206 protein-coding genes, 2 tRNA genes and 1 pseudogene (1 of these 209 only partly in view) are annotated in these 230686 nt (G+C 55.6%); 143 read left to right on the forward strand and 66 right to left on the reverse strand.

Annotation, left to right across the window (positions count from 1 at the left end; translation table 11 throughout):
- The first annotated feature begins 22 nt into the window (after nucleotides 1–22).
- The 3 genes from HVX72_RS06585 to HVX72_RS06595 all read left to right on the forward strand — a co-directional run bounded on the left by HVX72_RS06585 (nucleotide 23) and on the right by HVX72_RS06595 (nucleotide 2330).
- Entirely contained in the window at nucleotides 23–790 is a 768-nt protein-coding gene (locus tag HVX72_RS06585; protein WP_042290786.1) for a basic amino acid ABC transporter substrate-binding protein, read from the forward strand.
- Between the two features lie 66 nt (nucleotides 791–856).
- Nucleotides 857–1621, forward strand: a complete 765-nt coding sequence (locus HVX72_RS06590) for an amino acid ABC transporter permease (RefSeq protein WP_060570089.1) — start codon at nucleotides 857–859, stop codon at nucleotides 1619–1621.
- Nucleotides 1608–2330 carry an amino acid ABC transporter ATP-binding protein gene (locus HVX72_RS06595; RefSeq protein ID WP_181822810.1) on the forward strand — a complete coding sequence of 241 codons (723 nt, stop codon included), beginning with the start codon at nucleotides 1608–1610 and terminating at the stop codon, nucleotides 2328–2330. The genes HVX72_RS06590 and HVX72_RS06595 overlap by 14 nt, the downstream gene beginning before the upstream one ends.
- Before the next feature lie 188 nt (nucleotides 2331–2518).
- Here the strand turns inward: HVX72_RS06595 and HVX72_RS06600 are convergent.
- Together HVX72_RS06600 and HVX72_RS06605 are read right to left on the reverse strand one after the other, a co-directional pair.
- Nucleotides 2519–2590: transfer RNA gene (locus HVX72_RS06600), tRNA-Arg, on the reverse strand.
- 75 nt (nucleotides 2591–2665) lie between these two features.
- Nucleotides 2666–3607 carry a formate/nitrite transporter family protein gene (locus tag HVX72_RS06605; protein WP_042290775.1) on the reverse strand — a complete coding sequence of 314 codons (942 nt, stop codon included), beginning with the start codon at nucleotides 3605–3607 and terminating at the stop codon, nucleotides 2666–2668.
- 289 nt (nucleotides 3608–3896) lie between these two features.
- Here HVX72_RS06605 and mlaA point away from each other — a divergent pair, with 289 nt between their 5' ends.
- Entirely contained in the window at nucleotides 3897–4652 is a 756-nt protein-coding gene (gene mlaA, locus HVX72_RS06610; protein WP_042290774.1) for a phospholipid-binding lipoprotein MlaA, read from the forward strand.
- A 125-nt stretch (nucleotides 4653–4777) separates the two neighbouring features.
- Here mlaA and fadL read toward each other — a convergent pair whose 3' ends face one another.
- The gene (gene fadL, locus HVX72_RS06615; RefSeq protein WP_042290772.1) at nucleotides 4778–6109 is read right to left on the reverse strand and encodes a long-chain fatty acid transporter FadL; all 1332 of its coding nucleotides are present in this window, start codon (nucleotides 6107–6109) and stop codon (nucleotides 4778–4780) included.
- Nucleotides 6110–6480: 371 nt separating this feature from the next.
- Here fadL and HVX72_RS06620 point away from each other — a divergent pair, with 371 nt between their 5' ends.
- From HVX72_RS06620 to sixA, 4 genes are all read left to right on the forward strand, one after another.
- Nucleotides 6481–6765, forward strand: a complete 285-nt coding sequence (locus HVX72_RS06620) for a YfcZ/YiiS family protein (protein WP_042290770.1) — start codon at nucleotides 6481–6483, stop codon at nucleotides 6763–6765.
- A gap of 177 nt (nucleotides 6766–6942) precedes the next feature.
- Entirely contained in the window at nucleotides 6943–8253 is a 1311-nt protein-coding gene (fadI, locus tag HVX72_RS06625; protein ID WP_060570090.1) for an acetyl-CoA C-acyltransferase FadI, read from the forward strand.
- Nucleotides 8253–10412: a fatty acid oxidation complex subunit alpha FadJ gene (fadJ, locus tag HVX72_RS06630; protein ID WP_181822811.1), complete on the forward strand. Its 2160-nt coding sequence runs from the start codon at nucleotides 8253–8255 to the stop codon at nucleotides 10410–10412. Before fadI ends, fadJ begins: the two co-directional genes overlap by 1 nt.
- A gap of 194 nt (nucleotides 10413–10606) precedes the next feature.
- Nucleotides 10607–11092, forward strand: a complete 486-nt coding sequence (sixA, locus tag HVX72_RS06635) for a phosphohistidine phosphatase SixA (protein WP_042290767.1) — start codon at nucleotides 10607–10609, stop codon at nucleotides 11090–11092.
- Between the two features lie 101 nt (nucleotides 11093–11193).
- On the opposite strand, the gene smrB is transcribed toward sixA, so the two are convergent.
- Entirely contained in the window at nucleotides 11194–11745 is a 552-nt protein-coding gene (smrB, locus tag HVX72_RS06640; RefSeq protein WP_042290766.1) for an endonuclease SmrB, read from the reverse strand.
- A gap of 165 nt (nucleotides 11746–11910) precedes the next feature.
- Here smrB and prmB point away from each other — a divergent pair, with 165 nt between their 5' ends.
- The 6 genes from prmB to HVX72_RS06670 are packed head-to-tail and all read left to right on the forward strand — an operon-like array spanning nucleotide 11911 to nucleotide 16451.
- Complete coding sequence (gene prmB, locus HVX72_RS06645) at nucleotides 11911–12843, forward strand: 50S ribosomal protein L3 N(5)-glutamine methyltransferase (RefSeq protein WP_042290764.1); 933 nt, start codon at nucleotides 11911–11913, stop codon at nucleotides 12841–12843.
- Between the two features lie 26 nt (nucleotides 12844–12869).
- On the forward strand, nucleotides 12870–13955 hold the full coding sequence (gene aroC, locus HVX72_RS06650) for a chorismate synthase (protein WP_181822812.1): 1086 nt from the start codon (nucleotides 12870–12872) through the stop codon (nucleotides 13953–13955).
- A 3-nt stretch (nucleotides 13956–13958) separates the two neighbouring features.
- On the forward strand, nucleotides 13959–14783 hold the full coding sequence (mepA, locus tag HVX72_RS06655; RefSeq protein WP_181822813.1) for a penicillin-insensitive murein endopeptidase: 825 nt from the start codon (nucleotides 13959–13961) through the stop codon (nucleotides 14781–14783).
- On the forward strand, nucleotides 14783–15592 hold the full coding sequence (locus HVX72_RS06660) for a sulfite exporter TauE/SafE family protein (protein ID WP_042290758.1): 810 nt from the start codon (nucleotides 14783–14785) through the stop codon (nucleotides 15590–15592). Before mepA ends, HVX72_RS06660 begins: the two co-directional genes overlap by 1 nt.
- A complete protein-coding gene (locus HVX72_RS06665; protein WP_042290756.1) occupies nucleotides 15592–16140 on the forward strand; it encodes an elongation factor P hydroxylase in 549 nt (182 codons plus the stop codon). The genes HVX72_RS06660 and HVX72_RS06665 overlap by 1 nt, the downstream gene beginning before the upstream one ends.
- 32 nt (nucleotides 16141–16172) lie before the next feature.
- Nucleotides 16173–16451, forward strand: a complete 279-nt coding sequence (locus HVX72_RS06670; protein ID WP_042290754.1) for a YfcL family protein — start codon at nucleotides 16173–16175, stop codon at nucleotides 16449–16451.
- Nucleotides 16452–16493: 42 nt separating this feature from the next.
- On the opposite strand, the gene mnmC is transcribed toward HVX72_RS06670, so the two are convergent.
- Entirely contained in the window at nucleotides 16494–18494 is a 2001-nt protein-coding gene (gene mnmC, locus HVX72_RS06675; RefSeq protein WP_060570094.1) for a bifunctional tRNA (5-methylaminomethyl-2-thiouridine)(34)-methyltransferase MnmD/FAD-dependent 5-carboxymethylaminomethyl-2-thiouridine(34) oxidoreductase MnmC, read from the reverse strand.
- A 158-nt stretch (nucleotides 18495–18652) separates the two neighbouring features.
- Here mnmC and fabB point away from each other — a divergent pair, with 158 nt between their 5' ends.
- Both fabB and HVX72_RS06685 read left to right on the forward strand, forming a co-directional pair.
- Entirely contained in the window at nucleotides 18653–19870 is a 1218-nt protein-coding gene (gene fabB / locus HVX72_RS06680; protein ID WP_060570095.1) for a beta-ketoacyl-ACP synthase I, read from the forward strand.
- Nucleotides 19871–19973: 103 nt separating this feature from the next.
- Nucleotides 19974–21152, forward strand: coding sequence for an MFS transporter (locus HVX72_RS06685; protein WP_042290748.1), 1179 nt, complete (start codon nucleotides 19974–19976; stop codon nucleotides 21150–21152).
- On the opposite strand, the gene flk is transcribed toward HVX72_RS06685, so the two are convergent.
- A complete protein-coding gene (flk, locus tag HVX72_RS06690; protein ID WP_181823249.1) occupies nucleotides 21149–22150 on the reverse strand; it encodes a flagella biosynthesis regulator Flk in 1002 nt (333 codons plus the stop codon). The two genes, HVX72_RS06685 and flk, sit on opposite strands and share 4 nt — an antisense overlap.
- A gap of 103 nt (nucleotides 22151–22253) precedes the next feature.
- Here flk and pdxB point away from each other — a divergent pair, with 103 nt between their 5' ends.
- The 15 genes from pdxB to hisP all read left to right on the forward strand — a co-directional run bounded on the left by pdxB (nucleotide 22254) and on the right by hisP (nucleotide 36539).
- Complete coding sequence (gene pdxB / locus HVX72_RS06695) at nucleotides 22254–23390, forward strand: 4-phosphoerythronate dehydrogenase PdxB (RefSeq protein WP_181822814.1); 1137 nt, start codon at nucleotides 22254–22256, stop codon at nucleotides 23388–23390.
- A 61-nt stretch (nucleotides 23391–23451) separates the two neighbouring features.
- A complete protein-coding gene (locus HVX72_RS06700) occupies nucleotides 23452–24465 on the forward strand; it encodes an aspartate-semialdehyde dehydrogenase (protein ID WP_042290745.1) in 1014 nt (337 codons plus the stop codon).
- On the forward strand, nucleotides 24465–25277 hold the full coding sequence (truA, locus tag HVX72_RS06705) for a tRNA pseudouridine(38-40) synthase TruA (RefSeq protein ID WP_181822815.1): 813 nt from the start codon (nucleotides 24465–24467) through the stop codon (nucleotides 25275–25277). The genes HVX72_RS06700 and truA overlap by 1 nt, the downstream gene beginning before the upstream one ends.
- 23 nt (nucleotides 25278–25300) lie before the next feature.
- On the forward strand, nucleotides 25301–25960 hold the full coding sequence (locus HVX72_RS06710) for a DedA family protein (RefSeq protein ID WP_042290742.1): 660 nt from the start codon (nucleotides 25301–25303) through the stop codon (nucleotides 25958–25960).
- Between the two features lie 149 nt (nucleotides 25961–26109).
- Nucleotides 26110–27024, forward strand: a complete 915-nt coding sequence (accD, locus tag HVX72_RS06715; protein WP_181822816.1) for an acetyl-CoA carboxylase, carboxyltransferase subunit beta — start codon at nucleotides 26110–26112, stop codon at nucleotides 27022–27024.
- 192 nt (nucleotides 27025–27216) lie between these two features.
- Entirely contained in the window at nucleotides 27217–28485 is a 1269-nt protein-coding gene (gene folC / locus HVX72_RS06720; protein ID WP_181822817.1) for a bifunctional tetrahydrofolate synthase/dihydrofolate synthase, read from the forward strand.
- Complete coding sequence (gene dedD, locus HVX72_RS06725; RefSeq protein ID WP_181822818.1) at nucleotides 28475–29149, forward strand: cell division protein DedD; 675 nt, start codon at nucleotides 28475–28477, stop codon at nucleotides 29147–29149. Before folC ends, dedD begins: the two co-directional genes overlap by 11 nt.
- Nucleotides 29150–29369: 220 nt before the next feature.
- Nucleotides 29370–29858, forward strand: coding sequence for a colicin V production protein (cvpA, locus tag HVX72_RS06730; protein ID WP_042290946.1), 489 nt, complete (start codon nucleotides 29370–29372; stop codon nucleotides 29856–29858).
- Between the two features lie 37 nt (nucleotides 29859–29895).
- Nucleotides 29896–31413 (forward strand): amidophosphoribosyltransferase, encoded by a 1518-nt coding sequence (gene purF / locus HVX72_RS06735; protein ID WP_042290735.1) that lies wholly within the window; start codon nucleotides 29896–29898, stop codon nucleotides 31411–31413.
- Between the two features lie 94 nt (nucleotides 31414–31507).
- Complete coding sequence (gene ubiX, locus HVX72_RS06740; protein ID WP_181822819.1) at nucleotides 31508–32077, forward strand: flavin prenyltransferase UbiX; 570 nt, start codon at nucleotides 31508–31510, stop codon at nucleotides 32075–32077.
- A gap of 288 nt (nucleotides 32078–32365) precedes the next feature.
- The gene (gene argT, locus HVX72_RS06745; protein ID WP_181822820.1) at nucleotides 32366–33148 is read left to right on the forward strand and encodes a lysine/arginine/ornithine ABC transporter substrate-binding protein ArgT; all 783 of its coding nucleotides are present in this window, start codon (nucleotides 32366–32368) and stop codon (nucleotides 33146–33148) included.
- Nucleotides 33149–33394: 246 nt separating this feature from the next.
- Nucleotides 33395–34177, forward strand: a complete 783-nt coding sequence (gene hisJ, locus HVX72_RS06750) for a histidine ABC transporter substrate-binding protein HisJ (protein WP_181822821.1) — start codon at nucleotides 33395–33397, stop codon at nucleotides 34175–34177.
- Nucleotides 34178–34361: 184 nt separating this feature from the next.
- Complete coding sequence (locus tag HVX72_RS06755; RefSeq protein ID WP_060570100.1) at nucleotides 34362–35048, forward strand: histidine ABC transporter permease HisQ; 687 nt, start codon at nucleotides 34362–34364, stop codon at nucleotides 35046–35048.
- Entirely contained in the window at nucleotides 35045–35752 is a 708-nt protein-coding gene (hisM, locus tag HVX72_RS06760) for a histidine ABC transporter permease HisM (RefSeq protein ID WP_042290728.1), read from the forward strand. Before HVX72_RS06755 ends, hisM begins: the two co-directional genes overlap by 4 nt.
- A gap of 13 nt (nucleotides 35753–35765) precedes the next feature.
- Nucleotides 35766–36539, forward strand: a complete 774-nt coding sequence (gene hisP, locus HVX72_RS06765) for a histidine ABC transporter ATP-binding protein HisP (RefSeq protein ID WP_042290727.1) — start codon at nucleotides 35766–35768, stop codon at nucleotides 36537–36539.
- A 59-nt stretch (nucleotides 36540–36598) separates the two neighbouring features.
- Here the strand turns inward: hisP and HVX72_RS06770 are convergent, their stop codons facing one another.
- From HVX72_RS06770 to yfcG, 4 genes are all read right to left on the reverse strand, one after another.
- Nucleotides 36599–37102 (reverse strand): GNAT family N-acetyltransferase, encoded by a 504-nt coding sequence (locus HVX72_RS06770; protein ID WP_042290725.1) that lies wholly within the window; start codon nucleotides 37100–37102, stop codon nucleotides 36599–36601.
- Nucleotides 37103–37172: 70 nt separating this feature from the next.
- Nucleotides 37173–38066 (reverse strand): TIGR01777 family oxidoreductase, encoded by an 894-nt coding sequence (locus HVX72_RS06775; protein ID WP_181822822.1) that lies wholly within the window; start codon nucleotides 38064–38066, stop codon nucleotides 37173–37175.
- Nucleotides 38067–38086: 20 nt separating this feature from the next.
- The gene (gene folX, locus HVX72_RS06780; RefSeq protein WP_042290722.1) at nucleotides 38087–38449 is read right to left on the reverse strand and encodes a dihydroneopterin triphosphate 2'-epimerase; all 363 of its coding nucleotides are present in this window, start codon (nucleotides 38447–38449) and stop codon (nucleotides 38087–38089) included.
- 53 nt (nucleotides 38450–38502) lie between these two features.
- On the reverse strand, nucleotides 38503–39150 hold the full coding sequence (gene yfcG, locus HVX72_RS06785; protein ID WP_181822823.1) for a GSH-dependent disulfide bond oxidoreductase: 648 nt from the start codon (nucleotides 39148–39150) through the stop codon (nucleotides 38503–38505).
- A gap of 140 nt (nucleotides 39151–39290) precedes the next feature.
- Between yfcG and yfcF the strand changes: the two genes are divergently transcribed.
- Genes yfcF through yfcD form a run of 3 tightly spaced genes read left to right on the forward strand, consistent with a single transcriptional unit; the run spans nucleotide 39291 to nucleotide 41178 of the window.
- Nucleotides 39291–39935: a glutathione transferase gene (yfcF, locus tag HVX72_RS06790; RefSeq protein WP_042290718.1), complete on the forward strand. Its 645-nt coding sequence runs from the start codon at nucleotides 39291–39293 to the stop codon at nucleotides 39933–39935.
- A gap of 56 nt (nucleotides 39936–39991) precedes the next feature.
- Nucleotides 39992–40543, forward strand: coding sequence for a phosphodiesterase (gene yfcE, locus HVX72_RS06795; RefSeq protein WP_042290716.1), 552 nt, complete (start codon nucleotides 39992–39994; stop codon nucleotides 40541–40543).
- Between the two features lie 56 nt (nucleotides 40544–40599).
- Nucleotides 40600–41178 (forward strand): NUDIX hydrolase YfcD, encoded by a 579-nt coding sequence (yfcD, locus tag HVX72_RS06800; protein ID WP_042290714.1) that lies wholly within the window; start codon nucleotides 40600–40602, stop codon nucleotides 41176–41178.
- Nucleotides 41179–41182: 4 nt separating this feature from the next.
- Here yfcD and HVX72_RS06805 read toward each other — a convergent pair whose 3' ends face one another.
- Complete coding sequence (locus HVX72_RS06805; RefSeq protein ID WP_181822824.1) at nucleotides 41183–42202, reverse strand: LacI family DNA-binding transcriptional regulator; 1020 nt, start codon at nucleotides 42200–42202, stop codon at nucleotides 41183–41185.
- A 249-nt stretch (nucleotides 42203–42451) separates the two neighbouring features.
- Between HVX72_RS06805 and HVX72_RS06810 the strand changes: the two genes are divergently transcribed.
- From HVX72_RS06810 to HVX72_RS06830, 5 genes are all read left to right on the forward strand, one after another.
- Nucleotides 42452–42895: a PTS sugar transporter subunit IIA gene (locus tag HVX72_RS06810; protein ID WP_181822825.1), complete on the forward strand. Its 444-nt coding sequence runs from the start codon at nucleotides 42452–42454 to the stop codon at nucleotides 42893–42895.
- A gap of 80 nt (nucleotides 42896–42975) precedes the next feature.
- Nucleotides 42976–43248: a PTS sugar transporter subunit IIB gene (locus HVX72_RS06815; RefSeq protein WP_042290710.1), complete on the forward strand. Its 273-nt coding sequence runs from the start codon at nucleotides 42976–42978 to the stop codon at nucleotides 43246–43248.
- Between the two features lie 68 nt (nucleotides 43249–43316).
- Nucleotides 43317–44708: a PTS ascorbate transporter subunit IIC gene (locus HVX72_RS06820; protein WP_042290708.1), complete on the forward strand. Its 1392-nt coding sequence runs from the start codon at nucleotides 43317–43319 to the stop codon at nucleotides 44706–44708.
- Nucleotides 44705–45535, forward strand: a complete 831-nt coding sequence (locus tag HVX72_RS06825) for a transketolase (RefSeq protein ID WP_181822826.1) — start codon at nucleotides 44705–44707, stop codon at nucleotides 45533–45535. The genes HVX72_RS06820 and HVX72_RS06825 overlap by 4 nt, the downstream gene beginning before the upstream one ends.
- Nucleotides 45528–46481: a transketolase family protein gene (locus tag HVX72_RS06830; RefSeq protein ID WP_181822827.1), complete on the forward strand. Its 954-nt coding sequence runs from the start codon at nucleotides 45528–45530 to the stop codon at nucleotides 46479–46481. The genes HVX72_RS06825 and HVX72_RS06830 overlap by 8 nt, the downstream gene beginning before the upstream one ends.
- 49 nt (nucleotides 46482–46530) lie before the next feature.
- On the opposite strand, the gene yfcC is transcribed toward HVX72_RS06830, so the two are convergent.
- From yfcC to ackA, 3 genes are all read right to left on the reverse strand, one after another.
- The gene (gene yfcC / locus HVX72_RS06835) at nucleotides 46531–48057 is read right to left on the reverse strand and encodes a putative basic amino acid antiporter YfcC (RefSeq protein ID WP_060570106.1); all 1527 of its coding nucleotides are present in this window, start codon (nucleotides 48055–48057) and stop codon (nucleotides 46531–46533) included.
- A gap of 203 nt (nucleotides 48058–48260) precedes the next feature.
- Entirely contained in the window at nucleotides 48261–50402 is a 2142-nt protein-coding gene (gene pta / locus HVX72_RS06840) for a phosphate acetyltransferase (protein ID WP_042290703.1), read from the reverse strand.
- Between the two features lie 78 nt (nucleotides 50403–50480).
- Nucleotides 50481–51683, reverse strand: coding sequence for an acetate kinase (gene ackA / locus HVX72_RS06845; RefSeq protein WP_042290701.1), 1203 nt, complete (start codon nucleotides 51681–51683; stop codon nucleotides 50481–50483).
- A 339-nt stretch (nucleotides 51684–52022) separates the two neighbouring features.
- Here ackA and yfbV point away from each other — a divergent pair, with 339 nt between their 5' ends.
- The 4 genes from yfbV (at nucleotide 52023) to HVX72_RS06865 (ending at nucleotide 55644) form a co-directional block, all read left to right on the forward strand.
- Nucleotides 52023–52478 (forward strand): terminus macrodomain insulation protein YfbV, encoded by a 456-nt coding sequence (gene yfbV / locus HVX72_RS06850; protein WP_042290699.1) that lies wholly within the window; start codon nucleotides 52023–52025, stop codon nucleotides 52476–52478.
- Between the two features lie 92 nt (nucleotides 52479–52570).
- Nucleotides 52571–53065 carry a YfbU family protein gene (locus tag HVX72_RS06855; RefSeq protein WP_042290698.1) on the forward strand — a complete coding sequence of 165 codons (495 nt, stop codon included), beginning with the start codon at nucleotides 52571–52573 and terminating at the stop codon, nucleotides 53063–53065.
- A 10-nt stretch (nucleotides 53066–53075) separates the two neighbouring features.
- The gene (locus tag HVX72_RS06860; RefSeq protein WP_042290696.1) at nucleotides 53076–53735 is read left to right on the forward strand and encodes a sugar phosphatase; all 660 of its coding nucleotides are present in this window, start codon (nucleotides 53076–53078) and stop codon (nucleotides 53733–53735) included.
- 76 nt (nucleotides 53736–53811) lie between these two features.
- Nucleotides 53812–55644, forward strand: coding sequence for an SLC13 family permease (locus HVX72_RS06865; RefSeq protein WP_181822828.1), 1833 nt, complete (start codon nucleotides 53812–53814; stop codon nucleotides 55642–55644).
- A 53-nt stretch (nucleotides 55645–55697) separates the two neighbouring features.
- Here the strand turns inward: HVX72_RS06865 and yfbR are convergent, their stop codons facing one another.
- Entirely contained in the window at nucleotides 55698–56297 is a 600-nt protein-coding gene (gene yfbR / locus HVX72_RS06870; protein WP_042290691.1) for a 5'-deoxynucleotidase, read from the reverse strand.
- Nucleotides 56298–56398: 101 nt separating this feature from the next.
- Complete coding sequence (alaA, locus tag HVX72_RS06875; protein ID WP_042290688.1) at nucleotides 56399–57616, reverse strand: alanine transaminase AlaA; 1218 nt, start codon at nucleotides 57614–57616, stop codon at nucleotides 56399–56401.
- A gap of 926 nt (nucleotides 57617–58542) precedes the next feature.
- Here alaA and lrhA point away from each other — a divergent pair.
- The 14 genes from lrhA to nuoN all read left to right on the forward strand — a co-directional run bounded on the left by lrhA (nucleotide 58543) and on the right by nuoN (nucleotide 75271).
- A complete protein-coding gene (gene lrhA, locus HVX72_RS06880; RefSeq protein WP_042290686.1) occupies nucleotides 58543–59481 on the forward strand; it encodes a transcriptional regulator LrhA in 939 nt (312 codons plus the stop codon).
- 627 nt (nucleotides 59482–60108) lie between these two features.
- Nucleotides 60109–60552 carry an NADH-quinone oxidoreductase subunit NuoA gene (gene nuoA, locus HVX72_RS06885; protein ID WP_042317806.1) on the forward strand — a complete coding sequence of 148 codons (444 nt, stop codon included), beginning with the start codon at nucleotides 60109–60111 and terminating at the stop codon, nucleotides 60550–60552.
- 15 nt (nucleotides 60553–60567) lie between these two features.
- On the forward strand, nucleotides 60568–61230 hold the full coding sequence (nuoB, locus tag HVX72_RS06890) for an NADH-quinone oxidoreductase subunit NuoB (RefSeq protein WP_003028075.1): 663 nt from the start codon (nucleotides 60568–60570) through the stop codon (nucleotides 61228–61230).
- 126 nt (nucleotides 61231–61356) lie between these two features.
- A complete protein-coding gene (gene nuoC, locus HVX72_RS06895) occupies nucleotides 61357–63159 on the forward strand; it encodes an NADH-quinone oxidoreductase subunit C/D (RefSeq protein WP_082636826.1) in 1803 nt (600 codons plus the stop codon).
- A 2-nt stretch (nucleotides 63160–63161) separates the two neighbouring features.
- Nucleotides 63162–63662 (forward strand): NADH-quinone oxidoreductase subunit NuoE, encoded by a 501-nt coding sequence (gene nuoE / locus HVX72_RS06900; RefSeq protein ID WP_012131493.1) that lies wholly within the window; start codon nucleotides 63162–63164, stop codon nucleotides 63660–63662.
- A complete protein-coding gene (nuoF, locus tag HVX72_RS06905; protein WP_181822829.1) occupies nucleotides 63659–64996 on the forward strand; it encodes an NADH-quinone oxidoreductase subunit NuoF in 1338 nt (445 codons plus the stop codon). The genes nuoE and nuoF overlap by 4 nt, the downstream gene beginning before the upstream one ends.
- Before the next feature lie 29 nt (nucleotides 64997–65025).
- A complete protein-coding gene (gene nuoG / locus HVX72_RS06910) occupies nucleotides 65026–67752 on the forward strand; it encodes an NADH-quinone oxidoreductase subunit NuoG (protein ID WP_060570110.1) in 2727 nt (908 codons plus the stop codon).
- Nucleotides 67749–68726, forward strand: a complete 978-nt coding sequence (gene nuoH, locus HVX72_RS06915) for an NADH-quinone oxidoreductase subunit NuoH (RefSeq protein ID WP_042290675.1) — start codon at nucleotides 67749–67751, stop codon at nucleotides 68724–68726. The genes nuoG and nuoH overlap by 4 nt, the downstream gene beginning before the upstream one ends.
- A gap of 14 nt (nucleotides 68727–68740) precedes the next feature.
- Nucleotides 68741–69283, forward strand: coding sequence for an NADH-quinone oxidoreductase subunit NuoI (gene nuoI, locus HVX72_RS06920; RefSeq protein ID WP_042290673.1), 543 nt, complete (start codon nucleotides 68741–68743; stop codon nucleotides 69281–69283).
- An 11-nt stretch (nucleotides 69284–69294) separates the two neighbouring features.
- Nucleotides 69295–69849, forward strand: a complete 555-nt coding sequence (nuoJ, locus tag HVX72_RS06925; RefSeq protein ID WP_042290671.1) for an NADH-quinone oxidoreductase subunit J — start codon at nucleotides 69295–69297, stop codon at nucleotides 69847–69849.
- Nucleotides 69846–70148 carry an NADH-quinone oxidoreductase subunit NuoK gene (gene nuoK, locus HVX72_RS06930; protein WP_000612644.1) on the forward strand — a complete coding sequence of 101 codons (303 nt, stop codon included), beginning with the start codon at nucleotides 69846–69848 and terminating at the stop codon, nucleotides 70146–70148. The genes nuoJ and nuoK overlap by 4 nt, the downstream gene beginning before the upstream one ends.
- Entirely contained in the window at nucleotides 70145–71986 is a 1842-nt protein-coding gene (gene nuoL / locus HVX72_RS06935; RefSeq protein WP_181822830.1) for an NADH-quinone oxidoreductase subunit L, read from the forward strand. The genes nuoK and nuoL overlap by 4 nt, the downstream gene beginning before the upstream one ends.
- Nucleotides 71987–72277: 291 nt before the next feature.
- Nucleotides 72278–73807, forward strand: coding sequence for an NADH-quinone oxidoreductase subunit M (nuoM, locus tag HVX72_RS06940; protein WP_042290666.1), 1530 nt, complete (start codon nucleotides 72278–72280; stop codon nucleotides 73805–73807).
- 6 nt (nucleotides 73808–73813) lie between these two features.
- Nucleotides 73814–75271 (forward strand): NADH-quinone oxidoreductase subunit NuoN, encoded by a 1458-nt coding sequence (gene nuoN, locus HVX72_RS06945; RefSeq protein WP_042290665.1) that lies wholly within the window; start codon nucleotides 73814–73816, stop codon nucleotides 75269–75271.
- Nucleotides 75272–75349: 78 nt separating this feature from the next.
- On the opposite strand, the gene HVX72_RS06950 is transcribed toward nuoN, so the two are convergent.
- The gene (locus HVX72_RS06950) at nucleotides 75350–76360 is read right to left on the reverse strand and encodes a chemotaxis protein (protein ID WP_181822831.1); all 1011 of its coding nucleotides are present in this window, start codon (nucleotides 76358–76360) and stop codon (nucleotides 75350–75352) included.
- Nucleotides 76361–76423: 63 nt separating this feature from the next.
- Nucleotides 76424–77341, reverse strand: a complete 918-nt coding sequence (rbn, locus tag HVX72_RS06955) for a ribonuclease BN (RefSeq protein ID WP_181822832.1) — start codon at nucleotides 77339–77341, stop codon at nucleotides 76424–76426.
- Nucleotides 77342–77406: 65 nt separating this feature from the next.
- Here rbn and HVX72_RS06960 point away from each other — a divergent pair, with 65 nt between their 5' ends.
- From HVX72_RS06960 to HVX72_RS07000, 9 genes are all read left to right on the forward strand, one after another.
- Entirely contained in the window at nucleotides 77407–77868 is a 462-nt protein-coding gene (locus HVX72_RS06960; RefSeq protein WP_060570114.1) for a GNAT family N-acetyltransferase, read from the forward strand.
- Nucleotides 77869–77922: 54 nt separating this feature from the next.
- Nucleotides 77923–78228 (forward strand): stress response protein ElaB, encoded by a 306-nt coding sequence (elaB, locus tag HVX72_RS06965; RefSeq protein ID WP_042290656.1) that lies wholly within the window; start codon nucleotides 77923–77925, stop codon nucleotides 78226–78228.
- Nucleotides 78229–78324: 96 nt separating this feature from the next.
- A complete protein-coding gene (gene menF / locus HVX72_RS06970) occupies nucleotides 78325–79623 on the forward strand; it encodes an isochorismate synthase MenF (protein ID WP_181822833.1) in 1299 nt (432 codons plus the stop codon).
- Nucleotides 79624–79707: 84 nt separating this feature from the next.
- Nucleotides 79708–81378 carry a 2-succinyl-5-enolpyruvyl-6-hydroxy-3-cyclohexene-1-carboxylic-acid synthase gene (gene menD, locus HVX72_RS06975; protein WP_181822834.1) on the forward strand — a complete coding sequence of 557 codons (1671 nt, stop codon included), beginning with the start codon at nucleotides 79708–79710 and terminating at the stop codon, nucleotides 81376–81378.
- Entirely contained in the window at nucleotides 81375–82133 is a 759-nt protein-coding gene (menH, locus tag HVX72_RS06980; RefSeq protein WP_181822835.1) for a 2-succinyl-6-hydroxy-2,4-cyclohexadiene-1-carboxylate synthase, read from the forward strand. Before menD ends, menH begins: the two co-directional genes overlap by 4 nt.
- 14 nt (nucleotides 82134–82147) lie before the next feature.
- Nucleotides 82148–83005: a 1,4-dihydroxy-2-naphthoyl-CoA synthase gene (gene menB, locus HVX72_RS06985; RefSeq protein ID WP_042290647.1), complete on the forward strand. Its 858-nt coding sequence runs from the start codon at nucleotides 82148–82150 to the stop codon at nucleotides 83003–83005.
- Nucleotides 83005–83967, forward strand: coding sequence for an o-succinylbenzoate synthase (gene menC, locus HVX72_RS06990; protein ID WP_060570119.1), 963 nt, complete (start codon nucleotides 83005–83007; stop codon nucleotides 83965–83967). The genes menB and menC overlap by 1 nt, the downstream gene beginning before the upstream one ends.
- Nucleotides 83964–85334, forward strand: a complete 1371-nt coding sequence (gene menE / locus HVX72_RS06995; protein ID WP_181822836.1) for an o-succinylbenzoate--CoA ligase — start codon at nucleotides 83964–83966, stop codon at nucleotides 85332–85334. Before menC ends, menE begins: the two co-directional genes overlap by 4 nt.
- A 260-nt stretch (nucleotides 85335–85594) precedes the next feature.
- On the forward strand, nucleotides 85595–86200 hold the full coding sequence (locus HVX72_RS07000) for a histidine phosphatase family protein (protein WP_181822837.1): 606 nt from the start codon (nucleotides 85595–85597) through the stop codon (nucleotides 86198–86200).
- Nucleotides 86201–86255: 55 nt separating this feature from the next.
- Here the strand turns inward: HVX72_RS07000 and nudI are convergent, their stop codons facing one another.
- Nucleotides 86256–86681, reverse strand: a complete 426-nt coding sequence (nudI, locus tag HVX72_RS07005; RefSeq protein WP_181822838.1) for a nucleoside triphosphatase NudI — start codon at nucleotides 86679–86681, stop codon at nucleotides 86256–86258.
- 312 nt (nucleotides 86682–86993) lie between these two features.
- On the opposite strand from nudI, the gene HVX72_RS07010 reads away from it, so the two are divergent.
- The gene (locus HVX72_RS07010; protein WP_042290635.1) at nucleotides 86994–87536 is read left to right on the forward strand and encodes a YfaZ family protein; all 543 of its coding nucleotides are present in this window, start codon (nucleotides 86994–86996) and stop codon (nucleotides 87534–87536) included.
- Nucleotides 87537–87629: 93 nt separating this feature from the next.
- Nucleotides 87630–88826: a nicotinamide mononucleotide deamidase-related protein YfaY gene (locus HVX72_RS07015; RefSeq protein ID WP_181822839.1), complete on the forward strand. Its 1197-nt coding sequence runs from the start codon at nucleotides 87630–87632 to the stop codon at nucleotides 88824–88826.
- Here HVX72_RS07015 and HVX72_RS07020 read toward each other — a convergent pair.
- Complete coding sequence (locus HVX72_RS07020) at nucleotides 88816–89091, reverse strand: hypothetical protein (RefSeq protein WP_181822840.1); 276 nt, start codon at nucleotides 89089–89091, stop codon at nucleotides 88816–88818. The two genes, HVX72_RS07015 and HVX72_RS07020, sit on opposite strands and share 11 nt — an antisense overlap.
- A gap of 32 nt (nucleotides 89092–89123) precedes the next feature.
- Between HVX72_RS07020 and HVX72_RS07025 the strand changes: the two genes are divergently transcribed.
- Genes HVX72_RS07025 through yfaU form a run of 4 tightly spaced genes read left to right on the forward strand, consistent with a single transcriptional unit; the run spans nucleotide 89124 to nucleotide 93297 of the window.
- On the forward strand, nucleotides 89124–89906 hold the full coding sequence (locus tag HVX72_RS07025) for an IclR family transcriptional regulator (RefSeq protein ID WP_042290625.1): 783 nt from the start codon (nucleotides 89124–89126) through the stop codon (nucleotides 89904–89906).
- 12 nt (nucleotides 89907–89918) lie between these two features.
- The gene (rhmD, locus tag HVX72_RS07030) at nucleotides 89919–91124 is read left to right on the forward strand and encodes an L-rhamnonate dehydratase (protein ID WP_181822841.1); all 1206 of its coding nucleotides are present in this window, start codon (nucleotides 89919–89921) and stop codon (nucleotides 91122–91124) included.
- A 54-nt stretch (nucleotides 91125–91178) separates the two neighbouring features.
- The gene (locus tag HVX72_RS07035) at nucleotides 91179–92468 is read left to right on the forward strand and encodes an MFS transporter (RefSeq protein WP_042290623.1); all 1290 of its coding nucleotides are present in this window, start codon (nucleotides 91179–91181) and stop codon (nucleotides 92466–92468) included.
- A 25-nt stretch (nucleotides 92469–92493) separates the two neighbouring features.
- The gene (yfaU, locus tag HVX72_RS07040; RefSeq protein WP_181822842.1) at nucleotides 92494–93297 is read left to right on the forward strand and encodes a 2-keto-3-deoxy-L-rhamnonate aldolase; all 804 of its coding nucleotides are present in this window, start codon (nucleotides 92494–92496) and stop codon (nucleotides 93295–93297) included.
- Between the two features lie 49 nt (nucleotides 93298–93346).
- Here the strand turns inward: yfaU and HVX72_RS07045 are convergent, their stop codons facing one another.
- From HVX72_RS07045 to glpA, 4 genes are all read right to left on the reverse strand, one after another.
- Nucleotides 93347–94309: an Rpn family recombination-promoting nuclease/putative transposase gene (locus tag HVX72_RS07045; protein ID WP_181822843.1), complete on the reverse strand. Its 963-nt coding sequence runs from the start codon at nucleotides 94307–94309 to the stop codon at nucleotides 93347–93349.
- A 217-nt stretch (nucleotides 94310–94526) separates the two neighbouring features.
- The gene (gene glpC / locus HVX72_RS07050) at nucleotides 94527–95717 is read right to left on the reverse strand and encodes an anaerobic glycerol-3-phosphate dehydrogenase subunit GlpC (protein ID WP_181822844.1); all 1191 of its coding nucleotides are present in this window, start codon (nucleotides 95715–95717) and stop codon (nucleotides 94527–94529) included.
- Nucleotides 95714–96973 (reverse strand): glycerol-3-phosphate dehydrogenase subunit GlpB, encoded by a 1260-nt coding sequence (gene glpB / locus HVX72_RS07055; protein ID WP_181822845.1) that lies wholly within the window; start codon nucleotides 96971–96973, stop codon nucleotides 95714–95716. The genes glpC and glpB overlap by 4 nt, the downstream gene beginning before the upstream one ends.
- Nucleotides 96963–98591 carry an anaerobic glycerol-3-phosphate dehydrogenase subunit A gene (gene glpA, locus HVX72_RS07060; RefSeq protein ID WP_181822846.1) on the reverse strand — a complete coding sequence of 543 codons (1629 nt, stop codon included), beginning with the start codon at nucleotides 98589–98591 and terminating at the stop codon, nucleotides 96963–96965. Before glpA ends, glpB begins: the two co-directional genes overlap by 11 nt.
- A gap of 272 nt (nucleotides 98592–98863) precedes the next feature.
- Between glpA and glpT the strand changes: the two genes are divergently transcribed.
- The 3 genes and pseudogenes from glpT (at nucleotide 98864) to inaA (ending at nucleotide 102153) form a co-directional block, all read left to right on the forward strand.
- Nucleotides 98864–100222: a glycerol-3-phosphate transporter gene (gene glpT / locus HVX72_RS07065; protein ID WP_042290613.1), complete on the forward strand. Its 1359-nt coding sequence runs from the start codon at nucleotides 98864–98866 to the stop codon at nucleotides 100220–100222.
- A gap of 4 nt (nucleotides 100223–100226) precedes the next feature.
- Nucleotides 100227–101303, forward strand: a complete 1077-nt coding sequence (gene glpQ / locus HVX72_RS07070; RefSeq protein WP_181822847.1) for a glycerophosphodiester phosphodiesterase — start codon at nucleotides 100227–100229, stop codon at nucleotides 101301–101303.
- Nucleotides 101304–101503: 200 nt separating this feature from the next.
- A pseudogene (gene inaA / locus HVX72_RS07075) lies at nucleotides 101504–102153 on the forward strand (lipopolysaccharide kinase InaA).
- 6 nt (nucleotides 102154–102159) lie between these two features.
- Here inaA and yfaE read toward each other — a convergent pair.
- The 4 genes from yfaE to ubiG all read right to left on the reverse strand — a co-directional run bounded on the left by yfaE (nucleotide 102160) and on the right by ubiG (nucleotide 107058).
- On the reverse strand, nucleotides 102160–102414 hold the full coding sequence (yfaE, locus tag HVX72_RS07080; protein WP_042290605.1) for a class I ribonucleotide reductase maintenance protein YfaE: 255 nt from the start codon (nucleotides 102412–102414) through the stop codon (nucleotides 102160–102162).
- Nucleotides 102414–103544 carry a class Ia ribonucleoside-diphosphate reductase subunit beta gene (gene nrdB, locus HVX72_RS07085; RefSeq protein WP_042290603.1) on the reverse strand — a complete coding sequence of 377 codons (1131 nt, stop codon included), beginning with the start codon at nucleotides 103542–103544 and terminating at the stop codon, nucleotides 102414–102416. The genes yfaE and nrdB overlap by 1 nt, the downstream gene beginning before the upstream one ends.
- A gap of 110 nt (nucleotides 103545–103654) precedes the next feature.
- Nucleotides 103655–105940: a class 1a ribonucleoside-diphosphate reductase subunit alpha gene (gene nrdA, locus HVX72_RS07090; RefSeq protein ID WP_181822848.1), complete on the reverse strand. Its 2286-nt coding sequence runs from the start codon at nucleotides 105938–105940 to the stop codon at nucleotides 103655–103657.
- A gap of 389 nt (nucleotides 105941–106329) precedes the next feature.
- Complete coding sequence (gene ubiG / locus HVX72_RS07095) at nucleotides 106330–107058, reverse strand: bifunctional 2-polyprenyl-6-hydroxyphenol methylase/3-demethylubiquinol 3-O-methyltransferase UbiG (RefSeq protein WP_042290598.1); 729 nt, start codon at nucleotides 107056–107058, stop codon at nucleotides 106330–106332.
- A gap of 193 nt (nucleotides 107059–107251) precedes the next feature.
- On the opposite strand from ubiG, the gene gyrA reads away from it, so the two are divergent.
- A complete protein-coding gene (gene gyrA / locus HVX72_RS07100) occupies nucleotides 107252–109888 on the forward strand; it encodes a DNA topoisomerase (ATP-hydrolyzing) subunit A (RefSeq protein ID WP_042290596.1) in 2637 nt (878 codons plus the stop codon).
- Between the two features lie 50 nt (nucleotides 109889–109938).
- Here the strand turns inward: gyrA and HVX72_RS07105 are convergent, their stop codons facing one another.
- From HVX72_RS07105 to atoS, 6 genes are all read right to left on the reverse strand, one after another.
- A complete protein-coding gene (locus tag HVX72_RS07105) occupies nucleotides 109939–111123 on the reverse strand; it encodes an acetyl-CoA C-acetyltransferase (RefSeq protein ID WP_181822849.1) in 1185 nt (394 codons plus the stop codon).
- 29 nt (nucleotides 111124–111152) lie between these two features.
- Nucleotides 111153–112475, reverse strand: coding sequence for a TIGR00366 family protein (locus HVX72_RS07110; RefSeq protein ID WP_042290590.1), 1323 nt, complete (start codon nucleotides 112473–112475; stop codon nucleotides 111153–111155).
- A complete protein-coding gene (locus tag HVX72_RS07115) occupies nucleotides 112472–113122 on the reverse strand; it encodes a 3-oxoacid CoA-transferase subunit B (protein ID WP_042290586.1) in 651 nt (216 codons plus the stop codon). The genes HVX72_RS07110 and HVX72_RS07115 overlap by 4 nt, the downstream gene beginning before the upstream one ends.
- On the reverse strand, nucleotides 113122–113784 hold the full coding sequence (atoD, locus tag HVX72_RS07120; RefSeq protein WP_181822850.1) for an acetate CoA-transferase subunit alpha: 663 nt from the start codon (nucleotides 113782–113784) through the stop codon (nucleotides 113122–113124). The genes HVX72_RS07115 and atoD overlap by 1 nt, the downstream gene beginning before the upstream one ends.
- Nucleotides 113785–113981: 197 nt before the next feature.
- On the reverse strand, nucleotides 113982–115367 hold the full coding sequence (gene atoC / locus HVX72_RS07125; RefSeq protein ID WP_181822851.1) for an acetoacetate metabolism transcriptional regulator AtoC: 1386 nt from the start codon (nucleotides 115365–115367) through the stop codon (nucleotides 113982–113984).
- Entirely contained in the window at nucleotides 115364–117190 is a 1827-nt protein-coding gene (gene atoS, locus HVX72_RS07130; RefSeq protein ID WP_181822852.1) for a two-component system sensor histidine kinase AtoS, read from the reverse strand. Before atoS ends, atoC begins: the two co-directional genes overlap by 4 nt.
- Nucleotides 117191–117363: 173 nt before the next feature.
- Here atoS and rcsC point away from each other — a divergent pair, with 173 nt between their 5' ends.
- Nucleotides 117364–120210: a two-component system sensor histidine kinase RcsC gene (gene rcsC / locus HVX72_RS07135; RefSeq protein ID WP_181822853.1), complete on the forward strand. Its 2847-nt coding sequence runs from the start codon at nucleotides 117364–117366 to the stop codon at nucleotides 120208–120210.
- Between the two features lie 50 nt (nucleotides 120211–120260).
- On the opposite strand, the gene rcsB is transcribed toward rcsC, so the two are convergent.
- Together rcsB and rcsD are read right to left on the reverse strand one after the other, a co-directional pair.
- Complete coding sequence (gene rcsB, locus HVX72_RS07140) at nucleotides 120261–120911, reverse strand: response regulator transcription factor RcsB (protein ID WP_042290573.1); 651 nt, start codon at nucleotides 120909–120911, stop codon at nucleotides 120261–120263.
- 16 nt (nucleotides 120912–120927) lie between these two features.
- Nucleotides 120928–123597, reverse strand: coding sequence for a phosphotransferase RcsD (gene rcsD / locus HVX72_RS07145; protein ID WP_060570136.1), 2670 nt, complete (start codon nucleotides 123595–123597; stop codon nucleotides 120928–120930).
- A 742-nt stretch (nucleotides 123598–124339) separates the two neighbouring features.
- On the opposite strand from rcsD, the gene HVX72_RS07150 reads away from it, so the two are divergent.
- The 6 genes from HVX72_RS07150 (at nucleotide 124340) to mgtE (ending at nucleotide 131875) form a co-directional block, all read left to right on the forward strand.
- On the forward strand, nucleotides 124340–125455 hold the full coding sequence (locus HVX72_RS07150) for a porin OmpC (RefSeq protein ID WP_042290569.1): 1116 nt from the start codon (nucleotides 124340–124342) through the stop codon (nucleotides 125453–125455).
- Nucleotides 125456–125570: 115 nt separating this feature from the next.
- On the forward strand, nucleotides 125571–126626 hold the full coding sequence (gene apbE, locus HVX72_RS07155) for an FAD:protein FMN transferase ApbE (protein WP_181822854.1): 1056 nt from the start codon (nucleotides 125571–125573) through the stop codon (nucleotides 126624–126626).
- Nucleotides 126627–126853: 227 nt separating this feature from the next.
- Nucleotides 126854–127918: a bifunctional DNA-binding transcriptional regulator/O6-methylguanine-DNA methyltransferase Ada gene (gene ada, locus HVX72_RS07160; RefSeq protein ID WP_060570138.1), complete on the forward strand. Its 1065-nt coding sequence runs from the start codon at nucleotides 126854–126856 to the stop codon at nucleotides 127916–127918.
- Entirely contained in the window at nucleotides 127918–128568 is a 651-nt protein-coding gene (alkB, locus tag HVX72_RS07165) for a DNA oxidative demethylase AlkB (RefSeq protein WP_181822855.1), read from the forward strand. The genes ada and alkB overlap by 1 nt, the downstream gene beginning before the upstream one ends.
- A 75-nt stretch (nucleotides 128569–128643) precedes the next feature.
- Nucleotides 128644–130287 carry a multidrug ABC transporter permease/ATP-binding protein gene (locus HVX72_RS07170; protein ID WP_181822856.1) on the forward strand — a complete coding sequence of 548 codons (1644 nt, stop codon included), beginning with the start codon at nucleotides 128644–128646 and terminating at the stop codon, nucleotides 130285–130287.
- Between the two features lie 151 nt (nucleotides 130288–130438).
- Nucleotides 130439–131875: a magnesium transporter gene (gene mgtE / locus HVX72_RS07175; RefSeq protein WP_042290555.1), complete on the forward strand. Its 1437-nt coding sequence runs from the start codon at nucleotides 130439–130441 to the stop codon at nucleotides 131873–131875.
- Here the strand turns inward: mgtE and HVX72_RS07180 are convergent.
- Entirely contained in the window at nucleotides 131838–133082 is a 1245-nt protein-coding gene (locus HVX72_RS07180) for a SulP family inorganic anion transporter (protein ID WP_060570140.1), read from the reverse strand. The genes mgtE and HVX72_RS07180 overlap by 38 nt on opposite strands.
- 275 nt (nucleotides 133083–133357) lie before the next feature.
- Between HVX72_RS07180 and mqo the strand changes: the two genes are divergently transcribed.
- The gene (mqo, locus tag HVX72_RS07185; protein WP_181822857.1) at nucleotides 133358–135019 is read left to right on the forward strand and encodes a malate dehydrogenase (quinone); all 1662 of its coding nucleotides are present in this window, start codon (nucleotides 133358–133360) and stop codon (nucleotides 135017–135019) included.
- A 93-nt stretch (nucleotides 135020–135112) separates the two neighbouring features.
- On the opposite strand, the gene eco is transcribed toward mqo, so the two are convergent.
- Nucleotides 135113–135610: a serine protease inhibitor ecotin gene (gene eco / locus HVX72_RS07190; RefSeq protein WP_181822858.1), complete on the reverse strand. Its 498-nt coding sequence runs from the start codon at nucleotides 135608–135610 to the stop codon at nucleotides 135113–135115.
- 412 nt (nucleotides 135611–136022) lie between these two features.
- Here eco and napF point away from each other — a divergent pair, with 412 nt between their 5' ends.
- The 15 genes from napF to HVX72_RS07265 all read left to right on the forward strand — a co-directional run bounded on the left by napF (nucleotide 136023) and on the right by HVX72_RS07265 (nucleotide 148212).
- Complete coding sequence (napF, locus tag HVX72_RS07195; protein ID WP_181822859.1) at nucleotides 136023–136514, forward strand: ferredoxin-type protein NapF; 492 nt, start codon at nucleotides 136023–136025, stop codon at nucleotides 136512–136514.
- On the forward strand, nucleotides 136504–136767 hold the full coding sequence (gene napD, locus HVX72_RS07200) for a chaperone NapD (protein WP_042290545.1): 264 nt from the start codon (nucleotides 136504–136506) through the stop codon (nucleotides 136765–136767). The genes napF and napD overlap by 11 nt, the downstream gene beginning before the upstream one ends.
- On the forward strand, nucleotides 136764–139250 hold the full coding sequence (gene napA / locus HVX72_RS07205; RefSeq protein ID WP_042290541.1) for a nitrate reductase catalytic subunit NapA: 2487 nt from the start codon (nucleotides 136764–136766) through the stop codon (nucleotides 139248–139250). Before napD ends, napA begins: the two co-directional genes overlap by 4 nt.
- A gap of 6 nt (nucleotides 139251–139256) precedes the next feature.
- Nucleotides 139257–139952 (forward strand): ferredoxin-type protein NapG, encoded by a 696-nt coding sequence (napG, locus tag HVX72_RS07210; RefSeq protein WP_181822860.1) that lies wholly within the window; start codon nucleotides 139257–139259, stop codon nucleotides 139950–139952.
- On the forward strand, nucleotides 139939–140802 hold the full coding sequence (gene napH, locus HVX72_RS07215) for a quinol dehydrogenase ferredoxin subunit NapH (protein WP_181822861.1): 864 nt from the start codon (nucleotides 139939–139941) through the stop codon (nucleotides 140800–140802). The genes napG and napH overlap by 14 nt, the downstream gene beginning before the upstream one ends.
- Nucleotides 140799–141248: a nitrate reductase cytochrome c-type subunit gene (gene napB, locus HVX72_RS07220; RefSeq protein ID WP_042290535.1), complete on the forward strand. Its 450-nt coding sequence runs from the start codon at nucleotides 140799–140801 to the stop codon at nucleotides 141246–141248. The genes napH and napB overlap by 4 nt, the downstream gene beginning before the upstream one ends.
- 9 nt (nucleotides 141249–141257) lie before the next feature.
- Entirely contained in the window at nucleotides 141258–141860 is a 603-nt protein-coding gene (gene napC / locus HVX72_RS07225; RefSeq protein ID WP_042290532.1) for a cytochrome c-type protein NapC, read from the forward strand.
- Between the two features lie 23 nt (nucleotides 141861–141883).
- Nucleotides 141884–142504 (forward strand): cytochrome c biogenesis heme-transporting ATPase CcmA, encoded by a 621-nt coding sequence (gene ccmA / locus HVX72_RS07230; protein WP_181822862.1) that lies wholly within the window; start codon nucleotides 141884–141886, stop codon nucleotides 142502–142504.
- Nucleotides 142501–143160, forward strand: coding sequence for a heme exporter protein CcmB (ccmB, locus tag HVX72_RS07235; RefSeq protein WP_181822863.1), 660 nt, complete (start codon nucleotides 142501–142503; stop codon nucleotides 143158–143160). The genes ccmA and ccmB overlap by 4 nt, the downstream gene beginning before the upstream one ends.
- 86 nt (nucleotides 143161–143246) lie before the next feature.
- Nucleotides 143247–143984, forward strand: coding sequence for a heme ABC transporter permease (locus HVX72_RS07240; protein WP_042290523.1), 738 nt, complete (start codon nucleotides 143247–143249; stop codon nucleotides 143982–143984).
- Complete coding sequence (gene ccmD / locus HVX72_RS07245) at nucleotides 143981–144193, forward strand: heme exporter protein CcmD (RefSeq protein WP_042290520.1); 213 nt, start codon at nucleotides 143981–143983, stop codon at nucleotides 144191–144193. Before HVX72_RS07240 ends, ccmD begins: the two co-directional genes overlap by 4 nt.
- Complete coding sequence (gene ccmE / locus HVX72_RS07250) at nucleotides 144190–144669, forward strand: cytochrome c maturation protein CcmE (RefSeq protein WP_042290518.1); 480 nt, start codon at nucleotides 144190–144192, stop codon at nucleotides 144667–144669. The genes ccmD and ccmE overlap by 4 nt, the downstream gene beginning before the upstream one ends.
- Nucleotides 144666–146609 carry a heme lyase CcmF/NrfE family subunit gene (locus HVX72_RS07255; protein ID WP_181822864.1) on the forward strand — a complete coding sequence of 648 codons (1944 nt, stop codon included), beginning with the start codon at nucleotides 144666–144668 and terminating at the stop codon, nucleotides 146607–146609. The genes ccmE and HVX72_RS07255 overlap by 4 nt, the downstream gene beginning before the upstream one ends.
- The gene (gene dsbE, locus HVX72_RS07260) at nucleotides 146606–147163 is read left to right on the forward strand and encodes a thiol:disulfide interchange protein DsbE (protein WP_060570145.1); all 558 of its coding nucleotides are present in this window, start codon (nucleotides 146606–146608) and stop codon (nucleotides 147161–147163) included. Before HVX72_RS07255 ends, dsbE begins: the two co-directional genes overlap by 4 nt.
- Nucleotides 147160–148212, forward strand: coding sequence for a cytochrome c-type biogenesis protein CcmH (locus tag HVX72_RS07265; protein WP_181822865.1), 1053 nt, complete (start codon nucleotides 147160–147162; stop codon nucleotides 148210–148212). Before dsbE ends, HVX72_RS07265 begins: the two co-directional genes overlap by 4 nt.
- Nucleotides 148213–148320: 108 nt before the next feature.
- Here the strand turns inward: HVX72_RS07265 and narP are convergent, their stop codons facing one another.
- The 4 genes from narP to HVX72_RS07285 all read right to left on the reverse strand — a co-directional run bounded on the left by narP (nucleotide 148321) and on the right by HVX72_RS07285 (nucleotide 151985).
- Nucleotides 148321–148968, reverse strand: coding sequence for a nitrate/nitrite response regulator protein NarP (gene narP, locus HVX72_RS07270; RefSeq protein ID WP_042290506.1), 648 nt, complete (start codon nucleotides 148966–148968; stop codon nucleotides 148321–148323).
- A gap of 166 nt (nucleotides 148969–149134) precedes the next feature.
- Nucleotides 149135–150679: a DUF6056 family protein gene (locus HVX72_RS07275; RefSeq protein ID WP_181822866.1), complete on the reverse strand. Its 1545-nt coding sequence runs from the start codon at nucleotides 150677–150679 to the stop codon at nucleotides 149135–149137.
- Nucleotides 150679–151626: a glycosyltransferase family 2 protein gene (locus HVX72_RS07280; protein WP_181822867.1), complete on the reverse strand. Its 948-nt coding sequence runs from the start codon at nucleotides 151624–151626 to the stop codon at nucleotides 150679–150681. Before HVX72_RS07280 ends, HVX72_RS07275 begins: the two co-directional genes overlap by 1 nt.
- Nucleotides 151623–151985, reverse strand: a complete 363-nt coding sequence (locus tag HVX72_RS07285; protein WP_181822868.1) for a GtrA family protein — start codon at nucleotides 151983–151985, stop codon at nucleotides 151623–151625. Before HVX72_RS07285 ends, HVX72_RS07280 begins: the two co-directional genes overlap by 4 nt.
- Nucleotides 151986–152898: 913 nt before the next feature.
- Here HVX72_RS07285 and tssB point away from each other — a divergent pair.
- From tssB to HVX72_RS07405, 24 genes are all read left to right on the forward strand, one after another.
- Nucleotides 152899–153390, forward strand: a complete 492-nt coding sequence (gene tssB / locus HVX72_RS07290) for a type VI secretion system contractile sheath small subunit (protein WP_042290496.1) — start codon at nucleotides 152899–152901, stop codon at nucleotides 153388–153390.
- Between the two features lie 39 nt (nucleotides 153391–153429).
- Nucleotides 153430–154965 carry a type VI secretion system contractile sheath large subunit gene (gene tssC, locus HVX72_RS07295; RefSeq protein ID WP_042290941.1) on the forward strand — a complete coding sequence of 512 codons (1536 nt, stop codon included), beginning with the start codon at nucleotides 153430–153432 and terminating at the stop codon, nucleotides 154963–154965.
- A 13-nt stretch (nucleotides 154966–154978) separates the two neighbouring features.
- On the forward strand, nucleotides 154979–156319 hold the full coding sequence (tssK, locus tag HVX72_RS07300) for a type VI secretion system baseplate subunit TssK (RefSeq protein ID WP_060570151.1): 1341 nt from the start codon (nucleotides 154979–154981) through the stop codon (nucleotides 156317–156319).
- Complete coding sequence (gene tssL / locus HVX72_RS07305) at nucleotides 156316–156969, forward strand: type VI secretion system protein TssL, short form (protein WP_181822869.1); 654 nt, start codon at nucleotides 156316–156318, stop codon at nucleotides 156967–156969. The genes tssK and tssL overlap by 4 nt, the downstream gene beginning before the upstream one ends.
- A gap of 3 nt (nucleotides 156970–156972) precedes the next feature.
- Nucleotides 156973–158694 carry an OmpA family protein gene (locus HVX72_RS07310; protein WP_181822870.1) on the forward strand — a complete coding sequence of 574 codons (1722 nt, stop codon included), beginning with the start codon at nucleotides 156973–156975 and terminating at the stop codon, nucleotides 158692–158694.
- Nucleotides 158695–158696: 2 nt separating this feature from the next.
- A complete protein-coding gene (gene hcp, locus HVX72_RS07315) occupies nucleotides 158697–159188 on the forward strand; it encodes a type VI secretion system effector Hcp (protein ID WP_029883904.1) in 492 nt (163 codons plus the stop codon).
- Nucleotides 159189–159353: 165 nt separating this feature from the next.
- Complete coding sequence (gene tssH / locus HVX72_RS07320; protein WP_181822871.1) at nucleotides 159354–161984, forward strand: type VI secretion system ATPase TssH; 2631 nt, start codon at nucleotides 159354–159356, stop codon at nucleotides 161982–161984.
- A 14-nt stretch (nucleotides 161985–161998) separates the two neighbouring features.
- Complete coding sequence (locus tag HVX72_RS07325) at nucleotides 161999–162454, forward strand: STM2901 family protein (RefSeq protein WP_181822872.1); 456 nt, start codon at nucleotides 161999–162001, stop codon at nucleotides 162452–162454.
- Nucleotides 162455–162507: 53 nt separating this feature from the next.
- The gene (locus tag HVX72_RS07330; RefSeq protein ID WP_346010441.1) at nucleotides 162508–162771 is read left to right on the forward strand and encodes a DUF1493 family protein; all 264 of its coding nucleotides are present in this window, start codon (nucleotides 162508–162510) and stop codon (nucleotides 162769–162771) included.
- Between the two features lie 61 nt (nucleotides 162772–162832).
- Complete coding sequence (vgrG, locus tag HVX72_RS07335; protein WP_181822874.1) at nucleotides 162833–165595, forward strand: type VI secretion system Vgr family protein; 2763 nt, start codon at nucleotides 162833–162835, stop codon at nucleotides 165593–165595.
- A 3-nt stretch (nucleotides 165596–165598) separates the two neighbouring features.
- Nucleotides 165599–166159, forward strand: a complete 561-nt coding sequence (locus HVX72_RS07340; protein WP_181822875.1) for a T6SS effector amidase Tae4 family protein — start codon at nucleotides 165599–165601, stop codon at nucleotides 166157–166159.
- A complete protein-coding gene (locus tag HVX72_RS07345; protein ID WP_233459343.1) occupies nucleotides 166159–166584 on the forward strand; it encodes a hypothetical protein in 426 nt (141 codons plus the stop codon). The genes HVX72_RS07340 and HVX72_RS07345 overlap by 1 nt, the downstream gene beginning before the upstream one ends.
- A 65-nt stretch (nucleotides 166585–166649) precedes the next feature.
- Nucleotides 166650–168524, forward strand: coding sequence for a lipase family protein (locus tag HVX72_RS07350; RefSeq protein ID WP_181822876.1), 1875 nt, complete (start codon nucleotides 166650–166652; stop codon nucleotides 168522–168524).
- Nucleotides 168521–169267, forward strand: a complete 747-nt coding sequence (locus HVX72_RS07355) for a hypothetical protein (RefSeq protein WP_181822877.1) — start codon at nucleotides 168521–168523, stop codon at nucleotides 169265–169267. Before HVX72_RS07350 ends, HVX72_RS07355 begins: the two co-directional genes overlap by 4 nt.
- A 150-nt stretch (nucleotides 169268–169417) precedes the next feature.
- The gene (locus tag HVX72_RS07360) at nucleotides 169418–170173 is read left to right on the forward strand and encodes a hypothetical protein (protein ID WP_181822878.1); all 756 of its coding nucleotides are present in this window, start codon (nucleotides 169418–169420) and stop codon (nucleotides 170171–170173) included.
- Between the two features lie 27 nt (nucleotides 170174–170200).
- Nucleotides 170201–170467, forward strand: coding sequence for a PAAR domain-containing protein (locus tag HVX72_RS07365; protein WP_181822879.1), 267 nt, complete (start codon nucleotides 170201–170203; stop codon nucleotides 170465–170467).
- A gap of 2 nt (nucleotides 170468–170469) precedes the next feature.
- The gene (locus tag HVX72_RS07370) at nucleotides 170470–171627 is read left to right on the forward strand and encodes a type VI secretion protein (RefSeq protein WP_181823251.1); all 1158 of its coding nucleotides are present in this window, start codon (nucleotides 170470–170472) and stop codon (nucleotides 171625–171627) included.
- Nucleotides 171611–175027 carry an ImcF-related family protein gene (locus tag HVX72_RS07375; RefSeq protein WP_181822880.1) on the forward strand — a complete coding sequence of 1139 codons (3417 nt, stop codon included), beginning with the start codon at nucleotides 171611–171613 and terminating at the stop codon, nucleotides 175025–175027. Before HVX72_RS07370 ends, HVX72_RS07375 begins: the two co-directional genes overlap by 17 nt.
- Entirely contained in the window at nucleotides 175027–176604 is a 1578-nt protein-coding gene (tssA, locus tag HVX72_RS07380) for a type VI secretion system protein TssA (protein WP_181822881.1), read from the forward strand. The genes HVX72_RS07375 and tssA overlap by 1 nt, the downstream gene beginning before the upstream one ends.
- 25 nt (nucleotides 176605–176629) lie before the next feature.
- Nucleotides 176630–178393 carry a type VI secretion system baseplate subunit TssF gene (tssF, locus tag HVX72_RS07385; RefSeq protein ID WP_181822882.1) on the forward strand — a complete coding sequence of 588 codons (1764 nt, stop codon included), beginning with the start codon at nucleotides 176630–176632 and terminating at the stop codon, nucleotides 178391–178393.
- Nucleotides 178393–179448 carry a type VI secretion system baseplate subunit TssG gene (gene tssG / locus HVX72_RS07390; protein WP_181823252.1) on the forward strand — a complete coding sequence of 352 codons (1056 nt, stop codon included), beginning with the start codon at nucleotides 178393–178395 and terminating at the stop codon, nucleotides 179446–179448. Before tssF ends, tssG begins: the two co-directional genes overlap by 1 nt.
- Entirely contained in the window at nucleotides 179429–179965 is a 537-nt protein-coding gene (gene tssJ / locus HVX72_RS07395) for a type VI secretion system lipoprotein TssJ (RefSeq protein ID WP_181822883.1), read from the forward strand. Before tssG ends, tssJ begins: the two co-directional genes overlap by 20 nt.
- A 2-nt stretch (nucleotides 179966–179967) precedes the next feature.
- Nucleotides 179968–180411 (forward strand): type VI secretion system baseplate subunit TssE, encoded by a 444-nt coding sequence (tssE, locus tag HVX72_RS07400; protein WP_181822884.1) that lies wholly within the window; start codon nucleotides 179968–179970, stop codon nucleotides 180409–180411.
- 27 nt (nucleotides 180412–180438) lie between these two features.
- Complete coding sequence (locus HVX72_RS07405; protein WP_181822885.1) at nucleotides 180439–181782, forward strand: VasL domain-containing protein; 1344 nt, start codon at nucleotides 180439–180441, stop codon at nucleotides 181780–181782.
- 105 nt (nucleotides 181783–181887) lie between these two features.
- On the opposite strand, the gene HVX72_RS07410 is transcribed toward HVX72_RS07405, so the two are convergent.
- The 3 genes from HVX72_RS07410 to HVX72_RS07420 form a co-directional block, all read right to left on the reverse strand.
- Nucleotides 181888–181964 (reverse strand) — tRNA-Pro (locus tag HVX72_RS07410).
- Nucleotides 181965–182037: 73 nt separating this feature from the next.
- Entirely contained in the window at nucleotides 182038–183798 is a 1761-nt protein-coding gene (yejM, locus tag HVX72_RS07415; protein ID WP_060569339.1) for an LPS biosynthesis-modulating metalloenzyme YejM, read from the reverse strand.
- 30 nt (nucleotides 183799–183828) lie between these two features.
- Complete coding sequence (locus tag HVX72_RS07420) at nucleotides 183829–184056, reverse strand: YejL family protein (protein WP_042284592.1); 228 nt, start codon at nucleotides 184054–184056, stop codon at nucleotides 183829–183831.
- A 181-nt stretch (nucleotides 184057–184237) separates the two neighbouring features.
- Here HVX72_RS07420 and yejK point away from each other — a divergent pair, with 181 nt between their 5' ends.
- Entirely contained in the window at nucleotides 184238–185245 is a 1008-nt protein-coding gene (gene yejK / locus HVX72_RS07425; RefSeq protein WP_042284589.1) for a nucleoid-associated protein YejK, read from the forward strand.
- A 52-nt stretch (nucleotides 185246–185297) separates the two neighbouring features.
- Here yejK and rplY read toward each other — a convergent pair whose 3' ends face one another.
- On the reverse strand, nucleotides 185298–185582 hold the full coding sequence (rplY, locus tag HVX72_RS07430; RefSeq protein WP_042284586.1) for a 50S ribosomal protein L25: 285 nt from the start codon (nucleotides 185580–185582) through the stop codon (nucleotides 185298–185300).
- 124 nt (nucleotides 185583–185706) lie between these two features.
- The gene (locus tag HVX72_RS07435; RefSeq protein ID WP_060569337.1) at nucleotides 185707–187467 is read right to left on the reverse strand and encodes a DEAD/DEAH box helicase; all 1761 of its coding nucleotides are present in this window, start codon (nucleotides 187465–187467) and stop codon (nucleotides 185707–185709) included.
- Between the two features lie 150 nt (nucleotides 187468–187617).
- Between HVX72_RS07435 and rsuA the strand changes: the two genes are divergently transcribed.
- The 3 genes from rsuA to HVX72_RS07450 all read left to right on the forward strand — a co-directional run bounded on the left by rsuA (nucleotide 187618) and on the right by HVX72_RS07450 (nucleotide 190212).
- Nucleotides 187618–188313: a 16S rRNA pseudouridine(516) synthase RsuA gene (gene rsuA, locus HVX72_RS07440; protein WP_042284580.1), complete on the forward strand. Its 696-nt coding sequence runs from the start codon at nucleotides 187618–187620 to the stop codon at nucleotides 188311–188313.
- A gap of 32 nt (nucleotides 188314–188345) precedes the next feature.
- Complete coding sequence (locus HVX72_RS07445) at nucleotides 188346–189536, forward strand: Bcr/CflA family multidrug efflux MFS transporter (protein WP_042284577.1); 1191 nt, start codon at nucleotides 188346–188348, stop codon at nucleotides 189534–189536.
- A gap of 331 nt (nucleotides 189537–189867) precedes the next feature.
- A complete protein-coding gene (locus tag HVX72_RS07450) occupies nucleotides 189868–190212 on the forward strand; it encodes a YejG family protein (protein ID WP_042284574.1) in 345 nt (114 codons plus the stop codon).
- Nucleotides 190213–190215: 3 nt separating this feature from the next.
- On the opposite strand, the gene yejF is transcribed toward HVX72_RS07450, so the two are convergent.
- From yejF to HVX72_RS07495, 9 genes are all read right to left on the reverse strand, one after another.
- Nucleotides 190216–191805, reverse strand: a complete 1590-nt coding sequence (gene yejF, locus HVX72_RS07455) for a microcin C ABC transporter ATP-binding protein YejF (protein ID WP_181822886.1) — start codon at nucleotides 191803–191805, stop codon at nucleotides 190216–190218.
- A gap of 1 nt (nucleotide 191806) precedes the next feature.
- Entirely contained in the window at nucleotides 191807–192832 is a 1026-nt protein-coding gene (locus HVX72_RS07460) for an ABC transporter permease (protein WP_181822887.1), read from the reverse strand.
- Nucleotides 192832–193926 (reverse strand): microcin C ABC transporter permease YejB, encoded by a 1095-nt coding sequence (locus tag HVX72_RS07465; RefSeq protein ID WP_181822888.1) that lies wholly within the window; start codon nucleotides 193924–193926, stop codon nucleotides 192832–192834. The genes HVX72_RS07460 and HVX72_RS07465 overlap by 1 nt, the downstream gene beginning before the upstream one ends.
- Nucleotides 193927–195741 carry an extracellular solute-binding protein gene (locus HVX72_RS07470; RefSeq protein WP_181822889.1) on the reverse strand — a complete coding sequence of 605 codons (1815 nt, stop codon included), beginning with the start codon at nucleotides 195739–195741 and terminating at the stop codon, nucleotides 193927–193929.
- Nucleotides 195742–195832: 91 nt separating this feature from the next.
- A complete protein-coding gene (locus tag HVX72_RS07475) occupies nucleotides 195833–197389 on the reverse strand; it encodes a cyclic di-GMP phosphodiesterase (RefSeq protein ID WP_042284559.1) in 1557 nt (518 codons plus the stop codon).
- 197 nt (nucleotides 197390–197586) lie between these two features.
- Nucleotides 197587–198156, reverse strand: a complete 570-nt coding sequence (mepS, locus tag HVX72_RS07480) for a bifunctional murein DD-endopeptidase/murein LD-carboxypeptidase (RefSeq protein WP_042284555.1) — start codon at nucleotides 198154–198156, stop codon at nucleotides 197587–197589.
- 414 nt (nucleotides 198157–198570) lie between these two features.
- Complete coding sequence (locus HVX72_RS07485) at nucleotides 198571–199284, reverse strand: phosphatase PAP2 family protein (RefSeq protein WP_181822890.1); 714 nt, start codon at nucleotides 199282–199284, stop codon at nucleotides 198571–198573.
- 38 nt (nucleotides 199285–199322) lie between these two features.
- Entirely contained in the window at nucleotides 199323–200309 is a 987-nt protein-coding gene (locus HVX72_RS07490) for a GTP-binding protein (RefSeq protein WP_060569351.1), read from the reverse strand.
- A 116-nt stretch (nucleotides 200310–200425) separates the two neighbouring features.
- Nucleotides 200426–201892: a mannitol dehydrogenase family protein gene (locus tag HVX72_RS07495; protein WP_181822891.1), complete on the reverse strand. Its 1467-nt coding sequence runs from the start codon at nucleotides 201890–201892 to the stop codon at nucleotides 200426–200428.
- A gap of 203 nt (nucleotides 201893–202095) precedes the next feature.
- Between HVX72_RS07495 and uxuA the strand changes: the two genes are divergently transcribed.
- On the forward strand, nucleotides 202096–203286 hold the full coding sequence (gene uxuA, locus HVX72_RS07500; RefSeq protein ID WP_181822892.1) for a mannonate dehydratase: 1191 nt from the start codon (nucleotides 202096–202098) through the stop codon (nucleotides 203284–203286).
- A gap of 111 nt (nucleotides 203287–203397) precedes the next feature.
- On the opposite strand, the gene yeiP is transcribed toward uxuA, so the two are convergent.
- A complete protein-coding gene (yeiP, locus tag HVX72_RS07505; RefSeq protein WP_042284542.1) occupies nucleotides 203398–203970 on the reverse strand; it encodes an elongation factor P-like protein YeiP in 573 nt (190 codons plus the stop codon).
- A 139-nt stretch (nucleotides 203971–204109) separates the two neighbouring features.
- Here yeiP and HVX72_RS07510 point away from each other — a divergent pair, with 139 nt between their 5' ends.
- Nucleotides 204110–204364, forward strand: coding sequence for a YkgJ family cysteine cluster protein (locus HVX72_RS07510; protein WP_042284539.1), 255 nt, complete (start codon nucleotides 204110–204112; stop codon nucleotides 204362–204364).
- Here HVX72_RS07510 and setB read toward each other — a convergent pair.
- The gene (gene setB, locus HVX72_RS07515) at nucleotides 204361–205542 is read right to left on the reverse strand and encodes a sugar efflux transporter SetB (RefSeq protein ID WP_042284537.1); all 1182 of its coding nucleotides are present in this window, start codon (nucleotides 205540–205542) and stop codon (nucleotides 204361–204363) included. The two genes, HVX72_RS07510 and setB, sit on opposite strands and share 4 nt — an antisense overlap.
- Before the next feature lie 367 nt (nucleotides 205543–205909).
- Here setB and fruB point away from each other — a divergent pair, with 367 nt between their 5' ends.
- The 6 genes from fruB to HVX72_RS07545 all read left to right on the forward strand — a co-directional run bounded on the left by fruB (nucleotide 205910) and on the right by HVX72_RS07545 (nucleotide 213166).
- A complete protein-coding gene (fruB, locus tag HVX72_RS07520) occupies nucleotides 205910–207040 on the forward strand; it encodes a fused PTS fructose transporter subunit IIA/HPr protein (RefSeq protein WP_181822893.1) in 1131 nt (376 codons plus the stop codon).
- Entirely contained in the window at nucleotides 207040–207978 is a 939-nt protein-coding gene (gene fruK, locus HVX72_RS07525; RefSeq protein ID WP_042284532.1) for a 1-phosphofructokinase, read from the forward strand. Before fruB ends, fruK begins: the two co-directional genes overlap by 1 nt.
- A gap of 16 nt (nucleotides 207979–207994) precedes the next feature.
- A complete protein-coding gene (fruA, locus tag HVX72_RS07530) occupies nucleotides 207995–209686 on the forward strand; it encodes a PTS fructose transporter subunit IIBC (RefSeq protein ID WP_181822894.1) in 1692 nt (563 codons plus the stop codon).
- Between the two features lie 282 nt (nucleotides 209687–209968).
- The gene (locus HVX72_RS07535) at nucleotides 209969–210910 is read left to right on the forward strand and encodes a pseudouridine kinase (RefSeq protein WP_060569323.1); all 942 of its coding nucleotides are present in this window, start codon (nucleotides 209969–209971) and stop codon (nucleotides 210908–210910) included.
- On the forward strand, nucleotides 210898–211833 hold the full coding sequence (locus tag HVX72_RS07540; protein ID WP_181822895.1) for a pseudouridine-5'-phosphate glycosidase: 936 nt from the start codon (nucleotides 210898–210900) through the stop codon (nucleotides 211831–211833). Before HVX72_RS07535 ends, HVX72_RS07540 begins: the two co-directional genes overlap by 13 nt.
- 82 nt (nucleotides 211834–211915) lie before the next feature.
- Nucleotides 211916–213166 carry a NupC/NupG family nucleoside CNT transporter gene (locus HVX72_RS07545; protein WP_181822896.1) on the forward strand — a complete coding sequence of 417 codons (1251 nt, stop codon included), beginning with the start codon at nucleotides 211916–211918 and terminating at the stop codon, nucleotides 213164–213166.
- 60 nt (nucleotides 213167–213226) lie between these two features.
- Here HVX72_RS07545 and HVX72_RS07550 read toward each other — a convergent pair whose 3' ends face one another.
- From HVX72_RS07550 to HVX72_RS07560, 3 genes are all read right to left on the reverse strand, one after another.
- Entirely contained in the window at nucleotides 213227–214318 is a 1092-nt protein-coding gene (locus HVX72_RS07550; RefSeq protein WP_181822897.1) for a sugar kinase, read from the reverse strand.
- Nucleotides 214315–215178 (reverse strand): deoxyribonuclease IV, encoded by an 864-nt coding sequence (nfo, locus tag HVX72_RS07555; protein ID WP_060569319.1) that lies wholly within the window; start codon nucleotides 215176–215178, stop codon nucleotides 214315–214317. The genes HVX72_RS07550 and nfo overlap by 4 nt, the downstream gene beginning before the upstream one ends.
- 113 nt (nucleotides 215179–215291) lie before the next feature.
- A complete protein-coding gene (locus HVX72_RS07560; protein WP_042284519.1) occupies nucleotides 215292–216341 on the reverse strand; it encodes a YeiH family protein in 1050 nt (349 codons plus the stop codon).
- A gap of 98 nt (nucleotides 216342–216439) precedes the next feature.
- Here HVX72_RS07560 and yieE point away from each other — a divergent pair, with 98 nt between their 5' ends.
- Nucleotides 216440–217303, forward strand: coding sequence for a DNA-binding transcriptional regulator YeiE (yieE, locus tag HVX72_RS07565; protein WP_042284517.1), 864 nt, complete (start codon nucleotides 216440–216442; stop codon nucleotides 217301–217303).
- 219 nt (nucleotides 217304–217522) lie between these two features.
- Nucleotides 217523–218998: a lysine-specific permease gene (gene lysP, locus HVX72_RS07570; protein WP_181822898.1), complete on the forward strand. Its 1476-nt coding sequence runs from the start codon at nucleotides 217523–217525 to the stop codon at nucleotides 218996–218998.
- Between the two features lie 97 nt (nucleotides 218999–219095).
- Here the strand turns inward: lysP and HVX72_RS07575 are convergent, their stop codons facing one another.
- Nucleotides 219096–221081 (reverse strand): ligand-gated channel protein, encoded by a 1986-nt coding sequence (locus HVX72_RS07575; RefSeq protein WP_042284512.1) that lies wholly within the window; start codon nucleotides 221079–221081, stop codon nucleotides 219096–219098.
- 343 nt (nucleotides 221082–221424) lie between these two features.
- Nucleotides 221425–222261: an S-formylglutathione hydrolase gene (fghA, locus tag HVX72_RS07580; RefSeq protein ID WP_042284510.1), complete on the reverse strand. Its 837-nt coding sequence runs from the start codon at nucleotides 222259–222261 to the stop codon at nucleotides 221425–221427.
- A gap of 307 nt (nucleotides 222262–222568) precedes the next feature.
- Between fghA and folE the strand changes: the two genes are divergently transcribed.
- The 6 genes from folE (at nucleotide 222569) to mglC (ending at nucleotide 229477) form a co-directional block, all read left to right on the forward strand.
- Nucleotides 222569–223237, forward strand: a complete 669-nt coding sequence (gene folE / locus HVX72_RS07585; RefSeq protein WP_042284508.1) for a GTP cyclohydrolase I FolE — start codon at nucleotides 222569–222571, stop codon at nucleotides 223235–223237.
- A gap of 14 nt (nucleotides 223238–223251) precedes the next feature.
- A complete protein-coding gene (gene yeiB, locus HVX72_RS07590; protein ID WP_181822899.1) occupies nucleotides 223252–224409 on the forward strand; it encodes a DUF418 domain-containing protein YeiB in 1158 nt (385 codons plus the stop codon).
- Nucleotides 224410–224551: 142 nt separating this feature from the next.
- The gene (gene galS / locus HVX72_RS07595) at nucleotides 224552–225577 is read left to right on the forward strand and encodes an HTH-type transcriptional regulator GalS (protein WP_042284501.1); all 1026 of its coding nucleotides are present in this window, start codon (nucleotides 224552–224554) and stop codon (nucleotides 225575–225577) included.
- Nucleotides 225578–225870: 293 nt separating this feature from the next.
- A complete protein-coding gene (mglB, locus tag HVX72_RS07600; protein ID WP_181822900.1) occupies nucleotides 225871–226869 on the forward strand; it encodes a galactose/glucose ABC transporter substrate-binding protein MglB in 999 nt (332 codons plus the stop codon).
- 61 nt (nucleotides 226870–226930) lie between these two features.
- Complete coding sequence (mglA, locus tag HVX72_RS07605) at nucleotides 226931–228451, forward strand: galactose/methyl galactoside ABC transporter ATP-binding protein MglA (RefSeq protein ID WP_181822901.1); 1521 nt, start codon at nucleotides 226931–226933, stop codon at nucleotides 228449–228451.
- 15 nt (nucleotides 228452–228466) lie between these two features.
- Nucleotides 228467–229477 carry a galactose/methyl galactoside ABC transporter permease MglC gene (gene mglC / locus HVX72_RS07610; protein WP_042284495.1) on the forward strand — a complete coding sequence of 337 codons (1011 nt, stop codon included), beginning with the start codon at nucleotides 228467–228469 and terminating at the stop codon, nucleotides 229475–229477.
- Nucleotides 229478–229521: 44 nt separating this feature from the next.
- Here mglC and HVX72_RS07615 read toward each other — a convergent pair whose 3' ends face one another.
- From HVX72_RS07615 to cdd, 3 genes are all read right to left on the reverse strand, one after another.
- Entirely contained in the window at nucleotides 229522–229761 is a 240-nt protein-coding gene (locus HVX72_RS07615) for a DUF2542 family protein (RefSeq protein ID WP_042284493.1), read from the reverse strand.
- 1 nt (nucleotide 229762) lies between these two features.
- Entirely contained in the window at nucleotides 229763–230482 is a 720-nt protein-coding gene (sanA, locus tag HVX72_RS07620) for an outer membrane permeability protein SanA (RefSeq protein WP_042284490.1), read from the reverse strand.
- Nucleotides 230483–230677: 195 nt separating this feature from the next.
- On the reverse strand, nucleotides 230678–230686 hold the final stretch of the coding sequence (gene cdd, locus HVX72_RS07625) for a cytidine deaminase (RefSeq protein ID WP_181822902.1). It continues 876 nt past the right edge of the window; 9 of the gene's 885 nt are visible here — the last part of the coding sequence; its start codon lies off the right edge, out of view; the stop codon is at nucleotides 230678–230680.

Below are 230686 nucleotides of genomic sequence, written 5' to 3' on the forward strand. Positions count from 1 at the left end.
AAAAACAATGAAGGAGCGTCAGATGTTCAGTAAGTGGATGAAAGCAGGCTGTTTGATGATCGCCCTGACGGGCGCAGCGATGGCGGCGCAAGAGACATACGTCGTGGGTGCTGGCGGAACGTATCGCCCGTTTGAGTTTGAAAACAGCCAGAAACAACTGGAAGGCTTTGATATCGACATCATTAAAGCCATCGCCAAAGCGGAAAATTTTGAGGTCAAACTGGTCAACACGCCGTGGGAAGGCATTTTCGCCACGCTAAATTCCGGGGATCGCGACATTATCATTTCAGGCATCACCATTACCGATAAGCGCAAGCAGATGGTCGATTTTTCCCATCCTTACTTCCCGGCTGAGCAGTCGATCGTAGTTCCTGCTGATTCCACTGTGACCTCTCTGGCATCGCTAAAAGAGGAAAAGGTCGGGGTGGTGAACTCCAGCACCGGCGACATCGTGGTATCCGGTGTACTGGGTAAAAACAGCACGGCGATTAAACGCTTTGACAACACCCCGTTGATGCTACAGGAGCTGTTTGAAGATGGCGTAAGCGCGGCGGTGGGCGATGTTGGCGTGGTGAAGTATTACATCAAGCAGCACCCGGAAAAACAGTTCAAGCTGGTACCCGATGCAAAATTCGAACGTCAGTATTTTGGCATTGCGGTTGCCAAAGGTAATACCGAGCTGCAACAAAAAATCAATGCCGGGCTGAAGAAGATTATCGCTGACGGCACCTACGATAAAATCTACAAAACCTGGTTCGACAGCGAAGTGCCGACGCTTCCCGCTGAGTAACATTTTCATTTTCTTTCTTTTTAGGCTGATACGCAGTGAGTGTCAGCCTTTTTGCAGGGGAATACCATGACGGGATTTCGTTGGGAAATCATCCAGGAGTATGCGCCGCTTTTTATGGAAGGCGCGTGGATGACAATTAAATGCACAATCATTTGCGTCTGTCTCGGCACGCTCTGGGGTCTGACGCTGGGCCTTGGCCGAATGGCGAAGGCCGAACATGGCTTCTGGAAGTATGCATTGCGCTATCTGGTTCAGTTTCCGGTGCGCTTTTACGTCAGCGCGTTTCGCGGCACGCCCCTGTTTGTACAGATCATGGTGGTCCATTTTGCGCTGGTTCCCCTGTTCATTAACCCGCGTGACGGGATACTGGTGACCAGCGGAATCATGAGCGCGGACGTTGCCCGCGAACTGCGGTCGGGCTATGGCGCGTTTTTATCCTGTATCGTCGCCATTACGCTGAACGCAGGCGCTTACGTTTCTGAAATCTTTCGTGCGGGGATCCAGTCGATTGACCCTGGACAAATGGAAGCCTCACGCGCGCTCGGAATGCCATGGTGGAAAACGATGCGCAAAGTGATTCTTCCACAGGCCTTTCGCCGTATTCTTCCGCCACTGGGCAATAACGCTATCGCGATTGTCAAAGACTCCTCTCTGGCGTCGGCCATCGGGCTTGCCGATCTGGCGTATGCGGCGCGTACGGTCTCGGGCGCCTACGCCACTTATTGGGAACCCTATCTGACCATTTCGCTGGTGTATTGGGTGCTCACCTTCCTGCTCGCGCAACTGGTTAATCGTCTGGAAAAGAGGTTCGGTAAAAGTGATCCACATTAAAAATTTACATAAACACTTTGGCGACAACCCTGTGCTGCGCGGCATTGATTGTGACATTCAGCCGCAAGAGGTGGTGTGCATCATTGGGCCTTCAGGGTCAGGCAAAAGTACATTTCTGCGCTGCATGAACGCGCTGGAATCGGTGACGGAAGGCGAAGTGGTGGTGAACGGCTTTGCGGTACACGATCGTAAAACCGATCTCAACAAAATGCGTGAAAGCGTCGGAATGGTGTTCCAGCGTTTTAACCTGTTTCCGCACATGACGGTGCTGGAAAACCTGATCATGGCGCCAGAAATGCTTCAGGGGCTGTCGCGTAAAGAGGCGATCGGCCGGGCTGAAATGCTGCTCGAAAAAGTCGGACTGAGTGATAAACGCGATGCCTGGCCGTCCCGTTTATCCGGTGGACAGCAGCAGCGCGTCGCGATTGCCCGCGCGCTGGCGATGAACCCGTCAATTATGCTTTTTGATGAGCCGACCTCGGCGCTGGACCCGGAACTGGTCGGTGATGTGCTGGAGGTCATGAAAAAACTGGCCGATGAAGGGATGACGATGGTCATCGTGACCCATGAAATCGGCTTCGCCCGGGAGGTCGCGGATCGGGTGATTTTCATCGACCACGGCGTTATTCAGGAAGAAGGCTCGCCGGAGACGCTCTTTACTTCGCCGGCTAATCCCCGCACCGCCGAATTTCTGAGTAAAGTGCTGTAAGGCCGGAAACCTGCGGAACGGCATCAACGCCTTCTGCGTCGTCGCACCACTCAACATGCGGGCTGAGTCAGGGACAGTGATTTTCTGCCCATGCTGCGCCCGCACGCATTTCCGTCATACCATGAATCGGCAAGCCGCGGAGAGAACTATTAGGGCATAAACAGGGAAGGGGGAAGTGAATGAGAAAGTGTCCCCTGCAGGAATCGAACCTGCAACTAGCCCTTAGGAGGGGCTCGTTATATCCATTTAACTAAGGGGACGAAGCGGCACGAGTATAGCGGTTTTTGTTCGCCGGAGTAAGTACGGTGCCGCCTGACTGCTCAAACCATCGCCATTCAGGATTGTTTTTCCTGCTCTTTCTGCTGTTTTTTGAACCGCTCGGCGTGAAGGCGCGCTTCTTCTTTACGCTTGTTGCTCATGTCGTTACGGATCTGCGCGTGGCTCATCAGGGCGAAAATAAAGGTACCGCCGCAGATATTACCCGCCAGTGTCGGCAGGGCAAACGGCCACAAGAAGTCGCTCCAGTGCAGGGTGCCGTTAAAGACGAGGTAAAGGATCTCCACCGATCCCACGACGATATGGGTGGTATCGCCCAGGGCAATCAGCCACGTCATCAGGATGATGACTACAATTTTCGCCGCGCCGGCTGCCGGAAACATCCACACCATGGTCGCGATTAACCAACCGGAAATGATCGCGTTGGCAAACATTTCGGTCGGCGTGTTTTTCATTACGTCCATGCCGATTTTGACAAACGCGTCACGGGTTTCTTCATCAAAAATGGGCATATACTCAAACGCCCAGGCGGCAATGCCGGTACCGAGCACGTTACCCAGCAGCACCACGCCCCACAGACGCATCAGCAGGCCAAAATTGCCCGCCGTGGGATTTTGCATGACGGGCAGAACCGCCGTCACGGTGTTTTCCGTAAACAGCTGCTGGCGAGCCATAATGACAATGATAAAACCAAAGGTATAACCGAGATTCTCAAGTAAAAAACTGCCCGGCACGCCCTCAAGCTGCACGTGGAAGATGCCTTTTGCCAGCAGCGAGGCGCCCATCGACAGTCCGGCCGCGATAGCGGACCACAGCAGCGCCATCGCGTCACGCTCCAGCTCTTTCTCTCCATCCTGGCGGATATGTTCGTGAATGGCCATTGCCCGTGAGGGGAGTCGGTCCTCATCCACTTCTATCTTTTTCCCGCTCTGTTTTTCCTCGCTTTCTACTTCCAGTTCATCGCTATGCTTGTCGATCTTATCGTCTTCGAGATTATCCATAATTCGCCTCCTGGATGCGCGCCTGTCAGATAAAGCGTAGCGGCTTTTCGCTGGATACCTGGGGGAGAAACTCTGAAATCGCAAAAATGGTAACGTTTGTTTTTCTGCTTCCGGCTAGAATAGAAGCGCTACGCGAGTGCATAGCCAGGCTATGATCAATTCAACAGGCGCGGTGATATAGACATCGTTTGACGTGCTGTTACAATCGCTCACACCTTAACAGGCGGATACGTTAGCGTTCCGTCATGGATGGCAATCCGCGATAGCCATAATTAACAGGGAGACATTTATGAAGCTTCGCCTGTCGGCGCTTGCGCTGGGAACCACACTGCTGGTGGGGTGTGCGAGTTCCGGTACAGAACAACAGGGGCGTTCAGATCCGTTAGAAGGGTTTAACCGCACCATGTACAATTTCAACTTTAACGTGTTGGATCCGTATGTCGTTCGACCGGTGGCTGTCGCCTGGCGTGATTATGTCCCACAGCCAGCCCGTAATGGTTTAAGCAACTTCACCGGCAACCTCGAAGAACCTGCGGTCATGGTGAACTATTTTCTGCAGGGCGATCCGTATCAGGGGATGGTGCATTTCACCCGTTTCTTCCTGAACACCCTTCTCGGCATGGGCGGCTTTATTGACGTCGCCGGTATGGCGAACCCGAAACTGCAGCGCGTTGAGCCGCATCGCTTCGGCAGCACCTTAGGACACTACGGCGTAGGCTATGGCCCCTACGTCCAGTTACCGTTCTATGGCAGTTGGACGCTGCGTGAGGATGGCGGCGATATGGCCGATACGCTATATCCAGTCCTTTCATGGCTGACCTGGCCGATGTCGATCGGTAAGTGGACCCTCGAAGGGATTGAAACGCGTGCTCAGTTGCTGGACTCCGACGGCCTGTTGCGTCAGTCTTCCGATCCGTACATTCTGGTGCGTGAGGCTTATTTCCAGCGTCACGACTTCATTGCCAACGGCGGGAAGCTCAAGCCGCAAGAAAACCCGAACGCGCAGGCGATCCAGGACGATTTAAAAGAGATCGACTCAGAATAAATGAATACCGGACCGCGAAGCGTCTGGCAGGCCTGGCGTTCGCGCCGTTATCGGGTACGATGATTTTTTGGATGCATAAAAAAGGGGACGCCAGAAGGCGCCCCCTTTTATTCATCTGACCATGATCAGAATGCGTAGTTCAGGTTCATACCGTACAGCCAGGCTTTCCCTTCAGATTCGAAAGAGTACGGGCCTTCTTCAAACTTCACTTTCTGGCCGTGCATGTAAGACACGCCAACATCCACTGAGGCATCTTTATTGAAGGCATAGGTAGCGCCAGCGCTCAGCCAGAAGCGGTCCTGATCCGGAATAGAAATGGAACGACGGTTGGCCGGAACCGGGCTGTCATCAAAGGCGATACCGGTACGGAACGTCCAGGTATCGTCATAGTAATAGGTTGTACCCAGCGCGATGCGATAAGAGTCTTTAAAGCCCTCTTCTTTATAAAACAGCGTCTGACCGTTGCTGCCTTTCGCCTTCAGCTCTTCGAACTGACTCCAGCTGGTATAAGCCATGCTGTAGTGAACCGCCCACTGTGGCGCGACGCGGTTGTAACCTGAAATTTCCCACATTTCCGGCAGGTTCAGGTTAAGTGAACCGTCGATCGTCCCGCCGTTAGTTCCAGCAGGCAGGCTGGCAAAGACCGGACGCAGTTGCGGCGGAATACGGTCAGTCGATGGCAGGCTACTGCGGTAATCGCCGTCGAAGTCAACTTTGACTTCTGAACGGTAGGTAAAACCGTAACGGTTGTCTTTATCGACTTCATAAAGGATCCCGGCGTTCCAGCCGAAGCCCCATTCGTCGCCCTTCAGGCGCGCAATCTGGGTATCCGCCGGGTATTGCGCCGCCAGTGCCGGAGGAATACGTCCGCCGGAACCTGCCACGATTTGCTGCGGCAGGTCGCCGGCATAACGCTCGAGCTTAGCTTTGGCATAAACGGCGTTAAAACCGAGGCCGAAGCTGAAATGATTGTTCAGACGATAGGCGCCGCTCAGGTTCAGGTTGAGCGTTTCCAGATCGGTTTTTCCGCCCATGGAGCCCGCGGCGTAGTTGTTATTAAACTCCGTCGCCAGGCCGTAGTTAGAGGTGACAGATGCCCCCCAACCAAACTGATCGTTAATCGGGGCTACAAAGTGCAGGTTTGGCACCCACGCCGTCGGCGCAATGTTATCCTGGCTGGCATCGTTACCAATGCGCGAGCGACCGGAGATATCCACGTCCGGATCAACAAAGATTGCGCCGCCCGAGAAGGTTGGGCGGTCGAACATGGTGATCAGCGCCGGGTTACGGCTAACGTTACCCACGTCGTCCGCGATAGCGCCTTCACCTGAATAGGCCCGGCCAAGGCCAGAGGAAGAAAATTCGTTTAGCTGAAAGCCTGCAGACCAGGCCTGGGTAGATATAAGTGCCACTGCAACTGCGAGAGCAGACTTTGTAAACAGGGTTTTCTGGCTCATGACCATAACCTCAATGATTTATTTTTATACAAACTATGTTACATGCTGTAACAGGAGCGCGAAGTGTAGGGTCTGCGGTACGACATAGAAATCAGACCAGTGGCGTGAGTATAGGTCTGACCAGCTGATATGTTGCAAGTATGTTTATAAGTTTTTTCAATTGTGATCTCAGAAACGCGATCCAGCTGGCAATTTTACCGGGGAGCGCACATAGCCGTTTGGGTTGAATTTGTTTTAGATCATTTTTAAGTGTGATTTCGGTCACTTCTCGCATTTCCCACCATTAACGACTGGAGAGGCGAAAGTCGGAGGCGTAAAATATCGCTATCGTTTATCTGGCACCCTGGGTGCGAATACAGAGGAAATCTACAATGAGTAAATGCAGTGCTGATGAAACCCCGGTTTGCTGCTGTATGGACGTTGGTACCATCATGGACAACTCCGATTGCACCGCGTCATACAGCCGTGTGTTCGCTAACCGCGCAGAAGCGGAAGAAACGCTGGCGGCGCTGACCGAAAAAGCGCGGAACGTGGAGTCCGAGCCTTGCCAAATTACTTCGACTTTCACTGAAGAATCTGACGGCGTGCGCCTGGACATCGATTTTGTCTTTGCCTGCGAAGCCGAAACCCTGATCTTCCAGCTCGGTCTGCGTTAATCCCTTCATTATTTATCTGCCCCGACAACCTTTTGTCGGGGCTTTTTCGTTTCATCCCGTCATTATTCACTGTGTCACAGCTCTCACTTTCATCCGCCCCTGCTTGGCTAAATGTAAAAAATTGGTTAAGACTATGATCAGGTCAGACCACTTATTTTATTTTTACAGGGGAGTGTTATGAGTCAGGCTATACCGCTGGTCACCCGCCAGGGCGATCGCATTGCCATTGTGAGCGGGTTACGTACCCCTTTTGCCCGCCAGGCTACCGCCTTTCATGGTATTCCCGCTGTCGATCTTGGCAAAATGGTGGTGGGCGAACTGCTGGCCCGCAGTGAGATCCCCGTAGACGTCATAGAGCAACTGGTCTTTGGTCAGGTTGTCCAGATGCCGGAAGCGCCAAATATCGCCCGTGAAATTGTCCTCGGCACTGGTATGAGTGTGCATACCGACGCTTACAGCGTAAGCCGCGCCTGCGCGACCAGCTTTCAGGCGGTCGCTAACGTAGCGGAAAGCCTGATGGCGGGTACGATCCGCGCGGGGATTGCCGGTGGCGCGGATTCCTCGTCGGTATTGCCCATTGGCGTCAGTAAAAAACTGGCGCGAGTCCTCGTGGATGTGAATAAAGCGAGGACGATGGGGCAACGTCTGAAACTCTTTTCCCGCCTGCGCTTACGCGATCTGATGCCCGTGCCGCCCGCCGTCGCCGAATATTCGACTGGCCTGCGGATGGGAGATACGGCGGAACAGATGGCGAAAACCTACGGAATCACCCGTGAGCAGCAGGATGCGTTGGCCCACCGTTCACATCAGCGCGCGGCGCAGGCGTGGGCGGAAGGAAAGTTAGCCGATGAAGTGATGACCGCCTGGACGCCGCCGTTCAAGGCGCCGCTGTCTGAAGATAACAATATTCGCGGCAACTCGACGCTGGCGGATTACGCCAGACTGCGTCCGGCCTTTGACCGTAAACATGGCACAGTGACCGCCGCCAACAGTACGCCCCTGACAGACGGGGCGGCAGCGGTGATCCTGATGACCGAATCCCGCGCGAAAGAGCTGGGGCTGATTCCGCTCGGCTATTTACGCAGCTACGCCTTTACCGCTATCGATGTCTGGCAGGACATGCTGCTGGGACCGGCCTGGTCAACGCCGCTGGCGCTGGATCGGGCGGGCTTAAGCCTGAGCGATCTGACGCTGATTGATATGCACGAAGCCTTTGCCGCTCAGACGCTGGCGAATCTGCAACTGCTGGGCAGTGAGCGTTTTGCCCGCGAGGTGTTGGGACGCGCCCATGCCACCGGTGAGGTGGATGACAGCAAGTTCAACGTGCTCGGTGGTTCGATTGCTTACGGGCACCCGTTTGCCGCCACCGGCGCCCGGATGATCACCCAGACTCTGCACGAATTGCGCCGTCGGGGAGGCGGCTTCGGTTTAGTCACTGCCTGTGCGGCAGGCGGTCTGGGCGCGGCGATGGTTCTGGAGGCAGAATAATGGAAATGACATCGGCTTTTACGCTTAATCTGCGTCCGGACAATGTGGCGGTTATCTCCATAGATGTACCCGGTGAAAAGATGAACACCCTGAAAGCGGAGTTTGCGAGTCAGGTACGCGCGATCCTGAAACAGCTTCGCGAAAACAGGGAACTGCGCGGCGTCGTTTTTATTTCCGCGAAAGCGGATAATTTTATTGCTGGCGCGGACATCAACATGATTGGCAACTGCGCAAGCGCGCAGGAAGCGGAGGCGCTGGCGCGTCAGGGACAACAACTGATGGCGGAAATCAACGGTCTTCCGGTGCCCGTCATCGCCGCTATTCACGGCGCCTGTCTGGGCGGCGGACTGGAACTGGCGCTGGCCTGTCATGAGCGAATCTGTACCGATGACAGCAAAACGGTATTGGGCCTGCCGGAAGTACAACTGGGGCTGCTGCCGGGTTCCGGCGGCACACAGCGTTTGCCGCGGCTGGTCGGAGTCAGTACGGCGCTGGAGATGATCCTCACCGGCAAACAACTGCGTGCGAAGCAGGCGTTAAAGATGGGGCTGGTGGACGATGTGGTTCCGTTGTCGATTCTGCTCGAGGCTGCGGTTGAACGGGCTAAACAGGATCGGTCAACGTCGCGAACGCTGCCGGTGCGCGAACGCGTTCTGGCGGGGCCGCTGGGGCGCGCGCTGTTGTTCCGTATGGTCAGTAAAAAAACCGAACAGAAAACACACGGTAACTACCCGGCGACAGAACGTATCCTTCAGGTGATCGAAACTGGCCTGGCGCAGGGCAGCAGCAGTGGTTACGACGCGGAAGCCCGCGCTTTTGGCGAGCTGGCGATGACGCCGCAATCGCAGGCGTTACGCAATATCTTCTTTGCCAGTACCGAGGTGAAAAAAGATCCCGGTAGCGATGCCCCGCCGGGGCCGCTTAACAGCGTTGGCGTGCTGGGGGGCGGGCTGATGGGAGGGGGAATTGCCTACGTGACGGCCTGTAAAGGCGGCTTACCGGTTCGCATTAAAGACATTAATGTTCACGGCATCAATCATGCGCTGAAGTACAGTTGGGATCAGCTTGAAACAAAGGTACGTCGTCGCCATATCAAAGCCAGCGAACGGGACAAACAGCTGGCGTTGATTTCAGGCGCCACCGACTATCGCGGATTTTCCCATCGTGACCTGGTCATAGAAGCTGTCTTTGAAGATCTGGCGCTAAAACAGCAGATGGTGGCGGAAGTTGAGCAAAACTGCGCATCCCATACCATTTTTGCCTCTAACACCTCATCTTTACCGATTAGCGACATCGCCGCCCATGCCGCCAGGCCGGGGCAGGTGATTGGTCTGCATTTTTTCAGCCCGGTTGAAAAAATGCCCCTGGTCGAGGTCATTCCCCATGCCGCCACCTCTGAGCAGACCATCGCCACCACCGTTAAGCTGGCGAAGAAACAGGGTAAAACACCTATCGTGGTGCGCGACAAGGCCGGATTCTATGTAAACCGTATTCTCGCACCCTATATCAACGAAGCCATACGCATGCTGACTGAGGGGGAGCGGGTCGACGCTATCGACAGCGCGTTGGTGAAATTTGGTTTTCCGGTGGGGCCTGTCCAACTGCTGGATGAAGTGGGAATCGATACCGGCACGAAAATTATCCCTGTTCTGGAAGCCGCTTATGGCGAGCGTTTTAGCGCCCCTGCAAATGTTGTTTCCTCAATTTTGAACGACGATCGCAAAGGCAGAAAAAATGGTCGCGGTTTCTATCTTTATGGTGCAAAAGGGCGTAAAAGCAAAAAACAGGTCGACCCTGCGATTTATACGCTTATTGGCGTTCAGGGGCAGAGCAGGCTTTCCGCCCGGCAAATTGCTGAACGGTGCGTGATGCTGATGCTCAATGAGGCCGCGCGTTGCTTCGATGAACAGGTGATCCGCAGCGCTCGCGACGGTGATATTGGCGCGGTATTCGGCATTGGATTTCCGCCGTTTCTCGGTGGTCCGTTCCGTTATATGGATTCTCTCGGCGCGGGTGAAGTGGTTGCGGTATTGCAACGCCTGGCTTCGCAGTACGGTCCACGGTTTACGCCGTGCGATGCGTTATTGCAGATGGCGGAGCGGGGTGAAAGTTTCTGGAAAGCAGATGCAACTGGCCTGAATTTTAAAGGTCAAATGTAGGGTGAATCCGCAACGAATGGCCGTGAGTTGGTTAAATTGTAAACACAGATTGACTATACTTACAGCGTTGAGGTAAAAAACAGCGTTTCATTCGGTGAACGGATAAGGCACAATGCCGGCCACCGCATTTCGGCGACCGTTCAGACGGTTTCAGCAATAATGCGGGTGATTCTGGTTAACAAAAGCGGTGCAATATGCAAGTTTTTATCATGCGTCACGGCGACGCGGCCCTCGACGCCGCCAGTGATTCGGTTCGTCCCTTAACCGTCTGTGGTTGTGACGAATCGCGCCTTATGGCGAACTGGCTGAAAGGTCAAAAAGTGGATATCGAACGTGTTCTGGTGAGCCCGTTCCTGCGAGCCGAGCAAACGTTGGACGAAGTAGGGGAGTGCATGAACCTGCCGGGTAACGTTGACGTTCTGCCGGAGTTGACGCCCTGCGGCGATGTCGGCCTCGTCAGCGCGTATCTTCAGGCGCTGGCCAATGAAGGCGTCTCCGGCGTTCTGGTGATCTCCCACCTGCCGTTAGTCGGCTACCTGGTGTCTGAATTGTGCCCGGGAGAAACGCCGCCTATGTTTACCACATCAGCGATCGCCAGCGTCACGCTGGACGAAAGCGGCAAAGGGGTGTTCAACTGGCAGATGAGCCCGTGCAACCTCAAAATGGCAAAAGCGATGTAAACATCCGCTGCCTGATGGCGCTTCGCGTATCCGGCCTACGGCGGTGATGACTGTCTCGTAGGCCAGATATAGCGCTTGCGCCTCCCACCGGCAACCTTACATCATGGCAGTTCGGGCGGTTGCCACTCTTCCACCTCTATCAGCACCAGCAACGCGGCGTCGCCGCCGTACTCTTTTGGGGCCTGATGAAAAGCCATCACGTGTGGGTGCTGCGCCAGCCACAGCGGCGTCTGTTGTTTCAGTACATGCTTACCGTGACCGTGCATGACGCAGGCGCAAAAAACGTGCTCCCGGCGACAGGCGGCAATCAGCGCGCCGAGTTCCTGCTTCGCCTGCAGCTGCGTCAGGCCATGAAGATCGAGAAACAGTTCCGGTGAATAATCTCCGCGCCGCATTTTCTTCAGCTCGAAGTGGCTGACGTCGGAACGTACGTATTTCACCGGGCCTTCGGTATTCAGCAGCGGTTGAAATTCGTCCGAAAAATAGTGGCTGGCGTCCGCCTGTTCCGACAGAAGCCGCTTAACGGGAACGTCGCTGATTTTTTTACGTTGCGGGCGATGGACAATCGTGTCCTGCTTAATCTGCCGGGTGCCGGTCATCAGTTGCCGGAACAGCGCCTGGTCCTCCTCGCTGAGCGATGTTTTCTTTTTCATTCTGCTGTCTCATTTTTCATTTTCCGTTAGTTTACCCGACTCACCGGCGATGCGAATGCGTAAAACGCAATTTTCGCGCCTGTCCCCTGTGTGAATGCTGATTTATCGCTGGCTTCGTGGCAAACTAGCCGCCGAAATTATTGCGTACATGCCCTGGAGGAACAGGTGGATAAAATTTTCGTTGATGAAGCAGTAAGTGATCTGCATACCATTCAGGACATGTTGCGTTGGGCGGTCAGCCGTTTTAGCGCGGCGAATATCTGGTACGGACACGGCACCGACAACCCGTGGGATGAAGCCGTTCAACTGGTGCTGCCGTCACTTTATCTTCCACTGGATATTCCCGAAGACATGCGCACCGCGCGTCTGACGTCCAGCGAACGCCACCGCATTGTTGAGCGGGTGATCCGCCGGGTGAACGAGCGTATTCCGGTGGCCTATCTGACGAATAAAGCCTGGTTCTGCGGCCATGAATTTTACGTCGATGAACGCGTGCTGGTGCCGCGCTCGCCGATTGGCGAGCTGATCAACAACCGTTTTGAAGGGCTGATTCGCCAACAGCCGCAGCATATTCTCGACATGTGTACCGGCAGCGGTTGCATTGCTATCGCCTGCGCCTATGCGTTTCCGGAAGCGGAAGTCGACGCGGTGGATATCTCCGCCGACGCGCTGGCCGTCACTGAGCACAATATTGAAGAGCACGGCCTGCTGCACCATGTCACCCCCATTCGTTCGGACCTGTTCCGCGACCTGCCAAAAGTCCAGTACGATCTGATCGTGACTAACCCGCCGTATGTGGACGCGGAAGATATGTCCGATCTGCCGAATGAGTATCGTCACGAGCCTGAACTGGGGCTGGCGTCAGGGACAGATGGCCTGAAACTGACCCGCCGTATTCTGGGCAACGCGCCGGACTACCTGTCAGATAACGGTATTCTGATTTGTGAAGTCGGGAACAGCATGGTACATCTGATGGAACACTATCCTGATGTGCCGTTTACCTGGCTGGAATTCGACAACGGCGGCGATGGCGTCTTTATGCTGACCAAAGCCGAGTTACTGGCCGCCCGCGAGCATTTCAGCCTCTATAAAGACTAAATCACAACGACGACAACGGAATCGCAATGGCAGGAAATACAATTGGAAAACTCTTTCGGGTAACCACCTTTGGCGAATCGCACGGGCTGGCGCTGGGCTGCATTGTTGACGGGGTGCCGCCGGGCATTCCTCTGACCGAAGCTGACCTGCAGCACGATCTCGACAGGCGGCGTCCTGGCACGTCTCGCTACACGACCCAGCGCCGTGAGCCGGATCAGGTGAAAATTTTGTCTGGCGTGTTTGAAGGCGTCACCACCGGCACCAGCATCGGTCTGCTGATCGAAAATACCGATCAGCGTTCGCAGGATTACAGCGCCATCAAGGACGTGTTTCGTCCGGGACACGCTGACTACACCTACGAGCAGAAATATGGCCTGCGCGATTACCGCGGCGGCGGGCGTTCGTCCGCGCGCGAGACCGCGATGCGCGTGGCGGCGGGCGCGATTGCCAAGAAATACCTTGCGGCAAAATACGGCATCCGCATCCAGGGCTGCCTGACCCAGATGGGCGATATTCCGCTGGCGATCAAAGACTGGGAGCTGGTGGAACAGAACCCTTTTTTCTGCCCGGATCCGGACAAAATCGACGCCCTTGACGAACTGATGCGGGCGCTGAAAAAAGAGGGTGATTCTATCGGCGCTAAGGTAACGGTGGTAGCCAGCGGCGTTCCCGCCGGTCTCGGCGAGCCGGTATTTGATCGTCTTGACGCCGATATCGCCCATGCGCTGATGAGCATTAATGCCGTGAAAGGCGTTGAGATTGGCGACGGTTTTGACGTGGTGGCGCTGCGCGGAAGCCAAAACCGTGACGAAATAACGACGCAGGGCTTCCAGAGCAACCATGCGGGCGGCATTTTGGGTGGGATCAGCAGTGGGCAGCAAATTATTGCCCACATGGCGCTGAAACCAACCTCCAGTATTACCGTTCCGGGTCGTACCATTAATCGCTTTGGCGAAGAAGTCGAGATGATCACCAAAGGCCGTCACGATCCGTGTGTCGGGATCCGCGCGGTGCCGATCGCTGAGGCGATGCTGGCGATCGTGCTCATGGATCACTTGCTGCGCCAGCGGGCGCAAAATGCGGATGTCACAACAGATATTCCACGCTGGTAAGAGATGAAAAAAACCGCGATTACGCTGCTGGCACTGCTTGCCGGCAGCGTCAGCCAGGCGGCGACGCCGTGGCAGAAAATAACCCAGCCCATAGCGGGCAGCGCGCAGTCGATCGGCAGCTTTTCGAACGGCTGTATCGTTGGCGCCGATACGCTTCCGGTCCAGTCGGAACACTATCAGGTCATGCGTACCGACCAACGCCGTTATTTTGGTCACCCCGATCTGGTGCTGTTCATTCAGCGTCTGAGCACCCGGGTGAATAACCTGGGGTTGGGAACGGTGCTGATTGGCGATATGGGCATGCCGGCCGGTGGCCGGTTTAACGGCGGCCACGCCAGCCATCAGAGCGGCCTGGATGTGGACATTTTCCTGCAATTACCAAAGACACGCTGGACTCAGGCGCAGTTGCTGCGACCGCAGGCGCTGGATTTGGTGGCCCGCGACGGAAAGCACGTTGTGCCTTCACTGTGGAAGCCGGAAATCTTTAGCCTGATTAAGCTCGCGGCGGAAGATAATGACGTCACCCGCATTTTCGTGAATCCGGCGATCAAACAACAGCTTTGCCTGGACGCAGGAAACGATCGCGACTGGTTGCGTAAAGTGCGACCCTGGTTCCAGCATCGCGCGCATATGCATGTACGATTACGGTGCCCTGCTGACAGCCTGGAGTGCGAAGATCAACCTTTGCCTCCGCCTGGCGACGGTTGTGGCGCTGAACTGCAAAGCTGGTTTGAACCCCCAAAACCTGGAACAACAAAGCCTGAGAAGAAGACACCGCCACCGTTGCCGCCTTCCTGCCAGGCGCTACTGGATGAGCATGTACTCTAATGGATAATTTCGCCGACCTGTTTATGGTCTCCCCGCTGCTGTTGGTTGTGCTGTTTTTTGTTGCGATGCTGGCTGGTTTTATCGATTCACTGGCGGGGGGCGGCGGACTGCTGACCATCCCCGCGCTGATGGCGGCAGGCATGTCTCCCGCTCAGGCGCTGGCCACCAATAAATTGCAGGCCTGCGGCGGCTCAATTTCCGCCTCTATCTACTTTATTCGCCGTAAGGTGGTGGATCTTGCCGATCAGAAACTGAATATCGCGATGACCTTTATTGGCTCGATGAGCGGCGCGCTGCTGGTGCAGCACGTGCAGGCAGACGTGCTTCGTCAGATCCTCCCGGTGCTGGTGATCTGCATCGGTCTCTATTTTTTGCTGATGCCAAAGCTGGGTGAAGATGATCGCCAGCGTCGCCTGTACGGCTTGCCGTTTGCGCTGGTCGCGGGGGGTTGCGTCGGGTTTTACGACGGCTTCTTTGGCCCTGCCGCCGGGTCGTTTTACGCGCTGGCGTTTGTCACGCTTTGCGGCTACAACCTCGCCAAATCCACCGCCCACGCCAAAGTGCTGAACGCCACGTCGAACATCGGCGGCCTGCTGCTGTTTATGATTGGCGGAAAAGTGATCTGGGCAACCGGGTTCGTTATGTTGATTGGGCAGTTTCTCGGCGCGCGCATGGGCTCACGCCTGGTACTGAGCAAGGGACAAAAGCTGATTCGGCCTATGATCGTCATCGTCTCGGCGGTGATGAGTGCCAAACTACTTTATGATAACCATGGACAGGAGATTCTCCACTGGCTGGGGATGAATTAATGAACAGTACACACCACTATGAACAGTTAATTACCCTGTTCAACGACTGCTTTGCTGACGATTTTAATACCCGTCTGATTAAAGGCGATGACGAACCGATCTATCTTCCTGCTGATGCAGAGGTGCCGTATCACCGGATCGTCTTTGCTCACGGTTTTTACGCCAGCGCCCTGCATGAGATTTCGCACTGGTGTATTGCCGGGAAAGCGCGCCGTGAACAGGTTGATTTTGGTTACTGGTACTGCCCGGACGGACGGGACGCGGCGACCCAAAGCAAGTTCGAAGATGTGGAAGTGAAACCGCAAGCGTTTGACTGGTTGTTTTGCGTGGCGGCGGGGTATCCGTTCAACGTCAGTTGCGACAACCTGGAAGGCGACGTCGAACCGGACCGCGTGGTGTTTCAGCGTCGGGTTCATGCGCAGGTGATGGAGTATCTGGAAAAGGGCATTCCTGAACGGCCGGCTCGCTTTATCAAAGCGTTACAAGATTATTATCACACGCCCGACCTTAAGGCGGAACAGTTCCCGTGGCCGGAAGCGCTAAACTAAAGCCAGCGCCACGTTTACAATGAGGAAAGAAGATGATCGCGGAGTTTGAAGCACGCATTCTGGCATTAATCGACGACATGGTTGAACACGCCAGCGACGATGAGCTGTTTGCCAGTGGGTATTTGCGTGGCCACCTGACGTTAGCCGTGGCGGAGCTGGAAGGGCGTGATGACCATTCCGCGGACGCCGTTTACGCCAACGTCACCAGCAGTCTCGAGAAAGCGATCGGTGCGGGTGAACTGTCACCACGCGATCAGGCGTTAGTCAAAGAGATGTGGGATGCGTTGTTCCAGAAGGCGACCAGCCAATAATCGCGCCTTTGCCGGATGGCGTCGCCATCCGGCATCATTCCATTATTTCACCGTTTTCCCTTTCCGTAATTTCCTGACCCATAAACGATTCGGATTGAGCGCCGCCAGCGTACCCGCATCCAGCGGAAGGGGTTCATTGCTCATTTGCGACGCCAGGATTTCCGCACACAGAGGCGCGGAGCACAAGCCGCGTGATCCCAGCGCGCCGAGCATAAAGAGATCCTCATGTACGGGCGCGTTTGCCGCTGACGAAGGATCCCTGGCCAGACTGGCGTACTGCGTTAGCGTGGCGGCGTAATCCGGTACATTGCCGACCATCGGTAAATGGTCGCGAGTAGCGCAGCGCACGCCGCAGCGCGCCTCTTTCCCGCTGATATCCACCTCTTGCGCCCATTTCGCCGTCGGGAAGCAGTCAATTAACCGCTGCCGGTTCTGCTGCTGATCGTCCTCACGATATTCCGTTGCGTCACTGCCGCGATGATAGCTGGCGCCAATACAATGGTGCTGGTTAGCCGGATTTACCGGAGTAAGATAACCGTCATAGCACAGCACCTGGCGAAGCGCGGAAAGGGCAGGCGTGGCGGGAATATGACTGACCTGACCGCCGACCGGGTAAACGGGTAACGGCTGTGTCTGTGTGAAGTGGTTAATCGCATGGCCGTTCGCCAGCACCACGACGTCGTGTTCAGCCTGCGTGCCGTCGGCAAACCGCAGGGACCAGCCGTGCGCCGTCGCGCTTAGCGCGTCGACCGAATGACGGTAATGGCAACGTAGCCCCTGTTGTTCAGCCAGCGCCAGCACTGCGGCAGTCAATTGCGCCGGACACAGCCAGCCGCCCAGCGGATAGGAAATGCCAGCGCAGTCGATATCAACGCCGGTTAAGGCTTCCATGTGTCCACTTTTTACCGCCTGCGCCAGCGCGTCGGGGAGTTCCAGCGACAACAGTTGCGCGATCTTCTGCTGGCTTTTTTCGTCCCAGCCGGCCTGCGTGACGCCGCACCAGTCATGATCGAAAACAACCGGGAGAGCATCGTACTGACGGCGGGCAAAGGTAAAGGCGGCGGGGAAAAAGAGATTTATCGCCGCATCGTGCTTGCTGAGCAGGGGATAAAGCGCACCCTGACGGTTTCCCGATGCGCCCTGGGCGGGTTTTTCGTCCGCGCAATAGAGCGTGACCCGCCAGCCGCGACGCAGCAGCGCCAGGGACAGCAGGGCGCTGGCGATACCGCCGCCAACAATAGCCGTTTCACGCTTAAGGCTGCCCAGGCGGACAAACCACGGCGCTCTGGCGACAGGCGTAAGCCTTTGAAGCATCGCTCCGCGCAGCATTTCACGCTTGCGGCCAAAACCTTTGTATTTCTGCATGGTGAAACCGGCTTCCTGTAAACCCCGGCGCACAAATCCCGCGGAGGTAAAGGTTGCCAGCGTACCGCCGGGTCGCGCCAGTCGCGCCATAGCGTTAAACAGTCCCGGGGTCCACATGTCCGGGTTTTTGGCGGGCGCGAAGCCGTCGAGAAACCAGGCATCCACTTTCTGATGCAGACTGTCATCCAGTTGGTCGGTAAGTTCGTTAATATCTCCAAACCACAGATCGAGCGTGACGCGTCCTTCATCCAGCAGCAGGCGATGACAGCCCGCCAGCGGCAACGGCCACTGGGCGTGGAGTTGCTTTGCAAGCGCCGCCAGCTCAGGCCAGCGCTGGTGCGCGGCGACCAGATCGTCGTGGTGCAGGGGAAATTTTTCAAAACTGATAAAATGTAATCTTTGTAGCGTAGCCTCAGGGTGCGTGGCGCGAAACGCGGCAAACGCCTGCCAGAGCGTCAGAAAGTTCAGGCCGGTGCCGAAGCCGCTCTCTGCGACCACAAAAAGCGGGTCGGAATGTTCCGGAAAACGCTCAGGGATCCGGTTGCCGCCGAGAAAGACGTAACGTGTCTCTTCAAGGCCATTATCATTAGAAAAGTACACATCGTCGAAATCTCGGGAAACAGGTGTACCCTCAGCGTTGAATTCGAGGTTGGCGGGTTGTATGGCATTTTGTTTCACGTAAGTTACTCGTCTGACGGGCAGTGCCACGATCTTAGCGATGTGTGCCAGGCGGCGCAAATTTCCGGACAAAATGGCTGATCGGACTTGTTCGGCGTACAAGTGTACGCTATTGTGCCAGTCGAAACTTACTATAGTGCGACTTACAGAGGTATTGAATGAAACGTGCAGTGATTACTGGCTTGGGCATCGTTTCCAGCATCGGTAATAACCAGCAGGAAGTCCTGGCATCTCTGCGTGAAGGACGTTCAGGGATCACCTTCTCCGAAGAGTTTAAAGATGCGGGAATGCGTAGCCACGTATGGGGTAACGTCAAGCTGGATACAACCGGTTTGATCGACCGTAAAGTGGTTCGTTTCATGAACGATGCCTCTATTTATGCCTTTCTTTCCATGCAGCAGGCTATCGCTGACGCGGGCCTGAGCGATGAGGTGTATCAGAACAACCCGCGCGTGGGTCTGATTGCCGGTTCCGGCGGCTCCTCCAAAGCGCAGGTATTCGGTGCGGACGCTATGCGTAGCCCGCGCGGCCTGAAAGCAGTGGGGCCGTACGTCGTCACCAAAGCGATGGGCTCTGCGGTTTCCGCTTGCCTCGCGACGCCGTTTAAAATTCACGGCGTAAACTATTCGATCAGCTCCGCCTGTGCGACCTCCGCGCACTGCATTGGGAATGCGGTAGAGCAGATCCAACTGGGCAAACAGGACATCGTGTTTGCCGGCGGCGGCGAAGAGCTGGGCTGGGAAATGGCCTGTGAGTTCGACGCGATGGGCGCGCTGTCCACTAAGTACAACGATCAACCCGCTAAGGCGTCCCGGACTTATGATGCGCACCGTGACGGTTTCGTTATCGCTGGCGGCGGCGGGATGGTTGTGGTTGAAGAACTGGAGCACGCGCTGGCCCGTGGCGCACGCATTTATGCGGAGATCGTCGGCTACGGCGCAACCTCCGATGGCGCAGACATGGTCGCGCCGTCCGGTGAAGGCGCGGTTCGCTGCATGCAGATGGCGATGCACGGCGTGGACACCCCCATCGACTACCTGAACTCCCACGGCACCTCTACGCCGGTTGGTGATGTGAAAGAACTGGGCGCCATTCGTGAAGTGTTTGGCGATAACAGCCCGGCTATTTCTGCGACGAAAGCCATGACCGGCCACTCTCTGGGCGCCGCTGGCGTGCAGGAAGCGATTTATTCTCTGCTGATGCTGGAACACGGTTTTATCGCGCCGAGCATTAACATTGAAGAGATGGACGAGCAGGCTGCCGGACTGAACATCGTGACTGAAACCACCGAGCGCGAACTGACGACCGTCATGTCCAACAGCTTTGGTTTCGGCGGCACCAACGCCACGCTGGTTATGCGCAAGCTGAAAGCGTAAGTGACAGGCCGGATAAGGCGTATCGCCGCTATCCGGCAGAACCTGATGATTTCAAAGGGGAGCTTTCAGGCTCCCTTTTTTGTTCTGCTGCCTGGAGTCATGCATGGCTGTCGTAGCTGAAAAAGAATCCACATCTTCTGCCAATTTCTCACTGTTCCGTATCGCCTTTGCGGTGTTCCTGACCTACATGACGGTTGGATTGCCGCTGCCCGTGATTCCACTTTTTGTCCACCATGAACTGGGTTATGGCAATACGATGGTGGGGATCGCCGTCGGGATCCAGTTTCTCGCCACCGTGTTAACGCGCGGCTATGCCGGACGGCTCGCCGATCAGTATGGCGCCAAGCGCTCGGCGTTGCAGGGCATGTTCGCCTGCGCGCTGGCGGGCGGGGCATGGCTGCTGGCGGCGCTGTTGCCCGTCTCTGCGCCGGTGAAATTTGCGCTGCTGATCGCAGGACGCCTGATCCTCGGCTTTGGAGAAAGCCAGTTGCTTACCGGTACGCTGACCTGGGGGCTGGGTCTGGTGGGGCCAACGCGTTCCGGTAAAGTGATGTCCTGGAATGGGATGGCGATTTACGGCGCGCTGGCGGCAGGGGCGCCGCTGGGTTTACTCATCCACAGTCACTTTGGGTTTGCCGCGCTGGCAGGAACCACCATGGCGCTGCCGCTGCTGGCATGGGCATTTAACGGCACGGTACGTAAAGTGCCCGCGCAGACGGGAGAACGACCTTCTCTGTGGAGCGTGGTCGGGCTTATCTGGAAACCCGGTCTCGGCCTTGCGTTGCAGGGGGTGGGTTTTGCGGTTATCGGCACCTTTATTTCGCTCTATTTCGCCAGCCACGGCTGGGCAATGGCGGGTTTTACCCTCACCGCGTTCGGCGGTGCGTTTGTCCTCATGCGCGTGCTGTTTGGCTGGATGCCGGATCGCTTTGGCGGTGTAAAAGTCGCTATCGCTTCTTTATTGGTCGAGACCGTGGGTCTGGTGCTGCTATGGCTGGCGCCAACGGCGTGGATTGCTCTGCTTGGCGCGGCGTTAACCGGGGCGGGCTGCTCGCTTATTTTCCCCGCGCTGGGCGTTGAGGTGGTCAAGCGTGTCCCGGCACAGGTACGCGGGACGGCGCTGGGGGGATACGCCGCGTTTCAGGATATCTCCTACGCCATCACTGGCCCGCTGGCGGGCGTGTTGGCCACATCCTGTGGCTATCCGTCAGTGTTCCTTGCGGGGGCGATTTCCGCCGTGGTAGGGATTCTGGTGACGATCCTGTCGTTTCGCCGGGGTTAAACCACCAGCCAGAAAATCAGCAGCGCAACCATCAGGGCGAGAAACAGCAGTCCGGGACGGGCGGCGGCCGCTTTGAAGGTTTCGATCACCGGGGTAAACGGGCTGTAGATTGGCTGAATATGAAGCGGATCGCTGAGCGCTTTGTCGCGCTCAACGCGGCGCAGGAAGATCTGATTCAGCAGATCCTGAACCTGGGCGGTGGTCAACACCGTCTGCGGCTGGATCTGCCAGGTGTGCTGGGCATACTCTTTCAGCAATGCCTGTTCTGCCGGCTCCAGTGGTTGCTTCAACGCCGCCTGCAGCGATTGCAGGGTCGGGGCGTGTTGCAGACTGAGCGTTTGCCGCGCCTGAAGCCAGGTCGCCAGATGGGTAAAATGCTTCGCCGGGATCAACTCGCCGCTTTTCACGCCCGACAGTTCCAGCATGGATTGCCAGATAAGCTTACCGGACTCTCCCGTCGCGGCGGCCAGTTTGGTCACCAACTGGTTCAGGGTGTTGTGTTCCGCAGGCAACAGCGGGCGATCGGTTGCCGGGCGCTGTTGTGGTTGCGGAATAGACAATTGCCCCTGCTGGAGCAGCGTCAGTACATTCTTTAGCTGATCCGGCGTGAGCTGGCTGAGCGCCGTTTGTCCATATTGCTGGCGAATAAAATCGCTCACCGCCTGACGGTTATTCCCCTGGCTCAATAATTCCGTTAGCTGCGACAGCACCTGTCGGTTGGCATGATTTTGCTGGGCGACGCTCAGTCTCTGGCTGAGATTGTGCTCTGCGGCGGGGAAATGGCGGGACAACAACGGTGTGTCGCTTTTCACGCCAAGATCGTGTTTCATTCCGGCCCACACTTCCGCACTTTGCTGTTGCGTCAGTGAAATCAGGCGGGTTATCAGTCGCTCCAGTACCGTCCGCTGTTGAGTAGAGAGCGGTTGTTCGCCCGCAGCGGAAGAAGCGGGTTGCCCTTCACCCGGAGGGCGTGCGGGAGTACCGGAAATGGGTTGCATCATCACGTATCCTTAAACCATCAATCTTAGCAAAGTATGCCTGGCGGCCAGATTATGGCACACTTGCCCGGTTAACACTCGTTCTCAAACAGGTACGAAAGACGTGAAAATTCTCGTTGATGAAAATATGCCTTATGCCCGCGAATTGTTTAGCCGACTGGGCGAGGTAAAAGCGGTTCCTGGCCGCCCAATTCCGGTTGCTGAACTGGACGATGCGGACGCCCTCATGGTGCGTTCGGTCACCAAAGTGAATGAAGCGCTGCTGGCGGGGAAACCGGTGAAATTTGTCGGCACGGCAACGGCGGGAACCGATCACGTGGATGACCGCTGGCTTACGCAGGCCGGTATTGGTTTTTCGGCGGCGCCTGGCTGTAACGCGATTGCGGTCGTCGAGTACGTCTTTTCCGCGCTGCTGTTGCTGGCCGAACGCGACGGCTTTGCCCTGCGCGATCGTACCGTAGGTATTGTGGGGGTCGGTAACGTTGGCCGCCGTTTACAGGCGCGGCTGGAAGCGTTCGGCGTGCGTACGCTGCTGTGCGATCCGCCGCGGGCGGATCGGGGCGACGAAGGCGATTTCCGCTCGCTTGACGAGCTGGTGCGGGAGGCGGATATCCTGACCTTCCATACGCCGCTGTTTAAAGACGGTCCGTACAAGACTTTGCATCTGGCGGATGAGGCGCTGATCGCCCGTCTGAAGCCAGGGACGATCCTGATCAACGCCTGTCGTGGCGCGGTTGTGGATAACGCGGCGCTGCTGGCGCGCCTGAACGCGGGACAGCAGTTGAGCGTGGTGCTGGACGTGTGGGAAGGGGAGCCGGACCTGAACGTAGAACTGCTCAGTAAAGTGGATATCGGTACGCCGCATATTGCGGGCTATACGCTGGAAGGCAAAGCGCGCGGAACCACCCAGGTCTTTGAAGCGTTCAGCGCGTTTATCGGGCGCGCCCAACATGTCGCGCTTGACACGCTGCTGCCCGCCCCGGAATTTGGCCGTATCACGCTCCACGGCCCGTTAGATCAGCCAACGCTGAAAAGACTGGCGCATTTGGTGTATGATGTGCGCCGCGACGATGCGCCGCTGCGTCACGTCGCCGGGATACCGGGTGAATTCGATAAACTGCGCAAGACTTACCTTGAGCGCCGCGAATGGTCGTCACTGTATGTGATGTGCGACGACGCCAGCGCCGCCGCGCTATTGCATCAGCTAGGGTTTAACGCCGTTCATCATCCGGCTCGCTAACATTCTTTTTGTCGCTCCCTGCCTGCAGCGGGGAGCTTTGCTATTTCTGGAGTAAACCACCATGTCTGAAGGCTGGAATATTGCCGTTCTCGGCGCGACGGGCGCCGTTGGCGAAGCGTTGCTTGAAACTCTGGCAGAACGCCAGTTCCCGGTCGGTGAGATCTATGCGCTGGCGCGGCCAGAAAGCGCGGGTGAACATCTGCGTTTTGCCGGAAAAACGGTAACGGTGCAGGATGCGGCAGAGTTCGACTGGACGCAGGCGCAGCTGGCGTTTTTTGTCGCGGGCGTAGAGGCTACGGCGGCGTGGGTGGACGACGCCACCAACGCAGGATGCCTGGTGATTGACTCCAGCGGTCTGTTCGCCCTTGAGCCGGACGTGCCGCTGGTGGTGCCGGAAGTGAACCCGTTCGTGCTGGCGGACTACCGTAATCGTAACGTTATCGCCGTCCCGAACAGCCTGACCAGCCAACTGCTGGCGTCGCTGAAGCCGCTGATCGACCAGGGCGGTTTGTCCCGCATCAGTGTGACCAGCCTGCTTTCGGCCTCCGCACAGGGCAAAAAGGCGGTCGATGCTCTCGCCGGGCAGAGCGCGAAGCTGCTGAACGGGATCCCGATCGATGAAGACGATTTCTTTGGTCGCCAGTTGGCCTTCAACATGTTACCGCTGTTGCCGGACAGGGAAGGCAGCGTGCGCGAAGAGCGCTGTATCGTCGATGAAGTGCGCAAAATTATGCAGGATGACGGGCTGATGATCTCCGTAAGCTGCGTGCGGTCGCCGGTGTTTTACGGCCACGCGCAGATGGTCGCGTTTGAAGCTCTGCGTCCGCTGGCGGCAGAAGAGGCCCGTGACGCCTTCGCCCAGGGCGAGGATATCATGCTGTCCGACGAGACGGATTTCCCCACTCAGGTCGGCGATGCGTCTGGCAACGCGCAGCTTTCCGTAGGCTGTGTGCGTAACGACTACGGTATGCCGGAGCAAGTACAGTTCTGGTCGGTGGCCGATAACGTTCGCTTTGGCGGCGCCCTGATGGCGGTAAAAATTGCCGAGAAGCTGGTGCAGGAGTATCTCTACTGATGTCCGACCAGCTACAGCCGCCGGTGCATAAAATTGCGCTGGGCATTGAGTATGACGGCAGCAAATATTATGGCTGGCAGCGTCAGAACGAAGTGCGCAGCGTGCAGGAAAAGCTGGAAAAAGCACTCTCCCAGGTTGCCAATGAGCCGATTACCGTCTTCTGCGCCGGCCGTACCGATGCGGGCGTTCACGGCACCGGGCAGGTCGTCCATTTCGAAACGACCGCACAGCGAAAAGACGCGGCATGGACGTTAGGCGTAAATGCGAATTTACCTGGTGACATTGCCGTGCGTTGGGTGAAAGCTGTACCGGACGATTTTCATGCCCGCTTTAGCGCCACGGCTCGTCGTTATCGTTACATCATCTACAATCATCGGCTGCGTCCGGCGGTTTTAGCCAAAGGCGTCACGCATTACTATGAGCCTCTGGATGCCGAGCGGATGCACCGCGCGGCGCAATGCCTGATTGGCGAGAACGATTTTACCTCGTTTCGCGCCGTTCAGTGCCAGTCGCGCACGCCGTGGCGTAACGTGATGCATATTAGCGTGTCGCGTTATGGCGCATATGTGGTGGTCGATATCAAAGCCAATGCCTTTGTACATCATATGGTCAGGAATATTGTCGGCAGCCTGATGGAAGTGGGCGCCAACAACCAGCCGGAGAGCTGGATAGCAGAGCTGTTAGCGGCAAAGGACAGAACGCTTGCAGCGGCAACGGCGAAAGCGGAAGGGCTGTATCTGGTCGCGGTGGATTATCCGGACCGGTTTGATCTTCCGAAACCGCCTATGGGCCCGCTGTTCCTGGCGGACTAATTCGCGTCGTAAAAGGCATAATTATGGACCTGATTTACTTTCTTATTGATTTCATCCTGCACATCGATGTGCATCTGGCAGAGCTGGTTGCCGAATATGGCATCTGGGTATACGCCATTTTGTTCCTGATTTTGTTTTGTGAAACGGGTCTGGTGGTCACGCCGTTCCTGCCGGGAGATTCCCTGCTGTTCGTTGCCGGGGCGCTGGCGTCGCTGCCCAATAACGATCTCAACGTCCATATGATGGTGGTATTAATGCTGATTGCCGCAATTGTTGGCGACGCGGTTAACTACACCATTGGCCGACTGTTCGGCGATAAGCTTTTCAGCAACCCGGACTCGAAAATTTTCCGCCGCAGTTACCTCGACAAAACCCACCAGTTTTACGAGAAGCATGGCGGCAAAACCATCATTCTCGCCCGCTTTGTGCCGATCGTCAGAACGTTCGCGCCGTTCGTGGCGGGAATGGGGCATATGTCTTATCGTCATTTTGCCGCTTACAACGTGATTGGCGCGCTGTTGTGGGTATTGCTGTTTACCTACGCGGGCTACTTCTTCGGCACTCTCCCGATGATCCAGGATAACCTGAAGCTGTTGATCGTCGGCATTATCGTGGTGTCCATATTGCCCGGCGTTTACGAAATTATTCGTCATAAACGTGCTGCGTCGCGTGTAACAAAATAGAAACTAACACAGCGGTTCGACCACTTTTTTATCCAAAGTTACGGGCTGTTATGTTTTAATGTGCAACATTCATGGTCTGTTGGGGGCAAAAATGGCATCATGCGCCCCTTATAACAAAGCTAACCAGGGTTCAGGCAGAAAGGTCACCAATGAGCTGGATTGAACGAATTAAAAGCAACATTACTCCAACCCGCAAGGCAAGCATTCCTGAAGGGGTGTGGACCAAATGTGATAGCTGCGGTCAGGTTTTATATCGCGCTGAGCTGGAACGTAATCTTGAGGTCTGTCCGAAGTGTGACCATCACATGCGCATGTCGGCGCGCAATCGCCTGCATAGCCTGTTAGATGAAGGTTCTCTTGTGGAGCTGGGTAGCGAACTTGAGCCGAAAGACGTGCTGAAGTTCCGTGACTCCAAGAAGTATAAAGATCGTCTGGCTTCCGCGCAGAAGGAAACCGGCGAAAAAGACGCGCTGGTGGTCATGAAAGGTACGCTTCACGGCATGCCGGTTGTCGCGGCGGCCTTTGAGTTTGCCTTTATGGGCGGTTCCATGGGATCTGTTGTCGGTGCGCGTTTCGTCCGCGCCGTTGAGCAGGCGCTGGAAGATAACTGCCCGCTGATCTGCTTCTCCGCGTCCGGCGGCGCGCGTATGCAGGAAGCGCTGATGTCGTTGATGCAGATGGCGAAAACTTCCGCTGCGCTGGCGAAAATGCAGGAACGTGGTCTGCCGTACATTTCGGTGCTTACTGACCCGACAATGGGTGGCGTATCCGCAAGCTTCGCGATGCTGGGCGATCTTAATGTCGCTGAACCGAAAGCGTTGATTGGCTTCGCCGGTCCGCGCGTGATCGAGCAAACCGTCCGTGAGAAATTGCCGCCGGGATTCCAGCGCAGTGAGTTTCTGATCGAAAAAGGCGCTATCGATATGATTGTCCGCCGTCCGGAAATGCGCCTGAAACTGGCCAGCATTCTGGCGAAGCTAATGAACTTACCCGCGCCGAATCCGGATGCTCCACGTGAAGGCGTGGTGGTACCTCCGGTACCGGATCAGGAACCCGAGGCCTGATAATTTACTTTATGGATTTCGAGTTGCAGGTAGGCGGCAAGAGCGTTCATCCCGATGAGCTTGCACAGGCAAGTGATTCGGGTGAACGAGAGCAGCCAACAAGCCTGCAGCTTGAAAAACGACGAGTACAAAAGGGCAGGGCCAGTTGGCGCTGCCTTTTGCTTTTCTCAATGTAACCAATTTACGGGCATCATGGATAACAAACGCATTCCCCAAGCCGCGTCGCCCCTGGCCTCGTGGCTTTCTTATCTGGAAAATCTCCACGCCAAAACGATTGATATGGGTCTTGAGCGCGTAAGTCAGGTGGCAGCGAAACTGGACGTGTTAAAGCCCGCGCCATTTGTCTTTACCGTCGCCGGAACGAACGGCAAAGGCACAACCTGCCGCACGCTGGAGTCCGTATTGACGGCGGCAGGCTACAGCGTGGGCGTTTACAGTTCGCCGCATCTGGTCCGTTACACTGAGCGCGTGCGCATTGCGGGTAAAGAACTGCCGGAATCGGCCCATACCGCCTCTTTTGCGGAAATTGAAGCTGCGCGCGGTGAGATTTCCCTGACCTATTTTGAGTACGGTACGCTATCCGCACTGTGGTTGTTTAAGCAGGCGAATCTTGATGTCGTTATTCTGGAGGTGGGGTTAGGCGGTCGGCTGGACGCCACCAATATGGTGGATGCTGACGTCGCGGTGATCACCAGTATCGCGCTTGACCACACCGACTGGCTGGGACCGGATCGCGAAAGCATTGGCCGGGAAAAAGCCGGGATCTTCCGCGCTGAAAAACCGGCGATTGTTGGCGAACCGGAAATGCCGTATACCATCGCCGACGTCGCGCAGGAAAAAGGGGCTTTGCTCCAGCGACGCGGCGTAGACTGGCATTATGCGGTGTCTGACGACAGCTGGCGTTTTACCGACGCCAACGGTACGTTAACCGGATTGCCGTTGCCGCAGGTGCCGCAGCCAAACGCGGCGACGGCGCTGGCGGCGCTGCGTGCAAGCGGGCTTACGATCGGCGAGCAGGCGATCCGCGACGGTATTGCCGGGGCGATTCTACCCGGACGTTTTCAGATTGTGAGCGAGTCCCCACGGGTCATTCTTGATGTCGCGCATAATCCCCATGCGGCGGAATACCTGACCGGGCGACTGAAAGGGTTACCGAAACAAGGGCGCGTGCTGGCGGTTATCGGTATGCTACATGATAAGGATATTGCGGGAACGTTAGCCTGGTTGAAAAGCGTGGTCGACGACTGGTATTGTGCTCCGCTGGAAGGGCCGCGCGGCGCGACGGCGGAACAACTGCTGGAACATCTGGGCCAGGGCACTGTCTATGACAGTGTCGCGCAGGCATGGCAGGCGGCGCTGGCGGAGGCGAAACCAGAAGATACCGTACTGGTATGTGGATCATTCCACACGGTGGCACATGTCATGGAAGTGATGGACGCGGGGAGAATCGGTGGCGAGTAAATTTCAGAATCGTTTAGTTGGCACAATTGTGCTGGTCGCACTGGGCGTGATTGTGCTTCCAGGCCTGCTCGACGGGCAAAAAAAGCATTATCAGGATGAGTTTGCCGCTATCCCGCTGGTGCCGAAACCGGGCGATCGCGATGAGCCTGATATGATGCCCGCCGCCACGCAGGCTTTGCCGACCCAGCCGCCGGAAGGCGCTGCGGAAGAAGTGCGCGCAGGCGATGCGGCGGCGCCGTCGCTGGACCCTTCGCGCTATGCGTCGACCAACAATCCGGCGATTGATCCGGCGCCAGCGCCGGTTGAAAAGCCAAAACCAAAACCGGTTGAAAAACCGAAGCCGCAGCCGAAACCACAGCCGGTGGTAGAGCCGACAGCGCCTGCGCCTAAGCCCGCGGCAGAAGAAAAACCGGCACCGACCGGGAAAGCCTATGTTGTTCAGTTAGGGGCGTTGAAAAACGCCGACAAGGTCAATGAGATTGTGGGTAAACTTCGCGGCGCGGGTTACCGGGTATATACTGTGCCGTCGACGCCAGTGCAGGGAAAAATCACCCGCATCCTGGTCGGGCCGGACGCGTCTCGCGACAAGCTGAAAAGCGCGCTTGGTGAACTGAAACAGCTCTCCGGGCTAAGCGGAGTGGTGATGGGATACAGTCCGAACTAAGCCCCCTATCGCCAGGCGCGACGCGGTTTTTCAGGCCGGATAAGGCGTTAACGACGCCATCCGGCAAGGCCAAAAACGGCCAAAAAGTATGATGGCGTTGAATATTTTTTCAGCGCCATTTTTATTTACGCGCGGGAAGGAAATCCCTACGCAAACGTTTTCTTTTTCTGTTAGAATGCGCCCCGAACAGGACGGCAGGGCGTTAAATCGTGGGACACTTATGGTCTGGATTGATTACGCCATTATCGCGGTGATTGGTTTTTCCTGTCTGGTTAGCCTGATCCGTGGCTTTGTACGTGAAGCGTTATCGTTGGTGACATGGGGTTGTGCTTTCTTTGTCGCCAGCCATTACTACACTTATCTGTCTGTCTGGTTTTCGGGCTTTGAAGACGAACTGGTTCGAAACGGGATTGCCATCGCGGTGCTGTTTATCGCGACGCTCATTGTCGGCGCGGTCGTCAACTTTGTTATCGGGCAACTGGTCGAAAAAACCGGGTTGTCCGGTACTGACCGGGTGCTGGGGATCTGTTTTGGGGCTCTGCGTGGTGTACTGATTGTTGCCGCCATTCTGTTCTTTCTCGATACCTTTACCGGTTTGTCGAAAAGTGAGGACTGGAGTCAGTCACGGCTTATCCCGGAGTTCAGTTTCATCATCAGATGGTTTTTTGACTATCTGCAAAGCTCGTCAAGTTTCTTGCCCAGAACCTGACTGGGTTCTGAGATGTGGTTAACGAGGAAAAAGACGTATGTGCGGTATTGTCGGTATCGCCGGTGTTATGCCGGTCAACCAGTCGATTTATGACGCCTTAACGGTGCTCCAGCATCGTGGCCAGGATGCCGCAGGCATCATCACCATTGATGCGAACAACTGCTTTCGCTTGCGTAAAGCGAACGGCCTGGTGAGCGACGTGTTCGAAGCGCGTCACATGCAGCGTATGCAGGGCAACATGGGTATCGGTCATGTGCGCTACCCAACGGCTGGCAGCTCCAGCGCCTCAGAGGCTCAGCCATTCTACGTCAACTCACCGTATGGCATCACGCTTGCCCACAATGGCAATCTGACCAACGCCCACGAGCTGCGTAAAAAGCTGTTCGAAGAAAAGCGTCGCCACATCAACACCACCTCCGATTCAGAGATCCTGCTGAATATCTTTGCCAGCGAGCTGGATAACTTTCGTCACTATCCGCTGGAAGCCGATAACATTTTTGCCGCTATCGCCGCGACTAACCGCCAGATTCGCGGGGCGTATGCCTGCGTGGCGATGATTATCGGCCACGGGATGATCGCCTTTCGCGATCCGAACGGGATCCGTCCGCTGGTGCTGGGCAAACGCGATATTGGCGATGGCCGTACCGAGTACATGGTGGCCTCAGAAAGCGTGGCGCTTGATACGCTGGGCTTCGAATTCCTCCGTGACGTCGCGCCCGGCGAGGCGGTGTACATCACGGAAAAAGGCCAACTGTTTACCCGCCAGTGTGCGGAAAACCCGGTCAGCAACCCGTGTCTGTTTGAGTACGTCTACTTTGCGCGTCCGGACTCCTTCATTGACAAAATTTCCGTCTACAGCGCCCGCGTTAATATGGGGACCAGGCTGGGTGAAAAAATTGCCCGTGAGTGGGAAGACCTGGATATCGACGTGGTGATCCCGATCCCGGAAACGTCCTGCGATATCGCGCTGGAAATTGCCCGTATTCTGGGTAAGCCGTACCGCCAGGGGTTTGTGAAAAACCGCTACGTGGGACGTACCTTTATCATGCCGGGTCAGCAGCTGCGCCGTAAATCGGTGCGCCGCAAGCTGAACGCTAATCGCGCGGAGTTCCGGGATAAAAACGTTCTGCTGGTCGATGACTCTATCGTGCGCGGCACCACCTCTGAGCAGATCATTGAGATGGCGCGTGAAGCCGGGGCGAAAAAGGTCTATCTGGCGTCAGCCGCGCCGGAAATTCGTTTCCCGAACGTGTACGGCATTGACATGCCTACCGCTAACGAACTGATCGCCCACGGTCGTGAAGTGGATGAGATTCGCCAGATTATCGGCGCAGACGGCCTAATCTTCCAGGATCTGAACGATCTTATCGAAGCCGTACGCGCCGAGAACCCGGATATTCAGCAGTTTGAATGCTCGGTATTTAACGGCGTGTACGTCACCAAAGACGTTGACCAGCAGTATCTTGATTTCCTCGATTCCCTGCGCAATGACGATGCCAAAGCGGTGCAGCGGCAGAACGAAGTGGAAAATCTCGAAATGCATAACGAAGGGTAATCTCTTCCTCTCAGGGTGCGGTTTCCGCACCCTGCTTGCAACTCCCCCTGAAATCCTGCAAAGTCAGCCCAGAAGTCAGACAGGGCGATATATCATGAAACGACTCATCGTAGGAATTAGCGGCGCCAGCGGCGCCATTTACGGCGTGCGCGTGTTGCAGGTTTTACGCGACGTGCCGGATGTTGAAACGCACCTGATTATGAGTCAGGCCGCCCGACAGACGTTGTCGCTGGAAACCGACTTATCGCTGCGCGACGTGCAGGCGCTTGCTGATGTCACCCACGACGCGCGTGACATTGCCGCCAGCGTCTCCTCTGGCTCTTTTCAGACCGCGGGAATGGTCATCCTGCCATGCTCGATTAAAACGCTGTCCGGCATTGTGCACAGCTATACCGACGGTCTGCTCACCCGCGCCGCCGACGTGGTGCTGAAAGAGCGCCGTCCGCTGGTGCTCTGTGTGCGGGAAACACCGCTGCATCTGGGGCATCTTCGATTAATGACCCAGGCGGCGGAAATTGGCGCGGTGATTATGCCGCCGGTTCCGGCGTTTTATCATCGTCCGCAGTCGCTGGATGATGTGATAAATCAAACCGTTAACCGCGTTCTTGATCAGTTTGACATTGCGCTACCGCAGGATCTCTTTGCCCGCTGGCAGGGCGCATAGCGCTGCCTGCTTAGCGCGCCTTCTGGCAACCGTTGCCCTGTTATAGGGCAATTTTGTAACCGCGATCATATCCTCGACATTTAATTCGCTAAAAGCCACCGAAACGCTGCGGTTCATCCGCCAGACCTGCTATCTTCAACATCAGGACAATATTGCAACGTTTTATTAACATATTTAACGTCGAATATCCTCATCGACGCGAAAATGGCATAAGACCTGCATGAAAAAGCCTGCAAACACACAACACAACGCAAAACATAATAAAGTCATTCCACTTGAGGGTTATGTATGAAGAAGTCAGTTCTCGCTCTGTCATTACTGATAGGTCTTTCTGTTGGCGCATCCAGCTATGCCGCGTTACCGGAAACGGTTCGTATCGGTACGGACACCACCTACGCGCCATTCTCTTCGAAAGACGCCAAAGGCGATTTTGTCGGCTTTGATATCGATCTGGGCAATGAGATGTGCAAGCGTATGCAGGTCAAATGTACCTGGGTCGCCAGCGATTTCGACGCGCTGATCCCGTCCCTCAAGGCGAAGAAAATCGATGCCATCATCTCTTCGCTTTCCATCACCGATAAGCGTCAGCAGGAAATCGCCTTCTCTGACAAACTCTACGCGGCTGACTCACGACTGATTGCGGCGAAAGGTTCGCCGATCCAACCGACGCTGGATGCGCTGAAAGGCAAACACGTCGGCGTTCTGCAGGGGTCCACCCAGGAAGCGTATGCCAATGACAACTGGCGCAGTAAAGGTGTAGATGTGGTGGCGTACGCCAACCAGGATCTGATTTACTCCGATCTGACGGCGGGCCGCCTTGATGCTGCTCTGCAGGATGAAGTGGCCGCCAGCGAAGGATTCCTGAAACAACCTGCCGGTAAAGACTATGCGTTTGCCGGTCCTTCCGTGAAAGACAAGAAGTACTTTGGCGACGGGACGGGCGTCGGTTTACGTAAGGACGACGCAGAGCTGAAAGCGGCCTTTGACAAGGCGCTGGGCGATCTGCGTAATGACGGTACTTACGACAAGATGGCGAAAAAGTACTTCGACTTTAACGTCTACGGCGACTGATCGCGCCAGTGAGGGGATCTGGCTGCACCGTTTGGATAACCTTTCGCGGTGCAGTCAGGCAGAAATGCACCATAACAGTGCAGTGGTTGGATCGGCTGGCGGAAATATGCATACTTAAGCGCTTTTCATGCAAAATAAACCGGCTATTTGGGTAGAATGCTTTGCCTTGCCGACCCGATTAATGGCACGATAACCGCACTTGGTCCTGTAAAGATCCCCTATAAAGACAGTCTGTTGAGGATAGCTATGAAAAAACTGGTGTTATCTCTTTCCCTGGTGCTGGCCTTCTCCAGCGCTACCGCAGCTTTTGCCGCCATTCCGCAAAAAATTCGCATTGGTACCGATCCTACTTACGCCCCCTTTGAATCGAAAAACACACAGGGTGAACTGGTGGGTTTTGATATCGATCTGGCGAAAGAGCTGTGCAAACGTATCAATACACAATGCACCTTCGTTGAGAACCCGCTGGACGCGCTGATCCCGTCGTTAAAAGCGAAGAAAATCGATGCCATCATGTCTTCGCTTTCCATCACGGAAAAGCGCCAGCAGGAGATCGCTTTCACTGACAAACTGTATGCCGCTGATTCGCGTCTGGTGGTGGCCAAAGATTCCGATATTCAGCCGACCGTCGAGTCGCTGAAAGGCAAGCGCGTCGGCGTACTTCAGGGCACCACTCAGGAGACGTTTGGTAACGAGCATTGGGCGCCGAAGGGCATTGAGATTGTCTCTTACCAGGGGCAGGACAACATCTACTCTGACCTGACTGCGGGACGTATTGATGCGGCATTCCAGGACGAAGTCGCGGCAAGCGAAGGCTTTCTGAAGCAACCCGTTGGCAAAGATTACAAATTCGGCGGCCCGTCTGTGAAAGACGAGAAACTGTTCGGCGTCGGGACCGGTATGGGTCTGCGTAAAGAAGACAACGAACTGCGTGAAGCCCTTAATAAAGCGTTTGCCGATATGCGCGCTGACGGGACTTACGAAAAGCTGGCGAAAAAGTACTTTGATTTTGATGTTTATGGCGGTTAATTCCCGCCGGTGCAGATAAAGCCCGAAACGGCGTGATGATCCTTTTTTCAACCTGATGGCGCAATGTTTATCCGGCCTGCAGACAGTTGTCTTAGGCCAGATAAGGTCAGTGCCGCCATCCGGCATACGAAGGACGTGACGTCAAAAGAGGCGCTTACTCACCACTCACGACAGGACAGGCAGCATGTTGTACGGCTTTTCAGGTGTTATTTTACAGGGCGCGATCGTCACGCTGGAACTGGCGCTCAGTTCCGTCGTGCTGGCGGTGCTGATCGGCCTCGTCGGGGCGGGGGCTAAACTCTCGCAAAACCGGGTGACGGGGCTTATTTTCGAAGGGTATACCACCCTGATTCGCGGTGTGCCGGATCTGGTGCTGATGCTGCTGATCTTCTACGGTCTGCAGATTGCGCTAAATACGGTCACCGACGCGCTGGGGGTCGGCCAAATCGATATTGATCCAATGGTTGCCGGTATTATTACTCTCGGCTTTATTTACGGCGCCTATTTCACGGAAACTTTCCGCGGTGCGTTCATGGCGGTGCCGAGAGGTCATATCGAAGCGGCGACCGCCTTTGGTTTTACGTCATCGCAGACGTTTCGCCGCATAATGTTTCCGGCAATGATGCGCTATGCGCTGCCCGGCATTGGCAACAACTGGCAGGTTATCCTGAAAGCCACGGCGCTGGTCTCGCTGCTCGGTCTGGAAGATGTGGTAAAAGCCACGCAACTGGCCGGTAAGAGCACCTGGGAGCCCTTTTATTTCGCAGTGGTGTGCGGGCTGATTTATCTGGTATTTACGACTGTGTCCAATGGTGTGCTGCTGTTCCTCGAGCGCCGTTACTCCGTGGGTGTAAAGAGGGCTGACCTGTGATCGATATTATTCAGGAGTACTGGAAATCCCTGCTCTGGACCGACGGCTATCGCTTTACCGGCGTGGCGATTACCCTGTGGCTGCTGATCTCATCAGTGGTGATGGGGGGCATCCTGGCGGTGATCCTCGCGATTGGCCGCGTTTCCAGCAATAAGTTTATCCAGTTCCCCATCTGGTTATTTACCTATATCTTTCGCGGGACGCCGCTGTATGTGCAACTCCTGGTGTTCTATTCGGGGATGTATACCCTGGAAATCGTCAAAGGCACCGATTTCCTCAACGCCTTCTTTCGTAGCGGCCTGAACTGTACCGTTCTGGCGTTAACCCTTAACACCTGCGCCTATACTACCGAGATTTTTGCCGGCGCCATTCGCTCGGTGCCGCATGGTGAAATCGAGGCCGCGCGGGCCTATGGCTTTTCTTCGTTTAAAATGTACCGCTGCATTATTTTGCCTTCGGCGCTGCGTATTGCGCTTCCGGCGTACAGCAACGAGGTTATTTTAATGCTGCATTCCACGGCCCTGGCTTTTACCGCGACGGTACCGGATCTGCTTAAAATCGCTCGCGATATCAATTCAGCGACCTATCAGCCCTTTACCGCTTTCGGGCTTGCCGCCGTGCTGTATTTAATCATTTCGTATGTCCTGATCAGTCTGTTCCGCAGGGCGGAAAGGCGCTGGTTGCAGCATGTTTCCTCTAAATAATTCGAGTAACACGATGTCTGAGAATAAATTAAACGTTATCGATTTGCACAAACGCTACGGCGAACATGAAGTGCTGAAAGGGGTATCGCTGCAGGCCAACGCCGGGGATGTGATAAGTATTATCGGCTCATCGGGTTCGGGGAAAAGTACCTTTCTGCGCTGCATTAACTTCCTTGAGAAGCCGAGCGAAGGATCGATTGTGGTCAGCGGCCAAAATATCACGCTGGTACGCGACAAAGACGGTCAACTGAAGGTGGCGGATAAAACCCAGCTCCGCCTGTTGCGCACGCGTCTGACGATGGTGTTTCAGCACTTTAACCTGTGGAGCCACATGACGGTGCTGGAGAACGTCATGGAAGCGCCGGTTCAGGTACTGGGCCTGAGCAAGCAGGAAGCCCGCGAACGGGCGATCAAGTATCTGGCGAAAGTGGGCATTGATGAGCGTGCCCAGGGTAAATATCCGGTGCATCTTTCCGGCGGGCAGCAGCAGCGCGTGTCGATTGCCCGCGCGCTGGCGATGGAACCGGAGGTACTGTTGTTTGATGAGCCGACCTCTGCGCTGGATCCTGAACTGGTGGGTGAAGTGTTGCGCATCATGCAGCAACTGGCGGAAGAGGGCAAAACCATGGTAGTGGTGACCCACGAAATGGGTTTTGCTCGCCATGTGTCAAGCCACGTGATTTTCCTGCATCAGGGGAAGATTGAAGAAGAAGGGGAGCCAGAGCAACTGTTTGGCAATCCGCAAAGCCCGCGATTGCAGCAGTTTCTTAAAGGTTCGTTGAAATAGTCACCGGTTTCGCCGGGTGGCAAATCGCGTTTCTTACAGGTTGGATCAGCGCCGCGCCTTCAGGCGCTTTCCAGCCGGTAACCCCAGTCATCATAGCGAATGCCATTGATCGTAAATGCTTTTTCCAGCACCTGCGTGCGCGCGAATCCGAGCTTTTCCAGCAATCTTACGGACCCCCGGTTTTCTGCCAGCACCCAGGCGTTGATCGCCTGTAGCCCCGCATCGTGAAAGCCATACTCGCACACGGCGCGAACGGCTTCGCTGGCAAAGCCGCGCCCCTGCACATCAGGGAGCAGGCAATAGCCGATATCCGCTTCCTGGGGAAACTGATGGCTGATTTGCAGACCGACGTCCCCTAGCGGGGTTGCGTCATGATGCTGGCGAATAACGAACATATGTTTCGAAACCAGACGACGCGCGAACAGTAAACGGATATCGCGTTCCGGGCAGCGTTCGCCCATATACCGCATAATATCCGGGTTCTCTCGCAGGGCGAGAAAGAAAGGCCAGTCGGTCGCCTGAAAAGGGGAGAGCGTCAGTCGCGGGGTCGTCAGTAAAGCCATAAAATCGCCATTCCGGAAGTCATCCTGATTACCTTACCACCGGAACGGCGAGCATGCACAGGCCGGAGGGTTAGCGAATCACATCTTCCAGCGCTTCTTCGAGGTCATACCAGCGAAAGGCGAAGCCTGCGGCTTCCAGACGTTTCGGCAGCGCGCGCTGGCCACCCAATACCAGCACCGAGGACTCGCCCATCAGCAGGCGAATCGCCGTCGCCGGGACGCGAACGAAAGCAGGGCGCTGTAGCGCATGTCCAAGCGCATGGGCGAACTGCTCGTTACGCACGGGATAGGGCGAAACCATATTGAAGGGGCCGCGCAGATCGTTATCCAGCAGCCAAAGGATGCCGTTCACCATGTCATCAACGTGGATCCACGGTAAATACTGGCGGCCATTGCCAATCGGTCCTCCCAGCCCCAGCCGGAACGGCGGAACCATTTTACCGAGAATACCGCCTTTGGGCGCCAGCACGACGCCGGTACGCAGCAGGCAAACGCGGGTGCGATCGCTTTGGGCGGTGCAGGCGATTTGTTCCCAGCGCGCGCACAGCTTATGCGTGAATTCATTATGCGGCGGCTCTTCCTCGGTCACCACCACTTCACCCAAATCACCGTAATAGCCGGTAGCGGAGCCGGAAATCAGTACCGAGGGCGGCGTCTCGCTGGCATTAATCAGATCCGCCAGTTTCTGCGTGATGCGCCAGCGACTCTGGCAAAGACGCTCCTTTTGTGCGCTCGACCAGCGCTTGTCGGCAATCGGCTCACCCGCAAGATTGATCACCGCGTCGACATCATCAAGCTGCTTTTTATCGTCCAGGGTGGTCCAGAGCGCCACCCGACTGTCGAGCCGATCCCGGGCTTTTTCGGGGCTGCGAGTGAGAACCGTCACCTGATGCCCGAGCGCCAACAGACGCGGGATAAGGTGTCCGCCGATAAGACCTGTTCCTCCGGTAACCAGTATGTTCATGCAGCCTCCCGTAAAGGCGACTAACGCCGCCAGCTTAAGGTCATAGATACCGAATCGGCATAACGTAACGCGTGAAGCTTATCGATTTCCACTTCAGCATAAGTGACCCAGTGGTGTTCGCGTGCGATGTCGAGCACATCCTGCGTTAATTTTTCCAGCAACGAAAAACGGTTGTTTTCGACGTGCTGAAGAATGCTTTTCGTGATGGTACGGTAATTCAACGCATCGTTAATATCTTCGCTGACCCGCGCTTTTTCTGCCGGATAATGAATCGCAACGTTGATCACAATATCCTGGCGGTTAGTGATCTCTTCTTCTTTGATACCGATAAAGGTGCGTAAGCGAAGGTTTTTTATACGAATAATAGCGTCAGGTTGAGACATTGCAGAGTTCTCCATATATGAACCTTCGCATCATACACGAGAACCGCCGCGCGTTATCCTTTCAACGTCTCAGGATTAAGTTGCGCCTGCATCAGCGCACGTTCGGTGGCCGGACGCGAGCGGATACGCTGGAACCAGTTGTTTACCGCCGGGTACATTTCCAGATCGATGCGTTGACGCTGATGGGCATTGACCCACGGCCAGCAGGCAATATCCGCGATGCTGTAATGCTCGCCGCCCAGCCAGGGAGAAGCTTCCAGACGTTTATTGAGCACGTTATACAGCCGCTGCGTTTCCACCTGGTAACGCTCGATAGCATACGGGATGGCCTGCGGCGCGAAATGATTGAAATGATGATTTTGCCCCAGCATTGGCCCAAGCCCGCCAACCTGCCAGAACAGCCACTGCAGCGTAATATGACGCTCGCGCAGCTCGCCGCTCAGTAACATGCCGCTTTTTTCCGCCAGGTAAAGCAAAATTTCGCCAGACTCAAAAAGACTAAGCGGCGCGCCGCCGTCCGCAGGGGCGCGATCAACAATCGCGGGAATTTTATTATTGGGCGATATCGCCAGGAAATCGGGACGAAACTGGTTGCCCTTACTGATATCGACTTTGATCAGTCGGTAGTCCATTTCGGCTTCTTCAAGAAAGAGCGTAATCTTGTGTCCATTGGGCGTAGGGGCGTAATAGAGATCGATCATTTCAGCTCCAGCAAGCGTTTTATCTACGAGACAACCACAAGTATAGAAAGCCTGGCGTGTTGTGTGAGATTTCATCAGGTGACAGCGAACGAAAGACGCTTTATGTTGAAAGAAAAAAAACCATCAACATCGAGGAAGCTATGAGTAAACCTGTGATTACCCTCTGGTCAGACGCCAATTTTTTCTCCCCTTACGTGCTGTCTGCTTACGTCGCGCTCCAGGAAAAGGGGCTTCCTTTTACCCTGAAAACGGTGGATTTGGATCGCGGTGAACATCTCGCGCCTGGCTGGCAGGGTTACGCCCAGACGCGCCGGGTACCGCTGCTGGAGATTGACGGGTTCGAACTTAGCGAGTCGTCAGCTATTGCGGAGTATCTGGAAGATCGCTTTGCGCCGCCGACATGGGAGCGCATCTATCCTCTCGATCTTGAGAAACGTGCCCGGGCGCGGCAGATTCAGGCGTGGCTCCGGAGCGACCTGATGCCTGTCCGCGAGGAGCGCCCGACGGATGTGGTGTTCGGCGGCGTCAAGAAAGGGCCATTAAGCGACGCCGGGAAAGCCAGCGTGGAAAAGCTGTTTGCCACGGCGAGCCATCTGCTGGCTGACGGGACGCCGAACCTGTTCGGCGAATGGTGTCTGGCGGACACCGATCTGGCGCTGATGATCAACCGTCTGGCGCTCAACGGTGACGACGTGCCGACGCCGCTGGCGGAATATGCCGCGTTTCAATGGCAGCGCGCTTCTGTCCAGCGTTATATTGCGCTTTCCGCTAAGCGTACGGGCTGAAAAAGGGTCTACAATCCAGTATCATAGTGCGGTTTTTTTATGATGCGGAGGACGTGATGAAACTGATGTTTGCATCCGATATTCACGGTTCCTTACCGGCCACTGAGCGCGTGCTGGCGCTGTTTGCTCGCAGCGGCGCGCAATGGCTGGTGATACTGGGTGATATACTGAATCATGGGCCGCGTAACGCCTTACCTGAAGGCTACGCGCCTGCTGAGGTCGCCGGGCGGTTGAACGAATATGCGTCGCGGATTATCGCCGTGCGCGGCAACTGCGACAGCGAAGTGGATCAGATGTTGCTCCACTTTCCGCTCACCGCGCCGTGGCAGCAGGCGTTACTGGAAAACCAGCGGCTCTTTTTGACCCACGGTCATCTTTTTGGAGCGGAAAATCTGCCAGCGCTGCAGTCCAACGATGTGCTGGTGTACGGACATACTCATCTGCCGGTGGCAGAAAAGCGGGGCGATATATACCATTTCAATCCTGGCTCCGTGAGCATACCGAAGGGCGGCCATCCGGCGAGCTACGGAATGCTGGACGATAATGTATTGAGCGTAATCGCACTCAATGATCAAAGTATCATTGCGCAGGTGGCGATTAATTCGTAATTTACCCCCACATATGTAAATGCGCCGCAGAGTGCTAAGAAAAAGAAGGTTTCCTGATGGTGGAACAGCGTCGTTTGGCAAGTACGGAATGGGTGGATATTGTGAATGAAGACAACGAAGTCATCGCACAATCCAGCCGGGAACAGATGCGAGCGCAGTGCCTGCGTCATCGTGCAACCTATATCGTGGTACACGATGGGATGGGCAAAATTCTGGTGCAGCGTCGTACCGAGACAAAGGACTTTTTACCTGGCATGTTAGACGCCACGGCCGGTGGCGTCGTTCAGGCAGACGAACAACTGTTAGACTCTGCCCGCCGCGAAGCGGAGGAGGAACTGGGCATTGCGGGCGTTCCGTTCGCTGAACACGGTCAGTTCTACTTTGAAGATGAGCATTGCCGCGTCTGGGGCGCGCTGTTTAGCTGCGTATCGCATGGCCCCTTCGCCTTGCAGGAGGAAGAGGTCAGCGAAGTATGCTGGCTGACGCCGGAGGAAATTACCGCCCGCTGTGACGAATTCACCCCGGACTCGCTAAAAGCGCTGGCGCTGTGGATGACCCGCAACGCCAAAAACGAGTCTGCAAAAGGTGAGCGGCAGCAAGAAGAACAGCAAGAAAAACAGGAAGAGGCGGAATAACGCCTCAGCAACTGTCCCGCAGACATAAACTGGAGGCGATCGGCTGTTGATCGCGCCAGTTTCCATCCTGAATTCTTTCCAGTAAGGCCCGTCCGGCCTCAAGACCGATTTTGCGGTGCGGAACCGCCATCGTGGTCAGCGGAGGCTGACAGACCCGGCTGACGTCGCTGTCGCCAAACCCCACAACCGCCAGGTCGTCAGGGACTTTAATCCGTCGGCGCTGGCATTCATACAGGACGCCGCAGGCCAGTTCATCCGACACGCAGACCAGCGCATCCAGTTCCGGCCATGCCAGGATAAACTCCGGCAGTTGCGAAGCCCCGGTGGAAAAATTGGGCGGCAGGGCGGCGTTAATCACCCGGTTGGGCGACATATGATGGCGCAGCATCGCTTTATACCAGCCCTGCAAATGCTGTTGAAAGATCCACTGTTCCTGATTCGCACACAGCAGGCCAATGTTCTGGTAGCCACGTTGAATCAGCATCTCCGTCAGCTCAAACATGGCGGCCACGTTATCAATCCCGATATTCATATCAATGGGATCGGTACGGATCGCGCCAATCTCCATGACCGGAATCGACGCGTTCTTTAGCCAGTGTCGGACGGTGTCGCTGTGCTCGACGCTGAGCAATATCGCCGCGGCGATATTGGAAGCCAGCAGCGTTTCCAGCAATTTTTCTTCCTGCTCAAGACGGTGACGGGATTCCGCCAGCATGATCTGGTATCCGGCGGGTTGCAGAACATGCTGCAATCCGGCAAACATTTCTGAACATCCTGCTTCGGCAAGATTTGGCACCACCATCGCAATGGTACGTGACGATGCTGACGCCAGCGCGCTGGCGGCGAGATTCGGCATATATCCCAGCTCGTGGACAGCCGCGTCGATTTTCTCCCGCAGTTTATCGGAAACCTGCTCCGGCGTGCGCAAGGCACGCGAGACGGTCATGGTGCCGACACCCGCAAGCTGTGCGACATCGGCGATGGTCACTTTACCGGTACTACGCCGTTTTCGGGTTAGAGACATACAAATTCCTGCGCAATTACAACCAGTTGAGACGCTTTTTTATGATCGTTCTTTGCGTCACGTTTAGCGCAGTATACGCCTTAATTGTCCTTGTTTGCTCTGATTTCACACAGCAATCTGTTTTTGATAGCGCTATCACATATCTGAACGATAGCGTTTGATAGCGCTATCTTTGTGATTGCGATCGCAGATAAGGTGGTTGGGGTTGAATAAAGTTTGCTCATGTTAAGCCAAGAGAGAGGGACGATCGTGCTTGAAACCTGGTTAACGGATAACACGATTCAACTGCGTGAGCAGGTGAGCGACTGGCGGGAAGCGCTTGGGATTTGCGCCGGGCCGCTCCTGAAGGCGGGCGTCATTACGCCTGATTATGTTAGCGCTATCGTCGCACAACATCAGAAGCTGGGGCCGTATTATGTGCTGGCGCCCGGGCTGGCGATGCCGCATGCCCGCCCGGAGGAAGGCGCAAAGGCTATCGGCTTATCGCTACTGAAGCTGACGGACGGCGTGTCGTTTGGCGCAGGAGAAAATGATCCGGTTGATATTATTATTTTATTAGCCGCAGCGGATAAACACAGCCATATCGAAACGATTTCGGCCCTGGCTGAATTATTTTCAAACGATGACGATCTGGCGAAATTACATCAGGCAGCCACCCTGGAGGAGATTAAAAAAATAATTTCACGTTATTAATTTTACGCATGCCCCTGTATTGATGAAACATTACGCCTGCGCGTGATGCGAACAAACTCTACTTAAAAAAGGTAATAACAATGAAAATTATGGCTATTTGTGGCTCCGGCCTGGGCAGCAGTTTTATGGTCGAAATGAATATTAAAAAGGTGCTCAAAAAACTCAATATTGACGCTGAGGTGGAACATTCCGATCTCTCCTCGGCGACGCCGGGCGCCGCCGATCTCTTTGTGATGGCGAAAGATATTGCCGCCAGCGCCAGCGTGCCCGAGGCGCAACTGGTGGTAATCAATAACATTATCGATATCAATGAACTCGAAACACAGCTACGGGCATGGTTCGATAAACAATAATTCTGTCTGCACCCAATCCTTCGCGCTGTCTCACCACAGCGTGACCGCAAATATGCATCGAGGTGGCTATGTTTATCCTTGAAACGCTGAATTTTGTTGTTGATATTCTTAAAGTGCCTTCCGTACTGGTCGGCTTAATTGCGCTTATTGGCCTGGTGGCGCAAAAGAAAGCCTTTTCGGATGTCGTAAAGGGAACCATTAAAACAATTCTGGGGTTTATTGTTCTTGGCGGCGGGGCTACCGTTCTGGTCGGCTCGTTAAATCCGTTAGGCGGTATGTTTGAACACGCTTTTACTATCCAGGGGATTATTCCGAATAATGAAGCGATTGTCTCGATTGCGCTGGAAAAATACGGTGCCGCTACCGCACTGATTATGGCGTTCGGAATGGTGGCGAATATTATTGTCGCGCGCTTTACGCGGCTGAAATACATATTTTTAACCGGGCACCACACCTTTTACATGGCCTGTATGATCGGCGTGATCCTGACCGTCGCCGGTTTTGAGGGAGCGGGGCTGGTCTTTACCGGTTCGCTGATCCTCGGGTTGGTGATGGCCTTCTTCCCGGCATTGGCGCAACGCTACATGAAACGCATCACGGGTAGCGATGACATTGCCTTTGGTCACTTCGGTACCCTGGGGTATGTGCTGTCAGGCTGGATCGGCAGCGTGTGCGGTAAAGGCTCCCGTTCGACCGAAGAAATGAATCTGCCGAAGAATTTAAGCTTCCTGCGCGACAGTTCGATCTCCATTTCGCTGACCATGATGATCATCTATCTGATCATGGCGGTTAGCGCCGGTCGGGAGTATGTGGAAAGCACCTTCAGCGGCGGGCAGAACTATCTGGTCTACGCCATCATCATGGCGATTACCTTTGCCGCCGGGGTGTTCATTATCCTGCAAGGGGTTCGCCTCATCCTTGCGGAAATTGTTCCGGCGTTCACCGGCTTCTCTGAAAAACTGGTGCCCAACGCGCGTCCGGCGCTGGATTGCCCGGTGGTGTATCCCTATGCCCCCAACGCTGTGCTGATCGGCTTTTTGTTTAGCTTCCTCGGTGGGCTGGTGGGGCTGTTTCTGCTCGGGCAAATGAAGCTGGTGCTGATATTGCCAGGCGTCGTGCCGCACTTCTTCACGGGAGCGACGGCGGGGGTGTTCGGTAATGCCACCGGCGGCCGTCGTGGCGCTATGCTCGGCGCGTTCGCCAACGGTCTGTTGATTACCTTCCTCCCGGTGCTGCTCTTGCCGGTACTCGGCGCCATCGGCTTTGCCAACACCACCTTCTCGGATGCCGACTTTGGCGCGATTGGCATTGTGCTCGGTAACCTGGCCCGCTACCTGTCGCCCCTGGCGATAACCGGGCTGGTGGTCGGGCTGTTTGTTGTACTGGTCCTCTGGAATCTGTTCGCAAAGAACAAGACGGCGACAGGTCACTCAGCGGAAAATAACGGAGCCAAACCATGAATGTAAAAGAAGTGACGCAGTTGGCGCGGGATATTCGCGTTGCTACCCTGAAATCACTCACCCATCTGGGCTTCGGCCACTATGGCGGCAGTATGTCGGTGGTGGAAACCCTCGCGGTACTGTACGGCGCGGTAATGAAAATCGATCCGGCCGATCCGGACTGGCCGGAACGCGATAACTTTGTTCTCTCGAAAGGGCACGCGGGACCGGCGCTTTACAGCACGCTGGCGATCAAAGGCTATTTCCCGATCGACGAGTTGAACACGCTGAATCAGAACGGCACCCGGCTGCCCAGTCATCCGGATCGGCTGAAAACCCGTGGCGTGGACGTGACCACGGGATCGTTGGGGCAGGGGATCTCCATCGCCGCCGGAATGGCGCTCTCGCATAAGTTGGCGCAGCGTCCGAACCGGGTCTTCTGTATTGTCGGCGACGGTGAGCTGAACGAAGGACAGTGCTGGGAAGCGTTTCAGTTTATTGCTCATCATTGCCTCAACAACCTGACGGTGTTTGTTGACTGGAATAAGCAGCAACTGGACGGCGAGTTAGATGAAATTATTCGCCCGTTCAGCCTTGATGCAAAATTCCGCGCGTTTGGCTTCGATACCATCACGGTGAAGGGCGATGATATACCGGCGCTACTGGCTGCCGTCCAGCCAGTTCCCGAGGCGCAGGCCCGCCCACGGGTAATCATTCTTGACAGCATTAAAGGGCAAGGGGTGCCATGTCTTGAACAGTTGAGCAATTCTCATCACCTGCGCCTGACAGAGGACATGACGCAAACCCTGAATAACGCCATTCGCCAACTGGAGGTCACGCATGATTAATCTCGCGCCCGCAGGACAAAAAGATCGCGTGGAGATGCGCAAGGTATACGCCGGATTCGTGGCCCGGCAGATAAAAGACGGCAGCCCGATCATCGCGCTGGAAGCAGACCTGATGAGTTCAATGGCGATGGATGGCGTAGCCCGTGATTACCCGCAGCATGTGATTAACTGCGGCATTATGGAAGCTAACGTGATTGGCACCGCCGCGGGATTGGCGTTAACCGGGCGCAAGCCGTTCGTGCATACCTTCACCGCGTTTGCCAGCCGCCGCTGTTTCGATCAACTGTTTATGTCGCTGGACTACCAGCGAAATAACGTCAAGGTGATCGCCTCGGATGCGGGCGTCACCGCCTGTCATAACGGCGGTACGCACATGTCGTTTGAAGATATGGGGATCGTGCGTGGACTGGCGCACGCCATTGTGCTGGAGGTGACGGATGCGGTGATGTTTGAGGATATCCTGCGTCAGCTCATCGACCTTGAGGGATTCTACTGGGTCCGCACCATTCGTAAACAGGCGCCGAGTATCTACGCGTCCGGCTCGACGTTTACCATCGGTAAAGGCAACGTGCTGCGGGAAGGTAATGATATCACCCTGATTGCTAACGGAATCATGGTGGCCGAAGCGCTGGAGGCGGCGCGGCAGCTGGAGAGAAACGGGGTCAGCGCCGCGGTGATCGACATGTTCACCCTGAAACCTATCGATCGGATGCTGGTGAAAAACTACGCCGAGAAAACGGGACGCATCGTGACCTGCGAGAACCACAGTATTCACAACGGACTGGGGTCGGCGGTGGCGGAAGTGCTGGTGGAAACCTGTCCGGTGCCCATGCGTCGGGTCGGCGTAAAAGAACGTTACGGCCAGGTTGGCACGCAGGATTTTTTGCAGGAGGAATACGGGCTGACTGCCGCCGCGATTGTCGAAGCTGCAAAATCACTGCTGTGATGGCGTGAGGTTGATGCCGGATGACGACAGCGCCATCCGGCATGTTTCCTTACTGGTAGCCCATGATCTGCGCACCAACCACCAGCACGCTGGAGAAGGCAAACAGCAGACCAGCCAGGGCCAGCGCGGGCTTAATCCAACTGCGGAAATCGACCCGGCAAACGCCAAGCGTCGCCATTAACGATGCCGAGGTAGGATAAATAATATTGCTGAACCCGTCGCCTAACTGAAACGCCAGCACGGCCACCTGGCGATTAACGCCGACCAGATCGCTGAGCGGAGCCATCAGCGGCATGGTCAGCGCCGCCTGGCCTGAACCTGAGGTGACGAAGAAGTTGAACAGCGTCTGGAACAGCAGCATAAACCAGGCGGCGACCGCGGTGTGCAGCTCGCCAATGCCGCCAGCGATGGCGTTGAGGAGAGTATTCAACACGCTCGGCGTGCTGGCGTCGCCGTTACCCAGCAACAGCATAATGCCTTTGGCGAAGCCGACCAGCAGCGCGGGGGCAATCATGATTTTCGCCCCTTCGGTGAAGGCGTTCGCCATATCGTTTAGCGTCATGCCGTTCAGACGAAACACCACGCCGATCAGGCCGATAACGATGCCCATCGTGAAGAACTGACTGGCGATTTCAGGAATAAACCAGGCGTGGACGATAACGCCCCATATCACCCAGCCGATAGCGGCGGTTAGGATCGCTAATACCAGCCAGTCTCCCGCGCCCAGCTTGCGCTGTGTAATCTGCTGCTGCTGTTCGCGGAAAAAACGGTCAGACTGCCAGCAGGCAGAGCGCTCCGGCGATTTACGGATCCGTGACGCGTAAAGCAGCGTGAAGGCCATCGCCAGCAGTGTCGCCAGCAGCCAGATGATAATGCGCAGCCCCGAGCCGGAAAGTACGGGAACACCGGCAATCCCCTGCGCAATGACCACGCTGAACGGGTTCATCCATGACGTGGCGAAGCCGACCTGGGTTGCGACATAGGTCACCAGTACCGTGGTAATACTGTCATACCCTAAGCAAACCATCAGCGGGGCGATGATAATAGCGAAGGCGACCGCCTCTTCTCCCATACCGAACACTGCGCCACCGAGGGAAAAGAGCATAAACAGCACCGGTATGAACAGGATTTCATTGCCTTTGGTCCGGTTAATTAGCGCGAGGATACCGTTATCGATGGTGCCTGTGCGCATGACGATGCCAAAAGCGCCGCCAATCACCAGCATAAACATGATAATACCAATGGCGGAACCGTATTTATCGCCTGCCGTGAGCCCTTCAAAGGGAAAGTTCATGAGTCCCGCTCCGGCGTCGCCGGTCGAGAAGAACTGCACCCGGTTATACTGCGCTTCACCTGACGCGTCGGTCACGATGCGAAACGACGCAGGATCGACAACCTGGCGGCTTTTCTCAACGCCTTCCACCTGATAGTGAATTTTCTGCGTGTCAAATTGCCCGGCTGGGATCAGCCAAGTCAGGAGGCTGGTAAAAATCGCCACGAAAAAAATGATCACCAGCGTATCGGGCATAGCGAATTTTCTGCGTTGCGTGGGGTGAGAGGATGAAACCGAGGACATAGCATACCTTCCATGTAGCGTTTTAATGGAATAAGTATGCATTTTGATGAATATAAATGCAATTTGTAAGCGCGTTTTTTATGCCGGTTTCAGAATTTGCTACCGCACAGTGGGGGATTTTTAGGCAAAAAAAATCCGGATGCTTGCACATCCGGACGGTATTAACCCCCTTACTCGCTTAAGTGGCGAGAGGGGGAAAACGATTAGCCCTGCTGGGAAGACTGAATCGCGGTCAGTGCGATAGTGTAGACGATATCGTCTACCAGCGCGCCACGAGACAGGTCGTTCACCGGCTTGCGCATACCCTGCAGCATCGGCCCGATGGAGATCAGGTCGGCTGAACGCTGTACCGCTTTGTAGGTGGTGTTACCCGTGTTCAGATCCGGGAAGATAAACACGGTAGCGCGACCGGCAACCGGGGAGTTCGGCGCTTTGGATTTCGCCACGTCAGCCATTACCGCCGCGTCGTACTGCAGCGGACCGTCGATCATCAGGTCAGGACGTTTTTCCTGCGCAATGCGGGTTGCTTCACGGACTTTCTCTACGTCGCTACCTGCACCAGAGGTACCGGTAGAGTAGGAGAGCATCGCCACGCGCGGTTCGATACCGAAAGCAATTGCCGATTCAGCGGACTGAATGGCGATCTCAGCCAGTTGCTCAGCGGTCGGATCCGGGTTGATCGCGCAGTCGCCGTAAACATATACCTGTTCCGGCAGCAGCATAAAGAACACGGAAGAAACCAGGGAGCTACCCGGTGCGGTTTTGATCAGCTGCAGAGGCGGACGGATAGTGTTCGCGGTGGTGTGAACCGCACCGGACACCAGACCGTCAACTTCATCCTGCTCCAGCATCAGCGTACCGAGCACCACGTTGTCTTCCAGCTGTTCGCGGGCAACGGTTTCGGTCATGCCTTTGCTCTTACGCAGTTCGACCAGACGAGCGACATAGCTTTCGCGAACCACTTCCGGGTCAACGATTTCAATGCCGGCACCCAACTCAACGCCCTGAGAAGCGGCAACGCGGTTGATTTCATCCGGGTTACCTAACAGTACGCAGGTTGCGATACCGCGTTCAGCGCAGATCGCCGCCGCTTTCACGGTACGCGGCTCGTCGCCTTCCGGCAGGACCACACGCTTACCGGCTTTACGCGCCAGTTCGGTCAGCTGATAGCGGAACGCCGGCGGAGACAGACGGCGGCTACGCTCGGAGGTCGCGGTCAGAGAGTCAATCCAGTCAGCGTTGATGTAGTTAGCCACGTACTCCTGAACTTTCTCGATGCGCTCGTGATCGTCAACCGGCACTTCCAGGTTGAAGCTCTGCAGGCTCAGGGAGGTCTGCCAGGTGTTGGTGTTCACCATGAATACCGGCAGGCCGGTCGCAAATGCGCGCTCGCACAGTTTAGAAATGCGCGCGTCCATTTCGTAGCCGCCGGTCAGCAGCAGGGCGCCGATTTCCACGCCGTTCATCGCGGCCAGGCAGGCGGCAACCAGCACGTCAGGGCGGTCTGCGGATGTGACCAGCAGAGAACCGGCGCGGAAGTGCTCCAGCATGTGCGGAATGCTGCGCGCGCAGAAGGTCACAGATTTCACGCGACGGGTGTTGATATCGCCTTCGTTAACGATTGTCGCGTTCAGGTGACGCGCCATGTCGATCGCACGGGTGGCGATCAGATCAAAGCTCCACGGCACCGCGCCAAGAACCGGCAGCGGGCTGGATTCTTGCAGTTTAGCCGGATCAACTTTGATCACCTGCGCTTTTGACGAGTCGTCAAAAATCTCGGACAGGTCCGGACGGGTACGGCCCTGTTCATCCACCGGCGCGTTCAGTTTATTAACGATAACGCCCGTGATGTTGGTGTTTTTAGCGCCGCCGAAGCTGCTGCGCGTCAGTTCGATACGCTCGTTCAGCTGTTCCGGGGTGTCGGTACCCTGAGACATGACGAAAACGATTTCCGCGTTCAGCGTTTTTGCGATTTCGTAGTTCAGAGACTGCGCGAACTGGTGTTTACGGGTCGGAACCAGACCTTCAACCAGCACGACTTCCGCGTCTTTGGTGTTCGCGTGGTAGTTCGCGATGATCTCTTCCATCAGCACATCTTTCTGATTGCTGGACAGCAGAGATTCAACGTGGCTCATCTTCAACGGTTCAGCCGCTGGCAGATTGGAGTTCGCGCGAACGATAGTGGTGGTCTGGTCTGGCGCATCGCCGCCAGCACGCGGCTGAGCGATGGGCTTAAAGACGCTCAGACGAACGCCTTTGCGTTCCATAGCACGGATGACGCCGAGGCTGACGCTGGTCAGGCCGACGCTGGTTCCGGTAGGGATCAGCATAATAATTCGGGACACGATTTATCCTCTTTCGTTACCGCCGACATCGGCGGGTGACAAAACAGCACCGCCAGCATGGTGGCTGGCGGTGTGGTATCAGGCAGTCAGACGGCTCGCGTCTTGCGCGATAACCAGTTCTTCGTTGGTTGGGATCACCACTGCAGGACGGGTGCCTTCTTTGTTGATGAAGCCAGATTTACCGAAGCGTGCGGCCAGGTTACGTTCGTGATCGACTTCAAAGCCCAGCACGCCCAGTTTGCCCAGAGACAGTTCGCGAACCATCGCGGCGTTTTCACCAATGCCCCCGGTGAAGACGACAGCGTCCAGACGACCTTCCATCAGCGCGGTGTAGGAGCCGATGTATTTCGCCAGGCGGTGGCAGTAAACGTCCATCGCGCGCTTAGCGTCTTCTTTGGTCGCGTAGTTGTCTTCGACATAACGGCAATCGCTGGTCACTTCGGTCAGACCCAGCAGGCCGGACTCTTTGGTCAGCATCTTGTTGATCTGGTCAACGCTCATGCCCAGGGTGTCGTGCAGGTGGAAGATAATCGCCGGATCGATATCGCCGGAACGGGTACCCATCACCAGACCTTCCAGCGGAGTCAGACCCATAGAGGTATCAACGCACTTGCCGTTACGGATAGCGGAAACGGAACCGCCGTTGCCCAGGTGGCAGGTGATGATGTTCAGTTCTTCAACCGGCTTGTTCAGCATTTTTGCCGCTTCCTGAGTTACGAAGAAGTGGCTGGTGCCGTGTGCGCCATAACGACGAACGCCGTGTTCTTTGTACAGGCTGTACGGCAGGGCATACAGGTAAGATTCTTCCGGCATCGTTTGGTGGAACGCGGTGTCAAACACGGCGACGTTCTTGTCTTTCAGCTGCGGGAAGGATTTCAGTGCTTCGGCGATACCGATCAGGTGGGCCGGGTTATGCAGCGGTGCAAAAGAGGCGGAATCTTTGATACCCTGAATCACGGAGTCATCAATAACGACGGAGCTGGTGTACTTCTCGCCGCCGTGTACGATACGGTGACCGATTGCAGTCAACTGCGCAGACAGTTCTGGTTTTTGTGCCAGAATAGTATTAACGATAAAGTTCAGCGCTTCACTGTGAGCGGCGCCTGCGCCTAAAGCCGCTTCTTGTTTACTGCCGTCCATTTTCCATTTGATACGGGCTTCTGGAAGATGGAAACATTCGGCTAAACCAGAAAGGTATTCTTCACCATTAACTGCATCGATGATTGCAAATTTCAGTGAGGAGCTACCGCAGTTCAGAACCAGTACTAACTTACTCGACATGGAAGTACCTATTATTGATACGTGGCTAAAAAAACGTCAGGGAGCCATAGAGCGTAGCGCAGTGTGACGCTGACATTTATGATTAACATCATGCGCAGTTGTCTTTTTTGGCATGATGGAAGAAATACCTATGAGTCTATGCCATTTTGCGTATTTTTCAGCCAATGGCATACTATATGTCAATTTGACGACTCAATACTTTTGGACTACAGGCCAATGACAGGCCGCTACAGGATACCTGATAGTGGGTAGCAATGACAAAATGTTTTGAACGTTGTCCCTCATAGTTGTTGTTTTGCACAATTTTTTGAATTTTTATATGTGAAGTTGAGGTAAGCCATGTCGACGCCGGATCACCGCTCCGTAAATTTTTTCAGCCTTTTTCGCCGGGGGCAGCACTACTCGAAGACGTGGCCGATGGAAAAGCGCCTTGCGCCCGTCTTTGTGGAGAATCGCGTTATTCGGATGACCCGCTACGCCATCCGCTTTATGCCGCCGATTGCCGTTTTTACCCTGTGCTGGCAAATCGCCCTCGGCGGTCAATTGGGACCGGCCGTCGCCACCGCGCTGTTCGCGCTCAGTTTACCCATGCAGGGGCTGTGGTGGCTGGGTAAACGTTCCGTTACGCCGCTACCGCCTACAATTTTGAACTGGTTTTACGAAGTCAGGGGCAAATTACAGGAAGCCGGACAGGCGCTGGCCCCGGTTGAAGGCAAGCCGGACTACCAGGCGCTGGCTGACACGCTTAAGCGCGCCTTCAAACAACTGGATAAAACTTTCCTTGATGATTTGTAATTGACCCCGGATTACGCATATAAAAGAAGGCATATTGATGCCTTCTTTTTTTTCACTTTTTTCACCGCAGTAGAGTGATACAGGAGTCCCAAATGGAAATGACCAACGCTCAACGTCTTATTTTGTCTAACCAGTACAAAATGATGACCATGCTCGACCCGACCAACGCCGAGCGTTATCGTCGCCTGCAAACCATTATTGAACGCGGCTATGGCCTGCAAATGCGCGAACTGGATCGCGAGTTTGGCGAGCTTAAAGAAGAGACCTGCCGCACGGTGATCGACATCATGGAGATGTACCACGCGCTGCATGTTTCCTGGGCTAACCTGAAAGATGCGCAAAGCATCGACGAACGTCGCGTGACCTTCCTCGGCTTCGACGCCGCCACAGAGGCGCGTTACCTCGGCTATGTTCGTTTTATGGTCAATGTCGAAGGACGCTATACCCATTTTGACGCCGGCACGCACGGCTTCAACGCGCAAACCCCCATGTGGGAGAAGTACCAGCGCATGCTGAGCGCATGGCACGCCTGCCCGCGTCAATACCACCTGAGCGCCAACGAAATTAACCAAATTATCAACGCCTGAGGAGGTACACGTGCAGTGTAAAGGCTTTCTGTTTGATCTGGATGGAACGCTGGTCGATTCACTCCCCGCCGTCGAGCGAGCATGGTGTAACTGGGCCGATCGTTTTGGCCTGGCGCACGATGAGGTGCTCGGTTTTATTCATGGCAAGCAGGCGATTACCTCGCTGCGTCATTTTATGGCAGGTAAGCCTGAAGCGGAAATCGCCGCTGAGTTTACGCGTCTGGAGCAAATTGAAGCCACGGAAACGGCCGGTATCACTGCGCTGCCGGGGGCGATTGCCTTGCTCAACCATCTGAATAAATCCGGGATCCCGTGGGCGATTGTCACCTCTGGCTCTATGCCCGTTGCCCGCGCCCGCCATCAGGTGGCAGGGCTCCCCGCACCGGAGGTTTTTGTGACCGCCGAGCGCGTCAAACGCGGCAAGCCGGAACCGGACGCTTATCTGCTGGGCGCGCAGCTGTTGGGCCTGGCGCCCCATGAATGTGCGGTGGTGGAAGACGCGCCTGCGGGCGTGTTATCGGGCTTAGCGGCTGGCTGCCATGTTATCGCCGTTAATGCTCCGGCAGACACCCCACGTCTGGCGGACGTCGATTTTGCGCTGACCAGCCTCGAGCAGCTTTCGGTGACGAAACAGCCGAAGGGCAATGTGGTTGTACTCAGCAATACCTGATCATGATTTCGCCCCGGCTTGTCGGGGCTTTTTTATGGCAGAATCATGCCATCTTCTCATCTGACAAGGATAGGTTGTGAACGGTGAATTGATTTGGGTTCTTTCATTACTGGCTATTGCCGTAGTGTTATTTGCGACGGGCAGAGTGCGTATGGACGCGGTTGCTTTGCTGGTCATCGTGGCGTTTGTTCTGAGTGGAACGCTGACCCTCAGCGAAGCCTTTTCTGGCTTTAGCGATCCGAACGTGGTGTTGATTGCCGCGCTGTTTATTATCGGCGATGGGCTGGTGCGTACCGGCGTCGCCACTGTTATGGGCACCTGGCTGGTTAAAATGGCTGGCAGCAGCGAAATCAAAATGCTGGTGTTATTGATGCTGACCGTGGCCGGGCTGGGCGCCTTTATGAGTTCCACCGGAGTGGTTGCCATTTTTATCCCGGTGGTGTTAAGCGTCTCCATGCGTATGCAAACCTCGCCGTCGCGCCTGATGATGCCGCTCAGTTTTGCCGGGCTTATCAGCGGCATGATGACGCTGGTGGCGACGCCGCCAAACCTGGTGGTGAACAGCGAACTTCTGCGTGAAGGGTTTAGCGGATTCAGTTTTTTCAGCGTCACCCCCATTGGGCTGGTGGTCCTGGTGCTGGGTATTTTCTATATGCTGCTGATGCGCTTCATGCTGAAAGGCGATCCACAGGCGCAGCAGCGTGATGGCTGGAAACGCCGCACCTTCCGCGATCTGATCAAAGAGTACCGTCTGACCGGGCGAGCGCGCCGGCTGGCGATCCGCCCCGGGTCGCCGATGATTGGTCAGCGCCTTGACGATCTCAAACTGTGCGAACGCTACGGCGCTAACGTGATTGGCGTCGAGCGTTGGCGGCGTTTTCGCCGGGTGATCGTCAACGTCAATGGGGTATCTGAATTTCGTGCGCGTGACGTTTTGTTAATTGATATGTCCGCCGCCGATGTCGATCTGCGGGAGTTCTGTAGTGAACAACTTCTGGAGCCGATGGTGCTGCGCGGCGAATATTTCTCCGATCAGGCGCTGGACGTTGGCATGGCGGAGATCTCGCTGATTCCAGAATCGGAGCTGATCGGCAAGTCGGTACGAGAGATCGGCTTTCGTACTCGCTATGGGCTGAACGTGGTTGGCCTGAAGCGTGACGGCGTGGCAATCGAAGGATCGCTGGTCGACGAACCGCTGCTGATGGGCGACATTATTCTGGTGGTCGGTAACTGGAAACTGATCGGGATGCTGGCAAAGCAGGGACGAGACTTTGTGGCGCTGAACCTGCCGGAAGAGGTGAGCGAAGCATCGCCCGCGCACAGCCAGGCGCCGCACGCTATTTTCTGTCTGGTGCTGATGGTCGCACTGATGCTGACCGATGAAATCCCGAACCCCATCGCGGCGATTATCGCCTGTCTGCTGATGGGCAAATTTCGCTGTATTGACGCCGAAAGCGCCTATAAAGCGATTCACTGGCCAAGCATTATCCTGATTGTCGGCATGATGCCTTTCGCGCTGGCGCTGCAAAAAACCGGCGGCGTCGATCTGGTGGTGAAAGGATTGATGGACGTGGGCGGCGGCTACGGGCCGTATATGATGTTGGGCTGCTTGTTTGTGCTGTGCGCCACCATTGGCCTGTTTATCTCGAATACGGCAACCGCGGTGCTGATGGCGCCTATCGCGCTGGCAGCGGCGAAATCAATGGGCGTATCACCCTATCCGTTTGCGATGGTGGTGGCGATGGCGGCATCCGCGGCGTTTATGACGCCGGTCTCTTCGCCGGTCAACACGCTGGTGTTAGGACCGGGGAACTATAGCTTCAGCGATTTCGTGAAGCTTGGCGTACCGTTTACCGTTATCGTTATGGCGGTGTGCGTGGTGATGATCCCCATGCTGTTCCCGTTTTAACGGCAAGCCCGTCATGCCGGATGGCGGTCAATAACCGCGCCATCCGGCAAACCTTACAACGGTGAATCCTGACTGATCTCATCCAGCGACAAATGGAAACTCGGCACGAAGACCGCCATAAAATAATCCATTTCCGGGCTGCGACGGGACGCAAGCGTTTTTTCCAGCCGCGTTTTCGCCAGCAGAAACTCATTATTTCCCGCCGACAGTTCTTCCAGACATTTCAGGTAGGCGCAAAGGGCGTCGGCCTGCTTAACTATCGATTTTTCTTCATCGCTGTAAGCGTGTTCGTCAATCAGCGGCGCGAAGATATCCCGCAATTCGTCGGGCACCATATCCACCAGTTTCTGCTGGGCAATTTTTTCAATGGCTTTATATTCCTGCGCAATCTGCGAGTTGAAATATTTAACCGGCGTCGGCAGATCGCCAGTGAGTACCTCTGACGCATCATGGTACATCGCCAGCAGCGCAATACGTTCGGCATTCACCTGACCGGCAAATTTGCGATTTTTGATCGCCGCCAGCGCATGCGCCACCATCGCGACCTGTAGACTGTGCTCAGAGACGTTTTCCGTACGCACATTGCGCATCAAAGGCCAGCGGTTAATAAGTTTGAGGCGGGAGAGGTGGGCAAAAAAATGACTCTGCTTCATAGCGACCTTTTCGAGTTAACAACCTGAACGTCATTGTGTGCAGAGAAAGGGGGCGGATGCAAATACTCTTCAACGAGGCATTGCATCCGGCCCGGGGCAGATTACAGCTGGTGATAACCTGACAGGAAGCGGGCAAATTTATTTAGCGACATTTCGATGTCATCGATGCGCGGCAGGGTGACAATACGCACGTGATCCGGCCACGGCCAGTTAAATGCGGTCCCCTGCACCAGCAGCACTTTTTCCTGCAGCAGGAAATCGAGCACCATTTTTTGGTCGTCATGAATATTGAAACGTTTTGCGTCGATTTTCGGGAACATGTACAGCGCGCCGCGCGGCTTCACGCAGGAGACGCCTGGAATGTCGTTGATCAGTTCCCATGCGCGGTTGCGCTGCTCATAAAGACGACCTCCGGGCATGATAAATTCGCTGATGCTCTGATAACCGCCCAGCGCGGTTTGAATGGCGTGCTGGGCCGGAACGTTGGCGCAAAGACGCATCGAGGCCAGCATTTCCAGTCCTTCAATGTACCCTTTAGCGTGCTTTTTCGGCCCGTTGAGCACCATCCAGCCCTGACGGAAACCGGCAACGCGGTAGGTTTTGGACAGGCCGTTAAAGGTGACAGTCAGCAGATCCGGCGCCATGGCGGCAATGGAGTGATGCTCTGCATCGTCATAGAGAATTTTGTCGTAGATCTCATCGGCAAAAATGATCAGGTTGTTCTGGCGGGCGATCTCGACGATCTCCATCAACAACGCTTTCGAATAGACAGCGCCGGTGGGGTTGTTTGGGTTAATGATGACGATGCCTCGGGTGCGCGGGGTGATTTTCGCGCGGATGTCGTCAAGATCCGGGAACCAGTCAGAAGATTCATCACAAAGATAATGCACGGCGTTACCGCCGGAGAGCGCGACCGCCGCCGTCCACAGCGGATAATCCGGCGCGGGCACCAGCATTTCATCCCCGCTATTCAACAGCGCCTGCATCGCCTGAACAATCAATTCAGAGACGCCGTTACCGATGTAGATATCTTCAACAGTAACGTCACGCATCCCGCGCGCCTGATAATGCTGCATGATGGCTTTACGCGCGGAGTAAAGGCCTTTCGAGTCGGAATAGCCCTGTGCGGTAGGCAAATTGCGGATCACGTCGACCAGAATTTCATCGGGCGCGTCAAAACCAAAAGGGGCGGGGTTGCCAATGTTCAGTTTAAGAACCTTATTGCCTTCTTCTTCAAGACGTTTCGCTTCTTTCAGAACCGGACCGCGGATGTCGTAACAGACATTATCTAATTTGCTGGATTTTTCTATGGGGGACATGAATCTTGACCTTTAAGCTGTTATCGCCACTCCCTGCCGTGGAAGTCAGCTTGAAACAATGTACTCCCCCAGCGGTGCGTTTTGAAGGCTTTGCAGAAGAAGATTTTGCAAAATTGTGAAGTGATAATCTACTGTTAATGACTGAAATTAACTGTTTGTGTGGTTTTATATTCTGAATTTTTATTTGTATGTGGTTTTATAAGCTAAATTGTTGGCGTTAATGGGGCTGATTCTGTTGTTTGAAAAATAACGCGACGGCGTGAAGAGGAAAAACGTTGCGTCTCTGTTATTTGCATAATTCGTAAATAGTGAACGATTAATCCTGAAGCGTGTTTATGGCCAGCGGGTGATACCGTTAGCTGTAAAACTAATGTTAAGCAAGGTTTATGATTGCCTCCAATTCATATTAATTATTATTTAATATTTAAAAAGGCTTTACGTAACGCGTTATTATTAATGAGGTAGTTTGCCGAACCTAACAAATCTTTGCATCAGATTATTCGCATTAAGGCTTATAAATAAAGTGGTTTTAGGTTAAGATACAAGGGACGAATGACGTGCGGTCCGCATTATTTGCTAATATTCAGGACGGATAAATGTGGCTAACTTACTGCCATATATGCTTATTTCTCGTTGATGTATGCTCGGCTCTTTTCTTGTTCTTACCATTTTGGCATCAGCTCGGGTAGAAATCCGCGTTCACTTAATAGGTGAGGCCGTTCTTGATGAAATATCCTGAGAAATTGCGTCAGGTATTATTACTGAAGAAAGGGAGTAGCATTTCACCCGTCACATGATATACATATTTACTTTCACCCTGTTACATCGGGATATCCTGCTAAGGAAGCGCATTACAAAAGGAATTGCTTGTTTTTGTATGCACAGCATTAACGAGCTCAAAATGAGCCGCCAGTAAGTGAAAAATTATGATAAACGCAAATCGTCCGATAATTAACCTCGACCTCGATCTGCTGAGAACATTTGTTGCTGTTGCCGATCTGAACACTTTTGCAGCAGCAGCTGCTGCGGTGTGTCGTACGCAGTCGGCGGTGAGCCAGCAAATGCAGCGTCTTGAGCAACTCGTAGGGAAAGAACTTTTCGCTCGTCACGGTCGTAACAAACTGTTGACGGAACACGGCATTCAGCTTCTGGGTTATGCCCGGAAAATCTTACGTTTCAACGATGAGGCGTGCTCATCTTTGATGTTCAGCAATCTTCAGGGGGTATTAACAATCGGCGCCTCTGATGAATCTGCCGACACCATTCTGCCTTTTCTTCTGAATCGCATTAGTTCGGTTTATCCGAAATTAGCGCTGGATGTCAGGGTGAAGCGTAATGCCTATGTCGTCGACATGCTGCAATCGCAGGAAGTCGATCTGATCGTGACCACCAATCGTCCCACTTCTGTGGACTTTCTGACGTTACGCACTTCACCTACCCACTGGTATTGCGCGGCGGAATATGTGTTGCAAAAAGGCGAACCGGTACCGCTGGTGCTACTGGACGATCCCAGCCCTTTTCGCGACGTGGTGCTAAAGACCCTGAACGCCGCGAACATTCCCTGGCGTCTGGCTTATGTGGCCTCTACGCTGCCGGCGGTTCGCGCGGCGGTGAAGGCCGGTCTTGGCGTAACGGCGCGTCCGGTTGAAATGATGAGCCCGGATCTGCGTGTACTTGGCGCCGTGGACGGTTTACCGCCGCTGCCCGACACCGAGTATCTGCTCTGTCGCGATCCGGCCAGTCAGAATGAGCTGGCGCAGGTTATCTTTCAGGCGATGGATTCCTGGCAAAATCCCTGGCAATACAGTTCGATTACCCCGGAAGGGGGAGATGACTCGGTGCTGGTCGAAGGGGACTTCGAGTAACGCTTTGCGTTCATCGGTTAAAAATTGTGTTTGTAAAAAAGAGCCACTGATGATGAAAAAACATCCAGTGGTTCTTTTTTTGTACTAATATCGTTAACGGGCAGGAGAAAAAGGGCAAAATTCCTCAAAAATCAGCGAGTAGAAATCACGCTTAACCATTGCGCAAAAAACACGCTAAAACCGAACCGCTGTTTTTGCATGTTAAAAAAAGCGAGAAATTGTTGCTGTTTTTTATGGTGAATTAACAAAAGCGTGTCACAGATCAAGAAAATACTCCCTTTTAGGGGAAGGCATTTGCCCTAATTCCTGTCAAAATAGGCGCGCTTTTTTCCTTTACCTCACTACGGACACGATTCAACAACCGCGATTTTAGGCAGTGAGTCGATCGACACGGCGCTAAAACGCATTAAATGTTAAGGTTGTTGTGGTCATGTAAATTAATGTGAGGAAACTTTTGTTAAAGTTGACAAAAGGTTATAGAAAGGAGTAAAAAACCCCATCAATTGGCTGTGTAAAACGATTTTCTACAGTGATTGTAAGGTTTTTTTTATTCCTCCCCATGAATCGATGTGGCGTTCATCTGCCGATAAGAGCAGAGAATTTGGCGCTACTTTTGATGAGTAAGCAATGAGTATGTCAACATCCACTGAAGTCATCGCTCATCACTGGGCATTCGCTATCTTTCTTATTGTTGCCATTGGCCTGTGCTGCCTGATGCTCATCGGCGGTTGGTTTTTAGGCGGTCGCGCACGCGCGAGGTCAAAAAACACCCCGTTTGAATCAGGTATCGACTCGGTCGGCACCGCCCGCTTACGCCTGTCCGCCAAGTTTTATCTGGTGGCCATGTTCTTCGTTATCTTCGACGTTGAAGCGCTGTATCTGTTCGCATGGTCAACTTCTATTCGCGAAAGCGGCTGGGTTGGCTTTGTGGAAGCCGCAATTTTTATTTTTGTGTTACTGGCAGGTCTGGTTTATCTGGTGCGTATTGGCGCGCTGGACTGGACGCCCGCGCGTTCACGCCGCGAGCGTATGAACCCGGAAACGAACAGTATCGCTAATCGTCAACGCTAACCGCGAGGCATTAAGATGGATTATACGCTCACCCGCATAGATCCTAACGGTGAGAATGACCGTTACCCCCTGCAAAAACAGGAGATCGTAACCGACCCCCTGGAGCAAGAAGTCAACAAAAACGTGTTCATGGGCAAACTGCATGACATGGTTAACTGGGGGCGTAAAAACTCTATTTGGCCGTACAACTTCGGCCTTTCCTGCTGCTACGTTGAAATGGTGACCTCGTTTACCGCCGTGCATGACGTGGCGCGTTTTGGCGCGGAAGTATTGCGTGCGTCGCCGCGTCAGGCTGACCTGATGGTAGTGGCAGGCACCTGCTTTACCAAAATGGCGCCGGTGATTCAGCGCCTTTATGACCAGATGCTGGAGCCGAAATGGGTGATCTCCATGGGCGCATGCGCTAACTCCGGCGGTATGTACGATATTTATTCGGTTGTGCAGGGGGTCGACAAATTTATCCCTGTGGATGTTTACATCCCGGGTTGCCCGCCTCGTCCGGAAGCGTACATGCAGGCGTTAATGCTGTTACAGGATTCGATCGGCAAAGAGCGCCGTCCGCTCTCCTGGGTGGTGGGCGATCAGGGCGTTTATCGCGCCAACATGCAGTCAGAGCGCGAGCGTAAGCGCGGCGAACGCATTGCAGTAACCAATCTGCGTACACCAGACGAGATTTAATTTGCGCCTGTCGGCAGCAGCGTATGACTTCGCTAATTATTAGATAGACACAAAATCGTTCAGGTCTGAAAGATGAGTGGATAAATCGCGCGAAGCTCTGTCGACAGTCACCACGGACCATTTGCAATGGTGAACAATATGACCGACTTAACCGCGCAAGACGCCGTATGGCAGACCCGGGACCACCTTGATGACCCGGTCATTGGCGAACTGCGCAACCGTTTTGGGCCGGATGCCTTTACCGTTCAGGCGACTCGCACCGGGGTACCCGTTGTTTGGATCAAGCGTGAACAATTACTGGAAGTGGGCGATTTCTTAAAGAAACTGCCGAAACCTTACGTCATGCTGTTTGACTTACACGGCATGGACGAACGTCTGCGCACGCACCGCGAAGGGTTACCCGCCGCGGATTTTTCCGTTTTCTACCACCTGATTTCCATTGAACGCAACCGCGACATCATGCTCAAGGTGGCCTTGTCTGAAAACGACCTGCACGTGCCGACATTTACCAAAGTGTTCCCGAACGCGAACTGGTACGAGCGTGAAACCTGGGACATGTTTGGTATTGAGTTTGACGGTCACCCACACCTGACACGTCTGCTGATGCCGCCGACCTGGCAAGGGCACCCGCTGCGTAAAGATTACCCGGCGCGCGCCACCGAATTCGATCCGTTTGAGCTGACCAAAGCGAAACAGGATCTGGAGATGGAAGCGCTGACCTTCAAACCGGAAGACTGGGGCATGCAGCGTGGTACCGAAAACGAGGACTTCATGTTCCTCAACCTCGGTCCAAACCACCCGTCTTCTCACGGTGCTTTCCGTATCGTTCTGCAACTCGACGGTGAAGAGATCGTCGACTGCGTGCCGGACATCGGCTACCACCACCGTGGCGCTGAAAAAATGGGCGAACGCCAGTCCTGGCACAGCTACATTCCGTATACCGACCGTATCGAATACCTCGGCGGCTGCGTCAACGAAATGCCTTACGTGCTGGCGGTAGAAAAACTGGCGGGCATCACCGTGCCGGATCGCGTCAATGTGATCCGTGTGATGCTCTCAGAGCTGTTCCGCATTAACAGCCATCTGCTGTATATCTCGACGTTTATTCAGGACGTCGGCGCAATGACGCCGGTCTTCTTTGCCTTTACCGATCGTCAGAAAATCTATGACGTGGTTGAAGCGATCACCGGTTACCGCATGCATCCGGCGTGGTTCCGCATCGGCGGCGTTGCGCACGATCTGCCGCGCGGGTGGGAAAAACTGCTGCGTGAATTCCTTGACTGGATGCCGAAGCGCCTGGCCTCGTACGAAAAAGCCGCGCTGCGTAACACCATTCTGAAAGGCCGTTCCCAGGGCGTTGCCGCCTATGGGGCGAAAGAGGCGCTGGACTGGGGCTGTACGGGCGCTGCCCTGCGCGCCACCGGTATCGATTTCGATGTGCGTAAAGCGCGTCCGTACTCTGGCTATGAAAACTTCGACTTTGAAGTGCCGGTGGGCGGCGGGGTCTCCGACTGCTATACCCGCGTAATGCTGAAAGTGGAAGAGTTGCGCCAGAGCCTGCGTATCCTTGAGCAGTGTCTCAATAACATGCCGGAAGGCCCGTTCAAAGCGGATCATCCGCTGACAACGCCGCCGCCGAAAGAGCGCACGCTGCAGCATATCGAAACCCTGATCACCCACTTCCTGCAGGTGTCCTGGGGGCCGGTCATGCCAGCGAATGAATCTTTCCAGATGATCGAAGCGACCAAAGGTATTAACAGTTATTACCTGACCAGCGATGGCAGCACCATGAGCTATCGTACCCGTATCCGTACCCCGAGCTATGCGCACCTGCAGCAGATCCCGGTGGCGGTGCGCGGCAGCCTGGTGTCCGACCTGATCGTCCATCTGGGTAGTATCGATTTTGTTATGTCAGATGTGGACCGCTAATTATGCACGAGAATCAACAACCACAAACCGAGGCTTTTGAGCTGAGTGCGGCAGAGCGTGAGGCGATTGAGCACGAAAAGCACCACTACGAAGACCCGCGTGCGGCGTCCATTGAAGCGCTGAAAATCGTCCAGAAACAGCGTGGCTGGGTGCCGGACGGCGCGATCTACGCGATCGCCGACGTACTGGGGATCCCGGCGAGCGATGTCGAAGGCGTGGCGACGTTTTACAGCCAGATCTTCCGCCAGCCGGTTGGCCGACACGTGATCCGCTATTGCGACAGCGTGGTATGTCACATTACCGGTTACCAGGGGATCCAGGCGGCGCTGGAGAAAAAACTCAACATCAAGCCGGGGCAAACCACGTTCGATGGTCGCTTCACCCTGCTGCCGACCTGTTGCCTGGGGAACTGCGATAAAGGGCCGAACATGATGATTGATGAGGACACTCACAGCCATCTGACCCCGGAAGCGATTCCAGAACTGCTGGAGCGGTATAAATGAAAAACATTATCCGTACTCCCGAAACGCATCCGCTGACCTGGCGTCTGCGTGATGATAAACAGCCGGTTTGGCTGGACGAATACCGTAGCAAAAACGGTTACGAAGGCGCGCGTAAGGCGCTGACCGGTCTGTCTCCGGACGAGATCGTCAACCAGGTGAAAGACGCTGGCCTGAAGGGGCGCGGCGGCGCGGGCTTTTCTACCGGCCTGAAATGGAGCCTGATGCCGAAAGACGAATCCATGAACATCCGTTACCTGCTGTGTAACGCTGACGAAATGGAGCCGGGCACCTATAAAGACCGTCTGCTGATGGAACAACTGCCGCACCTGTTGGTGGAAGGCATGCTGATCTCCGCGTTTGCGCTGAAAGCGTACCGTGGCTACATCTTCCTGCGCGGTGAATATATTGAAGCGGCGGTTCACCTGCGTCGCGCCATTGCCGAGGCAACCGAAGCCGGTCTGCTCGGCAAAAATATCATGGGCACCGGTTTTGACTTCGAACTGTTTGTGCACACCGGGGCAGGGCGCTACATCTGCGGTGAAGAGACCGCGCTGATTAACTCCCTCGAAGGCCGCCGCGCGAACCCGCGTTCCAAGCCGCCATTCCCGGCGACCTCTGGCGTCTGGGGCAAGCCGACCTGCGTGAACAACGTTGAAACGCTGTGTAACGTCCCGGCGATTCTCGCTAACGGCGTTGAGTGGTATCAGAACATTTCGAAGAGCAAAGACGCTGGCACCAAGCTGATGGGCTTTTCCGGTCGCGTGAAAAATCCAGGCCTGTGGGAACTGCCGTTTGGCACTACCGCGCGTGAGATCCTTGAGGATTATGCGGGCGGTATGCGCGATGGCCTGAAATTCAAAGCCTGGCAGCCTGGCGGCGCGGGAACTGACTTCCTGACCGAAGCGCATCTCGACCTGCCGATGGAGTTCGAAAGTATCGGTAAAGCAGGCAGCCGTCTGGGGACGGCGCTGGCGATGGCGGTGGACCATGAAATTGGCATGGTGTCGCTGGTGCGCAACCTGGAAGAGTTCTTTGCCCGTGAGTCCTGCGGCTGGTGTACGCCGTGTCGCGATGGGTTACCGTGGAGCGTAAAAATTCTGCGCGCGCTGGAGCGTAGCGAAGGCCAGCCGGGGGATATCGAGACGCTTGAGCAACTGTGTCGGTTCCTGGGCCCGGGTAAAACCTTCTGTGCACACGCACCGGGCGCGGTGGAACCGCTGCAGAGCGCAATTAAATATTTCCGCGAAGAATTCGAAGCTGGCATCAAGCAGCCGTTCAGCAATACCCACGGAATTGGTGGTATTCAGCCGAACCTGCTGAAAGAGCGTTGGTGAGTTAAATTTTTTAATTTGGAAGCATGCTAATGGCTACGATTCATGTAGACGGCAAAGAATATGAGGTGAACGGAGCGGACAACCTGCTTGAAGCGTGTCTGTCTCTCGGCCTTGATATTCCGTACTTTTGCTGGCACCCGGCGCTGGGAAGCGTCGGTGCTTGCCGCCAGTGTGCGGTGAAGCAATACCAGAACGCGGAAGACACGCGTGGTCGCCTGGTCATGTCCTGTATGACACCGGCCTCCGACGGCACCTTTATTTCTATTGACGACGAAGAAGCGAAACAGTTCCGCGAAAGCGTGGTGGAGTGGTTAATGACCAACCACCCGCACGACTGTCCGGTCTGTGAGGAAGGGGGGAACTGCCACCTTCAGGATATGACCGTGATGACCGGCCACAGCTTCCGTCGTTACCGTTTCACTAAACGTACGCACCGTAACCAGGATCTGGGGCCGTTCATCTCTCACGAAATGAACCGCTGCATCGCCTGCTATCGCTGTGTTCGTTACTACAAAGACTATGCGGACGGTACGGATCTGGGCGTGTATGGCGCGCACGACAACGTCTACTTTGGTCGCCCGGAAGATGGCGTACTGGAAAGCGAGTTCTCCGGTAACCTGGTGGAAATCTGTCCGACCGGCGTCTTTACCGATAAAACGCACTCCGAGCGTTATAACCGTAAATGGGATATGCAGTTTGCCCCGAGCATCTGCCAGCAGTGCTCTATTGGTTGTAACACCAGCCCGGGTGAACGCTACGGCGAACTCCGCCGTATCGAAAACCGTTACAACGGTACCGTGAACCACTATTTCCTCTGCGACCGCGGTCGTTTCGGCTATGGCTACGTCAATCTGAAAGATCGTCCGCGTCAGCCGGTACAGCGTCGTGGAAACGATCTGATTACCCTCAATGCCGAACAGGCCATGCAGGGCGCGGCGGATATTCTACGTCAGTCGAAGAAAGTCATTGGGATCGGGTCTCCGCGCGCCAGCGTGGAAAGCAACTTTGCGCTGCGTGAGTTGGTTGGTGCGGAAAACTTCTACACCGGAATCGCGCAGTCGGAACAAGAACGTCTGCAACTGGCGCTAAAAGTGCTGCGTGAAAGCGGCGTTCATACCCCTGCGCTGCGCGATATCGAATCTTACGACGCCGTGCTGGTGCTCGGTGAAGACATCACCCAGACCGGCGCGCGCGTTGCGCTGGCGGTTCGTCAGGCGGTGAAAGGGAAAGCGCGCGAAATGGCGGCGGCGCAGAAAGTGGCTGACTGGCAGATTGCGGCAATCCTTAACATTGGCCAGCGCGCTAAACATCCGCTGTTCGTCACCAACGTCGACAACACTCGTCTGGACGATATTGCCGCATGGACCTACCGCGCGCCGGTAGAAGACCAGGCGCGTTTGGGCTTTGCCATCGCCCATGCGCTCGACGCCGCCGCGCCTGCGGTGGACGGTCTGAGCAGCGACCTGAAAAGCAAAATCGACGTGATTGTTCAGGCTCTGGCTGGCGCGAAAAAACCCCTGATTATCTCTGGCACCAACGCCGGGAGCAGTGACGTGATCCAGGCGGCGGCTAACGTCGCGAAAGCGCTGAAAGGTCGCGGCGCGGATGTCGGTATCACCATGATTGCCCGTTCCGTAAACAGTATGGGTCTCGGCATTATGGGCGGGGGTTCGCTTGACGACGCGCTGACCGAGCTGGAAACCGGGCGTGCTGACGCTGTCGTGGTGCTGGAAAACGATCTGCATCGTCATGCTTCCGCCACCCGCGTTAACGCTGCGCTGGCAAAAGCGCCGCTGGTGATGGTGGTTGACCATCAACGCACCGCGATCATGGAAAACGCCCATCTGGTCCTTTCCGCCGCCAGCTTTGCTGAAAGCGACGGTACGGTCATTAACAACGAAGGCCGCGCACAGCGTTTCTTCCAGGTTTATGACCCGGCGTACTATGACAGCAACGCCGTGATGCTGGAAAGCTGGCGCTGGCTACACTCGCTGCACAGCACCGTGCAGAACCGCCAGGTCGACTGGACGCAGCTTGACCACGTCATTGACGCCGTCGTGGCCGCGATGCCAGAGCTGGCCGGTATTAAAGACGCCGCGCCGGATGCTTCTTTCCGCATTCGCGGTCAGAAACTGGCCCGTGAACCGCACCGCTATAGCGGTCGTACCGCGATGCGCGCCAATATCAGCGTGCATGAGCCACGTCAGCCGCAGGATAAAGACACCATGTTCGCCTTCTCAATGGAAGGGAACAACCAGCCGTCGGCGCCGCGTTCACAGATTCCGTTTGCCTGGGCGCCAGGCTGGAACTCGCCACAGGCGTGGAACAAGTTCCAGGATGAAGTGGGCGGTAAACTGCGTCACGGCGATCCGGGCGTGCGTTTGATTGAAGCGTCCGAAGGGGGGCTGGATTATTTCACCACCGTTCCGGCGAGCTTCCAGCCGCAGGACGGTCAGTGGCGTATCGCGCCGTACTACCATCTGTTTGGTAGCGACGAGCTGTCCCAGCGTGCGCCGGTGTTCCAGAGCCGGATGCCGCAGCCGTACATCAAGCTCAACCCGGCCGATGCCGCGAAGCTGGGCGTCAATGCCGGTACCCGCGTCTCCTTTAGCTACGATGGCAACACGGTGACGCTGCCGGTTGAAATCGCGGAAGGGTTAACGGCAGGGCAGGTCGGTCTGCCGATGGGTATGCCAGGCATTGCGCCAGTGCTGGCCGGTGCGCATCTTGAGGATCTGCAGGAGGCACAACAATGAGTTGGATTACACCGGATTTGATCGATATCCTGCTGACGATCCTCAAAGCGGTGGTGATCCTGCTGGTCGTGGTGACCTGCGGGGCCTTCATGAGCTTTGGCGAACGTCGCCTGCTGGGTCTGTTCCAGAACCGTTATGGACCAAACCGCGTCGGCTGGGGCGGTTCGCTCCAGCTGGTGGCGGACATGATCAAGATGTTCTTTAAAGAGGACTGGATCCCGAAATTCTCGGATCGCGTCATCTTTACGCTGGCGCCAATGATCGCCTTTACCTCGCTGCTGCTGGCCTTCGCGATTGTGCCGGTTAGCCCGGGTTGGGTGGTTGCGGACCTGAACATCGGCATCCTGTTTTTCCTGATGATGGCGGGTCTGGCGGTGTATGCGGTGTTGTTCGCCGGTTGGTCGAGCAATAACAAATACTCGCTGCTCGGCGCGATGCGCGCCTCTGCGCAAACGCTGAGCTATGAAGTGTTCCTCGGACTGTCCCTGATGGGCGTGGTGGCGCAGGCCGGATCGTTCAACATGACCGACATTGTGAACAACCAGGCTGACATCTGGAACGTTATCCCGCAGTTCTTTGGTTTTGTCACCTTCGCTATCGCGGGCGTGGCAGTGTGTCACCGTCACCCGTTTGACCAGCCGGAAGCCGAGCAGGAACTGGCCGATGGTTACCACATTGAATATTCCGGCATGAAGTTCGGTCTGTTCTTTGTGGGTGAGTACATCGGTATCGTCACCATTTCCGCGCTGATGGTTACCCTGTTCTTCGGCGGCTGGCAAGGCCCGTTCTTACCGCCATTCATCTGGTTCGCGCTGAAAACCGCGTTCTTCATGATGATGTTCATTTTGATTCGTGCGTCGTTGCCGCGTCCGCGTTATGACCAGGTAATGTCCTTCGGCTGGAAAATCTGCCTGCCGCTGACGCTCATCAACTTGCTGGTAACGGCGGCTGTCATTCTCTGGCAGGCGCAATAAGGGGCACTAAGACCATGACCTTAAAAGAGTTGTTAGTAGGTTTCGGCACCCAGGTACGCAGTATCTGGATGATCGGCCTGCATGCGTTCGCAAAACGCGAAACAAAGATGTATCCGGAAGAGCCGGTCTACCTGCCGCCCCGTTTTCGTGGTCGTATCGTCCTGACGCGCGACCCGGACGGCGAAGAGCGCTGCGTTGCCTGTAACCTGTGTGCGGTAGCGTGCCCGGTAGGCTGTATTTCTCTGCAAAAAGCGGAGACCAAAGACGGTCGCTGGTATCCGGAGTTTTTCCGTATCAACTTCTCACGCTGCATCTTCTGCGGTCTGTGCGAGGAAGCCTGTCCGACAACGGCGATCCAGCTTACCCCGGACTTTGAACTGGGTGAGTATAAGCGCCAGGATCTGGTTTTCGAGAAAGAGGATCTGCTGATCTCCGGTCCGGGTAAATATCCGGAATATAACTTCTACCGGATGGCAGGTATGGCAATCGACGGCAAAGATAAGGGCGAAGCGGAAAACGAAGCTAAGCCTATCGACGTCAAGAGCCTGTTACCGTAAGGAGAGGGGCAATGGAGTTCGCTTTTTATATCTGTGGCCTGATAGCCATTCTCGCAACCTTGCGAGTGATCACCCATACCAATCCGGTGCATGCGCTGCTGTACCTGATTATTTCGCTGCTGGCGATTTCCGGGGTGTTCTTCTCGCTGGGCGCTTACTTCGCCGGTGCGCTGGAAATCATCGTCTACGCGGGCGCCATCATGGTGCTGTTCGTGTTCGTGGTGATGATGCTCAACCTGGGCGGGTCTGAAATTGAACAGGAACGCCAATGGCTGAAGCCGCAGGTGTGGATTGGCCCGGCGGTTCTGTCGGCCATCATGCTGGTGGTGATTGTCTACGCCATTCTTGGCGTTAACGACCAGGGCATTGACGGTGAGCCGATTAGCGCGAAAGCCGTCGGTATCACCCTGTTCGGACCTTACGTTCTGGCGGTGGAGCTGGCGTCTATGCTACTGCTGGCCGGTCTGGTTGTCGCTTTCCACGTGGGGCGTGAAGAACGCGCCGGGGAAGTGCTGAGCAACCGTAAGGACGACAGCGCGAAAAGAAAAACGGAGGAGCACGCATGATCCCCTTACAACACGGACTGATCCTCGCGGCAATCTTATTTGTTCTGGGCTTAACCGGTCTGGTTATCCGCCGCAATCTGCTGTTTATGCTGATTGGGCTGGAGATCATGATCAACGCTTCCGCGCTGGCTTTTGTGGTCGCCGGAAGCTACTGGGGCCAGACCGATGGTCAGGTGATGTACATTCTCGCCATCAGCCTTGCGGCGGCTGAAGCGAGCATCGGCCTTGCGCTGCTGTTGCAACTTCATCGCCGTCGCCAGAACCTGAACATCGATTCAGTAAGTGAGATGCGTGGATGAACATGCTTGCCTTAACCATTATTCTGCCATTGATTGGCTTTGTACTGCTGGCGTTCTCTCGCGGACGCTGGTCGGAAAATCTCTCCGCGACCGTGGGCGTTGGCTCCATCGGTCTGGCGGCGCTGGTGACCGCGTTTGTCGGTATGGACTTCTTCGCGAACGGCAAGCAGGCGTACAGCCAGCCGCTGTGGACGTGGATGTCGGTCGGTGATTTCAATATCGGCTTCAACCTGGTGCTGGACGGCCTGTCGCTGACCATGCTTTCCGTGGTTACCGGCGTGGGTTTCCTGATCCACATGTTCGCTTCCTGGTACATGCGCGGCGAAGAGGGTTACTCCCGCTTCTTCGCCTACACCAACCTGTTTATCGCCAGCATGGTTGTTCTGGTGCTGTCCGATAACCTGCTGTTGATGTACCTCGGCTGGGAAGGCGTGGGCCTGTGCTCTTACTTACTGATCGGCTTCTATTACAGCGATCCGAAGAATGGCGCCGCGGCGATGAAAGCGTTCGTCGTGACCCGCGTGGGTGACGTATTCCTCGCCTTCGCGCTGTTCATCCTCTACAACGAGCTGGGTACCCTGAACTTCCGCGAAATGGTTGAACTGGCGCCAGCGCATTTCGACGCGGGCAACAACATGCTGACCTGGGCGACACTGATGTTGCTGGGGGGAGCGGTAGGGAAATCCGCACAGCTGCCGTTGCAGACCTGGCTTGCCGACGCGATGGCTGGCCCGACGCCTGTCTCCGCGCTGATCCACGCCGCGACCATGGTTACCGCCGGCGTCTATCTGATCGCACGTACGCACGGCCTGTTCCTGATGACCCCAGAAATCCTGCATCTGGTTGGGATCGTGGGCGCAATCACGCTGGTGATGGCCGGTTTCGCCGCGCTGGTGCAAACCGACATCAAACGTGTGCTGGCATACTCCACCATGAGTCAGATTGGCTACATGTTCCTGGCGCTCGGCGTGCAGGCGTGGGATGCGGCGATTTTCCACCTGATGACGCACGCCTTCTTTAAAGCGCTGCTGTTCCTGGCGTCTGGCTCCGTTATCCTGGCCTGCCATCATGAACAGAACATCTTCAAGATGGGCGGCCTGCGTAAGTCCATTCCGCTGGTGTATCTCTGCTTCCTGGTGGGCGGCGCGGCGCTGTCGGCGCTGCCGCTGGTGACCGCAGGCTTCTTCAGTAAGGATGAGATTCTGGCTGGCGCGATGGCGAACGGTCATATCAATCTGATGGTGGCAGGTCTGGTCGGTGCATTCATGACCTCTCTGTATACCTTCCGAATGATTTTCATCGTATTCCACGGTAAAGAACAAATTCACGCACATGCAGGGAAGGGGATCACCCACCATCTGCCGCTGATTGTCCTGATGGTGCTGTCCACCTTTGTCGGCGCGCTGATTGTGCCGCCGCTGCAGGGGGTTCTGCCGCAGACTACCGAACTTGAACATGGCCGCGTAATGACGCTGGAAATTACCTCTGGTGTCGTGGCGATCGCGGGCATCCTGATTGCCGCATGGCTGTGGCTGGGCAAACGCACGCTGGTGACGTCCATCGCCAACAGTGCGCCGGGCCGTCTGCTGGGCACCTGGTGGTACAACGCCTGGGGCTTTGACTGGCTGTACGACAACGTGTTCGTGAAGCCGTTCCTTGGTGTGGCCTGGCTGCTGAAGCGCGATCCGCTGAATGCGCTGATGAACGTACCGGCAATCCTTTCCCGCTTTGCAGGTAAAGGCCTGCTGTTCAGCGAGAACGGCTATCTGCGCTGGTATGTGGCATCCATGAGCATCGGTGCGGTTGTGGTGCTGGCGTTGTTGATGGTTTTACGTTGATTTGAGATCGCGGTTTTGCCCGGTGGCGCTGCGCTTACCGGGCCTACAAGACCGTAGGTCGGGTAAGCAAAGCGCCACCCGACACAACAAACCGCACTCAAACGTGAATTTGTTGAAATTCGTTGAAAATCAGGTCCGACAGGACAGGCGTTATCGGCGAAGTCAGAGTGGACACCGCCTGCGCACAGCAACCGAAGGGTACTTGAGTACGTGAGGATTGCGAGCACAGCCGGCGTCGCTATGACGAGCAAGATAGCCTGAACCGGACTTAAACAAGGAACAAATACTGCCATGTTATTACCCTGGCTAATACTTATTCCCTTCATTGGTGGGTTTCTGTGCTGGCAGACCGAACGCTTTGGCGTGAAGGTGCCGCGCTGGATCGCGCTGATCACCATGGGACTGACGCTTGCGCTTGGCCTGCAGCTGTGGTTGCAGGGCGGCTATTCACTGACGCAATCCGCTGGCATTCCGCAGTGGCAGTCTGAATTTGTCCTGCCGTGGATCCCGCGCTTTGGCATCTCTATTCATCTGGCTATCGACGGTCTGTCGCTGCTGATGGTGGTGCTGACCGGCCTGCTCGGCGTTCTGGCGGTACTTTGCTCCTGGCGAGAAATCGAAAAATACCAGGGCTTCTTCCACCTGAACCTGATGTGGATCCTGGGCGGTGTGATCGGCGTGTTCCTCGCCATCGACATGTTCCTGTTCTTCTTCTTCTGGGAAATGATGCTGGTGCCGATGTACTTCCTGATCGCGCTGTGGGGCCATAAGGCGTCCGACGGTAAAACGCGTATCACGGCGGCAACCAAGTTCTTCATTTACACCCAGGCGAGCGGTCTGGTGATGCTGATTGCGATCCTGGCGCTGGTGTTCGTGCATTACAATGCAACCGGCGTCTGGACCTTCAACTATGAAGCGTTGCTGAATACCCCGATGTCCCACGGCGTCGAATACTTGCTGATGCTGGGCTTCTTCATCGCCTTCGCGGTGAAAATGCCGGTGGTTCCGCTGCACGGCTGGCTGCCGGATGCGCACTCTCAGGCGCCGACCGCCGGTTCCGTTGACCTTGCGGGGATTCTGCTGAAAACCGCGGCCTACGGTTTGCTGCGTTTCTCTCTGCCGCTGTTTCCGAACGCCTCTGCGGAGTTCGCGCCGATTGCCATGTGGCTGGGTGTGATCGGCATCTTCTACGGTGCGTGGATGGCGTTTACCCAGTACGACATCAAGCGTCTGATTGCCTACACCTCCGTCTCCCATATGGGCTTCGTGCTGATTGCTATCTACACCGGCAGCCAGCTGGCGTACCAGGGGGCGGTGATCCAGATGATCGCGCACGGTCTGTCCGCGGCGGGGCTGTTTATCCTTTGCGGCCAGCTGTACGAACGTCTGCATACGCGTGATATGCGCATGATGGGCGGCCTGTGGGGCAAAATGAAGTGGCTGCCTGCGCTGTCGATGTTCTTCGCAGTGGCAACGCTGGGTATGCCTGGCACCGGTAACTTCGTCGGTGAATTTATGATCCTGTTCGGCAGCTACCAGGTTGTTCCGGTGATCACCGTCATCTCCACCTTTGGTCTGGTGTTTGCCTCTGTTTATTCGCTGGCGATGCTGCATCGCGCCTACTTCGGTAAGGCGAAAAGCCAGATTGCGAATCAGGAACTGGCAGGGATGTCGCTGCGCGAGCTGTTTATCATCCTGTTGCTGGTCGTGCTTCTGGTACTGCTTGGCTTCTATCCGCAGCCGATTCTGGATACGTCGCATTCCGCGATGAGCAACATCCAGCAGTGGTTTGTTAATTCCGTTTCTACTACAAGGCCGTAAATCGCCATGACAATAACTCCACAACACCTGATTGCGCTGCTACCGCTGCTGATCGTCGGCTTGACGGTGGTGGTTGTGATGCTCTCCATTGCGTGGCGACGCAATCACTTTCTCAATGCCACGCTGTCGGTCATTGGGCTTAACGCTGCGCTGGTTTCGCTCTGGTTTGTTGGCCAGGCGGGCGCCATGGACGTCACGCCGCTGATGCGGGTTGACGGTTTCGCCATGCTCTACACCGGGCTGGTTCTGCTGGCGAGCCTGGCGACCTGTACGTTTGCCTACCCGTGGCTGGAAGGCTATGACGACAACCGGGAAGAGTTCTACCTGCTGGTGCTGATTGCCGCTCTGGGCGGGATCCTGCTGGCGAACGCTAACCATCTGGCCGCGCTGTTCCTCGGTATCGAACTGATCTCCCTGCCGCTGTTTGGTCTGGTAGGCTATGCCTTCCGCCAGAAGCGCTCGCTGGAAGCCAGTATCAAATACACTATCCTGTCCGCCGCCGCGTCTTCCTTCCTGCTGTTTGGTATGGCGCTGGTGTACGCACAGTCCGGCAACCTGTCGTTCGTGGCCCTCGGCAAGAGCCTCGGCGACGGTATGCTGAGCGAACCGCTGTTGCTGGCGGGCTTCGGGATGATGATTGTCGGCCTCGGCTTTAAACTGTCCCTGGTGCCGTTCCACCTGTGGACGCCTGACGTCTACCAGGGCGCGCCTGCGCCGGTATCGACCTTCCTGGCGACGGCGAGCAAAATCGCTATCTTCGGTGTGGTGATGCGTTTGTTCCTCTATGCGCCAGTAGGGGACAGCGAAGCGGTACGCGTGGTGCTGGGCATTATCGCCTTTGCCTCCATCATCTTCGGTAACCTGATGGCGCTGAGCCAGACCAACATTAAGCGTCTGCTCGGTTACTCCTCCATCTCTCACCTCGGCTATCTGCTGGTGGCGCTGATTGCCCTGCAGAGCGGCGAGATGTCGATGGAAGCGGTAGGCGTCTACCTGGCCGGCTATCTCTTTAGCAGCCTTGGCGCGTTTGGTGTGGTCAGTCTGATGTCCAGCCCGTACCGTGGGCCGGATGCTGACTCACTGTTCTCCTATCGCGGTCTGTTCTGGCATCGTCCTGTTCTCGCCGCGGTCATGACGGTAATGATGCTGTCGCTGGCGGGTATTCCGATGACGCTCGGCTTTATCGGCAAGTTCTACGTGCTGGCGGTCGGCGTGCAGGCCAGCCTGTGGTGGCTGGTTGCCGCCGTGGTGGTCGGTTCCGCGATTGGTTTGTACTACTACCTGCGCGTTGCGGTCAGCCTGTACCTGAGCGCGCCGCAGCAGCTTAACCGCGATGCGCCGTCGAACTGGCAGTACAGCGCGGGCGGCATTGTGGTGCTGATCTCCGCGTTGCTGGTGCTGGTGCTCGGCGTCTGGCCGCAGCCGCTGATCAGCATTGTGCAGTTAGCGATGCCGCTGATGTAAGCGAAACGCAGACCTAAAAAAACCCGCTTCGGCGGGTTTTTTTGTGGGCTGGCATAACGCCCAGCCTCTCTGGCGTTATTAGGATCCGCTTAACAGCTGTCTGCTCACCAGCGGGCCGTCAATTCTGTTCACCGCGCGCGTCATCACTTCCTGAATAACTGATGACAGCTCGTTGATTTCAAACTTCGCCACATAGCCGTCAGCTTTCACTTTGCGTACGTGATCTTCGTTGGCGCTGCCAGACAAAGAGGAGTGGATCACCACTGGAATGTGCTTCAGGCGTTCATCGGTTTTAATCTTACGGGTAAGGGTGAATCCGTCCATCTCTGGCATTTCCAGGTCGGTAAGCACCAGGGCGATTTTTTCGCTGATGGCTTTGCCTTCCGCTTCGGCCTCTTTCGCCAGGTGCTGGATTTTCTCCCACGCATCTTTTCCGGTAACGTGCATCTGGTGCGGAATGTCCATTGCGTTCAAGCCCTTTTCCAGCATCGCCCGGGCCACGCGAGAGTCTTCGGCGACAATGGCCACCGCTCCGGGGGTAATGTTGAATTTACTGGTTTTCAGTTCCGTGGCGCGTAGGTCATGGTTTGCGGGCACGATGTCATACAGGATCTGCTCAACGTCCAGCACCAGCGCCAGGTTGTTGGTCTCTTTGTCCTCGTCCAGGCAGGCGATACTGGTGATGTAACGTCCATTTACCGCTTTCTCGGCGGTATGCACCTGCTGCCAGTCCAGACGCATGATGTTTTCCACTGACTCGACGGCGAAGGCCTGGACGCTGCGGGCGTATTCAGTGATCAGCAGGATATTCAACCCTTTTTCCGGTTGACACCCGGCGACGGCGGGGAGGTCGATCACCGGGATCACCTGATCGCGAATATTCACCATCCCCAGCAGCGGCGCCTTCATGCCTGCCGGACGCGTAAACGTCGGCATTGGCACAATTTCTCGCAACTTAAAGACGTTAATGCCAAACAGCTCAGACTTTTGCTCGTGCAGGGAGGTTCCCAAACGAAACAGCAGCAGCTCAAAGCGGTTGGACAGGGTGAGATTCGCCCTGTCATCGATATCTTTCTGGAAATTGTCCATTCTGTCCTCAGTGTGAATACTGCCTTTTTACTGTTATCGGCACCGGGGACAAAAAGTGGAGCGTTAAACCGTGAAAACGGCGAAATCCGCAGCCAGTTCCGTGTGCGGAAAAATGGCCCGACACTCCGCCAGAAGGCGCTGGCAGCCGGTTTCATCGTAACGTGAACTGATATGCGTCATGATGAGCTTGCCGACTCCTGCCTCTTTCGCCAGCATCGCCGCCTGACGGGTGGAGCTGTGACCCCGGCTGTTGGCCTTCTCTTCCATCGAGGCATCCAGGGTGGTTTCGTGAATCATCACGTCAACCCCTTTCGCCAGCGCAAGGGCGCCGACGCAGGGCGCCGTGTCGCCAAAAATGGCCACCGCTTTGCCCGGGGTTGCCGGAGCAAGGTAGTCCGCGCCGTTGATGGTGCGGCCATCATCAAGGGTAATTGTCTTTCCGGCTTTCAAGTCCTGAAACCAGGGACCCGGCGTAACCCCCGCGGCTTTCAGCGCGTTGGCGTCAAGCGCACCCGGTTTGTCGTGTTCTTCAACGCGGTAGCCGTAGCATTCCAGCGGGTGTTCAAGCGGGTAGGCGGTCACCTTGCGCAAGCCGTCGTCAAGGATTTCACCGGCGGTAATCTCGATGATATCCAGTGGATAATCGGTCCACGAACCGCTCAGGCGCAGGCTGGTTTCGGTGAATTCACGAAGCCCTTTGGGTCCATAAAGGGTCAGCGGATGTGGATTGCCTGCCATTGAGCGGCTACACAACAGACCCGGTAAACCAAACAGATGATCGCCATGCAGGTGGCTGATAAAAATGCGTTCAATCTTGCCGGGATGAAACGCCGTCTCCAGCATCTGCTGCTGCGTGCCTTCCCCGCAGTCAAACAGCCACAGCGCGGGCTGAGTAGGATGGTGCAGATGCAACAATATCGCCGTGACGTTGCGCGCGCGGGTAGGGACGCCCGCCGAGGTACCTAAAAAGATAAATTCCATTATTTCATTACACTTTTTCAACTTATTCTGGCTAGTATAAAACGTTTGAGCAAAAGGAGGGCGCGATGATTACCTGGCAAGATCTGCATCATTCACAATTAACGGTTCCCGCGTTGTATGCGCTACTTAAACTGCGCTGCGCGGTGTTTGTCGTCGAACAGCACTGCCCTTATCTGGATATTGACGGCGACGATCTGGTGGGTGAAAACCGCCATATCCTCGGCTGGCATAACGATGAGCTGGTGGCGTACGCGAGGATTCTGAAAAGTGACAACGCGCTGGAGCCGGTGGTCATTGGCCGGGTGATCGTCAGCGAAGCCCTGCGTGGCGAAAAGCTTGGCCAACATCTGATGTCCCGGACGCTCGCCGCCTGCCAGCAGCACTGGCCGCAAAAAGCGCTGTATCTCGGCGCGCAGGCGCATCTGCAAAACTTCTACGCGCGATTCGGTTTTACGCCCGTGACCGATGTCTATGATGAAGACGGCATTGCCCATATCGGTATGGCCCGTGAGGCAATTCAGGCGTAAATCCGCGTCGTTGTCTATAGTTAGGAACAGGTTTTACTAAAATGGAGAACGAGAATGTCTTATCAGTTTGGTGATTCGCGTATTGATGACGACCTGACGTTGCTGAGCGAGACGCTGGAAGAGGTGCTGCGCTCTTCGGGTGACCCTGCCGATCAAAAGTATATCGAACTCAAAGCGCGCGCAGAACAAGCGCTGGAAGATGTAAAAAATCGCGTCAGCCATGCGTCCGACAGCTATTACTATCGCGCAAAACAGGCGGTATATCGCGCTGATGACTATGTGCATGAAAAACCGTGGCAGGGGATCGGCGTGGGCGCAGCGGTAGGTATGGTACTGGGCTTGCTGCTCGCACGGCGTTAACCCTCACCGGAAACGCATCGACTCCCTAAACTGGGGTACTGCATTTTTTCTGTAGTACCCCGTATAATGTGAGGTTTTTAACAGGGAGAGGTCCGCGTGAATTCACTCACTACTGCGCTGGAAAGCCTGACGCGCCTTTTATCGCAGGAATTACCCGCCGCGCCGGGCATGCGGGTTTTCGATGTCCCTTTCCCCCTCAATGACGCTTTCGACGCGTTAAGCTGGCTTGCGAGCCAGCCTGTTTACCCACAATTTTACTGGCAGCAGCGCAACGGCGATGAAGAAGCCGCCGTGCTCGGTTCGGTTTCCCGCTTTTCCTCGCTTGATGCCGCGCAGCGTTTTCTTCGCGACCACCCACAGCAAAGCGACCTGCGAGTCTGGGGACTGAACGCCTTCGACCCGAAAACGGGCGAACTCTTTTTGCCCCGTCTGGAATGGCGGCGCTGTGCGGGCGTGGCGGTGCTGCGGTTGCATGTCTGGAGCGACAGATCGCTGCGTGAGGATGCCGACCGGGCGCTGTCGTTTATCGCTTCACTGGCGAGCGTCAAACCGCTGGCGGCGCTGCGGCTCACCCTGATTGGCGAGCAGCACTGGCCGGAAAAAGCAGGCTGGGTGACGCTGATTCAGCAGGCAACGCGCACGATTGCCGAAGACCAACTGGAAAAAGTGGTGCTGGCGCGCGCCAGCGATCTGCAATTTTCTCGTCCGGTGAATGCGGCCGCGATGATGGCGGCAAGCCGTCGTCTGAATCTGAACTGCTATCATTTCTACATGGCCTTTTGCGCGAACAGCGCTTTTCTTGGCTCATCCCCGGAGCGACTCTGGCGGCGGCGGGATACCGCGCTCCGGACCGAGGCGCTGGCGGGTACAGTCGCTAACGATCCTGATGACTACAAAGCCTGGCAACTGGGCGAGTGGTTAATGAAGGACGATAAAAATCAGCGCGAAAACATGCTGGTGGTCGAAGATATCTGCCAGCGATTACAACAACATACCCACTCGCTGGACGTGCTGCCGCCAAAAGTGCTGAGGCTGCGAAAGGTCCAGCATTTGCGCCGCTGCATCTGGACGGCGCTGAATCAGCCTGACGATACGCTGTGCTTACTGCAACTCCAGCCGACGGCGGCGGTGGCGGGGATCCCCCGGGATCGCGCGCGGATGTTCATTCATCAACATGAACCGTTCGAACGCGAATGGTACGCCGGGTCGGCGGGTTATCTGTCGTTACAGCAAAGCGAGTTTTGCGTGTCGCTGCGCTCAGCGAAAATCACCGACAACGTGGTCAGACTGTATGCCGGAGCGGGCATTGTTCGCGGTTCCGATCCCGAACAGGAATGGCAGGAAATCAACAATAAAGCCGCAGGTCTGCGAACTTTGTTACAGATGGACGGATAATGAGTCACTTAATTCCGATTCATATCAATAATCCATTTTTTCCATTCTTTATACTGAGTCGCAATATTGATACCGGACAAACTCATGTCAGTAAGCGCATTTAACCGACGCTGGGCGGCGGTCATTCTGGAAGCATTAACTCGCCACGGTGTCAGGCATGTCTGCATTGCCCCTGGCTCGCGTTCCACGCCCCTCACGCTGGCGGCGGCGGAAAACGCGGCATTTATTCACCACACGCATTTCGATGAGCGTGGACTTGGTCATCTGGCGCTGGGACTGGCAAAGGCGAGCAAACAACCGGTGGCGGTAATCGTCACGTCCGGTACGGCGGTGGCTAACCTCTATCCGGCGCTGATTGAAGCGGGGCTGACCGGTGAAAAGCTGATTCTGCTGACGGCCGATCGCCCCCCTGAACTGATCGACTGCGGTGCGAATCAGGCCATTCGCCAGGCAGGGATGTTTGCGTCCCATCCGTCGCAAACGATCTCGCTGCCGCGTCCGACGCAGGATATTCCGGCAAGCTGGTTGGTTTCGACCATCGATAACGCGCTGGCGTCACTGCATGCTGGCGCCGTGCACATCAACTGTCCCTTTGCCGAACCGTTGTATGGCGATATGGACGACACGGGACTGGCCTGGCAGCAGCACCTCGGCGACTGGTGGCAGGATGACAAGCCCTGGCTGCGCGAAGCGCGTCGGCTGGAAAGTGAAAAGCAGCGCGACTGGTTTTTCTGGCGCCAGAAGCGAGGAGTGGTCGTTGCCGGGCGCATGAGCGCGGAAGAGGGTAAAAGGGTTGCCGAGTGGGCGCAAACGCTGGGCTGGCCGCTGATTGGCGATGTGCTGTCGCAAACCGGACAACCGCTGCCCTGTGCCGATCTGTGGCTCGGGAACGCGAAGGCGGTCACCGAACTGCAACAGGCGCAGATTGTCGTACAGTTGGGCAGCAGCCTGACCGGGAAACGGTTGCTGCAGTGGCAGGCAACCTGCACGCCGGACGAATACTGGATTGTCGATAATATCGAAGGGCGGCTGGATCCGGCCCATCATCGCGGTCGCCGTCTGGTGGCGAAAATTGGCGACTGGCTGGCATTGCATCCGGCGGAAAAACGCAAGCCTTGGTGCGTGGCGATCCCGCGTCTGGCTGAGCAGGCCTGGCAGGCGGTGGCGGCGCGTCGTGACGCGTTTGGCGAAGCGCAACTGGCGCACCGCATCCGCGACTATTTGCCCGAACAGGGACAGTTGTTCGTCGGTAACAGCCTGGTGGTGCGCCTGATCGATGCGTTTTCACAGTTACCCGCGGGATATCCGGTATACAGCAACCGTGGGGCGAGCGGCATTGACGGCTTATTGTCAACCGCCGCGGGCGTACAGCGCGCCAGCGCCAAATCAACGCTGGCGATTGTCGGCGATCTTTCGGCGCTCTACGATCTGAACGCGCTGGCGCTGCTGCGCCAGGTATCCGCGCCGTTCGTACTGATTGTCGTCAACAATAACGGTGGACAGATTTTCTCACTACTGCCGACGCCGCAGAGCGAACGTGAGCGATTTTATCTGATGCCGCAAAATGTCCATTTTGAACACGCTGCCGCGATGTTCGAGCTGAAATATTATCGTCCGGAAACCTGGGATGAACTGGACGCGGCGATAGCCGGCGCGTGGCGAACACCCGCGACGACGGTGATTGAACTGGTAGTTAACGATACCGACGGCACCCGGACGTTGCAGCAACTGCTGGCGCAGGTAAGCCATCTATGAACCTGCACGCGCAGGCGAAACCCGCTCAGCCCGGCGCGCCCTGGCTGGTTTTTCTGCACGGTTTTTCCGGCGACTGCCGGGAATGGCAGGCGGTCGGCGAGCAGTTGACGGCGTTTTCCCGTCTGTATGTCGATCTGCCCGGCCACGGCGGTTCCGCTGAGATTCGCGTAAGCGGATTTGCGCAGGTGATCGAATTACTGCGCAGTACTTTAATTAGTTACAACATACTGGACTACTGGCTGGTGGGTTACTCGCTCGGCGGCAGAGTGGCGATGACGGCAGCCTGTCAGGGGATGACCGGGCTGTGTGGCCTGGTGGTTGAAGGCGGTCATCCGGGGCTACAAAGTGAGGCGGCGCGCGACGCGCGCCGTCGTTCCGATGCTCACTGGGCGCAGCGTTTTCGCCAGGAAGCGCTGCGAGACGTTTTCAGCGACTGGTATCAACAACCCGTTTTTGCCTCGTTAAATGCCGGGCAAAGGGCCGAACTGGTTGCCCTGCGAAGCGACAATAACGGCGGCACGCTGGCGGCGATGCTCGAAGCCACCTCGCTTGCGGCGCAGCCCGATTTACGCGCGGCGCTCACCGCGCGGACATTTCCGTTTTATTATTTATGTGGTGAACGTGACAGCAAATTCCGCGCGCTTGCGGCGGAATTAGCGGCGGAAAGCCATGTGATTCGTAACGCCGGACACAACGCGCACCGGGAAAATCCCGCTGGCGTGGTGGCATGTCTGGCGCAGATTCTGCGTCTCTGACTAAAGGACACACTATGATCTATCCTGATGAAACAATGCTTTACGCACCGGTTGAATGGCACGACTGCTCTGAAGGCTACACCGATATTCGCTATGAGAAGTCCAGCGACGGTATTGCAAAAATCACCATTAACCGTCCACAGGTGCGCAACGCTTTCCGTCCTTTGACCGTTAAAGAGATGATCCAGGCGCTGGCGGATGCCCGTTATGACGACAACGTGGGGGTGATTATCCTCACTGGGGAAGGTGACAAAGCCTTTTGCGCGGGTGGCGACCAGAAAGTGCGCGGCGACTACGGCGGTTACCAGGACGACTCCGGCGTACATCACCTGAACGTGCTGGATTTCCAGCGCCAGATCCGCACCTGTCCGAAGCCGGTAGTGGCGATGGTGGCCGGTTATTCCATCGGCGGCGGCCACGTGCTGCATATGATGTGCGATCTGACCATCGCAGCGGAAAATGCTATTTTCGGTCAGACCGGCCCGAAAGTCGGTTCGTTTGACGGCGGCTGGGGCGCATCTTACATGGCGCGGATCGTTGGACAAAAGAAAGCGCGTGAAATTTGGTTCCTGTGCCGTCAGTATGATGCGCAGCAGGCGCTGGATATGGGGCTGGTTAACACCGTAGTTCCGCTGGCGGATCTGGAAAAAGAGACCGTGCGTTGGTGTCGCGAAATGCTGCAAAACAGCCCGATGGCGCTGCGCTGCCTGAAAGCCGCGCTGAACGCCGACTGTGACGGGCAGGCGGGTCTGCAGGAACTGGCGGGAAATGCCACCATGCTGTTCTATATGACGGAAGAAGGTCAGGAAGGCCGTAACGCCTTCAACCAGAAACGTCAGCCTGATTTCAGCAAATTCAAACGGAATCCGTAATGCGTAGCGCGCAGGTATACCGCTGGCAGATCCCCATGGACGCGGGGGTGGTTCTGCGTGACAGGCGGTTAAAAACCCGCGACGGGCTGTATGTCTGTCTGCGTGACGGCGAACGGGAAGGGTGGGGAGAAATCTCCCCGCTGCCAGGCTTTAGCCTCGAAACCGTTGAAGATGCGCAGGTGGCTCTGCTGGCCTGGGTTAACGACTGGCTGCTGGGCGGCGAGTTACTGCCGGATATGCCGTCGGTGGCGTTTGGCGTCAGCTGCGCGCAGGCGGAACTGACGGGAATGCTGCCCGCGGCGGCGGACTATCGCGCCGCGCCGCTGTGTACCGGCGATCCGGACGATCTGGTGCTGCAACTGGCCGACATGCCTGGTGAAAAAGTGGCGAAGATAAAAGTCGGCCTGTACGAAGCGGTACGCGACGGCATGGTGGTTAACCTGCTGCTGGAGGCGATACCGGAGCTGCATCTGCGTCTGGATGCCAACCGTGCCTGGACACCGCTGAAAGCGCAACAATTTGCGAAGTACGTCAACCCGGACTATCGCCATCGCATCGCTTTCCTGGAAGAACCGTGTAAAACCCGCGACGATTCCCGGGCATTTGCCCGTGAGACCGGTATTGCCATCGCCTGGGATGAAAGCCTGCGCGATGCCGACTTCGCCTTCGAGGCGGAAGAGGGCGTCCGCGCGGTGGTGATCAAGCCGACGCTGACCGGCTCGCTGGACAAGGTTCGTCAACAGGTTGAGTCCGCACATGCGCTGGGGCTGACGGCGGTGATCAGTTCGTCCATTGAATCGAGCCTGGGTTTAACGCAGTTGGCGCGTATTGCCGCGTGGCTGACGCCGCAGACCATTCCCGGTCTCGACACCCTGAACCTGATGCAGACGCAGCAGCTTCGCCGCTGGCCGGGCAGTACGCTACCGTGTACAGAACTTGATGCGCTGGAACGGGTGCAATGAGCTTTTCTGACTGGCCGTGGCGTCACTGGCGGCAGGTAAGAGGGGATGCGCCCGCTCTGCGCCTGAATGATGAGGTACTCACCTGGCAAGCGCTCTGCCAGCGCATTAACGCGCTGGCGGGCGGTTTTGCCGCGCAGGGCGTGGTGGAAGGCAGTGGGGTAATGCTGCGCGCCTGGAACCATCCTCAGACGCTGTTGGCGTGGCTGGCGCTATTGCAGTGCGGCGCGCGTGTTCTGCCGATCAACCCGCAGCTTCCGCAGTCGCTTCTGTCCACGCTGCTGCCGGATCTGACGTTACAGTTTGCGCTGGATCGCGAAGGCGACAATCCCTTTGCTTTTTTGACGACGCTGACGATGCGGGAAGAGGCGGGCGATCATGGCGTGGCCTGGCAACCACAGCGTCTGAGTTCAATGACGCTGACGTCCGGCTCTACCGGTTTGCCTAAGGCCGCCGTGCATACCTGCCAGGCGCATCTCGCCAGCGCCGAAGGCGTCCTCTCGCTGATACCCTTCGGCAAAGACGACGACTGGCTGCTTTCCCTGCCGCTGTTTCACGTCTCCGGTCAGGGCATCTTATGGCGCTGGCTGTTTGCCGGCGCGCGGATGACCGTACGGGAAAAACAGCCGCTGGAGCAGATGCTGGCCGGATGCACCCATGCGTCGCTGGTGCCAACGCAACTGTGGCGGTTGCTGATGAACCAGACGCCCGTTTCGCTGAAGGCGGTGCTGCTCGGCGGCGCGGCGATCCCGGTTGCGTTAACGGAGCAGGCGCGTGCGCAGGGCATTCGCTGTTGGTGCGGCTACGGACTGACCGAATTTGCCTCGACGGTATGCGCCAAAGAGGCCGATGGGCAGGCGGACGTCGGGGGGCCGTTACCGGGACGCGAAGTCAACGTTGTTAATGACGAAGTGTGGCTGCGTGCGGCGAGCATGGCGGCAGGTTACTGGCGAAACGGCAGACTGGCGCCGCTGGTTAACGACGAAGGATGGTTTGCTACACGCGATCGCGGTGTGCTGTCTAATAATAAATTAACCCTTCTCGGGCGGCTGGATAATCTCTTTTTTAGCGGTGGCGAAGGGATCCAACCGGAAGAGGTTGAGCGGGTGATTGCCGCCCATCCGCAGGTGCAACAGGTCTTTATTGTTCCCGTGGCGGATGCCGAGTTCGGCCAACGTCCCGTTGCGGTCGTGGAATATGACGCCAGCGAAGCGGTTCCGGACCTTCGCGAATGGGTGAAAGACAAGCTGGCGCGTTTCCAGCAGCCGGTGGGGTGGTTGATCCTGCCGGATACGCTTAAAAACGGCGGCATCAAAATTTCACGCCGGGCGTTGACCGACTGGGTGCGACAGATTTACGCAGATCGATAATGAATACGCGGGGGGAGCAATCTCCCCGAAAAATGTCATTAAACTCTTCGGGAAATAATTATTAAATAGCGGGTAATGCAATATTAGCAGGTGAATATTAATTTAACCTTAAGAAATAAAATAAAGACGAAAAAGGGATTATTCGCCTGAATAACCTTTGCTTTTATTCAGGTTTTAAGGCATGTTCACGACACGAATTTTCGACTGGTATACCGAAAGGTAGACCGTATTTTATTTATTTTTATTGCGTGGAAAGTGACGTGTCAGCTTTTTTCCAGTATTTTTCTCATTCCCGAAAATATGCCGCTATTCTGATCGTCAGTCTGGTTGTTCTGATTGGTGTTAGCGGCAAGGTGGCGTGGAGCAGTAACGGTTTGCCGCGCATCAATACCCCGACGCTCGCCTTGCTGGCAAAGCAGCACCCCATCATCGTTCTGTTTCGCCATGCTGAGCGCTGCGATCGTTCCGAACATCCCTGTCTGTCAGATAAAACCGGTATTACCGCATACGGCGCGCATCAGGCCAGGGCGCGTGGAGAGACGTTCGCCGCACAAATTAACGATTATTCATTATTTGCCAGTCCTGCCGTACGCACTATTCAGTCGGCGACGTGGTTTTCCGGCGGTAAGAAACTCACCGTGGATAACGCGATGCGTACATGTGGAGGCGGAACGCAACGGGCTATTCTACGCCTCGCCAAACAGTCACAGGGTAAAAATACGGTTATTTTTACGCATAATCATTGTCTGACGTGGCTGGCGGAAAATATGCGCGGCGTTAAATACGATCCGGGATATCTGGACGCTTTAGTGATGCATGCCGATCACGGTAAGCTTTATTTAGATGGTCAATTGATGATTCAATAATAAAAGCTTATCTCATCAGCGTCTCAATGACAGCCATAAAGGCTGTCATGTTCTGTTAAAGTAATCCTTTCAGCCCCAACGTTTTTCGCGTGGCGATATTCAGATCATATTTCGGTAAATCTTCCGGTTTGACCCAGGCGAAGGCCTGAAACTCTTCGTTAATATGCACTTCACGGTTAGCGGCAATGCAGTCAAAGATCAGGTAAATCATGTAGATCTCTTCCTGACTACCGTCCGGATAGGTTTTAGTACGGATATCATCGCTGAACGTCCAGGGTTTAATATCACTGAGTATCAATTCATCTCCGAGCTCTTCGCGGATCTCACGACGCAGGGCGTCTTCAATTAGCTCCCCCGGCTCCACGCCACCGCCTGATAAGGCCCATTGACCCGGAAAAACACCGCGATCGTCGGCCATCTGGCACAACAGGTAACTGCCATTATTCTGTATTAAGGGGCAAACAATAGTCCTTTGACGCACGATAATGTTCCTTAAAGCAGAGGTAAATGTGCCAGCGAAAAGCATATCGCCTGACAACACGAGTAAAAAACGTCTCTTTTCCAGACAAAACCGGGAATTAATGTAAGGAAGATTGATCAATAAAAAATTGATCCTGGGCAAGCCCCTATTGGCTATACGGATTTCGTTACCGTTTCCCCTTACCAGACCGATCTTATTTAGTTACAAAACCCTGAACTAACCATTTTTTAACACCTTGATTCCTGCGTTAATGACAGTACAATCCGGCGGTTTTGGGACGTTTTGCGCAATTGCTTGCTGGAAAGGGTAAAAATGAAAAAAAGCGTAATAGTTGGACTGGCTGGAATGCTGTTCGTGTCTGCGACCGTGAATGCGATGAGTATCAGCGGTCAGGCGGGGGAAGATTACACCAATCTCGGTGTTGGATTTGGTACGGAGTCCAGCGGCCTGGCGCTGAGCGGTAACTGGATGCACAACGATGACGACGGCGACGCCGCAGGTCTGGGTCTGGGGTTAAATATTCCTCTTGGACCCATGCTGGCAACGGTCGGCGGCAAAGGCATTTATACCAATCCCAAGGATGGTGAAGAAGGTTACGCGGCGGCGGTCGGCGGCGGGCTGCAGTGGCCGATTGGCGACAGCTTCCGTCTGTTTGGCGAGTACTATTACTCACCGGACTCGCTGTCCAGCGGTATTGACAGCTACGAAGAAGCTAACGCTGGCGCACGCTGGACCCTTCTGCGTCCGCTGAGCATTGAAGCGGGCTATCGCTATCTGAATCTGGCGGGCAAAGACGGCAACCGCGACAACGCAATTGCTGACGGTCCGTATGTTGGGGTTAACGCCAGCTTCTAATCGCTTCGGCGCGGCGTCCTGCCGCGCCTGTTTTTTTCTCCTCCTCCTTCTTCATGCGTTATAGTGTTTGCATCATAAAAGCAGGAGAACACGATGTTACACGTGGAGATGCTATCCACCGGGGATGAAGTGTTGCATGGGCAAATTGTCGACACTAACGCCGCCTGGCTGGCCGATTTTTTCTTTAATCAGGGATTACCCTTAACGCGTCGCAACACGGTGGGCGACAATCTTGACGACCTGGTCGCCGTTTTGCGCGAGCGCAGCCAGCACGCAGATGTTCTGATCGTCAATGGTGGGCTGGGTCCCACCAGCGATGATCTGAGCGCCCTGGCGGCGGCGACGGCAAAGGGGGAGGGGCTGGTGTTACATGAACCCTGGCTTGCTGAAATGGCGCGTTTTTTCCGCGAGCGCGGTCGGGCGATGGCGCCCAGCAACCGCAAACAGGCGGAGCTGCCGGCCAGCGCCGAGTTTATCAACAATCCGGTCGGGACCGCCTGTGGCTTTGCGGTTCAGTTGAATCGCTGCCTGATGTTTTTCACGCCGGGCGTGCCGTCTGAATTTAAGGTGATGATTGAGCACGAGATCCTGCCGCGCCTGCGTGAACGCTTCGCGCTGAGCGAAGCACCGCTGTGTCTGCGTCTGACGACCTTCGGACGTTCGGAAAGCGATCTTGCCCAAAGCCTCGACTCGCTGACGCTGCCGGAAGGTGTGACGCTGGGGTACCGTTCGTCAATGCCGATCATCGAGCTGAAGCTCACTGGCCCATACGCCCAGCGTGAAGCGATGCAAACCCTGTGGCAGGAGGTGAAGCGCGTTGCCGGACAAAGCCTGATCTTTGAAGGCACGGAAGGCCTGCCTGCGCAAATTGCCCGTGAACTGCAGAAAAGACAGCTTAGCCTGACGCTCAGCGAGCAGTACACCGCAGGGCTGGTGGCATTGCAACTTTCAAGGGCGGGCGCGCCGCTTCTGGCTAGTGAAGTGGTGCCTTCTCAGGAAGAAACGCTGGCGCAAACCGCGCACTGGACGAATGAGCGTCGCGGTAACCATTATGCCGGTCTGGCGCTGGCGGTATCCGGCCTGGAAAACGAGCATCTTAATTTTGCCCTGGCCACGCCAGACGGCACCTGGGCGCTACGGGTTCATTTTAGCGTCACACGGCATAGCCTACAGGTGCGTCAGGAAGTCTGCGCGATGATGGCGCTGAATATGCTGCGCCGCTGGCTTAACCATCAGGAGATCGCGACAGAGCACGGCTGGATTGAGGTGGTCGAGTCGTTTACGCTCTGATTGCGCTGACTCGCTTGTAAAAAGTATCCGGCACACTGCCCGGTTGCGTTACGGCATACCGGGCCTGGGCGATAGCGCTTTTTAAGATGCCCACCGTGGCGTCAGTCGCCATCCGGCAATAAGCCGTCATGCTTGTCCAACCTGCTGTACTCCCGCCGAAAAAATCCGTGCGTTTATTCACATTTTTCCTCATTTTTTTTCCATTCTGCTGGAAGTGAGGCGCGATTTGATGTGCTTCACAAATTTCCCCCTGCGTACCGATCACACTGATTCCAGTATCTCAGACTGGAGTCCAGTATGTTGGAATCAAGTAAAGTGCCGGCGCTTACCCGCGCCATCGACATCCTTAATCTGATCGCGAGGATTGGCCCGTGCAGCGCGGCGACGATCATTGAGACGCTGGGCATTCCCAAGAGCACCGCGTATCTGCTGCTCAACGAACTGAAGCGCCAGCGGTTTATCAGCGTCGACCATCAGGAGAATTTTTGCCTGTGGACCAAACTGGTGGAGCTTTCCGGGCATGCGCTTAGCAAAATGGATCTGCGTGAACTGGCACGCCCGCGCCTGACACAGTTGATGGATGAAACCGGCATGCTCTGCCATTTGGGGATCATCGATCATGAGAGTGCTTACTACATCCTGAAAGTGGAATCTTCCTCCACCATCAGCGTTCGCTCCCACGAAGGTAAAAGCCTTTCGCTCTATCGTTCCGGTATCGGCAAATGTCTGCTGGCCTGGCAACCGGCGCCGGTGCGCAAAGCCATAATTGCGCAACTGGTATGGGAAAAGGCGACGCCGACGACCATTACCGACCCGCAACAGCTTAGCGACGAACTGGAGCGCATCCGCCAGCGCGGATGGAGCTTTGACAACGGTGAAGATTACCCGGACGTGCGTTGCGTCGCCGCGCCAGTTTTTAATGCCAACAATGAACCCGCCGCCGCCATTTCGGTGGTCGGCACCCGATTACAAATCAACGATGAGAACCGTGATTATCTGGCCGGGAAGGCGATTGCCTGCGCGAAGGATATTTCACGCCTTCTGGGATGGAAAAGTCCCTTCGATTCACTCGCATCATAAATGGAGAACATCATGACCCTACCTAAAATTAAACATGTTCGCGCCTGGTTTACCGGCGGCGCTACGGCTGAAAAAGGCGCTGGCGGCGGTGACTATCACGATCAGGGGGCCAATCACTGGATTGACGATCACATCGCTACGCCGATGAGTAAATATCGCGAGTACGAACAGTCGCGTCAGTCTTTCGGGATCAACGTACTGGGCACGCTGATTGTGGAAGTCGAAGCCGATAACGGCCAGACGGGCTTTGCCGTCTCCACGGCGGGCGAGATGGGCTGTTTTATCGTTGAAAAGCATCTCAATCGGTTTATCGAAGGGAAATGTGTCAGCGACATCAAACTGATACACGATCAAATGCTTAGCGCGACCATGTACTATTCCGGTTCCGGCGGTCTGGTCATGAACACGATTTCCTGCGTCGATCTGGCGTTGTGGGATCTGTTCGGTAAAGTCGTTGGCCTGCCGGTTTACAAACTGCTTGGCGGCGCAGTGCGGGACGAAATTCAGTTCTATGCCACTGGCGCCCGTCCGGATCTGGCGAAAGGGATGGGCTTTATCGGCGGGAAAATGCCGACCCACTGGGGGCCGCATGACGGCGATGCGGGGATCCGTAAAGACGCGGCAATGGTCGCCGATATGCGCGAGAAATGCGGCCCGGACTTCTGGCTGATGCTCGACTGCTGGATGAGCCAGGACGTGAACTATGCCACCAAACTGGCCCACGCCTGTGCGCCTTACAATCTGAAATGGATTGAAGAGTGTCTGCCGCCGCAGCAGTACGAAGGCTACTGCGAACTGAAGCGCAACGCGCCGGCGGGGATGATGGTCACCAGCGGTGAGCATCACGGCACCCTCCAGTCTTTCCGCACCTTGTCGGAAACCGGCATCGACATTATGCAGCCGGATGTGGGCTGGTGCGGCGGCCTGACCACGCTGGTCGAGATCGCCGCTATCGCCAAAGCGCGCGGACAGCTGGTGGTGCCACACGGTTCCTCGGTCTATTCGCATCACGCGGTCATTACCTTCACGAATACGCCATTCAGCGAATTCCTGATGACCAGCCCGGACTGTTCAACGATGCGCCCGCAGTTTGACCCGATCCTGCTCGATGAGCCGGTGCCGGTGAACGGACGCATTCATAAATCTGTACTGGATAAGCCTGGATTTGGCGTCGAGCTTAACCGCGACTGCAACCTGAAACGCCCTTATAGCCACTAATGACCTGTGCGTTGCCGTTCATCCGGCAACGCCCTCCCTGTTGAGGATCTTGCTATGAGTACCACTTTGCTTGACCGCGTCGTAAAGAAAAACCGCGCGCGTTTGATCCCGTTCATGCTCACGCTGTACGTACTGGCGTTTCTGGATCGTTCGAATATTGGCTTCGCCAAAGAGACCTATCAAATTGATACCGGGCTAAGCAATGAAGCCTATGCGCTGGGGGCGGGGATTTTCTTCGTGGTCTACGCCTTTCTCGGGGTGCCTGCCAACCTGCTGATGCGCAAACTGGGGGCGAGAACCTGGATCGGCACCACCACGCTGCTGTGGGGCTTTCTCTCCGCGGCGATGGCGTGGGCGGATACAGAGGCGAAATTCCTGATTATTCGTACCCTGCTGGGGGCGGCGGAAGCCGGTTTCTTCCCCGGCATGATCTATCTGACCTCGCAGTGGTTCCCGCAGCGCACCCGCGCAAGCATTATGGGGCTGTTCTATATGGGCGCGCCGCTGGCGCTGACGCTGGGGTCGCCGCTTTCCGGCGCGCTGCTGGAAATGCACGGCTTCATGGGGCATCCGGGATGGTTCTGGATGTTCGTTATCGAAGGTTTATTGGCGGTTGGCGCAGGCGTGTTCACGTTTTTCTGGCTGGACGACACGCCGCAACAGGCACGTTTCCTGAGCGCAGAAGAAAAGGCCGCGCTGATAAGCCAACTGGCGAGCGAAGAAGAGAAGAAAGTCACGTCAAAACTCACCGATGCCCTGCGTAACGGACGCGTCTGGCAACTGGCGATTATTTACCTGACGATCCAGGTGGCGGTGTACGGGCTGATCTTCTTTCTGCCGACGCAGGTGGCGGCGTTGTTGGGCACCAAAGTGGGGTTCACCGCGTCGGTGGTCACCGCCATTCCGTGGGTCGCCGCGCTGTTTGGCACCTGGCTCATCCCGCGCTATTCCGACCGCACCGGCGATCGCCGAAACGTCGCCGCGCTGACGCTGTTAGCGGCTGGCATTGGTATTGGGCTTTCCGGGCTGGTTTCTCCGGTGCTGGCGATACTGGCGCTTTGCGTCGCGGCGGTGGGCTTTATTGCGGTACAACCGGTGTTCTGGACCATGCCGACGCAGCTGCTTTCGGGTACGGCGCTGGCGGCGGGGATCGGCTTTGTTAACCTGTTTGGCGCGGTAGGGGGATTTATCGCGCCGATCCTGCGCGTGAAGGCGGAAACGATGTTCGCCAGCGACGCGGCGGGTCTGCTGACTCTGGCCGGGGTCGCCATCATTGGCGCGTTAATCATCTTCACTCTGAGCGTGAACCGTGCCGCGTCGCAACCGGGTGCTGCGCATCAATAATTTTATCCACGTTGTAAGGATCATTATGAACGCATTGTTAGCAAACCCTTTTAAGGAAGGTTTACAAAAAGGGGAAGTGCAAATTGGGCTGTGGCTGAGTTCAACCACGTCTTATATGGCGGAAATTGCCGCGACCTCCGGTTATGACTGGCTGCTGATCGACGGTGAACACGCACCGAATACGGTGCAGGATCTGTATCATCAATTACAGGCTATCGCGCCGTATGCCAGCCAGCCGGTGATCCGGCCGGTTGAGGGAAGCAAAGCGCTGATTAAACAGGTGCTGGATATCGGTGCGCAAACGCTGCTAATCCCGATGGTCGATACCGCCAAACAGGCGCGTCAGGTGGTTGCCGCCACCCGTTACCCACCGCTTGGCGAGCGCGGCGTCGGCGCCAGCGTCGCGCGGGCGGCACGCTGGGGACGTATCGACAACTACATGGCGCAGGCCAACGAATCGCTGTGCCTGCTGGTACAGGTCGAAAGCAAAACGGCGCTCGACAATCTCGACGCTATTCTCGACGTGGACGGCATTGACGGCGTGTTTATTGGCCCGGCGGATCTCTCTGCGTCGCTGGGTTATCCGGATAACGCCGGACACCCGGACGTGCAGCGCATCATTCAGGAAAGCATTGCTCGCATACGCGCCGCCGGTAAAGCGGCAGGGTTCCTCGCGGTTGACCCGGCCATGGCGAAAAAATGCCTGCAGTGGGGGGCTAACTTCGTCGCCGTGGGCGTCGATACCATGCTTTATACCGAGGCGCTGGATCGCCGACTGGCGATGTTTAAAGCTGTCGGTTCAGCGACCCCGGTAAAAAGTAGCTACTGAGTAAACGTGCCGGATGGCGACGCTTCGCTTATCCGGCCTGCTTATGGCATCAGTGGTGGCTGGCTATGACCTCATCAACAGAGATACCGGTGATGGTCAGCACCAAATCACGTTCGATCCCTTTCTCGATCATCATTCGCGCAATGCGCAGCGCCTCTTCTCTGGTGCCTGTTCGCTTACCTTCGTGTAATCCTTGTTCAAGCCCTTGCTGAAGGCCTTTTTGCAGCCCCTCCTGCAATCCATGACGGTGGCCTTCCTGCCGCAGTCGTTCTGCAATCGTCATCAGTCTCTCCTTATGATGGGGGGAACGTTCGGCGACCTCGCGGATAAACTCGCTAAAGCGCGTCGCATCGCCGTACTGCACCAGATAATTAAACAGCGTTTGCAGCTGGCTGTCATTAGCAATACCGGTAACTAACAGCGTCACCAGCCGGTCAACCAGACCCATCAGATCGCGATCCCGGATATGCTTTTGCATAAGCTCAAGCAGAGCAACGCGCTGGTGTTGCATGATTTCATCGTCAGGCACCACCGTTATGTCCACCAGCGGAAAGGCCTCCGTATAGAGCTGCCGCGCCAGCTGCGGATTATCAAATTCGTCCAGCCAGTTTAGCGACCAGGGATACGGACTTTGCACGCCGTGGTAAAACAGCATCGGGATCACCAGCGGCAGCGTTTTATGCCCGGCATCCAGATGATGTTGCATGGCGGCGGTGGCATAGCGCATGAGCCGAAAGGCCATATGCGGCACGGCAGTGCTCTGATGTTCAATGACGCAATAGATATAGCCTTCGCCTTCTTTTGTTTTCAGCGACCACACGACGTCAGAATAATATGCGCGGAGATCCTGTTCGATAAACGTGGTGGCTTCCAGCCTGAGCGTTGTTAAATCGCACATTTCGCGCAATGGCGCGGGAAGGTGGATAGTGAGAAAGTCCCGTGCCACTTCAGGACTGGAAATCAGCTTTTTAAACACCGCATCGTGCGGAGTGGATGTGGTTGAATGCGTCATGGTAGTCCGTCACCTTAACATTGTGTTGTCGTGACGTTACAGGCTGATGGCGCGGGTTGCATTAGTTGAATACAGGCTTTGCGCGGCGGGACGAGGGAAAGTTGCTTGCGGTTGCAACGTATACAGTTTTATGGAAAGAATCACGCAAAAATGCCGGATGCAATCCGGCATGGATGTGGTGTTCAGGCTCTGCGTTTTGCGCCGTCAGGTAAGTGCGTTAACCGAGCGCCTGCGCTAACAGCGTTATCGGATGTTCGCAGCGTTTGCTGGTGGACATCTCAATTTGCCATTTGCAGGTTTCGCAGTCGGTGACCACCAGATCGGCGCCGCTCTCTTCAATCTGCTTAAACAGCGGCGCGCCAATGGACTGCGAGGTGGGGTAGTTCTCTTTCTTAAAGCCATAGGTTCCGGCGATTCCGCAGCACTGAGAGTCCAGCACCGTTAGCTCCAGACCCGGTATCCGGCGCAGCAGTTCAAGGGTATACAGCGTCCAGCCCATTTTTTCCATGTGGCACGGCGTGTGATAAACCACTTTCAGCGGCAGCGTTTTCAACGGCAACGTTTTGCCTTCATCAAGCCTGCGCCACAGCCAGCGGGTCGCCAGTTCGATGTGCTCTCGCAGACCGCGGTTGTCGACATCCAGCACTTCCGGATACTCGTCGCGCAGGGCGAAGGTACAGGTGGAGGAGGTGGCGATAACGGGGATGCCTTTTACCGCAATCGCTTCGCGCAGCGATTCGACGTTCGTCACCGCCTGCTTACGCGCTTTGTCGGTGAAACCGTTGGCGATAAGCGGTACCCCGCAACACTTCTCTTTGCTCAACAACTGGACGCCGGTGCCCATGGCGTTCAGCACCTTAATTAAGTCCTTTCCGAGTTGCGGATGGTTGTAATTGACAAAACAACCATGAAAGAAGGCGACCTGATCCTTATACTGCGCCTGCTGCTGCGCCACGCTGCGATACCAGCGACGGAAGGTGCCAAACGAGTATTTGGGCAGGGTGCGACGATGGTCGATTTTTAGCGCGTAATCAAGCAACTGGCGCACCGGTTTTAGCGATGTTGCGGTATTCACCACCGGGGCGAACGGCGTGGAGACGCTTCCCATCAGATCCGTATGGCTGAGGATGAAATTGCGTAGCGACGGGCGCGAAGTGTCATATTTTGCCCGCGCGCGCTGAATGATATCGCCAATCTTCACATCAGACGGACACGCCACTTCGCAGCGCTTGCAGTTAATGCAATATTTCAGCGCCTCATCGTATAGCGCACCGTCTTTCAGACGCAGACGCTCGCCGTCGGGTCCGGCCTGTTTGGGGCCGGGATAGCCGGGATTGACGCGGCTGACCGGACAGGCGGTGGTGCACACTGTGCACTTGATGCAACTTTCAAAACGGGTATCGCTCATTGCTCACCTCCTGCACGTTTTGCGATCTCATGGGCGGCGTGTAAGGCGGTGACGGCGCAGACGCCGCCGCCGCATCCCTGGGTTATCGGGTCGAATCCGCCGAGCACCGAACCAATGGCATACAGGTTTTCTACCGTTTGCCCGGCCAGCGATGGACGTAACGCTGCGTCGGTGGTGACGCCAAACTGCTGCCAGGGTTGGGCGTCAAAGAAATCTTGTCGGTACCACCCGGCACGGTTGGCCGTTTGCTGAACATCCAGTCCAAGAATCGGTTCGCGAATGCCCTGACGGTCAGCCACCAGCCCACTGCTGAAGAAGCTGCCGCTGGCCAGTACCGCGAAGCGCGGACGGAGTGGAATATCAGCATGATTGCGGGTCCAGATTTCGCTCACCGCGCCGTTTTTGCAGGTCACTTTCTTCACTTCATCGCCTGGCATCCAGATCCCGCCCTGACGTACGAACTGGCGCTGAAGCTGATTATGCAGACGAATGCCCAGCACAGACGGCGGCAGAGTCGGCAGTAGCGTCAGCGGACACGGCAGGCGCGCGTTGAGCCAGCGCCATAGGCGCTCATCCGCGAGGCCAAAGCAGGCGGGCATCATCACCATCTCGCAGCTTTTCGCCACGGGTAACAGCGCGTCGAACAGCAGCGGCCATTTGTCTTCGTTGTCAAGAAAACGCGCAATGTTCACCGCGCGAAACTCCGTGGCGTTGTCGCGTAGCACGTCCAGTTCGGGCAGGTCGATCTCCGCCGTGTCAACCGTCAAACCGGCCTGCTGCAGAGAGGCGGCGGCAAGATGCGCCTGAAAATCGAGCAGACCGGTGATGCCGACTACGCACAAGTGTTTTGCGGTAAGCGGCCAGACCGGAATTTCCGGCGCGCAAAGCCAGGTTGTCCGCAGCGTGCCCAGCGGGGTGACGCGCTGATGCGATTGCCTTACGTCGCCCTGCATCTGCGCGCCGGATGCCTGCAGCACTGCCTGTGCTTGCTGTGCAAGCTGTAGCACATGTTCTGTTCCCAGTTGTGAATAAGGGTGGGCAGGCGCCTGTTTTTGCAGTGCGTCCAGACCGGCAGCGATATCCGTTACCGGTTGTCCATCCGGTAATGCGCTGAGCAGATCCAGCGAACCGGAGGAGAAGTGCAGCGCGCTCTGCCCGCGGGTGACGATCGCACAGCGCTGGCCATGTTTTTGCAACTGCAAACCGCAGAGGAGTCCGGCCAGACCGCCGCCCATAATGACTGTATCAAATCTCATCGCGCGGCTCCTTTTCCAGACCACATAAGCCCTGGTATACCCAGCGGGTGAATTCGCTTTCGCGCAGCGCGTCGCCCCAGGCGATAGGCTGCACGCCTTTCCAGCGTTCATTTAAGAAATCAGAGAGTTGGCTGATGGATTGTGTGGCGGTGGTGATATTAAAACGTTGCAGCAATCCGGCGGCACGGCAGGCGCACAGTTCACCCTGGCAGGTGCCCATGCCTACGCGGGTACGGCGGCGCAGGTCAAGCAGGCTGTTCACGTTTAAATTTTCCACCGCGTACTGGACTTCGCCAGCGGTGACGGCTTCACATTCGCAAACCACGCTGCGATGCTGACGTCCCTGGCTTAACCACGCCGGCGTGCGATCGCCGTGGCGATAAACGGCGGAGCCGCGCAACGGCGCGGGCAGGGAGATCACGCGCTTAAGGGTGGTTTCTGTCGGTTCGTGCGAACCAGGCAGCGGCGTGTCGGCGGTCATGCAGGGGCGAGTATTACCCAGTTTGCGACAGACCGCATCGGTGGCCCACTCCGCCATCAGGCGGTAGGTCATCAGTTTGCCGCCGGTAATGGTGATAAATCCGTCCAGACCATCGCGTTCCGCATGGTCGAACAGCACAATACCGCGGCTGACGTTGCGTCCGCTCGGATCGTCGTCGCTGGCGACCAGCGGCCTTACTCCGGAGTATGCGCGCAGGATACGGGTCTTCGCCATCACGGGCGCCAGTTTTTCCCCTTCACGCAGCAGAATATCCACTTCCTCGGCGGTGACGCGGTTGCTGTCGATATCGTTGTAATCAATGTGGGTTGAGGTGGTGCCAATGAGTGAAATGGTGTCGCCCGGCACCAGAATATCGGCATCGGACGGCTTACGGCAGCGGTTTATCACATGTTGATTAATACGGTGATCCAGAATCAGCAGCGATCCTTTCGCCGGGAACATGCGGATGCTCAGGTCGGCGTATTCCGCGATTCGTTGCCCCCAGATCCCGGCAGCATTGACCACCACTGGCGCATGCAGCGTCTGCGTTTCGCCAGTCAGCGCATTGCGTACATGCACGCCGCTGACCGTTGCCCCTTCGCGGATCAGGCCGGTCACTTCATGAGCGGTCAGAATAACTGCGCCATGCTCCTTCGCATCAAGCATATTCGCCGCCGTGAGGCGGAACGGATCGACCGTGCCGTCAGGGACTTTTACCGCGCCAGTCAGCTGTGGATTGACTGAAGGTTCAATTATGCGCGCCTGCTGCGGATCGATCGCCTCTGCGCGGATCCCGGCCTCTTCGCAGGCGCGAATAAACGTGGCCTGGAATGCGAGGTCGTCTTCGGGCAGGGTAATAAACAGACCGTCCGTCGGTTCAACGCAGTGACGGGCGATACGTTTTAAAATCTGGTTTTCGCTGATGCACTCGCGGGCGGACTCTGCGTCAGTGACCGCATAGCGCGCGCCGCTGTGCAGCAGACCATGGTTGCGCCCGGTCGCGCCGGTGGCGATGTCGTGGCGTTCAACTAACATAACGCGCAGGCCGCGTAGCGCGCAGTCACGGGCAATACCGGCCCCCGTGGCGCCTCCACCAATGATAATCACGTCAGCAGTTTGCGAGTCGCGAGTTTTCATTGTTTTCCCTCACAGTTCGTTTTTTATCATTTAGCCACATAAAACGCATGGTTTGTTTGATTTCGCGCATATTCGCTCATGATTCGAAAATGAAACGTGATTTCGTGCGCCTTTCTGAACATTTGTCATAAAACTGTAACAATATGTGCTGTAATTCACATTAACCGCATGTATCTTTACTTAACATCGCGGCCACACTGGAAGCAGCGGGGTTGTTTGTACGAACTGCGGTGTTGACCACTTATAAAGAGACGGGCCACGGAGGCTACATTATGTTGAGTATTTTTAAACCAGCCGCGCATAAAGCGCGCTTGCCGCAAGCGGAGATTGATCCGACCTATCGTCGGCTCCGTTGGCAGATTTTCCTGGGGATATTCTTTGGCTATGCCGCGTATTACCTGGTGCGCAAGAACTTCGCGCTGGCCATGCCGTATCTGGTGGAGCAAGGGTTTTCGCGCGGCGATCTCGGTTTTGCGCTGTCAGGGATTTCCATCGCTTACGGATTTTCGAAATTCATCATGGGGTCGGTTTCCGACCGCTCGAATCCGCGCGTTTTCCTTCCCGCCGGTCTGATTCTCGCGGCGGCGGTTATGCTGTTCATGGGCTTTGTGCCGTGGGCGACATCGAGCATTGCCATTATGTTTGTCCTGTTGTTCCTGTGTGGCTGGTTCCAGGGGATGGGGTGGCCGCCGTGTGGTCGTACTATGGTACACTGGTGGTCGCAGAAAGAGCGCGGCGGTATCGTGTCGGTATGGAACTGCGCGCATAACGTCGGCGGCGGGATCCCTCCACTGCTGTTCCTGCTTGGTATGGCATGGTTTAACGACTGGAAAGCCGCGCTGTATATGCCTGCGTTTGGCGCAATCATCGTTGCGCTCTTTGCTTTCGCCATGATGCGCGACACGCCGCAGTCCTGCGGCCTGCCGCCGATCGAAGAGTACAAAAACGATTATCCGGACGACTACAACGAAAAAGCGGAAGAAGAGCTGACCGCGAAGCAGATTTTCATGCAGTACGTGTTGCCGAACAAACTGCTGTGGTACATCGCTATCGCTAACGTCTTTGTTTATCTGCTGCGCTACGGCATCCTCGACTGGTCGCCGACCTATCTGAAGGAAGTGAAGCATTTTGCGCTGGATAAATCGTCCTGGGCTTATTTCTTGTATGAATATGCAGGCATTCCGGGCACCCTGTTGTGCGGTTGGATGTCGGATAAAGTGTTCCGCGGCAACCGTGGCGCCACTGGCGTATTCTTTATGACCCTGGTGACCATTGCGACCATCGTCTACTGGATGAACCCGGCGGGCAACCCGACTGTCGACATGATTTGCATGATCGTCATCGGCTTCCTGATTTACGGTCCGGTTATGTTGATTGGCCTGCATGCGCTGGAACTGGCGCCGAAAAAAGCGGCAGGGACTGCGGCAGGCTTTACCGGTCTGTTTGGCTACCTCGGCGGTTCTGTGGCGGCGAGCGCGATAGTGGGTTACACCGTTGACTTCTTCGGCTGGGACGGCGGCTTCATGGTGATGATTGGCGGCAGCATTCTGGCGGTGATCCTGCTGGTTATCGTCATGTTCGGCGAGAAACGCCATCACCAGGAGATGATGCTGAAACGCAACGGAGGCTAATGTAATGAAAACGACGTTTAAGAACCTGAGCCTGGCGCTGATGATGAGCGGGATGGTGCTGGGAAGCAGCGCGCTGGCTGCCAGCGATAACGACAAAGTGGTGATTGCGCACCGCGGCGCAAGCGGCTATCTGCCGGAGCATACACTGCCTGCGAAGGCGATGGCCTACGCCCAGGGAGCGGATTACCTGGAGCAGGATCTGGTGATGACGAAGGACGACCGGCTGGTCGTCCTCCATGACCACTATCTTGATCGCGTCACTGATGTCGCTGAGCGCTTCCCGGATCGCGCGCGGAAAGACGGACGCTATTACGCTATCGACTTCACCCTTGAGGAGATCAAATCCCTGAAGTTTACCGAAGGGTTCGACCTGGAAAACGGCAAGAAGGTGCAAACCTATCCGGGCCGTTTCCCGATGGGAAAATCGGATTTCCGCGTGCATACTTTTGAAGAAGAGATTGAGTTTGTGCAGGGGCTGAATCACTCTACCGGCAAAAACATCGGCATCTATCCGGAAATTAAAGCGCCGTGGTTCCACCATCAGGAAGGAAAGGACATTGCGGCAACCACGCTGGACGTGCTGAAAAAGTACGGCTACAGCGACAAGCAGGATAAGGTTTATCTGCAAAGTTTTGACGTCGCGGAACTCAAGCGCATCAAAAACGAGCTGGAGCCAAAGATGGGGATGGATCTCAACCTGGTGCAGCTCATTGCGTATACCGACTGGAATGAGACTCAGGAAAAACAGCCGGACGGAAAATGGGTGAACTACAGCTATGACTGGATGTTCAAGCCCGGGGCGATGAAGCAGATTGCCGAATACGCCGATGGCATTGGCCCTGACTATCATATGCTGATTGATGAGACGTCGAAAAAAGACAACATCATCCTGACCGACATGGTGAAAGACGCGCACCAGAATAAGATGACGGTTCATCCTTATACGGTACGCGCGGATCAACTGCCGGAATACGCCGCGAATGTCGACCAGCTTTATGACATTCTTTACAACCAGGCGGGTGTTGACGGGCTGTTTACTGATTTCCCCGATAAAGCGGTAGTGTTCCTGCGTAAAGAGTAAACCGCGCCGTATCAACCTTACCACTGCACCCAAAAGCGGTTTTTCGCGCACCCGGGTGCAGTTTTTATTTTTACCCTCCTGGCCGCGCAGCCGAGCGTGAAGTCCGCAACCGAACATCACCTTCTCAAGTATTTCTTATGTAAGCGATCTATATTTCCTGTCTAAATCGTTTTCCACGTGACTATAACGGATGGTGAAAGATGGCGCAGGACGTTCTACAGTCAACCTTTTATGACTGGTGGGCCACGGAAGGGGATTGGGTGGAAGAACCTAACTCCCGACGCAAAGGCATGAGCGGAGTACAGTGTATTGAGCGGGACGGAACCCGGCTGTACGTGAAGCGGATGACGCAACATCTATTTTACTCGCTGCGTTATCCGTGGGGGCGCCCGACGATTGTGCGTGAAATCGCGGTGATCAAAGAACTGGCGCGAGCTGGCGTTATCGTACCGAAAATCGTATATGGCGACGCGATGAAAGTTAACGGCGAGTGGCGCGCGTTACTTGTTACTGAGGACATGAGCGGCTTTGTCAGCATTGCCGACTGGTATCACCAGCACGCGCTAACGCCCTATCCTGATGATCTGCGGCAGGACATGCTCAAAGCCGTGGCGCTGGCCTTCAAAAAGATGCATGCCGTGAACCGTCAGCACGGTTGTTGCTATATGCGTCACATCTACGTAAAAACGGAAGGTGAAGTGGAAGCGGATTTCTCGATCTGGAAAAAAGCCATCGCCGCTTTCGTCGGCGTAAAGCCGCGCAGCACGACTTTTCCCAGTTAGAGAAAAACCTGCACCCGATTCCGCAAGCGGACTGGGAGGCGGTTAAAGCGTATTATGCCGCGTTGTAATACGCGTTACATCTCAATCTCAATATCGCCTTTTGCCCTGCAACAGCAGGGTAAAATTTCGTCAGGCTGCACAAAGGCCAGCGGTTCGGTGAGCCAGTCAACCTGACCGGCGACCAGACGGATGCGACACGAGCCGCAGTAGCCTTCGCGGCACTGATATTCCACTTCCACGTTGTGCGATTCGAGCGCGGCGAGCAGGGAAGGGTGCTCATCCTGGCACAGCAGCTGTGTGCCAGTAATGCGCAGCGTAACGCGTCCCATCAGAGCTGGAAATTGCTCAGATCGTCGGTATCGACTTCAGAGTCGATCTGACCGACCAGGTAAGAACTGACTTCCACTTCCTGCGGCGCGACCTGCACGTTGTCCGATACCAGCCAGGTGTTGATCCACGGGATCGGGTTGGAGCGCGTCTGGAAGGGGAGATCAAGGCCAACCGCCTGCATGCGGATGTTGGTGATATATTCCACGTACTGGCAAAGAATGTCTTTGTTCAGACCGATCATTGAGCCGTCGCGGAACAGATAATCTGCCCACTCTTTTTCCTGCTGCGCCGCCTGGACAAACAGGTCATAGCACTCTTGCTTGCACTCTTCGGCAATCTCCGCCATTTCCGGATCGTCGCTGCCGGAACGCAGCAGGTTCAGCATGTGCTGAGTGCCGGTCAGGTGCAGCGCTTCGTCGCGGGCAATCAGGCGAATGATTTTGGCGTTGCCTTCCATCAGTTCGCGCTCGGCGAAGGCGAACGAGCAGGCAAAGCTGACGTAGAAGCGAATGGCTTCCAGCGCGTTAACGCTCATCAGGCACAGGTACAGCTTTTTCTTCAGTTCACGCAGGTTCACGGTGACGGTTTTGCCATTTACCGTGTGCGTGCCTTCGCCCAGCAGATGCCAGTAGCTGGTCATCTCAATCAGTTCGTCATAATAGCTGGCGATGCCTTCAGCGCGTTTCTGAATTTGCTCGTTGGTCACGATATCATCAAACACCACCGCCGGATCGTTGACGATATTACGAATGATATGGGTGTATGAGCGGGAGTGAATTGTTTCTGAAAACGCCCAGGTTTCGACCCAGGTCTCCAGCTCCGGAATGGAGATCAGCGGCAGCAGCGCCACGTTCGGGCTGCGTCCCTGAATGGAATCCAGTAGCGTCTGATACTTCAGATTGCTGATAAAAATATGTTTTTCATGCTCCGGCAGCGCCTGGTAATCGATGCGGTCGCGGGAAACGTCCACTTCTTCCGGACGCCAGAAGAAGGAGAGCTGTTTTTCAATCAGCTTTTCGAAGATGTCATATTTTTGCTGATCGTAACGCGCAACGTTCACCGGCTGGCCGAAAAACATCGGTTCCAGCAACTGGTCATTTTTCGTCTGTGAAAAAGTGGTGTATGCCATTGAAGTGAGTCCTTTGTGGGATGAGCGCCGGATAGGGGCAAGCACCGTATCCGGCCTACAAACCGTGCAATCGTAGGCCGGGTAAGCGTAGCGCCACCCGGCATCTTTCATCAGATCTTACATGCGCCGCTTTCGCAGCCATCGTCCTGAATGGATGGCACCAGATCGTCCTGGGCATCTTCCGCACCATCGCGGGTGTTCTGATAATACAGCGTCTTGACGCCGAATTTATAGGCGGTGAGCAGGTCTTTCAGCAACTGCTGCATCGGCACTTTTCCTGACGGGAAGCGTGTCGGGTCATAGTTGGTGTTAGCCGAAATCGACTGATCGATAAATTTCTGCATGATGCCAACTAACTGCAGATACCCATCGTTACCCGGCATTTCCCACAGCAGTTCGTAGGCCTTGCCCAGATGCTCATAGTCCGGTACCACCTGACGCAGAATGCCGTCCTTCGACGCTTTAATGCTGACGTAACCGCGCGGCGGCTCAATACCGTTGGTCGCGTTCGAGATCTGTGAAGAGGTCTCGGACGGCATCAGCGCAGAGAGCGTGGAGTTACGCAGGCCGTGGGTCTTGATGGATTCACGCAACGCTTCCCAGTCGTGATGCAGCGGCTCGTTGGCAATCGCGTCGAGGTCTTTCTTATAAGTATCGATCGGCAGAATGCCCTGCGCATAGGTGGTCTCGTTAAACCATGGGCAGGCGCCTTGCTCGATCGCCAGTTCGTTAGAGGCTTTCAGCAGATAGTACTGGATCGCTTCAAACGTTTTGTGCGTCAGGTTGTTGGCGCTGCCGTCGGAGTAGCGAACGCCGTGTTTCGCCAGATAGTAGGCGAAGTTAATGACGCCGATACCCAGCGTGCGGCGACCCATGGCGCCTCGTTTAGCTGCCGGGATAGGGTAGTCCTGGTAATCCAGCAGCGCGTCGAGGGCGCGAACCGCCAGCACCGCCAGCTCTTCCAGTTCGTCAAGGCTGTTGATCGCGCCGAGGTTAAACGCAGACAGCGTACACAGCGCGATTTCACCGTTTTCGTCGTTAACGTCCATCAGCGGCCTGGTCGGCAGGGCGATTTCCAGGCACAGGTTGGACTGACGTACCGGCGCGACCTGCGGGTCGAACGGGCTATGGGTGTTGCAATGGTCAACGTTCTGAATGTAGATACGGCCCGTGGACGCACGTTCCTGCATCATCAGAGAGAACAGATCTACCGCTTTCACGCGCTGTTTACGGATACTGTCGTCTTTTTCGTATTTGGTATACAGACGTTCGAACTCATCCTGATCGGCGAAGAACGCGTCATACAGGCCCGGGACGTCAGACGGGCTGAACAGGGTGATCTCTTCCCCTTTCAGCAGGCGGGTGTACATCAGTTTGTTGATCTGTACGCCATAGTCCATGTGACGCACGCGGTTGCCTTCCACGCCGCGGTTGTTTTTCAGCACCAGCAGGCTTTCGACTTCCAGATGCCACATCGGGTAGAACAAGGTTGCTGCGCCGCCGCGCACGCCGCCCTGCGAGCAGGATTTCACCGCCGTCTGGAAGTGTTTGTAGAACGGGATGCAGCCGGTGTGGAACGCTTCGCCGCCGCGAATCGGGCTGCCCAGCGCGCGGATGCGACCGGCGTTGATGCCGATACCGGCGCGCTGGGAGACGTATTTCACGATGGCGCTGGAGGTCGCGTTAATCGAGTCCAGGCTGTCGCCGCACTCGATCAGCACGCAAGAGCTGAACTGGCGCGTCGGGGTGCGCACGCCGGACATAATTGGCGTCGGCAGGGAAATCTTGAACGTAGAAACGGCATCGTAAAAACGCTTAACGTAATCGAGACGGGTTTCACGCGGATAGTTCGAGAACAGGCAGGCGGCCACCAGAATATACAGGAACTGGGCGCTCTCGTAGATCTCGCCGGTGACGCGGTTCTGCACCAGGTATTTGCCTTCCAGCTGTTTCACGGCAGCATAGGAGAAGGTCATATCGCGATCGTGCACGATGAACGAATCCATCTGCTTGAACTCTTCTTCCGTGTAGTCTTCCAGCAGATGATTGTCGTATTTGCCCATCTCAACCATTTTCACCACATGGTCGTACAGCGCGGGCGGCTCGAACTCGCCGTAGGCTTTTTTACGCAGATGGAAAATCGCCAGGCGAGCGGCCAGGTACTGGTAGTCCGGCGCGTCGCGGGAGATCAGATCGGCGGCGGCTTTGATGATCGTTTCATGGATATCGGATGTCTTGATACCGTCATAAAACTGGATGTGGGAGCGCAGTTCGACCTGAGAAATCGAGACGTTGTTCAGTCCTTCTGCCGCCCAATCCAGAACCCGATGGATTTTGTCGAGATTGATGCGCTCTGTACTACCATCACGCTTTGTCACCAGCAGACTCTGATTCATGTGGTTTTTACCTGTCCGTGAAAGAAAAAATATCCCCCGCATTATCCACAGCGCCACCTTGTGACTAACTCTGTGGATAAATACTATATGTAGGGGGTGGGTGTTAAAGTAAACGCTATATGGTGAGTATTCTAGTAGGGAATCTTTTCAGTACAAGAGTTGATTTTAAGGTTAAATTGAGGTTGCAAAAGGGTAAGAAAGGCTAAGTACGCGTCTTATAAGGCCTGGCGGGGATGTCAATAATTCATAAAAAAAATAGATAATTTGATCGAGTGCTGATTTCTTCAACGAAGGTGAAGAAAGTTCTTATGACCTGGCACAATTTTTTCGGATTTTTATTTTTTCCGCAGGCCGGACAGGACGCCGTAGCGTCTCATCCGGCGACGGGATTACTCAGCTTTAGCCGTGGTATGCACCATGTAGTTGACGTCAACGCCCGGGCCCAGCTTGAAGCTGTTGGTGAGCGGGTTATAGTGCAGGCCGGTGATATGGCGTTCTTTCAGGGCCGTCTCGTCCACCCAGCCTAACAGCTCGGCGGGCTTGATAAATTTTTTCACATCATGCGTACCCTTGGGCACCATTCGCAGAATGTATTCTGCGCCGACGACCGCCATCAGCCAGGACTTACCGTTACGGTTAATCGTCGAGAAAAAGACTTCGCCGCCGGGTTTGACTAACTGTGCGCAGGCGCGAACCACCGACTGCGGATCCGGGACATGCTCCAGCATCTCCATGCAGGTCACCACATCATACTGTCCGGCATGCTTCGCCGCGTGTTCCTCCACGGTTTCCTGCACGTAATCGACGTGAATACCGCTTTCCAGCGCATGCAGTTTTGCCACCTGCAGCGGCTCGAAGCCCATATCCAGCCCGGTAACGCTGGCGCCTTCGCGGGCCATACTTTCAGCCAGAATGCCGCCGCCGCAGCCGACGTCGAGCACCTTTTTCCCAAACAGCCCCCCGGAACGCTCCGCGATGTAACCGAGGCGCAGCGGGTTAATGCGGTGCAGCGGCTTAAATTCGCCTTCCAGATCCCACCAGCGCGACGCGACTGCTTCAAATTTGGCAATTTCTTCGTGGTCAACGTTCTGGTTTACCGGCTGTTTTTCGGCATTCATCGGGGCTATTACTCCTTATTTGGCATGACGAATGAGTATATCAGGCATTCACGCTGAATAAAGCGCAGATCCCGGTCATACAGCAGGTCGCCGCCAGCTTAAGTATTTAGGGGATAGGTTTACCTCAATCAGCGCGGTTGTGTTATAATTTGCGACCTTTGAATCCGGGATACAGTAGAGGGATAGCGGTTAGATGAGCGACCTTGCGAGAGAAATTACACCGGTCAACATTGAGGAGGAGCTGAAAAGCTCTTATCTGGATTACGCGATGTCGGTCATTGTTGGCCGTGCGCTGCCGGATGTCCGAGATGGCCTGAAGCCGGTACACCGTCGCGTACTTTACGCCATGAACGTATTGGGCAATGACTGGAATAAAGCCTATAAAAAATCTGCCCGTGTCGTTGGTGACGTAATCGGTAAATACCATCCTCACGGCGATTCCGCGGTGTATGACACCATTGTTCGTATGGCGCAGCCGTTTTCGCTGCGCTATATGCTGGTGGATGGTCAGGGTAACTTCGGTTCTATCGACGGCGACTCTGCTGCGGCGATGCGTTATACGGAAATCCGTCTGGCGAAGATTGCCCATGAACTGATGGCCGATCTGGAAAAAGAGACGGTAGATTTCGTTGATAACTATGACGGCACGGAGAAAATCCCTGACGTTATGCCAACGAAGATCCCGAACCTGCTGGTAAACGGTTCGTCCGGTATCGCGGTAGGTATGGCGACCAACATCCCGCCGCACAACCTGACGGAAGTGATCAACGGTTGCCTGGCCTATATCGACGATGAAGACATCAGCATTGAAGGGCTGATGGAACACATCCCGGGTCCGGACTTCCCGACTGCGGCGATCATTAATGGTCGTCGCGGCATTGAAGAAGCCTACCGTACCGGTCGCGGCAAAGTGTACATTCGCGCGCGCGCCGAAGTGGAAGCGGACGCGAAAACCGGTCGCGAAACCATTATCGTTCATGAAATCCCGTACCAGGTGAACAAAGCGCGCCTGATCGAGAAAATCGCTGAGCTGGTAAAAGATAAGCGCGTTGAAGGCATCAGCGCACTGCGTGACGAGTCCGATAAAGACGGTATGCGCATTGTGATTGAAGTGAAACGCGATGCGGTTGGGGAAGTGGTTCTGAACAACCTCTATTCCCAGACGCAGCTGCAGGTCTCCTTCGGTATTAACATGGTGGCGTTGCACCACGGCCAGCCGAAGATCATGAACCTGAAAGATATCATTTCCGCGTTCGTGCGCCATCGCCGTGAAGTGGTGACTCGCCGTACCATTTTCGAACTGCGTAAAGCCCGCGATCGCGCGCATATCCTTGAAGCGTTGGCGATTGCGCTGGCGAACATCGATCCGATCATTGAACTGATCCGCCGCGCGCCGACCCCGGCAGAAGCGAAAGCCGCGCTGATCGCGCGTCCGTGGGATCTGGGCAACGTGGCGGCGATGCTGGAGCGTGCGGGCGATGACGCTGCGCGTCCGGAATGGCTGGAACCGGAATTCGGTGTGCGTGATGGTCAGTACTATCTGACTGAACAGCAGGCGCAGGCGATTCTGGATCTGCGCTTACAGAAGCTGACCGGTCTTGAGCATGAAAAACTGCTCGATGAGTACAAAGAGCTGCTGGAGCAGATCGCTGAACTGCTGCATATTCTGGGCAGCGCCGATCGTCTGATGGAAGTGATCCGCGAGGAGCTGGAGCTGATCCGCGATCAGTTCGGCGATGCGCGTCGCACCGAAATCACCGCCAACAGCGCGGACATCAACATCGAAGACCTGATCAACCAGGAAGACGTTGTGGTGACTCTGTCGCACCAGGGTTACGTGAAGTATCAGCCGTTGACCGACTACGAAGCCCAGCGCCGTGGCGGAAAAGGCAAATCAGCGGCACGCATTAAAGAAGAAGACTTTATCGACCGCCTGCTGGTGGCCAACACCCACGACACCATCCTCTGCTTCTCCAGCCGTGGACGCCTGTACTGGATGAAAGTTTACCAGTTGCCGGAAGCGAGTCGCGGCGCGCGTGGTCGTCCGATCGTTAACCTGCTGCCGTTAGAAGCTGATGAACGTATCACCGCTATCCTGCCGGTACGCGAGTACGAAGAGGGCGTGAACGTCTTTATGGCGACCGCCAGCGGTACGGTGAAGAAAACCGCGCTGACCGAGTTCAGCCGCCCGCGTTCCGCCGGTATCATTGCGGTGAACCTGAACGAGGGCGACGAGCTGATTGGCGTCGATCTCACCTCTGGCTCCGATGAAGTCATGCTGTTCTCTGCCGCCGGTAAAGTGGTGCGCTTTAAAGAGGATGCCGTCCGTGCGATGGGCCGTACCGCGACCGGCGTGCGCGGCATCAAGCTGGCGGGCGAAGACAAGGTGGTTTCGCTGATTATTCCTCGTGGCGAAGGCGCGATCCTGACCGTGACGCAAAACGGTTACGGTAAGCGTACCGCGGCGGACGAATATCCGACCAAGTCACGTGCGACGCAGGGTGTTATCTCTATCAAAGTGACCGAGCGTAACGGTTCCGTTGTTGGCGCGGTGCAGGTAGACGATTGTGACCAGATCATGATGATTACCGATGCCGGTACGCTGGTGCGTACCCGCGTGTCGGAAATCAGCGTGGTGGGTCGTAACACCCAGGGCGTGATCCTCATCCGTACTGCGGAAGATGAAAACGTCGTGGGCCTGCAGCGTGTTGCTGAACCGGTGGATGACGAAGAGCTGGATTCTATCGACGGCAGCGTCGCGGAAGGGGATGATGACATCGCTCCGGAAGCGGAAACCGACGACGATGCGGCGGATGACGCAGACGAGTAATTGACTCACCGCTGAGTGCGAAGGGCCGGATATTCTCCGGCCCTTTTTATTTAGTTCATCCTTTCCACGATCATGGCAATTCCCTGCCCGCCGCCAATACACAGCGTCGCCAGTCCCAGCGTTTTATCTCTCGCTGAAAGCGCGTGCAGTAACGTCACCAGGATACGTGCGCCGCTGGCGCCGATAGGATGGCCCAGCGCAATCGCGCCGCCGTTGACGTTGACTTTTTGCGGATCAAACTCCAGCGTTTTACCGACCGCTAAAAATTGCGCGGCAAAGGCTTCATTCGCTTCAATCAAGTCAATATCTGACAGCGCTAGTCCACATTGCTGTAACGCTTTTTGGGTGGCGGGAACGGGGCCCATCCCCATTAACGCGGGGGCGACGCCGCCGCTGGCATAGGCTTTGATCCGCGCCAGCGGCTTAAGCCCCGCCGCCAGCGCCGCCGATTCGTCCATGACGATAAGCGCCGCCGCGCCGTCGTTGATCCCAGAAGCATTACCGGCCGTTACCGTACCCGCCTTGTCGAAGGCGGGACGCAGCCCGGCCAGACCTTCCGCCGTACAGTCCGCTTTAGGAAATTCGTCGCGTTCCACCACCGCCGTTTTCTTCCGCGACGTGACGCTAACAGGGACGATTTCAGCCTCGAACGCGCCGGCGTTAATCGCGGCAACCGCCTTCTGCTGAGAGAACAGCGCCAGTTCGTCCTGCATTTCGCGGCTGATGCCATATTCGCGGGCCATGTTTTCCGCCGTAATTCCCATGTGATAGCCGTGCGTGGCGCAAAGTAAGCCATCGCGCAGGATCACGTCAGAAAGCTGGCCGTCGCCGAGGCGATAACCCCAGCGGGCCTTTGTATCCAGGAGATACGGTGCCTGGCTCATGTTTTCCATTCCCCCAGCGATAATCGCCTGAGCCTGCCCGGCCTGAATCGCCTGAGCAGCAAGCGCGACGCTCTTAAGGCCTGAGCCGCAAACCTTGTTGACGGTAAAGCCGCAAACCGTTTCATTTAGCCCCGCTTTAAGCAGCGCCTGACGGGCCGGGTTTTGCCCGAGACCAGCCTGCAACACGTTCCCCATAATCACTTCATCCACGCGAGTAGGATCAAGCTGTGCGCGTTCCAGGGCTGCTTTAATGACTGTCGCCCCCAGTTCGATTGCGCTGGTAGTGGCCAGCGCGCCATTGAAGCTGCCGATAGCGGTACGTGCTGCGCTGACGATGACACAATTTTTCATCTTCTGTTCCTTAAACGTGAGGGTTGCCGTCAGAACAACGTCAAACCAATAACAAAAATGATTCCGGAGAACAGCAGGGCGGTGATGCAGTAACCCATGATGTCGCGGACCCCAAGCCCGGCGATAGCCAGAGCGGGCAGCGCCCAGAACGGTTGCGCCATGTTCATCCACTGCTCGCCATAGGCGATAGCCATGACCGATTTACCGAGGTCGGCTCCCAGTGCTTGTGCGGCGGGTATGACAAACGGACCCTGGATCACCCAGTGACCGCCCCCTGACGGCACCGCGAAGTTGATCAGTGCAGAGCTAAAAAAGGTCATGATCGGGAACGTGTCTTTGTTGGCGACGTTGATGAAAAACTCAGTGATCAATCCACCGAGTCCGGAGTGTTCCATCATCAACTGGATCCCCGCATAAAACGGGAACTGCACCAGAATCCCGGCGGTGCTGCGCGCTGCGGCGCTAATGGCGCGCATGTAGGCCATCGGTGTTTTATGCAGTAGCAGACCGGCAATCATAAACATGAGATTGACGGTGTTAATGGTGATGTTGAACCCTTTCTCGGCAAAGTAGATCCCAAGATAGGCGATACCCAGCGCACCGATGATCAGCGCCAGAATCCGGCTCTCTTCCAGCTTTTCTGACGGTGGCGCATCTGCCGGCAGGGTCTTCTGGAAATCAGGTTCTTCCATCAGCAGTTTTGGGTCAACGCTGACCACATCAGAGGGTTTCGGCGTCATCATGCGAGTAATAAAAGGCATGACCACAATGAGACCAAGCGTAATGAAGATGTTGAAGCCGGTGAACAAGGTGTCGCTGACCGGGATTAACCCGGCAATATGTTCGACCGGATTGCCTGGTGTCGCCGCCAGCAGGGGCATCGAACCGGAGAAACCGCCTCCCCAGGTCAGAAACCCAATATAGGCGCAGGCGATCAGCAGCGGATAGTCAGAGCCGGGTACGCGACGGGCCACTTCCCTGGCAAACATGGCGCCTACCACCAGGCCGAAGCCCCAGTTGATCACGCAGGCGACAGAGCCAAAAAAGGTCACCAGCATAACGCCCTGAGCGGGCGTTTTAGCCGCGGACGCGGCGGTCCTCAGCAGCTTTTTCACCGGACCCGAGCTGGCCAGCGCGTGGCCTGTGACGATAATCAGCGCCATCTGCATGCCGAACGCCAGCAGATTCCAGAAACCGTCACCCCAAAAGCGCACCATGGCGACCGGCGTTTGCGGCGTAAGCCACAGCGCGATGCCGAACGTTAACAGTGTCAGCAGCATGGCAAAAATAAGCGGATCGGGAAGCCAGCGACTGACGAAGCGCGTCATAAAACGCGAGATACGGCCAATCATGCATCACCTCGCTGGATCAACAAGTCGGCGGCCACGTCAAAGTGCGCTTCGGTTTTCGATCTCAGCGTTTGCAGGTCGCAGTCTTCAGCGATTTCACACAACCACATTTTGCCATCGGTAAAACGGAATACCGCCAGTTCGGTGACCAGCATATGTACCGCATGTTGGGCGGTAAGCGGCATCGTGCAGTGGCGGAGAATTTTCGCCGATCCGTCTTTCGCGCAGTGTTCCATCGCAATAATGACTTTACGCGCGCCAGTGACCAGGTCCATCGCGCCTCCCATGCCGGGCACCATTTTGCCCGGCACCACCCAGTTCGCGAGGTTGGCCTGCTCGTCAACCTGAAGGCCGCCAAGCACGCAGGCATCCACATGCCCGCCGCGAATTAGCGCGAATGACATTGCGCTGTCGAACATCGCCGCCCCGGGTAAAATTCCGCAAGGTTGGCCTCCGGCATTCACCAGATCCGGATGCGCGGTTGTCACCGGTCCGAGTCCGAGAAATCCATTTTCCGATTGCAGGGTGATATGAATATCTGCAGGCAAGTAATTGGCGACCATCGTTGGCAGGCCTATACCTAAGTTCACAATGTCGCCATCACGAAGTTCGTGCGCCACACGGCGCGCAATACGTTGTTTCGCATCCATTATTTGCTCTCCTGTGGCATGACGATATAGTCAATGACGGCGCCGGGCGTAACGATGTGGTCCGGCAGCAGATCGCCTGTCGCAACCAGTTCGTCGGGTTCCACCAACGTGATGTCAGCGGCAAGGGCGATCAGCGGGTTAAAATTGCGGGCGCTGAGTTGATAGGTCAGGTTGCCAAGGGGATCGGCCCGATGCGCGCGTATCAGCGCTAAATCGGCGCGCAGTGGGCGCTCAAGCAGCCAGGTCTTACCGTCGAGCGTCAGGCTTTGTTTGCCCTCTTCGACAACCGTACCGACGCCGGTAGGGGTCAGGAATCCGCCGAGACCGGCACCGCCGCAGCGAATTTGTTCAATCAGGGTGCCTTGCGGGACCAACTGAACATCCATCTCTTTAGCAATCATTCGCCGTCCGGTTTCCGGGTTAGTGCCAATGTGCGAGGCAATGACTTTTTTCACCCGACCATTGACAATCAGAGGGCCGATACCGGTATCGACAAAAGCGGTATCGTTGGCGATAAGGGTCAAATCCCTGACGCCGGATTCCAGTAGGGTGTCGATAAGGCGAGGGGGCGTGCCAACCCCCATAAAACCGCCAACCATGATGGTCATGCCGTCACGAAAGAATTCGGCGGCGTCCTGTAAGGTAATCAGTTTTGTTTTCATTATGTTTCCCTTTTGCATACTCCATTTTGGGTACGAAGCGGGAATTGCAAACAGGATGCCAGAGTTGCGAGGAGAGGGGTTTTGAAATTAACTGACTGAATAAAAAAGAAAAATAGCAAAAGCACCGTGTGCTGTAAGGCACGAAGCTATGCAGAAAATTGCGCACTGTGCAAAATTCTGCATAGCAAATTCCGGGACTAAAGATCCGTCGGATCGATACCGTACTCCTGAAGTTTATACATCAGGGCGCGGCGGCTAATGCCTAACATCAGGGCTGCACGGGTGCGGTTACCGTCTTGTTGTTCAAGGACTTCCATAATGATCCGCTTCTCTTCGCGCTTAATCTCTTCTTTTAAATTTCGTTCGCCGGGCTGCGCGGTTTTGACCTCCGCTATGCTGCTTACCGGCTGGCGTAGCGGGGCGGGCAGATCGTCGGCAAAAATTACCGCTCCAGTATTCATCACCACTGCGCGTTCAATAACGTTTGAGAGTTCACGTATATTGCCAGGCCACGGCCAGGCGGTCAGCATCGACATGGCCGTGGGGTCAATCTCAATGATGTCGCGCTGATTTTCAGTACTGAATTTTTGCAGAAAATGGTTGGCAAGCAGCGCAATGTCCTCCCGCCGCTCGCGCAGCGGAGGCAACTGCAAATGGATGACGTTTAGCCGGTAAAAGAGATCTTCGCGGAAGTCGCCTTCCTTCACCATTGCCGGAAGGTCCCGGTTGGTGGCGGCAATAATACGGATATCGACCTGAATGGTCTGATGTCCGCCCACCCGTTCGAATTCTCGCTCCTGGAGAATCCGCAACAATTTTGCCTGCAACACTAGCGGCATTTCGCCAATTTCATCCAGAAGCAATGTTCCCGTATGAGCACGCTCAAACAGTCCCTGGCGCAGGGACTGGGCGCCGGTAAAAGCCCCTTTCTCATGGCCAAATAACTCGCTTTCCAGCAGTGACTCTGGCAGCGCGGCACAGTTGATTTTGATAAACGGACCGTTGGCGCGCCGCGAGTTATAGTGAATGGCGCGGGCTATCAATTCTTTTCCGGTACCGCTTTCTCCGCTAATCAACACATTGGCCTGGGACATGGCAATTTTGGCGGTGTCTTTGCAGATATCCATCATTCGCGGACTGTTGGTCAGAATATGTCCCCATTGCCAGCTGGTACTCAGCGCCTGATGCAGACGTCGAATCTCTTGCCTCATCGCCTGAAGCTGCAGCGCCCGCTGAATTAATAAATGCAGTTCATCAAGGTCGAAGGGCTTTATGACATAGTCAAACGCGCCGCTGCGCAGCGCTTCTACTGCGGTTTCGACTTCGGCATATGCCGTCATCAAAATAACGGGGATACGTGGTTGGCGGGCGCGCATCGCCTTTAATGCGTCGAGCCCGTTCATTTCCGGCATGCGGATATCCATCAACACCACGTCCGGCGGCACGTCGGCAAATTGCTGCAAGGCTTTCTCGCCATTACTGGCGCAGTGGGTTTCATGTCCCTGGAGGGAAAACGCGGTGGTGAGCATACGACGAACGTTGTCTTCATCATCCACGATAAGGATTCGGTAGCGGGTTTTCATACTAACAAGTTTCCCTGCGGATTAATCGGTAAAATGAGGGTGAAGGTCGCGCCGCATCCCGGCATGCTGCTGATGCGAATGTCTCCCTGGTGGGCATTGATGATGCGCTGGCTAAGCGCAAGTCCAAGACCGGTTCCTGACGCTTTGGTGGTGAAGAACGGATCAAAGATTTTTTTCTGTAGCGCGATATCAATCCCGCAGCCGTTATCTTCAATCGATAGTGCCTGCTGCGAAGGGGCGTATTGCCAGGTACGAATCCGGATTTCACCGCGCGCGTTAATCGCCTGCACGGCATTGATGAGAATATTGAGGATGACCTGTTTCAGTAGTTCACGGTCAGCAATGATGGCGGGCAGTTCCCGGTTAAGTTCACAATTAAAGGCAATCCGCGCCTGTACACCGGAGGTTTTGACCAGAATTAACATCTCTTCAATCAACGTGTTGAGCTGAACCCGCTGCCACTGGCTTTGTCTCGGTCGGGAAAAATCGAGAAGTTGCTGAATCACTTTATTAATAGAATCAATCTCTTTTAGCACAACGGACAAATATTCCTGGTGTACGGGGAGGGTGAGCTGCTGGCGAATAATCTGTACATAACCACGAATAGCGGTAAGCGGGTTACGGACCTCATGCGCCACGCCGGCCATTAACTCGCCCAGCGTGGCCAGCCGTTCGGTTTGTGCAAGGCGGCGCTGGGACTCTTTGCGGGCGGTCAGGTCGGAAAAAATCACTAACGCGCCAATCAGTTCACCATTGGCATTATGAATGCGACTGGTGGTGACGCTGAGCTCAATGGTACGGTCACGCGCCGGGAAACTCACTTCCTGCGCCAGATGTTCTGTGCCGTGCGCCAAAGTATCAAGCACCGGGCTGGCGAAGTACGGGTCGGAGAAGAGTGTCGCATAGGGCCGACCGACAAGTTCACTGAGTGTATAACCGGTAATGGCTTCTGCCGCAGGGTTCATTGTGGTGACATCCCCCTGACGATCAATGGCGATGACTCCGTCGGCGGCGTTTTCAATAATCAGATCGTTGAGCGTTTCGGTTTCGCGTAACGTTTGCGCGAGTGCGTTAACGCTGCGGCTAATTTGCCCCAGTTCGCCGGGGAGATTAGGAAGTTGGGTGGGCGTTTTATGCGCCAGCGTCGACAGACCATCGGTAATGATGTCGATATTGGCGCCGAGACGTCGGGAGAAGAGGACTATCAGCAGCAGACTGCAGAGCAGCCCCGCCACCAGTACCGCAATAATGCGCATGTCCATCTTCCAAGCCTGACGTCGGATATCTTCTGTGAGCTCATTGGCCCAGATATAACCCAGAACTTCGCCGTCTCGTCGGATAGGGATCATTGAATTGAGAATATCCCCACGAACCTGGCGGCCGGAAAAGACCACAGGGGTGTTGCTACGCATTACGTCACGACCGGGATGATCGGCAGAAATGGTCACGCCAACATTGTTCTGATACAGCGCGGAAGGGGCATAAGTAATGATCGCATCCAGTGCTTTGTGATAATAGCCCGCGCCGATGCCGGGAAACGCTTGCGTGATTCGCTCGGTAATCGGGCCAAGTTCCGCATTCAGCGCCTGGATGCGTGCATCGCGCGGCAATGTGCTGAAGTGGAAAAAACGTTCTTCCAGCGCCTGGTCGAGCAGATGAACGACGGCGGACAATTTTTTCTCTTTTTCCGCTAAGACCGCTGAACGTCCTTCGGTTTCGACGATATAACCAATCGACAGCGTCGGCACGATGACCATCAGGATAGCCATCAGAATCATTTGATTGCGCAAGCGTCGCGGATAGAAACCCCTTAAAAAACGCATTCTGGCATCCCTGTTACCCTTTTCAGGTAAACGCCAATTATCCGCAGTTGCGCAAAAGGTTTCTCAGCGGTGTATCATATTCCGGCAAAGAGGGGCGTGAGGATTGCGACATCGCACTTTTACCGCTACCTTAACCACACTCTATTTATCGCCTCAGGCGGAGCTTTGCCCCTTTGAAATACCTGGCTTCCTTTCGTACAACCCTGAAAATCTCGCGCTACCTGTTCAGAGCGCTGGCGCTGTTGATATGGCTGTTAATCGCCTTTGCTTCGGTGTTCTACATTGTCAACGCGCTGCATCAGCGGGAGTCCGAGATTCGTCAGGAATTTAATCTCAGTTCCGATCAGGCCCAGCGCTATATTCAGCGTACGTCGGACGTGATGAAGGAGCTAAAGTACATTGCCGAGAATCGTTTGACGGCGGAGAACGGGGTGCTTTCTTCACGCACCCGCGATGATAAAACCGTCGTGCCAACCTTTGAGCCCTTGTTTGCCGACTCGGACTGCGCGGCGATGGGCAACGCCTGGCGCGGATCGCTGGAGTCGCTGGCCTGGTTTATGCGCTACTGGCGGGATAACTTCTCTGCGGCGTACGATCTTAACCGCGTGTTTCTGATTGGCAGCGATAATCTGTGCATGGCGAATTTTGGCCTGCGCGATATGCCGGTTGAGCGCGACAATGCGCTGAAAACGCTGCATGAACGGATCATGAAATACCGCAGCGCGCCGAAGGATGATTCCGGGAATAACCTTTACTGGGTGGGACAGGGGCCGCGTCCGGGTATCGGCTACTTTTACGCGCTGACGCCCGTATATCTGGCTAACCGGCTGCAGGCCCTGCTGGGCGTAGAGCAGGCGATCCGGATGGAAAATTTCTTTACCCCCGGCAGCCTGCCGATGGGCGTGACCATTCTTGATGAAAATGGTCATGCGCTCATCTCACTGACGGGGCCGGAAACCACCATTAAAGCTGAACCTCGCTGGATGCAGGAACGCTCCTGGTTTGGCTATACGCCCGGTTTTCGTGAGCTGGTGCTGAAGAAAAACCTGCCGCTTTCCTCGCTCAGCATCGTCTATTCGGTACCGGTCGATCTGGTGCTGGAGGGGATTCGGATGTTAATTCTGAATGCCATTCTGCTGAACGTTTTGGTTGGCGCCGCGCTGTTTACCCTCGCCAGAATGTATGAGCGGCGAATTTTTATCCCGGCGGAAAGCGACGCCCAGCGGCTGGAGGAGCACGAACAGTTCAACCGTAAAATTGTGGCTTCGGCACCGGTTGGGATCTGTATCCTGCGTACCGTCGACGGCGTCAACATTCTCAGTAACGAGCTGGCGCACACCTATCTGAACATGCTCACCCATGAGGATCGGCAGCGGCTGACGCAAATCATCTGCGGACAGCAGGTGAATTTTGTCGATGTGTTGACCAGCAATAACACCAATTTGCAAATCAGCTTCGTTCATTCCCGCTATCGTAACGAGAACGTGGCGATATGCGTGCTGGTGGACGTCTCCGCACGCGTCAAAATGGAAGAGTCCTTACAGGAGATGGCGCAGGCGGCGGAGCAGGCAAGCCAGTCGAAGTCTATGTTCCTCGCAACCGTCAGCCATGAACTGCGCACCCCGCTGTACGGTATCATTGGTAACCTCGATCTCCTGCAAACCAAGGCGTTGCCGAAAGGGGTTGATCGCCTGGTGACGGCGATGAATAACTCTTCCAGCCTGTTGTTGAAGATTATCAGTGATATTCTCGACTTCTCGAAGATTGAGTCCGAGCAGCTGAAAATCGAGCCGCGAGAGTTCTCCCCGCGTGAGGTGATGAGCCACATCACCGCCAACTATTTGCCGCTGGTGGTGCGCAAGCAACTCGGACTTTATTGCTTTATCGAGCCGGACGTGCCGGTAGCGATGAATGGCGATCCAATGCGGTTGCAGCAGGTTATCTCCAATCTTCTGAGCAACGCGATTAAGTTCACCGATATCGGCTGCATTGTGCTGCACGTGCAGCGTGATCATGACTATCTGAGTATTCGGGTGCGCGATACCGGCGTTGGTATTCCGGCGAAAGAGGTCGTACGTCTGTTCGACCCGTTCTTCCAGGTTGGCACCGGGGTGCAGCGCAATTTCCAGGGAACCGGGCTGGGGCTGGCGATTTGTGAAAAGCTGATCAGCATGATGGACGGCGATATCTCGGTGGATTCAGAGCCGGGGATGGGGAGCCAGTTTACGGTGCGTATTCCGCTCTACGGCGCGCAGTATCCGGCGAAGAAGAGCCTCGACGGGCTGGTCAACACGCGCTGCTGGCTGGCGGTGCGGAACGCCTCGCTGTGCCACTTTGTTGAGAACAGCCTGACGCGCGGCGGGATGGACGTGATCCGTTATGAAGGTCAGACGCCCGCTGCCGACGACCTGCTGATCACCGACGATGCGCTGGAGCAGCCGTGGCAGGGAAGAGCGGCGGTGATGTTCTGCCGTCGTCACATTGGTATTCCGCTCGAAAGAGCGCCGGGGGAATGGGTGCACAGCGTGGCCTCCCCGCATGAACTGCCCGCGCTGCTGGCCCGTATCTACAGCGTTGAGCTGGACAATGAAGAACTGACAGCCTCGTTACCGGCGCCAGAAAAGGTGGCGATCGCCAACGACGATATGATGATCCTGGTGGTGGACGATCATCCGATCAACCGTCGCCTGCTGGCCGATCAGTTGGGATCGCTGGGCTATCAGTGCAAAACGGCCAATGACGGTGTGGATGCGCTGAATGTGTTGAGCAAAAACCACATTGATATTGTGCTGAGCGACGTCAACATGCCGAATATGGACGGTTACCGTCTGACCCAACGTATTCGTCAGCTTGGCCTGACGCTGCCGGTGGTCGGGGTGACGGCGAACGCGCTGGCGGAAGAGAAGCAGCGCTGCCTGGAATCGGGCATGGACAGCTGTTTGTCTAAGCCGGTGACGCTGGACGTGCTGAAACAAACCCTTGCGGTCTATGCCGAACGGGTGCGCAAAACGCGGACATAAAAAATGCCGGATAAGCGTAGCGCTATCCGGCATTTTGCACAGGAAAGGAATTACTCTTTGTCAGCCGGACTCAGGGTCACAGAAGACAGGTAGTTCAGCAGTGCGATATCGTTCTCGACGCCCAGTTTCATCATCGCTGATTTCTTCTGGCTGCTGATGGTTTTAATGCTGCGGTTCAGCTTCTTGGCGATTTCGGTCACCAGGAAACCTTCGGCAAACAGACGCAGCACTTCACTCTCTTTTGGTGAGAGGCGCTTGTCTCCATAACCGCCCGCGCTGATTTTCTCCAGCAAACGGGAAACGCTTTCCGGCGTAAATTTTTTCCCTTTCTGCAGCGCCGCGAGCGCTTTCGGCAGGTCGGTCGGCGCGCCCTGTTTCAGGACGATCCCTTCGATATCCAGATCCAGTACCGCGCTCAGAATCGCCGGGTTGTTGTTCATGGTAAGAACAATAATCGACAGGCTCGGGAAATGACGCTTGATGTATTTGATTAACGTGATCCCATCACCGTACTTGTCGCCCGGCATAGAGAGATCGGTAATCAATACGTGTGCATCCAGTTTTGGCAGATTGTTAATCAGTGCTGTGGAGTCTTCAAATTCGCCGACAACATTCACCCACTCGATTTGTTCAAGTGACTTGCGAATACCGAACAGTACAATCGGATGGTCATCGGCAATAATTACGTTCATATTGTTCATGTATAAGGCTACCTTGCTACAGCAAGCTCTTGACGTAGGCGTCAATGTCGCTGATGTATTTTTCTATTCCTGGAGCATCTTTCTCGCGAATAAGATGTTCCAGCGTTTCACATAACTGCTTGCCGGGTACCAGATTTAGCATGGCAAACACGCCTTTCAGGCGGTGAGCCGTTTGGGCTAGCGCAGCAAAATCGCTGGTTGCCGCCTCAGTATACAACCTCTTAACATCATCCGGTACTGTGTCTACAAATAGCGCGTAATAACCGCTGGCATGAAGTTCGGCATTTTCATCGCCGCCCAGGGGGGATTCAGGAATATCTTCCTGCGCCAGCTGTTCTTCTATTAGTTGTAGTACAGCTTCCTGCATAGCATTACTCATATTAAAGTTGACGCGAAGCTGGCCGGGGCCTATTTTCCGCACGCCTGACTCATCATCGCTTAAAAGCAAGCCGGAAGCAGTAAGATTAGACGGATTATCCGTTAAAAAGAGATCATATTCTTGACTTATGAGTCTTTCGTCCGGCGTGATGCAGGTGGCTCCCCAGTTTTCTAACTGGCGAAGCACGATGGTGCGAATCTCGTTAGAGGTCACGTCAATCATTACGCTGACATCATCCAGCAGACGCTCCTCGTCTTCTACATGCTGATCCAACGGCGTCATTTTAACATGGACCGTATAGCGTGTACCCAGCGTATCTCGCGCTTTGATATTCAAATGTCCGCCCAGCTTGCGCGCCAGTTGATCGCACAACCAGAAGGTGAGGGGATTCGCTTTACCATACCGGTCTTTCTGCGTTTCGCTGATAAACGGGAAATGCAGATTGTCGATTTCGCTCAGCGTCACGCCTTCACCGGTGTCCAGGATGCGGAAGGTTAAGCGCTCCGCCACGGATTCATCCTGATCAACTTCAAGCGTGATTTTGCCGATCTGGGTGGTGGTGACAGCATACTGCATCAGCAGCATTAATATACGGCGCAACGCGTTACGGTCGCCATGGCGCTCGTCGTTAGCGTTCAGACGGTTGTTGATCAGCAGTTGCAGCCCTTTCCGCTTCATTGCCGGCAGGACTTCCGGCACCACTTCATCAATCAGCGTCTGCACCGAGAATCGGGTCGGTTCACTTTTCCAGGCATCGTTTTCCAGCATGTTCGCCAGCTGGATTTCATCAATCATGCGAACCAGCACGTCAGCCTGAGTGGCCAGCTTCTGCGAGTCGGGCGCTGCGACCTGAGCAATCTCGTCGGCCAGGGTTTTGACCGGCTCTTTCAGCGTATCGCTGATATTTTGCATGAAGGCGATGCGCCCCTGCTGATTTTTTTCATACAAGCGCTGCGCCTGTTTCAGTTTTTTATTCACCAGCACTTCACGATCCTGATCGCGGATGATGAAGATTTGGGTACGCGGCGCAACCTGACTGCGGAACAGACGGATTTCGTACAGTTCGTTATTGATCGTCGCCTGGATCACCCCCTGATGCTGCTCTGCCATGCTGGTGATATTCTGCAGGTTCAGATGCGGCAGCAGATGGTCGGCAATTTTGTTGCTGATCACCGTTCGGTTGGCCTCCTGGTCGTGCACCAGCAATCCCAGCGGCAGCAGGGAAACGATCTCTTCATTGATGGCGCGCAGGATCCGCAGCTCATTATTCGCCGCCGTGTTGGGCGCAACCTCTGTTGAACGTCCCGGCTGATGACGGAAAGTGGTATAGCCAAACAGCGCCAGCGCAAGCAGGCCGATATTCAGCAACAGCGGCAACAGAATATTTTGCAGGGTGTCGAGCAGCAATGTACCGAACGGCACCTGCCAGACTAGGCGCATATCCGTTGAATTCAGCGCAGATGAAATTTCAATTTTTGAACTGTTAAAGCTGATGCTGACGCTGTCCGGCGACTCTTTCTCATTATTTCGCGTGGTCGCGGGCGTGGTATCCGGCTCAAGGCGGAAACTGTCCAGCGGCATACCGGGCGGGATGAGATCGTTGATCGGCAGGTCAAACGCGACCACGGTCGCCAGATGTCCCGGCTGGTTGAACGTGGTACGCAGGGTAAAATAGTGCCCGTTCTGCCATGCCAGACGCCGCAGCGAGGAGAAGCTCTCCCGCTCGTCCAGCGCGTTGGCCTGCTGAAGCATCTCCGCCCGACGGGAGTCGACGATATTGCCAATAGTGGATTCTTTAAATCCGGAGGAGAGATCTTTCAGCGGCAGCGTGGAGATGAGGATCAGACTGTTATCCTGACCATTGAGATAGTACATTGACCACGGCACCGTTTCCGCCCCCCAGAGGGTGTCGAGATAGGTCGAAATGCGCTGGGTCATTTCCAGCGTGGCGCTGTCGTGCGAGCCAAAGATCAGCGCTTCCGTTTTACGGCGCGGTTTCTCGAGATAGTAAACATCCTGCTTCAGCCGTGTTTCCTGCAATCCTTCGCCAGTGGAAGGGCTGGTGGAGGCGGCAATGTTGTCATAGATTTGCCAGGTCACGTACCGCCAGGTATCCACCCTTTTATGGATGGCATGGGTAATGTCGACAATCTGATAGCTCTTATCTTTCAGCCATGCGTTCACCGCGCTCTGCACCATTACCCCCATCGTCACCAACAGTACGATGATCAGTAATAAAAAGAAGCGGGTGATGCTTCCTGGCAGGAGGGAGAAGCGGGATGTAGCCGTGGTTTCAGACTGACTCATTCGTGGTTATGACCTGTAAAGCAACGCAAAAGGTGATAGGGCAGTATAAAGGCTACGCCGTAGATTTCCACACTCTCGTCGCGTCGGATGAACAGCGCTATTCACGGAATATACGGGAAACGAACGGCTTGCGTTAAACGTGTACAACCCGACAGGCGTCGTACAAATATCACCCGATGCTGTGCGATAAATAGCACTAATTAACAAGAAAATGTTTATGAATATCATTCAGGAAATAAACGAAGCGGAATGATTGATAGTGGTGATTGTTTTTATGCGGTAGCACATAAACAGAAAGAGAGTGTAAAGAAAAGTAAAAAAAAACCGAATGCGAAGCATCCGGTTGAAATAGGGGTAAACAGACATTCAGAAATGAATGACGGTAATAAATAAAGTTAATGATGATAGCGAGATTATTTTAGTTGTGAGTGACGATTTTGTTTTGTCATTCAGTGCTATGTTTTATTTGTCTTTATTTTATTGTATTTAAAGGGTTTTTATTATTTCTTGTACATTCGTGCTTATTTCTTGACTTTCAGAGCGATATAAAAAGTTCCTTCTTGTTAATGTTTTGAAACATCTATGTGGATATCTGAAACATCTTAAAAGTTTTAGTATCATATTCGTGTTGGATTATTCTGCATTTTTGCGGAGAATGAACTTGCCGACTGGTTAATGAGGGTTAATCAGTATGCAGTGGCATAAAAAAGCAAATAAAGGCATATAACAGAGGGTTAATAACATGAAAGTTAAAGTACTGTCCCTCCTGGTACCGGCTCTGCTGGTAGCAGGCGCAGCAAATGCGGCTGAAATTTATAATAAAGACGGCAACAAATTAGACCTGTTTGGTAAAGTAGACGGTCTGCACTATTTCTCCGATGACAACAGCGCTGACGGCGACCAGACCTACATGCGTATCGGCTTCAAAGGCGAAACGCAGGTAAACGATCAGATCACCGGCTACGGCCAGTGGGAGTATCAGATCCAGGGTAACGCGCCTGAAAGCGAAAACAACTCCTGGACTCGTGTGGCGTTCGCTGGGGTTAAATTTGGCGATGCGGGTTCTTTCGACTACGGTCGTAACTACGGCGTGGCGTATGACGTCACCTCCTGGACTGACGTACTGCCGGAATTCGGCGGTGACACCTACGGTTCTGACAACTTCATGCAGCAACGTGGTAACGGCTTCGCGACCTACCGTAACACTGACTTTTTCGGTCTGGTTGATGGCCTGAACGTTGCGGTTCAGTACCAGGGTAAAAACGGCAGCCCGTCCGGCGAAGGTATGACCGGCATTACTAACAATGGTCGTGAAGCCCTGCGCCAGAACGGCGACGGCGTTGGCGGTTCTGTCACTTACGATCTGGGCGAAGGCTTCGGTCTGGGTGCGGCAGTAACCAGCTCCAAACGTACGGATGAGCAGAACAACGGCATTTACATTGGTAACGGCGATCGCGCTGAAACCTACACTGGCGGCCTGAAATACGACGCCAACAACATCTACCTGGCGGCACAGTACACCCAGACTTACAACGCAACGCGTGCGGGCGACATTGGCTGGGCAAACAAAGCGCAGAACTTTGAAGTGGTTGCGCAGTATCAGTTTGACTTCGGCCTGCGTCCGTCCGTGGCTTACCTGCAGTCCAAAGGCAAAAACCTGGGAACTGTTAACGGCCGTAACTACGACGACGAAGATCTGCTGAAATACGTTGATGTGGGCGCGACTTACTACTTCAACAAAAACATGTCCACCTATGTTGATTACAAAATCAACCTGCTGGACGACAATGACTTCACCCGCGCTGCTGGTATCGGTACTGACGATATCGTCGCACTGGGTCTGGTTTACCAGTTCTAAGGTCATTTCATGACGACAAAAGGCCCTGCGGGGCCTTTTTTTATGGTCTTTTCGCGGCGTACAGTCGGGCGTTTTTAGTGTAACCTTGCGCAATTTCGCAGAAGGACAATCACCAATGGAAATTTCTTTTGCGCGGATGGCCCTCCTTGCCGCCACGCTTTTTTTTACCGGGTGCGATAGCGCGCCTGACGCGACGCAGGTTCCCGCATCGGCGCCGGTGATGCTTGAAGGTAAAACCATGGGCACCTTCTGGCGTGTGAGCGTGGTTGATATAGACGCCGCGCGCGCAGAGAAACTGCGTAACCGGATCCAGGCGCAGCTGGATGCTGACGATCGGCTTCTCTCGACGTATAAAAATGATTCCGCATTGATGCGCTTTAACCACACCAAAAGCCTCACGCCCTGGCCAGTTAGCGAGGCGATGGCGGACATCATCACCACTTCGCTGCGTATTGGCGACAAAACCCACGGGGCGATGGACATTACCGTTGGTCCGCTGGTGAATCTCTGGGGATTTGGTCCGGACAAACAGCCGGTGCAGGTACCCACTCAGGCGCAGATCGATGCGGCGAAGGCGAAAACGGGACTCCAGCACCTGACGGTGATTAATCAGGCGCATCAGCAGTACCTGCAAAAAGATCTGCCGGATCTGTATGTTGATTTGTCCACGGTGGGGGAGGGCTATGCGGCGGATCATCTCGCGCGGCTCATGGAGCAGGAAGGCATCGCGCGTTATCTGGTTTCCGTTGGCGGAGCGTTAAACAGTCGCGGTATGAACGCCGAAGGGCGTCCGTGGCGGGTAGCGATCCAGAAACCGACCGATCGCGAAAACGCCGTTCAGGCGGTGGTGGACATTAATGGTCATGGCATCAGCACCTCCGGCAGTTATCGCAACTATTATGAAGTGGACGGTAAGCGGCTTTCGCATGTTATCGATCCGCAGACCGGCCGCCCCATTGAACATAATCTGGTTTCGGTCACGGTTATCGCCCCGACGGCGCTGGAAGCGGACGGCTGGGACACCGGGTTGATGGTGCTCGGCGCCGAGAAAGCGAAAGAAGTCGTGCGCCGCGAAGGGCTGGCGGTGTACATGATCACCAAAGAGGGCGAGGACTTTAAAACCTGGATGTCGCCACAGTTTTCCGCCTTTCTGATCGGTGAACAAAATTAAACAGCAAGATTGCGGGTTTTTGCGAAAGGGGTTTCGAACATACTGTCGTTAAGCAGGCACTATGCCAGGAGCCTGGCCCAATAGACGATGTCATTTGCCATTTTGCCTCCGGCAGTGCTCAGAATCCTCCCGTACGCCGTGTACGCTCCGGTTCTTCCGCGCTGTCCGTGTTGAAACTCTGCCACAATGACGTCTCTTAGGTTAGGCTCTTATTTAAGGAGTCCCGTATGAAACCGAATCTGTCGAACAATCCTGATGAATGCTGGCAGGCTGTGCTCGCACGCAGCGCTGCCGCTGACGGCCAGTTTGTCTTTGCGGTACAAACCACCGGCATTTTTTGTCGGCCATCCTGCAGCGCTAAGCACGCGTTGCGTAAAAACGTGCGCTTTTTTCCCGATGCGCAGGCCGCGTTATCCGCAGGGTTTCGTCCCTGTAAGCGCTGTCAGCCGGATAAAGCCCATCCCCGGCAGCACCGACTGGATAACATCACCCGCGCCTGCCAGTTGCTGGAGCAGGATAACCCCATCACGCTGGCGGCGCTGGCACAGCAAGTGGCAATGAGCCCGTACCATTTTCACCGCCTGTTCAAGGCCGCCACCGGCATGACGCCGAAAGCCTGGCAGCAGGCCTGGCGCGCGCGTCGGTTACGCGACGCGCTGGGCAAAGGGGAGAGCGTCACGCAGGCGATTCTCGACGCCGGTTTCCCTGACAGTAGCAGCTATTACCGTCACGCCGATACGGCGCTGGGGATGACGGCAACGCAGTTTCGCCGCGGCGGTGAACGGCTGACGGTTCGCTATACGCTTGCAGACTGCGCGCTGGGGCGCTGCCTGGTGGCGGAAAGCGAACGCGGGATCTGCGCAATCTTGCTGGGTGATGACGACGCAGGTTTGATCGCCGAACTGCGCGCGCTGTTCCCGTCGGCGCGCGGCGAACCGGCTGATGAGGCGTTTCACCAGCGTGTGCGTCAGGTGATCGCCAGTATTGACGGGCGCGATGTGCCGCTATCGCTGCCGCTGGATATTCAGGGCACGGCTTTTCAGCAGCAGGTCTGGCAGGCGCTGCGCGCCATTCCTTGTGGTGAAACGGTCAGTTATCAGCAACTGGCCGCCGCGCTCGGCAAACCGAAAGCGGTACGCGCCGTTGCCAGCGCCTGCGGGGCGAACAAACTGGCGATCGTCATTCCTTGCCATCGGGTGGTGCGGGGCGATGGCGCGCTTTCGGGCTATCGCTGGGGGGTAACGCGCAAAGCGCAACTGCTGCGGCGGGAGTCATCAGATAAGGAGTCATAATGCTCGATCTGTTTGCCGATTCACAACCCTGGCAGGAGCCGCTGGCGCCCGGCGCGACAATCCTGCGCCGTTTTGCCTTCAGCGCGGCGCAGACGTTAATGCTGGATATCGACGCGGTGGCCAGCCGTTCGCCGTTTCGCCAGATGGTCACGCCCGGCGGTTACACCATGTCGGTGGCGATGACCAACTGCGGACAACTGGGCTGGACCACCGATCGACGCGGCTATGTCTATTCCCCTGTTGATCCACTCACTGGTCACGCCTGGCCGCCCTTTCCGGCATCGTTTGTCGAACTTTGCCGGCGGGCGGCGACGGCGGCGGGCTATACGGATTTCCAGCCGGACGCCTGCCTGATCAACCGCTACGCGCCTGGCGCGAAGCTGTCGCTGCATCAGGATAAAGACGAGCCGGATTTGCGCGCGCCGATTGTCTCGGTGTCGCTGGGCCTGCCTGCCATTTTTCAGTTCGGCGGCCTGAAGCGCAGCGATCCGCTGAAACGCCTCATGCTGGAACATGGTGATGTGGTGGTATGGGGGGGCGAATCGCGGCTGTTTTATCATGGCATTCAACCGCTGAAGGACGGGCTTCACCCGTTAACCGGAAACTGCCGCTACAATCTCACCTTTCGTCAGGCGGGTAAAAAAGAATAAAAATAAGAATTATTATTGCCGATCGCGTTGAGATGTTTAAACTGCGGGCAGTTATTCCTTGTCCGGGTAGTCTCAATGGAACTCCTTCTTCTTGTCTGGCGGCAGTATCGCTGGCCATTTATCGGCGTGATGGCGCTCAGCCTCGCCAGCGCCGCGTTAGGTATCGGGCTGATTGCCTTTATTAATCAGCGGCTGATCGAAACGGCGGATACGTCGCTCCTGGTGTTACCGGAATTCCTCGGTTTATTACTGTTGCTGATGGCGGTAACGCTGGGTTCGCAGCTGGCGTTAACCACCCTCGGCCATCACTTTGTCTATCGTCTGCGCAGTGAGTTCATCAAGCGTATTCTGGATACCCACGTCGAGCGCATCGAACAGCTCGGTAGCGCGTCGTTGCTGGCCGGACTGACCAGCGATATCCGTAACATTACTATCGCTTTTGTGCGTCTGCCGGAGCTGGTACAGGGGATTATCCTCACCGTGGGGTCCGCGGCATATCTGGCAACGCTGTCGACCAAAATGCTGCTGGTGACCGCAATCTGGATGGCGATCACCATCTGGGGCGGATTCGTGCTTGTTGCGCGGGTCTACCGACATATGGCGACGCTGCGTGAGACGGAAGATAAGCTGTACAACGACTATCAGACGGTGCTGGAAGGGCGCAAGGAGCTGACCCTTAACCGCGAGCGGGCCGAACAGATCTTTAATCATCTGTACGTGCCGGACGCGCGGGAGTATCGCCACCATATTATTCGCGCCGATACGTTCCATCTGAGTGCAGTGAACTGGTCGAATATTATGATGCTCGGCGCCATTGGCCTGGTATTCTGGATGGCGAATAGTCTTGGCTGGGCGGATACCAACGTCGCGGCCACGTATTCGCTGACGCTGCTGTTCCTGCGTACGCCGCTGCTGTCGGCGGTAGGGGCATTGCCGACGCTGCTGACGGCTCAGGTGGCCTTTAACAAGCTGAACACATTCGCGCTGGCGCCGTTCAGAGCGGAATTTCCCCGCCCGCAGGCGTTCGCGGACTGGAAAACCCTCGAACTGCGCGACGTCACCTTTCACTATCAGGACAACGCCTTTGCCGTGGGGCCAGTGAACCTTACCCTTCATCGCGGCGAACTGCTGTTTTTGATCGGCGGTAACGGCAGCGGCAAGTCGACGCTGGCGATGTTGCTGACGGGGCTGTACCAGCCGCAGTCCGGCGAAATTCTGCTCGACGGCAAGCCACTATCCGCAGAGAAACCGGAAGATTACCGTAAGCTGTTTTCGGCGGTATTTACCGACGTCTGGTTGTTTGATCAACTGCTTGGTCCGGAAGGCAAACCGGCAGATCCGGCGCTGGTTGAGAAGTGGCTCGCGCACCTGAAAATGGCGCACAAGCTGGAATTGCGCGACGGGCGGATCCTGAATCTTAAACTGTCAAAAGGGCAAAAAAAGCGCGTGGCGCTGCTGCTGGCGCTGGCGGAAGAGCGGGACATCATTCTGCTTGATGAATGGGCGGCTGACCAGGACCCGCACTTTCGCCGCGAATTTTATCAGGTGCTGCTGCCGCTGATGCAGGAGATGGGGAAAACCATTTTCGCCATTAGCCACGACGATCACTACTTTGTACACGCCGACCGCCTGCTGGAAATGCGTAACGGTCAACTGAGCGAGCTGGTGGGCGCTGAGCGCGACGCTGCGTCGCGTGATGCGGTGGCGCGTACCGCCTGAAGCTGACAACCGTTCGCCCGATGGCCCTGCGCACATCGGGTGAGCGGATTGTCGTCTGCCGTTTTTTTATCCGTCCGCTAATGCCGTTTATTGTTATTTACATCATCTCGCACCATGCTTAATGGCAACTCATATCATGGATTTATGATTAATGTCTGTAAAAACCAAAAACAGCGCAAGGCTGCGCGATGAAGAACGTGCGCGCCTGATCTGGCTTCTCACGACCGACAAAGCGGTCGTTTCCACCTTACTGGGCAAACTCACCCTGGCTGAGCAATATGATGTCGGTACGCTTGCCGACGATATTGCTGAGGTAGGCGCTCTGGTCGCCCATCTGCCGCCGCCGGATTTGGCGGATACCCTTGAAGCGCTGCCATCAGAGGAACGCCACGCGCTGTGGCACCTGGTTGATAAGGCAAAGCGCGGTTACGTGCTGCTCGAAGCGTCGGAAAGCGTCTGGGATGACCTGATCGACGAAATGACCGACAGGGAACTGCTCGATGCCCTGCAATATCTGGACATTGACGAACAGATCTATCTGGTGCAACACCTGCCGAGAAACCTGACCGGACGACTGCTGGCGTCATTACCGGCGGACGAGCGCGCCCGCGTGCGCCAGGTGATGCATTACGAAAAGAACCGCGTCGGCGCGATCATGGAGTTCGAGGTCATTACCGTGCGTCCCGACGTGACTCTGCAGGCGGTGCAGCGTTATTTGCGTCGGCTGGGCAAGATGCCTGAGAACACCGACAAACTGTTCGTCACCCGTCGCGATAAAACGCTGGTTGGGGAGTTGTCCCTGACCTGCATTTTACTCAACGACGTACAGCGCCAGGTCAGCGAGGTCATGGATAACGATCCCCTGACCTTTGAGCCGGAAGATATCGCGGAAAACGCGGCGCGCACGTTTGAACGTGACAACCTGGTCAGCGCGGCGGTGGTGGATCCCGCCGGCAAGCTGATGGGGCGCTTAACCATTGATGAGATCGTCGACGTGGTGTACGAAGAAACCGACAGCGATCTCCGGCGGATGGGGGGGCTGAGCGCCGAGGAAGATGTCTTTGCCCCAGTGCCGAAAGCGGTAAAAACGCGCTGGGCGTGGTTGGCTGTCAACCTCTGTACGGCGTTCATCGCCTCGCGGGTCATCGATGGGTTTGAACATACCATCTCGCAGCTGGTGGCGCTGGCCTCGCTGATGCCTATCGTTGCCGGGATAGGCGGTAATACCGGCAATCAGACCATCACCATGATCGTCCGCGCGCTGGCGTTGCAGAACATTCAGCCCGGTAACCTGAGCTTTTTGATCCTGCGTGAAATGGGCGTCGCGCTGGTGAATGGTCTCGTCTGGGGCGGGATTATGGGCGGCATCACCTGGTGGTTGTATGACGACATGGCGCTCGGCGGCGTGATGACCCTGGCGATGGTGCTCAACCTGCTGGTGGCGGCGCTGATGGGGGTCATCATCCCTATGACGATGGTCAGGCTCGGGCGCGACCCGGCGGTCGGCTCGAGCGTCATGATTACCGCGATTACCGATACCGGCGGCTTCTTTATTTTTCTTGGGCTGGCGACGCTGTTTCTTCTGTAGCGCGTTTTTTACTTCTGATAACGCGCGGAAACAGGCCCATCGCCAGCACACCGGCAACCACGCCAATCGCCAGGTTGTCGGTAGAAACCGTTGCGCCCACGGTGACCAGCATCACCAGCGTTTCTGTGACGGGCAGAGTTGACAGCGTGCTGGGCTGAATGCTGTGCCAGCTAAAGGTTTTTACCGCCACAATCACCATGATCCCCGCCAGCACCGACATGGGGATTTTTGCCATCACCTCGCTCAGAGCCGTAACCAGCAGAAGCAACACCACACCCGCGGCGAAAGTCGATACGCGGCTGCGTCCTTTCCCCATCTCAACGTTGACAATGGTCTGGCCGATCATCGCGCAGCCTGCGATCCCGCCGTAAAAACCGGCGCAGATATTGGCGATGCCCAGACCGGCGCTTTCGCGATTTTTGTTTGACGGCGTGACCGTCAGGTCGTCGACCAGCTTCGCGGTCAGCAGCGACTCCATCAGACCGACAAACGCGATGCTCAGCGCGCACGGCCAGATAATGGTCAGCGTATCCAGATTCAGCGGCACCCGCAGTTGCGTCAGTCCGGGGAGTCCGCCGCTCATTGAGCCTTCATCGCCCACCGTCGGCAGGATCTGACCGGTGGTCACCGTAAACACCGTCAATAACACAATGGCGATCAGCGGCGCGGGAACGCTTTTGATAAACCGCGGCGCCCACAGCACGATCAACAGCGTCAGGGCAAACAATCCCCAGATTAACGGGCTTTTACTCCAGAAATGGGGAACCTGGGCGAAGAAAATTAAAATACCGAGGGCGTTGACAAAGCCGGTCATCACCGCAGAGGGGATAAAGCGCATCAGACGCGCCATACCGGTCACGCCGAACAGGATTTGAATCAACCCGGCCAGAATGACCGCAGGCAGGATGTATCCCACGCCGTGCTGATGCACCATCGGACCAATTACCAGCGCCACGGAGCCCGCGGCGGCGGTTACCATCGCCGGCCGACCGCCGAGTACCGACATCGCCAGGCATAGCACCACCGAGGCGATCAGGCTGACTTTCGGATCAACGCCAGCGATAACGGAAAAGGAAATCACTTCGGGGATCAGCGCCAGCGCGGTGATCACGCCCGCCAGCGTTTCGCGCGCCAGCAGGCGTGGCGAGCGCATGACACCGCTGACGGTGTTGTCTGCCGCGACGGCAGAAGAAGGGGTTACAGACATAAATACTCTCAGGTCGGAAATGGCCTGATAACAGCAGACCGACTGGCGTCCGTGCGATGGAAACAAAGCGTCGCATAGTACCTGCCTGGCGCGCGAGTTTCCAGAAAATCTTGTGAATATCCTTATAAAAAATCAACGTATTAATAACATCTTTAAAATCTTAATATAATTTATAAACAATATTTAAATCTTATTGTTGAAATGTTAACGTTGATGCCGCTCGATTTTCACCTGCAAAAAGCAAAAAAACGATACTAAAAGTAAGGCATTACAATATGAAAAAAGTGACTGCCATGCTCTTCTCAATGGCCGTGGGGCTGAATGCTGTCTCTATGGCGGCAAAAGCGAAAGCGACGGAAGAGCAGGAAACGGACGTGCTGCTGATTGGCGGCGGCATCATGAGCGCCACATTAGGAACCTATCTGCAAGAACTGGAACCTGACTGGTCGATGACCATGGTGGAACGCCTTGACGGCGTGGCGCAGGAAAGCTCGAACGGCTGGAATAACGCCGGCACCGGGCACTCGGCGCTGATGGAGTTGAACTATACGCCTAAGAAAGCCGACGGCAGCATCAGTACCGAAAAGGCAGTCGAAATTAATGAGGCCTTCCAGATTTCCCGTCAGTTCTGGGCGCATCAGGTGAAGAACAACGTTCTGCACGATCCGCGCTCCTTTATCACCACCGTCCCGCACATGAGCTTTGTCTGGGGAGATGAGAACGTCAACTTCCTGCGTGCCCGCTACGCCGCGCTACAGCAGAGCACGCTGTTCCGTGGAATGCGCTATTCCGAAGATCATGCGCAGATTAAAGAGTGGGCGCCGCTGGTGATGGAAGGGCGCGACCCGAACCAGAAAGTGGCCGCCACGCGTACCGAAATTGGTACGGACGTCAACTATGGTGAAATCACGCGACAGCTGGTGGCCTCGCTGCAGAAAAAGCCTAACTTTGCGCTGGAGCTGAATACAGAAGTGCGCGGCTTTAAACGCAACAGCGACAACACCTGGACGGTTACCGTCGCGGATCTGAAAAAGGGTGAAGCGGAACATCAGATTAAAGCGAAGTTTGTCTTTATTGGCGCAGGCGGTGCGGCGCTGAAGCTGCTGCAGGAAACCGGTATTCCTGAAGCTAAAGACTATGCTGGTTTCCCGGTGGGCGGCCAGTTCCTGGTTGCGGAGAATCCGGACGTGGTGAATCGCCACCTGGCGAAAGTATACGGTCAGGCTTCCGTTGGCGCACCGCCGATGTCCGTCCCGCATATCGATACCCGCGTGCTGGACGGTAAGCGCGTTGTGCTGTTCGGGCCGTTCGCCACTTTCTCGACAAAATTCCTGAAAAACGGCTCGCTGTGGGATCTGCTAAGCTCCACCACCACCTCGAACTTTATGCCGATGGTGAACGTTGGAATGGATAACTTCGATCTGGTGAAATACCTGATTAGCCAGGTGATGCTGAGCGATGACGATCGATTTGAGGCACTAAAAGCGTATTATCCGCAGGCTAAAAAAGAAGACTGGCGTCTGTGGCAGGCGGGCCAGCGCGTGCAGATCATCAAGCGTGATGAAGACAAAGGTGGCGTGCTGCGTCTGGGCACCGAAGTGGTGAGCGATAAAGAAGGAACCGTTGCGGCGCTGTTAGGCGCATCGCCGGGCGCCTCCACCGCAGCACCGATCATGCTGCACCTGATGGAAACGGTATTTAAAGACAAGGTGGCGACTCCGGAATGGCAGGCGAAGCTGAAGACGATTATTCCGTCTTATGGCACGAAACTGAACGGAAATGTGGCGGCAACGGAGCAGGAATTGCAGTACACCAGCGAAGTGCTTGGTCTGAAATACGATACGCCGCAGGCCGCGGACGTCGCGCCGAAACCCCAGCTAAAACCGCAGGCGCAACCGCAGCCCGCGCGTAAAGAAGTGGCGGATATCGCGCTTTAATCCCGAGTCGCGGTTGGCGGCACCGCCTCATCCGGCCTGCAACGAAAATCCGTAGGCCGGATGAGGCGGTGCCGCCAGCCGATAAACCGTGCCTTAACGCGCTACCGCATCCTGAATTTTCTCTTCCGCTTTCCAGATACGGTACTTCACGTCGACGTTCGCCGGGGTATAGACCACGATCGGCAGTTTGCTGTTATAGCGCAGCATCCCGTCGTCGCCCAGATAAGCGGTAACAAATTTTTTCTCTTTCTTACCGTCCGGGCAGGCCATCATAGTGGAAACCGGCGAGGTGAGTTTATCAAACACATAATAGTCATAGCCCCAGCCTTCCAGCGTCTTGCTGTCCAGTTCGCCGCCCAGGCGGTGCTGATTGCAGTCGACTTCCAGCGTCTGGCCAATCAGCAGTTCTACTTTCAGGGTAGATTCGTCTTCCTGATGGGGTAGCTGAATCACCTGGCGCTTCATGCCTTTTTCCGCCAGTGGATACGGCGCGATTTTTTCCAGTGGCTGTGGGCTGCTCTCCGTTGAGGCCGCCCAGGTGGCGGTACTGGCGAAGGCAGCGAACAGAACGGCAGGGACCATTGTCTTCATTTTTAAGTTCACAGGAGTTCCTTTTATGTCTTATGAACGGTTTTATGGTCAGGCTAACACATTTCTTTAATCAATAACTTCAGCTTTACGTATTTTTAAAGTGTATTAACTCTTTGTTTAGTTTTAGAGTGGTGATTTATTCTGATTAATTCAGTGTGTATACGATAAATCGCTATCATGAATTGTTGTTGTATAAAGTATTATATAACCCTTTGATTTGTGCGCAGAAGCACATTCTGACAAGCTTCTTTAACACTCTTTTGATCCGACCACCTGTTTTACCCCGATTGGGGTATGCACCTCTGACACATCCTTTAATATCTTAGCCAACATAATAATGACGTAGTTGTAATGCGGTTTTTATTGTCGTTCACCCCGCCTGGGGGAGCGTCGTTTATGGAAGGGCGATGCCATGGTTGATCTATCCCGTCGAGGCATACTGACAGGCAGTTGGCGCAGCGCCAGCAGCGGGATCCGTCCGCCGTGGAGCAGGGAAGAATCTCATTTTCTGTCTCATTGCACCCGCTGCGATGCCTGTGTCCAGGCGTGTGAAAACGACGTCCTGCATCGCGGCGCGGGCGGCTATCCGAGCGTTAATTTCAAACAAAACGAATGCAGCTTCTGCTATGCGTGCGCGCAGGCCTGCCCCGAATCTCTCTTTCTTCCGCGCCACACCAGGGCATGGGATCTGATTTTCACTCTCGGGCAAGGCTGTCTGGCGTACCAGTCGGTAGAATGCCGCCGCTGTCAGGATAGCTGCGAGCCTCAGGCGATTACCTTTCACCCGACGCTGTCCGGCATATATCAACCGCAGCTCGACAATCTGGCCTGTAACGGATGCGGCGCGTGTGCCGCCAGTTGTCCGGTGTCAGCCATTACCGCGGAGTACAACCATGCACACTAACTGGCAGGTCTGCAGCCTGATTGTTCAGGCCAAAGGCGAACATTTACAGGATATCAGCGCGCGGGTGAATGCCTTTTCGGGTTGCGAAGTGGCGGTCAGTGACACCGAAAGCGGTCAGCTGATTGTGGTCGTCGAAGCAGAACACAGTGAAACGCTGATGCAAACAATTGAGTCGGTACGCAACGTTGCGGGCGTGCTGGCGGTGTCGCTGGTTTATCACCAGCAGGAAGAGCAAGGTGAGGAAACACCATGAAACTCAGTCGTCGTAGCTTTATGAAAGCTAACGCCGTTGCGGCCGCTGCGGCGGCTGCCGGGCTAAGCGTGCCGGGCGTCGCCCGCGCAGTTGTGGGTCAGCAGGAAGCCATTAAATGGGATAAAGCGCCCTGCCGTTTTTGCGGTACGGGCTGTGGCGTTCTGGTGGGAACCCAGCAGGGGCGTATCGTCGCCTGTCAGGGCGACCCGGACGCGCCGGTTAACCGTGGTCTGAACTGCATCAAGGGCTACTTTCTGCCCAAAATCATGTACGGCGATGATCGTTTAACGCAGCCGTTGCTGCGCATGAAAGACGGAAAATACAGCAAAGACGGCGAATTTACGCCGATCAGCTGGGATCAGGCTTTCGATGTGATGGAAGAAAAATTCAAAACCTCACTGAAAGAGAAAGGTCCGGAGTCTATCGGTATGTTTGGTTCCGGTCAGTGGACCATCTGGGAAGGCTACGCCGCGGCGAAACTGTTTAAAGCCGGTTTCCGCTCGAACAACATCGATCCAAACGCCCGCCATTGTATGGCGTCGGCGGTGGTTGGTTTTATGCGCACCTTCGGGATGGATGAACCGATGGGCTGCTACGACGATATTGAGCACACCGACGCTTTCGTGCTGTGGGGCGCCAACATGGCGGAGATGCACCCGATCCTCTGGTCACGCATCACCAACCGTCGTCTGTCCGATCCGAACGTGACCGTCGCCGTACTGTCCACCTTCCAGCATCGTAGCTTTGAGCTGGCGGACAACGGCATGATCTTCACTCCGCAGACTGACCTGGTGATCCTCAACTACATCGCGAACTACATCATTCAGAACAACGCGATTAACCAGGATTTCTTCAGTAAACACGTCAACGTGCGCAAAGGGGTGACCGATATTGGTTACGGCCTGCGTCCGACCCATCCGCTGGAGAAAGCGGCGAAGAACCCCGGCTCCGACGCCTCCGAACCGATGAGCTTTGAAGATTACAAAGCCTTTGTTGCGGAATACACGCTGGACAAGACCGCCGAAATGACCGGCGTGCCCAAAGATCAGCTGGAAAAACTGGCGCAGCTGTACGCCGATCCGAATAAAAAAGTGATCTCCTACTGGACGATGGGCTTCAACCAGCATACCCGCGGCGTGTGGGCCAACAACCTGGTGTACAACATTCACCTGTTGACCGGCAAAATCGCCCAGCCGGGTTGCGGACCGTTCTCGCTGACCGGTCAGCCTTCCGCCTGTGGTACCGCGCGTGAAGTGGGGACGTTCTCTCACCGTCTACCGGCGGACATGGTGGTGACCAACGAAAAACACCGCGATATCTGTGAGAAGCACTGGAATATCCCGGCGGGGACGATTCCGGCGAAGGTGGGGCTTCACGCTGTCGCTCAGGACCGGGCGTTGAAAGACGGTAAGCTTAACGTCTACTGGACAATGTGTACCAACAATATGCAGGCCGGTCCGAACATCAATGAAGAGCGTATGCCTGGCTGGCGCGATCCGCGCAACTTTATCATTGTCTCCGATCCGTATCCGACCGTCAGTGCGCTGGCCGCCGACCTGATCCTGCCCACTGCGATGTGGGTGGAAAAAGAGGGGGCTTACGGCAACGCCGAGCGTCGCACCCAGTTCTGGCGTCAGCAAATTAAAGCGCCGGGAGAGGCCAAATCCGACCTGTGGCAACTGGTGCAGTTCTCGCGCCGTTTCAAAACCGAGGAGGTGTGGCCGGAAGAACTGCTGGCGAAGAAACCGGAACTGCGCGGTAAAACGCTGTACGACGTGCTGTTTGCCACCCCGGCGGTCACGAAGTTCCCGGTGGCGGAGCTGAAAGAGGATCAGCTTAACGATGAGTCCCGCGAGCTGGGCTTCTATCTGCAAAAAGGGCTGTTCGAAGAATACGCGTGGTTTGGACGCGGTCACGGTCACGATCTGGCCCCGTTCGACGATTATCACAAGGCGCGGGGGCTGCGCTGGCCGGTAGTGGACGGCAAAGAGACGCAGTGGCGCTACAGCGAAGGCCATGACCCGTACGTGAAGGCGGGCGAGGGCTACAAATTCTATGGCAAGCCAGACGGCAAAGCGGTGATCTTCGCGCTGCCGTTTGAGCCAGCCGCCGAATCGCCTGACAAAGAGTATGACCTGTGGCTCTCAACCGGCCGCGTACTGGAGCACTGGCATACCGGCAGTATGACCCGCCGCGTGCCGGAATTGCACCGCGCGTTCCCGGAAGCGGTGCTGTTTATCCATCCGTTGGATGCGAAAGCCCGCGATCTGCGTCGTGGCGACAAAGTGAAGGTGATCTCCCGTCGTGGCGAGGTTGTCTCGATTGTCGAAACCCGTGGACGTAACCGTCCGCCGCAGGGGCTGGTGTACATGCCGTTCTTCGACGCCGCGCAGCTGGTGAACAACCTGACGCTGGATGCGACGGATCCGCTCTCTAAAGAGACGGATTTCAAGAAGTGCGCCGTGAAACTGGCGAAGGTGTAAGCCATCATGTCCCGGTCAGCGAAACCGCAAAATGGCCGCCGCCGCTTTCTGCGCGACGTGGTTCGCACAGCGGGCGGGCTGGCAGCTGTAGGCGTGGCGCTGGGGCTGCAACAGCAGACCGCGCGAGCCACAGGCGTGCGGCTGCGCCCGCCCGGCGTGCTGAGCGAAAACGCGTTCGCCAGCGCCTGCGTGCGCTGCGGGCAGTGCGTACAGGCGTGTCCGTACGACACCTTAAAGCTGGCGACGCTGGCGTCGGGTTTGTCGGCGGGAACACCCTATTTTGTTGCCCGCGATATTCCCTGCGAAATGTGCGAAGACATTCCGTGCGCCAGGGTCTGCCCCAGTGGAGCGCTGGATAAAGACATCGAATCCATTGATGACTCGCGCATGGGGCTGGCGGTGCTGTTGGATCAGGAAAACTGCCTGAACTTTCAGGGACTGCGTTGCGACGTCTGTTATCGCGAGTGCCCGAAAATCGACGAGGCCATCACGCTGGAGCTGGATCGCAATATGCGTACCGGCAAGCATGCGCGATTTCTTCCCACCGTTCACAGCGACGCCTGTACCGGCTGCGGTAAGTGCGAAAAAGTCTGCGTCCTGGAACAGCCCGCCATCAAGGTGCTGCCGCTGTCGTTGGCGAAAGGGGAGTTAGGCCACCATTACCGCTTCGGTTGGCTGGAGGGGAACGATGGCAAATCGTAAACGTGACGCCGGGCGCGAAGCGCTGGCGAAAAAAGGCTGGTGGCGCAGTCACCGTTGGCTGGTGCTTCGCCGCCTCAGCCAGTTTGCGGTGCTGGGCATGTTTCTTAGCGGACCGTGGTTTGGGGTGTGGATCCTGCATGGCAACTACTCCGGTAGCCTGTTGCTGGACACCATCCCGCTGACCGATCCGCTGATGACCCTGCAAAGCCTGGCGAGCGGTCATCTGCCCGCAGCGCTGGCGCTGACCGGGGCGGTGATTATTGCCCTGCTGTACGCCCTGGCAGGAAAGCGATTGTTTTGCAGTTGGGTCTGTCCGCTGAATCCCGTGACCGATTTTGCGGCCTGGCTGCGCAGAAGATTTGACCTGAATCAGTCCGCAACGCTGCCGCGTCATATACGGTACGTGCTGCTGGTTGTGGTCCTGGTTGGATCGGCCCTGACCGGAACGCTGCTGTGGGAATGGATCAACCCCGTCTCCCTGATGGGGCGTAGCCTGGTGATGGGCTTTGGTAGCGGCGCACTGCTGATTATCGCTCTGTTTTTGTTTGATTTACTGGTCGTTGAACACGGCTGGTGCGGACATCTCTGTCCTTTAGGCGCGCTGTATGGCGTGCTGGGTAGCAAAGGCGCATTAACCGTTGCGGCGACTGACCGACAGAAATGTAACCGCTGTATGGACTGTTTTCATGTTTGCCCGGAACCGCATGTGCTACGTGCCCCGGTGCTGGATGAGCAAAGCCCGGTGCAGGTCACCAGTCGCGATTGCATGACCTGCGGTCGCTGCGTGGATGTCTGTTCTGAGGATGTATTTACAATAACTACACGATGGAGTTCGGGAGCGAAATCATGAAAAGCCATGACCTGAAGAAAGCGCTGTGTCAATGGACGGCCCTGCTTGCCCTGGTAGTCAGCGGCGCGGTCTGGGCGGCAAACGGAGTGGATTTTAGCCAGTCGCCGGAAGTGTCCGGTACGCAGGAAGGGGCGATTCGCATGCCGAAAGAGCAGGAGCGTATGCCGCTGAATTATGTCAACCAGCCGCCGATGATTCCCCATAGCGTCGAGGGTTATCAGGTGACCACTAACACTAACCGCTGTCTGCAATGCCACGGCGTAGAAAGCTATCGCACCACTGGCGCGCCGCGCATCAGCCCGACGCACTTTATGGACAGCGACGGTAAAGTGCTGGCGGAAGTGGCGCCGCGTCGTTATTTCTGCTTGCAGTGTCACGTCCCGCAGGCCGATGCCGCGCCGATTGTTGGCAACAGCTTTACGCCATCCAAAGGTTACGGAAAATAAGAGGTCGTTATGGAAAATGCTAACCGTAAACCTGGCCGGATTAAGCGCCTCTGGCAATGGTGGCGTCGCCCCAGTCGCCTGGCGCTGGGCACGCTGCTGTTAATCGGGTTCGTTGGCGGCATTATTTTCTGGGGTGGATTCAACACCGGGATGGAAAAAGCCAACACCGAAGCGTTCTGCATCAGCTGCCACGAAATGCGTAACACAGTGTACCAGGAATACATGGAAACCGTGCACTACAACAACCGCAGCGGTGTGCGCGCAACCTGTCCGGACTGCCATGTGCCGCACGAATGGGGACCGAAGATGATCCGCAAGATCAAGGCCAGCAAAGAGCTGTATGCCAAAGCGCTCGGCCTGATCGATACGCCGCAGAAATTCGAAGATCATCGTCTCACTATGGCGCAAAACGAATGGCGAAGAATGAAAGACAATAATTCGCAGGAGTGTCGCAATTGTCACAACTTCGAATTCATGGACTTAACTGCCCAAAAAGGCGTCGCGGCGAAAATGCACGACCAGGCGGTGAAAGACGGCCAAACCTGTATTGACTGCCATAAAGGGATTGCCCACAAGCTTCCCGATATGCGCGACGTTAAGCCGGGCTTCTGACGGGATGGTAATGAGTGGGTAGTATGCTTGAAGCCAGAAAGTTGCTCTGCGAACGGGATGAGCGGATCTTATTCAGCGATTTGTCATTCCGGGTCAACGCGGGTGAGTGGATACAAATCACCGGGCGCAACGGCGCGGGGAAAACAACCCTGCTGCGGTTGCTGACGGGGCTTGCTCGCCCCGACGCCGGGGAGGTGTGCTGGCAAGGGCAACCGCTGCATCGTGTGCGGGACAGCTACCATCAAAATTTGTTGTGGATTGGACATCAGCCGGGCATAAAAACCCGGCTGACGGCGTTGGAGAACCTGCGCTTTTTCCATCAGGACGGCGACACCGCGCAGTGCCTGGCGGCATTGGCGCAGGCTGGTCTTGCCGGATACGAAGATCTTCCCGTTAATCAACTTTCTGCCGGTCAGCAGCGCCGGGTGGCGTTAGCGCGCTTGTGGTTGACCCACGCCCGGCTGTGGATCCTCGACGAACCTTTTACCGCGATCGATGTGAACGGCGTTGAACGCCTGACGCAGCGCATGGCGCAACATACCGACCAGGGGGGGATGGTTCTCCTCACCACTCACCAGCCGCTGAACGTCGCCGCAGATCGCATTCGTCGCATCGCGCTTAACGCCGTGAGGGAAGCGTTATGATGTGGCGTATTTTCCGGCAAGAGCTGCGCGTCGCGTTTCGCCATAGCGCGGAAATCGCCAACCCGCTGTGGTTCTTCCTGATCGTTATCACGCTGTTTCCCCTGAGCATCGGCCCCGAGCCACAGCTGCTGGCGCGTATTGCCCCTGGCATTATCTGGGTCGCCGCACTGCTGGCCTCACTGCTGGCGCTGGAGCGACTGTTTCGCGACGACCTGCAGGACGGCAGCCTTGAACAACTGATGTTGCTGCCGCTCCCCCTGCCAGTGGTGGTGCTGGCGAAAGTGCTGGCCCACTGGGTGGTGACGGGCTTACCGCTGTTGATCCTTTCTCCGTTAGTGGCGCTGCTGCTGGGCATGGACATTTACGGCTGGAAAATTATGGCGCTGACGCTCTTGCTGGGAACGCCGACGCTGAGCTTTCTCGGTGCGCCGGGGGTGGGGCTCACGGTCGGGCTGAAGCGCGGCGGCGTGTTGCTGAGCGTGCTGGTGCTGCCCTTGACCATTCCCCTGCTGATTTTTGCGACCGCCGCTATGGACGCGGCGTCAATGCATTTACCGGTCGACGGTTACATGGCGATTTTAGGCGCGCTATTGGCGGGAAGCGCGACGTTGAGTCCGTTTGCGACAGCGGCGGCGTTACGTATCAGCGTGCAGTAGACCGGTACAGGCTGTAGGCCGGAGAAGGCGAAGCCGCCCCCCGGCGCCACGGAATTTCATTGGTTTAGAGAGGTCTGGTGACTTATATGTGGAAAACACTTCATCAACTGGCAATGCCCCCACGGCTGTATCAGATCTGCGGCTGGTTCGTCCCGTGGCTGGCCGTCGCCAGCGTCATCGTCCTGGCGACCGGCTGGATTTGGGGATTCGGCTTTGCCCCTGCGGATTATCAACAGGGGCAGAGCTACCGCATTATTTATCTGCACGTTCCGGCGGCGATCTGGTCGATGGGGATATACGCCGCCATGGCGGTAGCGGCGTTTATCGGTCTGGTCTGGCAGTTGAAAATGGCAAACCTGGCGCTGGCCGCGATGGCGCCGATTGGCGCGGTGTTCACCTTTATCGCCTTGGTGACTGGCTCCGCGTGGGGCAAACCCATGTGGGGCACCTGGTGGGTGTGGGACGCGCGGCTGACCTCTGAACTGGTGCTGCTGTTTCTCTATGTCGGCGCCATTGCGCTCTGGCACGCTTTTGACGATCGCAAGATGGCCGGGCGCGCGGCGGGGATCCTGGTGCTGATCGGCGTCGTTAACCTGCCCATCATCCATTACTCCGTGGAGTGGTGGAATACCTTACACCAGGGCTCGACCCGGATGCAGCAAAGCATTGACCCGGCGATGCGTACGCCGCTGCGCCTGGCAATTGTCGGCTATCTGCTGCTGTTTATCACGCTGACGCTGATGCGCATGCGTAACCTGATTCTGATGATGGAAAAACGCCGCCCGTGGGTGAGCGAACTGATTTTAAAAAGGGGCCGCCAATGACCACTGCATTTGCATCCTGGAGTGAATTTTTCGCCATGGGCGGCTACGCCTTTTATGTCTGGCTGGCCGTGGCGATGAGCGTGATTCCGCTGGCAGTATTGGTTGCGCATACCGCTACCCGGCAGCGAGCCATTTTGCGCGAGGTTGCCCAACAGCGGGCGCGTGAAGCGCGGATGCGCGCCGCCCAGACTCAGCAGGAGGCCGCGTGAATATTCGACGTCGAAACCGCTTATGGATAGCCTGCGGTGTGCTGGCAGGGCTGGCGCTGACCATTACGCTGGTGCTGTATGCGCTGCGTTCCAATATCGATCTGTTTTATACCCCCGGCGAGATCCTTTATGGCAAGCGAGAAACCCAGGAGATGCCGGAAGTTGGTCAGCGCCTGCGCGTCGGCGGCATGGTGATGCCCGGCAGCGTGAAGCGCGATCCGGACACCCTGAAGGTTAATTTCAGTATTTATGACGCTGAAGGCGTGGTGGATGTGAGCTACGAAGGCATACTCCCGGATCTGTTCCGTGAAGGGCAGGGCGTCGTGGTGCAGGGGGAACTCGGCGAGAAAAACCATATCCAGGCGAAAGAGGTGCTGGCGAAACATGACGAAAACTACACGCCGCCGGAAGTGGAGAAAGCGATGCAGGAAAACCATCGCCGCCCGGAAAGCGTGTATAAGGATGCGTCGTCATGATGCCTGAAATCGGCAATGCGCTGCTCTGCCTGGCGCTGGGTGTCGCGCTCCTGCTTTCCATATATCCATTATGGGGCGTGGCGCGTGGCGACGCGCGGATGATGGCCTCGGCGAGACCCTTTGCCTGGCTGCTGTTTATTCTGGTAATGGGCGCATTTTTGGTGCTGGTTAACGCTTTCGTGGTCAATGATTTCACCGTGATTTACGTTGCCAGCAACTCGAATACCCAACTGCCGGTGTGGTACCGGGTTGCCGCGACCTGGGGCGCCCACGAAGGCTCTCTGCTGCTGTGGGTGCTGCTGATGAGCGGCTGGACCTTCGCCGTGGCGCTGTTTTCGCAACGCATGCCGCTGGATATCGTCGCCCGCGTACTGGCGGTAATGGGGATGGTCAGCGTTGGCTTCCTGTTGTTTATACTCTTCACCTCCAACCCGTTTGCCCGCACGCTGCCCGATTTCCCCATTGAAGGGCGCGACCTGAACCCGCTGCTGCAAGATCCGGGGCTTATTTTCCATCCGCCGCTGTTGTATATGGGCTACGTCGGCTTCTCGGTGGCCTTTGCTTTTACCATTGCCGCGTTGTTGAGTGGCCGTCTGGACAGCACTTTCGCCCGCTTCTCGCGCCCGTGGACGCTCGCGGCGTGGGTGTTCCTGACGCTCGGCATTGTGCTCGGTTCGGCCTGGGCTTACTACGAACTTGGCTGGGGCGGCTGGTGGTTCTGGGACCCGGTAGAAAATGCGTCGTTTATGCCGTGGCTGGTGGGAACGGCGCTGATGCACTCGCTGGCGGTGACTGAACAGCGCGCCAGCTTTAAAGCGTGGACGCTGCTGCTTTCCATCAGCGCCTTTTCGCTCTGTTTGCTCGGCACCTTCCTTGTGCGCTCCGGGGTGCTGGTATCGGTACACGCCTTTGCCTCCGATCCGTCACGCGGTATGTTTATCCTCGCCTTTATGGTGCTGGTGATTGGCGGATCGCTGCTGCTGTTTGCTACCCGGGGGCACAAGGTTCGTTCACGGGTGAACAATGCGCTCTGGTCGCGTGAGTCGCTGCTGCTCGGTAACAACGTGCTGCTGATTGCCGCGATGTTAGTGGTGCTGTTAGGGACGCTGTTGCCGCTGGTGCATAAGCAACTGGGGCTGGGCAGTATTTCCATCGGCGAGCCGTTCTTTAATACCATGTTTACCTGGCTGATGGCGCCGTTTGCGCTGCTGCTGGGCATTGGACCGCTGGTGCGCTGGGGGCGGGATCGCCCGCGTAATCTGCAACGCCTGTTGGTCGTCGCCCTTGTCAGTACGTTGGCGCTCTCTTTCCTGCTGCCGTGGCTGTTTGAGGACAACATCGTCGCGATGACGGTGGTCGGGCTGGTGATGGCCTGCTGGGTGTTCGTGCTGGCGATCGCCGAGGTGGCGCAGCGCGTTACCCGCGGCACGAAAATGACGCCGGGCTACTGGGGGATGGTATTAGGGCACGTTGGCCTGGCGGTGACTATCGTGGGTATCGCGTTTAGCCAGAACTACAGCGTTGAGCGCGATGTACGCATGAAGGCGGGCGATAGCGTTGATATTCATGAATATCGCTTTACCTTCCGCGAAGTGAAAGAGATCACCGGACCAAACTACCGGGGCGGCGTAGCGATTATCGGCGTTACGCGGAACGGGAAGGCGGAAGCGACGCTGCATGCGGAAAAACGTTTTTACAACAGCACCCGTTCGATGATGACGGAAGCGGCAATTGACGGCGGGATCACCCGCGATCTTTACGCAGCGCTGGGTGAAGAGCTGGAAAACGGCGCATGGGCGGTACGCCTGTATTACAAACCGTTTATCCGCTGGATTTGGGCGGGCGGGCTGCTGATGGCGCTGGGCGGGCTGTTCTGCCTGTTCGATCCGCGCTACCGCAAGCGCAAGCAACCGCAAAACACGGCGCCGGAGGCAGTATGAAGCGCAACGTACTTTTAATCCCATTGATAATTTTTCTGCTGATTGCGGCGGCGTTGCTGTGGCAACTGGCGCGTAACGCCGAAGGGGATACGCCAACCAACCTTGAGTCGGCGCTGGTGGGTAAACCGGTGCCCACCTTCCGCCTTGAGTCGCTGGAGAACCCCGGCAAGCACTATGAAGCGGATGTCCTGACCCAGGGCAAACCGGTGCTGCTTAACGTCTGGGCAACATGGTGTCCGACTTGTCGCGCCGAGCATCAGTATCTGAATCAGCTGTCAGCGCAGGGTATTCGCGTGGTGGGCATGAACTATAAAGACGACCGACAGAAAGCGATCGCCTGGCTGAAAGAATTAGGAAATCCTTATGCCCTGAGCCTGTTTGACGGCGACGGGATGCTGGGACTGGATCTGGGCGTGTATGGCGCGCCGGAAACCTTCCTCATCGACGGTAACGGCATTATTCGCTATCGCCACGCCGGTGATTTGAACGCCCGGGTATGGGAAAGTGAGATCAAGCCGCTGTGGGAGAAGTACAGCAAGGAGGCCGCGCAATGAGGACTCTGTTAGGCGCGCTGATGCTGCTGCTTTCAGCGAACGCGCTGGCCACTATTGATGTCATGCAGTTTAAGGACGAGGCGCAGGAACAACAGTTTCGCCAGCTCACCGAGCAGCTTCGCTGTCCAAAATGCCAGAATAACAGCATTGCCGATTCCAACTCGATGATCGCGACCGATCTGCGCCAGAAGGTATATGAGCTGATGCAGGAAGGAAAAAGCCAGAAAGAGATCGTTGACTACATGGTGGCGCGCTACGGCAATTTTGTGACTTACGATCCGCCGCTGACGCCGTTGACCATCCTGCTGTGGGTGCTTCCTGTCGCGGCGATCGGCGCCGGAGGCTGGATAATTTACGCGCGCTCGCGTCGCCGGGTAAGGGTGAAACAGGACGCTTTTCCTGACGAGCAGCCTGCACAGGCGGGTAAGCGCGCCGGGTTTGGCGCGTATCTGCCGGGCATAGTGATTGCCCTGGCGGTTGGCGGCGTTAGCTATTATCAGACCGGAAACTTTCGTCAGGTACAAATCTGGCAGCAGGCGACGGCGCAAACGCCGGCACTGCTGGAACGTGCGCTGGATCCGAACGCCCAGCCTCTGAATGAAGAGGAGATGACCCGCCTGGCGCTGGGCCTGAGAACCCGCCTGCAGGATGATGGGGCAAATGTGGAAGGCTGGATCATGCTGGGGCGGATTGGCATGGTGTTAGGCAACGCCAGCACCGCGACCGAGGCCTATGCCAACGCGTATCGGCTGGATCCGAAGAACAGCGATGCCGCGCTTGGCTACGCCGAGGCGCTGACTCGTTCTTCCGATCCTGACGATAATCTGCGCGGCGGGGAACTGCTTCGACAGCTGGTGCGCAGCGACCATGCCAATGTTCGGGTACTGAGTATGTATGCCTTTAACGCCTTCGAGCAGCAGCGCTTTGGCGAAGCGGTGGCGGCCTGGGAAATGATGCTGAAACTGTTGCCCGCCAACGATACCCGCCGCGCGGTTATCGAACGCAGTATTGCGCAGGCGTTACAGCAGCTTTCGCCGCCGAAGGAGTAACCTTACGGCTGCCCGATGGCGTTACGCTTATCGGGCCTGAATGCCTGTGAGTGGTGGTCCGGATAAGACGCGTTGCGTTGTTATCCGGTAGCAGATAGCTGTGTGACTTTATTGCATCCCGCGCGTTTGCAGGAAAAGGATGGTGGCCGCAACGCGCGAACGCACGTTGAGCTTACGCAGCAGATTGCGGATATGCACTTTTACCGTTTGTTCGGAAATGTTCAGCGCCGAGGCGATCTGTTTATTCGACAGCCCCTGCGCCAGTTCGTGCAGAACGTCCAGTTCCCGCTCGGTCAGTACGCTAAAGGGATCGTCCTGCTCGCCGAACAGTTCCCGTTCGCGCAGGTATTCGCTTACCCGTTCACTGAAGACCTGACCGCCGTTAGCGCCCTTGCGAATGGCTTCCAGTAAGACTTCCGGATCGCTGTCCTTCAGCAGATAGCCGTCTGCGCCTGCATCGATCAGCGCATACACATCGCTGGCGGAATCCGACACGGTGAGAATAATAATTTGCGCCGTTACGCCGTCCCGACGCAGGGCGTTAAGGGTATCCAGACCGCTCAGACCTTTCATATTCAGATCGAGCAGGATCAAATCCAGGTCGAGACGGTTCGCCAGATCAATCGCCGTTGCGCCATCGCCCGCTTCGGCAACCACGTCAAATGCGGGGTCCAGTTCCAGTAATTGACGAATACCGCGCCGCATAAGGGGGTGGTCGTCTACAACCAGCACCTGAAAAGGCGTTGCTTCAGGCATAGTTATCTCCCGAGATTTTCTTAGCATCATTATTGTTATTAGCGCATAAATCGTCCAGATTCATCGCCTCGAAAAGCAGGGTAATTTTACCCCAATTTACGCATGGGTAAGTAGTAAAACCGTGGGGAAATAAGGTCTGCCTCCCACAGATGCGGGAGGCGAAAGCTCAGGGGTGCAACGAGAGAGTCGTGACGTCGCCTGCAGGAATGGCGGTATAGTACCAATATTCGTCATTGATCTGCGCAGACGCAAAGCCGCTTAACGGCAGGTCTCTCTCTTTTGCGTTCACCGAGATATGCAGCGTGCCGGTTACGGGACGAGAGCTGACCAGCATCACGTCGCCATCGCGATTGTAGTGCGCCACCACCCCTCCAGGTAACGACATCATTTTGCCGGATGCCAGTACGGAGTAATCGAAATGAACTTTTTTCTTTTCGACACTTCCGGCGCCGAAATAGCGGCCATAGATTTGCGGATCGTGGAAGAAACCGAAATGGCCGCCGCTGTTTTGCATTTTGAGGAAATGAAAGTCCGGGACAGTAAAGTCACGCTGGTGGCGGCTCAACTGTGTGTGGATGATATTCACCCGTACCTGATCCTGCTGGTAAACGCGGGTATAAGCCGCATACATCAGCGAGAACGACCAGACGAATACGCCTGCCATGAGTCCCGTGATGGCGTAAACGCCAATCCTGACGCCTTTACTGGTGTAAATAACCAACTCTTTAAGCAGAAAAGAGAGCGCTAGCAGGAAAAACAGGAATGTCGACATCATCACCCGGTCCGGATAAGACGGGGAGGCCACCATAATAAAAGAGGTGCCCAGCCCGACCAGCAGCATCAACACAACCATGGCGAGATTGCCGCTTTTAACGCGCGGGCCGTTGCGTCTGGCGAAATACAGAATCGCCGCCAGCAAAACCAGCACGACGTAGGCGATCCAAACCAGCGCTAAATGGCTGAAGAAACGATCGCTCAGGTGAATGACGAGGCGCTCAATAATCGATTTCTCATACCAGACTTTATGCGCCCCCTGTGCGCGAATAAAATTACCCGGTGAAAAGATCAGAATAGCCGCGCCCGCCAGGGCAGATAAAAAATAGGCGACTTTGTTGCCGTACAGACGCTTGTCCTGCCAGAGATCGTAAATGATGGCCAGCAGCGCCAGGCCAACCACAAACGGCGCAACGCTCTCGTTAGAGCAGCCTGCCAGCACCCCCAGCAGTAGCATGACGACACGCGTGTTTTTTTCCCGCCGCATCTGGATGCGGTACAGGTTCCACAGCCAGGCGGCGACAAACAGATTGGTCCACAGATAATTGGCGCTGCCGACAACCCAGAATACGGTCTGTCCTATATTAGGATTGGCGACCCAGAAAGTCAGAAAAATAAGGGTGAAGGTTACCGCGTCATATTTCTTCCACTTCAGCGTGCCGTCGGGCGTTTTGACAATCAAATAGCAGAACGCGACCACGGCGATCCCGGTCATCATCGAGATAAAAATACGTGATTCCGAGGCCAGCAAAAGCGCGCTGGTGTAGTCAGCGACCAGGCGTCCGCTCCAGGTTAAATAGTGATGCAGATGGGCATCAAATGAGAGGCCAATTAAGGCGTAGCGATAATCATCAGAATGAATTGGGGTATACCATTCAAGGATGAAAACGGCAAAAAAAGCGACAAGAATGATGCTTTTATTCACATACTTAACCATCAGCTATCCTTTCCTGAATTCTGTTCCACAGTGTGTCGTTTTTTGAGCAAGTAACGAGGACGTTGCTTGGTCTCAATGTAAATCCGCCCTATGTATTCCCCCAGTACGCCAATGCCAATCAACTGGACGCCGCCTAAAAACAGGATCGATACAATCAGCGAGGCATAGCCGCGAACCGGATTCCCCCACAGGAGAGTGTCAATAAGCATTCCCGCGCCGTAGGTGAATGAGATAAGCGCAACGGCGAGGCCAATATAGGTCCAGATACGCAGGGGGAACGTCGAGAATGAGGTGATTCCCTCCAGCGCGAGGTTCCAGAGCTTCCAGCCGTTGAATTTGCTTTTTCCGGCACAGCGATTCGCCCGGGCGTAAAGCACCACCTCCGTTTTGCCGCCTACCCAGGATAAAATGCCTTTCATAAACAGGTTACGTTCCGGCATCTGCTTGATGTTTTCCACCACTTCCCGACTCATCAGACGAAAATCGCCAACGTTTTCTTCGATGTGCGGCGTGCTGATTTTATTGTGCAGCGCATAAAACCATGCGGCGGTTTTGCGCTTCAGTCGACCGTCCACCGAGCGGTCTGAACGTTTTGCCAGCACAATGTCCGCACCGTCCTGCCACTTACGGATGAGGTGCGGTATCACTTCTACCGGATCCTGAAGATCGACATCAATAGGGATCACCGCATCGCCCGTCGCGTTATCAAGTCCGGCGAACAGGGCGGGTTCCTTACCGAAATTTCTCGTTAACGACAACGCGACAACCAGCGGGTCGGCAACCGCCAGCGCAGTAATGATCGACTCCGTTGCATCGGTACTGCCATCGTTGATAAAGACAATTTCGACGTCATACGCTTTTAGCGCGTCATATTCGCGCACCGTTTTGTAAAAGATGCCGATGGTCTCTTCTTCGTTGAAAACCGGAACGACCAGCGAGATTTTCATTGAACGTCCTTAAACACAATCAGTCTGGAATAGATAAACCCGCAGATGAGGCTAATTGCTGAGAAAGCGACCAGCGTAACGAGAGGGGGCAGGCCGCACCGTTCGGCCGCCCAGCCGGTCAGGAAACTCAGCAACCCCATAAAACCGACGTAAAGGAAATAGCGCCGTGGCGTAGTGGTTTGCCGGAAGGTAAACCGGGCGTTGGCATAAAAGGAGAAGCTCACCGCGAGGCTGAAGCCAAGAAAATTGGCCAGCGCCTGGTGGATATGAAAGGCGTAAACGCAGACCGCGAAAACCAGCCAGTGGATCAAGGTGTTGATCACGCCTACGGATGTGTACTTAATAAAGTAATGCCACATTATCAAAGAAGTCGGTTATGCAAAGGCGGAAGTGTAACATTATTTTCTACCGCTGCCCGAGTCTGAAATGCCTTTGACCGGCAAAAGTTTGCTGACAAACCGCATTAACCTCCCCTGGCGTACATCTGCGGGTTTTGTCCTGCATCCTGCCTGCGGTTTGTCGAAAACATGATGGCGCGGGACCCACCCTGAAGTCCTGCGGGAATTCTGCCGATAGCGTAAATTTATATCCCGCCTGTTGGTTCCACGCGTTGTGTTTGTCGCGGAGCAGATCTTTTTATTGCGGAAGGCCAAGCGTATTCTCCAGGAATTTTCATTGCCTGTCGCAGGCCGGGCATGATTTTCAGAAAAAGACAGTGCGGACAGCGCATTTATAGTTCATTTCACAACAGGTGAACTGAAAAAAAGATTTTTGACCTGATGTCGGGGCGAATACAGGTGGGTTTGCCTTATTTTCTGTTCGGTTATTCGTTTTATAAATACTTGCTATTCGAATTATTAAAGTTATGCATAAGGAATTATCTTAGATAATCCCTCCCGTCGTCTCTCATTTGCGAAGCAGCACTGCTGCTTTTTTTTTGCTGAAACTCATATTGTTATGAAAAAGCAAATCCTGACCCCCTGTAAATAATGATCTAAGTCAATAAATAACAAAAATTCAAGCATATCTCTGCTATTTAGCTGGTGGGCAGGGATTTCCCCTGTCTTTCATGTGAATTATCGGTCAAAATTTTGTAATGAAGGTGGTTGAGTAGCGATCTCTGTTGTTTTGATTTGGAGGAAAATTCTTAAGTATAGTCTAAATATGGACTTAAGATCTGATTAATTGATCTTGAATGGTGTTTTGTACTAACATGCTTTTGTAAAGAAATGCCGTTTCATTAACAATCATTCCTTAAGGAAAGGGACTACTATGGCTGATTCATTCCAGAATGAAGTGCCGAAGGCACGTATAAATCTCAGGCTGGCGCTGCATACAGGTGGCGCGCAGAAGAAAGTCGAACTGCCGCTGAAACTGCTCACCGTCGGTGATTTCAGTAATGGCAAAGAAACCCGCCCATTATCTGAAAGAGAAAAAATCAACGTCAATAAAAATAACTTCAATAGCGTACTTTCAGAATTTAACCCGGAAGTAAACCTCACTGTCGAGAATACGCTGGCGGGCGATGGCTCTGAAGATAATGTGAAGCTGAGCTTTTCCGATATTAAAGATTTCGAACCGGAACAGGTTGCCCGCCAAATCCCCCAGCTTCGCGCCATGCTGGCAATGCGTAATTTATTACGCGACCTCAAGTCCAATCTTCTTGATAACGCCACTTTCAGAAAAGAACTCGAGAAAATTCTCAAAGACCCGGCGCTGTCTCAGGAATTACGCGACGAAATGAGTGCACTGGCCCCGAAATAACGGCGTGCGTCTTTTAATGGATTAACCGGGAATATGCTGATGTCTGTAAATACTGAAACCGCCTCTGCCCAGGGGCAGACCACCGTACTGGAAAAAGAAGGCGTTTACGCCTCCCTGTTTGAAAAAATCAACCTGACCCCGGCTTCCAGCCTGGGCGACATTAACGCGTTTATGGACGATGCCGCGCTCTCCGACGCGCCGGCGGGCGAGCGCCTGACGGCGGCGATGCAGGTGTTTATGGACTGTATCCGTAAATCCGGTCAGCAGGTGGAGAAACTCGACAAAACCTTAATCGACCACCATATCGCGGAGCTGGATTATCAAATCAGCCGCCAGCTGGACGCGGTGATGCACCATCAGGAATTCCAGAAAGTGGAATCCCTGTGGCGCGGTCTGAAGCAACTGGTGGACAACACCGACTACCGCCAGAACGTGAAAACCGAAATCCTGGACGTCTCCAAAGACGACCTGCGCCAGGACTTTGAGGACGCGCCGGAGCTTATTCAGAGCGGCCTCTACTGGCACACTTACACCGCCGAATACGACACCCCGGGCGGTGAGCCGATTGGCTCGGTCATTTCTGCTTACGAATTTGACGCCAGCCCGCAGGACGTGGCGCTGTTGCGTAATATCTCGAAAGTCTCCGCCGCCGCGCATATGCCCTTTATCGGCGCCGTCGGCCCGACATTCTTCCTGAAAGAGACGATGGAGGAGGTGGCGGCCATTAAGGATATCGGCAACTACTTCGACCGCGCCGAGTACATCAAGTGGAAATCGTTCCGCGACACCGACGACTCGCGCTATATCGGGCTGGTGATGCCGCGCGTGCTGGGCCGTCTGCCATACGGCCCGGACACTGTGCCGGTACGCAGTTTCAACTACGTGGAGCAGGTTAAAGGTCCGGATCACGAGAAATACCTGTGGACCAGCGCGTCATTTGCCTTCGCGTCCAACATGGTGAAAAGCTTCATTAACAACGGCTGGTGCGTGCAAATTCGCGGTCCGCAGGCGGGCGGAGCGGTGAAAGATCTGCCCATTCATCTGTATGACCTCGGCACCGGCAACCAGGTGAAAATCCCGTCGGAAGTGATGATTCCGGAAACCCGCGAGTTTGAGTTCGCGAATCTCGGCTTTATCCCGCTGTCGTACTACAAAAACCGCGACTACGCCTGCTTCTTCTCAGCGAACTCGGCGCAGAAACCGGCGCTGTATGACACCGCCGATGCGACGGCCAACAGCCGCATCAACGCGCGCCTGCCGTATATCTTCCTGCTGTCGCGCATTGCCCACTACCTGAAGCTGATTCAGCGTGAAAACATCGGTACGACGAAAGACCGCCGTCTGCTGGAGCTGGAACTCAACACCTGGGTTCGCGGCCTGGTCACTGAAATGACCGATCCGGGCGACGAGCTGCAGGCATCTCATCCGCTGCGCGATGCGAAGGTGGTGGTGGAAGATATCGAGGACAACCCGGGCTTCTTCCGCGTGAGGCTGTATGCGGTGCCGCACTTCCAGGTGGAAGGCATGGACGTGAACCTGTCTCTGGTTTCGCAGATGCCGAAAGCGAAAGCGTAAGGCGGGAACAGGGATGAAAATTTATCGTCCGTTATGGAGTGACGGGGCGTTTCTGGCCCCGCAACAGTTCCAGCAGCAGGCCCGCTGGGATGCGCATGTTGCAGATACTGTCGCACGAATGGCGCTGGCGCATCCCTGGGGGGTGCTGAGTGCTGAGTTTGACGACAGCGCGCTCACACTTTCCCGGCTTAATGCCACCCGGCTGGCGGTGCGCTTTGCGGACGGGACGCTGATAGACACGGATCTGGCGGATAACCTGCCGCCGGTCTGCGATGTCTCCTCCGTGAGGCAGGAGAGTGTGGAGGTGCTGCTGTGCCTGCCCTTGCTCAGCGCGAACGGCGGTAACCTGGATGACGGGCGCGACAGTGCCCGGCCCCGCCGCTGGCTGTCTGAACGGGTGACGGTGCAGGAGCTTGCCGGCCATGAGCGCAGCGATCTGGCTGTACTGCGTCATTCGCTGACGCTGCGCCTGTCCACCCAGGAGAACAGCGCGTACCTGACCTGCCCGGTGGCGAGGCTTATCCGTAACGCACAGGGACAGTGGGTTCGCGATGCCGGTTTTATCCCGCCGCTGCTGTCGCTGGACGCCAGTCCAGTACTGACCGGCGAACTCAGGGAGCTTCTGCACCGCCTGTCGGCGCGGCGTAAGCGCCTGATGGCGATGCGACGCGAAAGCAATGAGCGGATGGCCGACTTTGCGGTGGCGGACGTATCGCTGTTCTGGCTGCTCAATGCCCTGAGCAGCGCCGGACCCGTGCTGGCGGAACTGCACCAGACACCGTCACGTCATCCCGAGCTGCTGTACCGTGAGCTGGCAAGGCTTGCCGGCAGCCTGCTGACGTTTTCCCTTGATCACGACGTCGACGATATTCCCGCTTACCGGCATGACATGCCGGAACAGGTTTTTCCGCCGCTGTTTAGCCTGCTGGACCAGCTTCTGGAGGCCAGCCTGCCGTCGCGGGTGATCGCCATTGCCCTGGAGCAGGGCGAGGACCGGGAGATCTGGCGTGGCAGGCTGCACGATGCGCGCCTGCGGGAAGGGGCGGATTTCTATCTCTCCGTGCGTTCCTCCATGCCAAATCATGAACTGCAGACCCGCTTCCCGCAGCTGTGTAAAGCCGGCAGTCATGATGATGTCTCTGAAGTGGTGAACATTGCCCTGAGCGGGATGGTGATTAAACCGCTGAGCCATGTCCCTGCGGCTATCCCGCTGCGTCTGGAAAACCAGTATTTTGCGCTGGATCTGTCCACTGATGCCGCCCGTGCGATGCTGGAGGCCGGCAACTGTACCTTCTATACGCCGCAGTCGCTGGGCGAAGTGAAACTTGAACTGTTTGCGGTGCTGCGCTCATGAACACGTCTGATACTGACCTGATAAATAAAATTTTCTATCCGGGCTGGCTGATGGTCAGCCAGTTACGCAGCGGCCAGGAAATCAGGGAGGGGGATGCCCTCTACCGCCGCGCCTGCCGCTGGGTGAGTGACGCCCGCGAATCGCTGACGCAGGCGGGGTACAGTGAAACGAGCTGTGAGCGGATGTTATATGCGTACTGTGCGCTGCTGGATGAGAGCGTACTTAACCGTGATAAACAGGATGACGGCTGGCGCAAATGGCGCAAGGACCCGCTCCAGGCGCGTTTTTTCAGCACACTGAATGCCGGTGAGGAGTTGTGGGAACGTATTCGTACCATTCTGCGCGAACCCGCGCCGGATGTGGCGGTGCTGACCTGTCTTTACCGGACCCTGCAACTGGGTTTTGTCGGCCAGTATCGCGCGCAGGATGATGAACGGCGCGAGGATGTGGTGCGTGCGCTCAGCGAGCGGGTGCCACCGTTTACCCTGACGCAGGATTCGCCTGTGGTGGTCAGGGCACCCGGTCTGCGCAGCGGACGCCGGATGTACTGGCTGGGCTGGGCGGCAGGTGTTGTGGTGCTGGCGGCGCTGTGGTTCACCTTCTCCTCTGTACTGGCGCAGATGGTATCGCAGATAGCAGGACGGGGATAAGGAATGCGTGAATTTCCCCGTGTGATGCTGACCGCGCTTGCCGCTGTGCTGGCGCTGTGGCTGGTGCTGGGGTACTGGCCGCTTTCCGGTGGAAGCCGGTTTGCGCTCTGCCTGTGCATTTCACTGATTTGCGGTGCGGTGCTGTGGAGGCAATGGCGACGGTTTCAGTGCGGCAGGAAAGTCAGTGAACAGCCTGACGAAAGCTGTCTGCCGCCGGAAGGGTTTCAGGGCGCGGTGGTGCTGGTCTGTGGCGACACCGAATCCCTGTTTCCTGCGGGGGCGGCATATCGTGAAACGGGTCCGGGATGGTATCTGCGGGCAGAGAATGCTGAGCAGTTGCCGTTACAGGCGCAACTGCTGGCAAACGCCCGACCGGCGCTGGTGCCGCAGGTTTCTGTACTACTGGCGGTAATGCCGGAACAGCATCATTCTGCGGAGGTGCTGGCTCAGTCTCTGCGCGGTTGGCGCTGGAGTATTGCGCAGTGCCGGACCTGGCTGAATGGCCTGCCTCCGGTCTGGTGCGCGGTGTGGGTAACGCCGCCGGACAGTGAACGCCAGGAAGAGGTCCGCTGGTTTACTGTCACGCCTGACCTGCCGGGTATCCGGGTCTGCCAGAGCCGTCATGTCGCGCTGCCGGTTGATGACTGGCAGCGGGAGGCCGGAAGCAACGCCTCGCGCCTCTGTCATGCGCTCTGGCTGGACAGCGTACTGGCTCTGACGGAGCGGCAGATTACCGGGCCGTTGAATACCCGGCAGGGAGAACTGGCCGCCCTGAAACTCTGCGCCAGCGGCATCTGCCTGGCGCCGGTTATGGGCGTGGCGGATAATCTCTGGCAGCAGCAGGTCGCTGCTGTTACCACGCTTTCTCCGGCGAGCCCGCAAGCGCCGGAGATGCCACCCCTTCCGGATGTTCTGCTTGCGCACTTGCCGCGCCGCCAGGGCATCAGCCGCCGGATGCAGGATATCCGCCTGGCGGGCGGCGTCTGTTTTCTGTTCCTTGCGCTGGCGATGCTGGCGTCCTTTATCAATAACCAGCGCCTGGTCCGCAGCGTCGGCGACCACCTTGCGGTCTATCACCGTCTCAGTGGCACGCCGCCGGCGCCGAAGCAGCAGGCGCAGCAGCGTCTGCGTGCCGACAGCCGAAGGCTTGATGACTGGCAGCGACGCGGCGAACCGCTGCGCTACGGTCTCGGGTTGTACCAGGGGATGCGGCTGATACCGCCCGTGGAAGCGGCCATTAATAGCTGGACGCCGCCGCCTCCGCCTCCTCCGGTAATAAAGAAAATCGTGCAGGGGCCGCAGACGGTGCGCCTCGACAGCATGTCGCTGTTCGACACCGGCAAATGGGCGCTGAAACCCGGCTCGACAAAGCTGCTGGTGAACTCGCTGGTGGGGATTAAGGCGAAGCCGGGCTGGCTGATTGTGGTGGCGGGCCATACCGACAGCACGGGGGATGACAAATCCAACCAGGCGCTGTCGCTTAAGCGTGCGGAATCAGTGCGCGACTGGATGCGCGACACCGGCGACGTGCCGGAGAGCTGTTTTGCGGTGCAGGGCTACGGCGAAAGCCGTCCTGTCGCCACCAACGACACGGCGGAAGGCCGGGCGCTGAACCGTCGTGTCGAGATCAGTCTGGTGCCGCAGGCTGATGCCTGTCGTCTGCCAGGCATAAAACCCGCGTCACAGGATGAACGTGACGTTTTAACTCAAGAAATGGAGAAGTAAACATGGCAATTCCAGTTTATCTGTGGCTGAAAGACGATGGCGGCGCGGACATTAAAGGTTCCGTGGACGTGAAGGACCGCGAGGGAAGCATCGAAGTTGTTGCGCAGGAGCATAACCTGTACATCCCGACCGACAACAACACCGGCAAGCTGACCGGCACGCGTATCCACACGCCGTTTCTGTTCACCAAGGAAATCGACTCTTCCAGCCCGTACTTGTACAAGGCGGTGACCACCGGCCAGACCCTGAAGTCTGCTGAATTTAAGTGGTACAAAATCAACGACGCCGGCCAGGAAGTGGAGTACTTCAACACGAAGCTTGAAAACGTGAAGCTGGTGAAGGTCAATCCGAAGATGCACGACATCAAGGACCCGGCTTTCGAGAAGCATAACCACCTTGAGCAGATTGAGCTGCGCTACGAAAAAATCACCTGGACTTACAAGGACGGCAACATCATTCATTCCGACTCCTGGAACGAACGTACCACCGCGTAAATCCTGTGCGGGCAGTTCTGCTGTCCGCCGTTTTTGCTGAGCGCCTGAGAACGGGCGTTGAGCAAAAAAACAATCTGCCTGCCTGACCTGATGCGCTTTGGGTTCCTGAACCACAGGAAAAGCGACGGGCGGTAGCGTGCCCGGAAGCCAACAAGAGAGAGAAAAATGGAAAATCCCGCCATCCTGTTACGCCGTCTGAATCCTTACTGCGCCCGCGCGATGGAAGGCGCCGCCTCCCTGTGCCAGACCCGGGCCCATGCGGAAATTCTGCCCGAGCACTGGCTGCTGAAACTGCTGGAGCAGGGCGAGGGCGACCTGACGGTGCTGGCGCGGCGCTACGAATGGGATATGGACGCCATCTGGCAGGATTTGCTGGCATTTCTCGACACGCTGCCCCGCTCGGTGCGCAGCCGCCCGCAGTTATCGGACAGCATTCAGACCCTGATGCAGGACGCCTGGCTGCGCGCCTCACTGGCGGGGGAAGCGCATATCCGCAGTATTCACCTGCTGATGGTTATGGTGGAGAAACCAACGCTGGTGCGCTGCGACGGCCTGTGGCCGCTGTTAACGCTGGCGCAGAGCCAGCTTGAGCGTCTGCGTCCGCTGCTTGATGCGCAGTCGGACGAGCGCCCGGAGGTGCAGCAGGACGAGGAACTGACGCACGGCGGGGAGGTGGCGTTCGTCGGCCGTCCGGTGAATGCGGAGGTTAAAGAAGGCGAACTGAACCCGGCGTTACAGAACGCGCTGGACAAATTCACCCTTGACGTCACCGCCCGTGCCCGGGAGGGTAACATCGACCCGGTGTTTGGCCGCGACAACGAAATCCGCCAGATGGTGGATATTCTTTCAAGACGCCGCAAGAACAACCCGATACTGGTGGGTGAGCCGGGTGTCGGCAAAACCGCGCTGGTCGAGGGACTGGCGCTGCGAATCGCCGAAGGCAACGTCCCGGACGCGCTGAAATCGGTCTCTGTGCGCACTCTTGACCTTGGCCTGCTGCAGGCGGGCGCGGGCGTGAAGGGCGAATTCGAGCAGCGGCTGAAAAACATCATCGACGCGGTGCAGCAGTCGCCACTGCCGGTGCTGCTGTTTATCGATGAGGCGCATACCATTATCGGCGCGGGTAATCAGGCGGGCGGCGCGGATGCGGCAAACCTGCTGAAACCGGCGCTGGCGCGTGGCGAACTCAGAACCATCGCCGCCACCACCTGGAGCGAGTACAAACAGTACTTCGAGCGCGACGCCGCGCTGGAGCGCCGCTTCCAGATGGTCAAAGTGGATGAGCCGGACGACGACACCGCCTGCCTGATGCTGCGCGGACTCAAATCCCGCTACGCACAGCACCACGGGGTGCACATTACCGATGAAGCGGTGAAAGCCGCCGTCACGCTTTCACGACGCTATCTCACCGGCCGCCAGTTGCCGGATAAAGCCGTGGACCTGCTGGATACCGCCTCCGCCCGTGTCCGTATGAGCCTCGACACCGTGCCGGAGCCGCTGACCCGGCTGAAGGCGCAGATGACGGCCCTTGAAATGGAAAAGCAGGCGCTGCTGGAAGATATCGCGGTCGGCAGTCAGACGCACGGCGAACGTCTGGCCGTTATTGAACAGGACGAAATCCGCATCATCCTGGAACTCGACGCGCTGGAAACCCAGTACGGCCAGGAGCTGAAACTGACGGAAGAACTGCTGGCCTGCCGCAGCGATATCTCCCGCCAGGCGGAAATTGCTGATTTGCAAAACCAGCTTACCGCCGTGCAGCGGACTAACCCGCTGCTGGGGCTGGACGTGGACACTCGCACCGTCGCCACGGTAATTGCCGACTGGACCGGTGTGCCGCTCTCCTCATTAATGAAGGATGAGCAGACGGAATTACTGAGTCTTGAGCACAACCTGTCAAAACGCGTTGTTGGTCAGGACGCGGCGCTGAACGCCATTGCACAGCGCCTCCGGGCCTCCAAAACCGGCCTGACGCCGGAGAACGGCCCGCAGGGCGTGTTTTTACTGGTGGGGCCGAGCGGCACCGGCAAGACCGAAACCGCGCTCACACTGGCGGACGCGCTGTTCGGCGGGGAAAAATCGCTTATCACCATCAACCTCTCCGAGTACCAGGAGCCGCACACCGTTTCCCAGCTCAAAGGCTCCCCGCCGGGCTACGTCGGCTACGGCCAGGGCGGCATCCTCACTGAAGCCGTCAGAAAGCGCCCGTACAGCGTGGTGCTGCTCGACGAAGTGGAGAAGGCGCACCGGGACGTGATGAACCTGTTCTACCAGGTGTTTGACCGTGGCTTTATGCGGGACGGGGAAGGGCGTGAAATTGATTTCCGCAATACCGTGATTCTGATGACCTCAAATCTCGGCAGCGACCCCATCATGCAGATGCTGGAGGAACAGCCGGACGCCACAGAGTCTGACCTGCATGAACTGCTGCGCCCGCTGCTGCGCGACCACTTCCAGCCCGCATTGCTGGCGCGCTTCCAGACAGTGATTTATCGCCCGCTCACACAGACGGCGATGCGCACGATTGTGGAGATGAAGCTGAATCAGGTGAGTAAACGTCTCAACCGTCACTACGGAATGAAAACCACCATCGATGAATCCCTGTACGACGCGCTGACGGCCGCCTGCCTGCTGCCGGATACCGGCGCCCGTAACGTGGACAGCCTGCTGAACCAGCAGATCCTGCCGGTCCTGAGTCAGCAGTTGCTTAGCCATATGGCGGCGGGGGTGAAGCCACACGCTCTGACGCTGGGCTGGGATGAGAACGAGAGTATTGAGATCGTGTTTGAGGATTGATCGAGACAGATGATATGGATACGGTTGAAGAACTGAACGGGACCTACTTTTTTGATGGTATGAATAACCTGACCGCCTGGGAGCTACTTTTCTGGGTTCTGGTTGATGAAACAGAAAAACAGCTGGGCATACAGGATATTGCAGGCATCGCTGCGTTAATCCTGGGTAATAATATTATTGAAATTCCCGGTAAACCGGAAACGGCAACCAGAGGAACTTCGCCGGCCTCAATATTTTTTCGCAAACATATTAGTTATAAATTCCGCAAAAGGGTTTTACCGACGCTGACGAAAAAATCATTTTCACTAAAGGGAATAAAGATTTTCTGGGTTAATAATCTTGGCGCTTTCGTCGGCAGAGCCGTGCCCGTGCTGGGATGGGTGATTCTGGCGCACGACGTCTCGGTTATCAGCTACCGGACCGTCACCCGGTATAATACTGTCGCCCGTGAAGAGGATAAAATCTGGTGAGAGAGACAATCGATGACAAAGTCAGGGCGTTTATCCTGGCCGAATTACCGCGGGTGACAACTCTCTTTCTGAAGCCAGTGCCTGTGGAGGATGATGCCGCATTGCAGGAGCTTCATGAGGCTGATGATGTGGCTGAAATGGCCGAAAAATATTTCCGGCATTTCCAGGTCCGGGCGGATGATTTCTCTGTTGATGATTATTATCCCTGGCGGACGAAGTCAGTATTTTCCTGCAAAACGGTCACGCAAAAGAAATCGCCTCTGACAATCCGCATGTTTATTGAATCTGCCAGGGCAGGACGCTGGTTATATAAATAATTTCAGACTGCCCGTTGCGGCGCAGTCAGGTAAAACAGATTATCACCACGGAGTCATTATTATGAGTCTGACGGATACGTTGCAGAATACCCTTTCCGGTTTGATGAATACTACCCTGAATCGCTATCAGCTTGACATTCCCTCCTGCACCTCGCCGCTGGATGTTGAAGATTTTTGCGGGACAGAAACGCTGAGCCAGCTCTACCGCTATGACATCAGTTTCACCAGTACGGACAGGAACGTGGAGGCCAGCCAGTTACTGAGTAAACCGGCGACGCTGACGATGGGCGGCGGCATATTACAGAGCCTGACTGAACATAAGCGGGTACATGGCGTGGTCACGCATTTTGAGCGAATCAGCAGTTCTGCTGACCAGACAGAATACATGATAACCCTCGAACCCTTCCTCTCTTTACTGGATAAACAGTTCCGCACCCACCGTTTCTTCGTTGATAAATCGGTGCCGGAGGTGGTGGAGCAGGTTTTACAGGAACACGGTCTGCACGGCTGGGAATATGAATTTAACCTTAAACAGAGTTACCCGAAGCGTGAGCAGATAAACCAGTATCAGGAGAGCGACCTGGTGTTTATCCGGCGCCTGCTGGCGGAGGTGGGAATATTTTATTTTTTCTCCTTACAGGAAGATGCGCAGAGCGAAGTGGTACATTTTGCCGATGCGCAGTCCGCGCTGATGTTTGGCAAAACGCTTCCGGTGAACAGCCCGTCCGGGATGAGCGACAGCGGAGCCGACTCGGTATGGGGGCTGAATGTGACGCACAACGTGGTGGAGGCGAGTGTCACCGCCCGGGATTACAACCACCGCGACGCTCAGAGCGTCTTGCAGTCTGCGCCTGCAGATATGACCCGGGGAGACGGCGAAGGGGTAACCTATGGTGATGTGTATCACTATCAGCTTCGTCATCTGGCGCGCGGCGACAAAATCGACCCGACAGCTGAAACCGCCAACTTCTACGCCCGTCTCGACCACGAGCGTTTTTTGGCCAACCGGACGCTGATAACCGGCAGCAGTACCGCGGCATGGCTTGCGCCCGCTCAGGTGTTGACCCTCACCGATGGCCTGCCGCCGTCCCTGCCTGCGCCATTGCAGGAGCCGGTATTAATCACCGGCACCGGATTTACCGCCAGCCGCAGGGAGGCGCTGCGGGTGACCCTGCTGGCGGTGCCTTACAGCGAAACGGTGTGCTGGCGTCCACCGCTGCTGCCGCGCCCGAAAGTCACCGGGACGATGACCGCCCGCGTCACCAGCGCCAAAGCCAATGATATCTATGCGTGGCAGGATGCGTCCGGCTTGTACCGGGTGAAATTTGACGCCGACCGTGACGGGAAGAGCCTGGGCCAGGAGAGCATGCCGGTGCGCCTCGCCAAACCCTACGGCGGCGACGTGTACGGCTTTCACTTCCCACTGATCCAGGGAACGGAAGTGGCGATAGCGTTCCATGAAGGCGACCCTGACCGCCCCTATATCGCCCATGCGCTGCACGACTCGCGGCATGTTGACCATGTGACGGAGAAGAACAGCACCCGCAATGTGATCCGCACGCCGACGAACAACAAGCTGCGGATGGAGGACAAGCGCGGCGAGGAGCATATCAAGCTCAGTACGGAGTACGGGGGGAAGACGCAGCTGAATTTAGGCCACAATGTGGATGATGATAGGCTGCTGCGGGGCGAAGGTGCGGAACTGCGAACGGATGACTGGGTGAGTATCCGGGGTGGTAAAGGAGTATTCATTTCGGCAGATGCGCAACAAGCTGCACAGGGGCGCATGATGGATATGGAAGAGGCAATACAACAGCTTAAAAACGCGCTATCGCTGGCAAAAAGCTTAAGCAAAATAGTTCAAAAAGCTGAAGCAACACGAGGTGATTTAGGTTCTCAGGAAGAACTTAATAATGCGCTGGAAGATTTGAAACAAGCAGGGATTTTGGCTCATGCTCCTAATGGCATTGGTATTGTTAGCCCTAAATCGGTGCGTATGGCCTCAGGCGGTGCAAGTGTTGGTCTGATGTCAGATAAAAACACAGATATTAGTGCCGGAGAATCAATTACGCTTGCTGCTGTCAAAAAAGTAAGTGTATTTTCCCAAAGCGAAGGGATGCAATTATTTGCCGGACGAGGGAAAATGGATATACAGGCACAGAATGATGCTTTGAATCTACAGGCCCAAAAAGATATTACAATAAGCAGTTCCGAAGGGAAAGTCACAGTAAGCGCCAGCCAGGAGTTGCTTCTGACCTGTGGCGGCGCTTATATCAAACTTAGTGGTGGTAATATTGAATTGGGAGCCCCGGGAAATATTTTTTTGAAAGCCGCAAATGTTCAGAAAATGGGGGCGAATAGTGTGAGTACGCCACCTAAGGAATTCCCGAAAGGATATAGCGGGGGATTTACATTAAGAGAACCTGAGAGCGGAGAAATTCAACCGTTTACTTTCTTCAAGATAACAACTGGTGAAGGTGAGATCTATGAGGGGGTTTCTGATGAGAAGGGAAAAACGATGCCCATATTTACAGCGATGCCGTCGGCTTTGAAAATTGAATTCCCAGATGAAAAGAAAGTGACTGCGTTACACTGGACTTATGGTGAAAATGAGGTACCTGTCAGTGGATTGTCGAGACATTATACTGATTTGAATTTACATGCAGAGACGGAAAACTATCAGCCAGGTGAGTTTGTTGATATCAATATAGATAAGGGGGACGGGATTATAAAGAGTTATCAGATTCAAGTTAAAGCGGATGGTGTCGCTGTTGCCAAAAATATCTTTAAGGATGAAATGATTAATTTTGATGAGGAGGTATAGTTAGTGGCAACTATTAGTGCAAGCGTCGGACAAACAATGACTTCTTTAATTGTTACAAGACCTGCATGGTCTTATGTATATACTGGATACCCTAAAACAACTGGCGGTGTAGACGTTGAGGGGGATTTGTCGGCAGAGACTGTATTCACTGATGTTTTTGGTGTTGGATATGATACGACTATTTATTCTAATGCTTGTGGAACTCGAGTATCATTGGCATTGCTTGCTGGAGGAATGAAACGAGTTGGTATTCGGAATATTATGGTATCCGTTAAAACACATCCATGTTATGGAAAATACATTGAACCTGGGGCTGCTAAGCTAAGAGATTTTCTTGAAAACAAATGGGGTTCACCTGAAAATATAATTAAATCTCCTGTGACGTTCAATAAGGTCAAAATTGAATTAAATGGCAAAAAAGGTATCTATATTATGATACCAAAATCCCCGCGAGTTTTCGGTGCGTCTGGGCATGCTACATTATGGACGGGTAAACGGGTTATTGGTGATAACCATTATATTAGCGAGAATACTTTTGCAGTCTATTTTTGGGAGTTGAAATAATGAAAAAATTTTTCTTCATACTTAGTATGTTGATTCCAATACTAAATGCTTGCGCGAGTGAAAAAGCAATAATTGTTTCTGAAAAAATCTTGAATAATTACAAGGTATACTCACTTGCTCGATGTATCTCTAATAATTATATAGAAATGGGAGTGAGCTTTAATAAACTACCATTAAAAGATTATACAACAGGTTTTATTGATATAGAGGAAGGCTTTGCTTTTAGTGTTAATAAAGGTAACACGTTGGATTTATTTATTAGAAATAAAACAGGAAAATTTTATCAACCTAAACAAAAGAGTGGGGACCTGGCATCTGTTAATTTGGTTATTTATGATTGTGTGGATTTCTATAAATCGAAAGAACTGCAGGACTTTTTGATAGGGTTAATTCAAAAGTCTGAAACTAACTCAGACACTCCCTGACAAGGAAGCAGTTAAGGAAATATATTCTCCTGATGAAGAACGCCAGATAACAAGGAAGAACAATCATGAGTACATTGACTACATCTCTTGAGTGTAAATACCCGGACACTTATACCGGCAAACAAAAGAAGTACTGGGTTGAGATTCAACTCCTGGATGAACTCGAAGACCCTATTCCCAATATGCCATATGTGGCTGAGAATGCAGCGACTCGTAGTCAGTGTGCCTCTTATACCGGCAAAAGCGACGCCAGTGGTATAATTCGAATAGAGGGGTTGCACCCCCTTGAACTGATTTTGCATATTGAAGCAAAACCGCTTGCAGATGAGATGGAAAAAAGGGCATTGCGTCCCTTTGGGCGTACTGAGGATGATTCAACCGTAAAACCCAAAGCGGTTCTTGAAGGATACGAATATCGTTATCTAAAAATTGGCCAGTTGTGCGATACCCTTCCTGAGATGATGCCGGAATGGAAAGATAAAGCGAATCCACCGGAATATCATTTCCCTGACGCCAGGTTCGCCGGTCAGACGATAAAAAAGCTTAACTGTCGTTACGTTTTTGAAGTGTGCCCATTTCGCGCATGGTCATTAATATTGCACCATCAAACGGATTATTCAATAGTCAATGCCTATAATCTAGGGATAATGGCCGATCTGTCATATGCTGACGAAAAAAAGATTATTGAGTATTTCGAACAGGAATGTCTCGACCTTTCCGCAGCCCCAAAATTAAGCGATGAGCATGACTATTACGCCGTAGTTAAAGACGTTCCCTTTGGCCAGCGCTACATCAATCCGCGCTTCGTCACCACCGCTGGGAATATTATTCAGCATGATACTCAGTTATTCTATGTTTCGAACGATGAACATGTCATTGTCGCCTGGCGCGGTACTATGGAAGTGAGAGACTGGATAACTGACATTACCTTTAGCCCACAGGTGTGTCCGTCCTATCTTGCTCCGGCGGGTAAAATTCATAAGGGTTTTTTGGATGCTTTTGAATGTGCTAAAAATAAGGCTCCAGCGAATTTTGATGAATTAGAAACTTTAATTAATGAGAAAGAATATTTTCTTTGTGGTCATAGTTTAGGGGGGGCGCTGGCATTGATATACGCCGCAGAATTAAAATTAAAGAACCCCTTACTTTACACCTATGGCATGCCAAGGGTTTTTACCGCTGACGCCATTTTGCGGCTTACGGACATTACTCACTACAGGCACGTCAATGACTCGGACTCCGTCACTAGCGTTCCACCGGATGTTAACCTGTATAACTGGTTTTATGAGATTTATGGCCCGGTGGGCAGCGTGCTGGGTACAACATGGTCTGTAGCGGAACTGCTCTCACAGAAAATCTCCGGTGTTACCGTGGGGGACTGCTTCTGGCATCATGGTGATATTGCGTTGTTCTATTATACCACCCAGGTGGTGGAAAGCATGCAATGTGAAGGCTCAATGAGTGCCCCAAACTGTCGCAAAATAAAGTACCGGTTGCCGAAAAAAACAAAATATTATTTAATTCCCTCTCTGGCTGAAGAGAAAAGCATTGCGGCGAAAAATCAGGATGTGCAGTTTGTTCGTTCTTTAACACCCGATAGTATGAGGAAATATTTCCCCAAAAATACCAACCCGGACTTGGACTCCATACTTACCAATCCGCTCAATCATTTTATGCCTTCAGCTTATCTGCCATATATCAATAATCAACTGGTAGAGCTTGTCTGCCCTGATATAGCGCTGAAGCGCAAAGAGAGCAGGGCTGCATTTGAGAAACAGATGTCAGATTCCGGCATCCCGGATAATGAACAGGAAAGGAACCGGCTGTTTGCTGCGTTGCAACGCTTGCTAGTTGAAACCCTGAAAGTCACGGAGCAGATGCCTGAAGGTGGGCCTGCCCTGGAGCGTTTCCGTAAGACAAAACAGGAATACGATGAATGAAAATGACTAATGTATTATACCTGCTACCGTTATTAGCTCTTAGTGGCTGTGCGCTAAGCGAAGATCTTTCTCCGCCAGCGGATGGTAAGACTGTAAAAGTTTCCGTCGTTAAACCCGCTGATGTCGATATTCTGCCGATGGATGTGATTTATCGCTCGGAAAAATGCAGGGACAAAGTATTCACCTCAACGGGAGCAATAACTTCCCGGGCGGGTTATCATCTGCTTACTGTTCCTTTTAAGCCAGAAACGGGCAGTGGCATCGTGAGTAACCGTGTTGCCTTGGACGGCGGCGGTCAGTGTGAATGGAAACTCAGTAATATCCGTTTTCAGTTTAAGTTCAGTGACATGACGAAATTTGGGGCTGATATTAAAAATAACATTCCTAATGATATAGTTTATGTTTTTGACAACAACCCTCCTCCTCGTGGGAATGGACATTATGAAGATGTCTATGGGGATATAAAAATAGAAAATGATTATTATCCCTTGGTTATATATGACCGCATTATTGATCATGCAAAAACTCTTAGCATTGAAAGTGAAAAGATGCTGGCTTATAGGGTTCATGACGGGAGAAGTATTTTTTTTGAGCCTCACGTATATTCTGATAAACTTGTGAGAATATTAGGTCCAGAAAAAATTGGCGATAATACACTTTCAATTTATCCAGATGGCACGCAAACCCTCAAGAAAAAAGGTTCTTACCCTCTCGATTTTAAAAAACTTAAAGAAATAAAATAAATTGATTTATGTGTGAACTCTATGTGTATAAGCTGGTTTTGGCCTTTTTATATTGTTCAGTACATTATTATTGAGAATTTAAGTGGCTGAAATAATTAAACTGATGCCTGCCCTGGAGCGTTTCCGTAGGACAAAACAGGAATATGATGAATGAAAAAGGTTAATGTATTATACCTGCTACCGTTATTAGCTCTTAGTGGTTGCGCGCTAAGCGAAGATCTTTCTCCGCCAGCGGATGGTAAGACTGTAAAAGTTTCCGTCGTTAAACCCGCTGATGTCGATATTTTACCGATGGAGGTGATTTATCGCTCGGAAAAATGCAGGGACAAAGTATTCACCTCAACGGGAGCAATAACTTCCCGGGCGGGTTATCATCTGCTTACTGTTCCTTTTCAGCCTGAAACCGACAGCGATACTGTGAGCAACCGTGTTGCGCTTGATGGGGGGGGGGAGTGCGTATGGAAACTCAGTAATATAAGATTCCAGTTTAAGTTTAGTAATATGATGCAGTTTGGGGCTGATATTAAGAGAAATATTCCTACTGATATTGTTTTTGTTTTTGATAGAAATGCACCACCACGCGGTGATGGCCATTATGAAGATATATATGGGAATGTTATAATAAATAAGGACTATTATCCTTTAATTAAAAAGAAATTTACAAGCGATGGCATGTCAGTACTTAATATACAAGGTCAATCTATGCTGACCTATCGCATGCATGATACCGACAGTATCGTATTTGCTCCTATTTTTCATGTGAATTTGCTTGTTGATGTATTGCCTCCAGAAAAAAAAGGTGATGGATATACGCTTATATATCCTAATGGAGATAAAATAATAGATCGTCATTTCCCAAATTCAGAGAAAACGAAATATGAATTTGTAAAACAGAAATCTCGCTAAAAATTAATAGCAATGGGAAGAGTGAATATGTCTAAAGGGTTTGTATTACTCGGCGATAAAACCACGCATGGTGGTGCTGTTATTTCCGCATCCTCCACCATGATTGTAAACGGAAAACCCGTAGCGCTGCTGGGGGATAAAGTCAGCTGCCCGATTCCGGGACATGGCACTAATGCCATTATCGAGGGATCGCCGGAATGGTCTTCGGATGGTAAAGCCATCGTGGTCGATGGCTGTAAATGTCAGTGTGGTTGTCAGGTCATCTCCGGCGCACCGGAATGCGCGATAGGATAAAAATGGGCTGGGTACGAACAAAAGTATTGACCACTGAGCAGCCTCCGGCACCTTCACTGCCCCGTTGGTTGCTTGCCGGTGTACTGATGGTGATTATCGGAGTTCTGCTCTTTGTCCTCCATGCCTCCGGCACCGTAAAAATGCTCTCATCGATGAATATCTGGTGGGTATCCCTGATGCCTGCAGGATGCTGGTTGCTCATTTTTTGCCTGCGTTGCTACCTGTGGGACAGGGATCTGAAAGCGCATCAGTTCTTACTGAAAGAGGCTGAATACGGACAACAGCAGTGGGAAGACTGGGCTGGGCGCTGGCTGGCCATACTGGGCAGTGGAGTGCTGTTGCCGGATAATATTACGGCGGCGCATTGGGGGAGTGAGCGGCCTCAGCAATATGGACTTACCCGCAGGATTAATTACCTTCCGGCAGAAGAGCCTGTGCAGTTGAGTGCGATGCATGCACTGCTTGCCGCTACAGAAGCGCACGTGCAGTGCCTGCCGGCAGAACTGCCGATGCATGTCACGCTGGTCACGGATAATCCCTCGCCTGAGCTGACCAGCAGTTTTAGTCACCTCTGGAAAGAACACATTCCTGGCCGCGCCGTGCCTGATGACATTACCGTTACCGACTCATTCTCATTGTCGGAAGTTGAAGAACGCCTGAAGCAGCCTGTACTGACGGTCAGTCTACTTCTGATCATCCAGCTCAACGGCGGTACAGCATACTCCGACGGGCTGGCCGCGCTGTTGCTGACCAGCGATGATGTGGCGCGAAAATACCATCTGCCGCACTCATCACGGCTGTTGCGTCCGATGCCCTTAGATATGACGAACTTTGAAGACGATATCATCCTGTTTCTGGAAACGCAGACTGTTGCCTGCCGGACGCCTTCTGTTATCGGGGACGCAAAAAAGTGGACGGAAAAGAGTGCTGAGCTCATTACCCTGGGCGGCAGGGCGAATGCCCCATGGAAGGCTGAAGAGATCACATTACTGGAAAAATGGTGCGGTATGCCGGGACCCGCTGCGCCCTGGCTTCTGACCGCGCTGGCAGCCGATCTGGTCAGCCTTCGTAAACAACCCCTGCTGGCGCTGTTCAGCACGAAAACAGAACATTTTATCAGTACCATCACCCCAGGGAGTGAAGATGAATATACCGGGTAATAGCCTGGGCCGGTTTGGCCTGGCCGGACTTACGTTGGCCGGAATGGCCGTTATTTGGTGGGGGATTACCCGCTATGGCGGCATACTGAATATTGATACGCGGGGTGAGCAGATCCTGGCGTTTGTCCTGCTGTGCCTGGCGCTGGTTCTGATTCGTTATCTGCCGGCCCTGTCCCGCTATGTTAAAGAAAGTTATCACCGTCGCCAGGCCCAGAAGAATAATGTCTTACCTGACGAAGAAGGCCGCATGGCGCTGACGCCTCCACGTCATATTACGGTGGGCGAGATTCGCCAGACGATGCACCATCTGTACGGGCGTACCTGGTTCCGTAAAATCCGCATCCTGCTGGTAACCGGTTCAGTCAGCGATGTGGAACGACTGACCCCAAAGCTTACACAGGAAATCTGGCAGGAAGACCAGGGAACGTTACTGCTGTGGGGCGGAGACCCTGCGACACCGCCAGACGTCACTTGGTTCACTGCGCTGCGTAAACTGCGACATCGTCCGGCTGACGGCATGGTGTGGGTGACATCAGCACTGGACGGTCTGCCGGGCGTGGAAGATGCAGGCCTGATGTGCGCACCTACACCGGATGCTATGGACGCGCTGGCCCATGCCCTGAACAGCCGCTTTAACGCGCTTGGCTGGAAGTTGCCGCTGTATGTCTGGTCGCTGCATCCGCGTGCCGGAGAGCAGACCGGGCGTGTCACTCAGCCAGTAGGTTGTCTGTTGCCGTCTGGCAGCACGCCGCAAACGCTCGCCGGACAGCTTGCCGGACTGATACCGCAACTGACCGCGCAGGGGATACAGCAGGTATGTGGTGGTAGCCCACAACACAATTTTTTACTCGCACTGGCCGACCAGTTGACCCGTAAACCGGAAACGGTAGCGGAGCCATTATCGGTGCTGCTTAATCCGTACCGTCCGTTGCCGCTGGCTGGCGTGGTGTTCAGCGTTCCTCCGGCAGAGGCCGGACGCAGTGTCAGCCATCACTGGGGGCGGGATAACTGCTGGGATGCGATTCCCGCGTCGGCACAGTCGCTGCCGGCGGGGCTGCGTCCGCGCAAACCCGACTTTAGCTGGCTGCAGGTTGCAGCCTTAACTGTCGGCGCTCTGCTTTTCCTCTGGGGCGCAGCTATGACCGTCTCCTTTATCGCCAACCGCAACCTGGTGGCGACGGCACAGGAACAGGTGCAGCAGGCCTCGATGGAGCAACAACCACTGGTCGCGCGGCTGCATGCCCTTTCTGAACTGCAGAAGACTCTTGCCCGTCTTGAGTACCGCTTACTGCACGGCGCACCCTGGTACGCCCGTGGCGGCCTCAGCCAGAACAGCGCCCTGCTGGCAGCACTCTATCCGCGCTACGGGGAACTGGCGCAGCCGCTGCTGCGCGATACGGCGGCTGCGCAGCTGACGCAGCAGCTACAGGCATTTGTGCAGTTGCCGCCGGACAGTCCGCTGCGTGAACGGCTGGCAAAAACCGCCTATGACCAGTTAAAGCTTTATCTGATGCTCGCGCGCCCGGAGAAACTGGATGCCGCCTGGTTCTCCGCCACGCTGATGCGTGAGTGGCCGCAACGGGCCGGAGTGAGCGATGGTACCTGGCAGGGCAGCGGTCCGTCGCTGCTGGCGTTTTACGGCGCCAGCCTGGCGTCACATCCACAGTGGCGTCTGCCTGCCGATGATACACTGGTCAGTCAGGCGCGCACCCTGCTGGTGCGCCAGATGGGGATGCGCAACAGCGAGTCCACGCTCTATCAGAAAATGCTCGCACAGGTGGCGAACCAGTACGCGGATATGCGTCTGGAAGATATGACCGGCGATACTGACGCGTCCAGGCTGTTTATCACCGGCGAGGTGGTGCCGGGGATGTTCACCCGCCAGGCCTGGGAGCAGGCGGTGCAGCCAGCCATTGAGAAGGTGGTCACGGAACGCCGCGATGAAATGGACTGGGTACTGAGCGACAGCCAGCAGCGCGCCACGCAACAGGTCCCGCCGGAAGCCCTGGCACAGCGTCTGACGGCCCGCTATTTCGCTGACTACAGCGGTGCATGGCTGGATTTTCTCAACAGTCTGCGGCTTCAGAAAGCGGCAACCCTGTCCGATGCTATTGACCAACTCACCCTGATGGCGGATATCCGCCAGTCACCGCTGGTGGCGCTGATGAACACCCTGAACATACAGGGACGAACCGGAGAAACCGGCGAGGCGATATCCGATTCGCTGGTGAAATCCGCCAGAAATCTGCTCGGCAGCGATAAACTGCCTGCGATTGACCAGAGCGGGGGCAGACACGGCCCGCTGGATGCGACTTTCGGACCTGTGTTGGCATTAATGGATAACCGGGAGGGGGGAACACAGGCCAGTAACCTGAATCTGCAGACTTTCCTGACCCGCGTCACTCAGGTACGTCTGCGCCTTCAGCAGGTGACCAACGCCACTGACCCGCAGGCGATGACACAGCTACTTGCGCAGACGGTGTTTCAGGGCAAGGCGGTGGACTTAACCGAAACCCGCGACTACGGCAGCCTGGTGGCGGCGGGGCTGGGCCAGGAGTGGAGTGGCTTCGGGCAGACGGTGTTTGTCCGCCCCATGGAGCAGGCCTGGCAACAGGTGTTGACGCCCGCGGCGGAAAGCCTCAACGCCCGGTGGCAGAGCGCGGTGGTGGATGACTGGAACAGCGCGTTTGGCGGACGCTATCCGTTTAAAAATGTGAGCAGTGAAGTCTCCTTACCTCTGCTGGCGAAATACCTTAACGCCGATTCCGGACGCATCACCCGCTTTTTGCAGACCCGTCTGACTGGCGTGCTGCATAAAGAGGGAAGCCACTGGGTGCCGGACAGCATTAACGCGCAGGGACTGACCTTTAATCCGGCGTTTTTACAGGCGCTGGATATCCTCAGCCATATTTCCGATGTGGTGTTCACTGACGGGGAAGCGGGGCTGTCCTTTGAGCTCCGCCCCGGTACGGCCGACGGCATTATGCAGACCCGGCTTGTGATTGACGGCCAGACGCTGACTTATATGAACCAGATGCCCACCTGGAAGCGGATTACCTGGCCGGCAGATACCGAAGCGCCGGGCGCGGCGCTGAGCTGGATAAGCACCCAGGCCGGCACGCGGCAGTACGCCGATATGTCCGGCGCCTGGGGCTGGATACGCTTGCTGGATAAGGCGTCGGTCAGCGCATATCCGGGGGCCGGCAGCAGCTGGATCCTGAGCTGGAAGGCGCAGGACGGTAGGTCGCTGAACTATACCCTGCGCACGGAGGCCGGAGAGGGGCCGCTGGCGCTGCTGAAGCTGCGTAATTTTACCCTGCCGGCGACGATCTTCACCGTCACCGCTCCCACCACGGAGCCGCTGGCGGATAATGATAACACCGGAGAGGAGCCGTACTGATGGCATCCCTGCACACCCTGATTAGCGCCTGTCAAATGACCCCCGGGGCGCTGGAAAAAAAGGCGCATCAGCGCCTTTCCCTGTGGGAAAACTGGCTGCTGCCGCTGTCTCCTGATAATCCGGTCGGCGACGACCCGGCTTATGATGATGATTTTCAACTGATGCGTGAGGAGGTGAATAAGCTTTCCGGTGCCGACACCGAACTTGTTTGCCGGCTGGCCGAAAAGCTGCTCATCTCCACAACAAAAGATATCCGCGTGGCCTCATATTATGCCTGGGCGCGGCTGCACCGCGACGGTGAAGCAGGTCTGGCGGATGGCCTCGAACTGCTGGCAGGGTTAATGCAGCGTTACGGCGCACAACTGCATCCACAGCGTGACCGTAGCCGCCAGGGGGCGCTGCAATGGCTGGCCAGTTCCCGGATGCTCGACAGTCTGTCGCGTTATCCTGAAGTCAACAAGGCCGACAATGAACGTATTACGGGGGCATTGATTCTGCTGGAGCAGGGAGCGGAAACGCTTTTACCCGCTGCGCTTTATGCTGCGCTAGAGGCCCGGCTGCAAAAATCCGGCGGTCCGGAGGCCGTGGTGCCGCAAAATGTCAGTGAGAGGGTGCATACCCCGGCTCCCGTCGCCGGCGTGCCGTCGCTCACGGGCATCGCCTCAGGTCAGGAGCTTCTTGCGCAGGCGCGGGTGCTGGCGGATTACCTGCGAAACCAGCCGGACGGCTGGCTTGCTGCACACCGGCTGATAAAAAACCTGCGTCATGACACGCTTCACCGGTTACCGGCACTCCTCGCTGACGGCAAGACCCGCATTGAACCGCCAAAACCCGACCAGCGGGCGCTGCTTAAGCGCCTGTACCTGCAACAAAGCTGGCGGGAGCTGATGGAGGAGGCGGACAGCCTGCTGTCGCGCGGGGCAAACCATCTGTGGCTGGATGTGCAGTGGTACCTGCACCAGGCGCTGGTCAAATCCGGTCATGAAAATGAGGCGGCCATTATTCAGTCCGATCTCAAGGGGCTACTGTCGCGCCTGACGGGGCTGGAGACGCTGGCCTTTAACGACGGCACGCCGTTTGCCGATGAGGTGACCCTGAACTGGATCCAGCTGCAGGTCCTGGATAATCCGGCGGGCCGGACAGAGGAACATACCGTCAGTTCTGCCACTGTGGCCGGGGATGATGACATTCTGCAACTGGAGCCGGAAGCCCTGGCGCTTGCCGACAGCGAAGGGGCGGAGGCCGCGCTGGCATGGTTGCAGAACCGTCCCGGCATCACGTCGACCCGTAGCCGCTGGCTGCTGCGCCTCCTGATGGCGCGTATTGCCGAACAGACGGGTAAAAATGAGCTGGCGCTGCACCTGCTGGGCGAACTGGACGGCGGCGCTGACGCCCTCACGCTGACGCACTGGGAGCCCGGACTGCTGTTTGAGGTGAAGGCCCGCCGCCTGAAGCTGCTGCGCATGAAAGCCGGGCGCAGCGAGGCGGACAAAGCACGCCTGAATCCGGAAATGGAACACCTGCTGGCCGGGCTGGTTGCGACAGACCCGGTGAAAGCCGCTGTGCTGTGCGGCTGATTCACACTGAACGCTGAGAAGAGAAATGGACGATTTAACCCTGCGTTATTTTGACGCTGAAATGCGTTACCTGCGCGAAGCGGCGAAGGAGTTTGCGCAAACCCACCCCGACCGGGCGGCGATGCTGGATCTCGACAAAGCCGGTACCCCGGACCCGTACGTTGAGCGCCTGTTTGAAGGCTTTGCTTTTTCCATGGGGCGTCTGCGCGAAAAAATCGACGATGACCTGCCGGAACTGACCGAAGGGCTGGTCAGCATGCTGTGGCCGCATTATATGCGCACCATTCCGTCGCTGTCGGTGGTGGCGTTCAGTCCGGACGTACCGTCGATGAAAATGGGGGAAGTGGTGCCTGCCGGGCTGGAAATCGCTTCCCGTCCGGTGGGGCCGAAAAATACCGTCTGCCGCTACCGGACAACCCGCGACGTGACGCTGAACCCGCTGGCGGTGTCAGACGTGGTGATGACCACGGAGTCGGACGGCCGTTCGGCTCTGCGGATACGATTTACCGGCAGCCCACAAGCGGACTGGTCGCAGGTGAGCCTGAAGCGCCTGCCGCTCTACCTCGGGGAGGACGCCGTCACGGGCACGGCCCTGCACCTGTGGCTGACAAAGCGTCAGGCCGCGCTGTACCTGCGCCTGCCCGGACAAACTGACCGCACCCGGCTTGACGGCTGGTTCTCGCCGGGTGGCTTTGAGGAAGAGGACCGTCTCTGGCCGAAGGGAGAGAGCGCCTTCAGCGGCTACCAGTTGTTGCTGGAATATTTCACCTTCCGGGAAAAATTTATGTTTGTCCATCTTAACGGTCTGGACAGCGTCACGCTGCCGCCGGGAACGGCGCATTTCGATATTGAGGTGGTGTTCAGTGAGGTCTGGCAAAGCGATTTGCCGGTCACCCGTGATGCCCTGCGCCTGCACTGTGTGCCAGTGATTAACCTGTTCACGCTTGAGGCTGACCCGCTGACCATCAGCGGGCTGGAGAGCGAGTACCTGCTGCGTCCAAAGCGGCTGCAGGACGGGCATACCGAGATTTATTCCGTTGACAGCGTCATCGGCTCCGGGCGCACCGGAAATGCGCGCTACGTGCCGTTCACCAGCTTTCGCCATCAGGGCGGGATGATGCGCCGCCACGCGCCGGAACGTTATTACCACACCCGCGTGAAGCGGGGGGTGACCGGGATGCACGACACCTGGCTGATTCTGGGCGGCGGGCACCAGGAGGCTGACCGGGGCATTGAGCGGGAAGCGGTCTCCCTGCGCATCACCGGCACCAACGGACAACTGCCGCGCCGGGCGCTGCAGAGCACGCTGCTGGACTGCTGCGAACAGGTGTCCGGAACGCCTCTCACTGTCCGCAATCTGTGCAAACCGACGCTCCCGGCGTACCCGCCAGCGGAGGACCGCTTTCACTGGCGGGTGATGAGTCATCTTGGCACCCGCTTTCTCAACATGATGAGCAGCGCAGATGTGCTGCGCGGAACGCTCGCCCTTTACAATTGGCGGGAGGATGAACTGAACAACCGCCGTCTGGACGCCATTCAGGCGGTCAGGCACCATCGTATTCAGCGGTTTGAAGAGGGGTTTTTACTGCGAGGGCTGGACGTGGAGGTCACTATCGACAGCAAGGGGTTTACCGGCGAGGGGGATGTCCATCTGTTCGGCGAAATGCTCAGTCGTTTTTTCGCCCTGTATGCCGATATGAACCAGTTTAACCAGCTCACGCTGATTGTTCAGCCAGAAGGGAAATGTATCCGGTGGAAAGAAAATCACAATCCTCGCCTGCCCGGCTGATAAACAGGTTACGGCATCAACTGCCGTACATGAACTTTTACCGCCTCTGCCGGCTGCTTGAGCAGAGTCAGCCAGAGGCGCCGGTGCCCGGCAGCGACTGGCGGGTTCGTCAGGAGCCGGTGCGTTTTCGTCCGCATCCGGGGATGGGGTTCCCGGCCAGTGAAATCCGCGGGATGGGCGATCCGGAGCCGGAGCACACGCATCTGCCGCCGTCGGTGTATGTCACTTTTACGGGACTGTACGGTGTCGAATCGCCGTTGCCGACGCACTATATTGATGATATTGCGCAACGGCGGGACGGTCATGAGGCGACGCGGGATTTTCTCGATATCTTCAACCACCGACTGATTACCCAGTATTACCGTATCTGGCGCAAGTATTCCTATCCTGCAACGTATGAAGCGGGGGGGACCGATAACACTTCACAATACCTGCTGGGACTGGCGGGGCTGGGGATCCCCGGCTGTGCGGAAAATACCGCGGCGCCGCTGTCGCGTTTTCTGGCGCTGCTGCCGGTGATGTTGCTGCCCGGGCGCACGGCTGAGGGGATAACCGCTCTCGTACAGCTGCTCGCGCCGGACACGCTTGCGACGGTGTATCACCATGACCCCTGCCGCATCCCACTGAAAAATCAGCTCACCATGAGTACGCAACGCCCCGCCAGCCTCAGGCATCAGCCCGTTATGGGAACGCACGGTATCGATGTTAACGGCCAGGTGCTGGTGCGGCTGGCTTCCGGCAATCCTGAGGAGGTCCGGGGCTGGCTGCCCGGAGGCGAACTGCACGGTGACCTGATGGCGCTACTGCACGTGTATCTGGGTTCACATCTGGACGTGAGGTTACAACTGTGCGTGGCCAGACACCTGCTGCCGGATGCGCGGATGGTTTGCGGCGAAAACCAGGCGGTACAGCTCGGGCGCACGGCAGTACTGCGTCCCCTCAGTTCGCGCCAAAACCAAAATGACATTTTCACCATTCACCTGGGCCGTTATCAGCGCGTTCAGGAAAACATTCACCGAAGGGAGAGCGATGAAGATGGCGATTACCGCTGGTAACATTTCCGCCACGCTGCTGGCATGCATTGTGGTCACGGCGCTGACTGGCTGTGGCCTGACGCAAGGCATCAGAGACGGCGCTGTATCCATGACCCACGCTGTTTTTTACAAGCAGGTAAAAACCCTGCATCTGGATATCCGGGCCCGTGAGGGCGTCAATAACAACGCGAAAGGGATGTCGCTGGCAACGGTGGTGCGTATTTACCAGCTGAAAGATCGTAAGGCTTTCGACAGCACCGACTATCCGTCGCTGTTTGCTGACGACAGCCAGGCCATTAACGCTGACCTTGTGGCGCAAAAGGATATCCGCCTGCGCCCGGGCGAATCCGTGGCGCTGGATATGCCGATGGAAGAGGCGGCGCAGTTTGTTGCGGTGGCGGGCATGTTTATGGCCCCCGACCAGGCGAACGACACCTGGCGTCTGGTGCTGACCCGTGACGACCTCGACCCGGACAAACCGCGCATTATTGAAGCCAGCCACAACCGCCTGACCCTGCTACCCCTGAAGGAGGACTGATAATGCCGCGGCCTTCACTCTATGAAACCCTGTTTGGCAACTTCTCTGGTGGTCTCGACCTGCACAACGTCAGCGAGGAAAACCAGCTTATCCTGTCGGTGCTGGACAACATGCAGCGTATTCTCAACTGCCGCGCGGGCACGCTGGCGCACCTCCCGGATTACGGTCTGCCGGATATGACCAAAATCCTCCAGGGGATGCCGGGCACCGCGCACCAGCTCATCACCACGCTGTCAGCGGTGCTGCTGAAGTATGAGCCGCGGCTGAGCAAAATTACGGTGGTGATGCTGGAGCAGACGCAGCCCGGTGAACTGCGCTACGCCATCGACGCGGAGCTGAAGGGGATCGGGCTGGTGCGCTATGGCACCGAATTTATGCCTGAAGGCAGAGTGCTCATCCGCCATCTGAAGCAACAGCAGTACCTGGATGCCCGCGCGGCGATTTAATTCCTCTCTTTGAATGAAGCCCTGACGATGACAACCCTTTCTGAACGCCACCTTAACACCGGCGGTGACCCGCGCACGCTTGCGGATTACGCCGCACTCCGCGATGAAATGAACAAACTGACCCACCCGGCGCGCCCCGACGTCAACTGGCCACATGCAGAAACACTCTGCCTGTCGCTGTTTGAGCATAATGGCGTGGAGTTGCAGACCGCTGCCTGGTACACGCTCGCGCGCACCCATCTGGCCGGGCTGTACGGCATGAATGAGGGGCTGGCGATACTGGACGCGCTTCTCTCCCGACAGTGGGGCAATCTGTGGCCGCAACCCGTGCATGCGCGGATGGAAATTCTCAGTGCGCTCAGTAAACGGCTACAGCAGGTGATGCGTACCCTGACGCTGCGCTATGCCGATCTCAGCCAGCTGTACCAGGCGGAGGAACATCTGAACGCGCTGGGTGGTGTGTTACAGCGGCTGGAACTGAAACACGCCAGTCAGCTCGATGCCCTGCGTACTCAACTGCATAACGTCGCGGTGCGGCTGGAAAACAGCGATGGCGATACCGAAAACGCGCCGTCCGCCGGCGTGTGCGTACCGGGTGATGCCGTAAGGTCGTCCGGCCTGACGACGCCTGCTGAAGGCGTAAAATGGGTTTATGTCGCGCAGCCTGAACCGCTGCCGAATGTGCAGGTGGTGACAGACTCTCCGCTACCGGTAAAACTCTGGAAGCCATTCGCCGCCGGGATGCTGACGATGATGGCGCTGGCTGGCGCGGCGGTCTGGGGATGGCAAATGATGCATAATGCGGACCCGGCGAAGGGGCAGTTTGCGGCAACGCTTGCGCCTTTACCTGCCGCGCTTTCGGATGAACAATTACAGTCTTTCCGGCAGTCCTCTCCGTCACCGGAAACGGGTATCAAACAGACGCAGCAGCAACTTGCACGGCTTGCGCAGTTAAAACCAGACTGGGTTATCCGCTACGGCGACAGTCTGGTGCAACAGGCGCTTATCCTGTGGCCGGAACAGGCAAAGCCGCTGGCGCAGCAGTGGCAGCAGCAACTTACCGCGTCGGCGCTTCCTGGAGAAAATCTCAACGGCTGGCATCAGGGAATGACGCAGTTACAACAGTTGGCGAACCGGTTGAACGCGCTGGACGAGCAGAAAGGGAAGTACATGACGGTCAGCGAACTGAAGTCGGCTGTCTTTACCATGACGCAGTCATTTAACCGCGCTGTGCCGCTCGAGGAAAAACTGCGCCAGCTTGCACTCCTGCCGGAAGGGCAACCCTGGCCTGCGGCGCAGCAAAGCCAGGCGGAACAGCATTTACAGCAGCTTATGACTCGTTACGCGCTGATGAAAGAACACAAACCGTAGTAACCGGATCATCATTCAGCCAAAAAAACAGCGAGTGATTACACTCGCTGTTTTTTCGTGGGGTAATGAACACAGGTACATCTGTTATGTGTTCAAAAATTTGATTGGTCGGCACGAGAGGATTTGAACCTCCGACCCCCGACACCCCATGACGGTGCGCTACCAGGCTGCGCTACGTGCCGACTCGTGGGTGCTAATACTACCGCTTTCCACACCGAATGCAAGGGGACATCCCGCTAACTGATTAATTATAAATCAGTTAGCGATAAAACGTTTCTCATCCGTGAGGACCTGTAGCAGCAGGCTTAGCTGCGGCTTCTGATCTTTGATCTTCTCGCCGCGTAAATCATACGTCTGATACTTGCCATTACTGTTCAGCACCAATGTCATGTCCGCCGTGGTGATCGCCAGCGTATTGCCATCCGCTGCGGTTACCCAGTAGTGGCGACGGTTGGCGTTAAACAGATCCTGCCCCTGGGAATATTCATTGGCAGGGGTGCTTACGTGCAGCAGTCGCTGCATCAGCGTGGTCATCACATCCGTATGATCGGTCAGGCTGTTAATCCGTTGGGCGGGGGTGCCCGGCCAGTGAATGATTAACGGAACCTGCAGATGTCCACGCGACCAGTCGAAGTTGCGCTGTTCCTCGCTCAACGGAACACCCCGACCCGCAGTGATAATGACGACCGTGTTGTCCAGTTTACCGGACTCGCGCAGGGCGCCGAGTACCCGGTTTATCTGTTTATCGACATCACCAGCGGCACGGGCGTAACGGCGGACAAAATTCTTTTGATTATCTTCATCCACGTTGGTGCCGTTAAACGAAACCCACGAGAACCAGCGGTTATCTTCCTGGGCGTAACGCCCTAACCAGTTGATCCATTGGCTGGCGGTTTGCTCGTCGGACTGCGTTTGCACGCTCGGCATTGAAAAGTCTGACAGCAGCGCCTGGCGATACAGCGGACTGGTAAAACCGTCGGAGGAGAACAGTCCCAACTGGTAGCCCTGCTGATTGAGCGCCGTGATCAGCGCGGCTGGCGTGCGGGTGGATAAAATGCCGTCCATATAACTCGGCGAGACGCCGTAGAACAGGCCAAAGATACCGTTGTCAGTAGCGTTGCCGGAACTCATATGGCGCGTGAAGGCAATGTTTTGTTCGGCAAATCCGGCAAGGGCTGGCATCTGCTTTTCATAACGCGAATAGTTCAGGCCGTCGACGGTGATCAACAGCACGTTTTGTCCGGTCCCCATGTCGCGGTAACGCAATTCGCTCAGCGGATACTGAACGGAAACGGCTTCCGGATTACCCTGCTCAACCAGACGGCGCTGATACTCCTGCGCGTCCAGCAGGCCGTGTTTTTCCAGAAAACGGCGCGCTGTCATCGGATAAGACAGCGGCAGGTTGGCGCGCTGCATGGTTATCGGGCGATAAAAATTCGCGTCGGCCCAGATATACACCACGTGCGAGGCAATAAACGACACGAAAAAGAAGGCGGCCAGCGGCCTGGCGAAATGCCGGCGTCGCGTCAGGCTGCGCAGCTTCTGCCAGCTCCAGGTGGCGAACAGCATCTCAATCAGCAGGATCACGGGCACGCTGATAAACATTAGCTGCCAGTCCCGCGCCATCTCATTCTGGTCAGGGTTAATCACCAGTTCCCAGACGATGGGATTAAGATGCAAGTGGAAACGGGTAAAGACTTCGCTGTCGATCAACAACAGCGTCATCCCGGCGGTCGCCAGAATGGCTGACAGGAAACGCATCAGCCTCTGGGACATGACGATAAACGTCAACGGGAACAGGATCAGCAGATAGGCGGCAAACACCAGAAAGCTGAAATGCCCGACGATACTCACATACGAGTAAACGCGACCGGCCAGCGTTGTCGGCCAGTCGGCGACAAACAGGTAACGGCTGCCGAGCGCAATAGCCAGCAGGATATTGAACAGTGCAAACCAGTGTCCCCAGCTAACCATCTGGGAGACTTTTTCACGGTAGCGCTGACGATGAGTTACCATAACGTGTCGTTCGTTTCCCCGAAGTCGGCTTTAGTGCGCTTTGTCGTCGTTGATCGAAGACTGCAACGCGCGGGCAAAAGAGTTGGCTATCGCCTGGCGCTGAGCCGGGGCAATGCTGGTGTTGATAAGGTTAGTGACCATGTTTCCCAACACCATCAGGGAAAGGTCAGTCGGCGCCTTATGTTTTTCCAGTACGTTGAGCATCTCGGTGAGCATCTGTTCAACGTGTTCGTCACTGTAGCGGGAGATTTGTGGCATAAATCGAAATCAGTTTGTTCATGAAAGGGCAACATATTACCGTAGCAGCAGTTTTTTTTCCGCTTTTTTATCCGCAAATAATTCGCATTACTGTGCTAAAGGCAAAACGGCGCGGCATCTTCTGTTGCGTCGCTTCGCGGGTGGTGGTTGAATACCGCCCGGTCTTAAAGGAGAGTTTATCATGAGTCTGGATATCAACCAGATTGCCCTGCACCAGCTTATCAAACGCGATGAGCAAAACCTTGAGCTGGTCTTGCGCGATTCATTACTGGAACCGACAAACACCGTTGTTGAGATGGTGGCCGAGTTGCACCGGGTCTATAGCGCGAAAAATAAAGCGTATGGCCTGTTCAGCGAAGAAAGTGAACTGGCGCAAGCGCTGCGGTTGCAGCGTCAGGGGGAGGAGGATTTTCTCGCCTTTAGCCGTGCGGCGACCGGCCGTTTACGCGATGAGTTAGCGAAGTATCCTTTCGCGGACGGCGGTATCGTCCTGTTCTGCCACTATCGCTATCTGGCGGTAGAGTACCTGCTGGTGGCGGTGCTGAACAATTTAAGCAGCATGCGTGTAAATGAAAACCTGGATATCAACCCGACGCACTATCTGGATATTAACCATGCGGATATTGTGGCGCGTATTGATCTCACCGAATGGGAAACCAACCCGGAGTCCACCCGTTATCTGACCTTCCTGAAAGGGCGGGTAGGGCGCAAAGTCGCCGATTTCTTTATGGATTTTCTTGGCGCCAGCGAAGGGCTGAACGCCAAAGCGCAAAACCGCGGACTGCTGCAGGCCGTCGATGACTTCACCGCAGAGGCGCAGCTTGACAAAGCCGAACGCCAGAATGTGCGTCAGCAGGTTTACAGCTACTGCAGTGAACAACTGCAGGCCGGAGAAGAGATCGAGCTGGAGTCGCTGTCAAAAGAGCTTTCCGGCGTCAGTGAAGTGAGCTTCAGCGAGTTTACCGCCGAAAAAGGTTACGCGCTGGAAGAGAGTTTCCCGGCGGATCGCAGCACCCTGCGCCAGTTGACCAAATATGCCGGCAGCGGCGGCGGGTTGACCATTAATTTTGACGCGATGTTATTAGGCGAGCGAATTTTCTGGGATCCGGCTACCGATACGCTGACCATTAAAGGTACGCCGCCGAACCTGCGCGACCAGTTGCAGCGCCGCACATCGGGTGGGAATTAACAGACATAAAAAAACCCCGCCGCGGCGGGGTTTCTCTTCGACGTGTTGGCGATTACGCGCGAACGAAGTCGATGTGAGTCAGCTTCGGCTTGAACGCGTGGCGCTGTACAGCCTGAGCTTTAACTTTTACTTCTTTACCGTCAACAACGATGGTCAGAACTTCGCTGTAGAATTCAGCTTTAGCTTGCATGTTCATAACCTGATCGTGGTCCAGTTCGATAGCGATCGGGGCTTCTTTGCCACCGTAGATGATCGCCGGGAACTTGTTAGCGGCACGCAGGCGGCGGCTCGCACCCTTACCCTGCTCTTTACGTACTTCAGCGTTGATAGTAAACATTTAAATCTCTCTTTAATAATTCCTGCTACAGGCGACCCAGCAACAGGTAAGTGATCTGCTTTGCGTATGCAAAAGCGGGCGAGATTCTATACTCAAACGCCCGACACATCAATCAAAACTACGATTAACCGCGCAATTCATGCGCCCGGCGAAAGCGTCCTTCGTAATCGAACACTTTTTCACGTACCTGCCAGTACTGGCCTTTCATCCGCGCGACGACAAAATCGGGGTGGCGCAGCAGCGGCTGCTGCGCCAGGATATCCGCGGCGGTGATCCAGCGTAGCGGAACGCCCGGCGTGCGGGTATGCGGACGGATAAACAGCTGCTCAAAGGCGGTGCGCTGGGCGGGCGTTTGCAGACGAAAACGTTCGCTAACGTCTGCGCCGTCTTCGTCATAGTAAGTGATTTTCAGCCACTCGCCTTTCTCATCCTGACCGTGCTGCAAGGCCATACCGCTACAGCGCAACACCAGCGCGTCTTTCAGCTTTAGCGCCGCCTTCAGCATATCGTCGGGATCGACCAGCACGGCGTCGCATTCGCGGCAGCGGCGGGCGGCAATGTCATTTTCGGCGTTGCAATGCGGGCAGTTTTTGAAACGAAAGCGGAAGTCACACTGTTCGCGAAGCCCTTCATCATCCTCGAACCAGCCCTGGCAACGGCGGCCAAAATGCTCGATCAGCGTACCGTCTGCGGTGGTTTTCCCCCAGAAAGTATTGGCGAATCCGCAGGCGGGGCAGAACACCTGCACCGGCACGTTGTCACTTTTGCCTTTTGGACTTCCAACCTCCGGGGAATACAGGTCGTGCGGGTTTCCGGCGTAATCCAGAATCAGGCAGTCGGTTTTTCCTGGCGCAAGGCGCAAACCGCGCCCGACGATCTGCTGATACAGGCTGACCGACTCGGTTGGGCGAAGAATGGCGATCAGATCGACATGCGGCGCATCAAAACCGGTGGTTAAGACGGAAACATTCACCAGGTAGCGAAAACGCTGCGCTTTGAAAGCATCAATGAGCGCATCGCGATCCGCGCCTGGCGTGTCGCCGGTAATCAGTGCGGCGTCCGTAGCGGGCAGCAATCCGACGATCTCTTTGGCGTGCTCTACGGTGGCGGCGAAAATCATCACGCCTTTACGGTGTTGGGCAAATTCGACGATCTGGCTGATGATATGCGGCGTAATGCGCTGCTGCTTTTTTAGCTCGCGGTTCAGGTCGGCTTCGCTAAACAGACCGTTGCTCTGCGCCTGCAGACGGCTGAAGTCATACTGTACGACAGGCATATCCAGACGCTCCGGCGGCGTCAGATAACCGTGTTTGATCATATAGCGCAGCGGTAACTCATAAATGCAGTCGCGAAACAGCGCCTTTTCGTTGCCGCGCACCATGCCGTGATAATGGAACTGATAAATCCAGCCTTTACCCAGGCGAAACGGGGTGGCGGTCAGCCCCAGCAGGCGCAGGTGAGGGTTCACTTCTGTCAGGTGGGCCAGAATTTGCTGATACTGGCTTTCTTCATCGTCGCCGATCCGATGGCATTCATCGACGATCAACAGCGAAAATTCGCCCTGGAAAGCGTCAAGATTGCGCGCGACGGATTGTACGCTGCCGAACACCACTTTCCCCTGACTCTCTTTGCGCTTCAGCCCGGCGGCGAAAATATCGGCCTCCAGCCCCAGCGCGCGGTATTTAGCGTGGTTCTGCGCGACCAGTTCTTTGACGTGGGCCAACACCAGCACGCGCCCTTTGGCGACACGGGCCAGTTCGGCGATCACCAGACTTTTGCCCGCGCCGGTAGGGAGGACGATGACCGCTGGCGTACCGTGGCGGCGGAAATGGTTGAGCGTGGCGTCCACGGCTTCCTGTTGGTAGGGACGAAGTGTAAAAATCATGGTCTCACAATGCGTAACGAACTCGGGTATAGTATGCCACGAATCGTTTTCCCTTGAGGGATGTTGTTAGCCCGCTATACTGGGCAAATAACAACGCCACTTTCGGGCACATTGCCCGTTTCCCGTATTTTTACAGGCAAAATCAAACTCATGCGACTTGATAAATTTATCGCTCAGCAACTCGGCGTCAGCCGCGCTATTGCCGGGCGTGAGATCCGCGCTAACCGTATTACCGTGGATGGTGAGATTGTCCGCAACGCTGCGTTCAAACTGCTGCCGGAGCACAATGTTGAATATGACGGCAACACGCTGGTCCAGCAGCACGGACCCCGTTACTTCATGCTCAATAAACCGCAGGGCTATGTTTGCTCGACAGACGATCCGGATCATCCGACCGTGCTCTACTTCCTCGATGAGCCGGTTGCGTACAAGTTACATGCCGCAGGACGGCTGGACATAGACACTACCGGTCTGGTGCTGATGACCGACGATGGTCAATGGTCGCACCGCATCACTTCTCCTCGCCATCATTGCGAAAAAACGTACCTTGTCACCCTTGAATCGCCGGTGGCCGACGACACCGCGGATCAATTCGCCAAAGGCGTGCAGTTGCATAACGAGAAAGATCTGACGAAACCGGCAACGCTTGAGATTATTACGCCGACCCAGGTACGTCTGACCATCAGCGAAGGGCGTTATCATCAGGTGAAACGCATGTTCGCCGCGGTCGGTAATCATGTGGTGGCGCTGCATCGTGAGCGGATCGGCGCTATCGCCCTTGATGCTGACCTTGCGCCAGGCGAGTATCGCCCCTTGACTGAAGAAGAAATTGCCAGCGTGGGTTAAGCCCCCGCATTGATATATTCAGGAGCTAATTTGTGACCACCCGGCAGCGTTCGTCCCTTGCCATCGTCTTTATTCTCGGCCTGCTGGCCATGCTGATGCCACTGTCGATTGACATGTATCTTCCGGCGCTTCCGGTGATCTCGGAACAGTTTGGCGTGCCTGCGGGCAGCGCGCAGATGACGCTGAGCACCTATATCCTTGGTTTTGCGCTGGGTCAGTTGCTGTATGGACCCATGGCGGACAGTCTGGGGCGCAAGCCGGTGATCCTGGGCGGGACGCTGGTGTTCGCGGCAGCGGCGGTGGCCTGTGCGCTGGCGCAAACCATCGATCAGCTCATCGTGATGCGTTTCTTTCACGGTCTGGCGGCAGCCGCGGCCAGCGTGGTGATCAACGCGCTGATGCGCGATATGTATCCAAAAGATGAATTCTCCCGCATGATGTCCTTTGTGATGCTGGTGACCACTATCGCCCCGTTAATGGCGCCGATTATCGGCGGTTGGGTGCTGGTGTGGTTGAGCTGGCATTCTATTTTCTGGATCCTCGCGGTGGCGGCGGTGCTGGCATCGGTAATGATCGCGGTGTTGATCAAAGAGACGCTACCGGTTGAAAAGCGCCAGCCGTTTCATATTCGCACCACGATTGGCAACTTTGCGTCGCTGTTTCGGCATAAGCGTGTGCTGAGCTATATGCTGGCGAGCGGCTTTAGCTTTGCCGGCATGTTCTCCTTCCTGAGCGCCGGGCCTTTCGTTTATATCGAGATTAACCACGTCTCCCCGCAGCACTTTGGCTACTACTTCGCTCTGAATATCGTCTTTTTGTTTATCATGACGATCATTAACAGCCGCTTCGTGCGACGTATCGGCGCGCTGAATATGTTCCGAACGGGATTGTGGATCCAACTGGCAATGGCGGTGTGGATGGTGGTTAGCGCGCTGGCAGGGGTCGGGTTCTGGTCGCTGGTGCTGGGCGTGGCTGTCTTTGTCGGCTGCGTATCGATGATCTCTTCCAATGCTATGGCGGTTATTCTTGACGAGTTTCCTCACATGGCGGGAACCGCGTCGTCGCTGGCGGGGACCTTCCGTTTTGGCATTGGCGCGGTGGTAGGCGCATTGCTCTCTCTGGCCACGTTTAACTCGGCGTGGCCGATGATTTGGTCGATCGCGTTTTGTGCGACCTGTTCAATTTTGTTTTACCTCTATGCAAGCCGTCCGAAAAAACGGTGATCGCAGACACAACATGGAAGCCTGCTGGCTTCCTTTGTTGATGTACGTCAACGACAAATCCATCATTTCCCCGATATATGTTTATTTTATGTAAAATCAATTTATGTAAAAAGTCACATCATTGTAGTTAAAAAGGTTGAGTTAGATCGCAGAAACGGGTACATATAGCCCGCGAATGTGTCCCGACACAAAAATTTATTTCACAAAAGCCAAACAGGCCGGGCGGGACAAGGATCGCAACATTGTGCATCTGTTTAAGGACGGATTGTCAATGATGTGTTAATATGGATGTAAATAAATTGTGAAGTAATTGTACTTCCGGGGAAAGAAAGTGACATCATTACAGCTCTCAATCGTACATCGCTTGCCACAGAACTATCGTTGGTCTGCGGGTTTTGCAGGTTCGAAAGTTGAACCGATTCCGCAAAATGGCCAGGCCGTCGAGAATAGCCTGGTGGCGCTCAAACTGCTGAGCCCGGACGGCGACAGCGCATGGCCGGTCATGCATAAACTGAGTCAGGCGCTCAGCGATATCGAAGTGCCATGTTCGGTACTGGAATGTGAAGGCGAGCCGTGCCTGTTCGTGAATCGCCAGGATGAGTTTGCCGCAACCTGCCGCCTGAAAAACTTCGGCGTGGCGATTGCCGAACCGTTTTCTAACAACAATCCGTTTTGAGCGTCAGCTTAGCGCGAGAAGCTGACGCGTATACGCCTGCTGCGGCGCGCTAAAGACGTGCTCGCATTGCCCCTGCTCCACAACCTCTCCCTGTCTCAGCACAATTACCTGATGGCATAACGCGCGAACGACGTGCAGATCGTGGCTGATAAAAATATAGGCCAGGCGATGTTTTGCCTGTAGCGATTTTAGCAGCGCGAGAATTTGCGCCTGTACGGTGCGGTCAAGAGACGAGGTCGGCTCATCAAGAATGATCAGCGACGGTTTCAGTATCAGCGCGCGGGCTATCGCAATACGCTGACGCTGACCGCCGGAAAATTCTGCCGGATAACGATGACGCGTCTCCGCGTCCAGCCCCACCTCGGCCATTACCGTCATCACCTGTTGCTCACGCTGGTCGGCAGACAGGGCAGGCTGGTGGACGCGCAATCCTTCTTCAATGATTTGCAGCACGTTGAGACGGGGATTCAGCGAGGAGTTCGGATCCTGAAACACTACCTGAATGCGATGCCGCACCGGCAACAGCTCGCGACGCTTTAGAAACTGCAACTGCTGACCGTCAAACTCAATGCTGCCCTGCGAAGAAATCAGGCGCAGCAGCGCAAGGCCGGTGGTGCTTTTGCCTGAACCTGACTCGCCCACCAGTCCCAGCGTTTCGCCCGGGCGCAGGCTAAAGCTGACGCCTTTTACCACATTATTGCGGGCTACCACGCGTTTGAGGACCCCTTTGCGGATCGGAAACGAAACCCGCAGACCGTCCACTTTCAGCAACGGAGACCGTTCAGCGGGCAACGGGACGGGATCCCCCACCGGTTCACTGTTGAGCAAGGTTTGTGTGTAAGGATGCACTGGCGCGTTAAGCAGGATGTCCGCGCGGTTCTGCTCAACGCAGCGACCGTTTTGCATCACCGCCACGCTGTCGGCGAGCTTTTTCACAATGCTCAGGTTATGGGTGATAAACAACATCCCCATATTCAGTTCGTGCTGCAGTTCGCGCAGCAGTTGCAGGATCTGCGCCTGGACCGAAACATCCAGCGCGGTGGTCGGCTCGTCGGCAATCAACAGCTCCGGTCGCGTCAGCAGCGCCATCGCGATCATCACGCGCTGGCGTTCGCCGCCGGAAAGTTGATGCGGGTAATCACCCAGCCGCTTTGCCGCCTGGCGAATACCGACGCGGTCGAGACAGCTTAAGATCTCGGCGCGGGCAGCTTCCCGGCGCATACCGCGGTGCAATGACAGCACTTCATAAAGCTGTTTTTCCAGATTATGCAACGGGTTCAGCGAAACCATCGGCTCCTGAAAAATCATCGCGATCCGGTTGCCGCGCACGCCGCGCAGCGTCTTTTCGTTGGCGTGAAGCAGAGACTCGCCGTGAAAGCGGATGTCGCCGGAAAGATAAACCGTCGGGGGGGAGGGTAACAGGCGAAGAATGGACAGCGCCGTCACGCTCTTGCCGGACCCGGATTCGCCCACCAGCGCCAGCGTTTCACCGGCGTTCACCGTCAGCGAAACGTCGTTCACCACGGTGCGAACGTTCTCCTCGCGGCGAAAGCCAACGGTCAGATTGTCAATCGACAGTAACGGTTGCGTCATGTTATATCGCCTTATTCGGATCGAAGGCATCACGGACGGCCTCACCGATGAAGATCAGCAGCGAGAGTAAAATCGCCACCGACAAAAAGGCGGTGATCCCAAGCCAGGGCGCCTGGAGATTATTTTTGCCCTGCAAAAGTAGCTCGCCCAACGAAGGCGATCCCAGCGGTAAACCGAAGCCGAGAAAGTCCAGCGAGGTCAGGGTGGTAATGGAACTGCACAAAATGAACGGCAAAAATGTTAGCGTGGCCACCATCGCGTTGGGCAGCATGTGGCGGAAAATAATACTGCGGTCGCTGACGCCTAGCGCCTGGGCAGCGCGAATGTAGTCGAAATTACGGGTACGTAAAAACTCTGCGCGCACCACGCCCACCAGGCTCATCCAGCCAAACAGCACCGTAATCGCTAACAGCCACCAGAAGTTAGGCTGTACGACGCTTGATAGCAGTATGATCAGAAACAGCGTCGGCATCCCCGACCAGACTTCGATAAACCGCTGTCCCCACAGGTCGACTTTTCCGCCGTAATAGCCCTGTAGCGCACCGGCCAACACACCCATTACGCTTGAGCACAAGGTCAGCATCAGGCCAAACAGAATAGAGATACGGGTGCCGTAGAGGATCCGCGCCAGCACGTCGCCGCCATTAGCGTCTGTACCCAACCAGTTTTGCGCCGACGGTGGCGAAGGGAAGGGGGTGTCGGTGGCGAAGTTAATGCTGTTTGCGCCAAAGCGAACGGGCGCCCAGAGGATCCACCCGCGATGTTCCAGTTGTTGCTTCAGCCATGGGTCCTGGTAGTCCGCTTTTGTCGCCAGCGGCCCGCCGAAATCACTCTCGCTGTAGTTTTTGACCAGCGGGAAGTACCAGCTTCCGTCATAGCGCACCAATAGCGGTTTATCATTCGCCACCAATTCAGCGCACAGGCTCAGCGCAAACAGGACAAGAAAGATCCATAACGACCAGTAGCCGCGGCGGTTGTGACGAAAACGCGCCCAGCGGGCCTGATTAACGGGGCTTAAACGCGCCATTAGCGTCCCTCAAAATCAATACGCGGATCGACCAGCGTATAGCTGATATCGCTAAGGATATTCAGCAGCAGGCCAATCAGGGTGAAGATGTACAGCGTGCCGAACATCACCGGATAGTCGCGGGACACCGTGGCCTCGTAGCCTAAGAGTCCCAGACCATTCAGTGAAAACATCACTTCAATCAGCAGCGAGCCGGTAAAAAACATGCTGATGAAGGTGGCGGGAAAGCCGGCAATCACCAGCAACATGGCATTACGGAAAACATGCTTCCAGAGAATGTTTTTTTCGCTCACCCCTTTTGCCCTGGCGGTGACCACGTACTGTTTGCGGACTTCATCAAGAAACGAATTTTTTGTCAGCATGGTAAGCGCGGCAAAGCCGCCAATCACCGTGGCCAGTACCGGCAGGGTAATGTGCCACAGATAGTCGGTTATCTTCTGATACCAGGGCAGGGTGTCGAAATTCGCCGAGACCAGCCCACGCAGTGGAAACAGATCGTAGTAGCTGCCGCCGGCAAAGAACACGATCAGCAAAATGGCGAAAAGAAACGCCGGAATGGCGTAGCCGATGATAATGAACGCGCTACTCCAGACGTCAAAGCGGCTGCCGTTATGTACCGCTTTGCGGATCCCCAGCGGAATGGAGACCAGATATATGATCAGCGTGCTCCACAACCCAAGCGTCACCGAAACCGGCAAACTGTCTTTAATGAGTGTCAGCACGGAAGCGCTGCGAAACAGGCTGTCGCCAAAATCGAAGCGGAGATAGTTCCAGAGCATGGTGAAATAGCGTTCATGCAGGGGTTTATCAAAGCCGTAGCGTTGGGTGATTTCAGCGATAACTTCCGGGTCGAGCCCGCGGCCGCCCCGGTAGTGACTGTCGCTGATATTGCCGATGCCGGTTTGCGCATGGCTGGCCCGAACGCCCTCGCTCCCCGCGCCAGGGAGCGCCCCAGCCTGGCCAAACTCAATGGCGGCAATCGCCTGGTCGACCGGACCGCCAGGGGCGATCTGCACGATAAAAAAGTTAATGGTGATAATGGCCCACAGCGTCGGGATAACCAGCAGCAGCCGGCGAATCAGATAGGCGCCCATTTACTCTCCCTGTCGTCTGGAGGCGGGCAGTTTTGCCGCGCGATTCACGTCATACCACCAGGTATCCAGGCCCAGAGTATATATGGGGCGGATGGCGGGACGGGAGAACTTATCCCACCAGGCCAGTCTGTCTTCCGCCATATACCACATTGGCAGCATGTAGTAATTCCATGTCAGCACCCGGTCCAGCGCGCGACCAAGTGGAATAAGTTTTTCTTTGTTTCCCTGCGCGGCGATGATTTGCGCGATCAGGCGATCAATTACCGGACTCTTTACGCCGGGCGCATTATAACTGGAGTCAATGTATTCAGAGGCCCATGAGATTTGCAGATCGGAACTTGGCCACGGCATCGCCCGCCACAGTCGCGGCATCATATCGTAGTCGCGGCTACGCATACGGTTGGTGATTTGGGAATTATCGACCTGGCGAATATTCATCGTGATGCCCAGGCGCTGAAGATTATGCTGGAACGGTAAAACCCACTGACTGTTGCTGCCTGCGGAGATGAGCAGTTCAAAGATGAGCGGTTTCCCGGTCGCGTTGTTGATCCGCTGCTGGCCTTTCAATACCCATCCCGCCTCTTTCAGGAGCGTGTCCGCTTTCAGCAAATTCTCTCGATCGTAGCCGTCGCCTTTGGAAACGGGGGGCTGATAGATCTGGCTAAAGATCTCCGGTGGCAGATCCTTTTTCATTGGCGCGAGCAGCACCAGTTCGTCCGCGTCGGGATACGCCCTGGCCGCATACTCGGTATTCTGGAAATAGCTGTTTGCCCGGCTCCAGGCGTTGTAAAACAGCGCTTTGTTCATCCATTCAAAATCAAAGGCCAGCGTGATGGCTTCGCGGACGCGGCGGTCGCTGAACACCGGACGCTGGATATTAAACGCCAGCCAGCGCGTGTCCTGCGCTGATTCATTCTTCTGCTCGTCTTTGACGATGTACTGTTTATCAAAGTTTTTTCCCACGTAACGCGTCGCCCAGTTTTTGGCGTCGCCTTCCAGACGCAGGTCAAATGCCCCGGCTTTAAACGCTTCGAAAGCCACATTGTCGTCGAGATAATAGTCGTAGCGGATAGTGTCAAAATTCCAGCGCCCGCGATTCACCGGCAGGTTAGCCGCCCAGTACTCTTTCACCCGCGTATAAACAATGTATTGACCCATTTTCCACTGGCTGATGCGGTAAGGTCCGCTGCTTAACGGCGGCGTCGATAATGGATCGCTGAGCTTATGATCTTTCCAGTAAGACGCCGGCATCACCGGCAGCGAGAACAGGCTGAGCATATCTTCTTTACCTGGCTTCGCTAACACCATCCGCACGGTCAGCGGCGCAATGGCTTTTACGGTCGTGCCTTTGTAAACCAGGCGGAACTGAGGAACGCCTTCGGTCATAAACTTGTGGAAGGTAAAGGCGACGTCTTTTGCCGTAATGGGGGTGCCGTCGTGAAAGCGGGCGCGCGGGTTAATCGTCACTTCCACCCAGGAATAGTCGTCGGCATAGCGTGCGCTCTCGGCAATTAATGGGTAGTAGCAGCCTGGCTCATCGTCCGACGTGGTGAACAGCGTGTCGTAAAGCTGCTCGGTACGCGCGCCGGGGTTGCCGCGCAGGGCATAACGATTGAAGTTGTCAAAGGTGCCAATGGCGGAAAGGGTGATCTGTCCCCCTTTCGGCGCGGCCGGATTAACGTAATCAAAATGATCGAAATTAAAGGCGTATCGTGGCTCGCCCAGAACGGAAAAAGCATAGCTCTCTTTAATTGTCTGGGCCTGGATGCTAAAGGCCATTGACAGAACAATCAGCAGCAATACGCGAACAATCATTTGCAACGGGATTCCTTATCGTGACTGCCTGTCAGCGCAGGCAAGGGAATAATAGGGCAGGCTGTGCGTATTGTGAATCCGAGTTTGCGTATTACCTCTTCAGCGTAGGGGGCTCTGACACCCAGCGCACAAAATCGTCGAGCGGCAGCGGTCGGCTGATCCAGTAGCCCTGGAGGAAGCGAACGCCTCTGTCACGCAGCCATTTCGCCTGCTCGGGTGTTTCCACGCCTTCGGCCACTGTCATCATATTAAGGCGCTTCGCAAGGGTGAGCACGGCGTCAAGCACCGGTGAAGTGACCGTTTCCATACCGATCGCGTGAATAAAGCCGCGATCGATCTTCAGATAATCCAGGGTGTAACGCTCCAGATAAATAAGCGCGCTGTGTCCGGTACCAAAGTCGTCGATTGCGATTTCAAAGCCTGCGTTGTGCAGCCATTCAAACAATTGCGCGGCTTCGTGCTGCTGGAGCATGTCGCGTTCGGTAATTTCAAGCACCAGCTGAAAATGATTTGGCGGCATCGCGGCAGCCAGCTGGCGCACATCGTCTTTAAAACTGCTGCTGTGCAGATGGTCTGGCGCGATATTGATGCCAAATTTCGCCCCCACGGGCAAAACGGCTTGTAAGGCAGGCGCGTCGCGTGCGATCAGCCTGAACAGATGCTGCGTCAGCGGCACGATCATCTGCTGCGCTTCAGCGTAATTGATAAACGCATCGGGGGGGATCTCCCCGGCGGTTGGATGCTTCCAGCGGAGCAGTACTTCGAGGCCGGTCACGCGCAGGGTTTGCGTATCGACCACCGGTTGATACACCACGTAGAACTGATCGCGTTTAATGCCGATCAGGATCTCCCTGCCGGGGCGCAGGCGCAGAGACAGAATGTAATAACAGAGCAAACCGGCGATGCTGCCGCCCATGCCGCCAAGCAGCAGGGCATACCACAATTCCGGCCAGGTCCAGTTGGTTGCGTACAGACGAATCGTCATCGGCACACCGTCGATTTTGGCTTCACGTATCGGGTTATCGCCCAGCTCGTTAAGGGTCAGCAAATGGTCGGAAAAGGTGGAAAGCGCATTGTTGCCGACGATAATCGCCACACCGTCAAATTCCTCCTGTCTTGCGGTATAGAGCAGGTAAGGGGTGAGATTGATATTCAGTGAGGTGAATACGCCGCTGTTAACCAACAAAGGATTACGATACCAGATCGCCATGGCCGGTTTATTGGGCATCATGGGCGTGCCCGGCAGAAGCGCCATATCAATGTCTTTGCTGATATCAATTGCGGGCACCAGTTCGTTCAGCAGCGTATCCATCGCGCCGGTCGCCGAGGAGCAAAAGGCTTTTTTTTCCTTCACCAGAAGAAATGCACGTACGTTCAGACTAAACGCGGCGCGGGAGGTCAGCTCTGAGCCCACCTGCTCACAGGTGTTCAGGGTGAACGGCTGAAGGACATCAGACGTGGTTTTCAGGTCAGCAAAATAGCTGTCAAGATAATGCTGAATGTCGGAAATTAAGGTGTCGTATTTAACTTCTCGTTTATGCCACGCCATCAGAAATTGCAGGCTGCTGATAAACAGGGCAACGATGACCCCGGTAACCAGACAGGTCAAGATAATTTTTCGACCAGACGTTAAGACGCGAGTGAACATGATACCGGGTTTGACCTTACGGTTGCCGCTGATGGCGAAAATGACGTAATTACAAGACTATAGCCTGGATTGCTTCGGCGAGACATATTTTTCCCCAATACGGGCGGGGGACTGGGCAAAAAAAAGCACCGCCGAAGCGGTGCCTGCAATGTATTCCGGAGTCTCGTCAGGATAGCCAAGGGATAGCAACCTCACGATTAACTGCGGGTAAGAACCCGACGCGCTTCGTTGTAGCGCTTTTTCCAGTACGGCTCGTTCATGCTGGAGATGATGACGCCGCTGCTGGTGGATGCATGGACAAACTGGTTATTACCAATGTAGATCCCCACATGACGACCTGTTGATCCTGCGCGAAACAGAACCAGATCGCCGGTACGCAGATTGCTGCGTGACACCGATTTACCGGTTTCCTGCTGTTCGTAGGTGGAGCGTGGAAGCTCTAAACCAAACTGTTCCCGGAATGTACGCTGTACAAAACTGGAACAATCAATGCCTTTCTTGGAGGTGCCGCCGAGACGATAACGCACGCCTTTCCAGTCGGCATACTGATCCATAATCCGCGATTTTACATCGAGGTTACGCACCATACTCTCAAATTCATCCTGAGAAGCTTGCAGTGAAGAAGTCTCCTGACTCACACCAAGCGTCTCAGAATGCACATTCTTTGCGGTGTTGGATGGCGTACTACATGCCGAAAGCAGTACCGCTACTGCTACCGCGGGGATCCCGCGCAAGATATATCTCAAGAACGGTTGAGATTTGACCATTTTGTGTGTTTTCCCTTGAAGTCCTTAACGATAAATATCGTTATAAAAAATGCCAAACGTGACGAGACTAATTACCAGCGCACAATGAGACAATTCTTTAAGCACAAAAGTGTGGCAGAACGCACAAATTTATTCGCGGCAAGAATAATTCCCTGGCGAGGCAAAACGAGTCCGAGGTTACCGTAATGCAACAGGCTTTGCGAGCGATTTTATCTGAATTTTTATAAGAAATTGTGATAGGGAAAGTGAATAAACGGGATTGGTTAAATTAAGTACAAAAAGAGGGCAATATACGCAACTTACTCATTCATAACAGGAATAGTGTGACAGGAAAATGACAATAATAAAGATAAATTTACCTTGCACATCAGCAGAGGGATAAGCAAACCCCCTGATGATGTTAATCACTTTAATTTATTTGTTTAAAACTTGTTTGTTTTGACCGGGAAGATAATGGTCGAAAAGTCCAATCAGCCGATCGCTTAATGGTGTCATCAGGCACCAGGGCAGCCCAATCAACACCACGGTCAATGATCCAACGACGATATCAGTCAGCCAGTGGGCGCCAATCATCACGCGCGGAAAAGCAAAAACCAGCGCAATAAGCAGGCCGATCGCGCCAGCGGTTTTGCCGAAATAGCGCAGCATAAAGGCGGCGAAAATAAGCAGCATCATGCCGTGATCGCCAGGAAAACTGTCGCGCGATGCATCTTTCGTCGGAATATGCAGCAGCTCGCTGACGCGATAAGTGTGTTCAAAGCTGAGCGTTGGGCTGGCGCGTTTGACGGGCAGCAGCGCCTGGCCCAATTGATTGAGAATCACGGCGGTAAGCAGCATCACCAGACCTGTCATGACGATGCGACGGCGACCCGCAGGGGTCTCTTTCAGCCAAAAACTGAGCATCAGACAGCCCATCGCCAGCAGCGAACAGCCGTCAAACGCGCGGTTATTGGTGAGCGCGACCAGCCACAGAAATGCGCGGCTTTCTACCAGCTTCTGATTAAAGAAGTGGAAAATGCTGGAATCGGCGGTGGACCAGATTCCGTGCTGAGCAGGAAGATACCAGCTCATGAATAAGGCCAGGCCTGCCGCGTTCAGCAGAAGTATCAGGGACAACCGGGTTTTCATAGTGACATCTTTTCGCTGTTTATTGGCGGCAGACAACCTTACGCGTGGTCAGCTAAACGAAGCTTCAACAATGCGGACTGCAGCGCATTCCAGTCGGCATCACGACTGGAAATCAGCTCAATGCGGCTATCCGGCGGGGCAACGTTTTGCGTTTCAATATGCAGATCGTCACCCTGGCGATTAATACGCACCAGCCCTTCCGGGATGCGCATCACCCCTTTCACCCGTCCAACCGGCGCCAGCCGCGCCCATTCCAGCAGGCCAATGGTGTCGAAAACGGTATCGGCATCGAAAATCCAGCCGCAGGCCTGGTGCCCCTGTCCACTGTTGAGGCTGCGTCGCCACCGCTGCTGGGCGGGCAGACTCAGCGCCGCGAGCCCTCTTTTTTCCGGATGGCTGTGCGAGTGCGCTTCGCTGGCGGGGAGCGCTTTCAGGTTAAGGCGGGGTAAATCCAGCAACTGAGCGTCAATTTGTCCGTGATCGGCGTGAACGAGCTGGCGATTGTCGCCATTTTGCCGCCACCAGGCGTTCAGCGCGCGCGTGCTCTCTGCGCTTGCACGATCGCTTTTATTCGCCACCACGATATCCGCTGCGGCCAACTGGTCGCGGAAATTCTCATTGGCAACGGTTTTTTCATCCAGTAGCAGGCGTGGGTCGAGAAGACATAAGGTGGCGCGTAAGTCGATCCACGGCTCGTATACCGGCGCGGTAAGCAGGTCGAGGATCTGTTTTGGATGACCCAGCCCCGTTGGTTCAATCAGCAGACGATCCGGCTTTCCCTGACGCAGCAGGGTATTCAGGCCAACCTGCATCGGTAAGCCGTTAACGCAACACATGCAGCCGCCGGGAATTTCTTTCAGCAATGCGCCGCTGTCGGCGAGTAGCGCGCCGTCGATACCGACCTCGCCGAACTCATTAACCAGCACCGCCCATTTTTCTGCGGGATCTTTGTGCGCTAACAGATGAAGGATGGAGGTGGTTTTTCCGCTTCCCAGAAAACCAGTGATGAGGTTAGTTTTGGTCACGCCTGCTCCAGAACGATATGCCGTAACGATTTGCATTAATCCTGGCGAAAAAAAGCGGAAAAGAGAAGGGCGGGGCGAACGAACGCGGCATTCGTTCGCCTTAATGGCAGAAATTGTTAAATTTTTAACGTACTGATGACCGCCTGATGCGCGCCGTGTCGGGCAAGATGCTGCCAGGCTGTTTCAATAGCCTGCACAAAAGCAGGGTTTTTCGGCAGATCGCTACCAAAAACTTCCTGTAAAGTGAGCAGGTTTGCCACCTTCTCGTTTTCACCCACGTTGGCGACGAGCAGACGAATTTTGTCGCTCAGCGGATCGCGAACGTCAATTGGCGCGCCCGCGTCGTCAACGCCGCACACATAGCGCATCCAACCCGCGATGCCCAGCGCCAGCAGCGGCCATGCGCTGCCGCGTTCAAGGTGAATTCGAACCCCCGCCAGCATGCGTTGCGGCAGTTTTTGACTGCCGTCCATCGCGATTTGCCAGGTTTTGTGCTTCAGCGCCGGATTGGCGAAACGGGCGATCAGGCTTCCGGCATAGCGCTGCAGATCGACATCGGTAATGCTCAGCGTGGGCGCCTGTTCGCGCATCATCAGTTGATATGCGGCTTCACGGAAGGCCTCGTCCTGCATACATTCGCTGATATGCTGAAATCCGGACAGGTAACCCAGATACGCGAGGAATGAGTGGCTGCCGTTCAGCATTCGCAGCTTCATCTCTTCCCAGGGCCGGACATCGGTGACCAACTGAACGCCCGCGGTTTCCCATGCCGGGCGCCCGGCGACGAAGCGATCTTCAATGACCCACTGGATAAACGGCTCGCAGCTGATGCCGCACGGGTCGGCAACGCCCAGCGCCCGGGAGATTTCATCCAGCGTTTCGTCTGTGGCGGCGGGGACAATCCGGTCAACCATCGTCCCGGGAAAGCTGACATGCTCGCGGATCCACATTGCCAGCGCCGGATCGCGCTTTTCGGCCATTCCCAGCACCGCGTTTTTTACCACATGACCGTTGTCAGGAATGTTATCGCAGGACAGTACGGTAAAAGGGAGTAGCCCCCGCTCCCGACGGCGGGACAACGCTTCGACAAGAATGCCCGGCGCGGAATGCGGCTCATCCGGTGAGTCAATGTCGTGCCGGATACGCGGATGGGTCAGATCGAGCGTGCCGGTAGCGGGGTCAATGCAGTAGCCTTTCTCAGTGATAGTCAGCGAGACAATCGCCACCTGCGGCTCGCAAAATTTTTCAATAATCGCGGTCAGAGAGTCGAGCTTTGCGTTCAGACATTCATGGACAGCGCCGATAACGATCGCCTGGTTGCCGTTCGCGCCTTTCTCCAGCACGGTATATAAATGATCCTGAGCGCGGAGCTGACTCATCAGCCTGTCGCCGCTGAACAAGCTGATCTCACAAATGCCCCAGTCACCGCCTTGCGCATTCAGTACCCGGTCGGTAAGTAGCGCCTGATGGGCGCGATGAAACGCGCCGAAACCGAAATGGACGATACGCGAGGCGAGTCGGCTGCGGTCATACTGCGGCGTCCGGACGCTATCTGGCAGGATGGCTGAGGCAATAGTAGTCATTTTTTATACACCTGATTAACGATAAATTAACAGTCTCAGTGTAAAGTTATATGACAACAAATTGAATTGGTAAGCCGAATTATTCCAGGGAATGTGAGCTGGATCAATCAATGATGCGGCCCTGATTGATCGGGGATGAGAAGCCTGTATGGTAGTCGTCATTCAATGACCCTATTTTGGTATAACAACTTGTGAGGTGAACAATGGAACAAACCTGGCGTTGGTACGGACCAAACGATCCGGTATCGCTTGATGATGTGCGTCAGGCGGGCGCAACGGGCGTTGTGACGGCATTGCACCACATTCCAAACGGTGAAGTGTGGCCGGTCGAAGAGATCAAAAAGCGTCAGGCGGTTCTGGCGGAGAAAGGGCTTACCTGGTCCGTGGTCGAAAGCATTCCGGTGCATGAAGATATCAAAACCCGTTCCGGTCAGTATCAGACCTGGATTGCTAACTACCAGCAGAGCATCCGCAATCTGGCTACCTGCGGTATCGATACCGTCTGCTACAACTTTATGCCGATCCTCGACTGGACGCGTACCGATCTGGAATACACGCTGCCGGACGGTTCAAAAGCGCTGCGTTTTGATCAGATCGCCTTTGCCGCTTTTGAGCTGTACATTCTGAAGCGTGCAGGTGCTGAAGCGGATTATACCGATGAAGAACAGCGTCAGGCGCAGGCGTATTTCAACGCCATGCGCGCGGCGGATATCGAAAAGCTGACCCGTAATATTATCGCCGGCCTGCCGGGCGCGGAGGAGGGTTATACTCTCGATCAGTTCCGCGCGCGCCTGGCGGAGTATGACGGCATCAGCAAAGACGATTTGCGTGAGAATATGGCCGTATTTCTGCGCGCGATTGTGCCGGTGGCTGAAGAAGTGGGCGTCCGTCTTGCCGTTCATCCGGACGATCCGCCGCGCCCGATCCTCGGTTTGCCGCGCATCGTCTCGACCATTGAGGACATGCAATGGCTGAAGGAGACGGTGGACAGCATTCACAACGGCTTCACCATGTGTACAGGATCTTACGGCGTGCGCGCGGACAACGACCTGGTGAAAATGATCGAAACCTTTGGCGATCGTATTCACTTTACGCATCTGCGCTCCACCTGCCGTGAAGACAATCCGAAAACCTTCCACGAAGGCGCGCACCTGCAGGGCGATGTCGACATGGTTGCCGTGGTGACGGCTATTTTGCGTGAAGAGCAGCGTCGTAAACAGGCGGGAGATCTCCGCCCCATTCCAATGCGTCCCGATCACGGGCATCAGATGCTGGACGATCTGCATAAGAAAACCAATCCAGGGTACTCGGCGATTGGCCGTCTGAAAGGGCTGGCGGAAGTGCGCGGCGTTGAACTGGCGTTGAAACAGACTCAGTTCCGCGATCTGCTGTAATGACGCGTTATTGACGTAAAGAGGCCTGATGGCGCTGCGCTCATCAGGCCTACAGCGAAGAGAGCACTGGCCGGATAAAAGGTTTACACCGCCATCCGGCTACCTCTTCTGTTAATCCGCGCGTCCCATATAGCGACGTTCTTCGATATGAATGCGGATTTTCTCTCCGGCGCTCAGGTATTCCGGTACCAGAATCACCAGACCGGTACTCAGGGTCGCAGGTTTGTTACGTGCGCTGGCAGAGGCGCCTTTAATCCCTGGCGCGGTTTCCACGATTTCCAGATCCACGGTCTGCGGCAATTCAAGCGCCAACAGTTGTCCGTCCCAGAGCAGGACCTGCATGTCCGGCATGCCGCCTTCAGGAATAAACTGCAATTCCTCTTCGATTTGATCCTGGGTAAAGGTATAAGGCGTATAGTCTTCTTTATCCATGAAGACATATTCATTGCCGTCGATATAAGAGAAATCGACGCCACGACGGTTCAGGGTCACGGTATCAACGATATCATCGCCCTTAAAGCGCTCTTCAACTTTCAGACCGGTACGGACGTCGGAGAAACGCATTTTATACAGCGTCGCCGCGCCGCGGGCGGTAGGAGACTGAATATCGATATCTTTCACAATCAGCAACTTGCCGTTGTAGTTCAGTACCATACCTTTTTTGATTTCGTTCGCTCTTGGCATCGAAAAGATCCTGTTGTGGAGATTAGCTAAATTATCGCGTCAAACTACTCGCGCCGGGGCTTTCAGGCAAGCGGAATTCGCACTTTTACTGGTGTACAAAAGGTGGTACTGTCCGGACGTCAAAAAAAGAGAGCCCGTTATGGAATGCCGTCCGGATTGCGGGGCGTGTTGCACCGCCCCCTCGATTTCCAGCCCCATCCCCGGCATGCCCAACGGCAAGCCCGCCAATACGCCGTGCGTCCAGTTGGACGCGCGCCTGCGCTGCAAAATTTTTGGTTCGCCGCAGCGTCCTAAAGTTTGTGCCGGACTGCAACCGGACGCCGAAATGTGCGGACGCAGTCGCGAACAGGCGATGACGTACCTCATCGAACTGGAAGCGATGACCGCGCCTTAAACGTCTTTGATTCGTGCCAGACAGGCCATGGTGGCGATAATCATCACCAGCGCAAACCAGAACACCGCGTGGTAATTCCAGATCTCCGCGGCAATGCCTGCCAGCGAACCGGCGATGATCCAGCCCACGCGAATGGTGTTGGTATATAAGGTGGTGGCGGAACCCGCCTGGCCCGGCATCAGATCCTGAAAATAGAGCATGCCGATACCGCCAAGAATGCCGATATAGATAGCGTTCAGCAATTGCAGACCCAACAACACCGCCGGGGAGTGGGCGACCAACATTCCCGCATAAAAGCAGAGGCCCGCCGCGACGGCGATGCACATCAGCAACCGTTTACCCAGACGTTTCGCGAAGTAGCCCGCAATCAGCATCGTTGGGATTTCCAGCCCGGCAGCGGTTCCCATCATCACGCCAGCCAGCTTCTCCGGAAGATGTAACTCGTTGATAATAAACAGCGGCATATTAATGATATACAGGCTGTTAGTTCCCCACATCAACGTACAGATCGCGAAAAGCAGCAGGGTATCGCGACGGTTGCGGCGCGGCGCTTCCAGCGCGCCGGTCGCCAGCGTGGTCTCTTTACGCATAGAGGGCAAAAAGAACCACACCATCGCGCCGCAGACCACAAACGCCACTGCGGCGCTCAGGTACATTACCGTAAAGCTGAAGCCCATCGCCAGCGCATAGGCCAGCGGCGGACCAATCACCCAGGCCAGCGATACCTGGGCGCGTAGGATCGAGCTGAACATTACGGCTTCCCGCCCGGTACGGTCGGCGTGCTCGCGGGCCAGCGCAAACATCTGCGGGTTGGCTGTCGAGCCAAAGCTGCTCAGGAACACCCCGATAAACAGCAGAACAAAGTAGTTGCGGTTCCAGGCGAATAACACGCAGGCCAGCATCCCCAGCGCGCAGCAAAAAACAATCAGCGTTTTACGATCGCCCTTTTTATCTGAACGTCCCGCCAGAAACTGGCTTACCAGTATGCCGATCACGGCGCTGCCGGTAAAAAAGAAGCCGACCATACCCGGTCGCGCATGCACTTCATCGGTGAGAAAAAGGCTCAGTGTCGGGGTCTGAAGCGCGCCGGCAATGCCGGTAAGAAAGGCGACAATAAGGAAGGCCGTAGACGTCAGGTCAAACGTTTTTGGCGCGGCGGCAGCGGGACTGTTATGCATGTTTCAGTATCAGTGAGGTGACGAGACGCGGAGTTTACGCCGCTTGTCAGAAAATAAACAGGTACCTGAATCAAATTCGACACGAAAAATCAAAATGGCATTTCATTATGCAAAGCGGGTGCTGACGCTGCTGAACCTTAAACGAAACGCGGCCCGATTTGCTTCAGCAAGGCAAAAGCGATGGCGGAAAAATGTGCATTACATCTAAATTTTGCGATCAAAAATACAACTTTTCTTGCGTGCTGAAGCAGAAAGCGCAAGACTTCTTGAAACGTTTCAGCGCTGTCGTGTTTCACTCAACGAAGCCCGTTAGCGCCTTTTTTCTCATGTAAGCTGAATCGTTTCAATTCAGCAGGAGAGGAGAACCATGTTCCAGTTATCCGTTCAGGACATTCATCCGGGCGAACAGGCCGGAGATAAACAAGAGGCCATTCGTCAGGTAGCCGCCGCGTTAGTACAGGCGGGCAACGTGGCGGAAGGCTATGTTGACGGCATGCTCGCGCGCGAGCAACAGACGTCTACCTTTCTCGGCAACGGGATCGCTATTCCTCATGGCACGACCGACACGCGTGACCAGGTGCTGAAAACCGGCGTACAGGTTTTTCAGTTTCCGCAGGGCGTCACCTGGGGGGAAGGTCAGGTTGCCTATGTGGCAATCGGTATCGCCGCCAGCTCCGACGAACACCTCGGACTGCTGCGTCAGCTGACGCATGTCCTTAGTGATGATTCCGTTGCTGAACAGCTGAAATCCGCCACCACCGCAGAGGAACTGCGCGCGCTGCTGATGGGAGAAAAACAGAGCGAACAACTGAAGCTGGACAACGACACGCTGTCGCTTGATGTGGCGGCCCAATCTCTGGTTACGCTCCAGGCGCTGAACGCAGCGCGGCTGAAAGAAGCGGGCGCCGTGGATGCGGCGTTTGTCGCCAAAGCCATCAACGAACTGCCGATGAACCTGGGACAAGGCGTCTGGCTGAGCGACAGCGCGGAAGGCAACCTGCGTAGCGCCGTTGCTGTCAGCCGTGCGGCGAAGGCCTTCGATGTTGGCGGCGAAAAAGCGTCGCTGCTGGTCACCGTTGCGATGGCTGACGATCAGCCGATGTCCGTGCTGAAGCGTCTGGGCGATCTGCTGCTAGACAATAAAGCTGACCGACTGCTGAACGCGGATGCGGCGACAGTGCTGGCCTTGCTGACCAGCGATGAGGCATTGACTGAGGATCTGCTGAGCGCAGAGTTTGTCGTGCGCAACGAACACGGGCTGCATGCCCGTCCGGGGACCATGCTGGTCAATACGATTAAACAATTTAGCAGTGAAATTACCGTGGCAAATCTTGATGGAACCGGCAAACCGGCTAATGGACGCAGTTTAATGAAAGTGGTAGCGCTGGGCGTGAAAAAAGGACACCGTCTGCGCTTTACCGCGCAGGGGGCAGATGCTGAACAGGCGCTGAAGGCGATAGGCGATGCTATCGCTGCCGGTCTTGGGGAGGGCGCGTAATGAGCAGACGCGTTGCCACTATCACTCTTAACCCGGCTTATGATCTGGTGGGCTTCTGCCCAGAAATTGAGCGCGGCGAAGTCAATCTGGTGAAAACGACCGGCCTGCACGCGGCGGGCAAGGGCATCAACGTCGCCAAGGTGCTGAAAGATCTGGGCATTGACGTCACCGTAGGCGGTTTCCTCGGCAAAGACAACCAGGACGGTTTTCAGCAGTTGTTCAGCGAACTGGGCATTGCTAACCGTTTTCAGGTGGTGCAGGGGCGTACCCGTATCAACGTCAAGCTGACGGAAAAAGATGGCGAAGTCACCGACTTTAACTTCTCTGGTTTCGACGTGACCCCTGCCGACTGGGAGCGTTTTGTTAACGATTCCCTGAGCTGGCTCGGTCAGTTCGATATGGTTTGCGTCAGCGGAAGCCTGCCGGCCGGCGTTAGCCCGGAAGCCTTTACCGACTGGATGACCCGCCTGCGCAGCCAGTGTCCGTGCATTATCTTTGATAGTAGTCGTGAAGCGCTGGTCGCGGGCCTGAAAGCGGCGCCGTGGCTGGTTAAACCGAACCGTCGCGAACTGGAGATCTGGGCAGGTCGCAAGCTGCCAGAGATGAAAGATGTGATCGAAGCCGCCCACGCCCTGCGTGAGCAGGGCATCGCACACGTGGTGATCTCCCTCGGGGAAGAAGGCGCCCTGTGGGTGAACGCGTCGGGCGAATGGATCGCCAGACCGCCTTCGGTGGACGTTGTGAGCACCGTGGGCGCAGGCGATTCGATGGTTGGCGGCCTGATCTATGGCCTGCTGATGCGCGAATCCAGCGAGCATACGCTGCGCCTGGCGACCGCTGTCGCCGCGCTGGCGGTTAGCCAAAGCAATGTCGGCATTACCGATCGTCCTCAGTTGGCCGCAATGATGGCGCGCGTCGACTTACAACCGTTTAACTGACAGCAGGAGAGGCATAATGAAAACGCTGCTGATTATTGACGCTAACCTCGGGCAGGCTCGCGCGTATATGGCGAAAACCTTGCTTGGCGCGGCGGCACAAAAAGCACATCTGGAGATTATCGATAACCCAAACGATGCTGAGCTGGCTATCGTCCTGGGCGACCGTATCCCGGAAGACAGCGCGCTGAACGGCAAAAAAGTCTGGCTGGGCGACATTGCCCGGGCGGTGGCGCATCCTGAACTGTTCCTGAGCGAAGCGAAAGGTCACGCAAAACCCTATAGCGCGCCAACCGCAACGACGGTGGCGCCTGCAACCAGCGGGCCGAAGCGCGTGGTGGCGGTCACCGCCTGTCCGACGGGCGTCGCCCATACTTTTATGGCGGCAGAAGCGATTGAAACCGAAGCGAAAAAACGCGGCTGGTGGGTGAAGGTCGAAACCCGCGGTTCGGTTGGCGCAGGCAATGCCATCACGCCGGAAGAAGTGGCTGAAGCGGATCTGGTGATTGTTGCGGCAGATATCGAAGTGGATCTGGCGAAGTTTGCCGGTAAGCCGATGTACCGTACTTCTACCGGGCTGGCCCTGAAGAAAACGGCACAGGAGCTGGACAAAGCGGTAGCGGAAGCGACGCCGTATCAACCAACGGCCAAAACGCAGTCTGCGGCGGCGGAAGGGAAGAAAGAGAGTGCTGGCGCTTACCGTCATCTGCTGACGGGCGTTTCCTATATGTTGCCGATGGTGGTGGCTGGCGGGCTGTGTATCGCGCTCTCCTTTGCCTTTGGTATAGAAGCGTTCAAAGTAGAAGGCACGCTGGCGGCAGCGCTGATGCAGATTGGCGGCGGCTCGGCGTTCGAGCTGATGGTGCCGGTTCTGGCGGGCTATATTGCCTTCTCGATTGCTGACCGTCCGGGTCTGACGCCGGGCCTTATCGGCGGTATGCTGGCTGTCAGCACCGGTTCTGGCTTTATCGGCGGGATTATCGCCGGTTTCCTTGCCGGGTATGTGGCGAAGGGGATCAGCACCCGGCTGAAACTGCCGCAGAGTATGGAAGCGCTGAAGCCGATCCTGATTATTCCGTTGATCTCCAGCCTGGTGGTGGGCCTGGCGATGATTTACCTCATCGGCAAACCCGTAGCCGGTATCCTGGAAGGTCTGACCCACTGGCTGCAAACCATGGGTACCGCGAATGCGGTACTGTTGGGCGCGATCCTCGGCGGGATGATGTGTACCGATATGGGGGGGCCGGTCAACAAAGCGGCATACGCGTTCGGCGTGGGTCTGCTCAGTACGCAAACCTACGCGCCAATGGCAGCGATAATGGCGGCAGGCATGGTGCCACCGCTGGCGCTGGGTCTGGCTACGCTGGTTGCGCGTCGTAAGTTTGATAAAGCGCAGCAGGAAGGCGGCAAAGCGGCGCTGGTGCTCGGCCTGTGCTTTATCACCGAAGGGGCGATTCCGTTCGCCGCGCGTGATCCCATGCGCGTTCTGCCGTGCTGTATCGTTGGCGGTGCGCTGACCGGCGCGATCTCCATGGCCGTCGGCGCGAAGCTGATGGCGCCGCACGGCGGCCTGTTTGTGCTGCTGATCCCTGGCGCTATCAGCCCGGTGTTGGGATACCTGCTGGCGATTGTCGCCGGTACGCTGGTGGCGGGGCTGGCCTATGCGTTCCTGAAACGTCCGGAAGCCGAGATCGCCGCGAAAGCGGTATAAACCGAATTACCTCAAGGGCAGAGAGATCTCTGCCCTTTTTTTATCTCTGTTTTGTGTTCTTCCTCTCAAGTTTTTCCTCCCTAATAAACTGTCACGATAAAAAATTGTGATTCTGTTCATATCTGTCACTTTTTGCACTTGTCAGCCCGTTTACTTTCGTCAAAAGAGGTTTACCATAAACACATGTTTGAATATGAACATGTGCTCAAATAGTTTTTACTAAGGCGAAGTCAGGCCTTACTCTCGCTATCGTAATGGTATTTTCTTACCAGAGGGCGTGCTATGCGCGAAAAGGAATACATAATTACCATTGGTTCCGCCAATATGGATGTCGCCGGATATTCGCATGCGTCATTAAATTATGCGGATTCGAATCCAGGGAAAATAAAATTCACGCCCGGCGGCGTAGGGCGCAATATCGCGCATAACCTTGCTTTATTGGGTAAGCACTCCTGGCTAATGACCGCGGTTGGCGAAGATTTTTACGGTCGCTCGTTGCTGGCGCAAACAAACCAGTCGGGTGTGCATGTTGACAAATGTTTGATCGTTCCCGGCGAAAATACGTCGAGTTATTTATCGCTGCTTGATAATACCGGTGAAATGCTGGTGGCGATAAATGACATGAGTATTACCGACCATATTTCCGCAGCGTTTCTTGCGCAGCATCGTGATTTTATCCACGGAGCGAAGGTGATTGTCGCCGACTGCAATATCAGTGAAGACGCGCTGGCGTGGCTGTTGGATAACGCCGGTGGGGTGCCGGTGTTTGTCGACCCGGTCTCGGCGTGGAAATGCGTCAAAATTCGCGACCGCCTGTCCCGTATTCATACCCTTAAACCCAATCGTCTGGAAGCCGAAACCCTGAGCGGTATTGCGCTTGCCGGACGTGATGATGTGGAAAACGTGGCCGCCTGGTTCCACGCGCGTGGGCTACATCGTCTGGTGCTGAGCATGGGTGGCGACGGGGTGTATTACAGCGAAAAACAGGGCGACAGCGGTTGGTCGCCACCGATTAAAACGCAGGTGATCAACGTCACCGGGGCGGGTGACGCCATGATGGCCGGACTTGCCGCCTGCTGGATGGAAGACATGCCATTAATGGATTCCATTCGATTTGCCCAGGGTTGTTCTGCTATGGCGCTGGCCAGTGAATATACCAATAACCCTGAATTATCCGTTGCGAACGTCAGAACTCTTGTGGAGAACACCGAATGTCTGAATTAACGATTTCCTCTGAATTATTACAAATTTCACCAGAAGTACAGGAAGCCTTAAATAACAAAAAACCTGTTGTTGCACTGGAGTCGACAATTATTTCTCACGGTATGCCTTTTCCACAAAATGCGCAAACCGCAATTGAGGTTGAAGAAACGATTCGTAAACACGGCGCCGTGCCGGCAACGATCGCCATTATTGGCGGCGTAATGAAAGTAGGACTGAGCAAAGACGAAATCGAATTATTAGGTCGCGAAGGACATAACGTCACAAAAGTCAGCCGTCGCGATTTACCTTTTGTGGTCGCCGCCGGAAAACATGGCGCTACGACCGTCGCCTCTACCATGATTATTGCCGCACTGGCCGGTATTCATGTTTTTGCCACTGGTGGAATTGGCGGCGTTCATCGCGGAGCTGAGCATACGTTTGATATTTCCGCCGATTTGCAGGAGCTGGCGCATACCAATGTGACAGTCGTGTGCGCGGGCGCAAAATCTATTCTCGACCTCGGCTTGACCACTGAATATTTAGAAACCTTCGGTGTACCGTTAATTGGTTATCAGACTACCGCGCTACCGGCGTTTTTCTGCCGCTCCAGTCCGTTTGAGGTCAGCATTCGCCTCGACAGCGCGAAAGAGATAGCCCGCGCGATGGCGGTGAAGTGGCAAGCCGGTCTGAACGGCGGTCTGGTGGTCGCTAACCCGATTCCGCACGCGTATGCGATGGCGGAAGAAAAAATCAATGCCGCCATTGACCAGGCGGTCCGGGAAGCCGAAGAGCAGGGCGTAGTGGGCAAAGAAAGCACGCCGTTCCTGCTGGCGCGCGTGGCGGAGCTGACCGGAGGCGACAGCCTGAAGTCGAATATTCAGCTGGTGTTCAATAACGCCGTTCTGGCCTGTGAGATTGCTAAAGAGTATCAGCGTCTCGCCTGATCACACACGGGCAGGATGCGGTCGCCCGAAATAACCAAAACCTGGCTTCGCGCCGGGTTTCCTGGCATGAAGGGAAATCATTATGGACATCATGAGAAGTCTCGTGGGTATGGCGGTACTGCTGGCGATCGCATACTTACTGTCAGTGAATAAAAAACGCATCAGTTTACGCACCGTGGGCGCAGCGCTGGTTTTGCAAATCGCCATTGGCGGTATCATGCTCTATTTTCCCCCCGGGAAATGGCTGGTGGAGCAGGCCGCGCTGGGTGTGCACAAGGTCATGTCTTACAGCGACGCGGGCAGCGCATTTATCTTTGGCTCTCTGGTTGGGCCAAAAATGGATGTGCTGTTTGACGGCGCAGGGTTTATTTTCGCCTTCCGCGTGCTGCCCGCCATTATCTTTGTCACCGCGCTGATCAGTCTGCTGTACTACATCGGCGTCATGGGCCTGTTGATCCGCATTCTGGGCGGTATTTTCCAGAAAGCGCTGAATATCAGCAAGATTGAGTCGTTTGTGGCGGTTACCACCATTTTCCTCGGGCAAAATGAGATCCCGGCGATTGTAAAGCCGTTTATCGATCGCCTTAACCGCAACGAACTGTTCACCGCAATCTGTAGCGGGATGGCCTCCATTGCCGGTTCGATGATGATTGGCTACGCCGGAATGGGCGTACCGATTGATTATCTGTTGGCGGCATCGTTAATGGCGATCCCCGGAGGGATCCTGTTCGCCCGTATTCTCAGTCCGGCAACGGAAGAATCCCGGGTTAGCTTTGAGAATCTTTCATTCACCGAGACGCCGCCCAAAAGTATTATTGAGGCCGCCGCCAGCGGCGCAATGACCGGACTGAAAATTGCCGCCGGGGTGGCGACGGTCGTGATGGCGTTTGTGGCGATAATCGCGCTGATTAACGGCATTATCGGCGGCATCAGCGGCTGGGCGGGTTTTGGTCCGGCAACGCTGGAGGGCATTTTCGGCTACATTCTTGCACCGCTGGCGTGGATTATGGGCGTTGACTGGAGCGATGCGACGCTGGCCGGCAGCCTGATCGGGCAGAAGCTGGCGATCAATGAGTTTGTCGCGTATCTGAACTTCTCGCCATATTTGCAGGCCGGGAGCACGCTGGATGTGAAAACCATCGCCATTATCTCTTTCGCGCTCTGCGGGTTTGCTAACTTTGGCTCGATTGGCGTGGTTGTCGGGGCGTTTTCGGCCATTTCTCCCCAGCGCGCGCCGGAGATTGCGCAGTTAGGTATGCGGGCGCTGGCGGCGGCCACACTCTCTAACCTGATGAGCGCGACAATCGCCGGGTTCTTTATCGGGCTGGCGTAGCGAACAGAGCCGGACAGCAACGCTTCGCGTCCTGTCCGGCCAGAAAGAAGCACCGCGCCATCAGGCGCTGTGCTCTAACAAATACGCGGCGTTATCGGCAGACAGGGTAGGATTGTTGATGCTGACGCTGGCGCGCGAAAGCGCCGCACAGGCCATAGCAAACTGCGCGCTTTCGCGGAAATCGTTGCCCTCAAGGAAGCTGTAAATCAGCCCGGCCATAAAACCGTCATCAGCGCCGAAGCTGTCGACGACCGTGTGCGCAGGCGGTGTGAGCAGGAACTGCTCGCCGTCTTTCTGGCTGCAAAATACCGACTCATCTTCCAGACAGACGAAAATCTGCTGAACGCCCTGTTGATGCAGCGCATTAACGGCGGCAATCCGATCCGCTTCGTTGTGAACAGGGTGGCCCCACAATATTTCCAGCTCTTTTTGCGTGGGTTTCAGCGTATGAATGCGCGTGAACCAGGTTTTCACTTTTGTGGCCTTAAACTCTGACACCGTATCGATAAACACCGGAATATCGTCGGCCGCCGTAAAGACCCACTCAATGGCTTCCGGGGTCAGGTTGCAATCGGCAAGCACCACGCCGGAATGGCGGATTAAGTCGCGGGAACTGTTCAGCAACTGCGGCGTCAGCTGTTGCAGGATATGGGTATCGTTTATCGCCAGCACCGTCTCTTCCTGCTGGTTGGCAATGGAGAGATAGGTGGAGGTGTTATGCCCGTGCAACCGGATACAGCTGGAAATATTCACCCCAGCCTGGCGCGTTTGCTCCAGCAGCGTTTCACCGTAAAAATCACTGCCGACGGCGGAAATCAGATGCACGTCGCGCCCTAACAGCGCGAGGTTATGGGCGATATTGCGCCCCACGCCGCCCGCGGAGCACTGGATGCTGCCGGGATTTGACGCCGCCTGGGGATAATGGATATCCGCCACGCCGCGAATATCCATGTTGATCGCCCCGACCACCACACAGTACGCCTGCTCGGTGAGGATATACCCTTTGCCTTTAATCACCCCTTTTCGCATTAAATCCATGATATGCGCGGCAACGCGGGAGCGGCTGATCTGCAGGATATCCGCGATTTCATTTTGCTGAATCAGAGGATTGCGGCGCAGGATTTTAAGGATCTGTTTTTCCCTGTCGTTCATGACAACGCTTCCGCCTGTTCAGTTTGCTGCGCCTTTAGCCAGGCGATCTCCTCGGCCCAGATATCCGGGTTGATGGTTTCAAGGATCAGCGGAATGCCGTCAAAGCGCGGATCCTGCATGATCCAGCGGAACGCATCGTGGCCAATGTTGCCTTCCCCTAAGCTATGATGGCGGTCAACGCGGCTGCCGAAGGCGCTTTTCGCATCGTTAAGGTGCATGCCGCGCAAATAGCGAAAGCCGACGATTCGCTCAAATTCGGCGAAGGTTTTCTCGCACGCGTCTGCGGAACGTAAATCGTAGCCTGCCGCGAAAGCGTGACAGGTGTCGATGCATACCCCGACGCGTGACTTGTCTTCCACGCCATCGATAATCGCCGCGAGGTGTTCAAATTTAAACCCGAGGTTGCTGCCCTGACCGGCGGTATTTTCAATGACCGCGGTCACGCCATCGGTACGCGAGAGGGCGATGTTGATTGACTCGGCAATCTTTGCCAGACACGCCTCTTCCGCAATCTGCTGGAGATGGCTGCCCGGGTGGAAGTTCAGTAGCGACAACCCCAACTGCTCGCAGCGCTGCATTTCATCGAGAAACGCGTCGCGGGATTTTTCCAGCGCGTCGCTGACCGGGTGACCGAGATTAATCAGATAGCTGTCGTGCGGCAGAATTTGCGCGGAGGTGTAGTGGTACTTCTCGCAGGCGGCTTTGAAGTCATCAATGATTTGCGCGGTAAGCGGGGCGGCGCGCCACTGGCGCTGATTCTTGGTAAATAAAGCAAAGGCCGTCGCGTCGATTTCTGCGGCGCGAATCGCGGCATTTGCCAGGCCGCCAGCCGCGCTGACGTGCGCTCCGATGTATTTCATAAGGGACTCCTGTTAACCCGCCTACGCAACCATGATAAAACGTAAAGGACGTTGCGTATCTGATAAAGACAATCTCCAATCATAACGGGTTAACAGGGGGGGAATGTAGCAGTTTATGCAATAACGTGATGAACCAGGATGTTAATCACGCCGCCGCCTACAATCAGCCAGGCAAACAGCACCAGCGCCATCAGCAGCGGCTTCGCTCCCGCTTTTTTCAGCGCGCTCACGTGGGTGGTAAGCCCCAGCGCCGCCATCGCCATCGCCAGCAGTACCGTGTCCAGCGTGATCAACATATCGACCACCGCCTTCGGTAACAGGTGGAACGAGTTGAAAATCGCCACCACGATGAACAGAATCGCAAACCATGGAATGGTAATTTTGCTTTTTTCCGCACCGCTTGCCGGGGAAAGCTGTTTTACCCGCGCCGCCAGGAAAATCAGGAACGGCGCCAGCATCATCACGCGCAGCATTTTAGCAATCACCGCCGCGTTTTCCGCATCCGGATTAATTGCATGTCCGGCGGCAACCACCTGCGCCACTTCATGCATGGTTGACCCTATGTAAATGCCGTAGGTTTCCGGGCTGAACCAGTGCGCCAGCAGCGGATACATCGCCGGGTAGAGGAAGATCGCCAGCGTACCGAAGATCACCACCGTCGCCACCGCAACCGTCACTTTGCTCGCTTCTGCCTTGACGACAGGTTCGGTCGCCAGTACGGCGGCCGCGCCGCAGATACTGCTGCCCGCGCCAATCAACCAACTGGTATGACGGTCCAGACCAAAGACCTTCTGCCCGAGGAAGCAGGCCAGCATAAAGGTGCTGGAAAGGGTCAGAATATCGATCAGGATCCCACTTACCCCGACGTCGGCAATTTGCGCGAAGGTCAGGCGAAAGCCGTAGAGAATGATCCCCAGACGTAACAGATGCTGCTTGGCAAACAGCACGCCGCCGTCACAACTTTTCCAGATGTGCGGGTATACGGTGTTACCTATCACCATGCCCAACAGAATAGCTAAGGTGAGGGCGCTGAACCCGGCCCCCGCTACGGCGGGAATGGAACCACCCCACAGGGCCACCCCGGTAATCACTGCACTCAGGGCGAGCCCCGGAATAAAATGCCACACAGTACGACGATGATTCGTTAAGGTGAGTTCTGTCATAACCTTCTCCTTTATCTGGGCAAAAGATTACGGCGATCTGGTTTAAAAATAAAATTGATTATATATTTATAATTAATCTTTATAAGTGGTAAGCGACCATGCACATCACCCTGCGACAACTGGAAGTATTCACCGAAGTTTTAAAAAGCGGCTCGACAACCCAGGCATCGGTGATGCTGGCGCTGTCGCAATCGGCGGTCAGCGCGGCGCTCACCGACCTGGAAGGACAGCTTGGCGTTCAGCTATTTGACCGGGTGGGAAAGCGGCTGGTGGTGAACGAACACGGGCGATTGTTGTACCCACGGGCGCTGGCGCTGCTGGAGCAGGCCTCGGAAATTGAACAACTGTTTCGCGAAGATAACGGCGCTCTTCGGGTCTATGCGAGCAGCACCATTGGTAACTATATTCTTCCTGCGGTTATTGCCCGTTATCGTCATGACTTCCCGGATTTACCGCTGGAGCTGAGCGTGGGTAACAGTCAGGATGTGATCACCGCGGTGCTCGATTTTCGCGTCGATATCGGCCTGATCGAAGGGCCATGTCACAGTACGGAAATCATTTCGGAGCCGTGGCTTGAGGATGAGCTGGTGGTGTTTGCCGCGCCCTCTTCGCCGCTGGCGCAAAAACCGGTGACGCTGGAGCAGCTTGCCGCCGCCCCCTGGATCTTGCGCGAACGGGGTTCCGGCACGCGGGAAATCGTGGACTACCTGCTGTTGTCGCATTTACCCAAATTTGAAATGGCGATGGAGCTGGGAAATTCGGAAGCCATTAAGCACGCCGTACGCCACGGACTGGGCATCAGTTGCCTGTCGCGGCGGGTGATTGAAGAACAGTTGCACGCCGGCACGCTGAGCGAAGTAGCGGTACCGCTGCCGCGGCTGGTGCGTACCCTGTGGCGCATTCACCATCGCCAGAAACACCTGTCAAACGCGCTGCTGCGCTTTTTACGCTACTGCGAATAACTTCCGCAAGCGGGAGGCGGTCTCTCCTCTATCCGACATCCTCTTCGCGTCCTTAACGAACCGGGACGCGAAATCGTCCTGTCCGGCCTACACTTTAGTGCTTTACTTATAATCCGCGGCCAGTCATGAAGGTCTCTTATAACTGCGCATTTGTGCCGGAAGGATGGCGTTTCGTCTGCTACAATCGCGCCTCATTTTTTGGATGGACAGCATTTTCACATGGTTTCCAAAACTAAAACCACAGAAGCGCCCGCGCTACGTCGCGAACTGAAGGCGCGCCACCTGACGATGATCGCCATCGGCGGCTCTATCGGTACGGGGCTTTTCGTTGCATCTGGCGCAACCATTTCAGCAGCGGGTCCAGGCGGCGCGCTGTTTTCCTATATCCTGATTGGCCTGATGGTCTACTTCCTGATGACCAGTCTTGGCGAACTGGCGGCGTATATGCCGGTTTCAGGTTCGTTTGCCACCTATGGCCAGAACTATGTTGAAGAAGGCTTTGGCTTTGCGCTGGGCTGGAACTACTGGTACAACTGGGCGGTGACGATCGCTGTTGACCTGGTCGCCGCGCAACTGGTGATGAGCTGGTGGTTCCCGGACACGCCCGGCTGGATCTGGAGCGCGCTGTTCCTTGGGGTGATTTTCCTGTTGAACTACATCTCGGTACGCGGGTTTGGTGAAGCGGAATACTGGTTCTCGCTGATCAAAGTGGCGACGGTAATCATCTTTATCATCGTGGGCCTCATGATGATTGTCGGTATTTTCAAAGGCACGCAGCCGGTGGGCTGGAGCAACTGGACAACCGGCGATGCGCCGTTTGCGGGCGGCTTTGCGGCGATGATCGGCGTGGCGATGATTGTCGGCTTCTCCTTCCAGGGGACTGAGCTTATCGGTATCGCCGCCGGTGAGTCTGAAGATCCGGAAAAAAACATTCCGCGCGCGGTACGTCAGGTGTTCTGGCGAATCCTGTTGTTCTACGTCTTCGCGATCCTGATTATCAGCCTGATCATTCCGTATACCGATCCGAGCCTGCTGCGTAACGATGTGAAAGACATCAGCGTCAGTCCGTTCACGCTGGTGTTCCAGCATGCGGGTCTGCTTTCGGCGGCGGCGGTAATGAATGCGGTGATCCTGACGGCGGTACTGTCGGCGGGTAACTCCGGGATGTATGCGTCAACCCGTATGCTTTACACCCTGGCCTGCGACGGTAAAGCGCCGCGTATTTTCGCGAAGCTGTCCCGCGGCGGGGTACCGCGTAACGCGCTGTATGCCACCACCGTGATTGCCGGTCTGTGCTTCCTGACCTCCATGTTCGGAAACCAGACGGTCTATTTGTGGTTGCTCAACACCTCGGGGATGACCGGTTTTATCGCCTGGCTGGGGATTGCGATCAGCCATTATCGCTTCCGTCGCGGCTATGTTATGCAGGGCAACGATATTAACGACCTGCCGTATCGTTCAGGCTTCTTCCCGCTGGGACCCATCTTCGCTTTTGTGCTGTGCCTGATCATTACGCTCGGCCAGAACTACGAAGCATTCCTGAAAGACACCATTGACTGGGGCGGCGTCGCGGCAACCTACATCGGTATCCCGCTGTTCCTGATTATCTGGTTTGGCTACAAGCTGGTAAAAGGCTCTCGTTTTGTTCGCTACAGCGAAATGCAGTTCCCCGAACGCCTGAAGAAACCGCGCTAAGCGCTTACCTGTAGGCTGGAAAAGACCGTTGCGTCGCCTTCCGGCAAACAAAAAACCCCGACATAAATCATGCCGGGGTTTTTTTATGCTCTCAGCCTCAGAAGTTATACGTCAGCCCCACCGTATAGCGACGGCCATCCAGTACCGTGTCATACGTGTCGTAATCGATCTGTTTATCCAGAACGTTATACACCCCGGCGGTCACCAGCAGGTTTTTATTCGCGTTATAGCGCAGGCCAACATCCACCTGGGTATACGACGGCGTGCCCTGCGACATCGAGGTTCGGCTCAGGTATTCAGAGGTTTTACCGCGGAAGTTCACCCGGCTCCAGAAACCCACGTCCTGTGTGGCCTGCCAGTCCAGCGTGGTGTTGAACATATGCTTAGGCATTTTGTTTAACGGCTTGCCAGAAAACTGTCCGCTCTTTTGTTCTGATTCGGTATAGGTATAGTTCGCCGTCCAGTTGATATCGGGGGTGATTTTCCAGCCGAAGGTGGATTCCACGCCGCGCATAGTGGCTTCATCAACGTTGACGCGATCGCTGACAAAATCATACTGGGTGCTGCCGATGGTGCAGGCCGGGTCGGCGCTACTGTTACAGCGGCGCACTTCGGTGATTTTATCTTTGAAATCGGTATTGAACAGGGTGACGCCTGCGTTAAGGTTTTCACCGTTATCCCACAGCAACGCCAGCTCTTCGCTCAGGCTTTTTTCCGGTTTCAGGTCCGGGTTGCCTACGATGATTCCGTTCAGACGGCCCCCGCCGGTGACTTGCCCCCAGCTTGCAGAGGACTGACGCAGATCCGGAGCGCGATAGCCCGCAGATACACCGCCCTTCAACGTCCATTGATCGTTCAGATGCCAGACGCCGTAACCGCGCGGTGTCCAGTTATCGCCGTAGTTTTCGTCTTTATCCATCCGAATGCCGCCAGTCAGCGTGAAGCTGTCGGTCATCGCCCATTCGTCTTCCGCAAACAGCGCCCAGCTCCAGCGGGTGAGTTTGTTCAGACCGTCTGCCGCTTCCAGTTGGTTGCCGTTGTCCGTCAGTTTTTCATAGCGATACTGGCCGCCCAGCGTCAGCGTATGCGCCCCGAGGAAAATCTGGTTCTGGTTATTGAAGATGGTGTTATAGGACTTCATCTCACGGCCAGGATTGTTGGTTTCTTCCTGCTGGATGTAGCTGGTGCTGTTGACGTCTTCATAGTAGCCGCTGTGAGTCAATGAATATGTCGTATGCTCATAGCGGTTTTCGCTTTTGCTGTTCGGCTTGCAGGTGCCATTGCGGCAGGTTTCCGCCGCCATGGATTTACCCGGCGTACTGTTGCGATCCTGAAGCTCGCGGGCAATATCAAAATCGAAATCGTTTTTATCGTCTGGCGTGAAGTTCAGAGTCAGGCCGCCGTTGCGCAGGCGCTGTTCATTATAGCCGTTGACGATCTGGTCTTCCGCGCGGCGAGAGAGCAGGCCGGTCACTTTCGCCCCCAGCAGGCCGTCGATCAGCGGACCGGAGGCATAGGCGTTGGTCTGGAACAGATCGCCGGAATCACTGTCTTCCTGGAAGGTGGCGTCGCCATGCAGCGAGCCGCTCCAGCCTTTAGTGTTGGAGACTTTTTTGGTGATCACGTTAATCACGCCGCCCATGGCATCGGAACCGTACAGCGAGGACATCGGGCCGCGAATCACTTCGATACGTTCGATAGACTCCAGCGGCGGCAGCCAGCCTTGTTCGATACCGGAATTGTCGCTGTTCGGGCGGGTTCCGCGGGTGCTAATGCGTTTGCCGTTGACGAGGAACAGCGTGTACTGCGACGCCATCCCGCGGATGCTGATGTCGCTGCTGCTTCCGCCGCCGGTGACCACGACACCGGGGACGTCTTTCAGCGCATCGGTCACGTCGCGATACGCTTTATCTTCAAGTTGCTGTTTGGTGATAACCGAAATCGACGCAGGCGCGTTCTGAATTTTCTGCTCAAATCCGGTTGCTGTCACCACAACGGTATCCTGATCGGCAGCCTGAACGAGCGATGGGAGGCATGCCGCGCCGACGGCGACAGCGAGAGCCTTAACGTGAGGTATGGTCATTTTGTCATTCCATTAAACGAGTAAAATCCGCTTGTCATGTAAAAGGCCATGACAACTGTATGTATTTGTCTTTTAAGGACTCTTTGCGGTAAAGAAGCGGAAGAATTGTACAAAATAATCAATATTTGTAAACACAAATGATAATTGAAATCATTTGTGTTTAGTTGATTTATAAAGAAAAAGCTTGCAAGTCAACAGGATACGTAAACGTAAATGTGACGAAAAAATGAAGAAAAAAAGGAGATATGACGGAAAAATTGGAGAGGCGCGGCAAGCCCGATAAACAGGAGAGGGCGCGTGCCCCCACCGACGTTGTGCCCGGCGACAGAGCCGGGCATGCGCATTATTTCATCAGATGTTCGGCGTGGAACCGCAGATGATCCTCTATAAAGGAGGCGATAAAGTAATAGCTGTGATCGTAGCCCGGCTGAATACGCAGTGTCATGGGCCACGCGGTCTGCCGGGCGGCTTCCGCCAGAACGGCAGGCTGGAGCTGATCGGCGAGGAACTGATCGCTGTCGCCCTGATCGATAAGCGTCGGTATGGCCTCTTCCGGCTTGCTGGCATACATCAGCGCGCAGCTGTCCCATTGTGCCCAGTCGGCTTTATCCTCACCCAGATAAGCGGAAAAAGCTTTTTCGCCCCAGGGCACGCGACAGGGGTTAACGATCGGCGCAAAGGCGGAAACGCTGGTATATTTGCCGGGGTTCTTTAACGCCAGTACCAACGCGCCGTGTCCGCCCATTGAATGGCCGCTGATCGCACAGCGATCGCTGACGTTGAATTGCGCCTGGATCAGCGCAGGCAGCTCGTCGCGAATATAGTCGTACATGCGGAAATGCGCGGCCCAGGGCTGCTGCGTGGCATTGAGGTAGAAACCGGCGCCCTGGCCGAGATCGTAACCGTCATCGTTGGCGACCGCGTCACCGCGCGGGCTGGTGTCCGGCATGACCAGTACCATCCCCAGTTCTGCGGCAATCCGCTGCGCGCCCGCTTTGGTGGTAAAGTTTTCGTCATTACAGGTTAAGCCCGAGAGCCAGTACAGGACCGGAGGCGGCGTGTTGTCGCGGGGCGGCGGAAGAAAAATGCTGAACGTCATTGTACAGTTCAGCGTGGTGGAGTCGTGTCGCCAGCGTTGCTGCCAACCTTCAAAACAGCGGTGCTCCTCAAGCATTTCCATGCGTGGCTCCTTGTTATGTGATCGGAATGTGTTCGCAAACGCCCCATAATACAGATAATTCATGGTGCTGTGAGTAACTTTCACTTCCGCATTCAGCAAAGATGCCTCATCATTTGCACAACGTATAATTAACAGATTTCCGCAGTCTGTTCTGACGGCGGAACGAAAGGCAACGACGATTTCAATAATTATCGTTGTGAATACTGGATTATGTGCACGGCCTCACGCACAATAATCGGGCTGTCACACAGCCGACAAACTTTGCCCCACGCAGGGCAGAGGCGCCACACCTGCAGGAGAAAAATTGATGTCATCACTGAGTAAAGAAGCGGCTCTGGTACATGAAGCGCTGGTCGCGCGAGGGCTGGAAACACCGTTGCGCCCGCCCGTGCATGAGATGGATAACGAAACGCGCAAACGTCTTATCGCCGGCCATATGACCGAAATTATGCAGCTGCTTAATCTCGACCTGAGCGATGACAGCCTGATGGAAACGCCGCATCGCATTGCGAAAATGTATGTCGATGAAATTTTCTCTGGTCTGGATTACGCCAACTTCCCGAAAATTACCGTCATAGAAAACAAAATGAAGGTGGATGAAATGGTGACGGTGCGCGATATCACGCTGACCAGTACCTGTGAGCACCATTTTGTGACTATCGACGGTAAAGCGACGGTCGCCTATATCCCGAAAGATTCGGTGATCGGCCTGTCAAAAATCAATCGCATCGTGCAGTTCTTCGCACAGCGTCCGCAGGTGCAGGAGCGCTTAACCCAGCAGATCCTGACCGCCTTACAGACCCTGCTCGGCACGAACAATGTCGCGGTATCGATTGATGCTGTGCATTATTGCGTGAAAGCGCGCGGTATCCGCGATGCGACCAGCGCCACCACCACCACTTCGCTCGGCGGTCTGTTCAAGTCCAGCCAGAATACGCGTCAGGAATTCTTGCGCGCAGTGCGTCACCATAACTGATCGGGGCAGAGGCTATGGCGCGAAATGTCACGCTGGATGTTGTTCGTGGCGTCGCCGTTCTGGGCATTCTGCTTCTGAATATCAGCGCCTTTGGTTTACCAAAGGCGGCTTACCTTAATCCTGCCTGGTATGGCGAGATTACCGCGCAGGATGCCTGGACCTGGGCTGTACTCGATGTGTTCGCCCAGGCCAAATTCCTCACGCTTTTTGCCTTGTTGTTTGGAGCGGGACTGCAAATGCTGCTGCCGCGCGGAAAACGCTGGATCCAGGCGCGACTGACCCTGCTGGCTTTGCTGGGTTTTTTGCATGCCCTGTTGTTCTGGGATGGCGATATTTTGCTGGCTTATGGCCTGGTCGGGCTGATTTGCTGGCGGCTGGTGCGCGATGCGCCTTCGGTAAAAAGCCTGATGAATACGGGCATTCTGCTGTATCTGGTCGGTATTGGCGTATTACTGCTGCTCGGCGCGATCTCTGACAGCCAAACCAGTCGCGCGTGGACGCCAGACGACGCGGCGCTTCTGTATGAAAAATACTGGAAGGTGAACGGGGGTATGGAAGCCATCAGCAACCGGGTTGACGCGTTGTCTAACAGTCTGCTGGCGCTGGGCGCGCAGTATGGCTGGCAACTGGCCGGGATGATGCTGGTCGGGGCATCGCTGATGCGCAGCGGTTGGCTGAAAGGGCAGTATAGCCTTGCCCACTATCGACGCACCGGTTTCCTGCTGATTGCCGTTGGCCTGCTGATTAATCTGCCTGCCGTGGTTGCGCAGTGGCAACTGGCGTGGAGCTACCGTTGGTGCGCGTTTTTGTTACAAGCGCCGCGCGAGCTGAGCGCGCCGTTACAGACGATCGGCTATGCCGCGCTGCTGTTCGGCTACTGGCCGCAGCTAAGTCGTCTAAAACTCGTATTTGCCATCGCCTGCGTTGGGCGGATGGCGCTGACCAACTACCTGCTACAAACGCTCCTCTGTACCACGCTGTTTTATCAGTTTGGCTTATTTATGCAGTTTGACCGTAGCACGCTATTGCTGTTCGTCATCCCCGTCTGGCTGGTAAACCTGCTGTTCTCGGTTTTCTGGTTGCGCTTCCTGCCGCAGGGGCCGGTAGAATGGGTATGGCGTCAGTTAACCCTGCGGGCATCAGGAGCGCGCATCTCTCATACATCCGGATAACGATCTGGATCACAATCATTAACAAAACGGATGTAAGCGCTTTCATCCCTGTGACCTTACTCACGTAGCGCTTTTCCTACCGCTGACAAAATAGCCGCCAGTTGTGCAGTGAACCACTGCATTGTCAAACAGGGTAGTGAATATGATCACCATACGTGATGTGGCGCGTCAGGCTGGCGTATCCGTGGCGACGGTTTCCCGGGTTTTAAACAACAGCGCGCTGGTCAGTCCCGATACGCGCGAGGCGGTAATGAAAGCGGTGACGCTGCTGGGCTATCGCCCCAACGCCAATGCGCAGGCGCTGGCGACGCAGGTGAGTGAAACCATTGGCGTGGTGGTGATGGATGTCTCTGATGCCTTTTTTGGCGCACTGGTGAAAGCGGTCGATATGGTCGCCCAACAGCATCAGAAATATGTCCTGATCGGCAACAGCTATCATGAGGCGGAAAAAGAGCGGCATGCGATTGAAGTGCTGATCCGTCAGCGATGTAACGCGCTGATCGTCCATTCAAAGGCGCTGAGCGATCGTGAACTGGGCGAATTTATGGATCAAATCCCCGGCATGGTGCTGATTAACCGTATCGTGCCTGGCTATGCTCATCGCTGCGTCTGCCTGGACAACATCAGCGGCGCGAAAATGGCGACCCGGATGCTGCTGAACAACGGTCACCAGCGGATTGGTTATTTGGCCTCCAGCCACGGTATTGAAGATGACGATATGCGCAGGGAAGGGTGGCTGAGCGCGCTTGGCGAGCAGGGGATAACGCCGCCGGAAAGCTGGACAGGCGTGGGCTCGCCGGACATGCAGGGCGGGGAGTCTGCAATGGTCGAACTACTGGGGCGCAACCTGCAACTGACCGCCGTCTTCGCCTATAACGACAGCATGGCCGCCGGCGCGCTGACGGCACTCAAGGATAACGGCATTGCCATCCCGCTGCATCTTTCGATCATTGGTTTCGATGATATTCCCATTGCCCGTTACACCGATCCACAACTGACAACGGTGCGTTATCCCATCGCGTCGATGGCGAAACTGGCAACCGAGCTGGCATTACAGGGCGCGGCGGGGACGCTGGACGCAACGGCGACCCACTGTTTTATGCCGACGCTGGTCAGGCGACATTCCGTCGCCGCCCGGCAGAATGCGGTGGTGATCACTAACTCATGACGTCGGTAGATGTAACCGTTTTCAATATGTGAGTAAATTCACAGTATATTAACATTGCCGTCGCTATGATGGCACCGCTTAGCGCAGTGTAACTACGATGTAACCGTGAGTAATCACTTTTAACGAATGAAAGCTGCTTTAAGCAAAATTAAAACCTATTTCTGGAGCGTTACCGGGCAAGGAAGAACGATTTTTTAAAAAGAGCCTCGGCGTTCAATTAACACTTCATTAACGTTATGTCCCGCCGGGCATTTATCTGAAGCACTACCCTGCATAATAAAACCGGAGTTACCATGAATAAGAAGGTGTTGACCCTTTCTGCTGTAATGGCAGGCATGTTGTTCGGCGCGGCTGCGCACGCCGCGGATACTCGCATCGGTGTGACAATCTATAAATATGACGATAACTTTATGTCCGTGGTGCGTAAGGCTATCGAAGCAGACGCGAAAGCGGCGCCGGACGTCCAGTTGCTGATGAACGACTCGCAAAACGACCAGTCCAAACAGAACGATCAGATAGACGTCCTGCTGGCGAAGGGGGTGAAAGCGCTGGCGATCAACCTGGTCGACCCGGCGGCGGCTGGCACCGTTATTGAAAAAGCCCGCGGCCAGAACGTGCCGGTGGTTTTCTTCAACAAAGAACCTTCCCGTAAAGCGCTGGACAGTTATGACAAAGCCTATTACGTCGGCACTGACTCCAAAGAATCCGGTATTATCCAGGGCGATCTGATCGCGAAACACTGGGCGGCGAATCAGGGCTGGGATCTGAATAAAGACGGTCAGATTCAGTTCGTACTGCTGAAAGGCGAGCCGGGTCACCCGGACGCGGAAGCGCGTACCACTTATGTGGCTAAAGAATTGAACGACAAAGGCATCAAGACCGAACAGCTTCAGTTAGATACCGCCATGTGGGATACCGCTCAGGCGAAAGACAAAATGGACGCGTGGTTGTCCGGCCCGAACGCTAACAAAATTGAAGTGGTTATCGCTAACAACGATGCGATGGCAATGGGGGCGGTAGAAGCGCTGAAAGCGCACAACAAAACCAGCATTCCGGTCTTTGGCGTGGATGCGCTGCCAGAAGCGCTGGCGCTGGTGAAATCCGGAGCGATGGCCGGTACTGTGCTGAATGACGCCAACAACCAGGCGAAAGCGACATTCGATCTGGCGAAAAACCTGGCGGATGGTAAAGGCGCCGCAGACGGCACCAGCTGGAAAATTGAAAACAAAATTGTGCGCGTTCCTTACGTGGGCGTAGATAAAGATAACCTGGCCGAGTTCTCCAAAAAGTAAGACTGTTGGGCGCGATCGCGCCCTTTAATCACGCACTCTGCGAGGCCGACAAGGTATAATTATGGTCAGCACAACGACACCGTCCTCAGGCGAATACTTGTTGGAAATGAGCGGTATCAACAAGTCTTTTCCCGGCGTTAAGGCACTTGATAATGTTAATTTAAAAGTCCGTCCACACTCTATTCATGCATTGATGGGAGAAAACGGCGCGGGGAAATCGACACTATTGAAATGTCTTTTTGGCATCTATCAAAAAGATTCTGGCAGCATATTATTTCAGGGGAAAGAGATCGATTTCCATTCAGCGAAAGAAGCGCTGGAAAACGGTATTTCAATGGTTCATCAGGAATTAAACCTGGTATTACAACGCTCCGTGATGGACAACATGTGGCTCGGGCGTTATCCCACCAAAGGCATGTTTGTCGATCAGGACAAAATGTATCGCGACACAAAAGCGATATTTGACGAACTGGATATTGATATCGACCCGCGGGCGCGCGTCGGGACGCTTTCCGTTTCGCAAATGCAGATGATCGAAATTGCCAAGGCGTTTTCCTATAACGCCAAAATCGTCATCATGGATGAGCCGACTTCGTCGTTAACCGAAAAAGAGGTTAATCATCTGTTTACGATTATTCGTAAGCTGAAAGAACGCGGCTGCGGCATTGTATATATCTCGCATAAAATGGAAGAGATTTTCCAGCTCTGCGATGAGGTCACGGTGCTGCGCGACGGCCAGTGGATTGCCACTCAGCCGCTCGAAGGGCTGGATATGGACAAGATCATCGCCATGATGGTTGGACGCTCGCTGAACCAGCGTTTCCCGGATAAAGAGAACAAACCCGGCGAAGTGATACTGGAAGTGCGTAATCTGACGTCGCTGCGCCAGCCGTCGATTCGTGACGTCTCTTTTGATCTGCATAAAGGTGAAATTCTCGGTATTGCCGGGCTGGTAGGCGCAAAACGTACCGACATCGTCGAAACGCTGTTTGGTATTCGTGAGAAATCTTCCGGCACCATTACCCTGCACGGCAAAAAAATCAATAACCATAATGCGAACGAAGCCATCAACCACGGCTTTGCGTTGGTTACCGAGGAGCGACGCTCTACCGGTATTTATGCCTATCTGGATATTGGGTTTAATTCCTTAATCTCCAATATCCATAATTATAAAAACAAGGTCGGTCTGTTAGACAATTCGCGGATGAAAAGCGACACCCAGTGGGTTATTGACTCCATGCGGGTAAAAACCCCTGGCCACCGCACGCAAATTGGTTCGCTTTCCGGAGGCAACCAGCAGAAAGTGATTATTGGTCGCTGGCTGCTGACCCAGCCGGAGATATTAATGCTCGACGAACCCACGCGTGGGATTGACGTTGGCGCCAAATTTGAAATCTATCAGTTAATTGCGGAACTGGCCAAAAAAGGAAAAGGGATCATCATTATCTCCTCCGAAATGCCGGAATTGTTAGGGATAACCGATCGTATTCTGGTCATGAGCAACGGACTTGTGTCTGGAATTGTTGATACTAAAACGACCACGCAAAATGAAATTTTGCGTCTTGCGTCTTTGCACCTTTAAGATCAGGGGCTCCTCATGAGTGCGTTAAATAAGAAAAGTTTTCTCACTTATCTGAAAGAGGGCGGTATTTACGTCGTTCTTTTAGTTTTACTGGCAATTATTATTTTTCAGGATCCCACGTTCTTAAGTCTGCTTAACCTGAGTAACATTCTGACTCAGTCCTCGGTGCGCATTATTATCGCCCTCGGTGTGGCGGGGCTGATCGTCACCCAGGGGACAGACCTGTCAGCCGGGCGTCAGGTCGGGCTGGCGGCGGTGGTTGCGGCAACACTATTGCAGTCGATGGAGAACGCCAATAAGGTCTTTCCGGAAATGGCGACCATGCCGATTGCGCTGGTGATCCTGATTGTCTGCGCTATTGGCGCGATTATCGGCCTGATCAACGGCATCATTATCGCCTATCTGAACGTGACGCCGTTTATTACCACGCTGGGTACGATGATTATCGTGTACGGTATTAACTCCCTGTATTACGACTTCGTTGGGGCATCGCCGATTTCCGGCTTTGACAGCGGTTTCTCGACCTTCGCGCAGGGCTTTATCGCGTTAGGCAGCTTCCGGCTTTCCTATATCACGTTCTACGCACTGATCGCCGTGGCGTTCGTGTGGGTGTTGTGGAACAAAACCCGCTTCGGTAAAAACATTTTCGCTATCGGCGGCAACCCGGAAGCGGCGAAAGTGTCTGGCGTCAACGTCGCGCTGAACCTGCTGATGATCTATGCCCTCTCCGGCGTGTTCTACGCGTTTGGCGGTTTGCTGGAAGCGGGGCGTATCGGCTCCGCCACCAACAACCTCGGCTTTATGTATGAACTGGATGCGATTGCCGCGTGTGTCGTAGGCGGCGTATCGTTTAGCGGCGGCGTTGGGACGGTGTTGGGCGTGGTGACCGGGGTCATTATCTTTACGGTTATCAACTACGGCCTGACCTATATCGGCGTTAACCCGTACTGGCAGTACATTATCAAGGGCGGCATTATCATTTTCGCCGTTGCGCTGGACTCCCTGAAGTACGCACGTAAGAAGTAACCGGCAGGACAAAAAAACCGGCGCAGAGCCTCTGCGCCGGTTTTTTATTTAAAGAACACTAACCAGACGCCGACAACCAGCGCGCCAACGGCAACGCCAAAATAGGCGATAACGTAGCTCCAGTAGACGCCCGGCTGTCCGGTCCGCTGAATGATAAGTGGCGTCTGCGAGCCTTTTACCGTTTTTTCAACACTGCCTGCGCGTAGCGCTTTGAGCCCTTCACGAAAGGTCCACAGGACGATCATCAGTACGCCAATGACGATAAAAATCGTTTTATCTTCCATGTTATTTTCCCAGTTTCTTTTGCAATTCCAGCAACTGCTCTGGCGTAACCGCCGGGTAACCCTGCGCGTCATCGGGGATCTGATGCTGTGTCGGGATAGGCACCAGCGGGCCGAGGAAACGCGGTTCACGCTTAAACAGGTACAGGTCCGCCAGCGCGCCAAAGCGTGCGCCAAACTCGCGAACCCGAACCGTCAGCATATCCTTCGGCGACGGGACGGCGTAGCACTGCGCCTGAATGCCCATGTGCAGAGCGATAAACAGCGCGCGCTCGCAGTGGAAGCGCTGAGTGATGATAATAAAGTCGTTGGTGTCAAAAACCTTGCGGGTGCGGACAATTGAATCCAGCGTGCGGAACCCGGCATAATCCAGCACGATGTCCGCCGGATCGACGCCTGCGGCAATCAGATCCTTACGCATGGTTCTCGGTTCGTTATAACTCTGCAGGGCGTTGTCGCCGCTAAGCAGCAAATAGTTCACTTTCCCGCTGTTATAGGCGTTGAGCGCGCCCTGAATGCGGTAACGGTAGTACTGGTTGATGACGCCAGCGCGATAATATTTCGCGGTGCCGAGCACCACGCCGACCTGACGATAGGGAAGGTCCTGCAGTTCATCATAAATATAGGGCGCGGTTTTCCAGCTCATCCAGCGGTCAAGGCCGAGCACGGTCAACAGCAGCAAGCCGATCAGGACTAACAGGCTGTAAAAAACGCGCTTTAGCATGAAGAAAACTCGGTAACGGGGTGAAATTTCAATCAGGCTACTTTACCCGCCTGCGAAGCGCAAGAAACGGCAGTCTGATTGAAGGGATTTTCAGCAATACGCCCGGGAAAAAACGCGTAACATCCAGGCAGGAAAAGGCAACGGCAATTGCGCGGGAGGGGAACGTTGCTCACGCCGGCCTGGATGATGACAGGTTTATGCTAA

Source organism: Citrobacter sp. RHB21-C05 (genome assembly GCF_013889015.1).
GTDB lineage: Bacteria > Pseudomonadota > Gammaproteobacteria > Enterobacterales > Enterobacteriaceae > Citrobacter_A > Citrobacter_A sedlakii.

Coding starts and splice junctions, on each gene's coding strand:
- HVX72_RS06585 (WP_042290786.1), top strand. CDS start 23: ATGTTCAGTAAGTGGATGAAAGCAGGCTGTTTGATGATCGCCCTGACG.
- HVX72_RS06590 (WP_060570089.1), top strand. CDS start 857: ATGACGGGATTTCGTTGGGAAATCATCCAGGAGTATGCGCCGCTTTTT.
- HVX72_RS06605 (WP_042290775.1), bottom strand. CDS start 3,607: ATGGATAATCTCGAAGACGATAAGATCGACAAGCATAGCGATGAACTG.
- mlaA (WP_042290774.1), top strand. CDS start 3,897: ATGAAGCTTCGCCTGTCGGCGCTTGCGCTGGGAACCACACTGCTGGTG.
- fadL (WP_042290772.1), bottom strand. CDS start 6,109: ATGAGCCAGAAAACCCTGTTTACAAAGTCTGCTCTCGCAGTTGCAGTG.
- HVX72_RS06620 (WP_042290770.1), top strand. CDS start 6,481: ATGAGTAAATGCAGTGCTGATGAAACCCCGGTTTGCTGCTGTATGGAC.
- fadI (WP_060570090.1), top strand. CDS start 6,943: ATGAGTCAGGCTATACCGCTGGTCACCCGCCAGGGCGATCGCATTGCC.
- fadJ (WP_181822811.1), top strand. CDS start 8,253: ATGGAAATGACATCGGCTTTTACGCTTAATCTGCGTCCGGACAATGTG.
- sixA (WP_042290767.1), top strand. CDS start 10,607: ATGCAAGTTTTTATCATGCGTCACGGCGACGCGGCCCTCGACGCCGCC.
- smrB (WP_042290766.1), bottom strand. CDS start 11,745: ATGAAAAAGAAAACATCGCTCAGCGAGGAGGACCAGGCGCTGTTCCGG.
- aroC (WP_181822812.1), top strand. CDS start 12,870: ATGGCAGGAAATACAATTGGAAAACTCTTTCGGGTAACCACCTTTGGC.
- mepA (WP_181822813.1), top strand. CDS start 13,959: ATGAAAAAAACCGCGATTACGCTGCTGGCACTGCTTGCCGGCAGCGTC.
- HVX72_RS06660 (WP_042290758.1), top strand. CDS start 14,783: ATGGATAATTTCGCCGACCTGTTTATGGTCTCCCCGCTGCTGTTGGTT.
- HVX72_RS06665 (WP_042290756.1), top strand. CDS start 15,592: ATGAACAGTACACACCACTATGAACAGTTAATTACCCTGTTCAACGAC.
- HVX72_RS06670 (WP_042290754.1), top strand. CDS start 16,173: ATGATCGCGGAGTTTGAAGCACGCATTCTGGCATTAATCGACGACATG.
- fabB (WP_060570095.1), top strand. CDS start 18,653: ATGAAACGTGCAGTGATTACTGGCTTGGGCATCGTTTCCAGCATCGGT.
- HVX72_RS06685 (WP_042290748.1), top strand. CDS start 19,974: ATGGCTGTCGTAGCTGAAAAAGAATCCACATCTTCTGCCAATTTCTCA.
- flk (WP_181823249.1), bottom strand. CDS start 22,150: ATGCAACCCATTTCCGGTACTCCCGCACGCCCTCCGGGTGAAGGGCAA.
- HVX72_RS06700 (WP_042290745.1), top strand. CDS start 23,452: ATGTCTGAAGGCTGGAATATTGCCGTTCTCGGCGCGACGGGCGCCGTT.
- truA (WP_181822815.1), top strand. CDS start 24,465: ATGTCCGACCAGCTACAGCCGCCGGTGCATAAAATTGCGCTGGGCATT.
- HVX72_RS06710 (WP_042290742.1), top strand. CDS start 25,301: ATGGACCTGATTTACTTTCTTATTGATTTCATCCTGCACATCGATGTG.
- accD (WP_181822816.1), top strand. CDS start 26,110: ATGAGCTGGATTGAACGAATTAAAAGCAACATTACTCCAACCCGCAAG.
- folC (WP_181822817.1), top strand. CDS start 27,217: ATGGATAACAAACGCATTCCCCAAGCCGCGTCGCCCCTGGCCTCGTGG.
- cvpA (WP_042290946.1), top strand. CDS start 29,370: ATGGTCTGGATTGATTACGCCATTATCGCGGTGATTGGTTTTTCCTGT.
- purF (WP_042290735.1), top strand. CDS start 29,896: ATGTGCGGTATTGTCGGTATCGCCGGTGTTATGCCGGTCAACCAGTCG.
- ubiX (WP_181822819.1), top strand. CDS start 31,508: ATGAAACGACTCATCGTAGGAATTAGCGGCGCCAGCGGCGCCATTTAC.
- argT (WP_181822820.1), top strand. CDS start 32,366: ATGAAGAAGTCAGTTCTCGCTCTGTCATTACTGATAGGTCTTTCTGTT.
- hisJ (WP_181822821.1), top strand. CDS start 33,395: ATGAAAAAACTGGTGTTATCTCTTTCCCTGGTGCTGGCCTTCTCCAGC.
- HVX72_RS06755 (WP_060570100.1), top strand. CDS start 34,362: ATGTTGTACGGCTTTTCAGGTGTTATTTTACAGGGCGCGATCGTCACG.
- hisP (WP_042290727.1), top strand. CDS start 35,766: ATGTCTGAGAATAAATTAAACGTTATCGATTTGCACAAACGCTACGGC.
- HVX72_RS06770 (WP_042290725.1), bottom strand. CDS start 37,102: ATGGCTTTACTGACGACCCCGCGACTGACGCTCTCCCCTTTTCAGGCG.
- HVX72_RS06775 (WP_181822822.1), bottom strand. CDS start 38,066: ATGAACATACTGGTTACCGGAGGAACAGGTCTTATCGGCGGACACCTT.
- folX (WP_042290722.1), bottom strand. CDS start 38,449: ATGTCTCAACCTGACGCTATTATTCGTATAAAAAACCTTCGCTTACGC.
- yfcG (WP_181822823.1), bottom strand. CDS start 39,150: ATGATCGATCTCTATTACGCCCCTACGCCCAATGGACACAAGATTACG.
- yfcF (WP_042290718.1), top strand. CDS start 39,291: ATGAGTAAACCTGTGATTACCCTCTGGTCAGACGCCAATTTTTTCTCC.
- yfcE (WP_042290716.1), top strand. CDS start 39,992: ATGAAACTGATGTTTGCATCCGATATTCACGGTTCCTTACCGGCCACT.
- yfcD (WP_042290714.1), top strand. CDS start 40,600: ATGGTGGAACAGCGTCGTTTGGCAAGTACGGAATGGGTGGATATTGTG.
- HVX72_RS06805 (WP_181822824.1), bottom strand. CDS start 42,202: ATGTCTCTAACCCGAAAACGGCGTAGTACCGGTAAAGTGACCATCGCC.
- HVX72_RS06815 (WP_042290710.1), top strand. CDS start 42,976: ATGAAAATTATGGCTATTTGTGGCTCCGGCCTGGGCAGCAGTTTTATG.
- HVX72_RS06820 (WP_042290708.1), top strand. CDS start 43,317: ATGTTTATCCTTGAAACGCTGAATTTTGTTGTTGATATTCTTAAAGTG.
- HVX72_RS06825 (WP_181822826.1), top strand. CDS start 44,705: ATGAATGTAAAAGAAGTGACGCAGTTGGCGCGGGATATTCGCGTTGCT.
- HVX72_RS06830 (WP_181822827.1), top strand. CDS start 45,528: ATGATTAATCTCGCGCCCGCAGGACAAAAAGATCGCGTGGAGATGCGC.
- yfcC (WP_060570106.1), bottom strand. CDS start 48,057: ATGTCCTCGGTTTCATCCTCTCACCCCACGCAACGCAGAAAATTCGCT.
- ackA (WP_042290701.1), bottom strand. CDS start 51,683: ATGTCGAGTAAGTTAGTACTGGTTCTGAACTGCGGTAGCTCCTCACTG.
- yfbV (WP_042290699.1), top strand. CDS start 52,023: ATGTCGACGCCGGATCACCGCTCCGTAAATTTTTTCAGCCTTTTTCGC.
- HVX72_RS06855 (WP_042290698.1), top strand. CDS start 52,571: ATGGAAATGACCAACGCTCAACGTCTTATTTTGTCTAACCAGTACAAA.
- yfbR (WP_042290691.1), bottom strand. CDS start 56,297: ATGAAGCAGAGTCATTTTTTTGCCCACCTCTCCCGCCTCAAACTTATT.
- alaA (WP_042290688.1), bottom strand. CDS start 57,616: ATGTCCCCCATAGAAAAATCCAGCAAATTAGATAATGTCTGTTACGAC.
- lrhA (WP_042290686.1), top strand. CDS start 58,543: ATGATAAACGCAAATCGTCCGATAATTAACCTCGACCTCGATCTGCTG.
- nuoA (WP_042317806.1), top strand. CDS start 60,109: ATGAGTATGTCAACATCCACTGAAGTCATCGCTCATCACTGGGCATTC.
- nuoB (WP_003028075.1), top strand. CDS start 60,568: ATGGATTATACGCTCACCCGCATAGATCCTAACGGTGAGAATGACCGT.
- nuoC (WP_082636826.1), top strand. CDS start 61,357: ATGGTGAACAATATGACCGACTTAACCGCGCAAGACGCCGTATGGCAG.
- nuoE (WP_012131493.1), top strand. CDS start 63,162: ATGCACGAGAATCAACAACCACAAACCGAGGCTTTTGAGCTGAGTGCG.
- nuoF (WP_181822829.1), top strand. CDS start 63,659: ATGAAAAACATTATCCGTACTCCCGAAACGCATCCGCTGACCTGGCGT.
- nuoG (WP_060570110.1), top strand. CDS start 65,026: ATGGCTACGATTCATGTAGACGGCAAAGAATATGAGGTGAACGGAGCG.
- nuoH (WP_042290675.1), top strand. CDS start 67,749: ATGAGTTGGATTACACCGGATTTGATCGATATCCTGCTGACGATCCTC.
- nuoI (WP_042290673.1), top strand. CDS start 68,741: ATGACCTTAAAAGAGTTGTTAGTAGGTTTCGGCACCCAGGTACGCAGT.
- nuoJ (WP_042290671.1), top strand. CDS start 69,295: ATGGAGTTCGCTTTTTATATCTGTGGCCTGATAGCCATTCTCGCAACC.
- nuoK (WP_000612644.1), top strand. CDS start 69,846: ATGATCCCCTTACAACACGGACTGATCCTCGCGGCAATCTTATTTGTT.
- nuoL (WP_181822830.1), top strand. CDS start 70,145: ATGAACATGCTTGCCTTAACCATTATTCTGCCATTGATTGGCTTTGTA.
- nuoM (WP_042290666.1), top strand. CDS start 72,278: ATGTTATTACCCTGGCTAATACTTATTCCCTTCATTGGTGGGTTTCTG.
- nuoN (WP_042290665.1), top strand. CDS start 73,814: ATGACAATAACTCCACAACACCTGATTGCGCTGCTACCGCTGCTGATC.
- HVX72_RS06950 (WP_181822831.1), bottom strand. CDS start 76,360: ATGGACAATTTCCAGAAAGATATCGATGACAGGGCGAATCTCACCCTG.
- rbn (WP_181822832.1), bottom strand. CDS start 77,341: ATGGAATTTATCTTTTTAGGTACCTCGGCGGGCGTCCCTACCCGCGCG.
- HVX72_RS06960 (WP_060570114.1), top strand. CDS start 77,407: ATGATTACCTGGCAAGATCTGCATCATTCACAATTAACGGTTCCCGCG.
- elaB (WP_042290656.1), top strand. CDS start 77,923: ATGTCTTATCAGTTTGGTGATTCGCGTATTGATGACGACCTGACGTTG.
- menD (WP_181822834.1), top strand. CDS start 79,708: ATGTCAGTAAGCGCATTTAACCGACGCTGGGCGGCGGTCATTCTGGAA.
- menH (WP_181822835.1), top strand. CDS start 81,375: ATGAACCTGCACGCGCAGGCGAAACCCGCTCAGCCCGGCGCGCCCTGG.
- menB (WP_042290647.1), top strand. CDS start 82,148: ATGATCTATCCTGATGAAACAATGCTTTACGCACCGGTTGAATGGCAC.
- menC (WP_060570119.1), top strand. CDS start 83,005: ATGCGTAGCGCGCAGGTATACCGCTGGCAGATCCCCATGGACGCGGGG.
- menE (WP_181822836.1), top strand. CDS start 83,964: ATGAGCTTTTCTGACTGGCCGTGGCGTCACTGGCGGCAGGTAAGAGGG.
- HVX72_RS07010 (WP_042290635.1), top strand. CDS start 86,994: ATGAAAAAAAGCGTAATAGTTGGACTGGCTGGAATGCTGTTCGTGTCT.
- HVX72_RS07015 (WP_181822839.1), top strand. CDS start 87,630: ATGTTACACGTGGAGATGCTATCCACCGGGGATGAAGTGTTGCATGGG.
- HVX72_RS07025 (WP_042290625.1), top strand. CDS start 89,124: ATGTTGGAATCAAGTAAAGTGCCGGCGCTTACCCGCGCCATCGACATC.
- rhmD (WP_181822841.1), top strand. CDS start 89,919: ATGACCCTACCTAAAATTAAACATGTTCGCGCCTGGTTTACCGGCGGC.
- HVX72_RS07035 (WP_042290623.1), top strand. CDS start 91,179: ATGAGTACCACTTTGCTTGACCGCGTCGTAAAGAAAAACCGCGCGCGT.
- yfaU (WP_181822842.1), top strand. CDS start 92,494: ATGAACGCATTGTTAGCAAACCCTTTTAAGGAAGGTTTACAAAAAGGG.
- HVX72_RS07045 (WP_181822843.1), bottom strand. CDS start 94,309: ATGACGCATTCAACCACATCCACTCCGCACGATGCGGTGTTTAAAAAG.
- glpC (WP_181822844.1), bottom strand. CDS start 95,717: ATGAGCGATACCCGTTTTGAAAGTTGCATCAAGTGCACAGTGTGCACC.
- glpB (WP_181822845.1), bottom strand. CDS start 96,973: ATGAGATTTGATACAGTCATTATGGGCGGCGGTCTGGCCGGACTCCTC.
- glpA (WP_181822846.1), bottom strand. CDS start 98,591: ATGAAAACTCGCGACTCGCAAACTGCTGACGTGATTATCATTGGTGGA.
- glpT (WP_042290613.1), top strand. CDS start 98,864: ATGTTGAGTATTTTTAAACCAGCCGCGCATAAAGCGCGCTTGCCGCAA.
- glpQ (WP_181822847.1), top strand. CDS start 100,227: ATGAAAACGACGTTTAAGAACCTGAGCCTGGCGCTGATGATGAGCGGG.
- yfaE (WP_042290605.1), bottom strand. CDS start 102,414: ATGGGACGCGTTACGCTGCGCATTACTGGCACACAGCTGCTGTGCCAG.
- nrdB (WP_042290603.1), bottom strand. CDS start 103,544: ATGGCATACACCACTTTTTCACAGACGAAAAATGACCAGTTGCTGGAA.
- nrdA (WP_181822848.1), bottom strand. CDS start 105,940: ATGAATCAGAGTCTGCTGGTGACAAAGCGTGATGGTAGTACAGAGCGC.
- ubiG (WP_042290598.1), bottom strand. CDS start 107,058: ATGAATGCCGAAAAACAGCCGGTAAACCAGAACGTTGACCACGAAGAA.
- gyrA (WP_042290596.1), top strand. CDS start 107,252: ATGAGCGACCTTGCGAGAGAAATTACACCGGTCAACATTGAGGAGGAG.
- HVX72_RS07105 (WP_181822849.1), bottom strand. CDS start 111,123: ATGAAAAATTGTGTCATCGTCAGCGCAGCACGTACCGCTATCGGCAGC.
- HVX72_RS07110 (WP_042290590.1), bottom strand. CDS start 112,475: ATGATTGGCCGTATCTCGCGTTTTATGACGCGCTTCGTCAGTCGCTGG.
- HVX72_RS07115 (WP_042290586.1), bottom strand. CDS start 113,122: ATGGATGCGAAACAACGTATTGCGCGCCGTGTGGCGCACGAACTTCGT.
- atoD (WP_181822850.1), bottom strand. CDS start 113,784: ATGAAAACAAAACTGATTACCTTACAGGACGCCGCCGAATTCTTTCGT.
- atoC (WP_181822851.1), bottom strand. CDS start 115,367: ATGAAAACCCGCTACCGAATCCTTATCGTGGATGATGAAGACAACGTT.
- atoS (WP_181822852.1), bottom strand. CDS start 117,190: ATGCGTTTTTTAAGGGGTTTCTATCCGCGACGCTTGCGCAATCAAATG.
- rcsB (WP_042290573.1), bottom strand. CDS start 120,911: ATGAACAATATGAACGTAATTATTGCCGATGACCATCCGATTGTACTG.
- rcsD (WP_060570136.1), bottom strand. CDS start 123,597: ATGAGTCAGTCTGAAACCACGGCTACATCCCGCTTCTCCCTCCTGCCA.
- HVX72_RS07150 (WP_042290569.1), top strand. CDS start 124,340: ATGAAAGTTAAAGTACTGTCCCTCCTGGTACCGGCTCTGCTGGTAGCA.
- apbE (WP_181822854.1), top strand. CDS start 125,571: ATGGAAATTTCTTTTGCGCGGATGGCCCTCCTTGCCGCCACGCTTTTT.
- ada (WP_060570138.1), top strand. CDS start 126,854: ATGAAACCGAATCTGTCGAACAATCCTGATGAATGCTGGCAGGCTGTG.
- alkB (WP_181822855.1), top strand. CDS start 127,918: ATGCTCGATCTGTTTGCCGATTCACAACCCTGGCAGGAGCCGCTGGCG.
- HVX72_RS07170 (WP_181822856.1), top strand. CDS start 128,644: ATGGAACTCCTTCTTCTTGTCTGGCGGCAGTATCGCTGGCCATTTATC.
- mgtE (WP_042290555.1), top strand. CDS start 130,439: ATGTCTGTAAAAACCAAAAACAGCGCAAGGCTGCGCGATGAAGAACGT.
- HVX72_RS07180 (WP_060570140.1), bottom strand. CDS start 133,082: ATGTCTGTAACCCCTTCTTCTGCCGTCGCGGCAGACAACACCGTCAGC.
- mqo (WP_181822857.1), top strand. CDS start 133,358: ATGAAAAAAGTGACTGCCATGCTCTTCTCAATGGCCGTGGGGCTGAAT.
- eco (WP_181822858.1), bottom strand. CDS start 135,610: ATGAAGACAATGGTCCCTGCCGTTCTGTTCGCTGCCTTCGCCAGTACC.
- napF (WP_181822859.1), top strand. CDS start 136,023: ATGGTTGATCTATCCCGTCGAGGCATACTGACAGGCAGTTGGCGCAGC.
- napD (WP_042290545.1), top strand. CDS start 136,504: ATGCACACTAACTGGCAGGTCTGCAGCCTGATTGTTCAGGCCAAAGGC.
- napA (WP_042290541.1), top strand. CDS start 136,764: ATGAAACTCAGTCGTCGTAGCTTTATGAAAGCTAACGCCGTTGCGGCC.
- napG (WP_181822860.1), top strand. CDS start 139,257: ATGTCCCGGTCAGCGAAACCGCAAAATGGCCGCCGCCGCTTTCTGCGC.
- napH (WP_181822861.1), top strand. CDS start 139,939: ATGGCAAATCGTAAACGTGACGCCGGGCGCGAAGCGCTGGCGAAAAAA.
- napB (WP_042290535.1), top strand. CDS start 140,799: ATGAAAAGCCATGACCTGAAGAAAGCGCTGTGTCAATGGACGGCCCTG.
- napC (WP_042290532.1), top strand. CDS start 141,258: ATGGAAAATGCTAACCGTAAACCTGGCCGGATTAAGCGCCTCTGGCAA.
- ccmA (WP_181822862.1), top strand. CDS start 141,884: ATGCTTGAAGCCAGAAAGTTGCTCTGCGAACGGGATGAGCGGATCTTA.
- ccmB (WP_181822863.1), top strand. CDS start 142,501: ATGATGTGGCGTATTTTCCGGCAAGAGCTGCGCGTCGCGTTTCGCCAT.
- HVX72_RS07240 (WP_042290523.1), top strand. CDS start 143,247: ATGTGGAAAACACTTCATCAACTGGCAATGCCCCCACGGCTGTATCAG.
- ccmD (WP_042290520.1), top strand. CDS start 143,981: ATGACCACTGCATTTGCATCCTGGAGTGAATTTTTCGCCATGGGCGGC.
- HVX72_RS07255 (WP_181822864.1), top strand. CDS start 144,666: ATGATGCCTGAAATCGGCAATGCGCTGCTCTGCCTGGCGCTGGGTGTC.
- dsbE (WP_060570145.1), top strand. CDS start 146,606: ATGAAGCGCAACGTACTTTTAATCCCATTGATAATTTTTCTGCTGATT.
- HVX72_RS07265 (WP_181822865.1), top strand. CDS start 147,160: ATGAGGACTCTGTTAGGCGCGCTGATGCTGCTGCTTTCAGCGAACGCG.
- narP (WP_042290506.1), bottom strand. CDS start 148,968: ATGCCTGAAGCAACGCCTTTTCAGGTGCTGGTTGTAGACGACCACCCC.
- HVX72_RS07275 (WP_181822866.1), bottom strand. CDS start 150,679: ATGGTTAAGTATGTGAATAAAAGCATCATTCTTGTCGCTTTTTTTGCC.
- HVX72_RS07280 (WP_181822867.1), bottom strand. CDS start 151,626: ATGAAAATCTCGCTGGTCGTTCCGGTTTTCAACGAAGAAGAGACCATC.
- HVX72_RS07285 (WP_181822868.1), bottom strand. CDS start 151,985: ATGTGGCATTACTTTATTAAGTACACATCCGTAGGCGTGATCAACACC.
- tssB (WP_042290496.1), top strand. CDS start 152,899: ATGGCTGATTCATTCCAGAATGAAGTGCCGAAGGCACGTATAAATCTC.
- tssC (WP_042290941.1), top strand. CDS start 153,430: ATGTCTGTAAATACTGAAACCGCCTCTGCCCAGGGGCAGACCACCGTA.
- tssK (WP_060570151.1), top strand. CDS start 154,979: ATGAAAATTTATCGTCCGTTATGGAGTGACGGGGCGTTTCTGGCCCCG.
- tssL (WP_181822869.1), top strand. CDS start 156,316: ATGAACACGTCTGATACTGACCTGATAAATAAAATTTTCTATCCGGGC.
- HVX72_RS07310 (WP_181822870.1), top strand. CDS start 156,973: ATGCGTGAATTTCCCCGTGTGATGCTGACCGCGCTTGCCGCTGTGCTG.
- hcp (WP_029883904.1), top strand. CDS start 158,697: ATGGCAATTCCAGTTTATCTGTGGCTGAAAGACGATGGCGGCGCGGAC.
- tssH (WP_181822871.1), top strand. CDS start 159,354: ATGGAAAATCCCGCCATCCTGTTACGCCGTCTGAATCCTTACTGCGCC.
- HVX72_RS07325 (WP_181822872.1), top strand. CDS start 161,999: ATGGATACGGTTGAAGAACTGAACGGGACCTACTTTTTTGATGGTATG.
- vgrG (WP_181822874.1), top strand. CDS start 162,833: ATGAGTCTGACGGATACGTTGCAGAATACCCTTTCCGGTTTGATGAAT.
- HVX72_RS07345 (WP_233459343.1), top strand. CDS start 166,159: ATGAAAAAATTTTTCTTCATACTTAGTATGTTGATTCCAATACTAAAT.
- HVX72_RS07350 (WP_181822876.1), top strand. CDS start 166,650: ATGAGTACATTGACTACATCTCTTGAGTGTAAATACCCGGACACTTAT.
- HVX72_RS07355 (WP_181822877.1), top strand. CDS start 168,521: ATGAAAATGACTAATGTATTATACCTGCTACCGTTATTAGCTCTTAGT.
- HVX72_RS07360 (WP_181822878.1), top strand. CDS start 169,418: ATGAAAAAGGTTAATGTATTATACCTGCTACCGTTATTAGCTCTTAGT.
- HVX72_RS07365 (WP_181822879.1), top strand. CDS start 170,201: ATGTCTAAAGGGTTTGTATTACTCGGCGATAAAACCACGCATGGTGGT.
- HVX72_RS07370 (WP_181823251.1), top strand. CDS start 170,470: ATGGGCTGGGTACGAACAAAAGTATTGACCACTGAGCAGCCTCCGGCA.
- HVX72_RS07375 (WP_181822880.1), top strand. CDS start 171,611: ATGAATATACCGGGTAATAGCCTGGGCCGGTTTGGCCTGGCCGGACTT.
- tssA (WP_181822881.1), top strand. CDS start 175,027: ATGGCATCCCTGCACACCCTGATTAGCGCCTGTCAAATGACCCCCGGG.
- tssF (WP_181822882.1), top strand. CDS start 176,630: ATGGACGATTTAACCCTGCGTTATTTTGACGCTGAAATGCGTTACCTG.
- tssJ (WP_181822883.1), top strand. CDS start 179,429: ATGGCGATTACCGCTGGTAACATTTCCGCCACGCTGCTGGCATGCATT.
- tssE (WP_181822884.1), top strand. CDS start 179,968: ATGCCGCGGCCTTCACTCTATGAAACCCTGTTTGGCAACTTCTCTGGT.
- HVX72_RS07405 (WP_181822885.1), top strand. CDS start 180,439: ATGACAACCCTTTCTGAACGCCACCTTAACACCGGCGGTGACCCGCGC.
- yejM (WP_060569339.1), bottom strand. CDS start 183,798: ATGGTAACTCATCGTCAGCGCTACCGTGAAAAAGTCTCCCAGATGGTT.
- HVX72_RS07420 (WP_042284592.1), bottom strand. CDS start 184,056: ATGCCACAAATCTCCCGCTACAGTGACGAACACGTTGAACAGATGCTC.
- yejK (WP_042284589.1), top strand. CDS start 184,238: ATGAGTCTGGATATCAACCAGATTGCCCTGCACCAGCTTATCAAACGC.
- rplY (WP_042284586.1), bottom strand. CDS start 185,582: ATGTTTACTATCAACGCTGAAGTACGTAAAGAGCAGGGTAAGGGTGCG.
- HVX72_RS07435 (WP_060569337.1), bottom strand. CDS start 187,467: ATGATTTTTACACTTCGTCCCTACCAACAGGAAGCCGTGGACGCCACG.
- rsuA (WP_042284580.1), top strand. CDS start 187,618: ATGCGACTTGATAAATTTATCGCTCAGCAACTCGGCGTCAGCCGCGCT.
- yejF (WP_181822886.1), bottom strand. CDS start 191,805: ATGACGCAACCGTTACTGTCGATTGACAATCTGACCGTTGGCTTTCGC.
- HVX72_RS07460 (WP_181822887.1), bottom strand. CDS start 192,832: ATGGCGCGTTTAAGCCCCGTTAATCAGGCCCGCTGGGCGCGTTTTCGT.
- HVX72_RS07465 (WP_181822888.1), bottom strand. CDS start 193,926: ATGGGCGCCTATCTGATTCGCCGGCTGCTGCTGGTTATCCCGACGCTG.
- HVX72_RS07470 (WP_181822889.1), bottom strand. CDS start 195,741: ATGATTGTTCGCGTATTGCTGCTGATTGTTCTGTCAATGGCCTTTAGC.
- HVX72_RS07475 (WP_042284559.1), bottom strand. CDS start 197,389: ATGTTCACTCGCGTCTTAACGTCTGGTCGAAAAATTATCTTGACCTGT.
- mepS (WP_042284555.1), bottom strand. CDS start 198,156: ATGGTCAAATCTCAACCGTTCTTGAGATATATCTTGCGCGGGATCCCC.
- HVX72_RS07485 (WP_181822890.1), bottom strand. CDS start 199,284: ATGAAAACCCGGTTGTCCCTGATACTTCTGCTGAACGCGGCAGGCCTG.
- HVX72_RS07495 (WP_181822891.1), bottom strand. CDS start 201,892: ATGACTACTATTGCCTCAGCCATCCTGCCAGATAGCGTCCGGACGCCG.
- uxuA (WP_181822892.1), top strand. CDS start 202,096: ATGGAACAAACCTGGCGTTGGTACGGACCAAACGATCCGGTATCGCTT.
- yeiP (WP_042284542.1), bottom strand. CDS start 203,970: ATGCCAAGAGCGAACGAAATCAAAAAAGGTATGGTACTGAACTACAAC.
- HVX72_RS07510 (WP_042284539.1), top strand. CDS start 204,110: ATGGAATGCCGTCCGGATTGCGGGGCGTGTTGCACCGCCCCCTCGATT.
- setB (WP_042284537.1), bottom strand. CDS start 205,542: ATGCATAACAGTCCCGCTGCCGCCGCGCCAAAAACGTTTGACCTGACG.
- fruB (WP_181822893.1), top strand. CDS start 205,910: ATGTTCCAGTTATCCGTTCAGGACATTCATCCGGGCGAACAGGCCGGA.
- fruK (WP_042284532.1), top strand. CDS start 207,040: ATGAGCAGACGCGTTGCCACTATCACTCTTAACCCGGCTTATGATCTG.
- fruA (WP_181822894.1), top strand. CDS start 207,995: ATGAAAACGCTGCTGATTATTGACGCTAACCTCGGGCAGGCTCGCGCG.
- HVX72_RS07535 (WP_060569323.1), top strand. CDS start 209,969: ATGCGCGAAAAGGAATACATAATTACCATTGGTTCCGCCAATATGGAT.
- HVX72_RS07540 (WP_181822895.1), top strand. CDS start 210,898: ATGTCTGAATTAACGATTTCCTCTGAATTATTACAAATTTCACCAGAA.
- HVX72_RS07545 (WP_181822896.1), top strand. CDS start 211,916: ATGGACATCATGAGAAGTCTCGTGGGTATGGCGGTACTGCTGGCGATC.
- HVX72_RS07550 (WP_181822897.1), bottom strand. CDS start 214,318: ATGAACGACAGGGAAAAACAGATCCTTAAAATCCTGCGCCGCAATCCT.
- nfo (WP_060569319.1), bottom strand. CDS start 215,178: ATGAAATACATCGGAGCGCACGTCAGCGCGGCTGGCGGCCTGGCAAAT.
- HVX72_RS07560 (WP_042284519.1), bottom strand. CDS start 216,341: ATGACAGAACTCACCTTAACGAATCATCGTCGTACTGTGTGGCATTTT.
- yieE (WP_042284517.1), top strand. CDS start 216,440: ATGCACATCACCCTGCGACAACTGGAAGTATTCACCGAAGTTTTAAAA.
- lysP (WP_181822898.1), top strand. CDS start 217,523: ATGGTTTCCAAAACTAAAACCACAGAAGCGCCCGCGCTACGTCGCGAA.
- HVX72_RS07575 (WP_042284512.1), bottom strand. CDS start 221,081: ATGACCATACCTCACGTTAAGGCTCTCGCTGTCGCCGTCGGCGCGGCA.
- fghA (WP_042284510.1), bottom strand. CDS start 222,261: ATGGAAATGCTTGAGGAGCACCGCTGTTTTGAAGGTTGGCAGCAACGC.
- folE (WP_042284508.1), top strand. CDS start 222,569: ATGTCATCACTGAGTAAAGAAGCGGCTCTGGTACATGAAGCGCTGGTC.
- yeiB (WP_181822899.1), top strand. CDS start 223,252: ATGGCGCGAAATGTCACGCTGGATGTTGTTCGTGGCGTCGCCGTTCTG.
- galS (WP_042284501.1), top strand. CDS start 224,552: ATGATCACCATACGTGATGTGGCGCGTCAGGCTGGCGTATCCGTGGCG.
- mglB (WP_181822900.1), top strand. CDS start 225,871: ATGAATAAGAAGGTGTTGACCCTTTCTGCTGTAATGGCAGGCATGTTG.
- mglA (WP_181822901.1), top strand. CDS start 226,931: ATGGTCAGCACAACGACACCGTCCTCAGGCGAATACTTGTTGGAAATG.
- mglC (WP_042284495.1), top strand. CDS start 228,467: ATGAGTGCGTTAAATAAGAAAAGTTTTCTCACTTATCTGAAAGAGGGC.
- HVX72_RS07615 (WP_042284493.1), bottom strand. CDS start 229,761: ATGGAAGATAAAACGATTTTTATCGTCATTGGCGTACTGATGATCGTC.
- sanA (WP_042284490.1), bottom strand. CDS start 230,482: ATGCTAAAGCGCGTTTTTTACAGCCTGTTAGTCCTGATCGGCTTGCTG.